At 59.0% G+C, this 228,246-nt stretch carries 213 protein-coding genes and 3 tRNA genes (1 of these 216 running past the window's edge); 108 read left to right on the forward strand and 108 right to left on the reverse strand.

Annotated features, from left to right (window positions below; genetic code table 11):
* Positions 1-3,070, reverse strand: partial view of an ATP-dependent helicase gene (locus C1N60_RS10205; RefSeq protein ID WP_394520795.1) — the 5' portion only. Its footprint begins 1,514 nt before the window's first position; only the first 3,070 of its 4,584 coding nucleotides appear in the window; its start codon is at positions 3,068-3,070; its stop codon lies beyond the left edge, outside the window.
* Positions 3,071-3,197: 127 nt separating this feature from the next.
* Positions 3,198-4,625, reverse strand: coding sequence for a purine-cytosine permease family protein (locus C1N60_RS10210; RefSeq protein WP_127834095.1), 1,428 nt, complete (start codon positions 4,623-4,625; stop codon positions 3,198-3,200).
* Between the two features lie 275 nt (positions 4,626-4,900).
* Between C1N60_RS10210 and C1N60_RS10215 the strand changes: the two genes are divergently transcribed.
* Positions 4,901-5,431 carry a GNAT family N-acetyltransferase gene (locus C1N60_RS10215; protein WP_394520796.1) on the forward strand — a complete coding sequence of 177 codons (531 nt, stop codon included), beginning with the start codon at positions 4,901-4,903 and terminating at the stop codon, positions 5,429-5,431.
* Between the two features lie 84 nt (positions 5,432-5,515).
* On the opposite strand, the gene C1N60_RS10220 is transcribed toward C1N60_RS10215, so the two are convergent.
* Positions 5,516-6,295 (reverse strand): alpha/beta hydrolase, encoded by a 780-nt coding sequence (locus C1N60_RS10220; protein ID WP_278426981.1) that lies wholly within the window; start codon positions 6,293-6,295, stop codon positions 5,516-5,518.
* 228 nt (positions 6,296-6,523) lie between these two features.
* Here C1N60_RS10220 and C1N60_RS10225 point away from each other — a divergent pair, with 228 nt between their 5' ends.
* The 4 genes from C1N60_RS10225 (at position 6,524) to C1N60_RS10240 (ending at position 9,546) form a co-directional block, all read left to right on the forward strand.
* Positions 6,524-7,255: a YoaK family protein gene (locus C1N60_RS10225; protein WP_021506033.1), complete on the forward strand. Its 732-nt coding sequence runs from the start codon at positions 6,524-6,526 to the stop codon at positions 7,253-7,255.
* A gap of 146 nt (positions 7,256-7,401) precedes the next feature.
* Positions 7,402-7,956, forward strand: coding sequence for a type IV toxin-antitoxin system AbiEi family antitoxin (abiEi, locus tag C1N60_RS10230; protein WP_059008831.1), 555 nt, complete (start codon positions 7,402-7,404; stop codon positions 7,954-7,956).
* On the forward strand, positions 7,931-8,848 hold the full coding sequence (locus tag C1N60_RS10235; RefSeq protein ID WP_394520797.1) for a nucleotidyl transferase AbiEii/AbiGii toxin family protein: 918 nt from the start codon (positions 7,931-7,933) through the stop codon (positions 8,846-8,848). The genes abiEi and C1N60_RS10235 overlap by 26 nt, the downstream gene beginning before the upstream one ends.
* 182 nt (positions 8,849-9,030) lie before the next feature.
* A complete protein-coding gene (locus C1N60_RS10240) occupies positions 9,031-9,546 on the forward strand; it encodes a phenolic acid decarboxylase (RefSeq protein ID WP_058758650.1) in 516 nt (171 codons plus the stop codon).
* Between the two features lie 513 nt (positions 9,547-10,059).
* Here C1N60_RS10240 and C1N60_RS10245 read toward each other — a convergent pair.
* Positions 10,060-10,503, reverse strand: a complete 444-nt coding sequence (locus C1N60_RS10245; protein WP_264443549.1) for an NUDIX hydrolase — start codon at positions 10,501-10,503, stop codon at positions 10,060-10,062.
* Positions 10,504-10,825: 322 nt separating this feature from the next.
* On the opposite strand from C1N60_RS10245, the gene C1N60_RS10250 reads away from it, so the two are divergent.
* Positions 10,826-11,581 (forward strand): SDR family oxidoreductase, encoded by a 756-nt coding sequence (locus C1N60_RS10250; protein WP_104186652.1) that lies wholly within the window; start codon positions 10,826-10,828, stop codon positions 11,579-11,581.
* Between the two features lie 40 nt (positions 11,582-11,621).
* Here C1N60_RS10250 and C1N60_RS10255 read toward each other — a convergent pair whose 3' ends face one another.
* Positions 11,622-12,455: a LysR family transcriptional regulator gene (locus C1N60_RS10255; RefSeq protein WP_125308689.1), complete on the reverse strand. Its 834-nt coding sequence runs from the start codon at positions 12,453-12,455 to the stop codon at positions 11,622-11,624.
* 109 nt (positions 12,456-12,564) lie between these two features.
* On the opposite strand from C1N60_RS10255, the gene C1N60_RS10260 reads away from it, so the two are divergent.
* Positions 12,565-13,299 (forward strand): SDR family oxidoreductase, encoded by a 735-nt coding sequence (locus C1N60_RS10260; RefSeq protein WP_125308691.1) that lies wholly within the window; start codon positions 12,565-12,567, stop codon positions 13,297-13,299.
* Between the two features lie 3 nt (positions 13,300-13,302).
* Here C1N60_RS10260 and yeiL read toward each other — a convergent pair whose 3' ends face one another.
* A complete protein-coding gene (gene yeiL, locus C1N60_RS10265) occupies positions 13,303-13,995 on the reverse strand; it encodes a transcriptional regulator YeiL (protein ID WP_127834764.1) in 693 nt (230 codons plus the stop codon).
* 136 nt (positions 13,996-14,131) lie between these two features.
* On the opposite strand from yeiL, the gene rihB reads away from it, so the two are divergent.
* A complete protein-coding gene (gene rihB / locus C1N60_RS10270) occupies positions 14,132-15,064 on the forward strand; it encodes a ribosylpyrimidine nucleosidase (RefSeq protein WP_211724444.1) in 933 nt (310 codons plus the stop codon).
* An 83-nt stretch (positions 15,065-15,147) separates the two neighbouring features.
* On the forward strand, positions 15,148-16,398 hold the full coding sequence (locus C1N60_RS10275) for a NupC/NupG family nucleoside CNT transporter (protein WP_394521749.1): 1,251 nt from the start codon (positions 15,148-15,150) through the stop codon (positions 16,396-16,398).
* Between the two features lie 15 nt (positions 16,399-16,413).
* Here the strand turns inward: C1N60_RS10275 and C1N60_RS10280 are convergent, their stop codons facing one another.
* The 5 genes from C1N60_RS10280 to C1N60_RS10300 all read right to left on the reverse strand — a co-directional run bounded on the left by C1N60_RS10280 (position 16,414) and on the right by C1N60_RS10300 (position 21,694).
* Positions 16,414-17,277, reverse strand: coding sequence for a DeoR/GlpR family DNA-binding transcription regulator (locus C1N60_RS10280; RefSeq protein WP_394520798.1), 864 nt, complete (start codon positions 17,275-17,277; stop codon positions 16,414-16,416).
* 128 nt (positions 17,278-17,405) lie between these two features.
* A complete protein-coding gene (locus C1N60_RS10285) occupies positions 17,406-18,353 on the reverse strand; it encodes a D-ribose ABC transporter substrate-binding protein (protein ID WP_058758551.1) in 948 nt (315 codons plus the stop codon).
* Positions 18,354-18,427: 74 nt separating this feature from the next.
* Positions 18,428-19,483: an ABC transporter permease gene (locus tag C1N60_RS10290; RefSeq protein ID WP_394520799.1), complete on the reverse strand. Its 1,056-nt coding sequence runs from the start codon at positions 19,481-19,483 to the stop codon at positions 18,428-18,430.
* Positions 19,484-19,505: 22 nt separating this feature from the next.
* Entirely contained in the window at positions 19,506-21,044 is a 1,539-nt protein-coding gene (locus C1N60_RS10295; protein WP_058780568.1) for a sugar ABC transporter ATP-binding protein, read from the reverse strand.
* Complete coding sequence (locus tag C1N60_RS10300; RefSeq protein WP_021506049.1) at positions 21,041-21,694, reverse strand: DUF2291 domain-containing protein; 654 nt, start codon at positions 21,692-21,694, stop codon at positions 21,041-21,043. The genes C1N60_RS10295 and C1N60_RS10300 overlap by 4 nt, the downstream gene beginning before the upstream one ends.
* 432 nt (positions 21,695-22,126) lie before the next feature.
* Between C1N60_RS10300 and C1N60_RS10305 the strand changes: the two genes are divergently transcribed.
* From C1N60_RS10305 to C1N60_RS10320, 4 genes are all read left to right on the forward strand, one after another.
* Complete coding sequence (locus C1N60_RS10305) at positions 22,127-23,683, forward strand: FGGY-family carbohydrate kinase (RefSeq protein WP_104092940.1); 1,557 nt, start codon at positions 22,127-22,129, stop codon at positions 23,681-23,683.
* Between the two features lie 3 nt (positions 23,684-23,686).
* Positions 23,687-25,216, forward strand: a complete 1,530-nt coding sequence (locus tag C1N60_RS10310; RefSeq protein ID WP_222950942.1) for a glycerol-3-phosphate dehydrogenase — start codon at positions 23,687-23,689, stop codon at positions 25,214-25,216.
* 10 nt (positions 25,217-25,226) lie between these two features.
* Complete coding sequence (locus tag C1N60_RS10315; RefSeq protein WP_394520800.1) at positions 25,227-26,162, forward strand: sugar phosphate isomerase/epimerase family protein; 936 nt, start codon at positions 25,227-25,229, stop codon at positions 26,160-26,162.
* Positions 26,163-26,224: 62 nt separating this feature from the next.
* Positions 26,225-27,181: a sugar-binding transcriptional regulator gene (locus tag C1N60_RS10320; protein WP_058780571.1), complete on the forward strand. Its 957-nt coding sequence runs from the start codon at positions 26,225-26,227 to the stop codon at positions 27,179-27,181.
* A gap of 31 nt (positions 27,182-27,212) precedes the next feature.
* On the opposite strand, the gene C1N60_RS10325 is transcribed toward C1N60_RS10320, so the two are convergent.
* The 5 genes from C1N60_RS10325 to ampC all read right to left on the reverse strand — a co-directional run bounded on the left by C1N60_RS10325 (position 27,213) and on the right by ampC (position 31,874).
* Positions 27,213-27,908 carry a methyltransferase domain-containing protein gene (locus C1N60_RS10325; RefSeq protein WP_394520801.1) on the reverse strand — a complete coding sequence of 232 codons (696 nt, stop codon included), beginning with the start codon at positions 27,906-27,908 and terminating at the stop codon, positions 27,213-27,215.
* Between the two features lie 110 nt (positions 27,909-28,018).
* On the reverse strand, positions 28,019-28,759 hold the full coding sequence (locus C1N60_RS10330; protein WP_394520802.1) for a DeoR family transcriptional regulator: 741 nt from the start codon (positions 28,757-28,759) through the stop codon (positions 28,019-28,021).
* A gap of 41 nt (positions 28,760-28,800) precedes the next feature.
* Positions 28,801-30,063: a DUF1479 domain-containing protein gene (locus tag C1N60_RS10335; protein ID WP_394520803.1), complete on the reverse strand. Its 1,263-nt coding sequence runs from the start codon at positions 30,061-30,063 to the stop codon at positions 28,801-28,803.
* A 234-nt stretch (positions 30,064-30,297) separates the two neighbouring features.
* On the reverse strand, positions 30,298-30,747 hold the full coding sequence (locus C1N60_RS10340) for a GNAT family N-acetyltransferase (protein WP_248295815.1): 450 nt from the start codon (positions 30,745-30,747) through the stop codon (positions 30,298-30,300).
* Positions 30,744-31,874, reverse strand: coding sequence for a class C beta-lactamase (gene ampC, locus C1N60_RS10345; RefSeq protein ID WP_058774688.1), 1,131 nt, complete (start codon positions 31,872-31,874; stop codon positions 30,744-30,746). Before ampC ends, C1N60_RS10340 begins: the two co-directional genes overlap by 4 nt.
* A 184-nt stretch (positions 31,875-32,058) precedes the next feature.
* Here ampC and C1N60_RS10350 point away from each other — a divergent pair, with 184 nt between their 5' ends.
* The 5 genes from C1N60_RS10350 to C1N60_RS10370 all read left to right on the forward strand — a co-directional run bounded on the left by C1N60_RS10350 (position 32,059) and on the right by C1N60_RS10370 (position 37,266).
* The gene (locus C1N60_RS10350; protein WP_394520804.1) at positions 32,059-33,813 is read left to right on the forward strand and encodes a glycerol-3-phosphate dehydrogenase/oxidase; all 1,755 of its coding nucleotides are present in this window, start codon (positions 32,059-32,061) and stop codon (positions 33,811-33,813) included.
* Entirely contained in the window at positions 33,797-34,636 is an 840-nt protein-coding gene (locus C1N60_RS10355; protein ID WP_058769789.1) for a class I fructose-bisphosphate aldolase, read from the forward strand. The genes C1N60_RS10350 and C1N60_RS10355 overlap by 17 nt, the downstream gene beginning before the upstream one ends.
* A 58-nt stretch (positions 34,637-34,694) precedes the next feature.
* On the forward strand, positions 34,695-36,182 hold the full coding sequence (locus C1N60_RS10360) for an FGGY-family carbohydrate kinase (RefSeq protein ID WP_262255686.1): 1,488 nt from the start codon (positions 34,695-34,697) through the stop codon (positions 36,180-36,182).
* A gap of 95 nt (positions 36,183-36,277) precedes the next feature.
* The gene (locus C1N60_RS10365; RefSeq protein ID WP_021506062.1) at positions 36,278-36,760 is read left to right on the forward strand and encodes a type II RES/Xre toxin-antitoxin system antitoxin; all 483 of its coding nucleotides are present in this window, start codon (positions 36,278-36,280) and stop codon (positions 36,758-36,760) included.
* Positions 36,760-37,266, forward strand: coding sequence for an RES family NAD+ phosphorylase (locus C1N60_RS10370; protein WP_394520805.1), 507 nt, complete (start codon positions 36,760-36,762; stop codon positions 37,264-37,266). Before C1N60_RS10365 ends, C1N60_RS10370 begins: the two co-directional genes overlap by 1 nt.
* A gap of 5 nt (positions 37,267-37,271) precedes the next feature.
* On the opposite strand, the gene C1N60_RS10375 is transcribed toward C1N60_RS10370, so the two are convergent.
* Positions 37,272-37,514 (reverse strand): hypothetical protein, encoded by a 243-nt coding sequence (locus C1N60_RS10375; RefSeq protein WP_394520806.1) that lies wholly within the window; start codon positions 37,512-37,514, stop codon positions 37,272-37,274.
* Positions 37,515-37,762: 248 nt separating this feature from the next.
* On the opposite strand from C1N60_RS10375, the gene hpxO reads away from it, so the two are divergent.
* Positions 37,763-38,920, forward strand: coding sequence for an FAD-dependent urate hydroxylase HpxO (hpxO, locus tag C1N60_RS10380; RefSeq protein WP_021506065.1), 1,158 nt, complete (start codon positions 37,763-37,765; stop codon positions 38,918-38,920).
* 51 nt (positions 38,921-38,971) lie between these two features.
* On the opposite strand, the gene dcp is transcribed toward hpxO, so the two are convergent.
* The 3 genes from dcp to C1N60_RS10395 form a co-directional block, all read right to left on the reverse strand.
* A complete protein-coding gene (gene dcp, locus C1N60_RS10385; protein ID WP_394520807.1) occupies positions 38,972-41,023 on the reverse strand; it encodes a peptidyl-dipeptidase Dcp in 2,052 nt (683 codons plus the stop codon).
* A 50-nt stretch (positions 41,024-41,073) separates the two neighbouring features.
* Positions 41,074-42,432 (reverse strand): guanine deaminase, encoded by a 1,359-nt coding sequence (gene guaD, locus C1N60_RS10390; protein ID WP_127834079.1) that lies wholly within the window; start codon positions 42,430-42,432, stop codon positions 41,074-41,076.
* 125 nt (positions 42,433-42,557) lie between these two features.
* Positions 42,558-42,740: a hypothetical protein gene (locus C1N60_RS10395; protein WP_127834078.1), complete on the reverse strand. Its 183-nt coding sequence runs from the start codon at positions 42,738-42,740 to the stop codon at positions 42,558-42,560.
* A gap of 66 nt (positions 42,741-42,806) precedes the next feature.
* Between C1N60_RS10395 and ydfG the strand changes: the two genes are divergently transcribed.
* Positions 42,807-43,553 carry a bifunctional NADP-dependent 3-hydroxy acid dehydrogenase/3-hydroxypropionate dehydrogenase YdfG gene (ydfG, locus tag C1N60_RS10400; RefSeq protein WP_010618462.1) on the forward strand — a complete coding sequence of 249 codons (747 nt, stop codon included), beginning with the start codon at positions 42,807-42,809 and terminating at the stop codon, positions 43,551-43,553.
* A gap of 45 nt (positions 43,554-43,598) precedes the next feature.
* On the opposite strand, the gene C1N60_RS10405 is transcribed toward ydfG, so the two are convergent.
* Complete coding sequence (locus C1N60_RS10405; RefSeq protein WP_031279118.1) at positions 43,599-43,925, reverse strand: YnfA family protein; 327 nt, start codon at positions 43,923-43,925, stop codon at positions 43,599-43,601.
* Positions 43,926-44,058: 133 nt separating this feature from the next.
* Here C1N60_RS10405 and C1N60_RS10410 point away from each other — a divergent pair, with 133 nt between their 5' ends.
* Together C1N60_RS10410 and C1N60_RS10415 are read left to right on the forward strand one after the other, a co-directional pair.
* On the forward strand, positions 44,059-44,394 hold the full coding sequence (locus C1N60_RS10410; protein ID WP_010618460.1) for a DUF1283 family protein: 336 nt from the start codon (positions 44,059-44,061) through the stop codon (positions 44,392-44,394).
* 52 nt (positions 44,395-44,446) lie between these two features.
* Positions 44,447-44,743, forward strand: a complete 297-nt coding sequence (locus tag C1N60_RS10415; RefSeq protein ID WP_262263824.1) for a DUF1161 domain-containing protein — start codon at positions 44,447-44,449, stop codon at positions 44,741-44,743.
* Between the two features lie 31 nt (positions 44,744-44,774).
* Here C1N60_RS10415 and C1N60_RS10420 read toward each other — a convergent pair whose 3' ends face one another.
* Together C1N60_RS10420 and C1N60_RS10425 are read right to left on the reverse strand one after the other, a co-directional pair.
* Positions 44,775-46,235 (reverse strand): MDR family MFS transporter, encoded by a 1,461-nt coding sequence (locus tag C1N60_RS10420; protein ID WP_058769781.1) that lies wholly within the window; start codon positions 46,233-46,235, stop codon positions 44,775-44,777.
* Between the two features lie 119 nt (positions 46,236-46,354).
* Entirely contained in the window at positions 46,355-46,579 is a 225-nt protein-coding gene (locus tag C1N60_RS10425) for a hypothetical protein (protein ID WP_264441269.1), read from the reverse strand.
* A gap of 38 nt (positions 46,580-46,617) precedes the next feature.
* Between C1N60_RS10425 and C1N60_RS10430 the strand changes: the two genes are divergently transcribed.
* Genes C1N60_RS10430 through osmV form a run of 4 tightly spaced genes read left to right on the forward strand, consistent with a single transcriptional unit; the run spans position 46,618 to position 50,070 of the window.
* Positions 46,618-47,334, forward strand: coding sequence for an ABC transporter permease (locus C1N60_RS10430; RefSeq protein WP_021506071.1), 717 nt, complete (start codon positions 46,618-46,620; stop codon positions 47,332-47,334).
* A gap of 16 nt (positions 47,335-47,350) precedes the next feature.
* Complete coding sequence (locus tag C1N60_RS10435) at positions 47,351-48,277, forward strand: glycine betaine ABC transporter substrate-binding protein (protein WP_088515792.1); 927 nt, start codon at positions 47,351-47,353, stop codon at positions 48,275-48,277.
* A 9-nt stretch (positions 48,278-48,286) separates the two neighbouring features.
* On the forward strand, positions 48,287-48,934 hold the full coding sequence (osmW, locus tag C1N60_RS10440; protein WP_021506073.1) for an osmoprotectant ABC transporter permease OsmW: 648 nt from the start codon (positions 48,287-48,289) through the stop codon (positions 48,932-48,934).
* Positions 48,934-50,070, forward strand: coding sequence for an osmoprotectant ABC transporter ATP-binding protein OsmV (gene osmV, locus C1N60_RS10445; protein WP_021506074.1), 1,137 nt, complete (start codon positions 48,934-48,936; stop codon positions 50,068-50,070). Before osmW ends, osmV begins: the two co-directional genes overlap by 1 nt.
* Positions 50,071-50,121: 51 nt before the next feature.
* On the opposite strand, the gene C1N60_RS10450 is transcribed toward osmV, so the two are convergent.
* The 4 genes from C1N60_RS10450 to C1N60_RS10465 all read right to left on the reverse strand — a co-directional run bounded on the left by C1N60_RS10450 (position 50,122) and on the right by C1N60_RS10465 (position 54,734).
* The gene (locus tag C1N60_RS10450; protein ID WP_058769779.1) at positions 50,122-51,498 is read right to left on the reverse strand and encodes a nucleobase:cation symporter-2 family protein; all 1,377 of its coding nucleotides are present in this window, start codon (positions 51,496-51,498) and stop codon (positions 50,122-50,124) included.
* Positions 51,499-51,677: 179 nt separating this feature from the next.
* Entirely contained in the window at positions 51,678-52,379 is a 702-nt protein-coding gene (gene bioD, locus C1N60_RS10455) for a dethiobiotin synthase (RefSeq protein WP_021506076.1), read from the reverse strand.
* A 105-nt stretch (positions 52,380-52,484) separates the two neighbouring features.
* Positions 52,485-53,702 carry a sugar metabolism global transcriptional regulator Mlc gene (locus C1N60_RS10460; RefSeq protein WP_058769778.1) on the reverse strand — a complete coding sequence of 406 codons (1,218 nt, stop codon included), beginning with the start codon at positions 53,700-53,702 and terminating at the stop codon, positions 52,485-52,487.
* Positions 53,703-53,837: 135 nt separating this feature from the next.
* Positions 53,838-54,734: a LysR family transcriptional regulator gene (locus C1N60_RS10465; protein WP_264239724.1), complete on the reverse strand. Its 897-nt coding sequence runs from the start codon at positions 54,732-54,734 to the stop codon at positions 53,838-53,840.
* Between the two features lie 94 nt (positions 54,735-54,828).
* On the opposite strand from C1N60_RS10465, the gene C1N60_RS10470 reads away from it, so the two are divergent.
* From C1N60_RS10470 to C1N60_RS10480, 3 genes are all read left to right on the forward strand, one after another.
* The gene (locus C1N60_RS10470; RefSeq protein ID WP_058780585.1) at positions 54,829-56,085 is read left to right on the forward strand and encodes an MFS transporter; all 1,257 of its coding nucleotides are present in this window, start codon (positions 54,829-54,831) and stop codon (positions 56,083-56,085) included.
* 168 nt (positions 56,086-56,253) lie between these two features.
* Positions 56,254-56,505, forward strand: a complete 252-nt coding sequence (locus C1N60_RS10475) for a hypothetical protein (RefSeq protein WP_021506080.1) — start codon at positions 56,254-56,256, stop codon at positions 56,503-56,505.
* Between the two features lie 324 nt (positions 56,506-56,829).
* Positions 56,830-58,014, forward strand: coding sequence for a sugar transporter (locus C1N60_RS10480; RefSeq protein WP_031279126.1), 1,185 nt, complete (start codon positions 56,830-56,832; stop codon positions 58,012-58,014).
* A 52-nt stretch (positions 58,015-58,066) separates the two neighbouring features.
* Here the strand turns inward: C1N60_RS10480 and rhaM are convergent, their stop codons facing one another.
* Genes rhaM through rhaB form a run of 4 tightly spaced genes read right to left on the reverse strand, consistent with a single transcriptional unit; the run spans position 58,067 to position 61,946 of the window.
* Positions 58,067-58,381, reverse strand: a complete 315-nt coding sequence (gene rhaM, locus C1N60_RS10485; protein ID WP_058769776.1) for an L-rhamnose mutarotase — start codon at positions 58,379-58,381, stop codon at positions 58,067-58,069.
* Positions 58,371-59,213, reverse strand: a complete 843-nt coding sequence (rhaD, locus tag C1N60_RS10490; RefSeq protein WP_088515799.1) for a rhamnulose-1-phosphate aldolase — start codon at positions 59,211-59,213, stop codon at positions 58,371-58,373. Before rhaD ends, rhaM begins: the two co-directional genes overlap by 11 nt.
* Positions 59,214-59,224: 11 nt before the next feature.
* Entirely contained in the window at positions 59,225-60,481 is a 1,257-nt protein-coding gene (locus tag C1N60_RS10495; protein ID WP_394520808.1) for an L-rhamnose isomerase, read from the reverse strand.
* Positions 60,465-61,946 carry a rhamnulokinase gene (rhaB, locus tag C1N60_RS10500; protein WP_058758521.1) on the reverse strand — a complete coding sequence of 494 codons (1,482 nt, stop codon included), beginning with the start codon at positions 61,944-61,946 and terminating at the stop codon, positions 60,465-60,467. Before rhaB ends, C1N60_RS10495 begins: the two co-directional genes overlap by 17 nt.
* A gap of 288 nt (positions 61,947-62,234) precedes the next feature.
* Between rhaB and rhaS the strand changes: the two genes are divergently transcribed.
* Together rhaS and rhaR are read left to right on the forward strand one after the other, a co-directional pair.
* On the forward strand, positions 62,235-63,056 hold the full coding sequence (rhaS, locus tag C1N60_RS10505; RefSeq protein ID WP_058769862.1) for an HTH-type transcriptional activator RhaS: 822 nt from the start codon (positions 62,235-62,237) through the stop codon (positions 63,054-63,056).
* A 13-nt stretch (positions 63,057-63,069) separates the two neighbouring features.
* The gene (gene rhaR / locus C1N60_RS10510) at positions 63,070-63,936 is read left to right on the forward strand and encodes an HTH-type transcriptional activator RhaR (RefSeq protein ID WP_132462557.1); all 867 of its coding nucleotides are present in this window, start codon (positions 63,070-63,072) and stop codon (positions 63,934-63,936) included.
* A 41-nt stretch (positions 63,937-63,977) separates the two neighbouring features.
* Here the strand turns inward: rhaR and rhaT are convergent, their stop codons facing one another.
* Positions 63,978-65,012, reverse strand: a complete 1,035-nt coding sequence (gene rhaT, locus C1N60_RS10515; RefSeq protein ID WP_394520809.1) for an L-rhamnose/proton symporter RhaT — start codon at positions 65,010-65,012, stop codon at positions 63,978-63,980.
* 367 nt (positions 65,013-65,379) lie between these two features.
* On the opposite strand from rhaT, the gene C1N60_RS10520 reads away from it, so the two are divergent.
* The 3 genes from C1N60_RS10520 (at position 65,380) to aldA (ending at position 67,411) form a co-directional block, all read left to right on the forward strand.
* Positions 65,380-65,703 (forward strand): hypothetical protein, encoded by a 324-nt coding sequence (locus C1N60_RS10520; RefSeq protein WP_394520810.1) that lies wholly within the window; start codon positions 65,380-65,382, stop codon positions 65,701-65,703.
* A gap of 14 nt (positions 65,704-65,717) precedes the next feature.
* Complete coding sequence (locus tag C1N60_RS10525) at positions 65,718-65,816, forward strand: YoaK family small membrane protein (protein ID WP_021313714.1); 99 nt, start codon at positions 65,718-65,720, stop codon at positions 65,814-65,816.
* Positions 65,817-65,974: 158 nt separating this feature from the next.
* Positions 65,975-67,411, forward strand: coding sequence for an aldehyde dehydrogenase (gene aldA, locus C1N60_RS10530; RefSeq protein WP_394520811.1), 1,437 nt, complete (start codon positions 65,975-65,977; stop codon positions 67,409-67,411).
* 40 nt (positions 67,412-67,451) lie between these two features.
* Here aldA and C1N60_RS10535 read toward each other — a convergent pair whose 3' ends face one another.
* Together C1N60_RS10535 and C1N60_RS10540 are read right to left on the reverse strand one after the other, a co-directional pair.
* Positions 67,452-68,726, reverse strand: a complete 1,275-nt coding sequence (locus tag C1N60_RS10535) for an MFS transporter (RefSeq protein WP_394520812.1) — start codon at positions 68,724-68,726, stop codon at positions 67,452-67,454.
* A complete protein-coding gene (locus tag C1N60_RS10540; protein ID WP_136547716.1) occupies positions 68,723-70,144 on the reverse strand; it encodes a M20 family metallopeptidase in 1,422 nt (473 codons plus the stop codon). Before C1N60_RS10540 ends, C1N60_RS10535 begins: the two co-directional genes overlap by 4 nt.
* A gap of 147 nt (positions 70,145-70,291) precedes the next feature.
* On the opposite strand from C1N60_RS10540, the gene C1N60_RS10545 reads away from it, so the two are divergent.
* Positions 70,292-71,203, forward strand: a complete 912-nt coding sequence (locus tag C1N60_RS10545) for a LysR family transcriptional regulator (RefSeq protein WP_058774705.1) — start codon at positions 70,292-70,294, stop codon at positions 71,201-71,203.
* Here the strand turns inward: C1N60_RS10545 and C1N60_RS10550 are convergent.
* Entirely contained in the window at positions 71,193-72,788 is a 1,596-nt protein-coding gene (locus C1N60_RS10550; protein WP_058758514.1) for an ABC transporter substrate-binding protein, read from the reverse strand. The genes C1N60_RS10545 and C1N60_RS10550 overlap by 11 nt on opposite strands.
* 114 nt (positions 72,789-72,902) lie before the next feature.
* Here C1N60_RS10550 and pepT point away from each other — a divergent pair, with 114 nt between their 5' ends.
* Positions 72,903-74,129 (forward strand): peptidase T, encoded by a 1,227-nt coding sequence (pepT, locus tag C1N60_RS10555; protein ID WP_132462565.1) that lies wholly within the window; start codon positions 72,903-72,905, stop codon positions 74,127-74,129.
* A gap of 63 nt (positions 74,130-74,192) precedes the next feature.
* Here the strand turns inward: pepT and C1N60_RS10560 are convergent, their stop codons facing one another.
* Together C1N60_RS10560 and C1N60_RS10565 are read right to left on the reverse strand one after the other, a co-directional pair.
* Positions 74,193-74,972 (reverse strand): transporter substrate-binding domain-containing protein, encoded by a 780-nt coding sequence (locus C1N60_RS10560; protein WP_394520813.1) that lies wholly within the window; start codon positions 74,970-74,972, stop codon positions 74,193-74,195.
* Positions 74,973-74,985: 13 nt separating this feature from the next.
* Positions 74,986-76,152: a methionine aminotransferase gene (locus C1N60_RS10565; RefSeq protein WP_241797963.1), complete on the reverse strand. Its 1,167-nt coding sequence runs from the start codon at positions 76,150-76,152 to the stop codon at positions 74,986-74,988.
* 125 nt (positions 76,153-76,277) lie between these two features.
* On the opposite strand from C1N60_RS10565, the gene C1N60_RS10570 reads away from it, so the two are divergent.
* Positions 76,278-77,159 carry a LysR substrate-binding domain-containing protein gene (locus tag C1N60_RS10570; RefSeq protein WP_394520814.1) on the forward strand — a complete coding sequence of 294 codons (882 nt, stop codon included), beginning with the start codon at positions 76,278-76,280 and terminating at the stop codon, positions 77,157-77,159.
* Here the strand turns inward: C1N60_RS10570 and C1N60_RS10575 are convergent.
* Both C1N60_RS10575 and C1N60_RS10580 read right to left on the reverse strand, forming a co-directional pair.
* Positions 77,117-78,799 carry a methyl-accepting chemotaxis protein gene (locus C1N60_RS10575; RefSeq protein ID WP_394520815.1) on the reverse strand — a complete coding sequence of 561 codons (1,683 nt, stop codon included), beginning with the start codon at positions 78,797-78,799 and terminating at the stop codon, positions 77,117-77,119. The two genes, C1N60_RS10570 and C1N60_RS10575, sit on opposite strands and share 43 nt — an antisense overlap.
* A gap of 212 nt (positions 78,800-79,011) precedes the next feature.
* Positions 79,012-80,535, reverse strand: a complete 1,524-nt coding sequence (locus tag C1N60_RS10580; protein ID WP_394520816.1) for a carboxylesterase/lipase family protein — start codon at positions 80,533-80,535, stop codon at positions 79,012-79,014.
* Positions 80,536-80,726: 191 nt separating this feature from the next.
* On the opposite strand from C1N60_RS10580, the gene C1N60_RS10585 reads away from it, so the two are divergent.
* Entirely contained in the window at positions 80,727-81,161 is a 435-nt protein-coding gene (locus tag C1N60_RS10585; protein WP_058769762.1) for a DoxX family protein, read from the forward strand.
* A 68-nt stretch (positions 81,162-81,229) separates the two neighbouring features.
* On the opposite strand, the gene C1N60_RS10590 is transcribed toward C1N60_RS10585, so the two are convergent.
* A complete protein-coding gene (locus C1N60_RS10590; RefSeq protein ID WP_394520817.1) occupies positions 81,230-82,570 on the reverse strand; it encodes a 2-oxoadipate dioxygenase/decarboxylase HglS in 1,341 nt (446 codons plus the stop codon).
* Positions 82,571-82,658: 88 nt separating this feature from the next.
* The gene (locus C1N60_RS10595) at positions 82,659-83,993 is read right to left on the reverse strand and encodes an MFS transporter (protein ID WP_104092913.1); all 1,335 of its coding nucleotides are present in this window, start codon (positions 83,991-83,993) and stop codon (positions 82,659-82,661) included.
* A gap of 323 nt (positions 83,994-84,316) precedes the next feature.
* Between C1N60_RS10595 and C1N60_RS10600 the strand changes: the two genes are divergently transcribed.
* Positions 84,317-85,237: a LysR substrate-binding domain-containing protein gene (locus C1N60_RS10600; protein ID WP_021506104.1), complete on the forward strand. Its 921-nt coding sequence runs from the start codon at positions 84,317-84,319 to the stop codon at positions 85,235-85,237.
* Here C1N60_RS10600 and smrA read toward each other — a convergent pair.
* Entirely contained in the window at positions 85,234-85,800 is a 567-nt protein-coding gene (gene smrA / locus C1N60_RS10605) for a DNA endonuclease SmrA (protein WP_021506105.1), read from the reverse strand. The two genes, C1N60_RS10600 and smrA, sit on opposite strands and share 4 nt — an antisense overlap.
* Before the next feature lie 297 nt (positions 85,801-86,097).
* On the opposite strand from smrA, the gene C1N60_RS10610 reads away from it, so the two are divergent.
* Both C1N60_RS10610 and uspE read left to right on the forward strand, forming a co-directional pair.
* Positions 86,098-86,850 carry an FNR family transcription factor gene (locus C1N60_RS10610; RefSeq protein ID WP_031279133.1) on the forward strand — a complete coding sequence of 251 codons (753 nt, stop codon included), beginning with the start codon at positions 86,098-86,100 and terminating at the stop codon, positions 86,848-86,850.
* Positions 86,851-86,969: 119 nt separating this feature from the next.
* Entirely contained in the window at positions 86,970-87,926 is a 957-nt protein-coding gene (uspE, locus tag C1N60_RS10615; protein ID WP_058758505.1) for a universal stress protein UspE, read from the forward strand.
* Positions 87,927-88,002: 76 nt separating this feature from the next.
* On the opposite strand, the gene pntB is transcribed toward uspE, so the two are convergent.
* Together pntB and pntA are read right to left on the reverse strand one after the other, a co-directional pair.
* Positions 88,003-89,391: a Re/Si-specific NAD(P)(+) transhydrogenase subunit beta gene (gene pntB / locus C1N60_RS10620; protein ID WP_150058133.1), complete on the reverse strand. Its 1,389-nt coding sequence runs from the start codon at positions 89,389-89,391 to the stop codon at positions 88,003-88,005.
* Positions 89,392-89,402: 11 nt separating this feature from the next.
* Positions 89,403-90,935 (reverse strand): Re/Si-specific NAD(P)(+) transhydrogenase subunit alpha, encoded by a 1,533-nt coding sequence (gene pntA, locus C1N60_RS10625; protein ID WP_394520818.1) that lies wholly within the window; start codon positions 90,933-90,935, stop codon positions 89,403-89,405.
* 538 nt (positions 90,936-91,473) lie between these two features.
* Here pntA and ydgH point away from each other — a divergent pair.
* Positions 91,474-92,430 carry a DUF1471 family protein YdgH gene (gene ydgH / locus C1N60_RS10630; RefSeq protein ID WP_241797890.1) on the forward strand — a complete coding sequence of 319 codons (957 nt, stop codon included), beginning with the start codon at positions 91,474-91,476 and terminating at the stop codon, positions 92,428-92,430.
* Between the two features lie 206 nt (positions 92,431-92,636).
* The gene (locus C1N60_RS10635; protein ID WP_241797889.1) at positions 92,637-94,028 is read left to right on the forward strand and encodes a basic amino acid/polyamine antiporter; all 1,392 of its coding nucleotides are present in this window, start codon (positions 92,637-92,639) and stop codon (positions 94,026-94,028) included.
* Here C1N60_RS10635 and C1N60_RS10640 read toward each other — a convergent pair whose 3' ends face one another.
* A complete protein-coding gene (locus tag C1N60_RS10640; RefSeq protein ID WP_021506112.1) occupies positions 94,029-94,442 on the reverse strand; it encodes a hypothetical protein in 414 nt (137 codons plus the stop codon).
* A 175-nt stretch (positions 94,443-94,617) separates the two neighbouring features.
* On the opposite strand from C1N60_RS10640, the gene rstA reads away from it, so the two are divergent.
* The 5 genes from rstA (at position 94,618) to C1N60_RS10665 (ending at position 99,912) form a co-directional block, all read left to right on the forward strand.
* Positions 94,618-95,340 carry a two-component system response regulator RstA gene (gene rstA, locus C1N60_RS10645; RefSeq protein WP_021506113.1) on the forward strand — a complete coding sequence of 241 codons (723 nt, stop codon included), beginning with the start codon at positions 94,618-94,620 and terminating at the stop codon, positions 95,338-95,340.
* Positions 95,340-96,650 carry a two-component system sensor histidine kinase RstB gene (gene rstB / locus C1N60_RS10650; protein WP_021506114.1) on the forward strand — a complete coding sequence of 437 codons (1,311 nt, stop codon included), beginning with the start codon at positions 95,340-95,342 and terminating at the stop codon, positions 96,648-96,650. The genes rstA and rstB overlap by 1 nt, the downstream gene beginning before the upstream one ends.
* Positions 96,651-96,662: 12 nt before the next feature.
* Entirely contained in the window at positions 96,663-98,150 is a 1,488-nt protein-coding gene (locus C1N60_RS10655) for a carboxypeptidase M32 (protein ID WP_394520819.1), read from the forward strand.
* Positions 98,151-98,353: 203 nt separating this feature from the next.
* Complete coding sequence (gene asr, locus C1N60_RS10660; RefSeq protein ID WP_394520820.1) at positions 98,354-98,827, forward strand: acid resistance repetitive basic protein Asr; 474 nt, start codon at positions 98,354-98,356, stop codon at positions 98,825-98,827.
* A 278-nt stretch (positions 98,828-99,105) separates the two neighbouring features.
* Positions 99,106-99,912 carry a trypsin-like serine peptidase gene (locus tag C1N60_RS10665; RefSeq protein ID WP_394520821.1) on the forward strand — a complete coding sequence of 269 codons (807 nt, stop codon included), beginning with the start codon at positions 99,106-99,108 and terminating at the stop codon, positions 99,910-99,912.
* A 1-nt stretch (position 99,913) separates the two neighbouring features.
* On the opposite strand, the gene hrpA is transcribed toward C1N60_RS10665, so the two are convergent.
* Positions 99,914-103,810, reverse strand: coding sequence for an ATP-dependent RNA helicase HrpA (hrpA, locus tag C1N60_RS10670; protein ID WP_394520822.1), 3,897 nt, complete (start codon positions 103,808-103,810; stop codon positions 99,914-99,916).
* A gap of 254 nt (positions 103,811-104,064) precedes the next feature.
* Between hrpA and azoR the strand changes: the two genes are divergently transcribed.
* Complete coding sequence (gene azoR, locus C1N60_RS10675; RefSeq protein WP_021506120.1) at positions 104,065-104,664, forward strand: FMN-dependent NADH-azoreductase; 600 nt, start codon at positions 104,065-104,067, stop codon at positions 104,662-104,664.
* Between the two features lie 78 nt (positions 104,665-104,742).
* Here the strand turns inward: azoR and C1N60_RS10680 are convergent, their stop codons facing one another.
* From C1N60_RS10680 to C1N60_RS10690, 3 genes are read right to left on the reverse strand one after another with little or no spacing between them, the layout of a single operon-like run.
* Positions 104,743-105,063, reverse strand: a complete 321-nt coding sequence (locus C1N60_RS10680) for a YdbL family protein (RefSeq protein ID WP_021506121.1) — start codon at positions 105,061-105,063, stop codon at positions 104,743-104,745.
* 11 nt (positions 105,064-105,074) lie between these two features.
* Positions 105,075-105,263, reverse strand: coding sequence for a YnbE family lipoprotein (locus C1N60_RS10685; protein ID WP_010618431.1), 189 nt, complete (start codon positions 105,261-105,263; stop codon positions 105,075-105,077).
* Complete coding sequence (locus C1N60_RS10690; RefSeq protein ID WP_394520823.1) at positions 105,260-107,878, reverse strand: YdbH family protein; 2,619 nt, start codon at positions 107,876-107,878, stop codon at positions 105,260-105,262. Before C1N60_RS10690 ends, C1N60_RS10685 begins: the two co-directional genes overlap by 4 nt.
* Positions 107,879-108,043: 165 nt before the next feature.
* On the opposite strand from C1N60_RS10690, the gene C1N60_RS10695 reads away from it, so the two are divergent.
* Positions 108,044-109,036: a 2-hydroxyacid dehydrogenase gene (locus C1N60_RS10695; RefSeq protein WP_088515817.1), complete on the forward strand. Its 993-nt coding sequence runs from the start codon at positions 108,044-108,046 to the stop codon at positions 109,034-109,036.
* A gap of 15 nt (positions 109,037-109,051) precedes the next feature.
* On the opposite strand, the gene C1N60_RS10700 is transcribed toward C1N60_RS10695, so the two are convergent.
* Positions 109,052-109,324 (reverse strand): putative hemolysin, encoded by a 273-nt coding sequence (locus C1N60_RS10700; RefSeq protein ID WP_021506124.1) that lies wholly within the window; start codon positions 109,322-109,324, stop codon positions 109,052-109,054.
* Positions 109,325-109,513: 189 nt separating this feature from the next.
* On the opposite strand from C1N60_RS10700, the gene C1N60_RS10705 reads away from it, so the two are divergent.
* Positions 109,514-110,170 carry an MgtC/SapB family protein gene (locus tag C1N60_RS10705; protein ID WP_021506125.1) on the forward strand — a complete coding sequence of 219 codons (657 nt, stop codon included), beginning with the start codon at positions 109,514-109,516 and terminating at the stop codon, positions 110,168-110,170.
* 77 nt (positions 110,171-110,247) lie between these two features.
* Here the strand turns inward: C1N60_RS10705 and C1N60_RS10710 are convergent, their stop codons facing one another.
* Both C1N60_RS10710 and iraP read right to left on the reverse strand, forming a co-directional pair.
* Positions 110,248-110,448: a DUF2767 family protein gene (locus C1N60_RS10710; protein ID WP_010618426.1), complete on the reverse strand. Its 201-nt coding sequence runs from the start codon at positions 110,446-110,448 to the stop codon at positions 110,248-110,250.
* A 146-nt stretch (positions 110,449-110,594) separates the two neighbouring features.
* Positions 110,595-110,960: an anti-adapter protein IraP gene (iraP, locus tag C1N60_RS10715; RefSeq protein WP_058774721.1), complete on the reverse strand. Its 366-nt coding sequence runs from the start codon at positions 110,958-110,960 to the stop codon at positions 110,595-110,597.
* A 325-nt stretch (positions 110,961-111,285) separates the two neighbouring features.
* On the opposite strand from iraP, the gene ttcA reads away from it, so the two are divergent.
* Positions 111,286-112,221, forward strand: a complete 936-nt coding sequence (gene ttcA / locus C1N60_RS10720; RefSeq protein ID WP_394520824.1) for a tRNA 2-thiocytidine(32) synthetase TtcA — start codon at positions 111,286-111,288, stop codon at positions 112,219-112,221.
* A gap of 53 nt (positions 112,222-112,274) precedes the next feature.
* Here the strand turns inward: ttcA and C1N60_RS10725 are convergent, their stop codons facing one another.
* The 3 genes from C1N60_RS10725 to C1N60_RS10735 form a co-directional block, all read right to left on the reverse strand.
* Entirely contained in the window at positions 112,275-112,421 is a 147-nt protein-coding gene (locus C1N60_RS10725; RefSeq protein WP_021506127.1) for a hypothetical protein, read from the reverse strand.
* Positions 112,422-112,728: 307 nt separating this feature from the next.
* Positions 112,729-113,712 carry a zinc transporter ZntB gene (zntB, locus tag C1N60_RS10730; protein WP_021506128.1) on the reverse strand — a complete coding sequence of 328 codons (984 nt, stop codon included), beginning with the start codon at positions 113,710-113,712 and terminating at the stop codon, positions 112,729-112,731.
* Positions 113,713-113,840: 128 nt separating this feature from the next.
* Entirely contained in the window at positions 113,841-115,460 is a 1,620-nt protein-coding gene (locus C1N60_RS10735) for a peptide ABC transporter substrate-binding protein (RefSeq protein WP_394520825.1), read from the reverse strand.
* Positions 115,461-115,648: 188 nt separating this feature from the next.
* Between C1N60_RS10735 and mpaA the strand changes: the two genes are divergently transcribed.
* Positions 115,649-116,362 (forward strand): murein tripeptide amidase MpaA, encoded by a 714-nt coding sequence (mpaA, locus tag C1N60_RS10740; RefSeq protein WP_104186717.1) that lies wholly within the window; start codon positions 115,649-115,651, stop codon positions 116,360-116,362.
* On the opposite strand, the gene ycjG is transcribed toward mpaA, so the two are convergent.
* Positions 116,331-117,317, reverse strand: a complete 987-nt coding sequence (ycjG, locus tag C1N60_RS10745; RefSeq protein ID WP_394520826.1) for an L-Ala-D/L-Glu epimerase — start codon at positions 117,315-117,317, stop codon at positions 116,331-116,333. The genes mpaA and ycjG overlap by 32 nt on opposite strands.
* Positions 117,318-117,468: 151 nt before the next feature.
* On the opposite strand from ycjG, the gene tpx reads away from it, so the two are divergent.
* Entirely contained in the window at positions 117,469-117,972 is a 504-nt protein-coding gene (gene tpx, locus C1N60_RS10750) for a thiol peroxidase (RefSeq protein ID WP_058780606.1), read from the forward strand.
* 58 nt (positions 117,973-118,030) lie between these two features.
* Here tpx and tyrR read toward each other — a convergent pair whose 3' ends face one another.
* From tyrR to pspA, 7 genes are all read right to left on the reverse strand, one after another.
* A complete protein-coding gene (tyrR, locus tag C1N60_RS10755; protein ID WP_021506133.1) occupies positions 118,031-119,596 on the reverse strand; it encodes a transcriptional regulator TyrR in 1,566 nt (521 codons plus the stop codon).
* A gap of 213 nt (positions 119,597-119,809) precedes the next feature.
* On the reverse strand, positions 119,810-120,883 hold the full coding sequence (locus tag C1N60_RS10760) for a YcjF family protein (protein WP_394520827.1): 1,074 nt from the start codon (positions 120,881-120,883) through the stop codon (positions 119,810-119,812).
* Complete coding sequence (locus C1N60_RS10765) at positions 120,880-122,277, reverse strand: YcjX family GTP-binding protein (protein ID WP_264441290.1); 1,398 nt, start codon at positions 122,275-122,277, stop codon at positions 120,880-120,882. Before C1N60_RS10765 ends, C1N60_RS10760 begins: the two co-directional genes overlap by 4 nt.
* Positions 122,258-122,506: a phage shock protein PspD gene (gene pspD, locus C1N60_RS10770; RefSeq protein ID WP_394520828.1), complete on the reverse strand. Its 249-nt coding sequence runs from the start codon at positions 122,504-122,506 to the stop codon at positions 122,258-122,260. Before pspD ends, C1N60_RS10765 begins: the two co-directional genes overlap by 20 nt.
* A 48-nt stretch (positions 122,507-122,554) precedes the next feature.
* The gene (gene pspC / locus C1N60_RS10775) at positions 122,555-122,902 is read right to left on the reverse strand and encodes an envelope stress response membrane protein PspC (RefSeq protein WP_058758492.1); all 348 of its coding nucleotides are present in this window, start codon (positions 122,900-122,902) and stop codon (positions 122,555-122,557) included.
* On the reverse strand, positions 122,899-123,123 hold the full coding sequence (pspB, locus tag C1N60_RS10780; protein ID WP_058769745.1) for an envelope stress response membrane protein PspB: 225 nt from the start codon (positions 123,121-123,123) through the stop codon (positions 122,899-122,901). The genes pspC and pspB overlap by 4 nt, the downstream gene beginning before the upstream one ends.
* A 57-nt stretch (positions 123,124-123,180) precedes the next feature.
* Entirely contained in the window at positions 123,181-123,846 is a 666-nt protein-coding gene (gene pspA, locus C1N60_RS10785; RefSeq protein ID WP_058758491.1) for a phage shock protein PspA, read from the reverse strand.
* Positions 123,847-124,002: 156 nt separating this feature from the next.
* Between pspA and pspF the strand changes: the two genes are divergently transcribed.
* Both pspF and leuA read left to right on the forward strand, forming a co-directional pair.
* The gene (gene pspF / locus C1N60_RS10790; protein WP_394520829.1) at positions 124,003-124,998 is read left to right on the forward strand and encodes a phage shock protein operon transcriptional activator; all 996 of its coding nucleotides are present in this window, start codon (positions 124,003-124,005) and stop codon (positions 124,996-124,998) included.
* A gap of 119 nt (positions 124,999-125,117) precedes the next feature.
* A complete protein-coding gene (gene leuA, locus C1N60_RS10795; protein WP_336698849.1) occupies positions 125,118-126,803 on the forward strand; it encodes a 2-isopropylmalate synthase in 1,686 nt (561 codons plus the stop codon).
* On the opposite strand, the gene C1N60_RS10800 is transcribed toward leuA, so the two are convergent.
* Positions 126,754-127,536 carry an AraC family transcriptional regulator gene (locus C1N60_RS10800; RefSeq protein WP_059008734.1) on the reverse strand — a complete coding sequence of 261 codons (783 nt, stop codon included), beginning with the start codon at positions 127,534-127,536 and terminating at the stop codon, positions 126,754-126,756. The two genes, leuA and C1N60_RS10800, sit on opposite strands and share 50 nt — an antisense overlap.
* Positions 127,537-128,400 carry an NAD(P)-dependent oxidoreductase gene (locus C1N60_RS10805; protein ID WP_058780610.1) on the reverse strand — a complete coding sequence of 288 codons (864 nt, stop codon included), beginning with the start codon at positions 128,398-128,400 and terminating at the stop codon, positions 127,537-127,539. It lies immediately after the preceding gene.
* Between the two features lie 215 nt (positions 128,401-128,615).
* On the opposite strand from C1N60_RS10805, the gene pqqU reads away from it, so the two are divergent.
* Entirely contained in the window at positions 128,616-130,739 is a 2,124-nt protein-coding gene (pqqU, locus tag C1N60_RS10810) for a TonB-dependent receptor PqqU (RefSeq protein ID WP_394520830.1), read from the forward strand.
* 35 nt (positions 130,740-130,774) lie between these two features.
* Here the strand turns inward: pqqU and C1N60_RS10815 are convergent, their stop codons facing one another.
* The 4 genes from C1N60_RS10815 to C1N60_RS10830 form a co-directional block, all read right to left on the reverse strand.
* On the reverse strand, positions 130,775-131,254 hold the full coding sequence (locus tag C1N60_RS10815; RefSeq protein ID WP_215480271.1) for a DM13 domain-containing protein: 480 nt from the start codon (positions 131,252-131,254) through the stop codon (positions 130,775-130,777).
* A 244-nt stretch (positions 131,255-131,498) separates the two neighbouring features.
* Positions 131,499-132,053 (reverse strand): isochorismatase family protein, encoded by a 555-nt coding sequence (locus C1N60_RS10820; protein WP_058758482.1) that lies wholly within the window; start codon positions 132,051-132,053, stop codon positions 131,499-131,501.
* 16 nt (positions 132,054-132,069) lie between these two features.
* Entirely contained in the window at positions 132,070-132,495 is a 426-nt protein-coding gene (locus C1N60_RS10825) for a MarR family winged helix-turn-helix transcriptional regulator (protein ID WP_394520831.1), read from the reverse strand.
* Between the two features lie 97 nt (positions 132,496-132,592).
* A complete protein-coding gene (locus tag C1N60_RS10830; RefSeq protein WP_150361061.1) occupies positions 132,593-133,138 on the reverse strand; it encodes a helix-turn-helix domain-containing protein in 546 nt (181 codons plus the stop codon).
* A 97-nt stretch (positions 133,139-133,235) separates the two neighbouring features.
* Between C1N60_RS10830 and C1N60_RS10835 the strand changes: the two genes are divergently transcribed.
* From C1N60_RS10835 to C1N60_RS10850, 4 genes are all read left to right on the forward strand, one after another.
* The gene (locus tag C1N60_RS10835; RefSeq protein ID WP_021506148.1) at positions 133,236-134,414 is read left to right on the forward strand and encodes a benzoate/H(+) symporter BenE family transporter; all 1,179 of its coding nucleotides are present in this window, start codon (positions 133,236-133,238) and stop codon (positions 134,412-134,414) included.
* A gap of 153 nt (positions 134,415-134,567) precedes the next feature.
* Positions 134,568-135,884, forward strand: a complete 1,317-nt coding sequence (locus tag C1N60_RS10840) for an SrfA family protein (protein WP_132462645.1) — start codon at positions 134,568-134,570, stop codon at positions 135,882-135,884.
* 2 nt (positions 135,885-135,886) lie between these two features.
* The gene (locus C1N60_RS10845) at positions 135,887-138,859 is read left to right on the forward strand and encodes a virulence factor SrfB (RefSeq protein WP_021506150.1); all 2,973 of its coding nucleotides are present in this window, start codon (positions 135,887-135,889) and stop codon (positions 138,857-138,859) included.
* Complete coding sequence (locus tag C1N60_RS10850) at positions 138,856-141,228, forward strand: virulence factor SrfC family protein (RefSeq protein ID WP_394520832.1); 2,373 nt, start codon at positions 138,856-138,858, stop codon at positions 141,226-141,228. Before C1N60_RS10845 ends, C1N60_RS10850 begins: the two co-directional genes overlap by 4 nt.
* On the opposite strand, the gene C1N60_RS10855 is transcribed toward C1N60_RS10850, so the two are convergent.
* The 3 genes from C1N60_RS10855 to C1N60_RS10865 form a co-directional block, all read right to left on the reverse strand.
* On the reverse strand, positions 141,229-141,498 hold the full coding sequence (locus C1N60_RS10855) for a barstar family protein (RefSeq protein ID WP_394520833.1): 270 nt from the start codon (positions 141,496-141,498) through the stop codon (positions 141,229-141,231).
* 2 nt (positions 141,499-141,500) lie between these two features.
* Positions 141,501-141,935: a ribonuclease domain-containing protein gene (locus C1N60_RS10860; protein WP_021506153.1), complete on the reverse strand. Its 435-nt coding sequence runs from the start codon at positions 141,933-141,935 to the stop codon at positions 141,501-141,503.
* Positions 141,936-142,022: 87 nt separating this feature from the next.
* Positions 142,023-142,373 carry a helix-turn-helix domain-containing protein gene (locus C1N60_RS10865; RefSeq protein WP_021506154.1) on the reverse strand — a complete coding sequence of 117 codons (351 nt, stop codon included), beginning with the start codon at positions 142,371-142,373 and terminating at the stop codon, positions 142,023-142,025.
* Between the two features lie 292 nt (positions 142,374-142,665).
* Here C1N60_RS10865 and C1N60_RS10870 point away from each other — a divergent pair, with 292 nt between their 5' ends.
* Both C1N60_RS10870 and oqxB read left to right on the forward strand, forming a co-directional pair.
* Positions 142,666-143,820, forward strand: a complete 1,155-nt coding sequence (locus C1N60_RS10870) for an efflux RND transporter periplasmic adaptor subunit (RefSeq protein ID WP_031279145.1) — start codon at positions 142,666-142,668, stop codon at positions 143,818-143,820.
* 18 nt (positions 143,821-143,838) lie between these two features.
* The gene (gene oqxB / locus C1N60_RS10875; RefSeq protein ID WP_058758475.1) at positions 143,839-146,994 is read left to right on the forward strand and encodes a multidrug efflux RND transporter permease subunit OqxB; all 3,156 of its coding nucleotides are present in this window, start codon (positions 143,839-143,841) and stop codon (positions 146,992-146,994) included.
* A 192-nt stretch (positions 146,995-147,186) separates the two neighbouring features.
* Here oqxB and C1N60_RS10880 read toward each other — a convergent pair whose 3' ends face one another.
* On the reverse strand, positions 147,187-147,672 hold the full coding sequence (locus C1N60_RS10880; protein WP_031279147.1) for an RrF2 family transcriptional regulator: 486 nt from the start codon (positions 147,670-147,672) through the stop codon (positions 147,187-147,189).
* A gap of 338 nt (positions 147,673-148,010) precedes the next feature.
* On the opposite strand from C1N60_RS10880, the gene C1N60_RS10885 reads away from it, so the two are divergent.
* Positions 148,011-148,406 carry a hypothetical protein gene (locus C1N60_RS10885; protein ID WP_394520834.1) on the forward strand — a complete coding sequence of 132 codons (396 nt, stop codon included), beginning with the start codon at positions 148,011-148,013 and terminating at the stop codon, positions 148,404-148,406.
* Positions 148,407-148,451: 45 nt separating this feature from the next.
* Here the strand turns inward: C1N60_RS10885 and C1N60_RS10890 are convergent, their stop codons facing one another.
* Positions 148,452-149,639, reverse strand: coding sequence for an MFS transporter (locus C1N60_RS10890; protein ID WP_394520835.1), 1,188 nt, complete (start codon positions 149,637-149,639; stop codon positions 148,452-148,454).
* A gap of 210 nt (positions 149,640-149,849) precedes the next feature.
* Between C1N60_RS10890 and tus the strand changes: the two genes are divergently transcribed.
* Positions 149,850-150,776 carry a DNA replication terminus site-binding protein gene (gene tus / locus C1N60_RS10895; protein WP_059008706.1) on the forward strand — a complete coding sequence of 309 codons (927 nt, stop codon included), beginning with the start codon at positions 149,850-149,852 and terminating at the stop codon, positions 150,774-150,776.
* Between the two features lie 48 nt (positions 150,777-150,824).
* Here the strand turns inward: tus and fumC are convergent, their stop codons facing one another.
* Entirely contained in the window at positions 150,825-152,222 is a 1,398-nt protein-coding gene (fumC, locus tag C1N60_RS10900; protein WP_394520836.1) for a class II fumarate hydratase, read from the reverse strand.
* 197 nt (positions 152,223-152,419) lie between these two features.
* On the opposite strand from fumC, the gene manA reads away from it, so the two are divergent.
* The 7 genes from manA to C1N60_RS10935 all read left to right on the forward strand — a co-directional run bounded on the left by manA (position 152,420) and on the right by C1N60_RS10935 (position 159,301).
* Positions 152,420-153,595 (forward strand): mannose-6-phosphate isomerase, encoded by a 1,176-nt coding sequence (gene manA, locus C1N60_RS10905; RefSeq protein ID WP_282996189.1) that lies wholly within the window; start codon positions 152,420-152,422, stop codon positions 153,593-153,595.
* Between the two features lie 129 nt (positions 153,596-153,724).
* On the forward strand, positions 153,725-155,224 hold the full coding sequence (locus C1N60_RS10910) for a YdgA family protein (protein ID WP_394520837.1): 1,500 nt from the start codon (positions 153,725-153,727) through the stop codon (positions 155,222-155,224).
* Positions 155,225-155,358: 134 nt separating this feature from the next.
* Positions 155,359-155,922: a fasciclin domain-containing protein gene (locus C1N60_RS10915; RefSeq protein WP_031279149.1), complete on the forward strand. Its 564-nt coding sequence runs from the start codon at positions 155,359-155,361 to the stop codon at positions 155,920-155,922.
* Between the two features lie 43 nt (positions 155,923-155,965).
* Complete coding sequence (locus C1N60_RS10920; protein WP_021506166.1) at positions 155,966-156,520, forward strand: sigma-70 family RNA polymerase sigma factor; 555 nt, start codon at positions 155,966-155,968, stop codon at positions 156,518-156,520.
* A complete protein-coding gene (locus C1N60_RS10925; RefSeq protein WP_394520838.1) occupies positions 156,517-157,164 on the forward strand; it encodes an anti-sigma factor in 648 nt (215 codons plus the stop codon). The genes C1N60_RS10920 and C1N60_RS10925 overlap by 4 nt, the downstream gene beginning before the upstream one ends.
* A 392-nt stretch (positions 157,165-157,556) precedes the next feature.
* Positions 157,557-159,011: a methyl-accepting chemotaxis protein gene (locus C1N60_RS10930; protein WP_394520839.1), complete on the forward strand. Its 1,455-nt coding sequence runs from the start codon at positions 157,557-157,559 to the stop codon at positions 159,009-159,011.
* Between the two features lie 53 nt (positions 159,012-159,064).
* The gene (locus C1N60_RS10935; protein WP_394520840.1) at positions 159,065-159,301 is read left to right on the forward strand and encodes a transcriptional regulator; all 237 of its coding nucleotides are present in this window, start codon (positions 159,065-159,067) and stop codon (positions 159,299-159,301) included.
* Between the two features lie 80 nt (positions 159,302-159,381).
* Here the strand turns inward: C1N60_RS10935 and C1N60_RS10940 are convergent, their stop codons facing one another.
* Both C1N60_RS10940 and malI read right to left on the reverse strand, forming a co-directional pair.
* Positions 159,382-160,698 (reverse strand): glycosyltransferase, encoded by a 1,317-nt coding sequence (locus C1N60_RS10940; protein WP_394520841.1) that lies wholly within the window; start codon positions 160,696-160,698, stop codon positions 159,382-159,384.
* Between the two features lie 276 nt (positions 160,699-160,974).
* Entirely contained in the window at positions 160,975-162,000 is a 1,026-nt protein-coding gene (gene malI, locus C1N60_RS10945) for a Mal regulon transcriptional regulator MalI (RefSeq protein WP_031279152.1), read from the reverse strand.
* Positions 162,001-162,177: 177 nt separating this feature from the next.
* Here malI and malX point away from each other — a divergent pair, with 177 nt between their 5' ends.
* The 3 genes from malX (at position 162,178) to add (ending at position 166,059) form a co-directional block, all read left to right on the forward strand.
* A complete protein-coding gene (gene malX, locus C1N60_RS10950; protein ID WP_031279154.1) occupies positions 162,178-163,764 on the forward strand; it encodes a maltose/glucose-specific PTS transporter subunit IIBC in 1,587 nt (528 codons plus the stop codon).
* Between the two features lie 2 nt (positions 163,765-163,766).
* Complete coding sequence (locus tag C1N60_RS10955; RefSeq protein WP_394520842.1) at positions 163,767-164,942, forward strand: MalY/PatB family protein; 1,176 nt, start codon at positions 163,767-163,769, stop codon at positions 164,940-164,942.
* A 118-nt stretch (positions 164,943-165,060) separates the two neighbouring features.
* On the forward strand, positions 165,061-166,059 hold the full coding sequence (add, locus tag C1N60_RS10960) for an adenosine deaminase (RefSeq protein ID WP_127834039.1): 999 nt from the start codon (positions 165,061-165,063) through the stop codon (positions 166,057-166,059).
* A 62-nt stretch (positions 166,060-166,121) separates the two neighbouring features.
* Here add and C1N60_RS10965 read toward each other — a convergent pair whose 3' ends face one another.
* The 5 genes from C1N60_RS10965 to C1N60_RS10985 all read right to left on the reverse strand — a co-directional run bounded on the left by C1N60_RS10965 (position 166,122) and on the right by C1N60_RS10985 (position 171,897).
* Entirely contained in the window at positions 166,122-167,162 is a 1,041-nt protein-coding gene (locus C1N60_RS10965) for an oxidoreductase (RefSeq protein ID WP_394520843.1), read from the reverse strand.
* A gap of 77 nt (positions 167,163-167,239) precedes the next feature.
* The gene (gene araC, locus C1N60_RS10970) at positions 167,240-168,157 is read right to left on the reverse strand and encodes an arabinose operon transcriptional regulator AraC (RefSeq protein WP_058769720.1); all 918 of its coding nucleotides are present in this window, start codon (positions 168,155-168,157) and stop codon (positions 167,240-167,242) included.
* A 57-nt stretch (positions 168,158-168,214) separates the two neighbouring features.
* Complete coding sequence (gene araH / locus C1N60_RS10975) at positions 168,215-169,201, reverse strand: L-arabinose ABC transporter permease AraH (RefSeq protein ID WP_021506177.1); 987 nt, start codon at positions 169,199-169,201, stop codon at positions 168,215-168,217.
* A 17-nt stretch (positions 169,202-169,218) separates the two neighbouring features.
* A complete protein-coding gene (gene araG / locus C1N60_RS10980; protein WP_021506178.1) occupies positions 169,219-170,739 on the reverse strand; it encodes an L-arabinose ABC transporter ATP-binding protein AraG in 1,521 nt (506 codons plus the stop codon).
* Between the two features lie 174 nt (positions 170,740-170,913).
* On the reverse strand, positions 170,914-171,897 hold the full coding sequence (locus C1N60_RS10985; RefSeq protein ID WP_058780628.1) for an arabinose ABC transporter substrate-binding protein: 984 nt from the start codon (positions 171,895-171,897) through the stop codon (positions 170,914-170,916).
* A gap of 366 nt (positions 171,898-172,263) precedes the next feature.
* Here C1N60_RS10985 and C1N60_RS10990 point away from each other — a divergent pair, with 366 nt between their 5' ends.
* Positions 172,264-173,949 (forward strand): ribulokinase, encoded by a 1,686-nt coding sequence (locus C1N60_RS10990; RefSeq protein ID WP_394520844.1) that lies wholly within the window; start codon positions 172,264-172,266, stop codon positions 173,947-173,949.
* A gap of 11 nt (positions 173,950-173,960) precedes the next feature.
* Positions 173,961-175,451, forward strand: a complete 1,491-nt coding sequence (araA, locus tag C1N60_RS10995; protein ID WP_241797861.1) for an L-arabinose isomerase — start codon at positions 173,961-173,963, stop codon at positions 175,449-175,451.
* Between the two features lie 474 nt (positions 175,452-175,925).
* On the opposite strand, the gene yjfF is transcribed toward araA, so the two are convergent.
* From yjfF to ytfQ, 4 genes are read right to left on the reverse strand one after another with little or no spacing between them, the layout of a single operon-like run.
* The gene (gene yjfF, locus C1N60_RS11000; RefSeq protein WP_021506182.1) at positions 175,926-176,912 is read right to left on the reverse strand and encodes a galactofuranose ABC transporter, permease protein YjfF; all 987 of its coding nucleotides are present in this window, start codon (positions 176,910-176,912) and stop codon (positions 175,926-175,928) included.
* The gene (gene ytfT / locus C1N60_RS11005) at positions 176,909-177,925 is read right to left on the reverse strand and encodes a galactofuranose ABC transporter, ATP-binding protein YtfT (protein ID WP_058758461.1); all 1,017 of its coding nucleotides are present in this window, start codon (positions 177,923-177,925) and stop codon (positions 176,909-176,911) included. Before ytfT ends, yjfF begins: the two co-directional genes overlap by 4 nt.
* Positions 177,918-179,438: a sugar ABC transporter ATP-binding protein gene (locus C1N60_RS11010; RefSeq protein WP_394520845.1), complete on the reverse strand. Its 1,521-nt coding sequence runs from the start codon at positions 179,436-179,438 to the stop codon at positions 177,918-177,920. The genes ytfT and C1N60_RS11010 overlap by 8 nt, the downstream gene beginning before the upstream one ends.
* Before the next feature lie 54 nt (positions 179,439-179,492).
* On the reverse strand, positions 179,493-180,449 hold the full coding sequence (gene ytfQ / locus C1N60_RS11015; RefSeq protein ID WP_021506185.1) for a galactofuranose ABC transporter, galactofuranose-binding protein YtfQ: 957 nt from the start codon (positions 180,447-180,449) through the stop codon (positions 179,493-179,495).
* Between the two features lie 674 nt (positions 180,450-181,123).
* On the opposite strand from ytfQ, the gene ydgT reads away from it, so the two are divergent.
* The 9 genes from ydgT (at position 181,124) to nth (ending at position 188,605) form a co-directional block, all read left to right on the forward strand.
* Entirely contained in the window at positions 181,124-181,339 is a 216-nt protein-coding gene (ydgT, locus tag C1N60_RS11020) for a transcription modulator YdgT (protein WP_010618950.1), read from the forward strand.
* 109 nt (positions 181,340-181,448) lie between these two features.
* A complete protein-coding gene (locus C1N60_RS11025) occupies positions 181,449-181,892 on the forward strand; it encodes a DUF2569 domain-containing protein (RefSeq protein WP_394520846.1) in 444 nt (147 codons plus the stop codon).
* 123 nt (positions 181,893-182,015) lie between these two features.
* Positions 182,016-182,597 carry an electron transport complex subunit RsxA gene (rsxA, locus tag C1N60_RS11030; protein ID WP_010618951.1) on the forward strand — a complete coding sequence of 194 codons (582 nt, stop codon included), beginning with the start codon at positions 182,016-182,018 and terminating at the stop codon, positions 182,595-182,597.
* A 1-nt stretch (position 182,598) separates the two neighbouring features.
* Positions 182,599-183,177 carry an electron transport complex subunit RsxB gene (gene rsxB, locus C1N60_RS11035; protein ID WP_021506189.1) on the forward strand — a complete coding sequence of 193 codons (579 nt, stop codon included), beginning with the start codon at positions 182,599-182,601 and terminating at the stop codon, positions 183,175-183,177.
* Complete coding sequence (gene rsxC, locus C1N60_RS11040) at positions 183,170-185,584, forward strand: electron transport complex subunit RsxC (protein ID WP_394520847.1); 2,415 nt, start codon at positions 183,170-183,172, stop codon at positions 185,582-185,584. Before rsxB ends, rsxC begins: the two co-directional genes overlap by 8 nt.
* Positions 185,585-186,643, forward strand: coding sequence for an electron transport complex subunit RsxD (gene rsxD, locus C1N60_RS11045; protein WP_058769716.1), 1,059 nt, complete (start codon positions 185,585-185,587; stop codon positions 186,641-186,643).
* A 2-nt stretch (positions 186,644-186,645) separates the two neighbouring features.
* Entirely contained in the window at positions 186,646-187,278 is a 633-nt protein-coding gene (rsxG, locus tag C1N60_RS11050; protein ID WP_031279157.1) for an electron transport complex subunit RsxG, read from the forward strand.
* A complete protein-coding gene (locus tag C1N60_RS11055) occupies positions 187,275-187,976 on the forward strand; it encodes an electron transport complex subunit E (RefSeq protein WP_152391060.1) in 702 nt (233 codons plus the stop codon). The genes rsxG and C1N60_RS11055 overlap by 4 nt, the downstream gene beginning before the upstream one ends.
* Positions 187,973-188,605: an endonuclease III gene (nth, locus tag C1N60_RS11060; protein WP_021506194.1), complete on the forward strand. Its 633-nt coding sequence runs from the start codon at positions 187,973-187,975 to the stop codon at positions 188,603-188,605. Before C1N60_RS11055 ends, nth begins: the two co-directional genes overlap by 4 nt.
* Positions 188,606-188,650: 45 nt before the next feature.
* Here nth and C1N60_RS11065 read toward each other — a convergent pair whose 3' ends face one another.
* Positions 188,651-189,337, reverse strand: a complete 687-nt coding sequence (locus C1N60_RS11065) for a CTP synthase C-terminal region-related (seleno)protein (protein ID WP_262255779.1) — start codon at positions 189,335-189,337, stop codon at positions 188,651-188,653.
* A 664-nt stretch (positions 189,338-190,001) separates the two neighbouring features.
* Here C1N60_RS11065 and dtpA point away from each other — a divergent pair.
* The 3 genes from dtpA to gstA all read left to right on the forward strand — a co-directional run bounded on the left by dtpA (position 190,002) and on the right by gstA (position 193,217).
* On the forward strand, positions 190,002-191,507 hold the full coding sequence (gene dtpA / locus C1N60_RS11070) for a dipeptide/tripeptide permease DtpA (RefSeq protein ID WP_058757699.1): 1,506 nt from the start codon (positions 190,002-190,004) through the stop codon (positions 191,505-191,507).
* A gap of 122 nt (positions 191,508-191,629) precedes the next feature.
* On the forward strand, positions 191,630-192,538 hold the full coding sequence (locus C1N60_RS11075) for a LysR family transcriptional regulator (RefSeq protein WP_088515849.1): 909 nt from the start codon (positions 191,630-191,632) through the stop codon (positions 192,536-192,538).
* Between the two features lie 73 nt (positions 192,539-192,611).
* Entirely contained in the window at positions 192,612-193,217 is a 606-nt protein-coding gene (gene gstA, locus C1N60_RS11080; protein WP_262258055.1) for a glutathione transferase GstA, read from the forward strand.
* 43 nt (positions 193,218-193,260) lie between these two features.
* Here gstA and pdxY read toward each other — a convergent pair whose 3' ends face one another.
* From pdxY to anmK, 5 genes are all read right to left on the reverse strand, one after another.
* The gene (gene pdxY, locus C1N60_RS11085; RefSeq protein WP_058776274.1) at positions 193,261-194,121 is read right to left on the reverse strand and encodes a pyridoxal kinase PdxY; all 861 of its coding nucleotides are present in this window, start codon (positions 194,119-194,121) and stop codon (positions 193,261-193,263) included.
* Between the two features lie 53 nt (positions 194,122-194,174).
* Positions 194,175-195,449 carry a tyrosine--tRNA ligase gene (gene tyrS / locus C1N60_RS11090; RefSeq protein WP_058769710.1) on the reverse strand — a complete coding sequence of 425 codons (1,275 nt, stop codon included), beginning with the start codon at positions 195,447-195,449 and terminating at the stop codon, positions 194,175-194,177.
* Positions 195,450-195,587: 138 nt separating this feature from the next.
* Positions 195,588-196,244, reverse strand: coding sequence for a pyridoxamine 5'-phosphate oxidase (pdxH, locus tag C1N60_RS11095; protein WP_021506201.1), 657 nt, complete (start codon positions 196,242-196,244; stop codon positions 195,588-195,590).
* A 20-nt stretch (positions 196,245-196,264) separates the two neighbouring features.
* Positions 196,265-196,594 (reverse strand): MliC family protein, encoded by a 330-nt coding sequence (locus C1N60_RS11100; protein WP_394520848.1) that lies wholly within the window; start codon positions 196,592-196,594, stop codon positions 196,265-196,267.
* 9 nt (positions 196,595-196,603) lie between these two features.
* Positions 196,604-197,725: an anhydro-N-acetylmuramic acid kinase gene (gene anmK / locus C1N60_RS11105; protein WP_394520849.1), complete on the reverse strand. Its 1,122-nt coding sequence runs from the start codon at positions 197,723-197,725 to the stop codon at positions 196,604-196,606.
* A gap of 285 nt (positions 197,726-198,010) precedes the next feature.
* Here anmK and slyB point away from each other — a divergent pair, with 285 nt between their 5' ends.
* Entirely contained in the window at positions 198,011-198,478 is a 468-nt protein-coding gene (gene slyB / locus C1N60_RS11110) for an outer membrane lipoprotein SlyB (RefSeq protein ID WP_021506204.1), read from the forward strand.
* Positions 198,479-198,519: 41 nt separating this feature from the next.
* Here the strand turns inward: slyB and slyA are convergent, their stop codons facing one another.
* Positions 198,520-198,957 carry a transcriptional regulator SlyA gene (slyA, locus tag C1N60_RS11115; protein WP_010618966.1) on the reverse strand — a complete coding sequence of 146 codons (438 nt, stop codon included), beginning with the start codon at positions 198,955-198,957 and terminating at the stop codon, positions 198,520-198,522.
* Between the two features lie 150 nt (positions 198,958-199,107).
* Here slyA and C1N60_RS11120 point away from each other — a divergent pair, with 150 nt between their 5' ends.
* Genes C1N60_RS11120 through C1N60_RS11130 form a run of 3 tightly spaced genes read left to right on the forward strand, consistent with a single transcriptional unit; the run spans position 199,108 to position 202,216 of the window.
* Positions 199,108-199,344, forward strand: a complete 237-nt coding sequence (locus C1N60_RS11120) for a DUF1656 domain-containing protein (RefSeq protein WP_021506205.1) — start codon at positions 199,108-199,110, stop codon at positions 199,342-199,344.
* Positions 199,345-199,350: 6 nt separating this feature from the next.
* Positions 199,351-200,208 (forward strand): efflux RND transporter periplasmic adaptor subunit, encoded by an 858-nt coding sequence (locus tag C1N60_RS11125; RefSeq protein WP_141495501.1) that lies wholly within the window; start codon positions 199,351-199,353, stop codon positions 200,206-200,208.
* Between the two features lie 7 nt (positions 200,209-200,215).
* On the forward strand, positions 200,216-202,216 hold the full coding sequence (locus C1N60_RS11130) for an FUSC family protein (RefSeq protein ID WP_394520850.1): 2,001 nt from the start codon (positions 200,216-200,218) through the stop codon (positions 202,214-202,216).
* Here the strand turns inward: C1N60_RS11130 and C1N60_RS11135 are convergent, their stop codons facing one another.
* From C1N60_RS11135 to C1N60_RS11150, 4 genes are all read right to left on the reverse strand, one after another.
* On the reverse strand, positions 202,217-202,684 hold the full coding sequence (locus C1N60_RS11135; protein WP_021506208.1) for a hypothetical protein: 468 nt from the start codon (positions 202,682-202,684) through the stop codon (positions 202,217-202,219).
* Between the two features lie 128 nt (positions 202,685-202,812).
* The gene (sodC, locus tag C1N60_RS11140) at positions 202,813-203,331 is read right to left on the reverse strand and encodes a superoxide dismutase family protein (RefSeq protein ID WP_058780640.1); all 519 of its coding nucleotides are present in this window, start codon (positions 203,329-203,331) and stop codon (positions 202,813-202,815) included.
* A gap of 81 nt (positions 203,332-203,412) precedes the next feature.
* Entirely contained in the window at positions 203,413-204,309 is an 897-nt protein-coding gene (locus C1N60_RS11145; protein ID WP_394520851.1) for an aldo/keto reductase, read from the reverse strand.
* A 65-nt stretch (positions 204,310-204,374) separates the two neighbouring features.
* Complete coding sequence (locus C1N60_RS11150) at positions 204,375-204,614, reverse strand: DUF1289 domain-containing protein (protein ID WP_021506211.1); 240 nt, start codon at positions 204,612-204,614, stop codon at positions 204,375-204,377.
* Positions 204,615-204,834: 220 nt separating this feature from the next.
* On the opposite strand from C1N60_RS11150, the gene eptA reads away from it, so the two are divergent.
* From eptA to rnt, 5 genes are all read left to right on the forward strand, one after another.
* Positions 204,835-206,472, forward strand: coding sequence for a phosphoethanolamine transferase EptA (gene eptA, locus C1N60_RS11155; RefSeq protein WP_394520852.1), 1,638 nt, complete (start codon positions 204,835-204,837; stop codon positions 206,470-206,472).
* Between the two features lie 39 nt (positions 206,473-206,511).
* Positions 206,512-207,108 (forward strand): TetR/AcrR family transcriptional regulator, encoded by a 597-nt coding sequence (locus C1N60_RS11160; RefSeq protein ID WP_031279165.1) that lies wholly within the window; start codon positions 206,512-206,514, stop codon positions 207,106-207,108.
* 49 nt (positions 207,109-207,157) lie between these two features.
* Positions 207,158-208,255 (forward strand): alkene reductase, encoded by a 1,098-nt coding sequence (locus C1N60_RS11165; RefSeq protein WP_058776267.1) that lies wholly within the window; start codon positions 207,158-207,160, stop codon positions 208,253-208,255.
* A 101-nt stretch (positions 208,256-208,356) separates the two neighbouring features.
* Positions 208,357-208,764 carry a lactoylglutathione lyase gene (gene gloA / locus C1N60_RS11170; RefSeq protein ID WP_021314698.1) on the forward strand — a complete coding sequence of 136 codons (408 nt, stop codon included), beginning with the start codon at positions 208,357-208,359 and terminating at the stop codon, positions 208,762-208,764.
* A gap of 108 nt (positions 208,765-208,872) precedes the next feature.
* Positions 208,873-209,541, forward strand: coding sequence for a ribonuclease T (rnt, locus tag C1N60_RS11175; protein WP_021506216.1), 669 nt, complete (start codon positions 208,873-208,875; stop codon positions 209,539-209,541).
* Positions 209,542-209,594: 53 nt separating this feature from the next.
* Here rnt and C1N60_RS11180 read toward each other — a convergent pair whose 3' ends face one another.
* Complete coding sequence (locus C1N60_RS11180) at positions 209,595-209,927, reverse strand: Grx4 family monothiol glutaredoxin (RefSeq protein ID WP_021506217.1); 333 nt, start codon at positions 209,925-209,927, stop codon at positions 209,595-209,597.
* Between the two features lie 366 nt (positions 209,928-210,293).
* On the opposite strand from C1N60_RS11180, the gene C1N60_RS11185 reads away from it, so the two are divergent.
* Positions 210,294-211,085: a C40 family peptidase gene (locus C1N60_RS11185; protein ID WP_394520853.1), complete on the forward strand. Its 792-nt coding sequence runs from the start codon at positions 210,294-210,296 to the stop codon at positions 211,083-211,085.
* A 56-nt stretch (positions 211,086-211,141) separates the two neighbouring features.
* On the opposite strand, the gene C1N60_RS11190 is transcribed toward C1N60_RS11185, so the two are convergent.
* Complete coding sequence (locus C1N60_RS11190; RefSeq protein ID WP_021506219.1) at positions 211,142-211,231, reverse strand: cytochrome bd-I oxidase subunit CydH; 90 nt, start codon at positions 211,229-211,231, stop codon at positions 211,142-211,144.
* A 273-nt stretch (positions 211,232-211,504) separates the two neighbouring features.
* Here C1N60_RS11190 and purR point away from each other — a divergent pair, with 273 nt between their 5' ends.
* On the forward strand, positions 211,505-212,530 hold the full coding sequence (gene purR / locus C1N60_RS11195; protein WP_021506220.1) for an HTH-type transcriptional repressor PurR: 1,026 nt from the start codon (positions 211,505-211,507) through the stop codon (positions 212,528-212,530).
* On the opposite strand, the gene punR is transcribed toward purR, so the two are convergent.
* A complete protein-coding gene (punR, locus tag C1N60_RS11200) occupies positions 212,527-213,438 on the reverse strand; it encodes a DNA-binding transcriptional activator PunR (protein ID WP_127833973.1) in 912 nt (303 codons plus the stop codon). The genes purR and punR overlap by 4 nt on opposite strands.
* Before the next feature lie 109 nt (positions 213,439-213,547).
* Here punR and punC point away from each other — a divergent pair, with 109 nt between their 5' ends.
* Together punC and cfa are read left to right on the forward strand one after the other, a co-directional pair.
* A complete protein-coding gene (gene punC, locus C1N60_RS11205; protein WP_394520854.1) occupies positions 213,548-214,750 on the forward strand; it encodes a purine nucleoside transporter PunC in 1,203 nt (400 codons plus the stop codon).
* A gap of 310 nt (positions 214,751-215,060) precedes the next feature.
* The gene (gene cfa, locus C1N60_RS11210; protein WP_021506223.1) at positions 215,061-216,209 is read left to right on the forward strand and encodes a cyclopropane fatty acyl phospholipid synthase; all 1,149 of its coding nucleotides are present in this window, start codon (positions 215,061-215,063) and stop codon (positions 216,207-216,209) included.
* Positions 216,210-216,257: 48 nt separating this feature from the next.
* Here cfa and C1N60_RS11215 read toward each other — a convergent pair whose 3' ends face one another.
* Positions 216,258-216,911 (reverse strand): riboflavin synthase, encoded by a 654-nt coding sequence (locus C1N60_RS11215; RefSeq protein ID WP_021506224.1) that lies wholly within the window; start codon positions 216,909-216,911, stop codon positions 216,258-216,260.
* A gap of 198 nt (positions 216,912-217,109) precedes the next feature.
* Here C1N60_RS11215 and C1N60_RS11220 point away from each other — a divergent pair, with 198 nt between their 5' ends.
* From C1N60_RS11220 to C1N60_RS11245, 6 genes are all read left to right on the forward strand, one after another.
* Positions 217,110-218,483 (forward strand): MATE family efflux transporter, encoded by a 1,374-nt coding sequence (locus C1N60_RS11220; protein ID WP_058769700.1) that lies wholly within the window; start codon positions 217,110-217,112, stop codon positions 218,481-218,483.
* Positions 218,484-218,636: 153 nt separating this feature from the next.
* Positions 218,637-218,713 (forward strand) — tRNA-Val (locus C1N60_RS11225).
* A 3-nt stretch (positions 218,714-218,716) separates the two neighbouring features.
* Positions 218,717-218,793: transfer RNA gene (locus C1N60_RS11230), tRNA-Val, on the forward strand.
* 12 nt (positions 218,794-218,805) lie between these two features.
* Positions 218,806-218,882: transfer RNA gene (locus C1N60_RS11235), tRNA-Val, on the forward strand.
* A 344-nt stretch (positions 218,883-219,226) separates the two neighbouring features.
* A complete protein-coding gene (gene pykF / locus C1N60_RS11240) occupies positions 219,227-220,639 on the forward strand; it encodes a pyruvate kinase PykF (RefSeq protein WP_021506226.1) in 1,413 nt (470 codons plus the stop codon).
* Between the two features lie 306 nt (positions 220,640-220,945).
* Entirely contained in the window at positions 220,946-221,182 is a 237-nt protein-coding gene (locus C1N60_RS11245; RefSeq protein ID WP_007374746.1) for a major outer membrane lipoprotein, read from the forward strand.
* A 75-nt stretch (positions 221,183-221,257) separates the two neighbouring features.
* On the opposite strand, the gene C1N60_RS11250 is transcribed toward C1N60_RS11245, so the two are convergent.
* The 7 genes from C1N60_RS11250 to sufA form a co-directional block, all read right to left on the reverse strand.
* On the reverse strand, positions 221,258-222,295 hold the full coding sequence (locus tag C1N60_RS11250; protein ID WP_215786056.1) for a L,D-transpeptidase family protein: 1,038 nt from the start codon (positions 222,293-222,295) through the stop codon (positions 221,258-221,260).
* A gap of 62 nt (positions 222,296-222,357) precedes the next feature.
* Positions 222,358-222,774 (reverse strand): cysteine desulfuration protein SufE, encoded by a 417-nt coding sequence (gene sufE, locus C1N60_RS11255; RefSeq protein WP_278708431.1) that lies wholly within the window; start codon positions 222,772-222,774, stop codon positions 222,358-222,360.
* 20 nt (positions 222,775-222,794) lie between these two features.
* Positions 222,795-224,018, reverse strand: coding sequence for a cysteine desulfurase SufS (gene sufS / locus C1N60_RS11260; protein WP_058769697.1), 1,224 nt, complete (start codon positions 224,016-224,018; stop codon positions 222,795-222,797).
* The gene (gene sufD / locus C1N60_RS11265) at positions 224,015-225,292 is read right to left on the reverse strand and encodes a Fe-S cluster assembly protein SufD (RefSeq protein WP_059012320.1); all 1,278 of its coding nucleotides are present in this window, start codon (positions 225,290-225,292) and stop codon (positions 224,015-224,017) included. The genes sufS and sufD overlap by 4 nt, the downstream gene beginning before the upstream one ends.
* Positions 225,267-226,013 (reverse strand): Fe-S cluster assembly ATPase SufC, encoded by a 747-nt coding sequence (gene sufC / locus C1N60_RS11270; protein ID WP_021506231.1) that lies wholly within the window; start codon positions 226,011-226,013, stop codon positions 225,267-225,269. Before sufC ends, sufD begins: the two co-directional genes overlap by 26 nt.
* Before the next feature lie 39 nt (positions 226,014-226,052).
* The gene (sufB, locus tag C1N60_RS11275) at positions 226,053-227,546 is read right to left on the reverse strand and encodes a Fe-S cluster assembly protein SufB (RefSeq protein WP_394520855.1); all 1,494 of its coding nucleotides are present in this window, start codon (positions 227,544-227,546) and stop codon (positions 226,053-226,055) included.
* Positions 227,547-227,553: 7 nt separating this feature from the next.
* Complete coding sequence (gene sufA, locus C1N60_RS11280) at positions 227,554-227,928, reverse strand: Fe-S cluster assembly scaffold SufA (protein WP_010616252.1); 375 nt, start codon at positions 227,926-227,928, stop codon at positions 227,554-227,556.
* Positions 227,929-228,246: the final 318 nt, after the last annotated feature.

The raw sequence follows: 228,246 nt of genomic DNA on the forward strand, positions 1-228,246 counted from the left end.
CGTGGGTGCGCAGATAGCGATTAAGTAAGTCATGCAGCGGACGGGCCACCGGCGCGAGCAGCCCGGCGGGCAGATCAGCTGGCAGCGCCGTGCCCAGCGCGTCGCGCAGCCGCACGCCATCTTCGGCGACAGCCCAGCGCGCTTCTGCCGCAATCGTAACCTGAATGATGCGCTGCGCCTGTTTCAGCGCGGTTAGCAGCGGCATCAGCGCCGCCTCGCCGTTGTAGCGCGCCGTGATTTCCGGCACAGTGAGCGGCCCCAGCTCGCGCAGCAGATCAACCACAGCTTCCTGAGTGTTGGCCTGATAATCGGGGACGGTGCGCTGAAGCTCCAGCTCAACGCGTGCCACCACCTCGGGTGCCAGCAGTTCGTGCATCTCAACCTGGCCCAGCAGATCGCTCAGCAGCGTGCTGTCGAGCGCCAGCATTGACGCGCGCCGCTCCGCCTGCGGTGCATCGCTGGCATACATGAATTCGGCGACATAGCCAAACAGCAGCGGCGCAGCAAACGGCGAGGGCGTATCGGTGGTAACTTCAGTCAGCTTAACCTCGCCCTGTTGTATCCGCGCCATCAGCTGATGCAGCGCCGGCAGGTCATACACGTCCTGCAGACATTCACGCGCGGTTTCGATCAAAATCGGGAAATCGTCGAACTGCCGCGCCACTTCCAGCAGCTGCCCGGCGCGCAGCCGCTGCTGCCACAGCGGAGAACGTTTGCCGGGATTGCGGCGCGGCAGCAGCAGGGCGCGCGCGGCGCATTCGCGGAAGCGGGCGGCAAACAGCGCAGAATGTCCCACCGCAGCCGTCACCTGTCGCTGGAGTTCGTCCGGCGCAAACAAAAACAGTTCAGCGCCTGGCACCCGGCCTTCGCTGTCAGGGAAGCGCGCGACAATCCCATCATCGCTGGCGACCACGGCCGGATCGAGCCCCATCTGGCGGCCAATCCGCTCAGCGATGGCCAGCGCCCACGGCGCATGCACGCGCTGACCATAAGGGGAATGCAAAATCACGCGCCAGTCACCGGTTTCATCGCGACAGCGCTCAATCAGCAAATTACGATCGTCAGGCACCAGGCCTGTGGCGGCAATCTGTTCGTCGATGAGCGCACGAATGTTGTGTCGGGCATTGGCGTCAAGGTTGTCGCTGCCGGGCAACACCCCGCTGGCGGCATGTCGCAAATAGCGGCCAATGGCTTCGCCGAGTGTCGCCGAACGCCCGAGACTGTCGCCGTGCCAGAAGGGCAGGCGCGCCGAGCGACCGGGTGCCGGCACCACTACCACCTGATCGTGCGTAATTTGCTGGATGCGCCACGAGGTGGCGCCAAGCGTGATGATGTCGTTAATCCGCGACTCATACACCATCTCCTCATCCAGTTCGCCGACCCGGCGCGCACCAGACTGTTCTTCGCCCTCCGGCAGCATCACGCTGAACATCCCACGATCCGGAATGGTGCCACCGCTGGTGACGGCCAGATGCTGCGCGCCCGGGCGACCGCTTAAGGTTTGCTGTTGTCGATCCCAGATGATGCGCGGGCGCAGGTTAGCAAACTCGTCCGAAGGGTAGCGGCCAGACAGCATGTCCAGCACCGCATCGAAGGCGTTACGCGGTAACGTTTTGAACGGATCGGCACGGCGTACCTGTTGATACCACGCCTCGATTGACAGGGTGTCCATGGCCGCCGCCGCCACCGTATGCTGGGCGAGAATATCGAGCGGATTGTGTGGCAAAGCGATAGCATCCAGTTCGCCTGCCAGCATCGCGTCCACCGTCACGGCCGCATCAACCAGATCGCGGCGCGTGCGCGGCCAGATAATGCCTTTCGGCGTACCGCCGACCTGGTGGCCGGCCCGGCCAATACGCTGTAGCGCGCTGGCCACCGAAGGCGGTGCCCCGACCTGAATCACCAGATCGATATCACCCATGTCGATTCCCAGTTCAAGACTGGATGTCGCCACCACGCAGCGCAGTTCGCCGGCCTTCAGGGCGTTCTCAATCTCCAGCCGCTGCTCTTTCGACACCGAGCCATGATGCGAACGGGCAATATACGCTTCAGCAGGCGTGGCGCGTTTTTCGGTTCCGCCGCTAAAAGAGCCATAGGCGAGGGCGGGCTCTGTTACGCCCTGTTCCGGCGCGGCGCGTCGCGCATACAGTTCGTTGAGCCGTGCGGTGAGTTTCTCCGCCAGCCCACGCGAATTGGTAAACACCAGAGTCGCGCGATGGCGCAATACCTCATCCAGAATGCCGGCTTCAATATGCGGCCAGATGGAACCGGCGGCGAGGCTGCTCTCCTGCGCGGCGCGCGCATCGGGACGCTGCTGGATGTCCGTCATGTCCTCTACCGGCACGGTAATCGTCAGCTGCAGCGGCCGCCGCGCCGGCGGGTTGACGATGCGCGCAATACCTGCGCCACCGAGGAAAGCCGCCACCGCTTCTGGCGGTCGCACAGTGGCCGACAGGCCAATGCGCTGAGCAGGCTGCGCCAGCAATACATCGAGACGTTCCAGGCTGAGCGCCAGATGGGCGCCGCGTTTACTTCCGGCCACCGCGTGCACTTCGTCAATAATCACGGTTGAGATGCCGCGCAGCGTTTCGCGGGCTTTTGACGTCAGCAGCAGGAAAAGTGATTCCGGGGTAGTAATCAGGATGTCCGGCGGCCGGCGCTGCAGCTTTGCCCGTTCGGCGCTGAGCGTGTCGCCGGAGCGCATGCCGACCTCCAGCGTGATTTCCGCCTCACCCAATTCCGCGCGCTGAGCGGCAACACCCGCCAGCGGTAGCGCCAGGTTACGCTGCACGTCAGCCGCAAGCGCTTTAACCGGTGAAATATACAGAATGCGCGTCTTATGACTGCGCGCTACGGGTTCGTCCCGGCTGCGCTCGCGAAACAGCGCGTCGATCGCATGCAGAAATGCCGCCAGCGTTTTGCCGGAGCCGGTCGGGGCAATCACCAGGCAGTGTTGTCCGCTGGCGATGGCGCGCCAGGCTTCCTGTTGTACGGGGGTCGCCGCCGGAAAAGTGCGGCGAAACCACTGTTGCGTGGCCGGGGTGAACAGTGAAAGCGCTGAGGCTGGCATCCATGACTCCTGCATTCTCGAAAGGGCGATCAGCAGTGTAGCGTGCCGCAGCGTTTACGGCATTATCAGGATATTGCCGATGAGGGCGGCGCGAAAACACACGCCGCAGCACGACTATGTGACAACGTCACTGAGGGTAAACAGAGTCGGCCAGTTTCCCGCGGCGATCAAAGCGACGTGCGGCCAGCCACAGCAGCGCGGTAACAAACCAGCCGATGATCCATGACACATCGTTGCCGGCAAAAATCCACGTCAGGGAACCATGATGCAGCGGGTTATCAATGAACGGCAGCTGTACCAGCACCCCAAGGAAGTAAATGATAATGCCTGCCCAGTTCCAGCGACCGTAGCGGCCATCCGGTTGCGACAGCGCGGGCACATCGACTTTCCCTTGGGTAATCAGATAAAAATCCGTCAGGCTGATAGCGCTCCACGGCACAAAAAAGGCCAGCAGGAACAGCAGGAAGTGGGTAAATGATTTGAGAAACGCCGGTTCGCTGAGTAGCGCAATGATGCAGGAGAGCGTGACCATCAGCACCACAAACAGGATACGTCCGCCACGGCTGATCGCGGTTTGCTGGCGAAAACCGGAGACAATGGTGGTCAGCGACATAAAGCTGCCGTAGGCATTGAGCGTGGTGAAGGTGATTTTGCCAAAGCAGATGGCGAAGTAGATAACCATCGCCATGGTGGCGCTGCTGCCCAGCCCAACGATGTAGCCCACTTCATTACCGGAGAACGCTTTACCCGCAATTGCAGCCACAATGACGCCCAGCGTCATGGATGCCTGCGTGCCCAGCACGGTGCCAAAAAACACCGAACTGAACAGCTTTTTCGCGGAGACATCCACCGGCAGATAGCGCGAGTAGTCCGACACATAAGGGCAAAACGCAATCTGCCATGACGAGGAGAGCGATACCGCCAGCAGAAAACTGGCAACGCTGAAGTGCTGATTTTGCCAGACGGCCGCTAAATCGTGGCTGGAGAGTAGGGTGATGAACAGGTAAACAAACGCCAGCACGCCGATGACGCTGGCCACTTTGCCGAGTTTATGAATCACCCGATAGCCGAGCACCGCAATCACAATGATGATGGCGCTGAAGATGATCATGCCGGCTGCATTGCTGACGTTGACCAGCTTCGCCAGCGCCTGGCCGGCCAGTACCGTGCCGCTGGCCGAGAAGCCCACATACATAATGCACACCAGCACCAGCGGGATCACCGCGCCAAAAACGCCAAACTGCATACGGCTGGTGATCATCTGCGGCAGGCCAAGGCGCGGGCCCTGGATCGCGTGCAGCGACATGATGGCCGCGCCGACGATCTGTCCCACCAGTAAACCGACAATCGACCAGACCACATCGCCGCCCAGTACCACCGCCAGCGCACCGGTAACAATGGCGGTGATCTGCAAATTGCCACCAAACCACAATGTGAACTGGCTAAACGGATGCCCGTGACGCTCGCTTAGCGGGATGTAATCAATGGAACGTGTTTCTGACAGGCGCTGTTTCTCTGCACCTGAATAATCTGCGGCAGGTATCTGAGCGGACATAGTTTCCTCGCTGGAACGGCTAAAGGTGGTTAGTCATTGATTTTTCTTGTTAGTCAGTAGTAAATGTCACGAAACATACATGTATATACATGTAGCGATATTGTCACGAGGTTGATGAGGTTACAAGCTGACCGGTCATTGGAAATTGTGATGACGCTGGCAATGTTGTCCGTTAATGTCAGGAGCCTGGCCGGTAACGGACGCGCACAAAGGCGATGATGCGCTAACTACATAGCCACTACCGGTGGCGAACAGGACAACCCGGGGAGAGAGTTATGCAGGCAGTGATTGAAACAGAACGCTTACGACTGGAACCCTTTGCGCTAAGCCACCTCGCCGGCTTGCGCGCGATGGATGATGACCCGGAAATCATGCGTTATATCAATGAGGGACAGGTGAAGAGCGAGGACGAGACGCTGGCGACCATTGAGCGCGTGCAGCAACGCTGGCAGCGCTATGGTTTTTCCTGGTGGGCACTGCGCGAGAAGAGCAGCGATGACATCGTCGGTGCGGCTTGTCTGCAGCATCTGGCCCATCAGGAACAGGCGCCGCTGGAAATTGGCTGGCGACTGTTGCGCAGCAGTCAGGGGAAAGGGTATGCCACCGAAGCCGCCACGGCGATTGTGCAGTTTGCTACCGGGCAGATTGGCGTGGATTATCTGGTGGCGGTGGCACATCCGGAAAACCTTGCATCCCATCGGGTGATGCAGCGGCTGGGTATGCGCTATCGCGGTATCGAGCAGCATTACGACCAGCCCTGTGTGGTTTATGAACTGGATATGAAGAGTGCCCCAGCGTATTCATGAGGCAGGGCGCGCCCCCCTGGTAGCGGCGCGATTATTACGCAATAAATTGCGCCGCTATCAAACATGCACCCGGTAAGGGCGCGATCAATACCCCTGCACGTGTGCGGCTTTCATAATCAGATTTGCCACCGCCTGCGGCTGGGAAATCAGCGACACATGGCTGGCCTTGAGTTCGATGGTCTGCGCATGCATGCGTTTCGCCATAAAGCGCTGCAGATCCGGATTGATAGTGCGATCCTCCGTCGACACCGCATACCAGCTCGGTTTGCTATGCCAGGCCGCCACGCTGGTTTTCGCCTGGGTAATAGCTTTACCCATCGGTTGCTGAACGGCGTAATAAGCCCGCGCTTCGCTTTCCGGCAGATCGCCGGCAAAGTCATGGATAAACGCCTGTTCACTGAGCGCGCCAAAGCCATCGTCACGCCACTTCAGGCCAGCGGCAACGGGTGCTGCAGGAAACTTTTTGGTGAGCGCCGGATAATCTTCACCCGCTTCCGGCGCGCGCGCCGCGATAAATACCAACCCCTTCACTTCAGGTTCATCGCCCGCCTGGCTGATAACCATGCCGCCATAAGAGTGCGCAACCAGAATCACCGGTCCGTCCTGCTGTGCCAGCGCGCGTTTCACCGCCGCCACGTCATCATTCAGCGACGTCGTTGGGTTTTGTACCGCGGTGACGTGCAGACCTTTCGCCTGTAACAGTGGGATGACTTTGCCCCAGCTGGATCCATCAGCGTACAGGCCATGGACCAGCACAATATTTTTTACTTCCTGCGGCGCGGCAGCGCTGTCGGCGTGCGCCAGTCCGGCACTCAGGGCAGAGATTACCAGCGCCGTCAGCGCCGTGATTTTGCGTAATGTCATGATCGATCCTCATAATTAATCGGGGTTCATGCACCACTGTAAGCGCCGGGGACCAACATTCCGCTGACGTGGAAATGACAAAAAAATGACAGCGACACGATGTGGCAGCGGAGGATTTAAAAGTAATAAAAGCAGAGGATTAGCCGTGAGTCGGAGCATAGCCGCTATGCTTGATAAGGATGAGACCCGACCAACCCGAGAATCTCTCAAAGGAGTGCTGAATAGATTATGCTGTTGCGCAAGAAGAAAATCCGCTCTCACAGCGAAGACCGCCTGCTGGCGTTAACGCTGGCCACCACGGCCGGTATCCTCAACGCCATGGCGTTTGGCGCATTTGGTTTTTTCCCTTCCCATATGACCGGCAATACCTCGCAAATTTCGGCAGAGGTGAATGGTTCTGACCTGCACGATCTGCTGTTTCTGGCCGTGCTGATTTTTGCTTTTGTCTGCGGTGCCATGCTGGCGCGTTTGACGGTAGCTTACGGCCTGAAGCGGAATCTGCGCACCATTTACTGTCTGGTGCTGCTGGCCGAGGGTATTTTCCTGCTGCTGACCTCCCTGGTAGAAATTCTGTGGTATTCCGAACGAAACAACGGCGAAATTCTGGTTACGCTGAGTCTGCTGATGGGTATCCATAACTCAACCTCGACCCAGCTTTCTTCCGGTCGTGTTCGCTCCACGCACGTGACCGGCACACTGACCGACGCCGGCATCGCGCTGGGATCCTGGCTACGCGCATCCTTCAGTCAAAGCGAGGCTGCCGATCGCGATGGCCACCGAACTGTACTTTTTACTCACCTGGTTACGATCTTCTCATTTCTGTCCGGCTGCGTTGTCGGTTATCTGCTGTTCAGGCACCTTGGATTTGAAGCGATGGCGGGGTTGGGCATTGTGCTGGCGCTGATCGCCGTTGGTGGCATCGCCAGAACCCTGCATTTAACCGGCATGCGATTTTGGTAACACCGACGGAGAGTTTCCAGATTTGAACCAGGTGGACTAAGTGCACATGAATACTACTTTTTGCTGGTATTCATGTGCACTTGAAAGTGCAGGGCAAATCATGTACACATGAATACTCTATAAATGTGGTTTTCCCGTAGACTTATATGAACAAAATGACGGCAATCGAGCGGCTTAACGCGTTTGACAGGCAGGGGCGCTATGTCTTTGCTGTGCGTGATTTAGCCAAAGTCTTTTATGACGACAGTGACAAGGCTTTCAACGCTGGCCTGAACCGTCTGGTGAAGGACGGTATCCTGCAGCGCGCCAGCCGTGGCGTCTATGTTTACGCCTATGCGAGAAGTAAAGACGCTTACACGCTGGAAAGAATCGTACAGACGTTGCGCAGAGGAGAATACAGCTACCTGAGCCTGGAATCGGCGTTATCGGCTTACGGTGTAATTTCACAAATCCCGATGGGGCGTCTTACCGTTATGACCACGGGCCGTTCTGAAGAACACATTACGCCTTATGGCGTGATCGAATTTACGCATACCAAACGTTCGCCTGAACAAATTTTGCAGGACACCATTTTGGGCGAGTCACCTTTGCGCCTGGCAACCAAAAAAGCCGCACTGCGCGATTTACGTCGGGTGGGGCGTAATACGCATCTGATTGATGAGGCGGAAATGAACGATGAATCAGAAAGTCAGTTTCACTGAACTGGTCTCTAAGGTCATGGCTTCAGCGCAACTCGAGGGTATGCGTAACGTAGTGGAAAAAGAGCTTTTACACTACGACATCCTTTACTGTCTGGATAAAGCGGGTCTGCTGCAAAATCTGACGTTCCAGGGCGGTACCTCTTTGCGGCTATGTTATGACTGCAATCGGTTTAGCGAGGATCTGGATTTCGCCGGCGGCATCAACTTTTCCGGTGCAGATTTAAAAAACATGAAGGTCTGTATCGAAGATTATCTCGGCACGCGTTACGGTTTAGAAGTTACGGTCAAAGAGCCGGCAGAACTTCGCCGCCAGCCCGGCTATGAAGAGACTAGGGTCGATAAATGGCAGGTCTCCGTGACGACAGCACCCGAAAAACGCGATATGCCTAAGCAACCCATCAAAGTCGAAGTTGCTAATATTCCCGCTTACAGTCGCAAACCGTTGCCGCTGAGCCGCAATTATCCGGTGTTGCCGGATGGCTACAGCGATACGCTGGTGATGTGTGAAAGTCTCGACGAAATCATGAGTGATAAGCTTATTTCTCTGGTTGCGACCACCAAATATCTTCGTTATCGCGATGTCTGGGATTTACCGTGGCTGATGCAGCAAGGCGCTGCGTATGATGTGGGCTGGATTCGGCAAAAAATCGAGGATTACCGGATTCCTGACTATGAAAAGTTATTAAAACAACGACTGGCTGGTATCGAAAACATCGTCAAAGACGGACGTTTTTACAACGAGATGCGCCGTTTCATACCCCAGCAGGTATTTGCCAGAACGCTGGGACGTGCAGAATTTACCGATTACATCGCCGAACGTTTGACCTCGCTGTTGCAAAGATTGCAGCGAGATTTAGCAGGAAAACGACCAGACGACGCCTTCAGAATGTAACAGCGACAGCTGGCCCGGCGTGCAGAGGAGATAAAAGAGCAGGGGACGGGCGCTGTCAAGCCGGCAGCACGCTCAGGAAGCGGATTTTTTTGTTAATTTGCCGTCTGGTTTTCTCACAGGCGCTATAACTTACTATTCCTGCTTCAACAAACTGCTGATGAGGTAAAATAATGGATAACACCATGATAACGGATGAATTTTCCAAAGATTTGTCTGCGTTTGTCGGGACACATTTCGTTTATACCTATGATAATGGCTGGAAATATGAGTGGTACGCGCGCAACGCGACGACCTGTGATTATCGTATCCATCAGGGATTGGTTGGTGGCCGTTGGGTGACCAATCAAAGCATGAATGCGGTGCAGTTTGCACCGGGCATTTATAAAGTCGACTGGCACGAGCCGACCGGCACCTGCGTCAGTCTGCTGTTTGATATCAACCGCAAGGTGATTCACGGCACCATCTTTTTCCCGCAGTGGATTGCCGGCGAAGGACAGCATCCGGAAAAAACCATCTGCTATCAGAATGAATTTATCGAAGATATGCATCGTTTCCGTGATGAAGGGCCAGCGTATCCGTACGTAGTGATTCCTGAGTTTGCCAAAGTGACCTACATGAAGAATGAAGGTCCGGATAATGATGCCGTAATCAACATGCCGCCGGGACAAATGCCGGAAGATTATTTTAAAGATAAATGAGGGTGGCAATCCGCTGACGGCGCCGGGTTCGGTCGCCATGAATGGCGACCCTACAATTGTAGGGTGCGCATTGATGCGCACCAGGATAACGCCATGGTGTCCATCAAACGGACCGGTAGGATAAGTTTTCACTGTCGCCGTGATGAAATGAGTTGTGGGCCTGGTAAGAGGCGTGAAGGGCGAACTGAAGGGTTACGATACGTGACTAGATATCTTATTTAACATAATATACATTATGCGCCATTTGATTATAGAGTCAAAGCTGACCTGGCCGCTTAGGCTACCTGCTGAAAATCCTGAAATACCTGAATAATTTCTGCATGCATTTCCGTGAATACCTTTTAGACAAAAAGCCTGGCATCCATCAGGTTCAACCCAGAGTCCATGCTTCAAACTTTGCTTTCCTAAGCATGTGTCGGCTCCACTGAACATACTCTGATCACCTGCAATAAGATTCCATTTGAAAGCGGCAATGATAGATTCATACGCTCAACGCTATGACACGTCGCGTAATTAATCCGGCAATGTGCAGAGATCAGCAATATTTATTGGATAAACGACGTCGCGAGTGTTTCGCAGCTCAGTAAGATCCCACCAGTGATAACTATCAATGACTGACTTTTCATTTTCAGTCCAACCACTGGTACAGATATCTTCATCTCCAACTTTAATTAAATAAAATCGTTCATTTGCCAAAACCACCTCACCGCTGGGAAGCGTCATTTCAAAAATGCGCTCAGTTAACGGCTGACCCACATCATCGACATAAAAGCCTGTTTCTTCTCTGAGCTCTCTGATAGCTGCCTGTTCAAAAGTCTCTCCCGGTTCAACGCCTCCACCGGGTGTAGCCCAGTATTCTCTGCCTGACAGGGCATTATTTTTATGCTTAAACCAGAATAATAAAACCTGATTAAGGGGATTTATAATAAGCAAACGAGCCGAATCGCGGGTGCGCACTTTATAATTCCTTTATGATTTTTAATACAAATCAGCATAACTGATCATGGTCAGAAAACGAAACGCCACAGTCTGCAGGAACAGGACGACAGGATAGACATCCCTCCCCGGCTCGCTATATAGTAAGCGCGCATCTCACTTCTGACTTGCCGTAGGCGTTACCGTCATCCAACGCGCCCTGAACCGGAATGGGCCTCTGCGCAGAGGAAAACCGGAACAGCGCCACGGCATCGTTCACGCTTTCTACGCATCCTGTTTCACGGGATCGCTAGCAGTGCATCACTGCACGTGGCCTTTCATTCTCTGACTGACAAGGCACACTATGAAACTGACCAACAACACCCTGCTCATCACCGGCGCAACCAGCGGTATTGGCCGCCGCATGGCCGAGGTTTTTCACGATCGCGGTAACCGCGTCATTATCACCGGCAGACGTCAGGCGCTGCTCGATGAGATCACCGCCCAGCGCCCGGCCATTACCGGCTTTGCTCTGGACGTTAATGACACCACCGCCCTCGCCCGCTGTTCTGCGGCGATTCACGCGCAGTTCCCGCATATCAACGTGCTGATCGCCAACGCCGGTATCTCGCAGCCGGAAACGGTGACGACAGACGAATGGACCAGTGATATTGCTGAGCAAATCGTGATGACCAACATCCTCGGTGTGATTCGCGTCACCGCCGCGTTTTTGCCGCTGCTGCGCCGTCAGCCGCAGGCCACGCTGATGGCAACCAGTTCCGCGCTGGCCTTCATGCCGCTGGCCAGTTTTCCCACCTACTGCGCCAGCAAAGCCTTTCTGCATTCCTGGCTGGTTTCGCTGCGTCATCAGCTGCGTAATACCCCGGTTGAGGTGCTGGAAATGCTGCCGCCATATCTACAGACGGCGCTGACCGGTGATCACCAGCTCAGCGATCCCCGTGCCATGCCGCTGGAAGACTATATCGCGCAGATTCTGCAGATGCTGGAAAATGGTCCGGTCGCGCGCGGCGAACTGCTGCTGGAGCGCGACTATACGCGGCGCTGGGCCGAACGCGACGGCAATTTTGACGCCATATTTGACATGATGAACCCGCGCTAATCTGCTTTGAACCGGTGCGCCCGGCAGCGTACCGGATCTATCACGAAGTACGCAAAGGCGCGCCGTGGCTGAAGTGCGCCAGCAGCCGTTCTACCGCCGGATTGGCCTGCGCCTGAACCGCATAGCAAATGCCGACACGCCGCATCAGCGGCTGACCGGGTAAAGCGCGCCAGGCCAGGCGATGCCGCGCGGCAACCAGCGGCGCCGGCGCAATGGTGACGCCAAAGCCGGCTTCCGCCAGATCCAGCGCCAGCGCGTAGCTGCCGGCGTTGGCCGCTGCCGCACCCGCACCGTAAAACGGCAGCAGCCGCTGATGTGACTCATCAGTCGGCACCATCACCCACGACAGCGGATGCAACTGATCATGGGTCAGCGTTTCCAGCTGATTTAGCGCATGACTGGCGGGATACGCCAGCACGTAGTGCTCTTCAAACAGCGGCATAAACAGCTCGTCTTCGCAGCGCAGTCTTTCACACGCCAGCCGGATATCGCCCACGCAACCGGGCTCGACGTTAAGCAGCACCGTGGGAAAATGTTGCCGGATGGCCGTCAGCAGTTGCGCCAGCTGGGCGGGGGCGACATCCCCTTCGACGCCAATCTTCAGCGGCAGGCAATCCGACGGCTGCCGAAAGCGTGTGACCAGCGCCTGCATATCGCTGAGCATCTTGCGCGCCTGCGGATAAAGGACACGAGCGTCCTCCGTGACCTCCACGCCGCGCGGCCTGCGGATAAAAAGCGTGGTGGCCAGCTCCTCTTCCAGTAGCTTGATCGTGGCCGAGAGCGCGGGCTGCGTCAGATTGAGTAACTGTGCGGCGCGCGTGATGTTGCGCTCCTCAAACACGCAGATAAAAGCTTTTAGCTGTCGCTTATCCATAGAAAATCATTATATCGGCGAAAGAAAAAAACCATTTTTCACCAATTGCCACGCGATTTAAAGTGCACGCCTCAGCTTCGCCATTAATTTTATCTATGAGGAAGTCATTATGACGCAGAATGTTAAACCCTTAATCGTTATCACCGGCGCCAGCTCCGGTATCGGTCTTGCCACGGCGAAACTGCTTTCGGCGCGTGGACATGCCCTGCTGCTGCTGGCTCGCCGTATCGATCGTATGACGGCACTGAACCTGCCCAACGCCCTGTGCCGCGCGGTTGATGTGACCGATCGCCACGCATTTACCGCCGCAGTGCAGGATGCTGAGCAGCAGTTTGGCCCGGTCGATGCGCTAATTAACAATGCGGGCGTGATGCTGCTCGGCGCGATTGAACAACAGGATGCCAGCGAATGGGATAAGATGTTCGACGTCAACGTGAAAGGCCTGCTCAATGGCGTGCAGGCGGTCACCGCAGGCATGATTGACCGTAAAAGCGGCACGATCATTAATATCAGCTCAGTGGCCGGACGGAAGACGTTTCCTAATCACGCAGTGTATGTTGGCACTAAATTCGCTGTGCATGGCATGTCAGAGAACCTGCGCGAAGAGCTGTCGCCGCACAATGTACGCGTGATCGTCATCGCACCCGGCGCTGTTGAAACTGAACTGTTGAGCCACACCACCAGCGAAGCAATTAAGGACAGTTATCACGCGTGGAAAGCCGAAATGGGCGGCAAGGTGCTCAGCGCAGACGATGTGGCCAGCGCCATCGATTACGCCTATTCGCAGCCGCAGTCGGTCTGCGTGCGGGAAATCGTGCTGGCGGCCACCCGCCAGGGCGCATAAACCTCAGTGACCCGGCAGCGCTGCGCCGGGTTCCATCTCTTCGGCTAAGGCCGTCAGCGCCGCGCGGTTACCGATCGCATAACCCCCCTGCTGCTTACGCAGCACCCCTTCTGCGCTGAACTGCGCAAACACATACAGCAGGTGGCGATAGGTCACGCCAAGGTACTCCGCTACCTGCGTATGCTTCTCTTTATACACACCGTCATGCTGAGTCAGCAGGATAAAGGCCGCCAGCCGGTTAACCAGCGGAAACGCCTGATTGCGCGTTGAGGTGACAATATTGCGGAAATTCTTTTTCACCAGGCCAAGGCAGGCGTGGCGCAGGAACTGCGCATCATTTAACAATAGCGTGCGGCAGGTTTTCACCGGCAGCGCCAGGCACCAGCAGGCTTCAATCGCCTGCACCGCGCGTGAAGCATGCGTTTCATCCAGCACTTCAATCTCGCCAATAAAACAGGGCGCATTAAAGAAATCCACCAGCGAAATACGGCCATTGGCCAGCGTGACATACAGTTTGGTGCGACCGCGCGCCAGATAAAACATATACGCCGGCAGAGCCCCCTCACGCACAATATAGTCCCCGGCAAGAATATGAAATAAATGTGTGTGCGGGATCACATCGGCTGAAAATTTATCGCAATAGCCGGACGCCATTATTAACTGTTGCTTCAGCGCGTCATTATTTATTTCTTTCATCATTCGATGTCCACTATGAGATTTCTCATACTCTGGCGTGTCACGCCGCTGCTAAGGTGAAGGCCTCTACCCTACCGCACCGGAAAATTTCTGCAATGAAATTAAGGTGATAAATAAAGAAGCTGAGGAGTAAACCATGACAGCACGTAAAATTATTCTGGACTGTGATCCCGGTCATGATGATGCCATCGCCATCATGCTGGCCGCGAAACATCCTTCGATAGAACTGCTCGGCATCAGTATCGTGGCGGGCAATCAAATTCTGGACAAAACGCTGGTTAATGGCCTGAACGTTTGCCAGACACTAAATATTGACACGCCAGTTTATGCCGGCATGCCGCAGCCGATTATGCGCCAGCAGATCGTCGCCGATAATATTCACGGCGAAACCGGTCTTGACGGCCCGGTGTTCGGCCCGCTGACGCGTAAGGCGGAAACAAAGCACGCGGTGAACTTTATTATCGATACGCTGATGAACAGCGACGGGGATATCACGCTGGTGCCGGTCGGCCCGCTCACTAATATTGCAGTAGCGATGCGCATGCAGCCGAAAATCATTCCTAAAATCCGTGAAATTGTGCTGATGGGCGGCGCTTGCGGCACCGGTAATTTTACCCCGTCGGCGGAGTTTAATATTTTTGCCGACCCGGAAGCCGCGCGCGTGGTATTTACCGCCGGCGCCCCGCTGGTGATGATGGGCCTCGACTTAACGCACCAGACGGTGTGCACGCCGGACATCATTACCCGCATGGAAAAGGCTGGCGGCCCTGCCGGCAAGCTGTTCAGCGATATGATGAATTTTACGCTGAAAACCCAGCACGACAATTACGGTCTGGCGGGCGGCCCGGTGCATGACGCCACCTGCGTCGCCTATCTGATTAATCCGGATGCCTTCAACGTTCAGCCGATGTTTGTCGAAATCGATGTCAACAGCGGTCCCTGCTATGGCCGCACGGTGTGTGATGCGCTGGGTGTGCTGGGGAAACCGGCAAACACCAAAGTGGGCATCACGCTGGATACCGCCTGGTTCTGGGATTTAGTCGAAGACTGCGTGCGCAGGTACCGCTAATCCTTTAACCCCACAATATGGGCAGAAAGTGGTCGCCCATACCGCTATGCAACCTCACCAGGCTGACATCAGGAAATATCATGATGGATATAATGAGAAGTGTTCTGGGTATGGTGGTATTACTGGCGATCGCGTTTCTGCTGTCAGTAAATAAAAAACACATCAGTCTGCGCACCACCGGTGCCGCGTTACTGATTCAGATTGCCCTCGGCGGCGCGATCCTCTATTTGCCGCCGGGCAAATGGCTGGCGGAAAAAGTCGCCAGCGGCGTGCATCAGGCGCTGGCTTACAGTGATGCGGGCAGCGCGTTTCTGTTTGGCGCGCTGGCCGGACCGCAAATGGACAAGGTGTTTAACGGCGCCGGCTTTGTATTCGCTTTTCACGTTCTGCCGGCCATCATCTTTATCACCGCGCTGGTTAGCGTGCTCTACTATATTGGCGTGATGGGCGCCATCATTCGCCTGCTGGGCGGCATCTTTCAGCGCGCGCTCAACATCAGTAAGATCGAATCCTTCGTGGCGGTCACCACCATTTTCCTCGGGCAGAATGAGATCCCGGCCATCGTCAAACCCTTCGTCAACCGTCTCAATCGCAACGAACTGTTCACCGCCATCTGCAGCGGCATGGCTTCAATAGCCGGTTCCACTATGCTCGGCTATGCCGGGCTGGGGGTACCGATTGAATATCTGCTGGCCGCCTCGCTGATGGCCATTCCTGGCGGCATTCTGTTCGCCCGGCTGCTCAGTCCGGCAACGGAAGCATCGCAGGTGACTTTTACCCACCTGTCGTTTAGCGACACGCCGTCACGCAGCCTGATTGAAGCCGCCGCCAGCGGAGCGATTACCGGGATGAAAATAGCCGCCGGTCTGGCGACGGTGGTGATGGCGTTTGTCGGTATCATCGCGATGCTCAACGGCATACTTGGCGGCATCGGCGGCTGGTTTGGTCACGGCGACATCAGCCTGCAGGGAATACTCGGCTTCGCGCTGGCCCCGCTGGCGTGGCTGATGGGCGTGGCGTGGCACGATGCGGCGCTGGCGGGCAGTCTGATAGGTCAGAAACTGGTGGTGAACGAGTTTGTTGCCTACATCAGCTTTTCACCTTATCTGCATCAGGCGGGCGCGCTCGACGGCAAAACCATCGCCATCGTCTCGTTCGCCCTGTGCGGCTTTGCTAACTTTGGTTCGATTGGCGTGGTGGTCGGCGCCTTTTCTGCCGTCGCACCAGAGCGCACCCCGGAAATCGCGCGGCTGGGCCTGCGCGCGCTGATCGCCGCAACGCTCTCCAATCTGATGAGCGCCACCATTGCCGGCTTCTTCATCGGCCTTGGCTAAGGCGCGAGCCGGGCATTACGCCTCTGTGCGTCTCTGCCCGGTTTTCATCGGTGCCACCACCACATTCACCCCCAGCTCCTGCAGGCGACGCAGCACCGGCACCGGCGTGCCCTGATTAACAATCACCACATCAAACTCGCTCAGGTGAGCAAAGCGATGCAGCGCGCGCCGCTCAAACTTGGTGTTATCCATCATCAGGATGCGCTTCTGCGCCGCCTCGAACATCGCGCGCTTGGTTTCCACCGTCTCGGCGGACTGATGAAACACCGCATCATCGATAATCGCCGACATGCTGACAAAAAACACATCGGCGCGCAGGCTGGCGATTTCGTCACGCGTCATGCGCCCCATAAAGGCGTTACACCAGTGATGAAACTGGCCGCCGAGACCCATCAGAGTGATATCGCGACCGTTACGTAATTCATTCATTAACGTCAGCGAGTTGGTGATCACCGTGAGCGGCGCTTTGGCCGGCAGCAGCCGCGCCATCTGCAGCACGGTGGTGGAATCATCAAGAAACAGCGCCTGGCCGGGTTCAAGGTAGCCAGCGGCCACTTCGGCAATTGCCTGCTTCTCTTCCAGCTGGCGCGTGGCACGGTAGAGATCGCTGGATTCCACCAGGCTGGTTGGTGTGGCAGAGACCACGCCGCGTGATTTATGCAGCAGCCCGCGCTCGACCATCTCATCAATATCGCGATGGGCGGTCATCAGGCTGATCCCGAAGCGCTCAGTAATATCTTCGATACGCACCGCGCCTTCGGCCATCACGGCTTCGGCTATGAGCTGGCGTCGTGCCAGCTGACGCGCCTGACGGCTGTCGCCCGGTAAGGTTTCATTCAGGAAGTGACCAGCGGAGGTCTCTTGCGGGTTATGCGCCATGTTTCGTCCGGAAAGTGAAGCGGAAATGCAGTTTCGGCTTTGATTACAGCGCGTAAACGTTTCTTTTGCAAATCAGGCGCGCAGCAGGCAACCGATGACGGCCAAAATGCCGCCATCGGTAATCTGACTTACTGCTTCAGGACAAACGGCGAAACGAAATCACCGGCGTTGTCTTTAGTGATCAGAATACAGTCAAACAGTTGCTTCTCCTGTGCCACCCCGGTTTTGCCAGTTTTGAGGAAAGTGTCCGCCTGCTCTACCGCCTTCTGTGCGAACTGCGCTACCGGCTGCATCACGGTATAGGCCAGCGTGCCGGCTTTAACCGCGTCGACCGCATCCGGTGAACCGTCAAACCCACCCACTTTCACCTGACTGAGTTTGCCGGCTTCCTTCAGCGCAGCGATAGCACCCAGCGCCATCTCATCGTTACCGCTGATCACCCCTTTGATGTTCGGATTAGCCTGCAGCAGCGACTGCATTTTATTAAAGCCCTGGGTGCGATCCCAGTTCGCCACTTCCTGGCCGACTTTCTTCAGCGTCGGGTACTGAGACAGCACGGTATCGAAACCGTTGGCGCGCGTGGCGGCGTTGTTATCCGACGGCGGTCCCACCAGCTCGACATAGCTGGCGCTGTCACCCACCTGCTTCACCCACTCCATCGCGCCTACTGCCGCGCCCTGCGCGTTATTCGACACCAGCTGCGCTTTAGCCAGCCCGCTCTGGTTCAGTTCGGCATTGATCACGAACACCGGAATATTGGCGGCGATGGCTTTCTTTACCGAGCCGATCGAGCCGTCGGCGTTAGCCGGATCGAGAATGATCGCCTTCGATTTATTGGTGATCGCCGTATCAATCAGCTGGCTTTCGGTGTTGGTATCCCCTTTGTGCGCGCTGACTTTGGCACTGTAGCCCAGCTTCTCCGCCGCCTTCTGCGCGACCTGGCCCTCAGTCAGCCAGTATGGGTTGGAGGGATCGTTGACGATGATGGTCATCAGGCCGTTGTTGGCCCAGCTAGGTAAGGCAAAGGTGGAGATGGCCATCGCGGCGGCGGCGATAAACAGACGTTTAGTGAACATAGGTGCTCCGTTATTATTAGGGTACAGGTTTGTTTTACGGTTACTCGCGCGCCAGCCTGCCAGCGCGCACAGGGTTAGCGACCGCGCCGGCCGTATTGCAGGGTGTTGAGCAATACCGCCAGCACAATCACGGCGCCAGTGAACACCGTCTGCCAGTAGGCAGAAACGCCGATAATCACTAAGCCATCAGAGAGAAAGCCAATCACGAACGCGCCCAGCAGCGTGCCGCGCACGTTACCGCGTCCTCCGGTCAGCGCCGCACCGCCAATCACCACCGCAGCAATGGCGGTCAGCTCGTAGGTGGTGCCTGCGGTCGGACCGGCGGAGGTCAGCTGCGAAGAGAGCACCAGCCCGGCCATCGCCGCGCAGATACCCGACAGCACGTAGACGCTGATTTTGATGCGTTTTACCGGCACGCCGGAGAGATCGGCGGCGCGCTCGTTACCGCCCGAGGCATACAGCCAGCGGCCAAACGCCGAGCGACTCAGCAGGAAACCGCAGGCCAGCGCCACTGCGCCGAGCACCAGCACGCCGACCGGGATGTTGAACAGGCGATTAAAACCGAGCCAGTCAAAACCGGTATTGCCCAGCGCTTCGCTGCCGGAGAGTTTGTTGTAGGTCAGACCGTTGGTGATCAGCAGCGCGATACCGCGCGCCACATACATGGTGCCGAGCGTGGCGACAAACGCCGGGACGCGAAAAATCGCAATCAGCACGCCGTTGACCAGTCCCACCAGCGCACCCAGCACCAGCGTCAGAATTGCCACCGCCCACACCGGCAGATAGAGCACCACGCCCAGCGCTTCAAGGTTGATGCCCTGCATCATAAAGCCGGCCATCACTCCGGCCAGTCCCAGCGTCGAGCCGACTGACAAATCAATCCCGCCGTTAAGGATCACCAGCAGCATACCGATCGCCGGCAAACCGAAGATGGCCACATGCGATGCCATGGTGAGGAAGTTCGCGCCGGTAAAGTAGTTGGGCGATAGCAGGGAGAAAGTGGCGATAATCACCAGCAGCGCAATAAAAGCACGCCCTTCCAGCAGCAGCCGCGCCAGATTGAGGCGCTTGCTGCTGGCCTGTTTCGCCACCCGCGGTGCGCTATCCAGCGTTTGGGTTCTGTCAGTCATACCGTTTGCTCCGTTTTTCATGTCATGCCACCAGAGACTCGCCCGAAGCGGCCATAATGCGTTCTTTGCTCACGCTGGCGTCGAAGATGGCCGAGATGCGCCCTTTGCTCATCACCACGATGCGGTGCGCGATACTCAGGCACTCGCCCACTTCTGAGGTGGTGTAAACCACCGCCAGCCCTTTGCTGGCGTTCTCCGCCAGCAGACGAAACACTTCGGCTTTGGCACCGATATCGATGCCGCGGCTCGGTTCATCCAGCAGAATCACTTTGGGTCGGGTGGCGAGCATTTTGCCGATCACCACCTTTTGCTGATTGCCGCCGGACAGGGAACCGATAGCCGCCTCACCGCCGGCAGTCTTGACCGTCACGTTACGAATGCTGTCACTAATCAGCTGTTTCTCCCGTCGCGTTGACAGCACCAGCCCGCGTACAAACTCGCTGATGCTGGCCAGCGACAGGTTTTCGCCCACCGTCATGGTCTGCACCAGCCCGTCGCGCTGACGATCCTCCGGGACCAGCGCCAGCCCCATTTTGATGCGCTGCGACAGCGACAGCGCGGAGATCTCGGTATCCTGCAGCAGGATGTGCCCGCTGCTCTGCTTCAGCCGTCCGGCGAGACACTCCAGCAGCTCGGTGCGCCCCGCGCCCATCAGGCCATAAATGCAGACAATCTCACCTGCCTGCACCGTCAGCGACAGCTGATCCACCAGCCGGATGCCGGTTTTGCTTTTCACGGTTAACGCCTGCACCGTCAGCGCGTCACCGCCGAAGGCATAGCCGCCGGGCGGTGAACCGAGGTCGAAGTGCTCTCCCACCATGTTGCGCACGATCCATTCGAGGTCGATCTCGTCGCGCCGGGCATAAGCGGTCATCACGCCGTCACGCAGCACCACAGCGCGATCGGTGATCTCCAGTGCTTCCTCCAGATGGTGTGAGATATACACAATCGCCACGCCCTGACTGGTCAGATCGCGGATGACCTGAAACAGCACAGCCACTTCCGCCGCGCTGAGCGCCGAGGTCGGTTCATCCATGATCAGGATTTGTGAATTCACCGACAGCGCGCGGGCGATTTCCACAATCTGCTGCTGCCCGAGACGCAGGTTCTCCACCGGCGTCAGCGGATCAATATCCTCCTCCAGCGCCGCCATCAGATGGCGGGTCAGCCGCGCCTCTTCGGCGTAATCCACCCCGCCGGGCCGCATGATTTCGCGCCCCATAAAAATGTTGTCGCGCACGTTCATGTTGGGCGCGAGATTCAGCTCCTGATGAATAATCGAGATACCACAGTCGCGCGCCTCGGTGGCCGAACGGAACACCTTTGCTTCGCCGTTTAACAGAATTTCCCCGGATGTTGGCGTAATCACGCCAGAAAGAATTTTCATCAGCGTCGATTTACCGGCGCCGTTTTCACCAAACAGCGTGGTAACTTCGCCGCGGCGGATTTCAAAATTGACGCCTTTCAGCGCATGGGTGGAGCCATATACTTTGCTGACGTTGCGCGCCTGCAGAATCACTTCTCCTTTCAGCAGCGCCGGGTTGACGTTGAACGGTTTCATTGCACCTCCACGCGCACCGGCGTAATCAGCCAGTTGGTTGGACTGAGCAGACGGAACACGCCGACCACCTGCACGGTTTTGCCCGGCAGCGCGTCGCGGTCTAGTTTCTCCAGCACCGCCGCTTTCATGGCACGGTTAATCGCCGCCCCGGCGTTCTGGTATTCGATCTGATTAGTAAAATCACCAAACTGAATTTTGCCGCTGGCATCACGCAGATCGGTGCCGGTAATCGCCGGGCCGGTTTGCAACCGCAGCTGCGTGCCCGCCGGCAGACCGGCGACCTGTAACGGGAAAACACCCATCTGCCCCGGCTGCACCACGCCCTGCAGTTTGACCGGCAGCACCGGCAGCGGCGAGCCGACACCGTATCTGGCCACCGCCTGCTGCCGATCGCTGTTCAGTGCGGCCGCAAGCGTGGCGGCATCCACCGCGCGCGCTTCAACATCCTGCTGGATGCCGGGAAAGGTTTTTTGCCCGTAGCTGTCTGCGGAGAAGCCCTGCTGACGCGCGTCGTCCGCCGAACCGATGCGCACCACTTTGGTATCCAGCGCCATGGCGGCTACCAGCGCCACGATCACCACGCCGCTGAGCGTGTAGCGCCGCCGACGTTTGCGTGCCAGCTGCTGCGTTAAGATTGAGACCTCGGACATAACGTGACCTCTCAGGGTGAACAGCGACGATATTCATCGCCGTGCAATGTTATAAATGTGATAACTTGTGTGATGAGAATTGTGCTGTTGTGACTAAATTGTCAACAGGTGGCGCGAAATTTTTCGCACAGCGCGATCTGGATCGCTTATTTGCCTGCAATCACCCCAAATCCGTTTAAAAACCCCTTTAATACAATCATTAAAAACCTTTCACAGTGTTCAGGTGCATCCGCAACCCCCACTAATTTTGTGATCGTACTCGCCATCCGGAGTGAAATTTATTCTTTTTTGAGAAAAATAATACATCAGATATGTTATCTCCATGAGAAGTGGTGTAAGACATTATTTAGCAAAATCATCACAGCTCATTAACAAGGCTGCGGATAAACCAAACAGGGGTTCCCGCACCGGGAGCAGCGAACGGAGGTGTATGTGGAGAGTGGCGATATCATTCTGGGTCTGGATTCCGGCACCTCGGTGGTTAAAGCGGTGGCGTTTGATCTGGAAGGTAACCAGCTGGCGTGCGCGTCGGCGCGCAATCGCTATTATCGCAGCGCAGGCGGTGCCGCCCAGCAGTCAATGACGCAAACCTGGCAGGATGCGGTCAGTGCGATTCACAAGCTCGGCGATCGGGTGGAGAATCTGGCGGCGCGCGTGGTGGCCGTGGCGGTGACCGCCCAGGGCGATGGCAGCTGGCTGGTCGGTGCTGATAATCAGCCGGTGGATGATGCGTGGATCTGGCTGGATGCCCGCGCCGCCGCCACGGTGGAAAAACTCAATCAGCAGCCGCTGGCCGCCGCACGCTTTCAGGCCACCGGCACCGGTCTTAACACCTGCCAGCAGGGTGCGCAGCTGGCGCACATGGACCAGCACTATCCCGAACTGCTGGCGCGCGCCGAAGTGGCACTGCACTGCAAGGACTGGCTCTATCTCAATCTGACCGGTGTGCGCGCCACCGATCCGTCTGAAGCCAGCTTTACCTTTGGCAACTATCGCCACCAGCGCTATGACGATACGGTGATTGACGCGCTGGGGCTTAACCACCGGCGCCACCTGCTGCCGGAGATTATCGACGGTACGCAAATCACCCATGGCCTCACCGCTGACGCCGCCCGGCAAACCGGCCTGCTGGCTGGCACGCCGGTGTGTCTCGGCTATGTCGATATGGCGATGACCGCGCTCGGTGCCGGGGTGCACACCGGTGAAGCCAATACCGCCTGTTCGATTGTCGGCTCAACCGGCGTGCATCTGCGCAGCGTCACCATTGACGAGGTATGGCTCAACCCGGCGCAAACCGGCTACGTGATCCCGCTGCCGTGGCCAGGTTATGTCACTCAGGTACAAACCAACATGGCCTCCACGCTCAATCTCGACTGGCTGCTGAACGTGGCCAGCGATCTGCTGAGCAGTTTTGGTTGTGAAACCGATCATGCGCGGCTGGTGCAGCAGATCGATCGCTGGCTCAACGACGCGCAGCCGGGCACCCTGCTGTTCCATCCTTACATTTCGCTGGCCGGTGAGCGCGGACCGTTTGTTAACGCCGACGCGCGCGCCAGTTTCACCGGCCTCAACTACCAGCACAACTTTGGCGACCTGGTGCGCGGCGTGATTGAAGGCATCGGCATGGCGGCACGCGACTGTTATCAGGCGATGGGCGCCACGCTGCCGGGAGAAATTCGCCTTACCGGCGGTGCGGTGCGATCGCAGCCGCTCAGGCAGATTCTTGCCGCCTGCATCGGCGCGCCGGTGCGCATCAGCCAGCGCGAAGAAGCCGGCGCTGCAGGCGCGGCCATGATGGCGGCGGTGGCGATTGGCGCGTATCCGGACATGGCGCACTGCGTTGAACGCTGGGTGCGTCCGCTGCTGGACGACGCCGAAGCACCGTCGCCTGCGCTGATGCAGCGCTACCAGCAGCTGTTCCCCCAGTATCAGCAGATCCGCCGCGATCTTCCTGCCGCCTGGCAGGCATTAAACAGTTTTAAGGAGTAACGCATGAGTGACAACACGTTGGATCTGTTTGTGATCGGCGGTGGCATTAACGGTGCTGGTATCGCGCGCGATGCCGCCGGGCGCGGGCTGTCGGTGATGATGTGTGAAAAGGACGATCTTGCCGCAGGCACCTCCTCGCGCTCCGGTAAACTGGTGCACGGCGGCCTGCGCTATCTGGAGTACTACGAATTCCGCCTGGTGCGCGAGGCGCTGATTGAACGCGAGGTGCTGCTGAACGCGGCGCCGCACATTATCTGGCCGATGCGCTTTGTGCTGCCGCACAGCCCGTCCGATCGTCCGGCGTGGCTGGTGCGGCTGGGGCTGTTCCTGTATGACCACCTTGGCGGACGCAAAAAACTGCCGGGCACGCGCGTGCTCGATCTGACGCGCGATCCTGAAGGCGCACCGCTGCTGGACAGCTACCAGAAAGGCTTTGAGTACTCCGATTGCTGGGTGGACGATGCCCGGCTGGTGACACTCAATGCGCTGGATGCCGCCGAGCGCGGCGCCACCATTCTGCCGCGCACCCGCTGCGTGGCAGCACAGCGTCTGCCGGGCAAATGGCAGATTACCCTGCAGGATCAGGCCAGCGGCGCGCAGCGCACGGTGTTCGCCCGCGCGCTGGTAAATGCCGCCGGGCCGTGGGTGCTGGATATCGTCAATCAGGTTAGCCATACGCAAAGCCAGCGCAGCGTGCGGCTGGTGAAAGGCTCGCACCTCATCGTGCCGAAATTCTGGGAGGGCCAGCAGGCCTATCTGGTGCAAAACACCGACAAGCGGGTGATTTTTATCAATCCCTATGAGGGTGATAAAGCGTTAATCGGCACCACCGACATTCCCTGGCAGGGCAAAGCGGAAGATGTCAGTGCGGATGATAGCGAGCAGCAGTACCTGATTGACGTGGTGAATCGCTACTTCAAGGTTAAGCTGCGCGCCAGCGATGTGATTACCCGCTTCTCCGGCGTACGGCCGCTGTTTGACGACGGCAAAGGCAACCCCTCGGCGGTGACGCGGGATTATGTGTTCGACCTGGATAATCAACAGGATGCCCCGCTACTGCACGTGTTCGGCGGCAAAATTACCACGTTCCGCAAGCTGGCCGAGCATGCGCTGCAACAGCTGGCGCCGTTTTTCCCCAACATGGGCGCGGACTGGACGCGCAGCGCCACGCTGCCGGGCGGCGAGATCGCCCATGCCGATTTTGACAGCTTCCTGGAGGAGATCAAAACGCGCTGGCCGTGGCTGCCGCAGCCGCTGCGCAAGCACTATGCGCGACTGTACGGTGCGCGTATGAGCACGCTGCTGGGCACCGCCGGTTCGCTGAGCGATCTCGGTGAGCATTTTGGCGGCCAGCTGTATGAGGCCGAGGTGCGTTACCTGGTGCAGTACGAATGGGCGCAGCAGCCGGAAGACATTCTCTGGCGTCGCACCAAACATCAGCTGCACCTGAGCGCTGCACAGCGCACCGCGTTCAGCCAGTGGTTTGAACAGACTTTCCACCCTGCCGCGCCGCTGCGCGCCCACGCTGGCTGAGAGGTGCCGCATGCCATTAACGCTTTCGCTGAATACCAATCCGCTGGTGAACCGCTTCGCCGATCCCGGCGATTTAATTCACACCGTGGCGCAGCAGATCCGCATCCGCGATCTGCAGCTGACGCATGAGTTTATCAATCCCGGCTGGCCTGCTGCCACGCTCACCCACATGACGCGCCGCATGCAGCAGGCGCTGCGTGCCACCGGCGTGCGCGTCACCTCCGGCATGACCGGCCCGTATGGCCGCCTCAACCATTTTGGTCATCCGGATGCGGCGGTACGTCGCTACTACATTGACTGGTTCAAAACCTTTGCCGACATCACCGCGGAACTGGGCGGCGTCGCGGTGGGCTCGCAGTTTGCCATCTTCACCCAGCGGGATTTTAACGATGCAGCGCGGCGTGAAGCGCTGATTGCCATCGCCATTGACTGCTGGGCGGAAGTGGCGGAACACGCCAAAGCGGCCGGTCTGCGTTACCTGTTCTGGGAACCGATGAGCGTCGGACGCGAATTTGGCGAAACCATTCCCGCCTGTATGGCGCTGCAACAGCGGCTGAGCGCGGCACAGTTTGCCCTGCCGATGTGGATGATGGCGGATATCGATCATGGCGATGTCACCTCTGACGATCCGCGTGACTACGATCCTTACGCGTGGGCTGAAGCGGCGCCGCGCTTTTCGCCCATCATCCATATAAAGCAGAGCATGATGGATAAAGGCGGGCACAGGCCCTTTACATTGCAGTACAATGCCGGCGGTCGCATTCAGCCGCAGCCGCTGCTTGAGGCGCTGGCGCGCGGCGGCGCGCAGGATAACGAGATTTGCCTCGAGCTAAGCTTCAAAGAGCGCGAACCCACCGACAGCAATGTGGTGGCGGAGATTGCCGAAAGCGTGGCGTTCTGGGCCGACCATATTGATACCGGGGTGCAGGATTTGCATCTCGCGTGAGCATGCCGTGCTGAGGGCTTTCGTCAGCCCGCAGCACCCCTCAACCAGACAGGGACAACCCGATGAAATCCGCACCGACTTCCGCTGAACGCGATGACTCTCTGGCCCTGCGGGCGGCCTGGCTGCACTATGTTGGCGGCCTGACGCAGGCTGAAGTAGCCAAACGGCTCGGCCTGCCGTCGGTGAAAACCCATCGGCTGATTGCGCGCATGGTGGCCGAAGGCGCGGTGAAAGTCACCATCGACGGCGCGATTGTCGCCTGCGTGACGCTGGAAGAGCAGTTGCGCAGCCGCTACGGCCTGAACTTTTGTCAGGTGGCACCCGATCTCGGTGAAGAAGGCCTGCCGGTGCGCGCGCTGGGCATGGCCGGTGCCGACTATTTGCGTAATCTTCTGGCCTCCACGCCGGCAATCACGCTGGGTCTCGGCCATGGCCGGACGCTGTCGGCAGCGATTCACCAGCTGGCACGTATCGACGCGCCGCACCTGCGCTTTGTCTCCCTGCTCGGCTGTCTGACGCGCAACTACGCGCTCAATCCGCATGACGTGATGCATCGCATCGCCGAAAAAACCGGTGCGCAGGCCTACATGATGCCGGTACCGTTTTTTGCCAACACCGAAGAGGATCGCGATGTGCTGCTGGCGCAGCGTGGCGTCAGCGAAGTGTTTAGCATGGCCGCGCACAGTGAAGTGAAGCTGGTGGGCATTGGCACCGTGGAACCGGCCGCCCAGCTGGTGGAAGCCGGAATGATCGATGCAGCCGAGATCCGCGCCCTGTCGGAAGCCGGTGCGGTGGGCGAACTGCTGGGGCACTTTTTTGCCGCCGACGGGCAGATGATTCACAATTCGCTGACGGCACGCACCCTGTCGGTGCCGCTGGATCTGGCGCAGCGCGCAGAGATCGTGGCGCTGACCGGCGGACCGAGCAAAGTGGCAGCGATCCGCGCGGTGCTGGCCAGCGGACTCGTCACCGGTTTGATCACCGACGAGCTGACGGCGCAGGCGCTGCTATCTTATTGAATCGTCAGCTCACTCAACCTTATTAAGCGGTTTAATGCTTGCGCGCCGTCCAGCCATGTATCAGCAGCGACTGAAAGAAGCGCTGCGGCGGCGTGAACCCGGCCTGCGCCATCAGCGCTTCGGTCTGGGCTGCAGGCAGCAACAGCAGCCGCTGCGTCAGCATCTGCTTCATCTCATCCAGATTTTGCGCCCTGCCGCTGGCGCTCTCATGCATGGTTTTCCAGAACAGCAGTTGTTCATCAAAGCCGGTATCCTGCATATCGCCGGCAATTTCTGCCGTCACTAAGCGTCCACCCGGTTTCAGCTGCTGCTGCATCTGCTGATAAATACCCGCCCGCTGCGGATGCTGGATAAAATGCGTCACCAGCAGGCAAAGCACCACATCGTAATCGGCGGTAACCGGCACGTCATTAAGGTAGCCCTGATGCAGCTGGCAGCGCGCCCGTATCCCGGCGGCGCTGAGTTTTTCTGTGCAGACCGCCAGCATGTCCGGTGAAGGATCGACACCGGTAAACTGCCATTCCGGGTGCTGCTGCGCCAGCCGGATAATTTCGCTGCCGGTCCCGACGCCCACACACAGCACCCGCGCCTGCGGCGGCGCGTTGTCCAGCACCAGTGAAATCAGCAGATGCAGATTATCGGCGATTGGCTGATGTTTGCCGTTATACGCGTCGTACTGCCGCGCAAACTCCTCGTTGAAGATATCGTTGGTATTTTGCGTCATCATTGTCCCGATCGGTTGCCATCATGTAACTTTATTTATTACATGAAAGATGCGGCGATGCAATCAATGGCTGATTACACTAAGCCTGAGGGATAGATTGAACGCAATAAAGGTTAAACCAGACTGAGCTGTAGCGACTGCGCACGCAGTTGCTGCTGCCAGCCTGCGGCGAGTTCCGCGTCGGTAATCACCTGCTTAAACGGCTGTAGCGGCGCCAGCGCATAGGGATGAATCTGACCAAATTTGGAGGAGTCGGTGAGCGCGACGGTGTGCGTCGGTTTTTCCATGATGGCGTTCACCACATCGCAGCGCAGCATGTCGCGGCTGGTGAAACCGGTCGACTCATCCCAGCCGTCAATGCCAATAAACGCCTTATGGAAGTTGAGGTGCTGAATGCACAGCCGCGTTAACGGCCCGACCACTGACTCACTGCTTTTCTGAAACAGCCCGCCGAGGATAATCACATCGCCGCCCTGCTCACGCAGCAGTCCGGCGATGTAATGGCTGACGGTGATGATGGTGATGTCCTGCCGATGGCTGAGCTCTCGCGCCAGCAGCGCATTGGTGCTGCCGCCTTCAATAAACACCGTTTCGCCGGGGTTAACCAGCCCGGCGGCGTACTCCGCCAGGCGTTTTTTCACCGCAAAGCGGGTTTGCATGCGCGCGCCTACGTCATCACTTTCCGGTGCCACGGCAGAACCGTGCACGCGGCGCAGAAAGCCGCCCTTCTCCAGCAGGTTCAAATCCTGGCGCACCGTCACCTCCGAAACACCGGTGGTTTGCGCCAGTTCATTGACGCTGACGCTGCCGCGCTCGCTGACCAGTTGAATAATGTGCTGATGACGTGCGTTCATAGAGCCTGCTGTAAAAAAGTTTTTGCCCAGCTTAGCAGAAATCACGCTAATCCCAGACTGCGCCGGCCGTTTTCATTCAGATCCTGCGGCGTAAAACGGCCGCGCCAGCTGGCTTCGTAATCCTCTTTGGGGAAATCGCCCGGCGAGACACCGGTCGCCAGCGCCTGCGCCACCTGCTGCGCATAGTCGGCGTTTTTATCGCACATCGGCGCGGCGGGAATGTACATCACGTTGCCCCAGCCCTGCTGATTTTCTACCGGCGCCACCGCATGAATCACGTCGCAGTGCCACCACACCGAATCGCCCGCCTGCAGCGCCGGGATCGAACACAGGCCGGCAATTAATTCCGGATGCCAGCGCTCCGATACCGGCAGCACTTTGCCCGGCGCCACGCCGCACAGTTCCTCTTCCGGCACATCCTTCAGTAACGGACGCAGCAGCAGATAAGCCATGGCTTCCGGCACCGGCACCACGTGCAGCAGTCCCTGACCGGGCTGCATATCAGAGAGTGCGGTCCAGCCCTGGAAAGTGCGGAACACCGAACATTTGGTGGTGGTGCCAGACTGATACTCCTGCACGGCCGTGCGGTGCGCCGCGTCCCACGGATCATACTGATCGAACTGGTTAGAAAAGATCTTGCTGAACACCTGCTGATAGGCCGGCAACAGCCAGCGCTCCAGCGCGCCGGAGTCGGTGTGCGCGCCCAGCCCTCTGGAGGTGGTGCCCGGCAGCCGGCGACGGATGCGATCCGGATAGATGATGCTCACGTCCGGATCAAACCAGCGCGTACCGGCGGATTCAAATTTCCACAGGCGATTGAGGAACGCCTGGGTTTGCGCCATGGCCTCGCTCTGGCGTGCTGACATCTGCGCATCGCTCCAGTAGATGGGGTAGATCTCTGGCCGCGAGGCGTCGAGATTGCCAAAGAAGTTGTCGCCCGGTCCCTGATAGACACGGTCGAAATCATTGTCGTCGAGGTAGTTGAGCATGTCAGCATCCCACGCCAGCGCCTGCTCACGGCTGAAGGTTTGCTTTACCACCACGCAGCCACGGCGGCGGATGTGATCTTTGGTCTGTTCGCTGATGCGGCCAGCGGCCAGATCCGCGAAGCTGACCTGCGGCCAAGCCGTTCCGTGCTGCTTCTCTTCGGCGCGCGCGGCCGCGATTTCACTGACAATCTTACTTCTGACCTGCTCAAACAGGCCTTCGACATCGCCAATCTGTGCTCTGAGCGCCTGCTTCATCAGGCGCACATGCTGTTTAAAATCGTTGGGTTGTTGTTCTGAGGTAAAAGTGGTGTTCATCTCGCACTCCGTCTGTTTACGCTTTAGTTTCATTCGAAACACATCACATATTCATTCATAACATCGAGCGAACAAAAAGACAGCACGCAGGCAGAAAATAGCGAACATGATCACAGTTATTTATCTGTGGGGTTTTCGTTTGAAAGTATCCAGGGAGCGACACGGTGGGATGAATAACGCAAGCGCGCCTTGATCCGGCACGCGGGGGCCGTCCTCCATGACAGCCCGGGAAAATTATGGCTGATCGAATAAATGACGGTACTGCACAAAGTCGGTTTGTTGCGCCAGCCGATCGTACAGCGCCCGGGCGTGGCTATTAGACGCCTGCGTCAGCCAGTAAACGCGCGAACAGCCGAGTTTCTCCGCCTGTTCATAGACCGCCAGAATCAGCGCCTTGCTGGCACCCAGACCGCGCGCGGCTTCGCTGACGTAGAGGTCCTGCAAATAGCAGTAGTCGCCCTGAGTCCAGGTTGAGCGATGGGTAAGAAAATGCACCAGCCCGACCATCGCGCCGTCCTGCTCGGCCACCAGACAGTGCATGGGTTCCGCGCGGGACAGCAAGCGGCGAAAGCTCTCGCCGGTGGTGTTATCGTCAATGGTAGTCTGATAAAAGCGCTGATAGCCCTGCCACAGCGCCAGCCACGGCATAAAGTCTTCTGCGCGCAGCGCTCTGATGGTGATCATTCGCCCTTCCCGATGTTGCTGATGATTTTTTCCGCAGCCACCACCCGATCGTCATTCGGGAACCACTTATTTGCCAGCATAATCAGCGCAACCCGCTGCGACGGAATAAAGACCGCATAGGTGGCGAATCCGTTAGTGGAGCCGGTTTTGTTATACCACGCCTGCTGCGGCGCAGCCTGCGGCGGCGTAATCAGCGTGGCTTTCATGCCCTTCATGATGCGCGCGCCGCTGTTGCCATCCACCAGCTGCTGCGTAGTCACCGGCAGCGGGTAATATTCCCACATCATCGCCTGAGTAAAAGCGGCCTCGGTGTGGTAATAGCCCTGATGCGTCGCGGCCACCGCCTGTTGCCATGCGGGCGCGACCGGCTGTTGCTGCAGCTGAATGGCCAGCCAGCGAATCAGATCGGCAGAGGTGGATTTCAGGCCATAGGATTCCGCATCCAGCGGGCCTGGCGTGACCCGCACCGGGCGATCCTGCTTGTTATAACCCTGGGCGTAGCGCCCCATCTGTGATGCAGGCACCTGCACATAGCTGTGCGTCATGCCCATCGCCGGCAGCAGCTGCTTTTCCATCGCACTGATGAATGGCTGATGCAGACTTTTAGCCGCAATCATGCCAAGCATACCGATACCGAGGTTGGAATAAACGCGCACCGTGCCCGGCTGGGCCTCTGGCTGCCACTGTTTGTACCAGCGCATCAGCTCGCGGGTGTTGGTTACGTCATCCGGTACGAACAGCGGCGTGCCGCTAGTGTGCGTCGCCAGATTCAGCAGCGAGACGCGATCAAAAGCGCTGCCTTTCAGTTCCGGCAGCCACTGGCTGGCCGCGTCGCTGAATTTCAGTTTGTTCTGCTGCGCCGCATAGCTGGCTAAGGTGGCGGTAAACGTTTTACTCAGCGAGCCGATTTCAAACAGCGTCTGCTCGTTGATCGGCTGTCCGCTCTCTTTCGATGCCACGCCGTAGTTATAAAATTCGGTTTTGCCGTCGTGCAGAATCGCCACCGCCATACCGGGGATCTGATACTGCTGCATCAGCGGTTTGATGATGCTGTCTGGTGATGTCGTTGCCAGCGCACTGCCGCTGACCAGCAGCGCGAGTGCGCTTAATCGGGCCCATGAAAACATGAAAATTCCTTTTCCTGCAGGTTAACCATGATGTCTGACCGGCAGTATATCGTTACCCCAGCCAGGCTTCCCGACAATTCTTGTTTGAAGTGAACAAAATCACATCCTGTATGACCTGATTTGCCGTTTGCTGCGCCCGCTCCTATACCTTTGACAAGTAAGCGTTCATCGCAAGGAGCTGAGAATGGAACAGGTTTTGACCCGCGAACAACGGCTTAGCCGCCTGCGCGCGCGCAGTTCGCTGCCGGTGCTGATCGTTGGCGGCGGCATCAACGGCATCAGTACTTTTCGTGAGCTGGCATTACAGGGCATTCCTGCGGTGCTGGCGGAGAAAGGTGACTGGTGCCAGGCGGCCAGCGGCGCGCTATCGCGCATGATTCACGGCGGCTTGCGCTATCTGGAAACCGGCGAGTTTGGCCTGGTGAAAGAGTCGGTGATGGAGCGCGATCGCCTGCTGAAAAACGCCGCGCACTATGTGTTTCCGCTGCGCACCACCGTACCGATCGATAATCTCGGCGGTGGACTGGTTAACGCCACGCGACGTTTCCTGCGCCTGAGCGATAAGCCCACCCGGCGCGGCGCGCTGCTGATCAAAACCGGCCTGAGCCTGTACGACCTCTACACGCGACAGTATGGCGCTATGCCGCGCCACCAGCTGCGTAACGAAGCCGCCACGCGCGATCGCTGGCCTGGCTTCGCGCCCTGGGTGAAATACAGCGCCAGCTACTACGATGCGTGGATCAGCGCGCCGGAGCGACTCGGGTTTGAGTTGATTGAAGATGCGGAACGCGCCTGCCCGGAGGCGCTGGCGCTCAATTATCTGCGGGTGGTCAGCGCCAGCGACGAGACGGTGCTGCTGGAAGATACGCTGAGCGGTGAGCGCTTTAGCCTGCAGCCGCACGTGCTGGTGAATGCCGGCGGCGCGTGGATCGACCAGCTGAATCAGCAGCTGGCCGTGCATTCACCACCGACCAGACTGATAGGCGGCACCAAAGGGTCGCATCTGATCCTCGATCATCCCCAGCTGTTACAGATGCTGGACGGTGAAATGGTCTATTTCGAAAATCAGGAAGGCCGGGTGTGCATTATGTTTCCCTGGTTCGGCAAAGTGCTGGTGGGCTCCACCGATATCCGCGTTGATGACCCTGAGGGCGTGGTGTGCGAAGCCGAAGAGCAGGCTTACATTCTTGAGTCGCTGCGCTTTGTATTTCCTGACATCGTGGTGCCAGCATCCGCAGTGGTTTACACCTTCTGCGGCGTGCGCCCGCTGCCGGCCAGCGAGGCCAAAGTAAATGGCCAGATTTCACGTAACCATTCGCTGGTGCTGCTGCCGCCTGACCACGCGCGTGCCTGGAGCACGCTTTGTCTGGTCGGCGGTAAATGGACTACCTTCCGCCGCTTCGGGGAGGAGGCCGCCGACCGCGTGTTGCGCCTGCTGGGAGAAAAGCGTCGCGTCTCCAGCAGCGACCTGCCGATTGGCGGCGGCCGGGATTTTCCGGCGCCGTCCGCCCAGCCCGCCTGGCTCAGTGCGCTGGCGCAGCACTATGACCTTCCGCTGGCACGCGTGACGCAACTGGCGAAACGCTACGGTAGCCGGGCCCTGCCGCTGCTGCAGCAGATTCAGCAGCACGGCGAACAGCCGCTGCAGCATCATGCCGGTTACAGCGCCACCGAACTGCGCTATCTGATTGAGCATGAACAGGTGTGCCAGCTGGAAGATGTGCTGGTGCGCCGCACGTCACTGGCTATCTGCGGTGAATTAACGCCGCCGCTCATGCAGGAAATTTCGCAGCTGCTGGCCGACTCGCTCGGCTGGCAGGACAGCCAGCGCGCTGAACATCTGCAGCGCACCGCAATCAGCCTGGCGCAGCGCCATGGGCTGCACGCGCTCGCATCCGCGTTTTCACAGGAGGAAATTCAGGATGTCACTCACCCCTAAAGTTCGCCTCAATCGGTTATTTCACCACGGCAAGTGCCTGGATGTGGCGATCGACCACGGCATCGCCAACGAGCCCGATTTTCTGCTGGGGCTGGAAGATATTGAAAGCGTGATGCGCAACCTGATTGCCGCACAGCCGGATGCGATCCAGGTCAATTATGGTCAGGCCGATCTGCTGCAGCGCGTTGCCGGACGCAAACCGGCGCTGGTGATGCGCACCGACGTCGGCAATGCCTATAACGCGGCGCGCCACCGCGAGATGTGGGCGGTGCTGCACAATCCGGAGGCACCGATTCTTGCCGCGCTGCAGATGGATGCCGCCGCGGTGGTGGTCAATCTTTATCAAATTCCGGATGAACCGGGCATTTTTCGCATGTGCGTGGAGAACATTGGCCGCCTGCGCCAGGCCTGCGATCGCTATGCCATGCCGCTGATGGTGGAGCCGCTGGTGATGGCCCCCGCCGGCCAGGGCGCGGCGTACGGCTCGCTCGGTGACGTCAGACAAATCGTGCCGCTGGTGCGGCTGGCGCGGGAGCTGGGCGCCGACATCATTAAAGCCGACCCCACGGATAACGTAGAGGATTTCCATCGTGTGGTGGAGGCGGCGCGCTGTCCGACGCTGGTGCGCGGCGGCGGCAAAGGGGAACTGGGCGCGGTGCTGGCGAAAAGCGCCGCGCTGATGGCGCAGGGTGCCAGCGGCATGGTGTATGGCCGCAACGTTTATCAACATGATAATCCATCACGCGTGGTCAGCGCGCTGATGGCGATTATTCATCAGGGTGTCAGCGGCGCGGATGCGCTGGACATCTACCAGCAGGGTTAAGCGTGACCTGCACCGGCGCTTAAGCGGTGCGCCGTCTTCGCCTGAAACGGAGTCGGATATGAGCCAGATTCTCGGCATCGATGCCGGAAATACCATGATCAAAGCGGTACTGTTTGACCTGAGCGGCCGCGTGCTGTCGGTAGCGGAGTGCGCCGGCGAAACGCATCAGCCGCAGGAAGGCTATGCTGAACGGCCAGTTGAAGATATCTGGCGCGGCGTCAGCAACGCGGTTAGTCGCTGCCTGCAGCAAGCCGGCACGCGTGGCAGCGAAGTGATTGCCGTCGGGGCCGCCGGACACGGCAACGGGTTGTATGCGCTGGATCGTCAGCAGCGCCCGCTGTTTGGCATCCAGTCGATTGATCATCGCGCCAGCGCCACGGTACAGGCGCTGGAATCCAGCGGTGCGGCGCAGCAGATTTACGCGCTGTCGTTGCAAAAACCGTGGCCCGCCGCCACGCCGGTGCTGATCAGCTGGATACGTCAGCATCAGCCGGAACGCTGGGCGCAGATCGGCCATCTGCTGTATGCCAAAGATGTCATCGCCCACTTTCTGTGCGGCAACGTCAGCGCGGACTATTCGGATGCCGCCGGTGCCGGGCTGATTGATTATCGCCAGCGCGGCTACAGTCGTGAATTGCTGGCGTTATATGGCATTGAAGAGGCGCTCGCCCTGCTACCACCGCTGCGTGAATCCTGCGAGGTTACCGGCGTGGTCTCGGCCCGCGCGGCACAGCTCACCGGTTTACCGGCCGGCATCCCGGTGGTGGCCGGCATGTTTGACGTGGTTGCCAGCGCGGTCGGCTCGGGCGTAGTGAATTGCGGTGAGGCCTCCATTGTCGCTGGTACCTGGAGCATCAATCAGGTGGTGGTCGACAAACCTGATTATCTGCGCCCGGTGTTTATGAATTCGATCATCGAACGCGATCGCTACATGGCGATCGAGGCCAGCGCCACTTCTGCCGCCAATCTTGACTGGTTCCTGCGTGAATTTGATGATGGCCGCGCTGGCCAGGGCGCGGCGCGCAGCAGCGACAGCGTGGCACAGGTCAGGCCTGACGCGCAGCTGCCGCTGTATCACCCTTACCTCTATTCAGGGCGGAAAGCCGAACCCGCCAAAGCAGGCTTTTACGGCCTCGGCGGCTGGCATACGCGCGCTGACATGCTGTTTGCCCTGTTTGAAGGCGTGACCTTTGCCCACCGGGCGCACATTGACCGGCTGCGCGCGGCCGGCATTACGGTCAACCAGGCCACGCTCTCCGGCGGCGCGACACGCAGCAGTGTCTGGCCGCAAATGTTTGCCGATGTGCTGGGGATGCCGATTCGCGTCGCAACCTGCCACGAAACCGGGGCGCTGGGTGCGGCCCTGTGTGCGGGCGTGGGCGTGGGTCAGTGGCCGAATCTGGCTGCCGCCGTGCAGCAGGCGGTCACCCTTGCGCCGGAGGCGCTGCAGCCCCGCGCGGCGCGCTTCGCGTTCCATGACACACGCTACCGGCTGTTTAAAAAACTTGAGCTGGCGATGAGCGACATCTGGCGCACCGCCAGTTAATGGCGGTGCGGCGTGAACAAACCATGACACCGGCGGGCAAATGCTGTACACTTGATGCATAAAAATGTTCACATGAACATTATCAGGAGGTTGTGATGTCCACCGCATCGGCTTTTAATCCCACCAGCGGATCGCGCATCTTTGATCCGTCGCTGATTCAGCACGCCCGCCCCTCTTTTATGGATCAGATGGGGCTGCCGCGTAACCGGCTTAAGGCGCATAAGTTGATCACCGACGGCATGGATGTCGGCATTGTCGAACGCGCCGCCACGATTCTGAAAGCGACGCCGATCGACATCGCGCAAATGGTCTCGATTGACCGCAATACCTACCGGCGCCGCGAGAAGTCCGGATCGCAGCTCTCGGTCGAACAGGGCGCACGCATCTATCAGGTGTTTGAAGTGCTGGATGCGGTGATTCAGCTGTTCGCTGGCGATCCGGAAGTGGCGATGCACTGGATGTATCAGCCCGCGCTGGCGCTCGACAACGCGCAGCCGATTAACATGCTTAGTACGCCCGCCGGCTGCGATGCGGTGCTGACGCTGATTGGCCGCCTGGAGCACGGAGTGATTGTCTGATGACACGACGGAAGGATCCGGCCGCACCCGTCAGGGTGTTCTATCGAATTGTCAAAGCGGAGTACGCCAGCCAGGCGTTTAACGGCGCTGGCGCAGAAAAATGGGGTGGCCGCTGGAATCCGCCCGGGATGAAAGCGGTTTACCTCAGCAGCTCAAAAGCGCTGGCGACGCTGGAACTGGTGGTGCACGCCGGGAAAACGCTGCTGGAGCAAAGCCGCTTTGTGGTGTTTACCGTGGCGGTACCGGAGTCCGACATCATCGCCCTCGACAGCAGTAAACTGCCGGCCGGCTGGGAAAAATATCAGCAGCAGGAGGAGACGCAGGCCATCGGCGCGGCGTTTCTCGATCCGCACAATGGCTTTCCCCTGCTGATGACGGTGCCCAGCATCCTCACCGGCGAAGATAATGCGCTGTTTAACCCCGATCATCCGGGCGCGGCCGCGCTGATTGCCACAACGACTTCCGCTCCCTTCGCCATCGATCGCCGTATCAAAGACGATCCGTAAACGCTCTAGCGGCACTGGCTGGCACAGTTTTGTACGCAAATCTGCGCCAGCGAGCCACAGCCGCCGCCGTTGTCATTCTTGCACTGCGATTGTTGCACGTAACAGTTCTGCTGACAGGAAGAGACATCACACTTCGCTGCTACCGGCGTGAGCTGCGGCACATCCCCTTTTCTCTCCGGCTGCCACGGTGTTTGCGCCGCTGCGCTCAGGCTGCCCAGCAGCAATAACATCATTATCCACTTCATCATTCAGTCCTCGCAGGATGGATGTAGAGAGTATGAACGCTGGCCGGATGATTGCCAGCGTGAAACCTTTGGTTCACCCTCCGCCTGATGATGCCCTGTTAAGGTGCAGCATCTGCGCCCATTGCTGAAGCAGCGTCTGACCCAACCAGAATATAAATCATTATTTTCAATACTTTAACTCACCATCATCCTGGCCCTGCAAGATGGTACAAAAGTTGCAGGGCTTAGGGTGCACAGTAAAGGAGACGGTAATGAAAGCGATTGTGATTGGAGCGGGTATCGGCGGCATGAGCGCGGCGCTGGCGCTGGAAAAAGCGGGTTTCAGCACCGCAGTGTATGAAGCGGTGAAAGAGATGAAACCGGTCGGCGCGGCCATCTCTATCTGGCCTAACGGCGTGAAGTGCCTCAATGCGCTGGGTCTCAAGGCACAGCTGCGCGCGCTCGGCGGCAATATGGCGTTTATGGCTTACAACGATGGCCACAGCGGCAGCACCCTGACCCGCTTCAGTTTGTCACCGCTAGTGCAGCAGGTCGGCGAGTATCCTTATCCGGTCGCACGCGCAGAGCTACAGGCGCTGCTGATCGACAGCTACGGCCGCGAACGCATCCGCTTTGGCAAACGCGTTGAACGGGTGGAGCAGCATGCCAGCGGCGTGACCGCCTGGTTTGATGACGGCAGCCAGGCTGAAGGGGATTTTATGGTGGCCGCCGACGGCACCCACTCGGTGATTCGCCATCACGTGCTGGGCGAACACGTCGAGCGCCGCTACGCAGGCTACGTCAACTGGAATGGCCTGGTCACCATCGATGAAAGCATCGCGCCCGCCGATCAGTGGACCACGTTTGTCGGCGAGGGCAAGCGCGTCTCGCTGATGCCAGTGAGCGGTAACCGCTTCTACTTTTTCTTTGATGTCCCGCTGCCGAAAGGGCTGGCGCAGGATCGCGCAACGGTGAAAGACGATCTGCGCGGCTATTTTGCCGGCTGGGCCGAACCGGTCCAGCGGCTGATCGCCAGCATTGACGCACAAACCACCAATCGCGTGGAGATTCATGATATCGAACCCTTCAGTCGCTTTGTCAGAGGGCGCGTGGCGCTGCTGGGGGATGCGGCACACAGCACCACGCCGGATATCGGTCAGGGCGGCTGTGCGGCCATGGAAGATGCGGTGGTACTGGCGCAAACCCTGACTGCACATTCGCTGGGCATTGAGGACGGCCTGCTGCGCTATGAGGCGCGGCGCGTCGAGCGCACCCGTGATTTGGTGCTGAAAGCGCGCAAGCGTTGTGATGTCACCCACGCCAAAGATGCGGCGGTCACCGCGGAATGGTATGCCGGACTGAAAGAGGAAACCGGCGAGCGCGTGCTGGCCGGCATGTGTGACACCATTGAAGGCGGTCCGCTGGGATAAGCGTGCAGGCCAGCCAGCTGCACCGCTGGCTGGCCCTTCGGTTACGGCGCGTTACGCCTCGTCGAGGCCGCGGTGTTTCAGCATCGGCCCGATGTCCGGCGCTTTACCGCGCCAGGCCAGCCACAGATGCTGCAGATCGCTGCTGTTACCGCGCGACAAAATCTGCTCACGGAAGCGCTGACCATTTTCGCGCGTCAGACCGCCCCGCTCGACAAACGCCTGATAACCATCGTCGGCCAGCATCTGCGTCCAGATATAGGCGTAATACCCGGCCGCATAGCCGCCACCCCAGATATGACGGAAGTAGCTGGAGCGATAGCGCGGCGGCACGGCACTCAGGGCAATATTCTCCGCCGCCAGCGCCTGCTGCTCAAAATGGCTGACATCCTGCGGTTTATCGTGCGGTGACAGCGAGTGCCACTGCAAATCAAGCAATGCCGCCGCCAGCAGTTCGGTCATGTCATAGCCTTTGTTGAATTTCGCGGCGCGCACCATTTTGTCGCGCAGCGCGGCGGGCATCGCTTCACCGGTCTGATAATGGCGCGCATAGTGGGCAAACACCTGATCCTGACTGGCCCAGTGTTCGTTGATTTGCGACGGAAACTCGACAAAATCACGCGGCGTGGCGGTGCCGGACAGGCTGGCATAGCGCTGGGTGGCGAACAGGCCGTGCAGCGTGTGGCCAAACTCATGGAACAGCGTGATCACCTCATCCCAGCTGAGCAGTGCCGGCTGACCGGGCTGCGGCTTGCTGTAATTGCAGACGTTGTAAATCACCGGCCGGCTTTCCAGCAGCGTCGACTGGTCGACGAAATTGCCCATCCATGCGCCACCGCTCTTGTTATCCCGCGTGAAGAAATCGGTGTAGAACAGCGCTAACGGTGCACCGTCGGCATCGAAAATCTCATAAACGTTGACGTCCGGATGGTAGACCGGCAGATCGTGGCGCTGTTCAAAGCGAATGCCATACAGCTGGCTGGCACACCAGAACACGCCCTTTTCCAGTACAGTGTTGATCTCAAAATAGGGGCGGATTTGCCCTTCGTCCAGCGCGTATTGCGCGGTGCGTACCTGCTCCGCGTAGTAAATCCAGTCCCAGGCGCGCAGCGTGAAGCTGTGGTTTTGATCGGCGATCAGCTGCTGAATATCCGCCGCTTCACGCCCGGCGCGCGCCGTCGCGGCGGGCACGATGTTGCGCATGAAGGACTGGGCGGCTTCCGGCGTTTTCGCCATCTGATCCTGCAGGCTCCATGCTGCGAAGCTGTCGAAGCCCAGCAGACTGGCCTGCTGCGCACGCAGTTGCGCCATGCGCGATACGATGGCGCGCGTGTCGTTGTCGTCACCCTGCTCGCTGCGCGTCAGCGCCTGCTGAAACAGCGCTTCGCGCGTGGCGCGCACCGTCAGCGACTGCAGCACCGGCTGCTGGGTGGTATTTTGCAGAGGGATTAGCCATGCGTCGTGCAGCCCGCGCGCCTCGGCGGCATCCTTCGCCTGTGCCAGCGCCGCCGGCGACAGGCCGTCCAGCGCCGCCGCGCTGCTGACGGTATAAGCCGCGGCGTTAGTTGCCGCCAGCAGCCGGTTACCGAAACGCGTGCCCAGACTGGCCAGCTCCTGGTTACAGGCGCGCAGTTGCGCTTTATCGCTCTCACTCAGGCTGGCGCCGGCCAGCTGAAAGCGCTGCCAGGTGACTTCCACCAGCCGCATCGCTTCGGCATCCGGGCACTGCGAGCCGCGCTGCCGATACACGCTGTCGAGCCGCGCAAACAGCGCCGGGTTAAGGTAGATTTCGTCATTGAGCGCCGTCAGCTGCGGCGTGATCAGCTCATCAACCTGCTGGAGCCGCTCGCTGGTATTGGCTGAGGTCATCGCGGCAAAAACGGGGTACACCCGGTTTAGCAGGCTACCGCTGCGCTCCAGCGCTTCATAGGTATTGGCAAAGGTTGCCGGCTTGGGGTTGCTGGCAATGGCCGCCACTTCCTGGCGCTTTTCGGCGATTCCGGCTTCCAGCGCCGGCAGGAAATGCGCTTCGTCGATCAGATCAAACGGCGGTGTCTGGTACGGCAACGGGCTGACGTTAAAAAACGGATTGGCACGTGAAGTCATTATCGCTCCTGATAATCAGCAACGCCGCAGCCACCTGCGGCGGTATGCTTTTATCCTGGCAGTTTCGTCGCCTGGCAACAACCTTGCGCGTGCGTATGGCTTTCCCGCTGCCACACGCACTTACCGTTGACCCAGGTTTGCGCGATGTTACGGTCATCACCGAGCGTCATCAGGACAAACAAACGCTGATGGATATCGTCGCTGTTGGCCATGCGCAGCTGCTGCAGCGGAGAGACGGCAGGATCGATCACCACAAAATCCGCCTCTTTACCGGGGTTGAAGTTGCCGATTTTGTCATCGAGATCCAGCGCATGGGCGCCGCCCAGCGTGGCGTGGTAAATCGCTTCTGCGGCGCTGAGTTTGTACTGTTGCAGCTGCCCCACCTTATAGGCTTCACCCAGCGTCTGCAGCATATTGAAGGTGGTGCCGGCGCCGACATCGGTGCCCATGCCCATGCGCACGCGCTGCTGCCAGCGGCGTTTAAGATTAAACAGCCCGCTGCCAAGGAACAGGTTGGAGGTCGGACAGAAGGCCATCGCCGAGTCGGTGTCGTGCAGGCACTGCCATTCGCGATCCTCCAGATGCAGGCAGTGGGCAAATACGCTGCGTTTGCCGGTGAGCTGATGCTGGTGATACACATCAAGATAGCCATCATGGGCGGGAAACAGCGTTTTTACCCAGGCGATCTCCTGCTGATTTTCGCTGAGATGGGTATGCAGCCAGGTATCGGGAAACTCGTTTTTCAGCTGCTGCACTTTTTCCAGCAGCTGCGGCGATGAGGTCGGCGCAAAGCGCGGCGTCAGCGCATAACCGAGACGCCCGCGCTGGTGCCAGCGCTGAATCAGCTCACGCGTCTGCTGATAACTTTGCGCCGGCGTTTCGGTCAGTTCCGGCGGTGCGTGGCGATCCATCATTACCTTGCCGGCGATCAGCCGCATCTCCAGCTGTTCGGCGGCGCTGAACAGCGCGTCTACCGATTGCGGATGCACCGTACCAAACACCAGCGCAGTCGTGGTGCCATTGGCGAGCAGCTGTTGCAGGAAAAACGCTGACATGCGCGCCGCGTGCGCCGCACAGTGGTACTGGCTCTCGACCGGAAAAGTGTACTGATTGAGCCACTCCAGCAGCTGTTCACCGAACGCGCCGATCATTTCGGTCTGCGGATAGTGAATATGGGTATCCACAAACCCCGGCAGGATCAGCTTGCCGCGCAGATCGATCACCTGCGTTGATTCAAGGTATTGATGTGCCGGCTGCCAGCGCTCCAGACTCACCACTTTGCCGTCCCGCAGCGTCAGCAGACCATCTTCGAGGTAGCGTGCCTGGTCGGCGAGGCCATCGGGCTGGTCGGCCAGCGCGGGAAAATCAAAAAAACTGGCGCGCAGACGGGTTACAACGGAGTCAGACATGACGCTTCCTTCAGGGTGTAATGGCAGGTTTCAGATAGATATAGCAAAGATATTGCAAACCGCATGCCAGGCAAGTCCACCCAACAATCACTTTAAATTCAGATAAATACCCAATTTCAGCGCGATTATCGTCGCAAAAATTGCAGGCAATCGTATGCGTAACCGATTGCCTGTTCGTGGTATTGCGCTTGCGCATTGTGCTGGCGTTTTACGCCGGGAAAAGGTGCCTGATCGGGCACGATCATGGTGCAGGGCTGCACCGCAAACGTGCAGGAAAGATTCTGCAACACGCCGCTCACGCTTTTCATGAGCGCCGCTGCGGGGTTAATGCTAAGGTGTGGCAGAGAACCTGAAATCGTATAAGGAACAGTGAGATGATTATTTTTGTTACCGGTGCTACTGCCGGTTTTGGTCAAAGTATCACCCGCCGCTTCATTGCTACAGGTCACAAAGTGATCGCCAGCGGACGCCGTGCTGAGCGTTTGCAGGAATTAAAACAGGAACTGGGCGACAACCTGTACACCGTGCAGCTGGATGTGCGTAACCGCGCGGCTATCGAAGAAGCCATCGCCGCCCTGCCCGCCGAATGGCGTGATATCGATGTGCTGGTTAACAATGCCGGGCTGGCGCTGGGCGTCGAACCGGCGCATAAAGCCAGCGTTGAAGACTGGGAAAATATGATCGACACCAACAACAAAGGGCTGGTGTATATGACGCGCGCCGTGCTGCCTGCCATGGTAGAGCGCAACGTCGGTCACATCGTCAACATTGGCTCGATAGCCGGCAGCTGGCCGTACGCCGGCGGCAACGTGTACGGGGCAACCAAGGCGTTTGTGCGCCAGTTCAGCCTCAATCTGCGCACCGACCTGCACGGCACCGCGCTGCGCGTCACCGATATCGAGCCTGGCCTGGTGGGCGGCACCGAGTTTTCGAACGTGCGCTTCAAAGGTGACGATGGCCGCGCGGATGCGGTGTATGAAGGCACCACCGCGCTGACGGCGGAAGACGTGACGGAAGCGGTCTATTGGGTGACCACGCTGCCGAAGCACGTCAACATCAACACGCTGGAAATCATGCCGGTGACGCAAACCACCGCCGGACTGAAAGTGTTTAAAGGATAAGCAAGCTGCGCGTGGCGGCCCGTCGGGTCGCCCTGCGCGCCCGGTTCAGGCCTTGCCCCAGCCGATAACGATAATCAGCATGCCGCTGAACGCCACCAGCGCACCGACCCAATCCCACGCACTCAGTTTGACGCCATCGACCAGCCGCAGCCAGATCAGCGCCGTTAACACATACACGCCGCCATAAGCCGCATATACCCGGCCGCTGGCAGCCGGATGCAGGGTCAGCAGCCAGACAAACAGAGCCAGGCTGGCTGCGGCCGGTAACAATAGCCAGGCGCTCATGCCACGCTTGAGCCACAGCCACGGCAGAAAACAGCCGGTGATCTCGGCAATCGCAGTGATAAAAAACAGCAGCGCGGTTTTCACCAGCATACAAAGTCTCTCTGATCGTTAAACAAACCGCTCACCGCTGGTGAGCAAAGAAGCAGCGATGATATACTGACAGACAGTGTTGTGACAGCCGCCCTGCGCGCTGTGCTGGAGTTAACGAAAGGAAATGACGATGAAAAAACTGTTTTCCGCCCTGCTGGCTACCACGCTGACCGCCAGCGTATTGCTGACTGCGCCGCTGGCTGTCGCTAAGACGGATCGCCTGATTATTGAAGATGGCAACAACGCGGCCAGTAACGAGGCGGCGCGTCAGAGCAAAGAGCAGTGGAACGATACGCGCAACCTGCGTAACAAGGTAAATACCCGCGTGGAGAAAGAGTTCGACAAGGCAGACCGGGCCTTTGATACCCGCGACGCCTGCGAAAAAAGCTACAACGTTAATGCGTACTGGGAACCGAACACCCTGCGCTGCCTCGATCGCCGCACCGGCCGTCCGCTGGCGCCGTAATGCGCGCCAGCTGCTATAGTTTTCACGGGAATGACGCAACAAGGAGTGAGTGATGAAAAAACGTAATGCAGTTGTGTTGCTAATGGCGCTGGCGTTACCGCTGGCGGTGCAGGCGTCCTGCGAAAGCGTGCGCGCCGACATCAGCAAAAAGATCATCAACAATGGCGTGGCGGAATCGGATTTTACGCTGGATATCGTGCCGAACGATCAGGTTGATCAGGCAGGCGGTCAGGTCGTTGGCCACTGTGAAAACGACACGCAGAAAATCGTTTACAAGAAAAACGGCCGCGATGCGGACAGCAACGTGCCGGACAGCGCGGGCAGTTCGCAGGATGCTCCCGCACAGTAATCTCTTCGGGCGGCTTGCCGGCCGCCCTGCTTTATTCCGCCTCCGGCCGCTGACGCGGCATCAGCCACGCAATCCACAACGTCAGCAGCGCAATCAGCAATGCCACCACAAATACCCAGTGCAGCGAACTGGCAATCTGCCCGGTCCAGAAGTGTAACTGTTCCTGCGGCAGCGCCTGACGGCTCTCCGGTGCCATAATTTTCTGCATCGGATCGCTGGCCTGCGGTAGCCGCAGCGACAGGTTGAGATTGAGCACCGCGCCCATTATCGCCGTGCCGATGGCTGAACCCAGCATGCGGCTGAACATGATCGAGGCGGTGCAGATGCCGCGAATTTCATAGTGCGCATGATTTTGTACCGACACCAGAAAGGTGGTGCTGGTCATGCCCATCCCGGTGCCAATAACAAACGCCGTCAGCCCGGCCTGCATAATGCTGCTGTCGGCGCGCAGCAGCAGTAACAGCGCGCTACCGGCAATCAGTAAAAACGCGCCGAGCTGCGCGGTAAATCGATATGAGGTGATCAGCATCAGGCGCCCGCTGAGCGTACTGGCCAGCGGCCAGCCAATTGACATCATCGCCAGCGCGCTGCCCGCCTGCAGCGGTGTGCCGCCAGTAATGCCCTGAATCCACGTCGGCAGAAACGCGCTGATGCCCATCATGGTGGCCCCGATAATCAGGTTCCCGGCATTACCGGCCACAATCAGGCGGCTGCGCCACAGCGCCAGCGGAAACAGCGGCGCATCGGCGCGCTGCTCGTGATGTTTCAGCCGCCAGCCGGCCAGCAGCGCCAGCGCCAGGAACGGCACCAGCCAGAAACCCAGCGCTTCCGCCTGTAACAGCGCCACCAGCAGTGCGGTGACGCTGATCATCAACCAGCAGCTGCCGGTCAGATTCAGCGTTGCGCCCTGATGCTGTTCGCGCGCCGGCAGAAAACGCGCCAGCAGCAGCATGGAGAGCAGACCAATCGGCACGTTTACCCAGAAAATCACCGACCAGTTAAAGTGCTGAACCAGCCAGGCACCGCTGAGCGGACCGATGACGGCCGCGACGCCCCAGACGCTGGAGAGCCAGCCCTGCACGCTGGCGCGCTCGCGCGGCGAGTAAATGTCCGCCACGATGGTGGTGGTCAGCGGCATGATCGCCCCGGCCCCCAGGCCCTGAAAGGCACGAAACACAATCAGCCACGTCATACTATGGGCAAAACCGCACAGCACCGAGCCCAGCAAAAACAGCGTTACGCCGATGAAAAATAATCGTTTGCGGCCCCAGATATCCGCCAGTCTGCCATACAACGGGACGCTTACCGCCTGCGTCAGCAGATAAATAGAAAACACCCATCCAAACTGCGCGAAACCGCCAAGATCGGCAATGATGGTTGGCATGGCCGTGGCCACAATGGTGACCTCAATGGCAGCCATAAACATCGCCAGCATGCAGGCAATCAGAATCCAGTGGCGATGTTCCGTTTGTAATTGTGCGCTTTCAGTCATACGTCTCCCTTTTTCTTACAAGGCTAGTCGAAATTTCGCCGACTCAGTTTCCTGTGCGTGCGCCTGTTTGTGACAATGTCACCTATCTTGATGAAAATTTTTTATTGTCGAACGACACCTTATTTCATGCGGGTTTCGCTTAGTTTTACCACTTTTGTATCTACCTGATTTTGCCGTGAAAACTGGCAATGATCATCAAGCATTGCTATAGCTCTAAAGGCAGTTTCTGGTTTTTCACTGTGAAAAAGCCGGGAAACAGTCATTTTAACTGCAATTTGACAGCGTGCTGGATTTTCGTCTGTGTATTGCACCGCATAACGCCGGTATGCTGAAGATAACGTCATAAAATCAATCGATTTTTTCAATCAGGGAGACGCACGCTATGCACAATGCATCGCTCGCCCGACGTGCCGGGCTGGCACTGCTCGCCATCGTGGTGGTGATAGCCCTGCTGGTGTGGGGATTAGGGCTGGATACGCTGCGCGACCGCAAGGTGGATTTACTTTACCTTGGGCAGCAACACCTGTACTTAGTGTTCTGGTCGATGTTATGCGCTTTACTGGTTGGCATCCCGAGCGGGATTTTGCTCAGCCGTCCCTTTGCCCGTCGCTGGGCTGAATATGTGATGCAAATCTTCAACGTCGGTAACACGCTGCCGCCGCTGGCTGTGCTGGCGCTGGCGATGGTGATTGTCGGCATTGGCGATCGCCCGGCGCTGATCGCCTTGTTCCTCGCCTCGCTGCTGCCAATTGTGCGCAACACCTATGCCGGTCTGAGCGCGGTGCCGCCGTCGCTGATTGAAGCCGCCAACGGTATCGGCATGACCAAACTGCAGCGGCTGCGCCGGGTTGAACTGCCGAATGCGCTGCCGGTGATCCTCGCCGGGGTGCGCATCGCGACCGCGATTAACGTCGGCACCGCGCCGCTGGCCTTTTTAATTGGTGCCAGCAGCTACGGTGAGCTGATTTTCCCCGGTATTTATCTCAACGACTTCCCGACGCTGATCCTCGGCGCAGTGGCCACCGCCCTGTTTGCCCTGATCCTCGACATGCTGCTGGCAGCATTGGGACGCGTCCTCAGCCCGCACTCTGCGGCTTAACCCGGAGCATGTAATCATGGCCACTGCTAATCTGCTGGCGCGCTGGGTCAAACGCACCGCGCTGGCCCTGACCGCCACCTTAACCCTCAGTCACGGCGCGCTCGCCGCCACGCCCATTGTAATGGCGACCAAAAGCTTTACCGAGCAACATATCCTGTCTGCGATGACGGTGATGTGGCTGCAAAAGAAAGGTTTTCAGGTCATCCCGAAAACCAACATCGCCACCACCATCGGGCGCAACGCGATGATCAATAAGCAGATTGATATGACGTGGGAATATACCGGCACCTCGCTGATTATTTTTAACCATATCAACAAGCCGATGTCGTCTGAAGAGGCGTACAAAACCGTTAAACAGCTGGACGCGAAGCTGGGACTGGTGTGGCTCAATCCTGCCCCGATGAACAACACCTACGCGTTTGCCATGCAGCGCCAGCGCGCTGAGGCGGAAGGCATCAGCACCATGTCGCAGCTGGTGGCGAAGCTGGAACAGGTACGCAACACCGATCCGGATCATAACTGGAAACTCGGTCTCGATCTGGAGTTTGCCGGCCGCTCGGATGGTCTGAAACCGCTGCAAAAAGCCTACAACATGCCGCTGGATCGCCCACAGATTCGTCAGATGGACCCCGGTCTGGTCTACAACGCAGTACGCGACGGCTTTGTCGATGCCGGACTGATCTACACCACCGATGGCCGGGTAAAAGGCTTTGATTTGAAAGTACTGGAGGATGATAAGCACTTCTTCCCAAGTTACAACGTCACGCCAGTAGTGCGTCAGGATGTGCTGGAAAGCCATCCTGGCCTTGAGGCCGCGCTGAATGCGCTGTCGCCGCTGATCACCGATGAAGCCATCACCGAGATGAACAAGCGCGTCGATATCGATCACCAGTCGCCGCAGCAGGTGGCGCGTGATTTCCTCAAATCCAAAAACATGCTGTAAGGAGGCGCAATGGATACCCTGCATTACATCATGGATAACTGGAACACGCTGCTGGCGCTCACCTGGCAGCACACCTGGCTGGTGCTGGTGGCGGTGGGTTTTGCCATCCTCGTCGGCGTGCCGCTGGGCATTCTGATTGTCCGCTTCAAATGGCTGGCAACACCGGTGCTGGGCATCGCCACCATCGTGCTGACCATCCCGACCATTGCGCTGTTTGGCCTGATGATTCCGCTGTTTTCACTGATCGGTCAGGGGATTGGCGCCTTGCCGGCGATTACCGCGGTGTTCCTCTATTCACTGCTGCCGATTGTGCGTAATACCCATACCGCGCTGGAAAACCTGCCGCCCGGGCTGCGCGAAGCCGGTCGCGGTATCGGCATGACCTTCTGGCAGCGCCTGCGCTGGGTGGAAATTCCGATGGCGCTGCCGGTGATTTTTGGCGGTATCCGTACCGCCGTGGTGATGAACGTCGGCGTGATGGCGATTGCGGCGGTGATCGGTGCCGGCGGCCTGGGCCTGCAACTGCTGGACGGCATCAGCGGCAGCGATGTGCGTATGCTGATAGCCGGCGCACTGATGATCTGTTTACTGGCGATTATTCTTGACTGGCTGCTGCACCGTCTGCAGTCAGCGCTGACTCCTAAGGGGATTCGATAATGATAAAACTGGAAAACCTGACGAAAACCTTTACGCAAAAAAACGGCACCACGTTCAATGCCGTTGATAACGTCAGCCTGGAAGTGCCTGCCGGGGAGATGTGTGTGCTGCTGGGCCCGTCCGGCTGCGGCAAAACCACCACGCTGAAGATGATTAACCGTCTGATCCCCGCCAGCAGCGGGCGGATTTTAATTAATGGCGAAGACACCAGCGGCCAGGATACTGTCACGCTGCGCCGCAACATCGGCTATGTGATTCAGCAGATTGGTCTGTTCCCGAACATGACCATTGAAGAGAACATTACCGTGGTACCGCGCATGCTGGGCTGGGACAAAAAACGCTGTCGGGAACGGGCGACGGAGCTGATGAGCATGGTGGCGCTTGACCCGACGAAGTTTCTGCATCGCTACCCGCGTGAGATGTCGGGCGGCCAGCAGCAGCGCATCGGCGTGATCCGCGCGCTGGCGGCGGATCCACCGGTACTGCTGATGGATGAACCGTTCGGTGCCGTCGATCCGATCAACCGCGAGGTGATTCAGAACGAGTTCCTCGATATGCAGCGCCAGCTGAAGAAAACCGTGATGCTGGTGAGCCATGATATTGATGAGGCGCTGAAGCTCGGTGACCGCATCGCGGTGTTTGGCCAGGGCAAAATCGTGCAGTGTGCCAGCCCGGACGAACTGCTGGCGCAGCCGGCCAACGAATTTGTCGGCTCGTTCGTCGGTCAGGACCGTACGCTGAAGCGTCTGCTACTGGTGCAGGCGGGCGACGTCACCGATCAGCAGCCGACCATCACAGTGCAGCGCAGTACCCCGCTGCAGGAGGCGTTCGCGACCATGGACGACAACGACATGCGTTCGGTCACGGTGGTCGACGAAGATGGCAAACCGCTGGGCTTTGTCAAACGTCGTGAAGCGCGCGGCGCCACCGGCCGCTGCGAGGAGATGCTGCACACCTTTAAGGTCACCGGCAAAGCGGAGGAAAACCTGCGCGTGGTGCTGTCGAAGTTGTATGAACACAACACGGTATGGATGCCGATTGTCGATGAGGAAGGTCGCTACAGCGGCGAAATTTCGCAGGATTACATCGCGGATTACCTCAGCTCCGGCCGCACGCGCCGTCGTCTCAACCCGTAACCCCGACCGAACCGCGCCACGGAGGGCGCGATTCTCCAGGTAAATTGTGCGTCAGTTGCTCTCTTCGACCGCGCCGACCGCCGCAACCGTTTTAGCTTCATTCGGCAGCACCACGTTCAGCAGCATGGCGAGAATCCCGCCGGTGGTGACCGCATGACCAAACAGGTTGCTGACCAGCGGCGGAAACTGTTTCAGCACGTCCGGAACCGCTTCCACCCCGAGGCCAATGCCAAACGACACCGCCACAATCAGCATCTCACGCCGCCCCAGTGGGGCTTGCGTCATCACGCGAATACCGGCGGCGACCACACTGCCAAACATCACCAGCGTTGCCCCGCCCAGCACCGGCGGCGGAATCTGCTGTAGCAGGTTGCCGACCAGCGGGAAGATGCCCAGCAGCACTAGCATCAGGCCAATCACCATTCCCACGTAGCGACTGGCGACGCCGGTCATCTGAATCACCCCGTTGTTCTGCGCAAAGGTGGTATTGGGAAACGCCGAGAACAGTGCCGCCAGCAGGCAGCTGAGGCCATCGGCCAGAATCCCGCCCTGCAGCCGACGCTGAAACCCGTCGCCTTCCAGCGGCTGGCGTGAAATCAGACAGTTGGCGGTCAGATCGCCCACCGCCTCAATCACGCAGATCACCGAGACCAGCGCAATCGGCACAAACAGCGTCCAGCTAAAATCAAAGCCAAAATGCAGTAGCGAAGGCAGCACCAGCCAGTGCGTCTCCGCCATCGGCTTCAGCGGCAGATGACCGCTCAGCGCCGCCGCGATGCAGCCCGCACCAATGCCGGCGACCACCGCCACCAGCCGCGCCCAGCGCGAGTGGGAGCGGTTAAGCACGATAATCACCAGCAGGGTCACCGCCCCCAGCGCCAGATTACCCGGCGCACCAAAATCGCGGGCGTTATGCCCGCCCGCCCAGTCGGTAATACTGACTTTTATCAGGCTGATACCAATCAGGGTGATCACCGTACCAGTCACCACCGGGGTCAGCACTTTTCGCAGTGGTGTGATGCAGCGGCTAATCAGCATCGGGATCAGCGCCGCCACCAGGTTGCAGCCAAAAATCATGGCGAGGATCGCCTGCGGTGAACCGCCCTGCGCTTTCACCGTCATCCCCGCCGAGAGAATGACGCCGAGAAAGGCGAAGCTGGTGCCCTGCAGACAGATCATGCCTGCGCCAATGCCGCAGAAACGACGCGCCTGCAGAAAGGTGCCGAGTCCGGAAACCAGCAGCGACATGCTAATGAGATACGGAATCCAGGCCTGTAACCCCAGCACGGAACCGATTATCAGCGGCGGCGTGATGATACCGACCACGCTGGCCAGCACGTGCTGCAGGGCGGCAAAGAACGCCGGTGCAGGACCGATGCGGGCATCGAGCCCGTACAACAAACCTTTCTCTTCTTCTGGGTGCGACATAGCAGGGCTCCGGCAAACGATTTATCAGTTTGCCTGATGCATGAAACGCGCCAGGGCGACAGCGGGCAGGAAGAATTCAGGACAGATGATTGAATATAAACAGGTTAAAGGCATAAAAAAAAGCAGCTGCTCCTGAAACTTCGGATTCAGCTGCGTGCGATATGCCGCATTTTGTTTCATCAGGCGGCGGGCTTTGCACTCTCGCTGTGCAGCGCATCACCTCCGAGTAACGTAATATCCAGATAACCACTCAAATCACGCTGTTCGGCGCGCGGCAGATAAGGCAATTCGCCCAACAGCGGCGCGTTCAGCTTATCGCGCAGAACATCAATGATTTCAGCATAGTGCGCCAGACCTGGATTAATACGATTGGCGACCCAGCCCGCCAGCGTCAGACCATCGGCAGCAATCGCTTCGGCGGTCAGTAAAGCGTGGCTAATGCAACCCTCTTTAATGCCCACCACCAGCACCACCGGCAGTTGCGCCTGCTGCACCCACTGCGACAAGGGCCGTAAGTCGTTCATCAGGCTGCGCCAGCCGCCCGTGCCTTCCACCACCACACGTGCAGCGCGATCCTGTAAGCCAGCCAGCCCGCGATTGAGTAACGGATAATCGATGCGCTGCGCCGGGCTGGTGCTGATTTCATCCTCTTCCAGCGTCACAGGATTGACGTCGCTGTAGTTCAGCGTGAGGCCGGATGCCTGCTGAAGCAGTACGGCATCTTTATTACGGAGCCCTTCCGGCGTGTGCTGCGCGCTTTTGGCAACCGGCTTGTAGCCAGCGGCACACAGATTCGCTTTGGCAAAGCACTGTAACAGTGCGCGGGAAACCACGGTCTTACCCACCGCGGTGTCGGTACCGGTGACAAAAATCGTTTTCACCTTTCTCCTCCTTCATTAAAGCGATGTGTAACCTGCAAAGGAGGCAGTTTAAGGATTTGTCCCAGGCGAGAGCTTGCGTTAGCGCAAACTTAAGGCGGGCTGGCGTTAGCCCTGCAACAGTTTTATCAGTAAATGGCCGCTATAGAGCGCGTCTTTGATCAGCGCCGCGCCGCCCAGCGTGCCGGGATCGTTGAAAGCCGCGGGGGTTAGCTGGATAGCGTGACTGTACGCCGGCAGGGCCTGCTGGCGAATGGTGCTGCTGACCGCCGGGAACAGCACGTCCGCCGCCTGGTTAAGCGGTGAACCGATAAGAATTTGTTGAGGATTAAAGATGTTGACCATCATCGCCAGCATGCGCCCGATATGATGACCGACGCCGGCAATGACGTCCCGCGCCAGCCGGTCGCCCTGCTGCGCAGCGGCACACAGCGAGGCCAGCGTCAGCGGCTGCTGGTGCAGCTGGCTGTCCGGCTGTGACGATAAGCGCTGTGCCGCCAGCTGCAGCAGGCTGCCGGTGCTGGCCACCGTTTCCAGACAGCCATGGTTGCCGCAGTAACACTGCTGGCCGTAAGGATCGATCTGCGTATGACCGATCTCCACCAGCGCGCGTCCGCTTTTGTGCAGCAGCTGGCCACCGCTGATCACCCCGGCGCCCACCGTTTCGTCAATGACAATCTGAATCACGTCCTGCGCACCCCGTGAGGCACCAAACAGCGCCTCTGCCAGCGTCCATGCGGAGATATCGTGCTGGACGAATACCGGCAGTCCGGTGCGCTGCGCCAGGGTTTCGCCCAGCGGCATATCCTGTACGTCATAGCCCGGCATACGGTGCACCACGCCGGAGGCGGCGTTGATCAGTCCCGGCAGGGTAATGGCGATAGCGGTGAGACGCTCAAGTTTTTGCTGATGGCTAATGAAAAAGGCGTTGACCAGCTCCTGCAGCGTCTGCAGCAGCGGCGTGTCGGCGCTGGCGGGCAGCGGCAGGCGATCTTCCTGTAGCGCGCGGCTGCTGAGATCGCGCAGCGTCAGGGTGATGAACCCCGGCTGGAGGCGAACAGCCAGATAGTGCCAGGCCAGGGTATCGAGGATCAGCCCTATCGCCGGCCGTCCGCGACTGCCCGGCTCCTGAAACTCGGTCTCCTGCACCAGATGCGCATCCAGCATTTCGCGCACAATTTTGGTGATGCTGGCCGGGGCCAGCTGGGCACGTTTCGACAGCTCAATCCGCGAAATCGGACCGTAATGGTCAATCAGACGATACACTGCACCGGCATTGGTCTGTTTTATTTGGTCAATATGGCCAGGCTGACTGTCCAGATTCACGCCCTGCTCCCGGATATTTTCGCGCTTCTAAATAAACAGCAGCTATGGTGATGCAGATTGGCGCGCAGCGTCAAATATTTGATTAGAAATGTGATTTATCGCACACAAAGAACGCGGTTTTCTGTACCCGTGGGTTCAATCCTCGGCATGGTGCAGCAGCAGCGCCATCATATTGCTCATCTGCGCACTCGGCTGGCGCAGCGCTGACCACACCAGCCACACCTCAGAAATGGCATCGCTTTCCTGTAGCGGAATCCAGGCGACTTCCGCCAGTCGCGCGCGGGCAAACGAGGCGGGTAAAATCGACACGCCAAGGCCGGTTGCCACCAGGCCGAGTATCGTCATGGCTTCACCCACTTCCTGGGTAATGTAAGGTTTGATTTGGTAGCGATGCAGCAGCGCCAGAATTTCACCGTACAGGGCCGTGCCGCCCTGCGCATCAAAGAAAACAAAAGGTTCGCTGGCTAACGCCCGGATGCTAATTGACGTGGCCTGTGCCAGCGGATGCGCGTGGTGCACCACCGCGCACAGCGGTTCACGCAGCAACAGGCGGTGCTGAAGATCCTCCGGCAGCGGCGTATTGCGCATGACGCCCAGATCGAGTCGTCCCTCGTGCAGCGGCGCCAGCTGCTGCCGCGTGTTGTACTCCTGCATCTGAATATGCACCTCCGGCCAGCTCTGCCGATAGTGATACAGCGCATCCGACACCAGTCCGGTAAACGGCGCCGAGGAGGTAAAGCCGATGCGCAGCTCTCCCTGCTGACCGTGATGAATGCGCGCCGCGCGCCCGGCCGCCTGTTCCACCTGCAATAAAACCGCGCGCGCATCCTGTAAAAACGACTGGCCGGCCGGCGTGAGCTGTACGCTGCGATTAGTGCGGGTGAACAGCTGCGCGTCCAGCGCCTGTTCCAGCTGCAGAATCTGCTGACTGAGCGGCGGCTGAGAAATGTGCAGCCGCTGTGCGGCGCGGCCAAAGTGCAGCTCTTCCGCAACGGCAATAAAGTAGCGCAGATGGCGCAGCTCAATCATCATATCTTAAACGTCTCATTTGAGATTATTAATATATTGTACAACCTATTTAGCCTTTCCTACAGTATTCAGACATTTGCTGAATTGAGGATGTACTGTGAGTCGCTCTTCCCAGGCTGTGACGCTTGATGAGGACAGCTTGTCCACGAAGCCTGTTACCGCCGATACCGCTACTGAATGGATTGAACGTGGATCGCCGCAGTTTATGCGCGTGACGCTGGCGCTGTTCTCTGCCGGTCTTGCCACTTTCGCCCTGCTCTATTGCGTACAACCGATTCTGCCGGTGCTGTCACAGCAGTTTGGCGTGACGCCTGCCGAAAGCAGTATTTCGCTGTCGCTCTCCACCGGGCTGATGGCGCTGGGCCTGCTGTTCACCGGCCCGCTGTCAGATGCGATTGGGCGTAAATCGGTGATGGTGACCGCGCTGATGCTGGCGGCGATTTGTACGCTGATCTCCGCCACCATGAGCAGCTGGCAGGGGATTCTGCTGATGCGCGCGCTGACCGGTCTGTCGCTCAGTGGCGTCGCGGCGGTGGGCATGACTTACCTGAGCGAAGAGATGCATCCGCGGGTCATCGCCTTCTCCATGGGTCTGTACATTAGCGGTAACTCGATTGGCGGCATGAGCGGTCGTTTACTCTCGGGTGTGCTGACCGACTTTTTCTCGTGGCGTATTGCCATTGGCGTCATAGGCTGCTGCGCGCTGGCTGGCGCGCTGATGTTCTGGAAAATTCTGCCTGCGTCGCGCCATTTTCGCCCTGCCTCGCTGCGGCCACGCAGTCTGCTGATCAACTTCCGCCTGCACTGGCGCGACAAAGGGTTGCCGCTGCTGTTTGCCGAAGGCTTTCTGCTGATGGGCGCGTTTGTCACGCTGTTTAACTACATCGGCTACCGTTTACTGAGCGCGCCGTGGTCACTGAGCCAGGCGGTGGTCGGGCTGCTGTCCGTGGTGTATCTCACCGGTTCGTGGAGCTCGCCGAAAGCCGGCGCGATGACCAGCCGCTTTGGTCGCGGTCCGGTGATGACGGGCGCCACGGCGATCATGCTGGCCGGTCTGCTGCTGACCGCCTTTAATTCGCTGTGGCTGATTCTGCCGGGCATGATGTTGTTCACTGCCGGCTTCTTTGCCGCCCATTCGGTGGCCAGCGGCTGGATTGGACCGCGCGCGCGCCGGGCGAAAGGCCAGGCATCATCACTTTACCTGTTCAGCTACTATGTGGGCTCCAGCGTGGCCGGCACCCTCGGCGGCGTGTTCTGGCACCGCTACGGCTGGCCGGGCGTGACCCTGTTTATCAGCGCCCTGCTGGTGCTGGCACTGCTGGTTGGCCTGCGTTTACAGGGCCGCAAACTATAATACCCTTCATCGTTAGCGCGGGACCTCAGCGTCCCGCCTGCTCCGCTGGATTCGAATAATCAGGCATTCGCGCCGTACCACTTAAAACAAAATAGCAATTCATCGCTATAATTCGTTCTATTCCAATAATACATAGACTTATTTTTTACACAGCAATGAGGTAGTCAGATGGAGCTTTACTATTATGTCGATAAGCATGCCGGTTATAACGACAATCATGTGGTGCATGCGAAGGGCTGTCCGTTCCTGCCATCCGACGGCGGTCGTCGTTTTCTCGGGACTTTTTACACGCCCGGTGCCGCAATCCAGCAGGCGCGTAAATTTTACGCCACTGCGTTGGGCTGCGAACACTGCTGCCCGGTGGGCGTAAAAAAAAATCCGACCCACAACTTTAGCGTGGCACTAAAGCATATGGCGTGACTCTGATAATCCTGGTCTGAACCGCACCCGCCCGCACGGTACCCACCCTCAGCACGGCTAAGCGATTTTTCTATTACAGAAACACCTGACTTAGCCTGTGCTGGTACGGCAGACTCGCGGGCCGGCAGCACGCTGGCGCAGCAGCTCCCCATAACCGCAGGCTATTTACCACGCTCAGCGCGATAAGAAATATTCAGTGATAAAACCCGGGTTAACGGTTTTCATCGGCTGACTAATGCTCCACAATAGCGGAAATTTGTGATCGAGGTCACTTTACCGGGTGCATTCTGACCCCTCACTCGTCGTTTAGCCGATTTGAATTCAATGCAATCAACAACCGTTTCCCGTAAAACAGCCTGGCTGCGCGTGGTGCTGCTGGCTATCGCTGCTTTTGTCTTCAATACCACCGAATTTGTGCCGGTTGGCCTGCTGTCGGACATCGCCAGCAGCTTTGCAATGAAAACCGCTGATGTCGGTATCATGCTGACCATCTATGCCTGGGTCGTGGCGCTGTTATCGCTGCCGTTAATGCTGCTGACGCGCAACGTCGAGCGCCGCCTGCTGCTGGCCATCCTGTTTATTCTGTTTGTTGCCAGCCACCTGTTATCGGCCGTGGCGTGGGATTTCACGTCGCTGGTGCTGTCGCGCATTGGCATTGCGCTGGCGCACGCGGTGTTCTGGTCGATCACCGCCTCGCTGGCGATTCGCGTTGCGCCGGCCGGCAAGAAAACCCAGGCGTTGAGTATGCTGGCCACGGGCACGGCGCTGGCGATGGTGCTGGGTGTGCCGATTGGTCGTATTGTGGGTCAGTATCTGGGCTGGCGTACCACCTTTGGTATGATCGGCCTGTCAGCGCTGGTACTGCTGATTATGCTGGTGCGGATATTGCCGCGCCTGCCGAGTGAGCACACCGGTTCACTCAGCAGCGTGCCGATGCTGTTTCGCCGCCCGGCGCTGGTGGCGATGTACATTCTGGTCACCGTCGTGGTGACCGCGCACTACACCGCTTACAGCTATATCGAGCCGTTTATGCAGGTGGTAGCCAGCGCTGATGAGAACTTCACCACCCTGTTACTGCTGCTGTTCGGCTCAGCCGGCATTCTCGGCAGCATTCTGTTCAGTACGCTGGGCAATAAATTCCCGTCCGCACTGCTGATCGCCGCCATTGCGCTAATTACCCTGTGTATGGGTCTGCTGGTGTTTGCTGCGGTACGCCCGGCAGCGATTACCGTGCTGTGTATTATCTGGGGAATGGCAATGATGATGATCGGCCTGGCGATGCAGGTGCGCGTGCTATCGCTGGCACCGGACGCCACCGACGTCGCCATGTCGCTGTTTTCCGGTATTTATAACATCGGTATTGGCGCAGGCGCGCTACTCGGTAACCAGGTCAGTCTGCATCTGCAGATGGCAGACGTGGGCAACGTGGGCGCAATCATTGGCCTGGCGGGACTGTTCTGGTGTATCGCCATTTTCCGCCGTTATCCGCAGCTGCGCTCCAACGGCTAGTGCGTTTGGCAGGCAGCAGCGCCCCTGGCGGCACCGCTGCTGACATGGCCGGCTAAGGCAGGAAAAACATCGGCTGCAGGGCTTTGCTCACCGGGCTGTTGTCAGGATTTGATGGCATCAGGTCACGCATTGACGCCCACCAACGCTGACACACCTCAGTTTGCGCTACAGCCTGCCAGCGCGCTTCGGACTCAACCTCGACGCTGGCAAACAGCAGGTTGCGTTCAGCATCCAGCCAGATCGCGTAGTTGTGCGCGCCATGCGCTTTCAGCGTCCGTTCCAGCTCCGGCCAGATTGGCGTGTGACGGCGCTGATACTCCGCATGGCAGTGCGCATAGACCTGCATGACGAACGCTTTACGCAACATCACTGCGCTCCGCCTGCAGCGCCGCCGGCCACGGCTTCACGTTAAAGCGTTCGCCCAGCGCGATCAGCTGTTCGGTGGTGATGCTCTGACGAATGCCGCCCATCGACAGCGCCATAACCACCACCTGCGATGACTTCTCAGCGGTATCAATCAGACCAAAGGTTTCGTCGAGCGTCGGTCCGGCGCCAAAGATTCCGTGGAAAGGCCACATCACCAGGCTATGGCTGGCCATCGCTTCTGCCGTCGCCTGACCAATGCCATCGGTACCCGGTACCATCCAGGGCAAAATGCCGACGCCATCGGGGAACACCACCAGGCACTCGGTGCTGCCCTCCCACAGCAGGCGGGTAAAGCGCGCCGCATCCAGATCCACCACATAGCTGAGCGCCATGAAGTGGGTGGCGTGACAGTGCATAATCACCCGGTCCGCGCCGTGGCTCAGTGCCTTGCGTACGCTGTGTGACTGAAAGTGCGCCGCCAGCTCGGACGTTGGCAGCCCTCCGTTGCTGAGCCCCCAGTGAATTTTGTAAGACAGCCCTTTGTCATCCACCTGCAGCAGCACCAGACTGTCTGCCGGATCGAGCTGCACGTTGCGAAAGAACTTCCCGGAGCCGGTCACCAGGAACCAGTCGTTGGCCAGCGCGGGCGCCGGCTTGCTCAGTTCAATACAGCGCGGTGCCGGATAAAAATCGCTGGCATACGCGCTGACCTCTTCCGGCAACAGACGCAGACTGACGTTGCCGCCGTTACGTTCATCCCAGCCTTTCAGCCACATGTCACTGGTGGCTTTAACCATGTCGCGCACAAACCACGCGGAGAGAATTGTTTGCATGAATCGATTCCTTAACGTTGACGCAGCACGTGTTGTTCGTAGTGACGGACTTCGCTTAGCCAGCTGGCATCGGCTGGCACATCGTGGCGCAGGCACCACGCTTCCCATACCGCCTGCCACGGCAGCGACTTCTGCTCTTCAAGCAGCGCCAGACGGGCGGTGAAATCCCCATCACGCTCCCGCTGACGCAGCTGTTCGCCCGGCTCCAGCAGCGCCCGCAACAGGGCTTTTTGGGTATTGCGCGTGCCGATCACCCAGGCGGCAATGCGGTTGATCGAGGCATCGAAGAAGTCGAGACCGATGTGCACCCTGTCGAACAACTTTTGACGGACGATCTCACAGGCAATCGCCTGGGTTTCATCATCCAGCAGCACCACGTGATCGCTGTCCCAGCGGACCGGACGGCTGACGTGTAACAGCAGGCGCGGCACAAACAGCATGGCGCTGGAGATTTTGTCGGAGATCACTTCGGTAGGATGGAAGTGGCCGGCATCCAGCGTCAGCGCGGTCTGGCGGCTGGTGGCGTAACCGAGGCAGAACTCACTGGAACCCACGGTGTAACTCTCCGCGCCAATGCCAAACAGTTTGCTTTCCACCGCATCAATGTGGTGCTGCGGATTCAGCGGTTCACGGATGATCTCATCCAGCGCACTGGCGAGACGCTGGCGCGGCGCGAGGCGATCGACGGTGAGATCTTTCATGCCGTCCGGCACCCAGATATTCATGACTGACGGCGTGCCCAGCTGCTCGCCAAACCAGGCGGAGATACGGCGGCTGGCGGTGCAGTGGTCGATCCAGAACTGGCGAATGCCCGGATCGGCATGCGACAGCGTAAACCCGTCTGCGCTGAGCGCATGAGAAAAGCAGGTTGGGTTAAAATCCAGCCCCAGCTTTTTGCTTTTCGCCCACTCCAGCCAGTTGCTGAAGTGCTGCGGCTCAATCGCATCTCGTTCTACCGGGCGGTCGCTCTCAAGGTAGATGGCATGCAGGTTGAGGCGTTTCGCACCGGGGATCAGCGACATCGCTTTGTCGAGATCGGCACGCAGTTCAACCGCGTTGCGCGCCCGCCCCGGATAGTTGCCGGTCGCCTGAATGCCGCCGGTGAGCGCCCCCTGCGGATTCTCAAACCCACGTACATCGTCGCCCTGCCAGCAGTGCATCGACACCGGAATGGTATCCAGTTGTGCCATCACCTGTTCCACATCTACCCCAATGGCGGCGTAGCGTTGTCTGGCCAGTTCAAAGGCCTGTTCAATCAGCTTTGTCATATGCAAGTTCCTTAGCAGGTAGGCTCAGCGCCGCAAAGCGAGCCTGATGGGCCGCAAAGACGCTGTGATTCAGCGGGATAAATTTTTCTAACGGGAAATTGTGGCGAATGCAGCGGCGTAAATCGGCCACGTCGCGCAACTCACCCAGCGCGATCAGCTGGCAGCCGATGTTGCCCAGCGTCGAGGCTTCCACCGGGCCGGCAAACACCGGCAGCTGGCAGGCATCGGCGCACAGCTGGTTAAGTAGCGGATTCTGGCAGCCGCCACCGACGATATGTAACTGACGCAGCGCAGCGCCGCGCAGGTGGCTAAGCTCCTGCAGCGTCTGCGAATAGAGCAGCGCCAGGCTGTCAAAGATGGTGCGCGCCAGCGCCGCCGGGCTGTGCGGCACGGGCATCGCCTGTTCGGCGCAGGCGTTCTGAATCTCCTGCACCATACTGGCCGGATTGATGAAGCGGTGATGATTAGGGTGAATCAGGGCGCGGCAGGCCGGTTCCCGCGCGGCGTTGTCGATCAGCGCAGTGAGATCGCTGATGTGCAGTTCGCTGCACACCCGCTGCAACAGCCACAGGCCCATGATGTTTTTCAGCACCCGATAACCTTCCGCACCGCCTTCATTGGTCAGATTAGCCTGCAGCGCCGCCTCGCTGACACAGGGCTGCAGGCTTTCGATGCCGATCAGTGACCAGGTGCCGGAGCTGAGGTAGGCAGTATCGTCCTGCTCCAGCGGCGTGGCCAGCACCGCGCTGGCGGTATCATGGGTGGCGACGGCGATCACCGGGATGCGCTGGCCGCTGGCGTTGCGCCAGTAACCGACGGTGTTACCCGGCGCACGCGGCATGCCGAACCAGCTGGCGTCGGCGCCCGCCCAGGCCAGCAGCTCGCGATCCCATTCGCCGCTGTGAATATTGAGCAGCTGGGTGGTGGTGGCGTTGGTGTATTCCCAGTTGAGTTCACCGGTCAGGCGATAGTGCAGATAATCCGGAATCATCAGCGCGTGCTTCACCTGCGCCTGCCAGTCCGGCTGCTGCAGATGCAGCGCGCGCAGCTGATACAGCGTGTTGAACGGCAGAAACTGAATACCGGTGCGCTGATAGAGCGCCGGTTTCCCGAGTTCACGCATCGCCTGGGCCATCAGGCCGTCGGTGCGTTTATCACGGTAGCTGACCGCTTCGCCTACCCGCTCGCCGTGCGCGTCCAGCAGCACCAGGTCCACGCCCCAGGTATCAATGCCGAGGCTGTCCGGCACAATGCCCTCCTCATCCAGCTGCTGCAACCCGGCGCGGATCTCCTGTTCCAGCCGGTCCAAATCCCAGCAGTCATAATCGCCGCGCTGCACGCGCGGGTTGGCGAAACGCCGCACTTCGCGCAGGCTGAGCTGCTGACGGTCAGCCTGCCAGCTGGCCAGCATGACGCGGCCACTGGATGCGCCTAAATCGATGGCAACAATATTACGCAGACTCATGGCGATACTCCCTGTGAAGACATGGCGACAGAGTAGAAATCCTGCGCCGCAGGCACCTTCCCGCGAGTGCCAGCGGGTCATCACCGCTGGCAGGTTTGCAAAGGTGTTCGTGAGTGAGCTCACAGAACCGCATAACGGCAGAGTTGTGAGCCTTGCCGCAATTCCATCAATCACTTAGGCGATCTTGAATAATTGGCGATTTTCCTGCGCTGCCCGGTGCAAAATTCAAGGTAAGGTGGCAGGCGGCTGCGTAGACTCGGTTACGGTTTTGTTAACTGAGGGCGCATGATGACGGTATTACACAGTGCTGATTTCTTTCCGGCCGGCGATTACACGATAGCCATTGAGCCACGTGTGCCGCAGTCGGCGTTTCCGGAGCATCACCATGATTTTCATGAAATTGTGCTGGTGGAACAGGGCTCGGGCATCCACGTATTTAATGGTCAGCCGCAGGCGCTCAGCGCCGGCTGCGTCTGTTTTGTGCGCGATCACGATCGCCATCTGTACGAGCAAACCGACAATCTGTGCCTGACGAATGTGTTGTATCGCAGTCCGGCGGCGTTCCGCTTTCTGTCCGGCCTGCAGGCGCTGCTGCCGCGCGAACAGGACGGCCAGTATGTTTCACACTGGCGAATTAACCATAAAGTGATGGCGCAGGCGCTGCAGCTGGTGACGCAGATGAAGCAGCCGGCCAGCTGGTCGCTGGAACGTCAGGCGCAGCAGGAACAGCACTTTTTGCAGCTGCTGGTGCTGCTGCGCGAGGCGGCGCACAACGATCAGGCGCAGGACCAGGATGCCCGCCTGCACCGCTTGCTGGACTGGCTGAATGCGCACTACAGTGAGGAGATTGCGTGGGAAGCGCTGGCCGATCGCTTCTGTTTGTCGCTGCGTACCCTGCATCGCCAGATGAAGCAGCAGACTGGCAGCACGCCGCAGCGCTATCTTAATCGGCTGCGTTTATTGCAGGCGCGGCACCTGTTACGCCACAGCGAGATGCGCATCACGGACATCGCCTATCAGTGTGGGTTTGGTGACAGTAATCACTTCTCCACCCTGTTCCGGCGGGAATTTGGCTGCGCGCCGCGCATGGCGCGCCAGCAGATGGGGTAACCGGAGGGCTGACATGCCGCTGTTACTGACGCGCGAGGATTACTTCCCGGCCAGCAATTTGCCTATTGCCGTGGCAGAACGCATGCCGCAACCCTCTTTCCCACCGCACCGGCATGAGTTCAGCGAGATTGTGATTGTCTGGCGCGGTAATGGCCTGCATATCCTCAACGATCGGCCGTGGCTGATCACCTGCGGCGATGTGTTTTACATTCGCGACAGTGATTGCCACAGCTTTGATAGCGTCAACGATCTGGCGCTCGACAATATTCTTTACTGCCGCGATCGCTTCAGCCTGGCGCTCGACTGGCAGCAGCTGCTGCCGCCACAGGATGAAGAGACACCCGCCAGCTGGCGTCTGACCACGCGCGGCATGGCGCTGGCGCGCGGCGTCATCAGCCAGCTGGAGCGCGAAAGTCGCAAAAGCGATTCGCTCTCGATTCAGCTGTCGGAAGCGCTGTTTTTGCAGCTGACACTGATATTGCGCCGTCACGGCTACGCCGCCGATCGCCCGTGGGTGCTGCCGGAGGGCGAACAGCTCGATCTGCTGATGTCGGCGCTGCTCGGCGATATCAGCCGCCCCTTCGATCTGCCCCATTTCTGCCAGCAAAATCAGCTCAGCGAACGGTCGCTGAAACAGCTGTTCCGTCAGCAAACCGGCATGACCATCGGCCACTACCTGCGTCAGCTGCAGCTGTGTCAGGCAAAATATCTGTTGCGCACGCAGGCATGTCTGATTAGCGAAGTGGCGGCACGCTGCGGGTTTGATGACAGCAACTACTTTTCCGTGGTGTTTACGCGCGAAACCGGGTTAACACCCAGCGCGTGGCGTCAGCGTTTTTTGTCGCCGCGCGAACCGATGGCAGACAAAGAAAAAGCCTGACGCGCGCAGAGACGCGTCAGGCGGTGCGGTGTTAAGCGTTATCAGGCGGCCATACCGAGACCGACAATGTTTGCCGCGATAATGATTACCACGCAGCCAATCGACAACACGCTCACCGGTCGACGCCCCACCGATTTCCACTCCTTCAGCACCAGTCCTACCAGGCCGCCGCACAGCACGTACAGGCTCATGTGCAGCATCCAGCTTACGAAGTCGTACTGCGGGGGAATTTTTGCGTGGCCCCAGGCATAGAAGAAGAACTGCAGATACCACATGGTTCCCCCCAGCACGGCGAAGGCGATATTGGCGATCAGCAGCGGTTTTGCCACGGAAAAATCGCGGCGCAGCGAAAGCTCCGGCTTCACCGCCAGGCGGATAAAGCAGTACGCGAGGTTGATCAGCGCGCCACCGCCCATGATCACCACGTAGCTCGGCAATGCCACATACAGCGGATTGATGCCCAGACCGGCAGCAGCTTCATGCATCGGCTTTGCCGCATCCATGGCAAATGACATGCCGGCAGAGAAGATGCCGCACAGCACCGCCAGCACCAGGCCTTTCTTCAGGTTAAAATCTTCGGCGTTGATCCCCAGCGCCCGCTCCTTTAGCAGTCCGGCACGTGACACAATCGCCACACCCAGCAGCGCAACCAGTACGCCCAGCAGCGTCATCCGGCCGCCGGCGGAGCTGAACAGTTCAACGAATCGGCCCTGCAACAGCGGCGTCATCAGCGTCCCCACCACCAGCGTAATGCCAATGGCGATGCCAATCCCCATCGACATCCCCAGATAGCGCATGGTGAGGCCATAGTTGATGTTGCCGATGCCCCACATGGCACCGAACAGAAACACCGGCAGCAGCTGCGATAAACTGAAACTGCTGTAGTACGCCCAGAAGTTCGGTAACAGCGCGGCACTGACTGCCCAGGGCAGAATCAGCCACGACATCACGCCGCCGACCGACCACATGGTTTCCCATGACCACTTTTTAACCTGTTTAAACGGAGCATAAAAACAGGCGGCGCTGGCGGCACCCACCAGATGCCAGAAGATACCTGCAAGAATGGCACTGTTCATTGTTATTCCTTCGTAAGGTTGAGGCCAGACGGAAACACCTGCGGTTTCCGATTAGTGGCAGTCTATGGCGCACTGCGTGGACTCAGCCTTTGGATGGTTGCCGTAAAGCCAGGCTGACTGGCAAAATCGGGGGGGTATGCAACATAAGGATCACAAATTCGCATTTGTCGCCGTTATGCCGGATGAGTTCTTTAAGTTGCTTATTATTCGGCATATTTTTGATTTATGTTGTGTTGATCGGCACAGTTTTTCCTCTGTTGCCAGCGCGCCGCTTAACATGGCACTCACACAAAGCTGCGCGAAGCACTTCCCCCGACGGGGTTAAATCCGTATAACGTGGGAAAAATCATCGGAACCAGGGATTGAGATGAAGAGCAAACGGTTAACGCTGGTGCTGTCGCAGGCGGTGAGCCGCGTGATGCTGGATGACATCCGCGCCATCGTGCCGCCCGAGGCGCTGAATGTGTTCATTAATGGCTTAGATACTAATCACTACGCCACGCTGGACTGCGTGCAGAGCGAAGAGAACTGCGCGCTGCTGGCGTCAGCCATTGTGGTGTGGCGTCAGCTCGGCCATGTGCATCAGATTCAGTATCAGAAAGGCGAACATCTGCGTCAGGTCGATGACGCGACACAATTTCAGCTATTCAGTATGATGAAAACCCACCGCGCGCTAATCCAGCTCGCCTAACGCTCAGGATGCATATGAAAATCGGTCTGCTGTTCCCCATCGCCATTATCGTTGCCGGTGTCAGTTTTCTGGTCTGGTTTATTGCCAGCGGCGCTATGATGCCAGGTTCCTGAAAGGTCCACTGACGCAGAATGCTGCGTCAGTCGCGTGATTCTTGCCGCTATTGCCAGCGCCCTGCCAGTGCTGGCAGTGATAAAAAGGTCGCCAGCGTTCATCTGCTTCACTCTTCCTTCACATCAGTTTAACAAAACCGAGCGTGGAGCCCCTGCACATGACCCTTCATCATCAACACTACATTAATGGCGCGTTTGTCGAGGCGCATAACGATAGCTGGATTGAAGTGATTAACCCGGCGACGGAGACCCTGCTGTCACGCGTGCCCCAGGGCAGCAAACAGCAGGCGGCGGCAGCCATTGCCGCCGCAGAAGCCGCTCAGCCCGGCTGGGAAGCGTTACCGGCGGTGGCGCGCGGCGACTGGCTGCACCGCATCGCCACGGCAATTCGCCAGCGCGAGCCTGAGCTGAGCACCACCCTCGTCGCGGAGGGCGGCAAAACCCAGGCGCTGGCGCAAACCGAAGTGCTGTTTACCGCTGACTACTTCGACTACATGGCGGAATGGGCGCGACGCTACGAAGGGGAAATCGTCAACAGCGATCGCCCAAACGAAAACATCTTTGTGTTTAAGAAAGCGATTGGCGTGACCACCGGCATTCTGCCGTGGAATTTTCCCTTCTTCCTGATTGCGCGCAAAGCGGCACCGGCGCTGATCACCGGCAACACCATCGTGCTGAAGCCGAGTGAGATCACCCCGAATAACGCCGCCCTGTTCGCCGCCATTATCGACGACATCGGCCTGCCGCCCGGGGTAATTAACATCGTTTACGGCTATGGCCCGGAGGTGGGACAGGAACTGGCCGCCAATTCTAAAGTCGGGTTAGTGAGCCTGACCGGCAGCGTCAACGCCGGCATCGCCACCATGGCCGCCGCGGCGCCGAATGTGACAAAAGTGTCGCTGGAGTTGGGCGGTAAAGCGCCGGCAATTGTCATGGACGACGCCGACCTCGATCTGGCCGTCAGGGCTATCGTCAGTTCGCGCATTATTAACAGCGGTCAGGTGTGTAACTGCGCCGAGCGCGTGTATGTGCAAGACGGCATTTACGATCGCTTTATCAGCGCCCTGACCGGGGCGATGCGGCAGGTGAAATTTGGCGATCCGGCGCAGCAGGCCGATGTGGATATGGGGCCGCTGATTAGCGCAGCCGCGTGCGACCGCGTCGGGCAAAAGGTCGCCAGCGCCGTCGCGCAGGGCGGCAAGGTGGTGCTGGGGGGCAAACGCGCCGGTGAACGTGGTTTTTATTTTGAACCGACCATCATCACCGGGGTACGTCAGGAGATGGCGATCATGCGTGAGGAGATATTTGGTCCGGTGCTGCCGGTGATGCGCTTTAACACGCTGGATGAAGCCATCGCGCTGGCTAACGACTGCGACTATGGCCTGACCTCATCGCTGTATACCCGCGATCTGAACACCGCGATGATCGCGCTGCGCCGGCTGAAATTCGGTGAAACCTACATTAACCGCGAAAATTTTGAAGCGATGCAGGGGTTCCATGCCGGCTGGCGCAAATCCGGCATCGGCGGCGCCGATGGCCGCCACGGGCTGGAGGAGTATCTGCAAACGCACGTCGCCTATCTGCAGTTTGCCTGATGCGTAAACACCGGTGCGCAGTGCGCGCACCGGTTGCCACTTAGCGTATCCGTTTCTGACTGCGCAGCAGCGCTATCCCGCTTAAGAGCGACATCGCCATCAGGTAGTAGCCCGGCGCCAGACTGGTGCCGGTGGCACTGATCAGCAGCGTGCAAATCAGCGGCGCAAAACCGCCAAACACCGTAACCGCAATGTTATAGCTGATGGCCATGCCGCTGGCGCGCGTACCAATCGGGAACAGATCCGCCATCACCGAGGGTACGGTAGAAAAATAGATCGATTTCAGCAGCGCCATCCAGCACACCAGCACGATCAGCGTGGCCGGCGTGGTGTGATTGACCACCAGCCGAAAGGCCGGATAGATGGTGACCATCAGCAGTATGAGCGAGCCCCACATCAGCGGCAGGCGGCCAATGCGTTCCGCCCACAATCCCATCAGCGGCGTCACCACCGTCAGAATCACCCCGGCCAGCAGCGTGGCGGTAAAGGCCACCGAGCCCGGCAGATGCAGGTTTTTGGTTGCGTAGGTCGGCACGTAGTTGAGCATGTAGTTGACCGCCGTGGAGATCACCATCAGGCCAATCGCCAGCAGCATCAGCGCTTTTTGCCGGCCAAACAGCCGTTTAAGCGGGGCCGCTTCCGGCGTCTGTGCGGCAAAGCTGGCGGGCTCATGCACGTGGCGGCGGATATACAGCCCGAGCGGGCCAATCAGCAGGCCGAAGGCAAACGGAATACGCCAGCCCCACGCCTGAATCTGGCTTTCGCTCAGGATCTGCGTCAGGCCGAGACCAAACGCCGAAGCCATTAGCGTGCTGGCGCCCTGGGTGGCGAACTGCCAGCTGGCGATAAAGGCTTTGCGCTCGGGAAAATGCTCGACCAGAAACGCCGTGGAGCTGCCAAACTCGCCACCGGCAGAAAAGCCCTGTATCAGGCGCGCCAGCAGGATCAGCAGCGGCGCGAGCAGGCCGATGCTGTCGTAGCCCGGCATAAACGTGATGATGGCTCCGCCAAGCATCATCAGGTTGATGGAGAGCAGCAGCGCTTTTTTACGCCCGTGGCGATCGGCATAGTTGCCCAGCACCACCGCACCCAGCGGGCGAATCAGGAACGAGACGCCGAAGCTGCCAAAGGTCAGCAGCAGCGAGACCGACGCATCGCTGGTGGGAAAGAAGGCGTGGGCGATATAGCTGGCGAAGAAGCCATATACCGCAATGTCGAACCACTCCAGCGCATTACCAATGCAGGTCGCAAACAGCGTTTTGTGCAGGTTTGGCTTCACGCCGCTCAGCGGCGCGCTATGGCTGAGGCTGCTCATGCGCCACCTCCGGCATAGGCGCGGTGTTGCGCCAGCCATTCCGTGCCCTGCTCGCCCAGCTCCCACAGCAGCTGCGTCATGATCTGCAGCCCTTCGCGGGCAATCGATTTCAGCATGTGCTCATTCACGCCATGCTGACCGCAGGCGGGATACGAATGTGGCACCCACAGCGTTGGCAGGCCCAGAATCTCCGCGAATACCTCATTTGGCAGCGATCCACCAAGGTTGGGCAGCAGCGCCGGTTTTTTGCCGCTGGTTGCCGCCATGCTGTTCAGCACCCAGTGCACCAGCGGATCGTCAGGATCGAGACGCGTGGCGGGTGAACCGCGCAAAAATTCAACCTCAACATCATGGAAGCCGTGCTGCGCCAGATGCGCGCTGACGTGCTGCGCCAGCCGCTGCCAGTCGGTACCGACCACAAAACGCAGCTGGCACACCGCTGTCGCGCTGCCGGGAATGGCATTCATCGGGCGCGCCGGGTTACCGGTAAGAAACGACAGCACTTCCAGCGTGTTCCAGCCGTACAGGCGTTCGGCAGGCGTCAGGCCTGGCTCGCCCCAGTTGGTGTCAATCGCGGGATCGCCTGGCATGCCACCCACCTCGATATCGCTGAGAATGGCGCGCACCTGCGGCGTCAGCGAGTCGGGCCGCAGCGCCTCCACCTGCAGCACGCCCTGCGCGTCCACCAGCGTGGCGATGGCGCTGGCCAGCCGGGTGCCGGGATTGCTCAGCAGTCCGCCCCAGTTGCCGGAGTGATAAGCATTGTCACGCGCGTTGATGGTCAGGCGGAAATTTACCGCACCGCGCGAACCGAGGAACAGCGTCGGCCGCACGGCGTTGAGCCGCGGACCGTCTGAGGCAATGAACAGGTCAGCCTGCAACAGTTCCGCCTGCTGCTGACACAGCTGCGCCAGCCCCGGCGAGCTGATCTCTTCGCCCATCTCAAACAGCCATTTGCAGTTAAAGCCGAGACGGCCGCCGCGCGCCTGGTACACCTGCTCCAGCGCCGCAAGATTGACGCAGTGTTGACCTTTGTTGTCGGCGCTGCCGCGTCCGTACCAGCGATCGCCCTCTTCGGTCAGCTGCCACGGCGACAGCCCGCTGCGCCAGTTTTCGTCATCGCCGAATACCACATCACCGTGCCCGTAGCTCAGCAAGGTCGGTAAGGCGGGATCTTCCATGCGCACCGCCACAAGGAATGGCCGGCCGGCGGCGTGCGGGTTATCGATGAGCTGTAGCGTGAAGCCCAGCGCCTGCAGTTGCGGCGCAATCTCCTGCTGCAAATAGTCCTGTAGTGCCGCATCGCGATCGTCGCGCTGGCTCTCGGTGCGCCATGCCACGCGGCGCGCCAGGATACGTTGAAATTCCCCGCTGTCGAAATATGCGGTGGCCTGCTGAACCGCCTGTTGTGCTGTCATGTTTGCCCTGCCTGTTATAGGTCTGCTGTTTTTTCATCTTTGCGGAAAGGCAGCTTTGCCACAATTATCAATTTATCGAGTAAGATTTGCCTTTAAAGCAAAGCTGCGTTGCCCGATTTCGAGGCAGGCACAGACGGAGGCCATGGCATGTTAAGCACCGAAATGCGTTATTTTCTCGCGGTAGCCGATTGCGGTTCGCTCAGCGCAGCCAGCGCCCAGCTGTTTGTGGCGGTCTCTGCCATTAGCCGCCAGATTCAGCGGCTGGAGCAGCAGCTGGGCGTGACGCTGTTTGCCCGTCATGCGCGCGGCATGGTGCTGACCGAGGCCGGCGAGATTTTTGCCCATCACGTGCGCAAAAATCTGCTGGATATGGAGTATGCGCTGGCGGAGATCAAAGGCCTGAAGGCGGTGCGGCGCACGCTGATTCGTGTCGCCTGCACCGACGGGCTGGCGTTTACCCTGCTGCCCCGGCTGATTGCCGCCTTTCGCCGCGATCATCCCGGCGTGCTGTTTGACGTCCGGGTGGCGAGCGCACAGGGCGTGGCTGAACTGTTGCGCAGCGGCGAGTGCGATGTGGCATTGCAATTCAGCCTGCACGCGGAACGTGCGGTTGAGGTGGTGGGCTCATGGCCGGCGCCGGTGCTGCTGGTGATGCATGACAGCCATCCGCTGGCGGGCGTGCCGCAGGTGGCGCTGGCCGATCTCAGCCACTATCCGCTGGCACTACCGCAGCAAAACACCACGGTACGCCAGCTGTTTGAGCTGGCCAGCCACATGAGTGGCCACCTGATTGAACCGGTGCTGACCTGCGACAATTTCTCCACCCTGTTTCATTTTCTACTGCGCACGCCGCTGGCGGTGACCATTTGCAGCAGTTTTACCCTGGAGGAAGCGCAGCAGCAGGGTCTGGTGATGCGCGCGGTCAATATCGATCAGCTGAGCCAGCGTACGCTGCAGCTGCAGACGCAGTCAGGGCGACCCCGCAGCGCCGCCCTGACTCTGTTTCTGACCTTTCTGCAACAGCAGCTCAGCGCGCTGTCCGCTGCGATTAAGGCGTGATATCCACCGGATAGAAGATGTGCTTGCCGAACGGATCCACCTGGTAGCCGCTGACCGATTTACGCACCGGCTCGAAAATCGTTGAGTGCGCAATCATTACCGCCGGCATTTGGTCATGCATCATCTGCTGCGCCTCGCGGTACAGCGCCACGCGCTTGTCGTGATTTTGCTCGGCGCGCGCCTCGGTAATGATTTTCTCAAACGGCGCATAGCACCATTTGGACGAGTTGGAGCCGCCGTTCGCCGAGGTGCAGCTGTACAATGGCCCGAAGAAGTTATCCGGATCGCCGGTGGCGGTGGTCCAGCCCATCAGCGCCGCCTGATGCTCGCCGCCCTTGACGCGCTTGAGGTATTCGCCCCACTCATAGCTGACGATGTTGGCTTTGATGCCCACTTTTGCCCAGTCGGCCTGAATCATCTCGGCCATGCGGCGGGCGTTGGGGTTATACGGCCGCTGGACCGGCATCGCCCACAGCGAAATTTCGGTGCCCGGCTGAATGCCGGCCTGCTGCAGCAACGCTTTGGCCTGTTGCGGATCGTAGGCGTAATCCTGCAGATCTTTATCTGCACTCCACACATCCGGCGGCAGAATATTCTTCGCCACCGTGCCGGTACCTTTGAAGATGGCATCAATGATCGCCTGCTTATTGATGGCCATCGCCAGCGCCTGGCGCACTTTCACGTTATCCAGCGGGGCTTTGGTGGTGTTGAACGACAGGAAACCGGTGTTGAGGCCAGATTTCTGTTCCAGCGTGATGTTCGGGTTGTGCCGCATGTTGTCGAGATCGGCCGGATTAGGGAACGGCATCACCTGGCACTCATTTTTCTCCAGTTTGGCATAGCGCACCGAGGCGTCCGGGGTGATGGAAAACACCAGCCGATCGATTTTGGCCTTGCCCTGCCAGTACTGCGGGAAGGCTTTGTAGAGAATGCGGGAATCTTTTTGATACTGCACCAGCTCAAACGGTCCGGTGCCAATCGGCTGCATGTCCACTTTCTCTGGCGTACCGGCTTTCAGCATCTGGTCGGCATATTCCGCCGAGTGAATCGAGGCGAAATACCACGCCAGATCGGCGAGAAACGGCGCTTCGGCATGGGCCAGCGTAATCCGCACCGTCAGATCATCCACCTTATCGATACGGGTGATCAGTTTTGCCAGCTCGAGGCTTTCAAAGTTGGCATAGTTACCGCCCGAAACGGTGTGATAAGGATTTTTCGTATCGAGCTGGCGCATAAACGAGAAGATCACGTCATCGGCGTTGAGATCGCGCGACGGCGTAAACAGTTTATTGCTCTGGAACTTAACCCCTTTGCGCAGATGGAAGGTATACACCTTGCCGTCCGGGCTGATCTCCCAGCGCTCCGCCAGGCTGGGCACCAGCTCGGTGGTGCCCGGTTTGAAATCCACCAGGCGGTTAAAAATCGGCACGGCGCTGGCGTCCACGCTGGTACCGGAGGTGTAGAGCTGCGGATTGAAGTTTTCCGGCGAGCCTTCAGAACAGTAAACCAGCGTCTTCGCCGAGACGCCGCCTGCAACCGCTAACCCCAGTGCGCTAAGCGCCAGTTTTCCTATCATCTTTTTCATCGTCTTCTCGCTTTTTATTGACTTCTATGAGCCAGCATCGGTATTTATTTCATAAATAACATGATTTAGCCGTCTGGCGTATCTCCAGTGGCGCAAAGCTAATAAGGAATTGTGATGACAGACCAACTTGCCCGTCAGCTGACCCAGCGTTTTTACCGTTATCTGGCGGTCTCCAGCCAGAGCGATGCCAAATCCAGCACGCTGCCCAGTACGCCGTCGCAACACGCCATGGCGGAACTGCTGGCGCAGGAGTTGCGCGATCTCGGTCTGCAGGATGTGGTGATTGATCAGCATGCCACGGTGACCGCCGTGAAACCGGGCAACCGGCCTGGCGCGCCGCGCGTAGGCTTTATCACCCATATTGATACCGTGGATGTCGGGCTATCGCCGGATATCCATCCGCAAACCCTGCGCTTTGAGGGCGCGGATCTGTGTCTGAATGCGCAGCAGGACATCTGGTTGCGGGTGGCGGAGCATCCGGAAATCCTGCCGTATGTCGGTCAGGAGATTGTGTTCAGCGACGGCACCAGCGTGCTGGGGGCCGACAACAAAGCGGCAGTCAGCGTGGTGATGACGCTGGTGGAGAACCTGCGTGGCGAGCACGGTGATGTGGTGGTGGCGTTTGTGCCGGATGAAGAGATTGGCCTGCGCGGCGCCAAGGCGCTGGACCTGGAGACGCGCTTTAACGTCGATTTCGCCTGGACCATCGACTGCTGCGAGCTGGGCGAAGTGGTGTATGAGTGCTTCAATGGCGCCTCCGCTGAAATTACCTTCACCGGCGTGCCGGCGCATCCCATGTCGGGCAAAGGCGTGCTGGTGAATCCGCTGCTGATGGCGCACGACTTCATCGCCCGCTTCGACCGGCTTGCCACGCCCGAGCATACCGCCGGGCGCGAAGGCTATATCTGGTTCAATGATATGCAGGCCAATGCCAGCCACGCGGTATTGAAAGCGTCGATTCGCGATTTCGATTTGAAGGGTTTTGATGCGAAGAAGCAGCAGCTGGTGGAAGTCGCCGATCAGATCGCCGCGCACTATCCGACAGGTCACGTCGCGCTGAAGATCAATGATATCTATAGCAACATCAGTAACGCGATAGGTGAGGACCGGCGGGCAATTGATCTGATTTTTGCTGCGCTGCAGCAGGTGGGCGTGGAACCTAAAGTGATTCCGATGCGCGGCGGCACCGATGGGTCTGCGCTGTCGGCCAAAGGGTTACTGACGCCGAATTTCTTCACCGGCGCGCACAATTTCCATTCGCGCTTTGAATTCCTGCCGATCCCGTCGTTTGTGAAGTCGTATCAGGTGGCGGAAGCGCTGTGTTATCTGGCGGCTAAATAAGCGTGGTTGCAGGGAATCGCCGAAGATGCCTGACCGGCGACTGCCGGTCAGGCTGACACCCGCTTACTTGCTGACGCTGACGTCAATGCCCGGGAAGAATTTCGCCGCCAGTTTAGTCACGGTGCCGTCGGCCTGGACTTTGGCGATGGCCGCATCCAGTTCACCTTTCAGCTTGCTATCGCCTTTGCGCAGACCGAAACCAATGCCGGAACCGAGAATGGTGTCGTCTTCCACCGGCTTACCGGCGAAGGCGAAACCTTTGCCCTGCGGCTTATCGAGGAAACCAGACTGACCGGCGGCGGACATCACCAGCGTACCGTCAAGACGGCCAGCGACCATGTCGTTGTATACCTGGTTCTGATCCTGATACGACGTGACCGTCACGCCCTGGGATTCCCAGTGCTTTTTAGCGTAGGTTTCCTGGATTGAGCCCTGCAGCACGCCGATATTTTTTCCTTTCAGCGACGCCGCCGTCGGCTCGAGGTTCTCGCCCTGCTTCACAATCAGCATGGTGGGAATGCGGTAGATCGGGTTGGTGAAGTCGATACTTTTCGCCCGCGCCTCGGTGATGTTCATCGCCGAGTTAATCGCATCGAATTTTTTCGCCTGCAGCGCCGGGATCAGCGCATCAAAGCTGCTCTCAACCCATTTACAGTCAAAATGGCCGACCTGGCAGATGGCTTTGCCCAGTTCGATGTCAAAACCCTCCAGCTCGCCCTGCGCGTTGCGGCTTTCAAACGGTGGATATTGTGATTCCAGACCGTAGCGCAGGCTCTCCTGCGCCAGCGCCTGCACGGAGGTGATCATGCCCAGTGCGATAAACAGTGCGTTCAGTTTTTTCATTATTTTCCCCTAATTACCCTTTAACCCGGCACAGCGCCTGCGCGCCGGCTTCGAGCGTTGCGTCGTCTTTAGCAAAAGAAAGGCGGATTAATTTATTGTCAGTGCCATCCATATAAAACGCCGACAGCGGAATGGTAGCCACACCGTGATCGACGATGAGACGTTTTACCATTTCACTGTCGCTTTCGTCACTGAAATGTCCGTAGCTGGCCAACATAAAGAACGAACCGGCGCTCGGTAACAGCCTGAACGGTGAATCCTGCAGCAGCGTCTGCAGCCGATCGCGCTTCGCCTGATAAAACGACGACAGCTGCAGATAATTTTGCGGGTTCTGCAGATAGTGCGCGAAGCCAACCTGCATCGGCGTATCGGCGGCGTACATCATGAACTGATGCACCTTGACGATCTCCGCCATCAGCGCAGCAGGCGCCAGCGCATAGCCGACGCGCCAGCCGGTGACGTGGAAGGTTTTGCCGAAGGAGGACACCACCACGCTACGCTGTGCCAGTTCCGCGTGCGTGGCCATGCCGCAGTGCGTCTGGCCGTCAAACACGATGTGTTCATAGACTTCATCAGACAACACCACGATGTCGGTATTACGCGTCAGGGCCGCCAGCTGGTCGAGATCGGCGGCATTCAGCACCTGTCCGCTCGGGTTATGGGGCGTATTGATGATAATCATGCGCGTACGCGGCGTGATCGCGGCACGCAGTTCGTCCCAGTCAATCGCAAAATCCGGCACCTGCAGCTTGAGGCCGATCGGCGTCGCGCCCTGTAACCGCACCACCGGCGCGTAGCTGTCAAAGGCTGGCTCAAAGAAGATCACTTCATCACCCGGATGCACCAGCGCCGAAATCGCCATGTAGATGCCCTGACTGGCACTGCCGGTGATCAGGACTTCGCTGGCGGCATCGTACTGCTGGCCATACAGGCGGTGCACTTTCTCCGCCAGCGCTTCGCGCAGCGCCGGTAAACCGGTCATGGCGGCGTACTGATTATGGCCGTCGCGCATCGCCTGGCTGACCAGCTCAACCAGCTGCGGGTCACACGGGAAATTGGGTGCGCCCTGAGAGAGATTAACGGCCTGGTGCTGTGCGGACAGCTGGCCGATCACGCTAAAAATGGTGGTGCCGACGTCCGGCTGTTTGGAGGAGAGCTTCACGCTGCTGTTCAGGGTCATCATTGCTCCACAGGTTGCATAACCACGTATCGGAAGTAGATTTCTATTCAACGGCGCGACGCTTGAGTCGACAAGCGAATTGTTGTCATAATAGCCATGATAAAAAATCATAGCTCGAGGCCGTTATGTCCCGCTCTGCTCTGCCACTCAACGCCATTCATGCCTTTCTGGTCACCGCCCGTCATCTCAACCTGACGCGCGCCGCCAGCGAACTGTGCATCACTCAGGGCGCGGTGAGCCGCAAAATTGCGGCGCTGGAGAGCTGGCTGGGATTTGCCCTGTTTAAACGCCACGCGCGCGGTCTGCATCTCACCGATCAGGGCGCGGCGCTACTGCCGGAGCTGCAACAGGGATTCAATCTGCTGGTCAATGCCACAGAGAAAGCCAGCCGCAGCAATGCCTCGATTCGGCTGAAAGCCCCGACCTGCGCTATGCGCTGGCTGGTGCCGCGTCTGGTGGCGCTGGAGCAGCAGCGGCCAGACATCCACGTGGCGCTCACCACCACGCTTGATCACGCGTCGCAGCTGGAAAACTTTGATGCGGCGATTGTATTCGGCACGCCGCCTGCCGGTGCCATTCCGCTGTTTGCCGAGCGCCTGACGCCGGTGCTGGCCAGCAGCGTGCCGGCGCCGCGCCATGTCAGCGAACTGGCCAGATTCACCTTCCTGCATCCGACCGGCGATACGCGCGACTGGCAGCTGTGGCTGTCCGCCCAGGCGGAGCAGCTGCCGATGGCGCGCAATCAGCACTTCGCCACCATGGATTTGGCGATCAGCGCGGCGATTCAGGGATTTGGCGTGACGGTGGCGGATATTACGCTGGTGGAGAATGATTTGGCGAATGGGCGGTTAATCGCCCCGTTTGCCGCGAGTGTGGCAACCGGGGCGAGCTACAGCCTGTTACAGCGGGCGGAAAAAGATGCGCCACCGTTTTTGCCGCAGCTGGTGGCGTGGTTGTGTCAGCCTCAGAATGAAACCCACTCTACACTGCTGGCGGGTTTACCCTGAGCGCCTGCGGCGGCAGATAACACCGGCCGGCGCAGCGCAGTCGCAGGCGCAGCGGCGGATGCTACAGCCTGCGCGCGCGGTGCGCTGTCGGACAGACGGAACTTCGCCACCGACGCCTGCAGCTCTTCGGTCTGACGCTCCAGCGCGCTGGCCGCCGCCGACACCTGCTCCACCAGCGACGCGTTCTGCTGGGTGACGCTGTCCATTTCGGTGACGGCGGTACCGACCTGCGAAATCCCTTTGCTCTGCTCTTCCGACGCGGCAGCGATGTGCTTCATGATCTCATTCACATCCTGCACCGACTTCAGAATGTCATCCATGGTGCTGCCAGCGCTGCTGACCAGCTCCGAGCCCTTTTCAACGCGTGACACCGAATCTTCAATCAGCGTGGCGATCTCTTTTGCAGCGCCGGCGCTGCGTTGCGCCAGGTTGCGCACTTCGCTGGCAACCACGGCAAAGCCGCGCCCCTGCTCACCGGCACGCGCCGCTTCGACTGCCGCGTTGAGCGCCAGGATGTTGGTCTGGAAAGCGATGCCGTTGATCACGCTGGTGATTTCGGCAATCTTTTTCGAACTGCCGGAAATGCCCTGCATGGTGGTCACCACTTCGCCAACCAGACGGCCGCCCTGCTGCGCGGTGCCGGTGGCGGTCTCCGCCAGCGCGCTGGCCTGACGTGCGTTGTCGGCGTTGAATTTCACCGTGGCGGTCAGTTGCTCCATGCTGGCTGCGGTCTGTTCCAGCGCGGCCGCCTGCTCTTCGGTGCGCGATGAAAGATCGTTATTGCCGGCTGAAATTTCTGCCGCGCCGCGGTAGATGTTCTCCGTGCCGCTGCGGATGGCGCTGACTGCTTCACGCAGGCTGTCCTGCATCGCCCGCAGCAGTGGCACCAGTTTGCCGACGCAGTTGCGGCCAAATTCTTCCACCGGCTGGCTGAGATCGCCCTGTGCAATCACGGTAAAATGGTTACGGATGCGATCCAGTGGTTTCACCAGCATCGTCACCAGGTAACGGTCAGTGAACAGCAGAATCAATAAGCCGAACACCACCGCCGACACAATAATCACTTTGGTCATGCTGGTAAGCGTGTCCACGGTCACGCGGGTCTCATCCAGCTTGCTGCTGGCGGCCTGATTAAACGCTTCTGCGCTGGCACCAAACGCCCGGCTCAGCGGCGGCGTGACATTGTTGGCCTGCGCGCGCCATGCATCCAGTGAAGCCTGCTGCGCCAGCGCCACCTGTGGCGCGATACCCTCATCCAGCAGTTTCTGCCAGCTGCTGATCACATTGTTCACCGTCTCACTGTCCATCGGACCCGGCGCCATGGCTTTGAACTGGGTTAACTGCTGTTTCATGTTATCCAGTGCCTGCTGCACCGGCGCGAACGCTTCTGCGGTCGGCGCGTTACCGGCGGTGCGGCCTTCCATTACCCGCGACAGACGCGTGACCACGCGGAAATATTGATCGTTGCCTTTGCTGAGCGCCGTCATCTGGTTTACCAGCTGACGATCAATCTCGTTACCCTCGCCGAGCGCATTCAGCGAGTGGACGCTGAACAGCCCTACGCCACACCATAACAGGCAGAAAAGCCCGAGAATGGTCAGCATAACGGCGCGAATCGTGAAGTTTTTTAACATACCCATACATAATCCCCTGGTGTGAACGCTGGCAGCCCGGATAAAACAGGGCTTAGGGTATTTATCGGCAGCGAACCGGGAAAAGATAAATGTTTTGTAAGCTAATTAATTGCAGGATGAGGTGCCGCGCGGAGCGGCTGAGCAGTCGTAAAATCAGGCAGATAGCGGCCAATTTGCCTTAAAAAAACATTGATGTTTTTACATGATTAGCAGGCTTATTAAAGTTTAACGTGGCTGCGCATCATCAGGCGGAACAGACGCAGACGGCCGCGCATAAATCGCGTCTTCAGCACCGATTCCGCTTTACCGTCGTGACCAAAAGCAAGAGTCAAATCTTCCCCCGGCCGCCACACCGGCCAGTCGGGTTCTCCGTCGAGCCGCAGCCGATGGCTGAACTCACTGGCATCCCGTGCAAAGGTTACCCACCAGGCGCTGACGCGGCCGGCAAAGGCGATATCGCTGGCGCTGTAATGCCAGTCACCCGGCGGCGGCAGCGTCGCGAGCGTATTGAAGACATAAGGAATTTCGTTGCCGTGCCAGGTGCCGTGCGGGTAGAGGTGACGCGCGTTTTCTGACACATAATCAAACCAGTAACGCCACGCAGGCATGCCGATGCTGTGCTGCGACTGTGCCACCAGCAGCGGCATGACGGTAAACGCCATGTCGCGCGCCACCGCGCGCCCCAGCAGGCTGTCATCATGGATATCGTACAGCCACTTCAGCAGGCGATAACTCAGGCGACTTTTGCTGCGCAGCTGCTGTAACACGCTGCGGGCATCCACGCCGAAGTAGTCGAGCACGCTGGCTTCGTCGCTGTTGCTGCCAATCATCAACGGCACGCGATGCTGTTTACCCGCCATAAAGGTGTCGAGCATCGGTCTGGGTAGCACCGCATCGCCGCTGATGGCCACCGGCCCCAGCGCCAGCGGTCGCTCCAGCGGCCAGAAACTGTCGGCCGGCAGTGCGCGCAGCTGTTCCGCACTGGCATCCGCGGCCAGATTGAAATGCGCTGCCACCTGCAGGCCGGTTTGCTGCGCCTGCTTATGCGGCACGTCCGGCAGGCTGTAGGCACTTTGCACGATGCCCTTATGAAACAGCCCTTCGGCCAGCGGCGAGCAGCACAGCGACAGCACGCTGCGCGCGCCGGACGATTCGCCAAACAGCGTGACGTTATGGCGATCGCCGCCAAACGCCGGGATGTTGCGCTGAATCCACTGCAGCGCGGCAATCTGATCCAGCAGCGCAAAATTATTGACCACCTTGCCCGGCGGATACTGGGAGTCGAGCGCCGGATGCGCGAAAAAGCCGAAATGGCCAAGGCGGTAATTGAGTGTCACCACCACCACGCCCTGCGCCGCCAGCGCTTTGCCGCGATAGGGATCAAGGCTGCCGGCGCCGATGCTGAAGCCACCGCCGTGCAGCCATACCATCACCGGTAACGGCGTAGCGGGTTCGACATCCGGCGTCCAGACATTCAGATAGAGGCAATCTTCGCTGAAGCGGCCCGGATCGCCGCCGCCGGCCGCCACGCAGTAGTCACGATTTTGCCAGCTGGCATCGCCCCACGCGGTGGCATCGCGCAGCGTTTGCCACGGTACCACCGGCTGCGGCGGACGCCAGCGCAGTGCGCCAACCGGCGGCGCTGCATAAGGTATTCCTTTAAAGGTAAACAGTTCATCATCCATCAGGCCTCTGAGTTCACCTTCTGCCGTCATGATCCTCAGACGTCGTTCATTTTTCATTGCGGGTTCCTGGTAAAGCCTGATTCCATTATTTGCAGGCCTCAGTGGAATGTCTATGTTCTGCAAGCATTTGCAGATTAAGCCGAATAAGCGACCGATTCATTGAACAACTTCATCAAATTTTTTGGTTAACTGCAGCGGCGCATTCTGTTTTATGGTTGCAAGTTAACCTGGCGTGACGGAGAGACGCGATGTTTGCTGGCATCAATCAACTGTTCACCCGGATGAGCGATCACCCGGATTTCGGTAAATTGCTGTTACGCTTAACCTTCGGCGGACTGTTGCTGTTTCATGGCGAGTTTAAGGCGATTCATGGCGTCGGCTGGATCGCCCATCTGCTCAGCGTCAAAGGCATGCCAGGTTTCATCGCTTACGGTGCTTACATCGGGGAAATTGTGGCACCCATTATGGTCATCGTTGGCCTGCTGACGCGCCCGGCGGCCTTTATCATTGCCGTTAACATGGTAGTCGCAACGCTGCTGGTGAAAATGGGCGCACTCTGGCATCGCACCGATGTCGGCGCCTGGTCGCTGGAAACGGAAGCGCTTTACCTGCTGGGCGCGCTGGCCATCCTGTTCCTGGGTGCCGGAAAATATACGCTGGTGCGCGACGCACGCCTGCAATAATCATTAGAAAGAAAACCAGCCGGCCTGTAAAAGTGATCCTGTCACTTTTCAGGCCGCTTTTTTACGCCCTACTCCTGCACGCCGCAGCGCGCCAGACTGCGCTGTTGCATCTGCTGATACAGCACCATCTCATCCTGCACGGCGGCACCGAGCGCGGCTTCAAAATCGGCACGACTGGCATTGCCGGCGCTGCGTGCCTGAGTCTGGTTGCCCAGATTAGACTGGAAAATCCCGGCCGCGCTCACCGGCAGAAAATCTTCGTAGACAATCGGTTCCGCCTGTAAACGTCCGGCGGCCAGCAGCTGCGCCACGGTTTCCCCGGCGCGCGGCGGCTGATGCTCGCCCTGCGGCGTCAGACGGTAGCGGAACCACGCCAGCTCCTGCTCGCGCAGCGTCTGTTCATCATCAGGAAAATCACGAAACACCGCGCTGAGGTGCTGCTGATGCTGCTGGTTATCGCTGCCGGTACCGGCCTGCGCCAGCAGCCGGTCGTACAGCGCGCGGCCTTTAGGCGTAAGCGCCGCGCCGCGCTGCTCAATTTCACCAAAGCGCGCGGTATGGGTGCCAGGCGTGCCATCATTAAAATGCACCGCCTCTTCCAGCGCTTTGAAGCTGGTCTGGCGCAGCAGAATCGGCACCGCGCGCGGCGGCGGTCCCTCAATCAGGATTTTCGGTTCGATGCCGCGCGAAGGCATCAGCGCCTGCACGCGATCGATGTCCAGCGTGCGTGGCGTCAGGTGATTGATGTGGCAGCCGCGGAAGCACACGACGTCGGCAATCAGGCGATGCTGCTGGCTCAGCGCGCGGTAGGTGGCGCTGTCCACCGTGGTGTGCGCATGCCAGCGAAAGGTTTCCAGCGCCTCCTGAACGAAGCGGGCGGCATCGGCAGCATTGAGACCGCCCTGCTGCTGATGCTGCGCGATCAGTGCCCGGCAGCCTGGCGTGAAGATGTCGCGCGCCGCCAGGATAGCCGCGGCTTTGTCGCGCAGTGCGGCATCGTCGATCAGCTCCAGCCGCAGCAGCGAGGTGAAAACGCGGAAGGGATTGCGCCGCAGCGCGCTGTCGCTGACCGGGCGAAAGGCAGTAGAGTGCACCGGCACGCCCGCCTGTGACAGATCGTAATAGCCCACCGGCTCCATCCCCATCACGGCAAACATCTGCCGCAGCGTGCTGAGCTCTGCGGCAGTGCCAACGCGAATGGCACCGTGACGCTCCACGCCGAGCCGGCTCAGCTCATCGGCGGCGGCCAGACGGTTTTTCAGCGCCGGCTGCGCTTCTAAGGTGCGTTCGTTAACGGCGGTAACCAGCTGCGTCAGGGTGCCATATTGCGGCACCTCCTGCTGGTACATGGCCGACATGGCCTGAGAAAACAGCGTGCGGATGGCATCGCGGGTGAGAAAGTTATCCATGGTCATCACCTTGGGCTAAAGGGTTGCTGCTACTGTAGATCAACCCTTTAGCGGCGGGTAACATTTTCGCGGAACTGTGATCGCCCTGTCACTCGGTGGCGCGCGGCCGGTCACCAAAGCGGCATTTCAGTACCAGCATCAGCGTGGTCAGCGCCGCCGGCAGCGCCAGCAGCAGAAAGATCTGGCTAAACGACCAGCCGAGGGACAGCAGCTCAGCGCCAACGAAGGCGCTGATGATCGCGCCGATGCGGCCGACGCCGTGCATCCAGCTGGAGCCGGTCGCGCGGGCATGGGTGGGATAGTAACTGGCCGAGAGTGCATTCATGCCGGTGTTGGCACCGTTAAAACAGAAGCCGCTGCAGAAGGCGATGGCGCTCATCAACCCGACCTGCGCCGGGGAAAACCCGAGCGCCACAATGGCGATGCCGCCGCAAAAGTAAATAATGGCCAGCGCCAGATTGGCGTTGATGCGGTCCATCAGCCAGCCGGCAAACAGTGAGCCAACGGTGCCGCCCGCCTGATACATGGCGGTGACGATAGCCGCTTCGGTGACAGACATGCCCAGCGTGTTGATCAGCGATGGCAGCCAGCTGCCAATCAGGTACACCAGAAACAGCCCCATAAAGTAGCCGCCCCACAGCATCAGACTGCCAAACAGATAGCGCGGTGAGACGACGGTGGCCACTGCACCGTGGCGCGCGGCCAGCGGTTCACTGCTTTGAAAATGGCTGTCAGGCCGGACGCTACCCGGCAGCATGCGCGCCAGAATAGCGTGAATGCGCGCAGCGGGCGCGCGCTGGCTGATGAGAAAGCGCACCGACTCCGGCAGGCCGCGCAGCAGAAACGGCAGCACCAGCAGCGGCAGCACGCCGCCCATCAGCATCACCGAATGCCAGTCATAGCGCGGCAGCAGCCACGAGGCGGCAAAACCGCCGGAGGCCGCGCCAAAGGTAAAGCCGCAGAACACCACGGTGATAATAAACGAGCGACGCCGCTCGGGCGCGTATTCGGCCACCAGCGTGCCGACGTTGGGCATCGCCGCTCCCAGCCCCAGACCGGTGAGGAAGCGGAACAGCATCATCTGTTCGATGTTTTGCGCCATGGCGGTCGCCAGCGTCCAGAGGCCAAAAAACAGCACGCTGAGCAGAATCATCACGCGGCGGCCGTAGCGATCGGCCAGCGGTCCAGCCACCATGGCACCCAGCGCCAGCCCAATCAGCGCCGCGCTGATCACCATCCCCAACTGATGATTGGTCACGCCCCAGCTGGCTTTCAGCGTCGGCGCGATAAAGCCCATCAGCGCGATATCCATGCCATCCAGCGCTACCACGACAAAGCACAGCGCAATTAAACGCTTCTGCCAGCTGCTTAACGCGCTCTGGTTGATGAGCTGGCGGACGTCAATGGCTTCAGCGCTGGTCACGGTACCACTCCTGCAGGATTATCACGAATAGGTCATCAGTTTTGGTAAAAAAAACGGCGCTTATGATAGCGCATCGTTAACAATAACGGGCAGGATTTTTAAGTGAAATTGAGAATTATTCAACATTTTACCCGCTAAGCTACTGATAACGCTGAGTACAGAAACGCGCCTGGATACCCGGTTATTTATAAAGCCAACCAATACAGCCACTTACTAAAACTTCTCACGCTGACTGTTTTTGTTAATATAATTTTGCAGGTAAGTTAACAGAATCTCGGTCAGCCACTTGCCGCTGACCACTCTGACTCATTACGCTGGCGTTTATGGACAAAAATCATCTCTTTAATCAGCGCATTCGTCTGCGCCATTTACACACCTTTGTGGCAGTCGCGCAACAGGGCACGCTGGGCCGCGCGGCGGAAACCCTCAATCTGAGTCAGCCGGCGCTGTCTAAGACGCTGAATGAGCTGGAGGAACTGGCGGGTGCACGTCTGTTTGAGCGCGGTCGCCTCGGTGCTCAGCTGACGACACTGGGAGAACAGTTCCTGACCCACGCGGTGAAAGTACTGGATGCGCTTAACCACGCCGGACAAAGTTTCAACTCGCCGGTTTCCGGACGCCCGATCGTGATCCGCCTTGGCGCCCTCACCACCGCCGCCATGGGGATGCTGCCGCAGATCCTGGATCGCTTCCATGAACAGCAGCCGAACACCACGGTACAGGTAGCCACGCTGCACAATAATGTGCTGCTGGCTGGCCTGCGCGCCGGGGAGTTTGATATTGGCATTGGCCGTATGGCGGACAGCGAAATGATGACCGGCCTGACCTACGAATTGCTGTTTCTCGAATCCCTCAAGCTGGTGGTGCGACCGGAGCACCCGCTGTTAAGTGACAACGTCACACTTTCCCGCGCTATGCAGTGGCCGGTAGTGATTTCGCCTGAAGGCACCGCGCCGCGCCGCATTGCCCAGCACATGCTGGATGAACAAGGCTGCTCGCTGCCGGGCAACTGTGTCGAAACCTCTTCCACCTCGCTGGCCCGCCAGCTGGCGCTGCGTTATGACTATGTGTGGTTTGTGCCATCCGGCGCGGTGAAGGAAGATTTAAGTCACAATGCGCTCAGCGCGCTACCCATCGCATCGCCCGGCCCCGGCGAACCGGTGGGCATTATTACCCGCAGCGGCCACTCTCTCTCGTTAAGCGCGGAAGTGCTGATGGCCACCATCCGCAAATTTCACAGTTAACGGCTGCGTTTGGCGTGGCGTTCGCGATTGTCGAGGCGCGCGCGATCGGTTTTGCGCAGCCCGACATAAACTGCGCCGCTGCCGCCGTGCTGCGGTTGCGCGCTGCAGAAGGTCTGAACGTCGTCAAATTGACGCAGCCAGCGTGCCACGTAGCTGCGGACAATATTGGCGTGTGCTTCATCATCCCGCCCTTTGCCATGAATAATCAGCAGATTGCGCAGGCCCTGTTTACGCGCTTCCAGCATAAAGCTGAACAGCGATTGCCGGCAGGTCTCCACCGGCTGGCGTAACAGATTAAGACTGGCGTCCAGCGTATATTTGCCCAGCCGCAGCTTATCGAGCACGCCCTGCTGAATGCCATCGGCTTTATATTCCAGCGGCGTGTCGCGCGGGATAATCTCAAGGAAGCCGCGCGTCAGGAAGTTTTCCGGTGCGTCGTCATGCGGCTGCTGGCGCGGCGCTTTGGTAGACGGCGCGCGCAGCCACTGGGTGTTGGCGCAATCTTTTAACGGGGTTACATCACCCATGGCATCGCGGAAAAGGTCTTCATCATCAAGGTTCATGGTGTTTTCCTCACGCCTGGTGGTGAATCGGGCGCAACATGCCACCCGAAAGCAAAATAGTAGCAAAGGTTATCGGCTATCACATCCGTCACTTTCTGCGCGGGATCAGGTTGTGTCCGGATGTAAATATGGAAAGAAAACGTTCCAGATCAAAAACCGGCTGGTAATTTGCAGACATCAAAGCCGCGAATACCCAGCATTTGTGCGGTTTTGATCATTATTACTGCTCGGATGAGTTCACATGACAGAGAAAAATGTTAAAATTGACGACAGTCAATAATCATCGAGCGTACCTATATGATCCCGGAAAAACGCAGCATTCGACGTATTCAGTCTGGCGGTTGTGCCATCCACTGTCAGGATTGCAGTATCAGCCAGTTGTGTATTCCCTTCACGCTGAACGAACATGAACTGGATCAGCTGGACAATATTATTGAACGCAAAAAGCCGATTCAGAAAGGCCAGACGCTGTTCAAAGCCGGTGATGAACTGAAATCCCTTTATGCTATACGCTCCGGCACCATTAAAAGTTACACCATTACCGAACAGGGTGATGAACAGATCACCGGTTTCCATCTGGCGGGCGATCTGGTGGGCTTTGACGCCATCGTCAGCGCGCATCATCCGAGCTTCGCTCAGGCGCTGGAAACGGCCATGGTATGTGAAATTCCGTTTGAAACCCTCGACGATCTGTCCGGTAAAATGCCGGCGCTGCGTCAGCAGATGATGCGTCTGATGAGCGGCGAGATCAAAGGCGATCAGGATATGATCCTGCTGTTATCGAAAAAGAACGCGGAAGAGCGTCTGGCGGCGTTTATCTGGAACCTGTCGCGCCGCTTCGGCCAGCGCGGTTTCTCACAGCGTGAATTCCGCCTGACCATGACGCGCGGCGACATCGGTAACTATCTGGGACTCACCGTCGAAACCATCAGCCGTCTGCTGGGACGTTTCCAGAAAAGCGGCATGCTGGCGGTGAAAGGCAAATATATCACCATCGAAAACCATGCGCTGCTGGCTGAACTGGCCGGCCAGACCGATCAGGCAGCGTAACCGCCTGCCGGGTCGATAAATGTTATTTTATTGATCCGGCAACAACTTTTCCGCTTCTGCCCTGCGCCATCTTAGGCTATCTTTAATCCAACTTCGCTTTGGTTTGAGGAGAGTGCCTTATGTCCCGGTATCAGCATATTCTGGTGGCGATTGATGCTCAGCAGGACGACCAGCCGGCGCTGCGGCGTGCGGTGTATCTCAATCAACGTATCGGCGGAAAAATCAAAGCCTTCCTGCCTATCTACGACTTCTCCTACGAAATGACCACCCTGCTGTCGCCCGACGAGCGCGTCAACATGCGCAAAGGGGTGATTAGCCAGCGCACCGAATGGATCCGCGAACAGGCGCAGGCCTATCTGGAAGCCGGCGTGGATATCGAGATCAAAGTGGTGTGGCATAACCGGCCGTACGAAGCCATCATTCAGGAAGTGCTGGCGCATCAGCATGATTTGGTCCTGAAGATGGCGCACCAGCACGATCGTCTGGAAGCGGTGATTTTTACCCCCACCGACTGGCACCTGCTGCGTAAGTGCCCGTGCCCGGTGTGGATGGTTAAAGACCAGCCATGGCCGGAAGGCGGCAAAGCGGTGGTGGCGGTAAACCTCGCGAGCGAGGAACCGCATCATGATGAGCTTAATCAAAAACTGATCCGCGAGACCACGCGGCTGGCCGAAATGGTGAATCACACCGAGGTGCATCTGGTGGGCGCCTATCCCGTCACGCCGATTAACATTGCCATCGAATTGCCGGATTTTGATCCCAGCGTCTATAACGATGCCATTCGCGGCCAGCATCTGGTGGCGATGAAAGCGCTGCGCCAGAAATTCTCCATCGGCGAGGAGTTTACCCACGTAGCGAAGGGCCTGCCGGAAGAAGTCATCCCGGATATCGCGTCGCATCTCGACGCCGGGATTGTGGTGCTGGGCACCATCGGTCGTACCGGTCTGTCAGCTGCGTTTCTCGGCAATACCGCTGAACAGGTGATCGATCACCTGCGCTGTGATTTGCTGGCGATTAAGCCGGATGATTTCAAATCGCCGATTGACCTCGACGATGAGGAAGATGAAGAGGATTAAATAACGCAGGGCGGCCATCCTGCGCCGCCCCGGTTTGTGCCTGTCAGGGCGGTGACATCACCGCCCTTTTCGTTTCCTACAGCGCGCGCAGAATGCCTTCGACGCTGGCTTTGGCATCGCCAAACAGCATCTGAGTGTTCTCTTTAAAGAACAGCGGATTCTGCACCCCGGCATAGCCGGTGTTCATCGAGCGTTTGAACACGATGACGTTTTGCGCTTTCCACACTTCCAGCACCGGCATACCGGCAATCGGGCTGCGCGGATCGTCCTGGGCCGCCGGGTTGACGGTGTCGTTGGCACCGATAACCAGCACGGTGTCGGTATCGCTGAAATCATCGTTGATCTCATCCATCTCCAGCACCACATCGTACGGCACTTTGGCTTCCGCCAGCAGCACGTTCATGTGCCCCGGCAAACGACCGGCTACCGGGTGAATACCGAAACGCACCTTAATACCGCGTGCGCGCAGCTTCTCGGTGATCTCTGCCACCGGATACTGCGCCTGGGCGACCGCCATACCGTAGCCCGGCGTGATGATCACCGAGGTCGAGTTTTTCAGCAGTTCTGCCGTCTCTTCCGCGCTGATTTCACGGTGTTCACCCGCCTCTTCGCCCGCGTCGGCACCGCTCACGTCAGTGCCGAACCCGCCGGCAATCACGCTGATAAAGGAACGGTTCATCGCTTTACACATAATGTACGACAGGATGGCACCGGAGGAGCCCACCAGCGCACCGGTGACGATCAGCAGGTCGTTGCTCAACATAAAGCCCGCCGCCGCCGCCGCCCAGCCCGAATAGGAGTTGAGCATCGAGACCACCACCGGCATATCCGCACCGCCAATCGACGCCACCAGATGCCAGCCGAACACCAGCGCAATCACCGTCATAAGGAGCAGCGCAACGACCTGTGCAGCGGTGCTGTCGGTACGCACAAACCACAGCATCAGCAGGAATGAGACCACCAGCGCCGCCAGATTCATTTTATGGCGATGCGGCAGCATCAGCGCTTTTGAGGAGATCTTGCCGCGCAGTTTGCCAAACGCCACCACCGAACCGGTGAAGGTCACCGCGCCGATAAAGATGCCGAGGAACACTTCGGTCAGATGGATATTTTCCATCACCGCTGACAGTCCTGGCGCGTGGTCAAGGTAGCTGTTGAACCCGACCAGCACCGCCGCCAGACCGACAAAGCTGTGCAAAATCGCCACCAGCTCCGGCATTTCGGTCATTTCGACTTTCTTCGCCAGACGCACGCCAATCGCACCGCCGATCACCATCGCCAGCAGAATCCACGCCACGTTGCTGCTGTGCGGACCAAAAATGGTGGCGAGCAGCGCCAGCGCCATGCCGCTGATACCAAAGATATTGCCCTGCTTTGAGGTCTCATGCTTCGAGAGCCCGGCCAGGCTGAAAATAAACAGAATTGCGGCAACAATGTATGCTGCAGTCACTAATCCGCCAGACATGTTGTTACCCCTTAATTCTTACGAAACATTTTCAGCATGCGCTGGGTGACGGTGAAACCACCGAAGATATTGATGCTGGCAATCAGGACGGCGATAAACGCCAGGAAGGTGACCCAACCGCCATGGCCCATCTGCAGCACCGCGCCCACCACAATAATGCCGGAGATGGCGTTGGTGACGGACATTAACGGCGTATGCAGCGCGTGACTGACGTTCCACACCACGTAATACCCGACGACGCAGGCAAGCGCGAACACGGTAAAGTGCGACAGGAATTCCGCTGGCGCGACGTTGGCCAGGCAGCCGAACAGCACTACCGCCAGCGCCAGCAGCAGATATTTGCGCCACGGCGCAGCGGACTTCTCTGCCGCTTTCACCTGCGGCTGTGCGGCAGGTTTTGCGGCCTGTGGCGCAGCAGAGACCTGAATCGGTGGCGCAGGCCAGGTCACTTCTCCGTCACGAATTACCGTGACGCCGCGCACCACGACATCGTCAAAATCAACTACGATCTCGCCGTTTTTCTCTTTACACAGCAGCTTCAGCAGGTTCACCAGGTTGGTGCCGTACAGCTGCGAGGACTGCGTTGGCAGCCGGCTCGGCAGATCGGTGTAGCCGATGATTTTGACGCCGTTGTCGCTCAGCGTGACGCGGTCGGCGACGGTCAGATCGCAGTTGCCGCCGGTGGCTGCCGCCAGATCCACGATCACGCTGCCCGGCTTCATGCTGGCCACCATCTCTGCGGTGATCAGCTTCGGTGCCGGCTTGCCCGGAATTAACGCGGTGGTGACGATAATGTCCACTTCCTGCGCCTGCGCCGCGAACAGCGCCATTTCCGCCTTGATAAAGGCCTCGGACATCACTTTGGCGTAACCGTCGCCGCTGCCCGCTTCCTCTTGAAAGTCGAGTTCAAGGAACTCGGCACCCATACTCTGCACCTGCTCCTTCACTTCCGGACGGGTGTCGAAGGCGCGCACGATGGCACCGAGGCTGCCCGCCGCGCCAATCGCCGCCAGACCTGCCACGCCAGCCCCGATGACCATCACTTTGGCCGGTGGCACTTTACCGGCGGCGGTGATTTGCCCGGTGAAGAAGCGGCCAAACTCATGGGCTGCTTCGACAATGGCACGGTAACCGGCGATGTTCGCCATCGAGCTGAGCGCATCCAGCGACTGCGCGCGTGAAATACGCGGTACGGAATCCATCGCCATTACGGTGATGTTGCGTGCGGCTAATTTCTCCAGCAGCGCCGGGTTCTGTGCTGGCCAGATAAAGCTCACCAGCGTACTGCCCGCGCGCATCAGGGCGATCTCGCTGTCGTCTGGCGCGTTCACCTTCAGTACAATGTCGGTCTGCCAGACATCCTGCGGATTACTGATGCTGGCACCGGCGGCGATAAAACTGTCATCATCAAAGCTGGCGCGCAACCCGGCGCCCTGCTCAACGGTGACGCTGAATCCCAGCTTAATGAGCTGCTCAACGGTCTTTGGCGTCGCTGCGACGCGGGACTCATTGGCTAACCGCTCTTTGGGTATCCCAATTAACATACTGTTTCCTTTCCATGATTAAAGGATGAGGTTCTGTAAGGGGCACATGCTTAAAAGCCGAAACGCTGTTTCAGCTTTTTATGAGCGAAATGCACTATGTAACAAAGTCTTTATAACCTACTGAAAATGCCCAGGACGATCTAGCGCCATAACGCACACTTATGACATTCACACAGATATTCAGATGCCAGAGATGAATACCGCGGGATGCGACCAGGTTTGCGGCATTATGGAAAATAATCTGCTGTGCCTAATCGTGTCATGACGAATTAACTGTTTTTAAAAACCTATATTTAACAATGCGTTAACTATTATGGTACTAAGCGATACCGGTTAAAGCGGTAAGCTGACCAAAAAAAAGCCATAACAGCGAAAGATGACAGGCCGATGAATAAAATGCTGGGATTGTCAATGTTATGCGCATAAATTGGCTGAGACAGGCCGATTATTACATGCAATAATCAGCGGCTAATCTGTTATACATCAAGAGTCCAGCACGTTTTCGTACTCAATTTGCGTAAGGCGAAGGATCATTTTTATGAAGCTGAAGAACACCATTCTGGCGTCGACCCTGTTATCACTGCTGGCAGCCAATGCGTTTGCTGCCAAAGAGTTAACGCCAGAACAAGCGGCCGCGTTAAAACCATTCGAACGTATCAATATTAGCGGCCGTTTTAATGCAATTGGCGATGCAACAGACGCCGTGTCTAAAGCCGCCGACGCCAAAGGCGCGGACTCTTTCTACGTGCAGGGCATCAACGACAGCAACGGTAACGGTGGCAACTGGCGCGTTACCGCCGATCTGTACAAAGCCAATGCAGCGAAAGTGGAACAAAGCACGCAATACCGGATGTTCAACGGCGTGAAAGAGCTGCCGAAGGCGGAAGCATATCGCCTTGAGCCGTTTGACACCGTCTCCGTCAGCGGCTTCTTCTCCAGCCAGCCGGACGTGAACGAAGCCATCGCTAAAGCGGCGAAAAACAAAGGCGCGGCCTCCTTCTTTATTGTGCGTCAGGTGGATGCTAACAACGGTGGCAACCAGTACGTGACCGCCTACGTGTATAAAGCCGATGCCAAAGCGCGCGTGGTGCAGGATACATCTGACTCCATTCCGGCTGATTCAGAAGCCGGTAAAGCAGCCCTGGCTGCGGGCGGCGCAGCAGCCAAGAAAGTGGCAATCCCTGGCGTTGCTTCCTCAGATACGCCAAGCACCAGCGTGGGTCGTTTCTTTGAAACCCAAAGCTCTACCGGTCAGCGTTATACGGTGACGCAGCCGGATGGCCGCAGCGTGCAGGAAGTCAATGCGATCACGGCCGCACAGATGCAACCGTTTGACACCATCACCTTCTCCGATCACTTCGGCACGCCAACCGAGATCTCAGAAGCCGTGGGCAAACGCGCCATCGCCAAAGGCGCGAAGTATTATCACATTACGCGCCAGTGGCAGAACCAGAGCGGCGGCAACCTGACCGTCACCGCTGACCTGTTTAAATAATCCCCGCGCAGGGCGGCGCCCGTCGCCCTGCCGTTTGCATAATCCGTGTGCAAATCTGCATAGTCTTGCATTGCCTTCACCGTTCGCTCTCCGTAAAATCTGCCGCCTGTTTTCAGGGTATTCCGTTTTAAACGGGACTGATTGCCACGTTACACTCTGGCTGAACAACTACTACCCAGCACACTCTGCTGCTCAGGAATGGCGTTTTGGATAAAAAATTAGGTCTTAGCGCGCTCACTGCGCTGGTGCTCAGCTCGATGCTCGGCGCGGGCGTCTTTAGCCTGCCACAAAATATGGCGGCGGTTGCCGGTCCGGCCGCGCTGCTGATCGGCTGGCTGATCACCGGTGTCGGTATCCTCTTTCTGTCGCTGGCGATGTTGCTGCTGACGCGTCTGCGCCCGGAACTGGATGGCGGCATCTTCACCTACGCGCGCGCCGGCTTCGGCGAGCTGACCGGCTTCTGCTCGGCATGGGGGTACTGGCTGTGTGCGGTGATTGCCAACGTCTCGTATCTGGTGATTGTGTTTTCAGCGCTGAGCTTCTTTACCGATACGCCGGATCGCATCGTGTTTGGCGATGGCAACACCTGGCAGGCGATGCTTGGCGCTTCCGTGCTGCTGTGGCTGGTGCACTGGCTGGTGCTGCGCGGCGTACAGACAGCGGCCAGCATCAACCTGCTGGCGACGCTGGGCAAACTGGTGCCGCTGTTGCTGTTCGTGGTACTGGCGCTGCTGGCGTTTAATTACGATCGCTTCCGTTTTGATTTTGACGGTATCGCGCTCGGCCAGCCGCTGTGGCAGCAGGTTAAACAGACCATGCTGATCACACTGTGGGTGTTTATTGGTGTGGAAGGCGCGGTGGTGGTCTCCGCCCGCGCGCGGCACAAAAAAGATGTCGGGCGCGCCACGCTGCTGGCGGTGCTGGCCGCGCTGCTGGTCTATCTGCTGGTGACGCTGCTGTCGCTTGGCGTGGTGCCGCGTGCGGAACTGGCGCAGATGCGCAATCCATCAATGGCTGGCCTGATGGAGCGACTGATGGGCCATTGGGGCGATGCGGTGATTGCGGTCGGCCTGATTATCTCGGTATGCGGTGCCTACCTCAGCTGGACCATCATGGCGGCGGAAGTCCCGTTCCTTGCCGCGCAGCAGGGCGCGTTTCCGCGCAGCATTGCCCGGCAGAACCGCCATAACGCGCCGGCGGCGTCGCTGTGGCTGACTAACGGCAGCGTGCAGGTGTGCCTGATTCTGATTGCGGTTACCGGCGCGGATTACAACACGCTGCTGACTATCGCCTCAGAAATGATCCTCGTGCCCTATCTGCTGGTCGGTCTGTATCTGGTCAAAGTGGTACGCGGTCAGCACAAACCGCTGGCCCTGTTGACCGGTCTCGGTGCCAGCGCCTATGGACTCTGGCTGCTCTACGCCTCGGGGCCGCTGCATCTGCTGTTGTCAGTGGTGCTTTACGCGCCGGGTCTGCTGCTGTTCCTGTATGCACGACGCGGCGGCCGCGGCGATCAACCGCTGTTTGCGCTGGAGCGCATCGCCATCGTGCTATTAATTGCCGCCTCACTGCCCGCGCTGTGGCAGCTGACGCGCTAATCAGTGTGGTTGTAAAGGAATGGAAACGCACAGCAGATCGTTCTGCTGTGTCAGATTGAGCGGCTTGCGGTATTCCAGATGGATGGCGTCAAGCTGCTCAGCGGACAGCGGATAAGGCAGCTGGATATCGAAGCGGCTGATGTGCTGCTGTTCGGCCAGAGTGATCAGTCGGGCGATGTTAATTTCGTCGCTGACCTGGGTTGAAATGATTTGTAATGCTAATTCTTTCAGATGGTCGTCGCTGGCCTGTAAACTGTGCCCGGACTTGCGCGTCACCATGCCAAAAATTGGCATCACGCCGTAAATGGCATCGACAAAGCTCCAGCGTTTTTTGCAGGAAGCGGAAAGGAAGTCACTGTAGTTGAAGCAGATGCGGTCACTGTATCCGGCTGAAGCCAGCTCTTTATCAGACACCCTCGCACTCCTCCTGTTTTCAGTACGATTCCGAACCTTGCGCCAGAACGCGCCGGTAATAATGGCACATTTCACGGTGTACATACCAGTAAGACAAGGATAATTCGTGCGGTAGCGTAGAGCTCAGGACCAGGAAAAGCTATGCTGCTGACATTCTCAGCCATGACAGAGCATTATGAACAAAATTGTCTATGTGGAAGATGAGCCGGAAGTCGGCGAACTGATTGCGGCTTATCTTGGCCGCCACGATATTGAGGTACTGGTTGAGACGCGCGGCGATCGCGCGGAAGCAACCATTCTCGCCGCCGATCCGGATCTGGTATTACTGGATATCATGCTGCCAGGCAAAGATGGCATGACGCTGTGCCGCGATTTGCGTGCGCACTGGCAGGGCCCGATTGTGCTGCTGACCTCGCTCGACAGCGACATGAACCACATTCTGGCGCTGGAGATGGGCGCCAATGACTATATTCTGAAAACCACGCCGCCGGCGGTGTTGCTGGCGCGTCTGCGGCTGCATCTGCGCCAGGCGCACGTGGCCAAACCGGAAGCCGCACCTGCCGTGCAGAGCTCGCAAAAGGTGCTGCGGTTCGGTTCGCTCACCATTGATGCGCTCAACCGCCAGGTGATTCTGTTCGACGAACCCATCACCCTTTCGACCGCCGATTTTGACCTGCTGTGGGAGCTGGCGAGCCACGCCGGAGAAATTCTCGACCGTGACGCGCTGCTGAAAACCCTGCGCGGCGTGAGCTATGACGGCATGGATCGCAGCATCGACGTCGCCATTTCACGCCTGCGCAAGAAACTGTACGACAGCGCCACCGAGCCGTTCCGCATCAAAACCATCCGTAACAAAGGCTATCTGTTCGCGCCGCAGGCCTGGGATACCCGCTCCTGATGAGAAAGCTCTTCATTCAGTTCTATCTGCTGCTGTTCGTCTGCTTCCTGGTGATGACGCTGCTGGTGGGTCTGGTGTACAAATTCACCGCCGAGCGCGCCGGACGCCAGTCGATGAACGACCTGATGGCCAGCTCGCTGTTTCTGATGCGCAGCGAACTGCGTGAGATCCCGCCGCGCGACTGGAATAAAACCATCCGCAACCTCGATCTCGATTTATCCTTTGAGCTGCACATCGAACCGATGAGCAAATATCAGCTGGACGAAGCCGACATGAAGCGGCTGCGCGCAGGTGAGATCGTCGCCCTCGACGATCAGTACACCTTCCTGCAGCACATCCCGCGCAGCCACTATGTGCTGTCGGTCGGACCGATTCCTTACCTGTTTTATCTGCACCAGATGCGCATCCTTGATATCGCCCTGCTGGCGTTTATTGGCATGTCGCTGGCGCTGCCGGTGTTTATCTGGCTGCGGCCGCACTGGCAGGAGATGCAGCGGCTGGAGAAAGCGGCTCAGCGCTTTGGTCGCGGCGAGCTTGACGTGCGCACCCATTTTGAAAACACCTCCAGCCTGCACAGCCTTGGCGTGGCGTTCAACCAGATGGCGGACAACATCAATACGCTGGTGGCGAGTAAAAAACAGCTGATTGACGGTATCGCGCACGAGCTGCGCACGCCGCTGGTCCGGCTGCGTTACCGGCTGGAGATGAGTGAAAACCTCAGCGCGGCAGAATCCGCGGCGCTGAACCGTGACGTCGGCCAGCTGGAGAGCCTGATTGAGGAGCTGCTGACCTATGCGCGCCTCGACCGGCCGCGCGTTGACCTCAATCTGCAATCTTTCGATCTGGCCCAGTGGCTGCGCGTGCACATCGCTGACGTGCAGACCATGAATCCGCAAACGCACATTACGCTGGATATTCCGCAGCTGGAAAACATTGGCGCGGCAGATACGCGCCTGATGGAGCGGGTGCTGGATAACCTCGTGAATAACGCCCTGCGCTATGCGCAGCAGCGGCTGCGTGTCAGCCTGTGGTTTGACGGCGCCATCGGCAATCTGCAGGTTGAGGATGATGGTCCGGGCATTCCGCCGGATGAACGCCAGCGGGTATTCGAGCCTTTTGTACGGCTCGATCCCAGCCGCGATCGCGCCACCGGTGGCTGCGGCCTCGGTCTGGCGATTGTGCACTCTATTGCGCAGGCGCTGCAGGGCCAGGTCTCGATTGAGAGCAGTCCGCTGGGCGGCGCCTGCGTGCGCTTCTGCTGGCCAGTTGATCTCCCCTTGCGCGACGTGACGCCGCGCTTACCTTCATAAGGAGCTTGTTACATGACCGCAGCTTATCAGGAACTTAGCCGCACCTTTCAGCGCCTGGCGCGTTTTGGCCATCTGGGCGCGATTGCCGGCGTGGATATGCAAACCACCATGCCGCCGGGCGGCAGCCAGGCGCGTGGAGAAGCGATGGCGGAGCTGAGCGTATTTATGCACGAGCTGCTGACCGACAAGCGCCTCGGCGGGCTGTTTGACGCCGCCGGACAGGAGTCGCTGAACGATGTGGAGCAGGCCAATCTGGGCGAAATGCAGCGCGCGTGGCGCCAGGCAACGCTGCTGCCGGCCTCGCTGGTGGAAGCCAAATCGCTGGCCGGCTCGCGCTGTGAACACGCGTGGCGCAGTCAGCGTCCGGCCAATGACTGGCAGGGCTTCAGCGCTAACCTGAAAGAAGTGGTGAAGCTGAGCCGCGAAGAGGCTCAGCTGCGCGCCGATGCGCTCGGCGTATCACGCTACGATGCGCTGCTGGATGTGTTTGAGCCAGGCATGACCAGCGCGCAGCTCGACAGTACTTTTGGCGATCTGAAAAGCTGGCTGCCGGATCTGCTGCAAAAAGCGGTAGCCCGCCAGCAGGCAAAGCCGATTGCCCAGCCGGTCGGCCCCTTCGCCATCGAATCACAAAAGCAGCTCGGCCTGAGCGTGATGGCGACATTAGGGTTTGATTTTAATCACGGCCGGCTGGACGTGAGCGCGCACCCGTTCTGCGGCGGCGTACCGGAAGATGTGCGTATCACCACACGCTACAACGAAAACGATTTTCTCAGCGCGCTGATGGGCGTGATCCACGAAACCGGCCATGCGCGCTATGAGCAGAATCTGCCACAGCAGTGGCGCGGACAGCCGGTGGCGCTGGCGCGCTCGACCGCGATGCATGAATCGCAGAGCCTGTTTATGGAGATGCAGCTGGGGCGCAGTCACGCCTTCCTGCAGCATATTCATCCCCAGGTGGTGGCGCTGATGGGCGACCAGCCGGCACTGGAGCGCAACAACTTTATTCGGCTGACCCAGCGCGTGAAGCCGGGCTTTATTCGCGTCGATGCCGATGAGCTGAGCTATCCGGCCCATGTGATTTTACGTTACGAAATCGAGCGGGCGCTGATTGAAGGCGAGATTGAAGTCGAGGATATTCCGGCGCTGTGGGATGAAAAAATGCAGCAGTCGCTGGGGATCGATACGCGCGGCAACTACCGCGACGGCTGTATGCAGGATATTCACTGGACCGACGGCGCCTTCGGCTACTTCCCGACCTACACGCTGGGCGCGATGTACGCTGCTCAGCTGTTCCAGGCGGTAAAACGCGCCATTCCGCAGGTGGACGAATTGATTCAGCAGGGCGAACTGCAACCGGTGTTTGACTGGCTGCAGCAGAACATCTGGCAGCACGGCAGCCGCTTCCCGACGCAGCAGCTGCTGATCAATGCCACTGGCGAAGCGCTCAATCCACACTATTTCCGTCAGCATCTGGAACAGCGTTATCTCTCTGCCTGATCCGTGCGGCGGCCTGCCCGGCCGCCGTTTTTTGCGCGGAGAGTGGTCCGCAACCATCCCCGCCCTGACCGGTTTTCCTGCTTTGTACAATCCGTTACACGCCGATACCATTCCCTCACTGAAGGCGAGAATTGTTTTACATATAGTGCATTCACCGGCCCCGCAGTGGGCTACACATGAAAAAATAGTTCGAGGGTTTTGCAATGAAAAAATTATTTGCGCTGGTGATCGCCGCTGCTATGGGTCTGTCTTCTGTAGCCTTTGCTGCTGAGACAACAACTGCTGCTCCTGCTGCTGCAACTACCGCTGCACCGGCTAAGCACAAAGCTGTTCACCACAAAAAAGCCGCTGCTCAGAAAGCGCAGGCTGCCAAAAAGCACAAGAAAGTAGAGAAGAAAGCACCAGCGGCTCAGAAAGCGCAGGCGGCTAAAAAGCACCACAAGAAAGCCACCAAACCAGCGGCTCAGAAAGCCCAGGCCGCTAAAAAGCACCACAAGAAAGCCACCAAGCCAGCTGCTCAGAAAGCCCAGGCTGCTAAAAAACACCACAAAGCCACCAAGCCAGCTGCACAGAAAGCTCAGGCGGCTAAAAAGCACCACAAAAAAGTAACCAAACCTGCTGCTCAGAAAGCTCAGGCTGCTAAAAAGCACCACAAAGTGAAAAAAGCTGCTAAATAAGGTTGCCTTGCGCGCCAACACCGCATTAATGATTGAAAACACCCGGTTCTGCCGGGTGTTTATTTACTGGAGTAGCGAAAAATGGTGCGTCGCTATCGCTTCGAAATTATCCTGATTGTCATGATTCTGTGCGGCATTATTGCGGCCAGCTTTTTTATCTAGTCGTTGTAGCGTGCTGATTACTCCAATATTTCTCCCTTTTTTACCGCTCACCGACTATAGTTATCGCTCAAGCGTGATGACCATAACCTCTATTTATTCTCGCCATTGAGAGAACTATGCGCCTGGCTATCCTGTTATTTGTAGGTCTTTTTAGCTTTAACCTCACAGCCCATGCCGATGATGAAGACGGCCCCAGCCCGGAAGAGATTAAGACCCTGTTCTTCGGCAAAGATCATCGTAAAGCCATTACCGACGTCAGTGCGGCGCCGTGGGATGCCATTGGTCAGTTAGAGACGGAAAGCGGCAATCTGTGCAGTGCCACGTTGATTTCGGCCCATCTGGCGCTGACGGCCGGACACTGCTTACTGACGCCACCGGGCAAATTTGACAAGCCGGTTGCGCTGCGCTTTATGGCGGGCCCCAAAGGCTGGCGCTACGAGATTCATGATATCGACGCGCGCGTAGAGCCTTCGCTGGCGCGGCGCCTGCAGGCAGATGGTGAGGGCTGGATCGTACCGCCAGACGCTGCACCTTACGATTATGGCCTGGTGATTCTGCACAATCCGCCGTCCGGCATCGTGCCGATTCCGCTGTTTGACGGTTCGCGCAGCGATTTAACCGCCGCGCTGAAAACCACCGACCGTAAAGTGACGCAGGCCGGTTATCCCGCTGATCATCTGGATACGCTTTACTCGCACAGTGATTGCCAGATCACCGGCTGGGCGCAGCGTGCCGTGCTGTCGCACCAGTGCGACACCCTGCCGGGCGACAGCGGTTCACCGCTGCTGCTGAAGCGTGACGGCGAGTGGCAGCTGATTGCGGTACAGAGCTCGGCGCCGGCCCCGGCCGATCGCTATCGCGCCGATAACCGCGCCATTGCCGTCACATCCTTTAAAGACAAGCTGGAAGCGCTGGCGCAATAAGTCAGCCCAGCTGCTCCATCGCCTGCAGGATACGTTTGTCGGAGATGGGATACGGCGTGCCCAGCTGCTGCGCAAAATAACTGATGCGCAGCTCTTCCAGCATCCAGCGAATCGCCTGAACCTCTTCATCGTCCTGACGCTGCGGCGGCAGCTTGTTGCGCCAGCTTTGCCACGCCTGCTCTACCGCCTGCACTTTCAGCATCCGCGCCCGATCGCTGTGCGGATCGACCGGCAGCTTCTCCAGCCGGCGCTCAATACCGTGCAGATAGCGCAGTGTGTCGCCCAGCCGCTGATAGCCGTTGCCGGTGACAAAACCGCGATACACCAGGCCGCTCAGCTGCGTTTTGATATCCGCCAGCGCCAGTGCCAGCGTCATGTCCACCCGTCCCTTAAGGAACTTGTTGATGTTGAACACGCTGGTGAGAATCTGCTCGACCTGGCTGGCGATGGTCACCACCGTGTCGTTGAGTTCGGCGCGAACTTTATCGCGCAGCTGCTCGAAGTTTTTCTGCTGCCACGCCGGCCCACCAGCGTCCGCCATCAGCTTATCCACGCCGCAGGCGATACAGTCATCAATCAGCTCCAGCACTTTGCCGTACGGATTGAAATAGAGTCCGAGCTTGGCTTTGTTTGGCAGCTTCTCGTGCAGATACTTGATCGGCGAAGGAATGTTCAGCAGCAATAACCGCCGCTGGCCGCGCCACATCATCTTCTGCTGCTCGCGTTCACTGTCAAACAGGCGAATCGCGACGCTGTCTTTTTCATCCACCAGCGCCGGCCAGGCTTTGACCTGATAGTTGCCGCGCTTCTGCTCGTAGCTTTGCGGCAGATCGCCGAAGCTCCACAAATGCAGCCCGCGCTGTTCCAGCCCGTCATCCGCCACGTTGGACAGCGTCTCCTGCACCTTGCCTTTCAGCACCTGCTTCAGCTGATGCAGGTCTTTGCCTTCCTGCAGCTTCCGGTTGTGCTCATCCACCACGCGGAAGGTCATTTTCAGGTGATCGGGCACCTGATCCCACTGCCAGGCGTCGCGCTCAATGGTGACGCCAGACATGCGGCGGAATTCACGCTCCAGCGCATCCAGCAGCGGCTGCTCCAGCGCCGTCACGCGGCCAAGAAAGGCTTCGGCGTAGTTGGGTGCCGGCACAAAGTTGCGTCGCACCGGCTTGGGCAGCGACTTAATTAGTGCGATGATCAGCTCGCGGCGCACGCCGGGGATCTGCCACTCGAAGCCGGCTTCGTCGACCTGGTTGAGCAGCGGCAGCGGGATGTGCACCGTCACGCCATCTGCACCGGCCCCCGGTTCGAACTGGTAGCTCAGCTTCAGTTTCAGGTTGCCCTGGTGCCAGAAGTTCGGGTAATCCAGCTGGCTGACCTTCTCCGCCCCGTCTTTGATCAGCATCTGCTTATCAAAGCTCAGCAGGTCCGGATTGTCCTTACTCGCCTGCTTCCACCAGCTGTCAAAGTGCCGCGCTGAGACCACCTCGCTGCCAATGCGGCGATCGTAAAACGCAAACAGCGTCTCGTCATCGACTAAAATGTCGCGCCGCCGCGATTTGTGCTCCAGATCCTCGATTTCACTGCGCAGTTTCAGGTTGTTGCGGAAGAAGGCGTGACGCGTCTGCCAGTCGCCCTCCACCAGCGCATGACGAATAAACAGCTCCCGGCTGAGCTGCGGATCGATGCGGCTGTAATTGACCTTACGCGCCTGCACAATCGGCAACCCGTACAGCGTGACCTTCTCGGTGGCCATGACTGCGCCCTGCGCTTTCTCCCAGTGCGGTTCGCTGTAGCTGCGCTTCAGCAGATGCTGGGCCAGCGGTTCGATCCACTCCGGATCGATGCGCGCCGCAACGCGGCCCCACAGACGGCTGGTCTCCACCAGTTCCGCCACCACGGTCCATTTTGGCGGCTTCTTAAACAGCCCGGAACCGGGGAAAATAGCGAAACGCGCGTTGCGTGCGCCGGTAAACTCCTGCTTTTCCGCATCTTTCTGACCGATGTGTGACAGCAAACCGGTGAGCAGCGCGCAGTGCACTTCGCGGTACGGTGCCGGCTCGCTGTTGAGCGGCATGCCCAGTTCCCGCACCACCTGACGCAGCTGGGTGTAGATGTCCTGCCATTCGCGCACACGCAGGTAATTGAGATAATCGCTTTTACACTGGCGGCGGAACTGGTTGCCGGACAGTGCTTTCTGCTGTTCCTGCAGGTAGTTCCACAGATTAACAAAGGCGAGAAAGTCCGACTCTTTGTCGGCAAAACGCCGGTGTTTCTCGTCAGATGCCTGCTGTTTCTCCACCGGACGCTCGCGCGGATCCTGAATCGACAGCGCAGCGGCAATAATCATCACTTCGCGCACGCAGCCAAATTTCTGCGCTTCCAGCACCATGCGCGCCAGGCGCGGATCGACCGGCAGCTGCGCCAGACTGCGCCCGGACGGCGTCAGTTTGTACGCACCTTCCTCGCTCAGGGTAATCGCGCCGAGCTCCTCCAGCAGGCGCACGCCATCCTGAATGTTGCGCTTATCCGGCGCTTCAACGAACGGGAATGCGGCGATGTCGCCCAGTCCAAGCGCCGTCATCTGCAAAATCACCGACGCCAGGTTGGTACGCAGAATTTCCGGGTCAGTAAACGCCGGGCGGCTGAGGAAATCATCCTCCGAATAGAGGCGGATACAGATCCCTTCCGACACGCGGCCGCAGCGCCCTTTGCGCTGGTTAGCCGACGCCTGCGAGATCGGCTCGATCGGCAGACGCTGCACTTTGGTGCGGTAGCTGTAACGGCTGATGCGCGCGGTGCCCGGATCGATGACATATTTAATGCCCGGCACGGTGAGCGAGGTCTCGGCGACGTTGGTCGCCAGCACAATGCGGCGGCCGCTGTGCGCCTGGAACACCCGGTTCTGTTCGGCGTTGGACAGGCGCGCATAGAGCGGCAGAATCTCGGTGTGCGGTAAATCGCGCTTCATCAGCGCATCGGCGGTATCGCGAATTTCGCGCTCACCGCTTATGAAGATCAGGATATCGCCGCGCCCTTCGCTGCTCAGTTCGTCAACCGCATCGAAAATTGCCTGCAGCTGATCGCGTTCGGTGTCTTCGGCATCTTCTACCACCGGACGATAGCGTACATCGACCGGATATGTGCGGCCCGAAACCTCGATTACCGGGGCATTATTGAAGTGGCGCGAGAAGCGCTGCGGATCGATGGTCGCGGAGGTGATGATCACTTTCAGATCGGGACGACGCGGCAGCAGTTCGCGCAGGTAACCCAGCAGGAAATCGATGTTCAGACTGCGTTCGTGCGCTTCATCGATGATGATGGTGTCATACTGCAGCAGCAGACGATCCTGCTGAATTTCCGCCAGCAGAATACCGTCGGTCATCAGTTTGACCTGGGTGGTTTCGCTGACCTGATCGTTAAACCGCACCTTGTAACCGACGGTGCCGCCGGGCGTGGTTTCCAGCTCTTCGGCAATGCGGTTCGCCACGGTGCGTGCCGCCAGACGACGCGGCTGCGTATGCCCAATCAGCCCTTTCACGCCGCGCCCGAGCGCCAGACAGATCTTTGGCAACTGGGTGGTTTTACCTGAGCCGGTCTCACCGGCGACAATCACTACCTGATGATCGCGAATCGCGTCGGCGATGTCCTGCTGCTTCTGGCTGACCGGCAGATTGTCCGGAAACGTAATGCGCGGCGTCGCGGCGGCGCGCTGCGCCACGCGCTGTTCTGCCGCGGCAAACACCGGCTCCAGCTCAGCCATAATTTCCTGCTGCGCAGCGGGATTTTTCACCTTTGCCGCACCGTGCAGACGACGCTGCAGCGCTTTGCGGTCGCGCAGCATCAGGTTATCGAGCCGCGACCAGAGTGGGGCCAGAGGTGACGTAACGGATGATGACATAGTGATGAATTACCTGTTGTTGCAGTGAGCCGGCATTCGCGGCTCGGCGCCGGGCAGAATTTTCCGGCGGATTCAATCGATTAATGCCCGCCATCTTAGCACAGATTGGAACATCTCACCTGACCGGACGTGCCACCTTATTCAATAATTTCGAACATAGGCCTCGAAATATTGCGCTTTTACCTGCCGGACGAACTCCGTAGAGTGTAACGCATTGAGCGGTAAGCCAACCGCGTAACGTACAGGAAAATACCATGAGCAAAGTTTTAGTTCTGAAATCAAGCATTCTTGCCGGTTACTCACAGTCTAACCAGCTGGCAGACTTCTACGCTGATGAAGCCCGCGCCAAAGGCGACGAAGTCACGGTACGCGATCTGGCTGCCCAGCCGATTCCGGTACTGGACGGTGAACTGGTTGGCGCCCTGCGTCCTTCAGACGCGCCGCTGTCGCCACGTCAGCAGGACGCGCTGGCCCTGTCCGATGAACTGATTGCTGAACTGCAGGCGCACGATACCGTGGTTATCGCTGCACCGATGTACAACTTCAACATTCCTACTCAGCTGAAAAACTACTTTGACCTGATTGCCCGTGCCGGCGTCACCTTCCGCTACACCGAAGCAGGCCCGGAAGGTCTGGTGAAAGGCAAGCGTGCGGTGATCCTTTCAAGCCGTGGCGGCATTCACAAAGACACCCCGACTGATCTGCTGACCCCGTACGTGAAACTGTTCCTCGGCTTCATCGGCATCACCGACGTTGACTTCGTGTTCGCCGAAGGCATTGCTTACGGTCCGGAAGTGGCAACCAAAGCCGCCAGCGATGCCAAAGACGCCATCAAACAGATTGTTGCTGCGTAATCATCATTAAAACAATGCTATCTGTCTTGCCGGGCCTGAGTGCCCGGCTTTTTTATGCCTGCGCTATCGTGGAAGCAGTTATTTCTGCACCCACTGACCATTTATCCCGCGCACATATTCGCCGCTGCCGGCACGGTTAACCAGCTTCTCGCCGGCGATGCGCGCCACCTCGGCGGTGGTGAGATTGTTCTGCTGCGCCACGCGCTGATACTGCTGGCTGCGGCCGTCATTGATGCGCTTAACCAGCGCCAGCGTCTCGTCATCCTGCTGACGAGCGGCGATGTAACCGCTTAGCGTTTCGCCCACGCGCCCCTGCTGGCGCGCCTGATCCAGCGTCAGCGCCCAGGCCGACGGCACCAGCAAAAACGCCAGCAACAGCGCTATCCCCTTGCGTTTCATCGGGCCTCTCCTCAAAACAGTCCGCTCTGATTCTTCAGCAGCGCTTCGACATCTTTATCCACCTTGATGTGGATTTCATGTTCGATTTTTACGTTCATGTTGATGGTGATTGGCTCTTTGGGTGCGGCGACTTCGATGCGCGGCACACAGCCCAGCAGCGGCAGTCCCGCTGTCAGCACCAGTAATGCCCTCAGGCTCATGGTTTCGGGTCCTTGTTGGATGGCAGGGTGGCGTTTTGCTCCACCCAGGATTGCAAATTATCGCCAAAGCGCAGGCTGCGCCACAGCTGGAACAGGTTTTCCTGATGACGGTAATTAAGATTGACGGACTGGCGGCGGTTACTGAACTGGCTGGTGCCTTTCACCTCGCTTTGCAGAATCAGGTTACCGAAGTTATCCAGATCCAGCGTCGCCCACGAACGGGCAATCTCCATGTAGCGCAGCCAGTCCATCGCCGCCCCGGCGGCCACGTTATTGCTGACAATCGCATCCGCCATGTCTTTGTCCATGCGGAACGTCAGCGGGCCACTGTTAGCGATCCAGCCCTTTTCAATCAGCCAGTGCGGATTGTTCACCCACAGCGGCAATTCGCCATTCACTTTACCGGACATGGCAAATTGCTTCGGCTTGAGCGCCGTCACCAGCCGGCTGAGATCAATGTCACGCAGCGAAATCCGCGCCGGCTGATGCTGCGGTAAACGCAATGCTGGCATGCTGACGTGCCCGCCGAGCAGATCGAGATTGACGTTGCTGAGCGTCAGCGGCTGGCGCTCCTGCCACGGATAGTGGCCCTGCAGATCCGCGGTAATGTTCTGCAGCGCAAACTGGTTTTTCACTTCGGCGATGCGCAGCGACACCGGCCCGCGGCGCCCCAGCTGCCACTGATGATCTTTCAGGCGGAACGGCAGGATAAAATCGATGCCGTTGATTTCACTGTCCGGCATCCATACGCTGCCCTGTTTCACCGCCCAGAAACCGCCCGCCTCAAACCCCTGGCCACCGGCGGCGGAAAAGGCCATCTGCGCGCGCAGCTCGCCAGACTGGATACGCATCTTCAGATCGCTGCTCAGCAGCGGCTGAAAGACGCTGAGCGACTGCGCCGGCCACCAGGCTTCGCCGCGCAGCCGCTCGCCGTCCCAGCGGCCATGCACGCGCAGCGGTCCGATGTCTTCCGCGGTGAGCTGACCGCGCCACAGAAAATGTCCTGGATCGCGCCCTTTGGCATCGAAACGCAGTTCGGACGGCGGCAGCCAGCCACCGTAGCTGAAGCGCGTCTGGCCGAAACGCAGCGCAAACCCGCCGTTAAACGCCGGCTGTGCCACATCGCGCTGCCAGCGCACCGGCGCGGTCAGCGTCAGGCGCGGCTTATCCACCTGCACCATGCCGTACGCCAGCTGATCAAACCCGGTGTTCAGCGTATCGAGGCTGATCAGGGTGTCGTGCCAGCTACCGGTGCCCTTCACATCCCATTTGGCGCTAAGCGGCGCCATCACGCCTTCGCCCCAGTAACGCCAGTTCCAGCGTCCGCTGTCTGGCCAGAAGTCGCTGGCGCGCCCGTCGAGGTGCAGCCTGAAGCGGCCGAAACTGGGGTCGTGCGCGTTGAGAATCGCCTGTAACCGGCCGTTGATGCCGCGCGAGGCGACGCTGACGCCGGCCAGCGGCCAGCGCGCTTCATCCACTTCCAGCGTCGAGAGTAAGCGTCCGCGCAGGCGCAGCAGTGCGCCCGGCTGCAGGCTGAGCTGCGGATCGCTGAGCATGCCATGTAATTGTCCGGGGATGGTGCCGTACAGCTGCAGGTCGGCAAACTTGCTTTCGCCGGTTAACTGGAACGGCAGTGCGCTGTCAGTCAGGCTCAGCTTGCCCGGCCCAACGCTCAGTACCAGGTTGCCTTTCCCGCCGCGTCCGGCGGTCAGTAAATTGAAGCGGCCGCGGATCTGCGTCTGTTCCAGCCCCAGCTGCCAGTCATCCAGCGTCAGCGCCACGCCGCCCGACAGCGGCTGCGACCCGAACGGCCAGCGCCAGTGACCGGCAATGATGCGGATTTGCTGCGCATCGACCTGCCACGGCAGCTGCAACAACGGCTGTGGTTCCTGTTGCTGGCGCACCACCAGTTCGCCCTGCTGCTGCTGCCAGTTAAGCGTCAGCGCCAGCGGCTGCGGCCACTGCGTCAGGTTAAGCGCACCGCTGAGCTCACCCGCCACCGGCAGGCCATCGGCAAAAGTCGGCAGCGTCAGATTGCCATGCAGTTCGACCGGTTGCGGCAGTATGGGATGGCTGAGCTGCAGCTGATCAATGTGCAGCTGCTGCCCCTGCAGGCGTGCGGCGACGCGCAGGTTGTCGCCCTGATAACGCAGCTGCTGAAAGTCTTTGTCTAAGGTCAGATCGAAGCGGCCGGCATATTGCTGCCATGGCAAAATACTGAGCTGTTGCAGATGGATATCCGCGCCGGGCAGCATCTGCTGCCACTCTGCGAGGCTGCGCGGCGCATCGCGCGTGGCACTGTGCGGCAGCGCCTGCAGACAATCGCTGTTGAGCGCCACCTCGCGCGCATGAAGCTGCCAGCGCTGTTGCGTCCGGCCAAGTCCCACGTCGGCGACCTGCGCCAGCAGGCAGTCGCCGGCCAGATAGCGCACATCAGGAAACACCAGCCGGCCCTGCTGCCAGTGCGGCGCGCCGTGTAGCTCGACGCGGGTATTTTCCGGCAGCCAGATACCTGCCAGCCGCGGCAGCCAGTGCGTCAGCGTCAGCAGCAATCCCAGCAGCAGCAGTATCAGCGCCAGTAGCGCAGCAAGTAGTCGACGGAGGCCCCGCGTCATGGCTGTTAACGTTCCTGTTCTTTACCCAATCCTGACAGAGATGATGGCATGTTACGCCCGGCAAATGAAGGCGTTACCGCTTTAGTCTGGCTGAAGAACAGCAAAATGACGCGGAAAACGTTATCCTGATGTGATACCGACGTAACATTTTTCAGGAGCGAAACAATGAAAGTTGCGGTTTACAGCACCAAGCATTACGACCAGAAATACCTCGAGCACGTTAACGAAGGCTACGGATTTGAGCTGCAGTTTTTTGACTTCCTGCTGAGCGAAACCACGGCGAAAAACGCCGCTGGCTGTGATGCGGTCTGTATCTTCGTTAACGATGACGGGAGCAAAGCGGTGCTGGCGGAGCTAGCGGCGCTGGGCGTGAAATATATCGCGCTGCGCTGTGCCGGTTTCAATAACGTCGACCTCGACGCAGCCGCCGCGCTGGGACTGCAGGTGGTACGCGTGCCCGCCTATTCGCCGGAAGCGGTGGCGGAACACGCGGTAGGCCTGATGATGACGCTTAACCGCCGCATTCACCGCGCTTACCAGCGCACGCGCGATGCCAACTTCTCGCTGGACGGCCTGACCGGTTTCAACATGCATAACAAAACCGCTGGCGTGGTCGGCACCGGCAAGATTGGTGTGGCGACAATGCGCATCCTGAAAGGTTTTGGCATGCGTCTGCTGGCGTACGATCCGTACCCCAGTGACGCCGCGCTGGCGCTCGGGGCGGAATATGTTGATTTGAAAACGCTGCTGGCGGAGTCCGATGTCATCACCCTGCACTGTCCGCTGACGCCGGAAAACCATCATCTGCTCAACGCACAGGCGTTCAGCCAGATGAAAGATGGGGTGATGATTATCAATACCAGCCGCGGTGGGCTGATTGATTCACAGGCGGCGATTGAGGCGCTGAAACAGCAGAAAATCGGCTCGCTCGGCATGGATGTGTATGAGAACGAACGCGACCTGTTCTTTGAAGACAAGTCGAATGACGTGATTCAGGACGACGTATTCCGCCGCCTGTCGGCCTGTCACAACGTGTTGTTTACCGGCCATCAGGCCTTTCTCACCGCCGAAGCGCTGACGGCGATTTCAGAAACCACGCTCAGCAATTTACAGCAGCTGGCGCGCGGGGAAACCTGTTCAAATCAGGTTAAGGCGTAACGTTCTGCGCCTGCGTTAGCGGGCGCAGGCACCGCCGATCAGCGCCTGTTCGTCGCAGCGCCGACCATTTGCCAGCTGACACATCCCGATGCGTGATCCGTCTAACTGACGCGAGAACGCCAGCGTGCCGCCTGCGCTGTTGCAGTTGGCTTCTGCCATGGACGACATCACAACGTGCGGCTGCACGTGCGCGGCGGTGGCCTGTTGCGGCGGTTCATTGTCGCTGTTGCTGCTGCAGGCAGAGAGTAACAGCGCTGCGCCGGCCAGCAGTAAAGTTGCGGCTTTCATCGGTCGGGCTCCGGGAGTGTGAGCGGAAAAGTCGCACCAGCATATGTCAGCAGCGGTGCGCGATCGATAGGCGACACAGCTTTTTACAAAATTTAATATCGTCGTTGGCAAGCAGAATTATCCTGATTGCAGCGTTATCCCTCTTTTCTCTGCCTGTTCATACAAAGCATCAATCAATAAGGAGGAAGGATGTTAGCCGACATGCTCATCCGCATCGCGTTAGCCGGAATACTGGGCGGACTGATTGGCCTGGAGCGCCAGATGCGCGCTAAGGAAGCGGGCCTGCGCACCCACATTCTGGTCGGTATTGGCAGCGCCATGTTCATGCTGGTGTCAAAATATGGCTTTGCCGATATGCTGACTAACGACCATGTGGCGCTGGATCCCAGCCGTATTGCGGCGCAGGTGGTCAGCGGCATGGGCTTCCTTGGCGCTGGCACCATCATCATACAAAAGCAGATTGTGAAAGGCCTGACGACCGCCGCCGGCCTGTGGGTGACCGCCGCGATTGGCCTGGTGATCGGTAGCGGCATGTATGAAATCGGTATTTACGGCACGGTGCTTGCGCTGGTGGTACTGGAAACATTCCGCCGTATCAGCCACTGGCTGATTGGCCGCCATCACACCCTTATCGTCCATCTCAAAGCCAAAAGCGTACCGCTGGTGTTGCTGGTACTGCAGCGCGAAAATTTGCGCTATGGCCACATCGCTGTGGTCAATCGTAACGAAGAGAGCGGCCTGTGCGAGCTGAGCGTTGAGGTGACATTGTCACGCAGATTTCCTATGCACAGCATTTATGACAAAGTGATGGAAATCAAAGGCGTGCAGTCGCTGGAAATGGTTTGACTGCGCTGGCGCTAGCAGGTTAATCGCTGCCGTGGAGGGAAGATAAAAAGCCCGGCGCTGAAGGCCGGGCGGCTGGTTTAGCAGGGTTTGAGTTGTCCAATCGCCATTTCAACGGCGCGATTGGGCGCGCCGGTTAATTCCCGATAGCGCAGTTGCAGGTTACGCAACTCGCTGGCCAGCACCTCTTTTTCGGTAGCGGCACCGCGCTGCGCCAGTTCCAGATAGCATTGCCCCACCAGCCGGCACGCCTCCTCAAACACCATATCGTACGTTTGCATTGCTCCTCTCCTCACCTTTAAAAACTAAAAAAAGCGCTGAATACATCCTGTCAGCGCAGTGAGAAGAAATCTTTACCCAGATCAATAAATATGCAGTTACCGCTGGCAAAATGTGCGCAATGGTAGCCGACTGCGGCGCTGCGCGATTAGGACGGATCCTTTTTGTCGTCATCGCTGGCGCTGCTCACACCGGTAATACCTTCCAGCGCCTGCTGGTTGATGACATCATCGGCGCTGTCAACCGCACGCGAAATCGTCAACAGATCCTGAAACTCGCTCAGCAGAATAGCGGCGTCCGACTTCAGCATATCGTCAGCCTCGGTTGACTCAATTACCATGTTGATGGCTTTGTTGGCGCTTTCAATAACTTCAGTGACGCCGCCTTTCTTACTGACGGCCAGTACCAGCGCACCGATCAGCAGCGACTGAGCCTCAACGCGCGCGGTCAACTGCTTGGTGGTGGCATCAATTTGTGAAATCTTCGCCAGCATGCTTAACACAACATTTTTCATCGCTTATTCCTCCCTGGGGAAGCAGGCAGTGTACCGCTTGCAAAATCCGCGACAAACTAAAAATTGTGAATAGCGCAACAGGTCTCTGAACGCGATCGCGCGGCGCACAGAGCGCATCACCGGCAAACCCATAAATCGTGCTGGAATTTGGCGCTGTAATCCGTACCATACGCCACAGACTTTTCCTGCTGACTGCGGTCAGCCGGCACCCATAAAGGCCAGCGCAGCGACCCGCAGCGTGCGCGGACACGGTTAATGCAGGCCTGAGCAGGGCCGCATCAACGCGACATCCGCAGCTGACCAGCGATCACCGAGACCGAAATTCATGTCTGAACATCAAGAAGTTAATAAAAAAGAGCAGTACAACCTGAACAAACTGCAGAAGCGCCTGCGCCGTAACGTCGGTGAAGCGATTGCGGATTTCAACATGATTGAGGAAGGCGATCGCATCATGGTGTGCCTGTCCGGCGGTAAAGACAGCTACACCATGCTGGAAATTCTGCGTAACCTGCAGCAGAGCGCGCCGGTCAATTTTTCGCTGGTGGCGGTGAATCTTGACCAGAAACAGCCGGGATTCCCGGCACACGTGCTGCCGGCTTACCTCGACACGCTGGGCGTGGAGTATCAGATCGTCAACGAAGACACTTATTCCATCGTTAAAGAGAAGATACCGGAAGGCAAAACCACCTGCTCGCTCTGTTCGCGCCTGCGTCGCGGTATTCTTTACCGTACCGCCACTGAACTGGGCTGCACCAAGATTGCCTTAGGTCACCACCGCGATGACATCCTGCAGACGCTGTTCCTCAACATGTTTTACGGCGGCAAAATGAAAGGCATGCCGCCAAAACTGATGAGCGACGACGGTAAACATATCGTGATTCGCCCGCTGGCCTACTGCCGCGAAAAAGATATCGTACGGTTTGCCGAAGCGCGCCAGTACCCTATCATTCCGTGCAATCTGTGTGGTTCACAGCCGAACCTGCAGCGCCAGGTGGTTGCTGATATGCTGCGTGACTGGGACAAGCGCTATCCGGGCCGCATTGAAACCATGTTCAGCGCCATGCAGAACATCGTGCCATCACATATGGCTGATATTAATCTGTTTGATTTTAAAGGCATTAAGCATGGTGATGCGGTGGTTGACGGCGGGGACATTGGTTTCGATCGCGAATCGCTGCCAGTGCAGCCGGTCGGCTGGCAGGCTGACGAGGATGATCAGCCGGACCTGAGCGCTCGCCTCGACGTGCTGGAAATTAAATAACGCGGTGACTTTGCAGCATAGAGGCGCGTCGCTCCGGCAACGCGCCTTTTTTATTAGCGGTGCGGCGGAGGATCGCTAATCGGCGGAAATTCAGGATCGTGCGGCGGCTCAGGCTCGGGAATCGGCTGCGGTTGCGGCACGGGTTCGGGAATCGGTGGCGGATCGGTCGGGATAGGTTCGCTGGCGTGAATCATGCGCATGCCGTTCTCCTGTTCGCTGAATGTCTGTTAAGCATAGGAAAGGATGCGGCAGCAAGCCAAACGGCAAAAAAAAGCCGGCGGATAAGCCGGCGTCGTACGAATCAAATGTGCTATGCAGTAATTCAAAAAAAGGAAGTAAGACAATATGGAGCGCAACGCCCATCGCTTGACGTTGCATTCACCTGCGGGAGAGAGTTTGCCCCGGTTGGGCTATGCGCTTATTGATGTCGATCAGGTTTTTTCCGCTTTTCTCCCCTGCACCGCCACAATTACCCGTTCATGACCTGCAGATAACCCAGTAGTAACATCACAGCCAGTTGCGGCGTTTCAGCCACAGCGCGACCCCCAGCACCATCACCAGTAACAACCCGCAGAACATGGTAAAGCCGTGCGGCCAGCTGCCACCGGGAATGCCACCGAGATTGACGCCAAACAGCCCGGTGAGAAACGTGGCAGGCAGGAAAATCATCGCCATCAGCGACATGGTGTAAGTGCGCCGGTTCATGGATTCCGCCAGCAGCGAGGCCACTTCATCCGCCAGAATACCGGTACGCGCCACGCCCGCATTGAGGTCATCCAGCCCGCGCCCCAGCCGGTCCGCAACATCCTGCATGCGGCGGCGATCGTCATCGCTCATCCACGGCAGTTTCTCGCTTGCCAGCCGCGCATAGACATCACGCTGCGGCGCCATATAGCGGCGCATCACGATCAGCTGTTTACGCAGCAGCGCCAGCTCACCGCGCGCCGGGACCTGCTGGTCCATCAGCGCATCTTCCAGCGCGATAATTTTATCGTGCATCTCTTCAATAAATTCGCTGGCGTGATCGGTGAGCGCATCGCAGACGTCCACCAGCCAGCTGCCGCCGTCCACCGGCCCGTTGCCGTTTTGCAGATCGGTCAGCACTTCATCGATGGCATAAACTTTGCGACGGCGGGTAGAAACAATCAGCTTGTCATTGATAAATACGCGCATCGCCACCAGCTGGTCCGGGCGCGAATCGGCATTATGATTCACGCTGCGCAGCACGATCATAAAGCCGTCACCGAGGCGCGTCACGCGCGGTCGCATGCTGTCACCGGCCAGCGCATCCCGCACCGCATCGGGGATCAGCGGCGTGTGCTGCAACCAGTCGGCGCTTTGCCGCTGGGTATAGTTCAGGTGCAGCCAGCAGTGACGCTCGCAGTTGATGACATCTTTATCTTCAATGGCGATAACGCCACCCTTGCCGTCGAACTGGCAGGCGACAATCGCATCCGACACCTGCAGCGCTTTTCCTTCAATGACGTTCACGTACTCGCCTCACTAGCAAAAACAATACGATACAGTCTAGCGCGGCGCGGGACAGTTGCAATTACCAGGGTGTGAGTAAAAATGACAGCGCAACCGGATCGTTCACCGCCCTCCGTGGCGGTTCAGCGTCAGTGCTTCTCAATCCACAATTCCCGGCTGTAGGCAACGTCTTCCGGATTGGTGATGGGATAGCCCTTAACCCATGGCTTGATCAGCCGCCCGTTGGTGTACTGGTAGATCGGCGCAATCGGCGCCTGGTCAGCGATGATCTGCTCGGCTTTGTTGTAATCGGCATTGCGCGCCGCCACGCTGGTTTCATTGCTGGCTTTACTGAGCACCGCATCATATTCCGCGTTACTGAAGCGGGAAATATTGCCGCTGTGGCTGGCGGTCAGCAGGCTGAGGAAGGTCGACGGCTCATTGTAATCGCCCACCCACGAAGCGCGAATCACATCGAAATTACCGCTGTTGCGGCTGTCGATATAGGTTTTCCACTCCTGGTTCTGCAATGTCACGTCAACGCCGAGATTCTTTTTCCACATCGAGGCCACCGCAATCGCAATTTTCTGGTGACTTTCAGAGGTGTTATACAGCAGCGTCAGGTGCAGCGGTTTAGCCGGGCCGTAACCGGCGGCGGTCAGCAGGGCTTTGGCCTGCGCATTCAGTTCCTGCTGGCTGTGCTGCTGCAGATAGCTCTGCTGCGGCGTGAAGCCGGCGGTGACGTCCGGTGTGAAGTGCCATGCCGGTTTCTCGCCGGTGCCCAGCACTTTTTCCGCGATGATGCGGCGGTCAATGCTCCATGACAGCGCCTTACGCACCCGCACATCCGCCGTCGGCCCTTTCTGCGTATTAAACGCGTAATAGTAGGTGCCAAGCTGATCCGGCGTATACACCTGCCCCGGCAGCTCTTTTTTTAGCAGGCCGTACATATTTTTCGGGAAGGATTCCGTGATATCGATATCCCCGGCGCGGTAACGCTTGGTGGCGCTGGATTCTTCATTGATGGGAATGAAGGTCACTTTAGTCAGCACCGAATGGGCGTTATCCCAGTAGTGCGGGTTGCGCACCAGCACAATCTTTTCGTTAACCACACGCTCCTGCAATTGATAAGCGCCGTTGCCCACCAGTTTACCCGGCGCAGTCCAGCCATCGCCGTTTTGCGCGATGACCTTTTGCGGCACCGGGAACATGGCCACGTTAGCCACCATGCTGGGGAACCACGGTAGCGGACGTGACAATGTCACCTTGAGGTGCGTTTCATCGGTAGCCACGACGCCCAGATTGTCCGGGCTCATCTGCCCTTTGGTGATGGCTTCAGCATTATCAATGCCGCTCAGCGCAGCAAACCAGGCGAAAGGCGAACTGTTTTTAGGATCGACCAGACGTTGCCAGCTATAGACAAAATCCTGTGCGGTCACCGGCTGGCCATTAGACCAGCGTGCGTCTTTGCGCAGCGTAAACAGCCAGGTTTTGTTGTCGTTGCTGCTCCAGCTCTGCGCAACGCCCGGCACGATTTTGCCCTGCGCGTCCTGGTTAGTCAGCCCTTCAAACAGATCGCGTAGCACCTGAATCTCCGGCAGACCGACCGCTTTGAGCGGATCAAGCGAGGCCGGTTCATCTTTGATATGGCGCACGATTTCCTGGCTGCTGGCCAGTTGCGCCCCGGCAGGCACACTGGCGGCATAGGCGGATGAGAGAGCGCTGCTGATGATGAGCGCGGCCAGCGTGGTGCGGAAAGTTAGTTTCATCACGACTCCTTGACCCGAAAAAAGGGCGACGGCCAAACCAATGCGTCGCCAGCAACTTTTCGCACTTTATCGCAAATCGCTGATTGATAAATAGCTATTTCCCCGTCTGCTGTTTACCGTTATGTTGAGGCTGGATGGCAGCTCACAATTTTTGCGGCTGAACGCGATGCATGACAGAGAGGAAGGTTATGTCGACACACCACCCGCGCCCGCTGCGCGGTAAGCTGGACGCCGTCTGGCAACAGTATGGACAATCGGTGCTGGGTGCGCCGCTGCTGTGGTTTCCAGCACCGGCGGCCGACGAGGACAGCGGACTGATTATCGCCGGCACCCACGGCGATGAAAACGCGGCGGTGGCCACGCTCTCTGCCGCCATGCGCACGCTGCCGGACACGCTGCGGCGTCATCATGTGATTCTGGCGGTCAATCCGGACGGCTGCCAGCTCGGGCTGCGCGCCAATGTCAACGGTGTTGATCTCAACCGCAACTTCCCTGCCGCCAACTGGCAAGCGGGCGATACCGTCTATCGCTGGAACAGCGTGGCCGACGCGCGCGATGTGCTGCTCTCAACCGGAAACGCGCCGGCGTCAGAGCCGGAAACCGCCGCACTGTGCCAGCTGATTCATCGTATCCGGCCGCGCTGGGTCGTCTCCTGGCACGAACCGCTGGCCTGTATTGACGATCCGCACCACAGCCAGCTGGCCAGCTGGCTGGCGGAACAAACCGGTCTGCCGGTGGTGAGCAGCGTCGGCTACGCCACACCGGGCTCGTTTGGCAGCTGGTGCGCCGATCTCAGTCTGCCCTGCATCACCGCCGAAATGCCCGCCACCTCGGTGGACGAAGCCACCGAGGTGTATCTCGATGCGATGATCAACCTGCTGCGCTGGCAGCCGTCGTCTTAAGCACGCCGTGCGAGAATTGCAGCGACGGTTCCACATCGGCCGCCAGCCACGTCGGACCGTCGAGGTCAGCAAACGTAGCCTGCGGCGTTAACGGTAGCGCGGCGCGAATGGCGCGCGAGGTACACAACATACAGCCCAGCATGATGGCAAATCCCTGCGCGCGCGCGGCCGTGGCCAGCGCCAGCGCTTCGGTCAGCCCACCGGTTTTATCCAGTTTGATATTCACCATGTCATAGCGCCCGTGCAGGGCTGCCAGACTGTCGCGCGTGTGGCAGCTCTCATCCGCACAGATCGGTAGCGGATGGATAAAATGGGCCAGCGCCGCATCCTGCGCGGCAGGCAGCGGCTGCTCCAGCATCGCCACCTGCAAATCCGCCAGCAGCTGGCAGCGCGCCGCCAGCCCTTCTGCCTGCCAGGATTCATTGGCATCGACGATCAGCGTGGCGTCCGGCACCGCACTGCGGATCGCCACCAGCCGTTCGCTGATCAGATGGTTATCCAGCTTAATTTTCAGCAGGCGCGCGCCGTGCTGCCACAGCGCCAGCGCGCTGCTGGCCATCGCTTCTGGCGTATCGATGCTGACGGTATGCGCCGTGACGATCTCCTGTGCCGGCACCGCCTCACACAGCGCCGCCAGGCTGGTGCGCTGCTGCTGGCGCTCCAGATCCCACAGCGCGCAATCAATCGCGTTGCGCGCGGCACCGGCCGGCAACGCCTGTTGCAGCGCCGCCCGCGTCATGCCGTTTTGTAACGCACCGAGCTGTGAAGCAATCTGCTGCAGCACCGAAGCCTCACTTTCGCCATAGCGCGCATAGGGCGTGGCCTCGCCAATCCCTTTGAGGCCATCCTGCTCAATCTCCACCACCACCACGTGCGCCTCGGTGCGGCTGCCGCGCGAAATCACAAACGGCGAGTGCAGCGGCCAGGCTTCCGGATAACTTTTCACTGTTCTCATACTGACTCCTCAAATCCATGACGTCATAACGTGCTGGTGCAGCTCCACGTTGAATTAGGCTCGTAAACCCTTAAAATTTATGTCATAAACAAACGCTATACCTGTTCTGGTGGGGTTAACGCCAGATTTTTCATCGTTAAAAGGAAATTGTATGTCGCAGAATGTTCACTTTCAGGGCAATCCGGTGCCGGTTGCCGGCCACTTCCCGCAGGCTGGCGAGCAGGCAAAACCGTTCAACCTGGTAGCGAAAGATCTCAGTGATGTGTCCCTTTCTCAGTATGCAGGCAAACGCAAAGTTCTGAACATTTTCCCAAGCATTGATACCGGCGTGTGCGCCGCGTCGGTGCGCAAATTCAACGAGCGTTCTGGCGAAGCTGACAACACCGTGGTGCTGTGCATCTCTGCCGATCTGCCGTTTGCGCAGTCGCGCTTCTGCGGCGCCGAGAACGTCAACAACGTAGTGACGCTGTCTACGCTGCGCGGTGCAGAATTTATTGAAAATTACGGCGTCGCCATCGCCGATGGCCCGCTGAAAGGCCTGACCGCCCGCGCGGTGGTGGTGCTGGATGAGAACGATAAGGTGCTGTACAGCGAGCTGGTGAATGAAATCACCGAAGAGCCGAACTATGAAGCGGCACTGGCAGCGCTGAAGTAAGGCTATTGCTGATAAAAAAGCCGTCTGTCACAGACGGCTTGTTGATGCAGAACGCGGATTATTCGCCTTCGCTGCGTTTCTGACCGAGGCCATATTCGCGCAGCTTGTTGGCGATCGCGGTGTGTGACACCCCAAGGCGTTTCGCCAGTTTACGCGTGCTGGGATACGACAGATAGAGACGAGTCAGCACTGAACGCTCAAAACGGCTGGTAATTTCATCCAGCGACCCTTCCATTGCCTCTTCGCCCAGCGACACATCCAGCGCCTGCTCCGGCAGCACGATATCCTGCGGACGCAGTTCATAACCTTCCAGCTGCGTGAGCGCGCGATACAGCGCATTTTTCAACTGGCGCACGTTGCCCGGCCAGTTATAGCGCGTCAGGAACGGCGTCAGCTGCGGTGACAAACGCGGGCGCGGCAGTCCCTGCTCATCGGCGAAGCGCGCCACAAACATTTCGGTGAGCGGCAGAATATCCAGCGGACGTTCGCGCAGCGGCGGCAGATTCAGCGTCAGCACGTTCAGACGATAGAACAGGTCTTCGCGGAACTCGCCGCGCTGCACCAGCTCAATCAGGTTCTTTTGCGTGGCGCAGATCACGCGCACATCCACATGCACTTCATGATCCTCGCCGACGCGGCGGAAGGTGCCATCGTTCAGGAAGCGCAGCAGTTTGGTCTGCATGCGCGGCGACATCTCGCCGATTTCATCCAGCAGCACTGAGCCGCCGTTTGCCTGCTCAAAGAAGCCCTTCTTCCCTTCCAGCGCGTTGGGATAGGCGCCCGCCGCGTGACCAAACAGCTCGCTCTCAGCGACGTCATCCGGGATCGAGCCGCAGTTGAGCGCCAGGAACGGTTTTTTACCGCGTGCGCTGCGCAGATGGCAGGCGCGCGCCAGCATATCTTTACCGGTGCCGGTGTCGCCGACAATCAGCAGCGGCGCATCGTGCATCGCCAGCTTGCGCGCCTGGTCGATCACCTGACGCATTTTCGGCGTTACCGCCACGATGTGATCAAATTCGGAGTCATCGGTGACGCTGAGGTTCTGCAACTGCCGCCCCATGCGTGCAGTGGATTTCAGGGTGATCATCGCGCCTACCGGCTGGTCGTTCTGCTCATCTTCCTGCGCCAGATAGATCGGGCGCGCTTCCATGAGGAAATCACGCCCCTGGATGACCACATGCTGCGCCTGCGCGTCAACACGTTCACTCTCCAGCCAGCGCTGGAAATTAAAGCCGGCAATCAGCGTGCCGGCGTTCTGGTTACGAATCTTCTGTTCGTCAAGGTTAAACAGGTTCTGCGCCGCCGGATTCGCCAGTTCGACTTTACCTTTCAGGTCGAGGGAGAACACCGGCTCGGGCATCGCCACCAGCAGCGCGCTCAGCGCGCGATGTTCACGTTCAGACGGCATGAAAGACACGGTGCGAACGTCTGTCACGCCCGGTGTACGGCGAATCTCCGCCATCAGGTTGCTGAATGCGTCAAATTCCAGCGCAGAAAAGTTGAGGTAGATGCGGCCCAGCGAGGCAATTTCAATGCCGCGCAGGTCAATATTACGGGCAACCAGCAGGTCGAGTAGCTCGCGCGCCAGACCGATACGGTCCTGGCAGAAAACTTCCAAACGCATTGCGATGAGCCTTAGTCAGGTTTTGATTTTAGAGATAATACGCTAACTTGTAGCGCCTCAGAAGGGTTCTGTCATGAAAAGTTGACACTCTGAGGCAGGTGACGAAGAGAAGTGTAGCGGAACAACCAACAATAATCCCGCCAGAAATCGCTCTGAGCACAGATAATTTCACCTTTCACGCCATCGGCAGCGTGAAAGGCAGACAAGGTGAGATTATTTAGCAGCCTGACCTGCTTTCTCACCACTTTTGGCCAGCGATTCTTTAAGCTGACCCACCAGTTCACGACGGAAATCGCCGAGCCGCGGTTTGTCCTCCGCCAGCCACGGCAGCGGACGGCATAATTCCATCGCTTTGATCCCCAGTCGGGCGGTGAGCAGCCCGGCACCGATGCCCTGCGCCGCACGCGCCGAGAGACGGGCGGCGATGTCCTGCGACATCCAGTCCATACCCACTTCGCGCACCAGCTCTGACGCCCCGGCAAACGCCATATTCAGTAATACCAGCCGGAACAGCCGGATGCGACTGAAGTAGCCGAGTTCAATGCCGTAGATGGCCGCAATGCGGTTCACCAACCGCAGGTTGCGCCAGGCGATAAACGCCATGTCCACCAGCGCCAGCGGGCTGACGGCAATCATCAGCGTCGATTCTGCCGCGTGGCGGCTGATTTCGCGCCGCGCCTGACGATCCAGCACCGGCTGCACCAGCTGGGCATACAGCGTGACAATTTCGCGGTCGTTATGGGTTTCGTGCAGCGCCGCGTGCCAGCGCTGCAGCGCCGGATGCGCCTGATCCAGCTGCGCCTGGCGCGCCAGCTTTTCGCAAAACGCCCGGCCTTTGCCGATGCCATGGCTGGCCAGCAGCTCACGGCCCACGTCCCGCTCTTCCGCCCGCTGACGCAGACGATACAGCCGACGCCATTCGCCAATCAGCGCGCCCGCGCCAGCGGCGACAATCAGCCCACCGGCCACGCCGCTGCCCAGTGCAAACCAGTCGCGCGTCAGCCAGGCATCGTGCAGCCACTGGGCGCCCTGCGCCACCACGCTAATGCCAAAGATACCCAGCCCGACGCCCACCATTTTGCGCCACAGGCTGCGCTTCGGCCGCAGCGCGGCTTCCACCACTTTCTCGCCGGCGCCCTCTTCCAGCGGCTCCGCGTCAGGCGTCACCAGAAACCCCTGTTGCGCGTCGCTGCTAAAGGTGTGTGCCGCGCGCAGGGTCGGCTCCGCGGGCTCCTGCAGCGGGCGGGCAAAATCTATCCGTGGTTTGAGTGGCGTTTCATCGCTCATCGCAATTTATCTCCCAGTAAAAATTCCAGCGCAGCATCCATGCGGATATGCGGCAACGGCCGATCGACATCCAGCTGCTGCGGCCGGAACTGTTCAAACTGAAACCCCTGCTGCTGCCAGAAGCTGTTGCCCGGCAGGCGCGGCGGTACTTCGCCCGGGTAAAAAGTCAGCGGTTCACCGTCGGAGAGGCGATGACCGCGCAGCGCCGGTAATTTTTCTCCGCGATGATCCACCAGCCCGCTCTCGGTCGCCTGCACCGACGCCAGCCCCAGGCAATCCATGCTGATGCCTTCAAACGCGGCGTTCTGCCACGCGTCCTGCACCAGCTGCTGCAGCAGCGACACCATATTGGCGTGCTGATCGGCGGTGATGTGATCAGCCTTGGTGGCGGCAAACAGCAACTTATCGATGACCGGCGAGAACAGACGGCGGAACAGCGTGCGCTGGCCATAGTGAAAACTTTGCATCAGCTGGGTCAGCGCCAGCCGCATATCATTGAACGCCTGCGGTCCACTGTTGAGCGGCTGCAGGCAATCGACCAGCACGATCTGACGATCGAAGCGCAGGAAGTGATTTTTATAAAATCCTTTCACCACATGCTGACAGTAGTAGTGGAAACGCTGCTGCAGCATGGCGAAATTGCTGCCAGCCGGCGCCTGCAGCAGCTTGCCGGCCTGCTGTTCATCGACGTTGGGCCAGGGGAAAAACTGCAGTGCCGGCGCGCCAGCCATGTCACCCGGCAACACAAAACGTCCCGGCTGGATGAAGTGCAATCCTTCGGTTTTGCACTGATGCAGGTAGTCGGTCCAGGCGGCTGCGATCTCCGCCAGGCGGTTTTCATCGGCGGGCGCGAACGGGTCGAGGTCGGCACTCAGGCTGTGCCAGCGCGCGGCCCACTGCTGACGATCGCCCTGCAGCAGGCCGACCATCTGACGTGACCAGCTGAGATAATCCTGCGCCAGCATCGGCAGATCGAGCAGCCACTCGCCGGGATAATCGACAATTTCGAGGTAAAGGGTGGCGGTATCTTTGAAATGGCGCAGCAGAGACTGATCCGGCCGGTAGCGCAGCGCCAGGCGCATCTCGCTGACGCCGCGCGTCGGGGTCGGCCACATCGGCGGTGTGCCGTAAAGCTGGGCCAGCCCTTCGTCATAGGTAAAGCGCGGCGTACCCAGCTCTCGCTGGGGTACGCGCTTCACGCCCAGCAGCCGCTCTTCGCGCACCACGGAAAACAGCGGCAGACGCGCGCCGCTGTGGACATTTAGCAGCTGGTTAACCAGCGAGGTGATAAAGGCGGTTTTGCCGCTGCGGCTCAGGCCGGTGACGGCGAGGCGCAGATGACGATCCACGCCACGGTTCATCAGCCCCATCAACTCATTTTGCAGTCTTTTCATCGCTCTCCCTGATGAAACGTGCCGACAGGCGGTTAAACGCCTTGTTCAGCAACGGTTCCAGGGCGGCCGCCAGCAACAGGCGCAGCGGACGGCGCGCCACCGATTTCACTGCCCAGCCGGCCAGGCCGCCGGGCGCATAAGTTACTGCACTGATGATGATGAATTTTCCCGCCGACTTCAACGCAGGCGTTGCGCGGCGGCGCAGAGCAGTAAAACGTTGCGTATGCATAGCGCCTCTCTTAGAGCAGCGGACCCGCTGACGGGCCCGCGACAGGGATTAAATCTGGCGGAAACGGCTGCGTACGCTGAAGGTTTCTGAAGTCACGTAACGCTCGATATCGCGTACGTTACGCTCATCCGCGGTGAGGGTGTTCTCCAGCTCATCCAGCAGTTCGCGCGCTGTTGGTGTGCGCTCAGAGGGTGCATCCAGCGGTTTTTCATCCAGCACGTAGCCGAGGATAAAATAGGCGGTCACGGTGATCATAAACAGACCGAAAAACAGTGACAGCACCACAATCACACGCAGCAGCCGCACCGGAATATCCAGGTACTCGGCCAGCCCGGCACATACGCCGCGCACTTTGCCCTGCTGCGGAATACGCCACAGTTTGCGTCCGTTCATCATGGCTGCCTCCAGTTCGGGTGTTCGGCATCGAGGATCGCTTCCAGCGCCTCGACCCGGTCACGCATGCGGCGCGCTTCCTGCGTCAGCTGCTGCAGGCGCTGCAGGTCACCGGACGAAAGCGCCCCGCCGTTGCGTTTGTTGCTGTAGTGCAGCCATAACCAGATCGGTGCCACAAACAGCACGAAGATCGTTAACGGTATGGCCAGAAATAGTGCGCTCATTGACTCTCCTTTTTCAGTACACCCGGCAATCCGGGCCCGTTAGCAGGCCCGGGGCGATCACTCGCTGCGGTTCATTTTGGCTTTCAGCGCAGCCAGCTGCTGGCTGATTTCGTCATCGGCTTTCAGATCGGCAAACTGCTGGTCCAGCGTTTTGCTTTTACCGAAGCGCTGGCTTTCCGCTTCTGCTTCCATGTGATCGATGCGGCGCTCAAAAGATTCGAAGCGTGCCATTGCCTCATCCAGCTTGCCGCTGTCGAGCTGACGACGCACATCGCGTGACGATGAAGCCGCCTGATGACGCAGCGTCAGGGCCTGCTGGCGGGCGCGGGTTTCGCTGAGTTTTTTCTCCAGCTCGCCAATCTCGCCTTTCATGCGGTCCAGCGTCTCTTCAACGTGGCTGGCTTCCTGCTGCAGCGCGGCGATCAGGTCGGTCAGCTTCTGTTTCTCAATCAGCGCCGAACGGGCTAAATCTTCTTTCTCTTTACTCAGCGCCAGCTCAGCTTTTTCCTGCCATTCGGCCTGCTGAATTTCGGCCTGCTCAATACGGCGCAGCAGCTGTTTCTTTTCTGCCAGCGCGCGGGCCGAGGTGGAACGTACTTCCACCAGCGTGTCTTCCATTTCCTGAATCATCAGGCGTACCAGTTTCTGCGGATCTTCGGCACGCTCCAGCAGCGAGTTGATGTTAGCGTTCACGATATCGGCGAAACGAGAAAAAATACCCATAATGATGTTCCTCTGGTTGTCATGTCTTTACGCTCATGACTAATACAAGATGCGTGCCAGTTTTTAATGTGCTGATTTTACTGGGTTTGACTGTTTTACACGCGCCGCGCAATCCGTTAAGGTAGTGAAATTAATTAATCAGTGGTGAATTTCATCATGGCAAACGGCAAAGACAATCTGCTGGGCGAGTCGAATAACTTTTTAGAGGTGCTGGAACAGGTATCGAAACTGGCGCCGCTGGAGAAACCGGTGCTGGTGACTGGCGAACGCGGTACCGGTAAAGAGCTGATTGCCAGCCGCCTGCACTACCTCTCCGACCGCTGGCAGGGGCCGTTTATTTCGCTTAACTGCGCCGCGCTGAATGAAAACCTGCTGGATTCCGAGCTGTTCGGCCATGAAGCCGGTGCCTTTACCGGCGCCCAGAAGCGCCACCTTGGCCGCTTTGAGCGCGCCGATGGTGGCACGCTGTTTCTGGATGAGCTGGCCACTGCGCCGATGCTGGTGCAGGAAAAACTGCTGCGCGTGATTGAGTATGGCCAGCTGGAACGCGTTGGCGGCAATCAGTCGCTGCAGGTTAACGTGCGGCTGGTGTGCGCCACCAACGAGGATCTGCCCGCATTGGCCGCCGCCGGCCGTTTTCGCGCCGACCTGCTCGATCGCCTGGCGTTCGATGTTGTCCAACTGCCGCCGCTGCGCGAGCGCCGCAGCGATATCCTGGTGATGGCCGAGCATTTTGCCATTCAGATGTGCCGCGAGCTGGGCCTGGCGCTGTTTCCCGGCTTTAGCGAGCGCGCTCAGCTCACCCTGTTGCAGCACAGCTGGCCGGGCAACGTGCGTGAACTGAAAAACGTGGTGGAGCGCTCGGTGTACCGTCATCACAGCACCGAACAGGCGCTCGACACCATCATCATCAATCCGTTTGCGCCACGCAGTGCTCCTGCGGTAACCGAAGCGGAAGCAGAACCGCGTGAAAATGCCCTGCCGGCGCTGCCGCTGGATTTACGCCAGTGGCAAAACCAGCAGGAGTGCGCCCTGGTCGAAGCCAGTCTGCAACAGGCGCGATACAACCAGCGCCGCGCCGCTGAACTGTTGCGCGTCACTTATCATCAGCTGCGCGCGATGATGAAAAAACACGGGATCGAAGCACAGTAGGGTTTAACTGACGGGTATCGCTGCGGCAGCTGTCAGTTTTGCACGCCGGGTTGTCAGCTATGCGTGAGCCGCGTCCGGCAGGTTACTGCAGACTACAGGCAGACCTCAAGGAGACCCTCATGCTGACTCAACCTGCTGAAAAATATCGCCCGTGGCCTGTCATCAATCTGGCGGATCGCCAGTGGCCGTCACGCCAGATCACCCGCACGCCACGCTGGCTCTCAACCGATTTGCGCGATGGCAATCAGGCGCTGGCTACGCCGATGGACAGCGCGCGCAAATTAGCATTCTGGCAACTGCTGCTGCGCTGCGGCTTTAAAGAGATTGAAGTGGCGTTTCCCGCCGCCTCGCAAACCGATTTTGATTTTGTGCGCCTGCTGATTGAACAGCAGCACATCCCTCACGACGTCACTATTCAGGTATTAACCCAGGCGCGCGGCGATTTAATCGATCGCACCTTTGCAGCACTGCGTGACGCGCCGCAGGCGATTATCCATCTGTATAACGCCACCGCCCCGCTGTTCCGTGAGCGCGTATTTCGTCAGAGCAAAGCTGAGATCGTCGAGCTGGCCTGCGCCGCCGCGCGGCAAATCCGCGCACGCTGTGCGGCGCAGCCCGCCACGCGCTGGACCTTTCAGTACTCGCCGGAAACTTTCTGCTTTACCGAGCCGGAATTCGCGCTGGAAATCTGTGAAGCGGTCGCCGCCATCTGGCAGCCGGGACCGCAGCGGCCGATGATCATCAACCTGCCCGCCACGGTGGAAGTCAATACGCCTAACGTGTATGCCGACCAGATCGAGTATTTCTGTCGCCACTTCAGCCAGCGCTCGCAGGTGGCCATCAGCGTCCATCCGCATAACGATCGCGGCACCGGCATCGCCTGCGCCGAGCTGGCGCTGCTGGCCGGCGCCGATCGCGTTGAAGGCTGTCTGTTTGGTAACGGCGAGCGCACCGGCAACGTCGATCTGGTGACGCTGGCGCTGAATCTCTATACCCAGGGCGTGACGCCTGAGCTGGACTTTAGCGATATGCGCGAGGTGCTGGAAGTGGTGACGCGCTGTAACCAGCTGCCGGTCCATCCGCGCCATCCTTACGCCGGCGAACTGGTGTTTACCGCCTTCTCCGGCTCGCATCAGGATGCCATTCGCAAAGGCTTTGCCGAACGCAGCGCGCGTAATGAAGTGGTATGGCAAATGCCCTACCTGCCGCTCGATCCGCTGGACATCGGCTGCAGCTATGAAGCGGTGATCCGCGTGAATAGCCAGTCCGGTAAAGGCGGTGCCGCCTGGCTGCTGGAACAAAATCACGGCCTGCAACTGCCGCGCGGCCTGCAGCAGGATTTCAGCCGCTGCGTGCAGCAGCAGACTGATGCTCACGGCCAGGAGATGACGCACCACGCGCTGTGGCAGCTGTTCTGTCAGCAGTACGGCCTGCAACAGCCGCGGTGTCGCCTGCTGCAGGCGGAGAGCCATAGCGATGATCAGGGCGAGACGCGGATTAAAGCGCGCCTGCAGCAGGGTCCGCAGCAGCTGACCCTGGAAGGGCGCGGCAACGGTCTGCTGTCAGCGGCGGTGGCCGCGCTGCGTCAGCGCTTCGATCTGGCCGTAACCATTGAGGATTACCATGAACACACGCTGGGCAAACGCAGCGACAGCCGTTCGGTGTGCTATATCAGCTGCATCACGCCCCATGGCGAGCGTGCGTGGGGCGTGGGTATTGATAATGACGTAACGCGCGCCTCGCTGCAGGCATTGCTTAACGCGGCGGGCGCTTTTCTGCCGCCGGAAAATAGTTCGCTGGCGTAACGCCCAGCACGCGACGAAACATGGCGCTGAAGGCGCTCGGGCTGTCATAACCGAGATCGAGCGCCACGGCCAGCACCGTATCGCCCTGTGCCAGCCGGGTCAGCGCCACGCTCAGCCGGGCACGCCGCAGCCAGTCGCTAAACTGCAAACCGGTTTCGCGACTGAAATGGCGCGCCAGCGTCCGCTCCGCCACACACAGCTGCGCCGCCGCGCGCGCCAGCGTCCAGCTCTCGCCCGGTGACTGCTGAATCTGCTGGCACAGCGCCAGCAACCGGTCGCTGTGCGGCAGTGGCAGGCCAAACGGCAGCACGTCCATCACGCGAATCTCATCGAGAATCAGCTCGTAAATGCGCTCGGCGCGACTGCCAGACGCGTAATGCTCCGGCAGCGTGAGCGCGCTGACAATCAGCTCCCGCAGCAGCGGCGATATCTGCACCACCTGACAGCTGGCGGGCAGATCGGCGCGCGCCAGCGGATCGACAAACAGCGTGCGCGCCGCCACGCTGCCAACGATGTGCAGCGCATGACGCGTGCCGGCCGGCAGCCACACGCCGCGGCTGGGCGGCACAATCCAGCTGCCGTGTTGCGTTTCCACTTTCACCACGCCGCTCAAAGTATGTATCAGCTGCGCGCAGTGGTGATAGTGCCACGGCTCCGCATCGCCGTGCGCGTAATCGTGCGCATACGGCACCAGCGGACGCTGCGAGAAGTCAAAGTCGAGCCGCTGACTCATTTAGCGTTTCAGGTACTGATAAACCGCCGCCAGATCCTGCTCGCCATAACCGGCATCGACCGCCTGCTGCCAGACATCGACGATGTTTTCCAGCGCCGGCAGAGAAGCGTCGCCGGCGGCGTCCAGCGCCAGCCGCGCATCCTTCAGCGCCCAGATCAGATGCATCTGCGGGGTAAAGTCGCCGCTGGCAATCATGCCGAGTTTCATTTTGGCGTACGGCGCTGCCAGCGGACCGCCTTCCAGCACCTGCCAGAGATCGTCGGTAGTGAAACCAAACTGCTCTGCCAGCCGGGTGCTTTCGGCAAGACTCTGCATCAGGCCAATCAGCCAGCTATTCACCACCAGCTTCATGCGCGAGCTGGCACCGGCGGCACCCAGCCACTGCGTCCCTTTACCAATCGCGGCAAACACCTGTTCCGCCGCCTGGGCGCGCTGCCGGTCGCCGCTGGCCATCACCAGAATCTGCGCGTTCTCAGCCGGCGCTTTAGTACCGGAGACCGGCGCATCAATAAACACCACATCCGGCCGTGCGGCCGCCAGCTCGGCGATCAGCGCGTCGGTCGCTTCAACACCGATGGTGCCCATCTGCGCCACGGTAGCCCCCTGCTGCAGTGCGTTCTGCACCTGGTTAAGCGTGGCGCGCGTGGTAGCGCCGTCCGCCAGCATGGCAATCACCACGTCTGCGCCTTCCACAGCCTGCGCGGCGCTGTCGCTCAGCGTCAGGCCTGCGGCCACCAGATCTTCACCTTTGGCACGGGTGCGGTTCCAGCCGCGCACGGTAAAGCCCTTCTTCAACAGATTGGCGGCAAATGCGTGTCCCATCGCGCCTAATCCCAGTACCGCCACTACAGGTTGCTGACTCATGTTTTCTCCTTCTTCTTACCGCAGGCAAAACGATCACACTGACAGAAATTGGGGCTAACAGCCAGGCCAGAGGTGCGGTGAAAGGACATTTTTCACGCCACACTTAACAGGGTTCTGCCCTACTATTAACGCTTTTCAAACCCGCGCTAAAACGATTAACATACGCGCGATAAATGTCCCGATTGGTTCATTTCACGTCTTTTACGGTTATTAAAATGAAAATTGCTCTTTTGCGACAGGCGCCGTTGCTGATGCTGCCTGCACTCCTGCCGCTGCCGCTATTGGCGGCGGACAATGCCAGCAATACCCTGGTGGTAAGCGCCGCGCCCGCGGCCAGTGGACTCTCCGAGCTGGATACCCCGGCGGCGGTCAGCGTTGTCAGCGGCGACGATATGCGCCACGCCGCACCGCGCGTTAACCTGTCTGAAAACCTCACCAGCGTGCCCGGTCTGCAAATCCAGAACAGACAAAATTATGCACAGGATCTGCAGATTTCAGTGCGCGGCTTTGGTTCGCGTTCCACCTTCGGCCTGCGCGGCATTCGCCTGTACGTTGACGGCATTCCGGCCAGCATGCCGGATGGCCAGGGGCAAACCTCGAATATCGATATCGGTTCCATCGATCGCGTGGAAGTGCTGCGCGGTCCGTTCTCCGCGCTGTACGGTAACGCATCGGGCGGCGTGATCAATGTGGAAACTCAGCGCGGCCAGCAGCCGACCACGCTGGAAGCCAGCAGCTGGTACGGCAGCTACGGCAGCTGGCGCAACAGCGTGAAAGCGAGCGGAGCCACCGGTGATGGCAGCCATGCCGGCGATGTTGACTATACGGTGTCGGCTTCGCGCTTCACCACCCACGGCTATCGCGACCACAGCGCCGCGCAGAAAAACCTCGGCAATGCCAGGCTTGGCGTGCGCATTGACGATGTCAGCACCCTGACGCTGCTGTTCAACAGCGTTCACGTTGAGGCGCAGGATCCGGGCGGCCTGACGCCGGATCAGTGGCGTGATAATCCGCGCCAGGTGGCCAGCAACGTCACGCTGTACAACGCGCGTAAAACCGTCGACCAGACCCAGGCGGGCCTGCACTACCAGCGCCAGATGAGCGACAACGACGATCTCAGCGTGATGCTCTATGCCGGTGAGCGCGAAACCACCCAGTATCAGTCCATCCCGCTGGCGACCCAGCTGAAAGCCGGCTATCCCGGTGGTGTCATTTCACTGGCGCGCCACTACCAGGGCATTGATACGCGCTGGACGCACCGCGCGACGCTGTTGACGCTGCCGGTGACCCTGACCGGCGGCCTCGACTATGAGACCATGAGCGAGAGGCGCAAAGGCTATCAGAACTTCACCCGCAGTGACGGCGCCACCGACTACGGCGTGCAGGGTGATCTGCGCCGCAACGAGCGCAACCTGATGTGGAACCTCGATCCCTATCTGCAGACTGCGTGGCAGCTGAGCGATCGCTGGTCGCTGGACGCCGGCGTGCGCTTCAGCACGGTCAATTTCGATGCTAACGACTATTACGTGACCGCCAGCGACCCGGATGACAGCGGCAATCGCCGCTATCACCGCTGGCTGCCTGCGGCCTCGCTCAAATACGCGATTGATGATGGCTGGAACGCCTATGTTTCCGCCGGTCGCGGCTTTGAAACGCCGACGCTCAATGAACTCTCCTACCGCGCGGCGGATCAGGCCGGGCTCAATCTCAACCTGCAGCCGGCCACCAGCAATACCGTGGAGCTCGGCAGCAAAAAACGCCTCGGCAACGGCCTGCTGACCGCCGCGCTGTTTCAGACCGATACCAAAAACGAAATCGTGTCAGACAGCAGTTACGAAGGCCGCACCAGCTACAAAAATGCCGGTGAGACGCGCCGCCGTGGCCTGGAACTCGGGCTCGATCAGCAGTTTGGCTATGACTGGCACCTGAAAGCTGCGTGGACGCTGCTCGACGCGCGCTACCGCAGTAACGCCTGCGGCAGCGACAGCTGTGACGGCAAGCGCATCCCCGGTATAGCACGCAATATGGCCTATGCCGGACTGGCCTACGCGCCGGAGCAAGGCTGGTATGCCGGCGGCGACCTGCGCTACCTGAGCGACATTGCGACCAACGACCAGAATGATGTCAAAGCGCCGGCGTATACGGTGGTGGGACTGAACAGCGGCTATAAATGGCTGGTGCAGAACTGGACGCTGGATCTGTTTGGCCGCGTGGATAATCTGCTCGATCGCCACTATATCGGCTCGGTCATCGTTAATGAGAGCAATGGCCGGTATTACGAACCCGCACCGGGGCGTAATTACAGCGTCGGCCTGACGCTGAGCTACGCTTTCCAGTAATCTAAAGCGGGCACCGGCGCACGTCGGTGCCTTATTCAGGTGCGATAACGCGCTGAGCCGACAAATTTCGAAAATTGCTCACTCCAGATTTGCACGGCGCAATATTCCTGCGGATCGATGCCTTCCGGCAGCGATTTAATAAAATCACCAAAGTTATTTAAATCGCCAATTAACGCCGACTGATGCTTTATTTGCAGAAATGAATGCTGATCAAACGCCTGAGTTTTGGTGAGGTAAATTTTATAGTGTGGCCCGGGGGCAATTTCCCCCTCAAAGGCGATAACGTTTTCATTGAGATAGACCTTGCCGCTGGCCCAGTAAAGCGCATCACTGCCCGGCTGATGGCGATCAAACTCACCGCTATATAGCGCTTGCTGTTTCACCATATTAACCTCCTTTTGCGTGGCATTCACTTCCGCGGTAATTAACGGTGACAGCACCAGACCTAAAGTAATACCGGTGCCCAAAAAAAACAGACTGGCGATGAGATAAAGCACGTTTAATTTTTTTAGCATCCCTACCTCCCTGCAGCAGAATAGCGCTGTATTTCTCTACCTGATCCTGCTGCTCACTGGTGTTAATAAAAACGTAAAGTCAGGCTAAATATTGGTTATCGTGTTGCTGTGCATACTGTGACAGTAACCAGCGCTGTTACAACCAACTCTCAACGGCGGCAGGGAAAGCGAGGCGCAGCAGAATAACCCGCGGCAGCGAGCAGCAAAGATAAGGGCCGGCAGCACCAGCCCTGCAGGGAAAAGATCAGTTCAGCAGCGCGAGGATTTCGTCAGTGGTGCCGGTTTCACCGAGGCGCGGGAAGATGCGCTCAATGCTGTTATGGTGGGTTTCGGCGTTCAGGCAGCTCATCGCATCAGTCGCCAGCGTAACGTTGTAGCCCAGCTCGTATGCCTGACGCGCCGTGGATTCCACGCCGATACTGGTGGCAATCCCGCACACCACCACCTGCGTCACGCCACGCTGCTGCAGCTGCTGGTGCAGATCGGTATTGTGGAACGCGCCCCAGGTTTTTTTCGTTACGCTGATATCGCCCGGCTGCGGTGTCATTTCCGGCACCAGCACCGCCCAGTCTGCCGGCAGAGCAGCATCGTGACGCGGCTGCTGATTGCGGCCCGGCGCGCCGCCCGCCACGTTCACCAGCACCACCGGCAGCTGTTTCGCGCGAAACGCCTGCGTCAGCTGCGTGGCGCGTGCAATCACTTCATCCGGATGGCGCGGCGTAACCGGCAGGCGGACGATGCCGTGCTGCAGGTCGATGACAATCAGGGCGGTTTGGGCATCTAACGTGGTGACAGCCATAGTGAGTCCTCTCAAATTAGTGGTCAGCGAGTCGTTGCAGTAAGGGAATGGCGGCCAGCAGCGTTTGCTGCTCCTGTGGGCTGAGCAGGCTGCTGATACTGTGCAGCAGCCAGTCGTCACGCTGGGCGCGATTGCTGGCGATGAGCTGCAGGCAGGCAGAGGTAGGCTGATAACGGGTTTTGCGGCCATCCTGCGCATCGGCCACGCCCTGTACCAGGCCCAGCGTCTGCAGGCTGGCGACCGTGGCACTCATCGACTGGCTGCGCACCCCTTCGCGCGCGGCCAGCTCGGTCACCGTCATTGCGCCGTCGCGCACCAGGTACCCCAGCACGGAAACCTGCGGCCAGGTGAGATCGCCCGGCGGGGCCGATTCACGCAGGCGGCGCATCAGTTTGCCATTGATGCTGCGTAACGCGGCAGCGGCGCTAATCAGCTCGCTCATCGCCCTTCTCCTTTACAGATGAGACCGCAGTATATAAATACGCAGGTAAACTGTGTAGTTTGCCTTCGTATCAATTTGTAATTGCGCATCCCGCCGCTCAGCTGCGCTGCAAATAGTGTATCAGGCTATGAAAGCGCAACGCGCTGGCCAGCGGATTGCGGTAGCTGTGCGGCTGATCGGCGGCAAACTGGCTGGCCTCGCCGGCCTGCAGGCGACGCCAGCTGCCCGCCATGCCCAGCAACAACTCACCTTCCAGCACCACCACCTGCTCAATCACCCCGCTTTCGTGCGCTGACGAATCGCTTTGCGCGCCCGCCGCCAGCGTCACTTCCAGCAGATCGAAGCGCAAACGCGCGTCATACGGCAGTAGCGGCTTCACCTGCATTTGTGCATTGGGCTGGCTGAAGGTCGCCACATCGCCCGACGGCTGCGCCCCACTCTGCACAAAAAAGGAGAACGGCACATTAAAGCCGGTGGCGATTTTCCATAGCGTGGCGATCGTTGGACTCGACTCGCCGCGCTCAATCTGACCGAGCATGGCTTTACTCACGCCGGTGCGCGCCGCCGCCAGCGTCAGGCTCCAGCCATTGGCCTGACGCAGCTGCTTCAGTGCCTGGCTGAGATGTTGATGCAGATTTTCCATGAATTCTCCTGAAAAGCGGGCGCGCAGTGTACCACTTGTGCGCGCCATACCGTGCGTGCCACAATGTGCGTTATAACGCACAACAGGATGTGATTCCATGACCACTGCAACTGTTCGTCCGGCTTTTTCCTTTCCGATGCTGATTTCCGGCCTGATCGCCGTGCTGGTCGGCTACAGCAGCACCGCGGCGCTGATCTTCCAGGCGGCGCAGGCTGCAGGCGCCTCACCGGCGCAGATTGGCGGCTGGCTGTCGATGCTGGGCGTGGGCATGGGGCTGGCGTCACTCGGTCTGTCGCTGTGGACGCGAATGCCGGTGCTCGCCGCCTGGTCGACGCCGGGTGCCGCGCTGCTGGCCACCAGCGTGCACGGCCTGACGCTGAATGAAGTGGTCGGGGTGTTTGTCGCTACCAATCTGCTGATTGTGCTGAGCGGCGTGACCGGACTGTTTGCCCGGCTGATGAACCATATTCCCCAGTCGCTGGCGGCCGCGATGCTGGCGGGGATTCTGCTGCGTTTTGGCATCGGCACCTTCAGCGGCTTACAGGATCATTTTGCCCTGTGCGGCAGCATGTGCCTGGTGTGGCTGCTGGGCCGCCGCTGGCTGCCGCGTTATGCCATTCTGCTGGCGCTGGTGACGGGCGTACTGGTGGCGCTGGGTCAGCGCGCTATTCACTTTCCGCCTCATGCGCTAACGCTGAGCGTGCCGGAATTTATCATGCCGCACTTTAATCCTGCCGCGCTGATTGGCGTCGGCTTGCCCTACTTTCTGGTGACCATGGCCTCGCAGAATGCGCCCGGTATTGCCACGCTGCAGGCGCATGGCTACCGGCCGCCGGTCTCCGCGCTCACCGGCTGGACCGGCCTGATCGCGCTGCTGCTGTCGCCGTTCGGTGGCTTTTCGGTGTGTATTGCGGCGATCACCGCCGCGATCTGCATGGGCGATGATGTCGATCCGGACCCGGCGCGCCGCTGGGTGGCTTCCGCGCTGGCGGGCGTGTTCTATCTGCTGACCGGCTTTACCGGCGCGCTGATCGCCGTGATGCTCAGCGCATTGCCGCCGGTGCTGATCGCCACGCTGGCCGGTCTGGCACTGCTGGCCACGCTGGCGGGCAGCCTGCAGCGCGCGCTGGCGGAACCGGCGCAGCGCGACAGCGCCATCGTGGCATTTCTGATCACCGCCAGCGGCATCTCCCTGCTCGGCGTCGGTTCGGCGTTCTGGGGCCTGATCGGGGGCGTCCTCACCCATTTGCTGCTCAGCCCGCGCCGGAACGGTTAACATTTCACCACCCCGCGTACCGTGGAGGGAATAACGCCCTGTTTTCCCCCCTTTTTCCCCCGTTTGATTGCGGCGCATTTGGCTTAAGATCACTACCATCGCCCATCACACCCGATGTTTGGCTTCAGATAACCACCGATAAGGGCCCAACGAGTGGCAAAAACTTTTCTGCGCAGCGGTAATCTCGACGCGTTACTGGCACTGGGGGAGAACGGCCAGCCGGTCTGGGCTTCTGCCCTGCAAATTCGCGAAACGTTACGTTTGCGCCGCCAGACGACACTGGCCAACTGCCTCGCGATCCCGCAGGCCAACGAGCGCGGTGACCGCCTTGACTGGTACGCGCCATTCAGCGGCAAAGTGAAATCCTGGCTGGCGGCCAGCGATCGCGAAAAGCGTCAGGCGCTGGATCAGCTCACCCTTAATCAGCAGGATTTGCAGGCGCTCAGCCTGCGCGCCCGGGATGCCGACAATCCGGCGATGCGCCTGTTTGGGGCGCTGCTGGCAAAGACGCTGCAGTTTCCCGATCAGCAATACGTCTATCTGGTGGATGGCAAGCCGGTGATCACCTTCTGGGGCTTCGTCGACCCGCAGGCGCGCACGCGTGATGATGCGCTGGCCTGCCTGCGCGACAGCCTTGATGAAGAGCTGCCGCCGCTGGTGGTGCCCGCGCCGGAGCCAGAAAGGGCTGCCGCACCTGAACCGGTTGCGGCCCCCGTTGTGGCGGAGCCCGAGCCGGAACTGCTGGCGGAACCCGAACCACAGCCCGAACCCGCACCGCTGAGCGTTGTCGCCGACGCGCCCGCGCGGAAGAAATCCGCACTGCGCCCGCTGCTGCTGGTGCTGCCTCTGGCCGCTGCTGCTGCAGCGGGCGTGGCCTTCTGGTTACACGACGCGCCGGTCCGGCCGGCAGAAACCGAAACCGTGCCAGTGGTTAGCGCCGCGCCTGCGCTTGCCCCGGCGATGCTGGCGAAAGCACAGACGCTGGCCGCCACGCTGCCGCACAGCAGTGCGACAGTGACGCCTGCGCCGGCACCGGCTGCCCCACCGGCACCGCCGGAGGTCGTAGCGGAACATACCGAACCGGCCAAAGCGGACGATCTGGTGATGACGGCCGATGACGCGCGCCTCGGCTCGGTGAAATTTATCAATGGTACCTGGCGCGTGACGCTGCGTCAGACCAATCTGCCGACCGGCAAGCCGCCGAGTCTGCGCTATCAGATCCGCAACGGTAAAGGCAGCGCAGTGATTACCCAGGGCGACAATATTCGCTGTAAAGCCGATGTCACCGCCGCCATGACCAGCGCCGGCACCATGGTAGTGCGCAGCCGCTATACTGCCAGCTGCAGCGATAAATCACGCTATCGCATGCCGGAGCTGGTGTGCAAAGCCGGTGATGGCATTGCCAGCTGTACGGCGCAGTATGGCGCCGATCAGGTGTTCCCGTTGACGATTAAGCGTGAGAGTAAGTAACCATGTTGGCTCCCCTGATTGATGACAAACAGAAAATCACGCTGATCGAAGACAGCGGTGTGCAGTTTCTTGATTTTGGTCTGCGCCTGCCCGCGCTACAGGCGCGGCGGCAGTTTGTGCGCCAGACCGCCAACGGCCCGCTGCTGCGTCTCAACGTTGATGGCAACAGCGGCAAGTTTCTGCTCTATCCGCAGGATGGCGGTGCCGCTGAGGTGGTGCGTCCGGAAACCGATATCGCGCTGGCCGATTCCCTGACGCTGCTGGCCGGGCAGTGGCTGCCGCTGCCGGTGCTGCGCTGTTCCAGTGGCCGTCGTTTCATCGGTGGCCCGGATAACTGGGCGCGTCTGCGCCTTGCGCCGCTCAGCCAGCCCGACGCGGCGGGCAATACCCATCGCATCACCCTCGCCTTCGATACGCGCCTGGTGGCCGACACGGACGGCGGTGAGCAGCTGGGGTTGAGCAAAGCCGATGCGCAGAACGGCGTCAGCTTTGCGCTGGCGTGGCACAACTATGAACTGGGCGAGTTCCTCGACCTCACCTGGGTTGACGGCTGGCTGCGCGAGACGTTCAGCCAGCAGGTGTATGCGCTGGAATCACGCCGCGAGCAGGAAGTAAACCAGGCGCTGCGCGAATTTGAATATCAGGCGCACTATCTCAACGTGCTGGAACTGCTGGGCGAACAGCTCGATCTGGCAGAAATCACTATCCAGGCGGCCTCACCGCAAACGCCGGCGGTCAACGTGGATATCATTCTCGACGTCGGCAACTCGCATACCTGCGGCATTCTGGTGGAAGATCACCCCGAAGAGAGCAACGGCCTGCGCCAGACCTATGAGCTGCAGCTGCGCGATCTGTCGCAGCCGCACCAGGTCTACAACGAGCTGTTCGACAGCCGACTGGAGTTTGCCGAGACGCACTTTGGCAAAGCCAACTTCTCGCTGGAGAGCGGTCGTGAAAACGCGTTTATGTGGCCCTCACTGACCCGCGTCGGTCGCGAAGCCAGCCGCCTGGCGCTGCAGCGCGCCGGCACTGAGGGCAGCACCGGCCTCTCCAGCCCGCGCCGCTACTTATGGGACGAAGCGCGTTATCAGCCCGGCTGGCGCTTCAACGCCAGCGGCGGCAGCGACGAGCCGCAGGCCACCGCGCTGCCGTTTACCCTGTTGCTCAACGATGAGGGGCAGCCGCTGCATGCCCTGCCGGAAGATGACCGCCTGCCGGTGTTTTCTGCCAGCTACAGCCGCAGCTCGCTGATGACCTTTATGCTGTGTGAACTGCTGGCGCAGGCCATGATGCAGATGAACAGCGTGGCCCAGCGCCAGCGTATGCCGCAAAGCCAGGCGCCGCGCCAGCTGCGTCATGTGATCCTGACGCTGCCGTCGGCCATGCCGAAGCCGGAGCGGGAAATTTTCCGTCGCCGCATGCAGGAAGCCATCGCGCTGGTGTGGAAAGCCGAAGGCTGGCATCCGGCCGACGCCGCGTTTGACGCCGCAAGCCAGGCACACAGCCTGCGGCCGGTGCCGGATGTGCAGATGGAGTGGGATGAAGCCACCTGCGGTCAGATGGTGTGGCTGTTTAACGAAACCCAGGTGAATTTTGCCGGTCGCGCGGAAGATTTCTTCAGCAGCATGGCGCGCCCGGATCGCCCGCGCGAAGCGGATGAGCTGCCGGGCAAAAGCCTGCGCATCGCCTCGATTGATATCGGCGGCGGCACCACCGACCTCGCCATCACCCAGTATCGTCTGGATGATGGTCAGGGCAACAACGTGAAAATCACCCCGCGCCTGCTGTTCCGGGAAGGGTTTAAAGTGGCCGGCGATGACATTCTGCTGGACGTGATTCAGCTGTGGATCCTGCCCGCGCTACAGCAGAGTCTGCAAAAAGCCGGCCTGGCGCTGGCGGAACCGCTGATGAACAAGCTGTTTGGACACGACAGCCGCATGGACGGTCAGGCCACGCTGCGTCAGCAGGTCACCCTGCAGCTGTTTATTCCGCTGGCGCAGGCGGTGCTGGAGCGCTATGAAAACTGGAATCCGCTCGACAGCCACAGCGAAATTAACGCGCTGTTTGGCGAGCTGGTGCCGCAGAAGCCAGCCAGCAGCGTGCTGGCGTTTGTCAACGGAGAGATTCAGCGCACGCTCGGCGGCGACAGCCGTTTCGATCTGCTTGACGTGCCGCTGGTGGTGAGCATGGCGCAGCTGCATGCTGAGTTCCTGCAGCACCGGATGGCGATCATCCCGGCGCTGCGCGCCATGTGCGAAGTGGTTTCCCTCTATCAGTGCGATGTGCTGCTGCTGACCGGTCGCCCGTCGCGCTTCCCGGGCATTCAGGCGCTGGTGCGTCATTTGCAGCCGCTGCCGGGCAGCCGCATTTTGTCGCTGGAGGGGTATCACACCAGCGACTGGTATCCGTTCAACAAACAGGGACGCATTGATAACCCGAAATCCACCGCGGCGGTCGGTGCCATGCTGTGTCTGCTGGCACTCGATCTGCGTCTCAGCAGCTTCTGGTTCCGCGCCGGCGATTTTGAACCCTACTCGACCATTCGCTATCTTGGCGTGCTGGATGAAAACGCCACGCTGAGCGATGACAATCTGTGCTACAGCGAGATTGATCTCGACAGCCACAGCTTCGCGCTGGACCGTAAAAGCAGCTTCCGCATTCGCGGTAACGTCTGCCTCGGTTTCCGCCAGCTGGAGAACGACCGCTGGCCGGCGACACCGCTCTACAGCCTGAGCATTACCGATCCGCAGCTGGCGCGCCAGGTAGCGGGCGAAAGCGTGCTGCGCATCAGGCTGGCGGTACAACCGGGCCCGGATAATCTCGGCCCGGAGCGGCTGGTGCTGAGCGAGGCGCGCATGGACGATGGCACGCGCGTGCCGCTGGAGCAACTGAGTCTGAAACTGAATACGCTGTCGGCCACCGGCAACGCCAATGCGCAATACTGGATCGACAGCGGGAGCGTGTGTAAACGATGAGAACTGCCAAAAAAGCCACGCCGGCGACGCCTGCTAAACGCCTGGGCCTGCTGCAGGAGACGGTTGACGGCGCGCTGAACTGGGTGGAGAGCCACCAGGCGCACTCGCCGCGTCTGGCGCTGGAAGCCGATACGCTGCGGCTCCAGCTGCGTCGCGCCCGCGTTGAAAGCCACGCGCTGGCACGACAGCTGGCGCGGCCGGTCACCCTGGCGCTGTTTGGTCAGTCGCAGGCGGGTAAAGCCTGGCTGCTGAGTGAAATGGTCGGCGACGCGCAGGGCCAGCTGATCGCCCGTCTCGGCGACAAAACCCTGAACTATTTTCAGCACATCAATCCCGGCAATCTCGATTTTGCCATCGCCACCCGTTTCAGCCATCAGCGTGAAGCGCAGTCTGGTGCGTGGCCGCTGGAGATGACGCTGCTGAGCGAAGCCGAGCTGATTCGTCTGATGCTGGCCTGTGCCAGCGCAGACACCCAGCCGGATAGCGCGGCGATTGATGCCGCGCTGCAGCGCCTGCAGCGCCATCGCCAGAGCGAGATGCAGCCCGGCCTCGACAGCGACGCGCTGGTGACGCTGTGGGCGTGGCATCGCCGCCAGCCCGACCACGCCGAGGTGCTGGACCGTCATTTCTGGCCGCAGGCGATTGAGCTGGCACCGTGGCTCAACGTGGACGACCGCGTGCAGCTGTTTGCGCTGCTGTGGCCGCAGCGTCCGGCGCTGAATGAAACCCTGCGCAGCCTGCTGCATCTGCGCCATCAGCTGCGGCACGCGCCGCGCGTGCTGGCACCGCTCAGCCTGCTGGTGGATGACGCCTCACTGCCCGCTGAAAAGCTCATCGGCCATGACGCCGACCTGAACGAATTGATTGAAGTGTGTCCGGTTGTCGCCAACCGCGTGGGCAAACCGCAGTCAGTACCGCTCGGCTGGCTGGCGCTGCTGACGCTGGAAATCACCCTCCCGCTCAGTTCGACGCCGCGTCAGGCGCTATATGACGAAGCCGATATGCTGGAACTGCCCGCGCCGGGCACGCCCGCCGACCGCGATCAGCAGGATGAGCGCGCAAGGCTGCAGGCGCGTGATGCGCTGCGCGCCAGTCTGCTGGAGCAGAAACGTGCCCTGCTGCCGGGCTTCTATGCCGCCCGTCAGGGCATCGATTTAATGCTGATTTGTACCGCCGCCAGCCAGCGTCAGGATGCGGATCTCGCCGCCAGCGCGCTGCGCGAGTGGCAACTGCAACAGAGCGCGACGGCCAGCGCAGACAAGCCGCGCCTGATTTGGGCGATTACGCCGCACGATGCGCGCTATCAGCAGTCGCAAATCAACGTCGATGAAGCGGTACAGCGGCAGATTGGTCAGCCTGGCCAGAGCTGGGGTTCCATGCTGGCGCGCGATCGCGCCGGCGTCGACCGCATGAGCAGTTGGCTGCAGGATGAGATGCAGCCGGAGGCACGGCGCGACCGGCTGGCGCTACAGCTCAGCACGCTGCAGCAGAAACTGGTGGAGCGTCTGCAGCCGTGGACCGAAGCCAGCGCCACGCCGGAACAGGCGGCGCGGAAACAGGCCATCGCCGATACGCTGCTGAAGTGTTTACAACATCGCACCGGCCTGCACGGCGAGCTGCTTGAGCGTTTACAGCCGTCGCGCGAAGCGGTGCGCCAGCTGTGGCTGAGTCAGAGCCACGGCAGCACGCCGTCCACCGGCGGCCAGCCAGCCGCGGTGGAGCAGAGCTATTTTGGTATTGGTTTTGAGTTTGATCTGTTTAACGATGAGCCGGTAACCACCGCCGAACCGCGCAGCAGCAGCGGCCAGCGCGATCAGCAGTTTCCCCAGCAGGTGTTCGCGCTGTGGCTGGCGCACCTGCGTCAGCTGCCGGAGAGCCAGAGCCTGCTGGCGCTGCTCAACGTTGATAAGCCGACGCTGGAACTGCTGGTGGAGGAGCTCATCACCGCCAGCTTCCGTCTGCAGGTGCTGAGCAAACTGCAAAGCGCGCTGAACGAAACGGAGACGCAGGCCAGTGCCCATGAAGCGCGCACCGATCGCCAGGTGTCGCGTGCCATGACGGTGCTGGGTGACTTTGTCGCCTGGCTCGGCTTCCTGCAGCGGGATGAACGTGAACGGCCGCAGAGTCGCGTCAATCGCGGCAGCCCGATTTTCGCCCGCCCGCCGGCGCCCAGCGTCAGCTTTTCTTCAGGCCAGCGTCTGACGCGGCTGTCTGCCGCGCCGGCTAATCACACCGCCTATTACATTTATGACTGGCTGGTGGGGTTAAATTCGCTGATCGTCGAGAATAACGGCTACACCGGCGGCGGCGATTTGCCGGCCAGCGCACGCCAGACGCTGGCGATTATGCTGCTGCCGCTGCACGCGTAGTCAGTGAGTAATCAGGCGCAGCTCACCCGCCAGCTGCTGCGCCGCCTCTTCCAGCAGCGCCAGCACCGGGGCAAACTCCGCACTGGCGCTGACCTCGGCGACATGCTGCAAATGCAGCGTTGCCGGCAGCGCCATGCCGCCGGTTAGCCAGTCCCACAGCGCATCCAGATTGTAGCCAAAACGTTCACCGCAGCCGCTCTGATCGACCAGCGCCTGATAAAAGGCCTGGCGCGTATCCAGCGTGCGAAAATCAAAATGGAGTGTCAGCATAGTCAGGGTACCGGCGTGAAGCTGCGATAGTGATCGGTGGTGAGAAAGATCAGCCCATCAGAAGAGTAAAGCAGACGATCGGCATCGCGGTGGCCGCAGTCGTAATTGACGTCCGCCTCATACCACTGCCGCCCCGCCTGCATCGGCAGCCGCCGTTCGCGGTTACTGAAGCGATCGCCGCCAATCGCCCGCCCTGGCAACACCTCACACAGGTTGCCCTGCGCCGGGTTCCAGCCCTGACGACGTGCCGCGCTTTTGGTGAGATAAAAATCAGGCAAACGGTGATGCTGCTGCAGCCAGCGCGCCACGCGATGTGCATCGGTCAGTTGTGCAATATCCGTCTGTTTTTCTGGCGCAGTACCGCTCAGATGGGGCTTCAGCCCGATCCAGCAAACCACCAGCGCAAACAGTAATCCAATCCAGAGTTTTTTCGACATAGTGACATCCTGAAAGGCAGGACGCCGATAATAGCAGGTTTCAGGCGGGGAAAAACGCGGGCCAGCATGGCTGGCCCTGGCGGAGGTTTACTGCTGCATCGCGCTCGGGGTGTGCGCGGCGTGACGACGCCATGCGCCCGGTGCCACGCCATACTGGCGCTTGAAGCTGCGGTTAAACGACTGCTGTGAATCGAAGCCCAGCGAAATGGCCACGTTGAGGATCGGTTCGTTGGTGGTGGTCAGGCGGTCGGCCGATTTTTTCAGCTTCTTGGCCCGGATGTACTCACCCAGCGGATAGCCGGTGTGCTCTTTAAACATACGCTGCAGGTGCCACTTCGAATAGCCGGCGCGCCCCGCTACGGTGTCCAGATCCAGACGTGCTTCAATGTTGTTATCAATCCAGTCGATCAGATCGTGAATAAAAGCGTCGCTCATCATCCCATTCTCTCCCGTCGCCATGGCGAACAGTATCAGTATCAGTTGCAATTACACTTTAAGGGTGACTGACTATCGCACTTAATGCAAGTTTTATTATTGCATTAAATGCCGCACTCGCCGTAGGGGCTTTCGCTACCTGTTACGAATTGATCAAAACCGCACATAAAGTGTATCAGATATTCTTGCAGATGCAGTTCGCCCAAGCCTACACTCCTGTGGTTTTAATGCAATCTTAAAAGTTGCAGATTTTTCGTACGTCTCCTTTCTTTTTCACCAACGCGGAATAACAACAATGCATCTGCAAACATATGGGGTTCGTCGGGCCGTAAGCCTGTCAGGAGTGATGTTGCTGGGAAGCCTGCTGGCCGGTTGTGATCGCGGTGTGGCGCAAAACGCGCCGCCGCCTCCGCCCGAAGTGAGTGTCGCGCAGGTGGTGCAACAAAAAGTCAGCCAGTGGGATAGCTTCAATGGCCGCATTGAAGCGGTGCAGAGCGTGCAGCTGCGTCCGCGCGTCTCGGGCTACATCGATCAGGTTAACTATCGCGAAGGCGATGAGGTGAAGAAAGGTCAGGTGCTGTTTACCATTGATGACCGCACCTACCGCGCCACGCTGGAGCAGGCGCAGGCCGAACTGGCCAGCGCGCGTAGCCAGGCGGCGCTGGCCCGCAGCGAGTCGGCCCGTACCGACAAGCTAATCGGCACCCAGGTGGTGTCGCGCGAAGAGTGGGAACAGCGTCGTTCGACCGCCAGTCAGGCGCAGGCCAGCGTGCTGGCCGCCCAGGCGGCAGTCGATATGGCGCAGCTGAACCTCGACTTTACCCGCGTCACCGCGCCGATCGATGGTCGCGCCAGCCGGGCGATGATCACCACCGGTAACCTGGTGACCGCCGGCGACAGCGCCAGCGTTCTCACCACGCTGGTTTCGCAGGACCGCATGTATGTCTACTTTGACGTCGACGAAGCGATTTATCTGCAGTACCAGGCGATGGCGCGTCAGGGCCAGAACCGCGGTTCGCTGCCGGTAGAGATTGCGCTGACCGGCGAACAGGGCTATCCGCACCGCGGCACCGTCGATTTTCTCGATAACCAGCTGACCGCCAGCACCGGCACCATTCGCATGCGCGCCACGCTCGACAATCAGCAGCGTCAGTTTACCCCAGGCCTGTTTGCCCGCGTGCGGCTGCCGGGCAGCGCAGAATTTAACGCGCTGCTGGTCGACGACCGCGCGGTACTGACCGACCAGGATCGTAAATACGTTTACGTGGTTGATGCGCAGGGCAAAGCCGAACGCCGCGATGTTCAGCTGGGCGATCTGGCTAACGGCCTGCGTATTGTGCAGCAGGGTCTGAAGCCAGGTGACAAGGTGATTGTCAACGGTCTGCAGAAAGTGTTCATGCCCGGTATGCCGGTAAAAGCGCAGCCGGTGGCCATGCGCTCCGCTCAATAATAATCGAGACTGCCCGTTATGGATTTCTCCCGCTTTTTTATCGACCGACCGATTTTCGCCGCGGTGCTGTCGATTTTGATATTTACCACCGGACTGATCGCCATTCCGCTGTTGCCGATCAGTGAATACCCCAACGTGGTGCCACCCAGCGTGCAGGTGCGCGCAGAATATCCCGGTGCCAACCCCAAAGTGATTGCTGATTCGGTGGCAACGCCGCTGGAAGAAGCGATCAACGGGGTGGAAAACATGATGTACATGAAGTCGGTGGCCGGCTCAGATGGCGTGCTGGTTACCACCGTGACCTTCCGCCCGGGCACCGATCCCGATCAGGCGCAGGTCCAGGTGCAAAACCGCGTGGCACAGGCTGAAGCGCGTCTGCCGGAAGAGGTGCGTCAGCTCGGCCTGACCACCCAGAAGCAGTCACCTACCCTGACGCTGGTGGTGCATCTGTTCTCGCCCCACGGCAAGTACGATTCGCTCTATCTGCGTAACTACGCCACGCTGAAGGTGAAAGATGAGCTGGCGCGCCTGCCGGGCGTCGGCCAGATTCAGATCTTCGGTGCCGGTGACTACGCGATGCGCGTCTGGCTCGACCCGAACAAAGTGGCGGCGCGCGGCATGACCGCCGGCGACGTGGTCAGCGCCATGCAGGAGCAGAACGTGCAGGTTTCTGCCGGGCAGCTAGGCGCAGAGCCGACGAAGAAAGAGAGCGATTTCCTGCTGTCGATCAACACTCAGGGGCGGCTGGAAGATGAGGCGCAGTTTGGCAACATCATCCTGAAAACCGCCGATGACGGCACGCTGGTGCGCCTGCGTGACGTGGCGCGCATCGAGATGGGCTCCGGCAGCTATGCCCTGCGTTCGCAGCTGAACAACAAGGATGCGGTCGGTATCGGTATCTTCCAGTCGCCGGGTGCAAACGCCATCGACCTGTCGAATGCGGTACGCGCCAAGATGGCCGAGCTGGCAACGCGCTTCCCGGATGACGTGCAGTGGGCCGCGCCTTATGACCCGACGGTGTTCGTGCGTGACTCGATCCGCGCCGTGGTCCAGACGCTGTTCGAAGCCATCGTGCTGGTGGTGCTGGTGGTGATTCTGTTCCTGCAGACGTGGCGCGCCTCGATCATCCCGCTGCTGGCCGTGCCGGTGTCGGTGGTCGGTACCTTCAGCGTGCTCTATCTGCTGGGCTTTTCGCTCAATACCCTGAGTCTGTTCGGGCTGGTGCTGGCGATTGGGATCGTGGTCGATGACGCCATCGTGGTGGTGGAGAACGTCGAGCGTAACATTGAGCAGGGCTTAACACCGGTGGCGGCCGCTCACCAGGCGATGCGCGAGGTCTCCGGGCCGATTATCGCCATCGCGCTGGTGCTGTGTGCGGTATTTGTGCCGATGGCCTTCCTCTCGGGCGTAACCGGTCAGTTCTATAAGCAGTTTGCCGTGACCATTGCCATTTCGACGGTGATTTCGGCGATTAACTCGCTGACGCTCTCTCCGGCGCTGGCGGCGAAACTGCTGAAGGCGCACGGTGCGCCGAAGGACCTGCCGACGCGCCTGATCGATCGCCTGCTGGGCTGGGTGTTCCGGCCGTTTAACCGCTTCTTCCAGCGCAGCTCAGACGGCTATGAATCGATGGTCGGCAAAACCCTGCGCCGGCGCGGTGCGGTGTTTGGCGTGTACGTGCTGCTGCTGGCCGGTGCCGGCTTTATGTTCCATACCGTGCCAGGTGGCTTTATTCCGACGCAGGATAAGCTGTACCTGATTGGTGGCGTGAAGATGCCGGAAGGCTCATCGCTGGCGCGTACCGATGAAGTGATTCGTAAGATGAGCGAAATCGGCATGAACACCGAAGGCGTGGCCTACTCCGTCGCCTTCCCCGGCCTGAATGCGCTGCAGTTCACCAATACGCCGAATACCGGCACGGTGTTCTTCGGTCTCAAGCCGTTCAGCGAGCGCAGCCGCACTGCGGCGGAAATCAATGCTGAGATCAACGCGAAAATTTCCAAAATCCAGCAGGGCTTCGGATTCTCCATCATGCCACCGCCGATCCTCGGTCTGGGCCAGGGATCGGGCTATTCGCTGTATGTGCAGGACCGTGCGGGCCTGGGCTATGGTGCGCTGCAAACCGCGATTAATACCCTGTCCGGTGCGGTGATGCAGACGCCTGGCATGATGTTCCCGATCTCCTCCTATCAGGCCAACGTGCCGCAGCTGGATGTGCAGGTCGATCGCGACAAAGCCAAAGCACAAGGCGTATCGCTGACCGATCTGTTCACGACGCTGCAGGTGTATCTGGGTTCCTCTTACGTCAACGACTTCAACAAGTTTGGTCGTACCTGGCGTGTGATGGCGCAGGCTGACGGGGATTTCCGCGACAGCGTGCAGGATATCGCGAACCTGCGCACCCGTAACGATCGCGGTGAGATGGTGCCGATTGGCAGCATGGTGAACATCACCACCACCTACGGTCCGGACCCGGTGATTCGCTATAACGGCTATCCGGCGGCCGACCTGATTGGCGATGCCGATCCGCGCGTGCTCTCTTCCGCGCAGGCGATGGAGAAACTCGAGGCGATGTCCAGCCAGGTGCTGCCGAACGGCATGAATATCGAATGGACCGACCTGAGCTATCAGCAGGCAACCCAGGGCAACACCGCGTTTATCGTGTTCCCGGTGGCGGTGCTGCTGGCGTTCCTGGTACTGGCGGCGCTGTATGAGAGCTGGACGCTGCCGCTGGCAGTGATCCTGATCGTACCGGTGACGATGCTATCCGCACTGGTCGGCGTGTGGCTGACCGGCGGCGATAACAACGTGTTTGTCCAGGTCGGTCTGGTGGTGCTGATGGGGCTGGCATGTAAGAACGCCATCCTGATCGTCGAGTTCGCCCGTGAACTGGAGATGCAGGGCAAAGGGATTGTGGAGTCGGCGCTGGAAGCCTGTCGCCTGCGTCTGCGCCCTATCGTTATGACCTCCATCGCCTTTATCGCCGGCACCGTGCCGCTGATTCTGGGCGAAGGTGCGGGCGCCGAAGTGCGTGGCGTCACCGGCATTACCGTGTTCTCGGGCATGCTGGGGGTTACGCTGTTTGGCCTGTTCCTGACGCCGGTGTTCTACGTGACGCTGCGTAAGCTGGTGACGCGCAAGCAGCAGCCGGCGGTGGAAACGCAGACGGTGTAAACGCTAAGGAGTAAAACCCATCCGGGCCATCGTGCCCGGATTTTTTTTACCTGGCGCAGCATGACGATGTTACACAGTAACAGCGCGCCTCTGCGCCAGAGCACAGCAGCGGGATTTCACAGGATTTACAGGGGTAGACTGCGCGTGCAGCAGCGGAATGGCAAGGTGCGCATCAGCGATGCGCACGCGAGGTTAGCGATCTTTTTTGCAGAGTTCGGCGATTTCGAGGTCAGGCAGCGGTTCGCAGTTGCTGGTATCGTGCTTTTTCAGCTCGTTAAGGGCATCGGCGACGGTGCGGGTTTCCAGCACTTTAAGCGACGCCTCTTCCGCTTGCTCCGCGATCGATTTGAAGTACCAGCACAGGTTGGCGCTGACCAGACAGCGCGGTGCGACATCGGGGCGCGACGCCCACAGTTTTTTGTCTTCAATCACTGAGGTGTAGATATCGCGCAGCGTGATCTCAGCGGCCGGACGACCCAGATGGATCGAGCCGGTACGGCCAAGCGTCGAGACAATGATGCCATCGCGCGTTAACGGAACCATGAGTTTCCGAATGAAACTGGGGTTCGCTTCAAGACCGTACGCCAGAATGGCACTGGTCGAGCGTTTACCCAATTGCTCCGCCATCGCTACGCTCAAAACCATCTGCAAAGCTGTCGGGAAGCGGTAATCAAGCATTTCTGTTTCCTGAGTTGCGGCCTATCTTCTTGTTTTCATACCGCGGCAGTGAATAATCAATGAGCAATAAATATAACAAACACTGTTGCTTTTTAGAATACCGAAAATGCTTTCCACTCGTGACTAACCTGCGCTATTACCCGCCTTGATATCGACTTAACTTATTGAATTGAAATAAAAAGATTCCAATAGCACATGCCGCTGACCGCTTTAGCACTCTGAGCCTTGCGCAACAATATGCGCGACGTGTCACTTTTTTGCCCCTACCGCTGTAGCTGCAGGCTGGCAAAGGACGTTGTGACAAAGGGACGATTATTTCTGCACGCGTGGTGCGCCATGTGCGCAACCCACTCTCAGACAAGCCATTGTTTCTGTCTAAGAAACAAAAACACACCGGCGAAGGGGGCGGCGTCAGGGTCGATAAACCGTCTTCTGAAAGGAATAATATTGATCCGGGTCAGGATTCCCTTGCTATTTTTTGCACAAAATGCGCGCCGTTACTATTTTCGAGGCGCGAAATAATGTCTGTATTATCTCCGGTCGTCGGCGCATTATTGCTGACCGTTCTCCCGCTGACGGTGGGCATCATCACGGCGGCAACCAGCTGCCTGAACGCGCCAACCTTATGGCAATGCGTGCGGATGGCACCGCTGCCTTTCGTTGTCTCGGCTGGCTGCACTCTGCTGTTAAGCGCGTTGTGTTGCCTGCTGCAATATTTGACGGATCGCCACTAAAGCGCAGCAGCGCCCATCTCTGCCCGTTAGCCGTCAGTGGCGATTTCAACCTGCGGATTCCGGAGCGCCTGCCGGCAATTTCCGCTTCAGCACCACCACCAAAAGCACGTTGATGAGCGCCAGCCCGCATAACAGCCACAGCGTAGCCTGCGCGCCGGAATGCTGGAAAATATAGCCGCCAATCAGCGGCGTGAGCGCCTGACCAATCAGCGCCGGTCGCGCCATGCGGCCAACCACAATGGCGTACTCTTCCGGTTTTACCATCGCCAGCGGCAACGTACCGCGCACGATAGCCCGCAAGCCATTTCCTGCACCGTACAGCACCATACTCACCAGCGCCCACGCGGGATAACAGGCCAGCAGCAGTAATCCCAGCGCCACCAGTCCGACCGAGAAGAAAGTGGTCCAGATGGGATGGCCGCGTTTGAACGTCATATCGACAATGCGCGACGCCACCTGGCACGGCCCCAGCAGCGTGCTGATCGCCAGCGCGGCGCTCAGCGAATGCCCGCTCGCCTGCAGCAGGGTAATCAACTGCACCGATATCGCCGTCATGATCACCGACGCGAGGGTAAAGATGCTGCACAGCAGCCAGAACAGCGTGGGGGCCAGCGAATTCTGTGCGGTATGCTGTTGCGTGGCTTTTGGTATGGATGGCGTGCGCGGCGCTGGCAGCGCATACAGGTAAGCCGGCAGCACCGCCAGACACAGCAGCGCGGCAATAGCCAGACAGGCGCCGCGCCACTCCAGCCAGTGGATCAGCAGCGCGATGCCGGGCCACACCAGCGAGGTGCAGAATCCTGAAATCAGCGTAATACCGGTAATCGCGCCACGCGCCTGGCCGCCATATAAGGTGCCCAGCGTGGCGAACAGCGCGTCATACAGGCCCATCGCCATGCCCGCGCCGATAATCAGCCAGGCGAACAGAAACAGCGGCAAACTGTGGCTCAGCGCCATGATCACCAGCCCGAGCGCCATCACCGCCCCGCTCGCCGCCAGCAGTCGGCGACCCTGTGCGCGGGCAATCAGCCGGCCGCACAGCGGTGCCAGCAGGCCGGAGACCAGAATGCCGAGCGAAAGTGCGCCATACACCCACTGCTGCGACCAGCCGGTTTCCGCGATGATTGGGTTAGCCATCACGGCCATCAGATAAAACGATCCGCCCCACGACAGGATCTGCACCGCGCCGAGCGTGACGATAGCGGGCGCGCCCGGTTTTGGCTGATACTCCACAGCTAATATCCGTTAACAGGTAAATCACGGTTATAACATGTTCATCCGGCAGGAAAAATGCCCGCGCGTCCTGTTGAGCCGAATTCCACGCCGGGGTTTCAGCGACTGGATGGATAAACCCTATTATAGTATGTTGTAACTAGTATGCCTGCTTGCTCGCCGCGTCATTCAGTGCCACCCTTTGGTATGTTGTAACTATGGAGAACCGCGATGGCTCGCTATGATTTGGTGGCTGATTTACATGAATGCGTCAATACGCTGGAGCGCGAACTCACTGCACTGCGGGCGTCGGTTGAACAGCAGCCGCTGTTGCTGGCGCGCGTGTTCAGCCTGCCTGAGATCGAGAAAGGCAAAGAGCATGATGAAATAAACCGCATCGCGGTGACCCAGCATCTCGGTAAACGCGCGCGCGAAATGGCCCTCGCCCACTACTGTCGCCTGTTTATGCAGCATCAGTCAGAAAAACTCAGCACCAAAGCGGCGGTGCGTCTGCCTGGCGCCCTCTGCATTGAGGCGGATGAGGCAGCCAGCCAGCGACTGGAGCAGCAGGTCACGACCATCAACACCCTCAAGCAGCGGCTGGAGCAATTGATCACCGTCGACTCCGGCCTGCCGAGCGAGGCGCGTTTTGAGTTTGTGCACCAGCATCTGCGTGGCCTGATCACCCTCAACGCCTACCGCAGCGTCACGCTACTGCAGGCGCCGGATACGCTGCGTTTTGGCTGGGCGAATAAAAACATCATCAAGAAGGTGACGCGCGAGGCCATCGTCGGGCAGCTGGAGCGCAGCCTGAAGGCGAACCGCGCGCAGGCGCCGTGGACGCGCGAACAGTGGGCTGAGAAAGTGCAGCAGGAGCTGGAGCGGGTGCGGTCATTGCCGGACGGCGCGCAGCTGAAGATCAAGCGGCCGGTCAAAGTGCAACCTATCGCGCGGCTGTGGCGCGCCAGCGAGAAAAAACAGCTGCAGCTGGCCTGCCCTTCGCCGCTGCTGGTGTTGTGCCGCGATCGTACGCAGGTGCCGACGCTGGGTGAACTGCTGGATTACGATGCTGAAAACATCGCGCACCGTTACAAGCCGCTGGCGCAGCCGCTGCATCTGATCATCCCGCGGCTGCATTTATGGAGTGACCGTCTGTAAGGCAAAAAAACAGCGCGACAGGTCGCGCTGTAGTGTCCGGCAGTAAAGCTATTGCTTCATGCTGCCAACCATCTCTTCCGGCCGCACCCATTCGTCAAACTGCGCTTCGGTCAGGTAGCCGAGCTGCAGCGCCGAGGCTTTCAGCGTCAGCCCCTGTTTGTGCGCCTGCTTGGCAATTTCCGCCGCTTTGTCATAGCCGATATGGGTATTCAGCGCGGTAACCAGCATCAGCGACTCGTTGAGCAGCTGATCGATGCGCTCGCGGTTGGGCTCAATGCCCACCGCGCAATGGTGATTGAAGCTGTCCATGCCGTCGGCCAGCAGCCGTACCGACTGCAGGAAGTTGTGGATCACCATTGGCCGGTAGACGTTGAGTTCGAAGTTTCCGGACGCACCGCCCATGTTCACCGCCACGTCATTGCCCATCACCTGGCAGCACAGCATGGTCAGCGCTTCACACTGCGTTGGATTGACTTTGCCTGGCATGATCGAGCTGCCGGGCTCATTTTCCGGGATGCTGATTTCACCGATGCCGCAGCGCGGACCGGACGACAGCCAGCGCACGTCGTTAGCGATTTTCATCAGCGAGGCGGCCAGGCCTTTCAGCGCGCCGTGCGCATGCACCAGCGCATCGCAGGTCGCCAGCGCTTCAAACTTGTTGGGCGCAGTGACAAAGGGTTGCTGCGTCAGGTCGGCCAGCGCTTTCGCCACGCGCACCGCATATTCCGGATGGGTATTCAGGCCGGTACCGACCGCCGTGCCGCCCAGCGCCAGCTCGGCGACGTGCGGAATACTGTGTTCGATGTGCTTCAGATTGTGCTCCAGCATGGCAACCCAGCCGGAAATCTCCTGGCCGAGCGTCAGCGGTGTGGCGTCCTGCAGGTGGGTACGACCAATTTTAACGATGTCTTTAAACGCGGCGGATTTCTCGCTCAGGGTATTTTTCAGCACCTCAATTTGCGGAATCAGCTGTTCGCGCAGCGCAATCACCGCGGCAACGTGCATCGCCGTCGGGAACACATCGTTGGAGCTCTGGCTCTTGTTAACATCATCATTCGGATGCACTTTGCGCGACATGCCGCGCTCGCCGCCCAGCAGTTCGCTGGCGCGGTTCGCCAGCACTTCATTCATGTTCATGTTGGTCTGGGTGCCGGAGCCGGTCTGCCAGATGGCCAGCGGGAACTCGTCGCTGTGCTGGTCGGCCAGCACCTCGTCAGCGGCGTCGATAATCGCCCCGGCCCGTTCAGCCGGCAGCAGCCCCAGATCGCGGTTAACCAGGGCGGCGGCGCGCTTGGTCAGCGCCAGCGCATGCACCAGCGCCACGGGCATCTTCTCGGTGGAGATACGGAAGTGCTCCAGCGAACGCTGCGTTTGTGCGCCCCACAACTTATCTGCCGGAACTTCGATCGGACCCATTGAATCTTTTTCAATGCGGTTGGCTGCCATGACTACGTCTCCTTAGCTCAGATTTTGAGGTTTCCGCCTAAGTCGTCTTCCCGCGACGCCTTAGAGCGAGCAAGATTGTCACATACAAGAAATTAACATTATGCGAGCCCATCGCGTTTATTGCACTTGTTCGTGTATTTTCTATGGCACTTTCTGCTTTAATACGCTTATTTACTTACCGTTATTAAGGGTAAACGATGCAAAAATTGAACAATTCGCTGCAAAATTATGCATGGGGCAGCAAAACCGCGCTGACCGAACTCTACGGCATCGAAAACCCGCAGGGATTGCCGATGGCGGAATTATGGATGGGCGCGCACCCCAAAAGCCCCTCTACCGTTGAAGTGAATGGCGTCACCCGTTCGCTGCGTGACGTGATCAATGACGATCAGGTCGCGACGCTGGGGGCTGCGGTAGCGCAGCGTTTCGGTGAGCTGCCGTTTCTGTTTAAAGTGCTGTGCGCCGATCAGCCGTTATCAATTCAGGTGCATCCCAGTAAAACTGCCGCAGAAGCCGGTTTCGCGCGTGAAAACGCGGCGGGCATTCCGCTCAGCGCCGCCGAGCGCAACTATAAAGATGCTAACCACAAGCCCGAACTGGTGTATGCCCTGACGCCGTTCCAGGCGATGAACGGCTTTCGCGAACTGCCTGAGATTGTCTCGCTGCTGGAGCCGGTCGCGGGCGCGCATCCGCAGATCGCCCATTTCCTCGAAAACGCCAGCGAAGCCGCACTGGCTAAACTGTTCGCTACCCTGCTGTCGCTGAAAGACGAAAGCAAATCCCGCGCACTCGGCGTGCTGAAATCCGCGCTGAACGCGCGCGAAGGCGAGCCGTGGCAGACCATCAAAACGATCGCCAGCGACTATCCGGACGATAATGGCCTGTTCTCACCGCTGCTGCTGAATGTCATCACCCTGCAACCGGGTGAGGCGATGTTCCTGTTCGCCGAAACGCCGCATGCCTATCTGAAAGGCGTGGCGCTGGAAGTGATGGCCAATTCGGATAACGTGCTGCGCGCCGGCCTGACGCCGAAATTCATTGATATTCCGGAACTGCTGGCCAACCTGAAGTTCGAGGCCAAACCGGCGGCGACGCTGCTCACACAGCCGCAGGCACAGGGCGACAGCCTCAACTTCCCGATTCCGGTAGAGGATTTTGCCTTCGCCATCCATACGCTTTCGGCCACGCCGCAAACGCTGGCACAGCACAGTGCCGCCCTGCTGTTCTGCATTGAAGGCCAGGCGGTGATTGAAAAGGCCGGACAGCAGCTGGTACTGCAACCGGGCGAATCCTGCTTTGTCGCAGCCAGCGAGTCGCCGGTGAGCGCGGCGGGGACCGGTCGTCTGGCGCGGGTGTACAACGCGCTGACGTGAGGCGGCTGACGCCTGCAGCATTAACTGCTATTATTTCAAACTATTAATTAAAAAACGCCTGCGGGCGTTTTTCTTCACCCGTCGCGCGGCCCAACGGTATGCGCACGCAAGGATAAGGACGACTCAGCGATGAAAAAGACCAAGGTTGCCGTAGGTGTGATTGTGGCGCTCGGCGTAATCTGGACTGGCGCAGCGTGGTTTACCGGTAAACAGCTGGAAAGCCACATGGATGAGATGCTGCAAAATGCCAACAGCCAGATTAACACGTACGCGCCGAATAGCCGTCTGACGCTCAGCTATCAGGATTACCAGCGTGGCGTATTCAGCAGCAAAACCAAACTGGTAATTCAGGCCAGTTCGCAGACCGAAGACAATCCGTTGCTGAAGCCGGGCCAAAGCATCGTGCTCAACGAAACCATCGACCACGGTCCTTTCCCGTTTGCTCAGCTGAAGCGCGGCAACCTGATCCCCAGTATGGCCTCGGTGCACACCGAACTGGAAAACACCGATGCGGTGAAGAAACTGTTTGAACTGACCCAGGGCAAATCGCTGGTTAATGCCGATACCCGCGTCGGGTACAGCGGCGCGACCGATACCGCGCTGCACCTGCTGCCGGTGGATTACAGCAATGCGCAGACCGGTGATCGCCTCGCCACTAACGGCGGCACGCTCAACGTCAGCGCGGACAGCAAAGGCGACAAAGTGAGTCTGCAGGGCGACTTCTCCAGCATCGCCGTCACCAGCAAAAACCAGCTGCAGCAACCGGTGCTGTTTACCCTTAACGGTCTGAAGCTGGGCGGTGACACCCACCTGAGTCCGGAAGGCGTGCGCGTCGGCGACCAGACCATCACGCTGGATAAGCTCGACGCCAGCATCAACGGTCAGGAAGGCCTGACGCTGGAGAAGCTGGACGGGAAGTCCTCATTCGACAACAAAGACGGTAAGATTGGCGGCCAGATTGATTATCAGGTCGACAACATCAGCCTGCAAAAACAGCCGTTCGGCGAAGCCAAACTGGCGATGAAATTTGCGCAGTTTGATGCTCAGGCGGTGAAAACCTTCTCTGACCAGTACAATGCGCAGATGCAGGATCTGCTGAACCAGCCTGGCGTGGTGGACGATCCTATCCGCTACCAGGCCAGCGTGCAGACCATCCTGAGAAATAACCTGCCGACCCTGCTGAAAGGTTCGCCGACCGTGAGCGTGGCGCCGCTGAGCTGGAAAAATGACAAAGGCGAGAGCACGTTCAACCTTAACGTCGGTTTTAACGATCCGGCAACCGTCACCGGTGAACCGCAGAGTCTGGGTGCCGCCGTGGATCGCGTGCTGAAAACGCTCGACGGCAAGCTGAGCATCAATATGCCGATGGCGACCGAAGTGATGCGTCACGTCGGGCTGGCGGAAGGTTATCAGGGTGATGATGCGCAGAAGCTGGCCGATCAGCAGGTAAAAGGTCTGGCGGCGATGGGCCAGATGTTCCGTCTGACGCAGCAGCAGGACGATAACATCACCACCAGCCTGCAATACGCTAACGGTCAGGTCACCATGAATGGCGACAAAATGACGCTGGAGCAGTTCCTGTCGCGCTACATGTTAGGCGCGCCAACCAGCGAAGGCATGCCAGAGTAATCCCCGCGGCAGCCCGCTCCGGGCTGCCGTTTTCCCCCCGGCAAAAAAATTTCACCCTTTTCTGCATCCGTTCAGCCGCACCGTACGTATATCCCTTTGTGAGCACCCTTCTGCTCCTTCAATGAGGATATATGATGAAAAAGTTAATCAGTTATGCCGTCCTGTCTGCCGCCCTGCTTGGCGCGAACGCTGCGATGGCGGCCATGCACGCCGATTCGGTGATGGTAGGCGGCGCGGCAATGTATCCACAAAAAAACATTATTGAAAACGCCCTGAACTCGAAGGACCACACTACGCTGGTCGCCGCCGTTAAAGCCGCGGGTCTGGTCGATACCTTACAGGGCAAAGGCCCGTTTACGGTGTTTGCGCCGACTAACGCCGCCTTTGCCAAACTGCCTGCCGGCACCGTTGATGCACTTCTCAAACCGGAAAACAAAGCCAAACTCACCAGCGTGCTGACCTACCATGTGGTCGCCGGTAAATATGATATGAAAGCGCTGGAGCAAAAAATTAAACAGGGTGGCGGTAAAGCCGAATTGAAAACGGTGAATGGTCAGCCGCTGTGGATTATGAGCAACGGGCCACACAATATTCAGCTGAAAGATGGTCAGGGTAATGTGGCAAATATCAGCACTTATGATGTAAACCAGAAAAATGGCGTCATTGACGTTATTGATACCGTCTTAATGCCTGAATAACTGTCTATACTCGGTAAGGTTAAACAAACCGGCCAGGAGTATTATGGACGCCTCTCAGGCTGAGCAACAAATAGCCTTAATACAGGCGGTCGCGAAGCGCGACCGCCTGGCTTTTGAACAGCTGTACCGGCTGACTTCCCCGCATCTGTTTGCGGTAGCGCTGCGCATGTTACGCCAGCGGGCGTGGGCGGAAGAGATTCTGCATGAATGCTACATCACGGTCTGGCACAACGCCGCGTCATTTAATAGCGCGCTCAGTTCTCCCCTGACCTGGATGACGCACATTGTACGCAACCGCTGTATTGACTGGCTGCGCAGCGGCTATGCCAGACAATTCCATGCCGATGAAGCCTGGCTCGACGATTTAAGCAGCACGCCGGGTGACGTCAGTCTGGATGAGCAGCACGATCGAGAGGTTGCCCGCCTGCACCACTGTCTGCAGCATTTGAGCAGTGAACAGCGCCAGTCGATCGCGCTGGCCTATTATCAGGGCTTATCACATAGCGACATTGCCGGGTGGCTGCAGCAGCCGGTCGGCTCGGTAAAAAGCTGGATTCGACGTGGCCTGGACCATCTGCGGGAGTGTGTAGGACGATGAGTGACAAAGTGCAGCGGGATGACGCCCTGGCGGCGGAGTACGCCCTCGGCACGCTGCGCGGCAGCGCGCGATTGCGCTTTCAGCGCAGACTGCAGGCCGAGCCGGCGCTGGCGGCGCAGGTCGCCCGCTGGCAGACGCTGCTGGCGGGTCTCGACCAGGTTCAGCCGCCCGTCACGCCGCCGGAAAGGCTATGGAAAAAAATTGCCCTTTCCCTGCCGCCCGACAAGCGCGTCGCGCCCACACGCCGGACGCTGCCGTGGCTGGCTGCCGCCTGCGTCGCGCTGGGCTTCGCGCTGTCGGCTTACTGGCTACGCGAGCCGGTTATGACGCCGCTGGCGGTGCTGACCGATGCACAACACAGTCAGCAATGGGTGGTGAGCGCCAGCCGCCAGCAGGACGTGATCAGTCTGGCGCCGCTGCAGGTCAGCGCGGTCAGGGCGGATCAGAGTCTGGAACTGTGGCTGATTCCGCCTGGCCGGGCGCCCGTTTCACTCGGTCTGGTCACCGGAAGTGCGCCGCAGCAGTATCCGATTGAGAAACAGCAGTCGCTGGTTAAGGCGACGCTGGCGATCAGTCTCGAGCCGCACGGCGGTTCGCCAACCGGACGTCCAACGGGTCCGGTGCTTTACAGTGTGAATTTATAATCGGTGATGGTCACGGGTGAAATTAGCGTTAACGCGGCAGCGTTTATTATTTGTTGATGCCCAGCGTGTTGCAGGCGGAGTGCTGTTAATCATTACGGCGTGACTTAAGCTAAATTAACGGGCACTGAACGCTCAATTTTAGCAAAAGGCAAAAACAATGAATGTTTATTTATCCGCCGGCGAGCCTGACTGCCGCGGCCCGGCGAAATAACCCTTTTATAAATTAATCTGGCGTGTCTTCGGGAAAGAAATATTTTATCGACGATTCATTTTCTTTTTCCGAATTCCCTGCCATGCTTAAAACGCTAAACCATAGTACGCGATATTATCGCGAACAATAAATAATAACGCTCGACACCATTGTGTCTTAAACGACACCGGGGAAACTCACCATGCAATTTCTTAAAAACTTCACCATTCGCCGGGTTGTGCAGTGCATCCTGGTCGCGGCGCTGCTGATTGTGGCGCTGGCCGGGATCTATGGCAGCACGGTGCTGCGCGACATGCATCAGCGCGAACTGCATAACGCCACACTGACCAGCCAGCTGCTGTTTCTCAATCGCGCCAGTTTAGTGATGGCATCGGGAACCACGGCGGCAAAAGCGGCCGTAGCGGCCGATGCCCCGGCCGATAGCGACTGGGCGCCGCTGCGTGCCGCTCTCACCGCATCGCCAGTAGACTTTGCGCTGCCTGCGGCTGAGCGCCTGCAGTTGCTGCAGCGCGACATCGCAGCGAATAACCATGCCGACCAGTCCGATCGCCAGCGTCTGCAAATGGCCTTTGGCATTGCTGCACTGCTGATGCTCGCGCTGCTGTTGTTCTGTGACCGTTTTCTGGTCACGCATCTGGTACGGCCGCTGGGGGCGCTGCGGGAACATTTCCGCGGCATTGCCGCTGGCGATCTTACGCGGGAACCGCAGGATTTTGGCCGCAACTGTGTGGGTCAGCTGATTCCGCTGGTCAGGCTGATGCAGCAGAGCCTGCTGACCACGGTGCGCGCCGTGCATGACAACACCGACGTGCTGCGCAAAGAGTCTGCGGATATCGCCAGCGGCAACGCCGATCTGTCCGACCGCACCACCCGCCAGGCGGCTGCGCTCGAGCAGACCTCGGCCAGCATGGAGCAGCTTAGCGCCACCGTAGAGAAAAATGCCCACAGCGCCGGCGAAGCGCGCGAGCTGGCTGAGGATGCGGCGCGCACCACGCGTGACGGCGAAGCGCTGGTGAAAAGCGTGTCAGCGATGATGGCCGATATCGCCGCCGAAGCCGATAAAATCCGTCAGTTCACCGCCACGGTTAACAGCATTGCATTTCAGACCAATATTCTGGCATTGAACGCGGCTGTTGAAGCCGCCCGCGCCGGCGAGCAGGGACGCGGCTTTGCCGTGGTGGCAGCTGAAGTGCGCACGCTGGCACAACGCAGCGCCAGCGCCGCGAAGGAGATCGAAGGGCTGATTAATGGCACCGTGACGCGCGTTGGTGAGGGCGCGCAGACCGCGCAGCGCGCCGGCGCCATCATGGACAGCGCCACGCAAAGCGTTTCCGCCGTCACCTCGCTAATTGGCCAGATTGCGCTGGCGTCAGACGAACAGAGTAAAGGCATTGCCCAGGTTACGCTGGCCGTGACCGATCTGGATCGCGTTACCCAGCAGAATGCCGCCCTGGTGAAAGAGATTGCCGCCTCGGCCGGCAGCCTGAATGGCCGTACCGGAACGCTGGCTGCGGTGATCAGTCATTTTAACTTTTCTGACAGCCCGCATGACAGCGCGCTGCTGGCCGGTCAGCGCCCCATTTCAGCCATTGACAGCTTCGCGACAGAAAAGCTTGCCGTCTCTGAACCGGCATAGCTCGCAGCCGATAACCACACCGCCAGGGACAGGCCACAGAAAGAGAAGAATTTATGAGCCATCAATCATTGCAGCACATCGTTCCGGTTCAGGCTGATGTGCGTGACTTACGCATCGCCACGGGCATGACCCAACTGCACGCGGCTGAACGCTTCGACCTCAGCCTGCGGGTCTGGCAGATGAAGGAGTCCGCAGCAAAACCGTCGCCGCTCAGTCAGGGAGAATATGAGTTTTTGCTGCTGCTGGCAGGAAAACATCCCTATTTTAGTCTGACGGCCAGAGCCCGCTAATGCCGTGCGCGCTGGCCGTTGCGTCAGCGCCACCGGCGATAACCGGGGATCCGCTTCCTCCACCCGGCGTGATTAATGCGTCAAATCTCTTTAGCGCTGACGCCCGGGGCACGATTCACCTGTGCTGTCTGCTGATACAAGGCGTCGAGACGGGCGCGAAAGCGCGCCGGATCGTGCTGGTCTTTAATTCTTTGCAGCGCCCGCGCCGAGCGGGTGCTGATCGTCTCGCGCTGCGCCATCATCTGCGTGATGATCTGTTTGAGCTGCGCAATAATTCTGTCCCTGATCGCCAGTTTCTCCTGCGCTGAAGCGATGGTGATTTCAAACATATCATTTAGCGGACACTCAATAAGCCAGCCGGCCGAGGCCGGGTTTATTTCCGGCAGTGCCCGCACATTAGTGGTAATGACCGGACAGCCGCACGCCTGCATTTCCAGCACTGAAAAGCCGTATGTATCCTGCCAGGTCGGTAATAATCCCACATCGGTCTGTTCGAGCATTTTCATCAGCCGATCATTTTGCAAAAATGTTTCATGCCTGAAGATTGCCTGCTGATTAATCAGGTCTTCAATCCGCTGATGAAATTGCGCGTCATCCTGCTGCGCGCCGTGCGCGATATTATAGCGATGCTTCAGGTTGCCCGTTAAATTCACCTGCACGCTGTCAGGGTGAATGATGCCTTCTGCCAGCAACTCGCTAAACGCCAGCACCACTTCCGCCCCACCTTTACGATAAAACTCATTGCCGACAAAGCTGAACGTCAGCTTCGCCTGATTCACCGGCCTGACCCGATCACAGATAATTGCCTGTGGCGGATGCAGAGTGTGCAGTTTGGGCAAAATGGCTGCAGCCTGCTGCGGAAACGCCTGTAACAGCTTGATTTGAATTTTTTTCGTCGCGTCGGAGATAGCCAGCAGCGCCGTACACTGCGGTGCCGCGATCAGTTTGAGTTGTTTCTGCAATTGTGGATTATGCAGTTTGGCCATGCCCGGCACCGGCAGCACGCGCGGAATTTCGGTTTCAAATGTCGCCATCCAGCGTTTTTTCGTGCAGGCCACCTCATTAAAAAGATGGATGATTTGCGCATCGTCCGGCACCGAGAACGGTAGTGGCGCGAAAATAAACAACTTATTGGCTTTGCGGATTTTCTGCCTGACGGCGTTACGATAAAACCAGATATTTTTATATTTCAGATTGAGATAATGGTGTAAATCGTTGACGATGATATTTCTCTTTTCCGGATAACCTTTCCCATTTACGATTATTTTCATACGTGCCCCGGCACAGGAAAAATAAGCATAGCTGGCAGTATATTCCTCGCCTGTCACAAATCCAGTGAGCAAGTAAACCCTCGCTAAACAATAAGAAAATACACATTTTGTGACAGGTAATAACATCAGCCAGCCTGAATAAAATTCAGACAAGGCCGGTAAACAATATTAATCAATACAAAATTCGCGTAATTTATAAAAATGGCTAACGCGTTGATTTTTATTTAACGCTGGCCATATTATGACAATTTCGTGTCAGGATTTGATGCCGAAGTTTAATCTTTATTTTCTGCTGGCCCGCAATGCATAAGCAGAACGATGATCACAGGCCGGCTGACAATCGGTAAGCAGCGGTAACAGAAACGCGGCGAGTAATGATCTGACGCCGGGCGGGCGACAGGCTTAGCGGCCCTGCACCAGCTGCGGCGGCACGATTAACGTCTGCACATCGGCCTGTGGCTGCGCCAGGCGCTGTAATATGCGTTCTGCCGCGCGCCGCCCGACGATACGCGCTTCACTGCTGACAAACGTCAATGCCGGATCGTTCAGCTCAGGCTGCGGATCGTCGTTGAAGCCGACCAGCGCCAGCTGCTGGGTGTAGTAACTGTCCACGGCATCTTCCCCGAGGGTGCGGCCGCTACGCAGCGCGCCGAAATAGCAGCCGAGCGTGGTGCTGGCATTGTGGGCCAGGATAGCAGTAATACGCGGATGCTGATGCAGCAGCGCCTGCGTCAGCGCGGAGACGCTCTGCTGGCGATCGTCACATTCGATAATCCAGTCCGGGCGAAACGGCAAACCGTACTGCAGCAGCGTGGCGCAATAGCCGCCGATACGTTCGGCGCGCGTCAGTGACGAACCCAGACCGCCCACCCAGGCAATGCGCTGATGTCCCTGCTTGATCAGATACTCGGTGGCCATCCGCGCCGCCTGGCTGTTATCCGGACGCAGCGAATCGACTTTTTCCAGACTGCTGGCGCGCGCGGCGCAGATCAGCGCAATATTTTGCTCCTGCGCCTGCAGCCGCAGCGATTCCGCCTGCGCCACCGCGCCGCCCAGCACAATGCCATCGGCGCCCTGTGCCGCCAGCGAATCAAAACAACGCTGCAGATGCTGGCCATGCTGACCACTCTGCGTCAGCACCAGCACTTTGCCCTGCTGCTCCAGCACCTCGCTCAGTCCCGCCGTCATTGCTGCATAAAAGGGCTGGCTGAGATCGCGCACGATCAGGCCAATCACCCCGCTCTCACCGCCGCGCAGCATGGAGGCCGAGCGGTTACGCACATAGCCGAGTTGCTCAATCGCCTGATTCACCCGCGCGGCGGTGGCGGGTGAAATACGCCCTTTGCCGGACAGCACCAGCGATACCGTGCTGACCGATACGCCAGCGGCCTGCGCGACATCATGGATGGTGATTTTCTGCTGGGACATAGTGTGACGCTTTTTGTAGCCGGAAAATTCAAAGAGGTAAAACGTTACACTGATTCGCATAAAAATAAAGCCTGATGCTCGTCACGCTTTGTGATTATCACCACAAAAAGCCATGATAAAACGTTTTATCATCCTCCACCACTTTACCCGCTTGTTACTTTTTAGCCAGGAGAGACTATGCCTCACAGCCAACCCAAAATGTCGCTCTGGGAATTTTTCCAGAGCCTGGGGAAAACCTTCATGCTACCCGTGGCCCTGCTGTCGTTTTGCGGCATCATGCTGGGGATCGGCAGTTCACTCAGCAGCCATGATGTGCTGACGCTGATTCCGCTGCTCGACCAGCCATTCCTGCAATACCTGTTTATCTGGATGGCGAAAATCGGCTCCTTTGCCTTTAGCTATTTGCCGGTGATGTTTGCCATCGCCATTCCGCTGGGCATGGCGCGGGAAAACAAAGGCGTGGCGGCGTTTGCCGGCTTCGTCGGCTTTGCGGTGCTCAATCTCAGCGTTAACTTCTGGCTGAACATCAACGGGATCCTGCCGACTACTGATGCGGCGGTGCTGAAAGCCAATAACGTGCAGAACATTCTCGGCATTCAGTCCATCGACACCGGTATTCTCGGCGCGGTGATTGTCGGCATTGTGGTGTTCTGGCTGCACGAGCGTTTTCACAATATTCGCCTGCCGGATGCGCTGGCATTCTTCGGCGGCACGCGCTTTGTGCCGATTATCACCACCGTGGTGATGGGCCTGCTGGGGCTGGTGGTACCGCTAATCTGGCCATTCTTTGCGCGCGCGATCACCGGTCTTGGCTGGATGATCAACAGCGCGGGCGAATTCGGCCCGATGATCTTCGGCACCGGAGAACGTCTGCTGCTGCCGTTTGGCCTGCAGCATATTCTGGTGGCGATTATTCGCTTCACCGATGCCGGTGGCACCATGGAGGTGTGTGGTCACAGCGTCAGCGGCGCGCTGACCATCTTCCAGGCGCAGCTGGCGTGTCCGGAAACTCACGGCTTCGCGGAAAGCGCTACCCGCTTCCTGTCGCAGGGTAAAATGCCGGCATTCCTTGGCGGCCTGCCGGGGGCAGCGCTGGCGATTTACCACTGCGCGCGCCCGGAAAACCGTCACAAAATTAAAGGCCTGCTGATTTCGGGCGTGGTTGCCTGCGTGGTTGGCGGCACTACTGAACCGATCGAGTTCCTGTTCCTGTTTGTCGCACCGGTACTGTATCTGATCCACGCGCTGCTGACCGGTCTCGGCTTCACAGTGATGGCAATGCTTGGCGTGACCATCGGTAATACCGACGGTAACGTGATCGACTTCTTCGTGTTTGGCGTGCTGCACGGCCTTTCTACCAAATGGTACTGGGTGCCGGTAATTGCTGCCGTGTGGTTTGTGGGTTACTACGCCATCTTCCGTTTCGCCATCACCCGCTTCAACATCAAAACACCTGGCCGCGAAGCAGAAACCAGCCGCGTTGAGCAGCAGGTCAGCCGCGCCGGCGTGGGCAAATCCGGCTACAACACGCCAGCGATTCTCGCGGCGCTGGGTGGCGTTGACAACATCACCTCGCTGGATAACTGCCTGACGCGCCTGCGCCTGTCGGTGGCCGACATGAGCAAGGTCGACGATGCCGCGCTAAAAGCCAACGGCGCCATCGGCGTGGTGCACCTCAATCAGACCAATCTGCAGGTAGTCATTGGCCCGCAGGTGCAGTCGGTCAAAGATGAAATGGCCCATCTGATGAGCGCGACGGTGTAAACATGCAGGCGTTTAATTTTGATCGGGTAGTGGATCGCCATGGCAGCTGGTGCACGCAGTGGGACTTTGTCGCCGACCGCTTTGGCGTGCCAGATCTGCTGCCCTTCACCATCTCGGACATGGATTTCGCCACCGCTCCCTGCATCATTGACGCGTTGCAGCAGCGGCTGAATCACGGCGTGCTGGGCTACAGCCGCTGGCAGCACGAGGATTTCCTCTCCGCCCTGCAGCACTGGATGCGCAGCCGCTTTGCCAGCGAGATCGCGGCAGAGTCACTGGTGTACGGCCCGTCGGTGATTTATATGGTGGCGCAGCTGCTGCGCCACTGGACGCAGGCGGAGGATGAAGTACTGATTCACACGCCCGCCTATGATGCGTTTTACCAGACAATCATCGGGAATCAGCGCAGGGTGCTGGAACTGCCGTTGCAGCGCGCTGGCGACACATGGCACTGTGACATGGCTCAGCTGGAAAGCCTGCTGGCGCGGCCGCGCTGTAAGGCGATGTTACTGTGCAGCCCGCACAATCCCACCGGCAAAGTGTGGCAGCGCGCAGAGCTGCAGCAGATGGCGGCACTGTGCGAACGGCATGGCGTGAGCGTGATCAGCGATGAAATCCATATGGATATGGTGCTGAGCGAGGCGCGTCACACGCCATGGTGCGAAGTGGCACAAGGCCGCTGGGCGCTGTTTACCTCGGCCTCGAAGAGCTTCAATATTCCGGCGCTGACCGGCGCCTGGGGTATTATCCCGGACGCGGACGACCGCCAGGCGTGGTTTCACGCGCTGAAGCAGCAGGATGGACTGTCGTCACCGGCGGTGATGGCGCTGGCTGCCACCATTGCCGCCTACCGTTACGGCGCACCCTGGCTCGACGCGCTGCGCGATTATCTGCGCGCCAATATGCAGCACATTGCGCAACGGCTCAACGCGGCGTTTGCCGGGCTTAACTGGCAACCACCGCAGGCCACTTATCTGGCGTGGATTGACACCGCGCCGCTGGCCATTGATGACGTCGCGCTGCAGCAGCGGCTGATCCAGCAGCATAAGGTGGCGATTATGCCAGGCAGCACCTACGGCAGCGCCAGCCGCAGCTATCTGCGTCTCAACGCCGGCTGCCCGCGCAGCAAGCTGGATGACGGGCTGGACCGGCTGATTGCCGCACTGCAATCGTTCTGAACCACAGCGGATGCTGATTAATTCAGCATCCGCTATCCGCCTTGCGCAAATCACTGGCGCGGTTGCGCAAGATGTTTTTATAATGGTCTGCACTTTACGTTAATTCAGCGAGTGCGACATGATTGATGCGAAACTTCCCCTCACCGACCTTCACCGCCACCTTGATGGCAATATCCGCGCCCAGACCATCCTTGATTTAGGTCGTCAGTTCAATCTTGCGCTGCCCGCCGATACGCTGGATACGCTGCGTCCGCACGTGCAGGTGACCGCCAACCAGCCGGACCTGGTGAGCTTCCTGCAGAAGCTTGACTGGGGCGTCAAAGTGCTGGGCGATCTCGACGCCTGCCGCCGCATTGCGCTGGAAAACGTCGCTGACGCCGCGCAGGCCGGTATCCATTACGCTGAGCTGCGCTTCTCACCGGGCTACATGGCGATGAACCATCAGCTGCCGATTGCCGGCGTGGTGGAAGCGGTAATTGATGGCGTGCGCGCGGGCGTACAGCAGTATGGCGTTGATGTGAAGCTGATTGGCATCATGAGCCGCACCTTCGGCGAAGAAGCCTGCCTGCGCGAGCTGGAAGGTCTGCTGGCGCACCGCGACGGCATCACTGCCGTCGATCTGGCCGGCGATGAACTGGGCTTCCCGGGCAGCGAATTCCTCAGCCACTTTAACCGCGCCCGCGATGCCGGATTCCGCATCACCGTGCATGCCGGTGAAGCCGCCGGACCGGAGAGCATCTGGCAGGCGATCCGCGAGCTGGGCGCTGAGCGCATCGGTCACGGTGTCAAAGCGATTGAAGACCGCGCGCTGATGGATTTCCTCGCCGAACAGCGCATTGGCATTGAATCCTGCCTGACGTCGAACATTCAGACCAGTACCGTAGCCTCGCTGGCCAGCCATCCGCTGAAGGCGTTCCTGCAGCACGGTATTCTGGCAACCATCAACACTGACGATCCGGCGGTACAGGGCATTGAGCTGGCGCATGAATATGAGGTGGCTGCGCCACAGGCGGGCCTGAGCGCCGCCGAGATTCGCCAGGCGCAGGAAAACGGTATTGCCATCGCCTTTTTAACCGAGGCGGAGAAAGCCGCGCTGCGCCAGCGCGTGGCGGCATAAGCCATAAAAAAGGAGCGCAGATTGCGCTCCTTGTTGATCGGCTGGCGATAACGCCGTCCGGTTTACTTTAGTGACAAGGTCTGGCGTTTCTCCGCCGACTGCAGGCCAAGCTCAATCAGCTCCATCACCTGAATCGCCTCTTCCGCCGTAACCGGGTTGGCACCGTTACCGGCAATGGCGTCGCGGATCGCCGCATAATAGGCCGGATAGTTGCCCGGCAGCGTCAGCAGCTCTTTCTCCACCATCACTTCGCCCTCGGCCAGCGTCAGCGTGCCGTTGCGCATGTCGTAGCCCCACTCTTCACGCGGCGGACGTTCACCGGCTTTCAGACGGTCCTCCTGCGGATCGAGCCCGTACTTAACGTAGCTGCCGCGCGTGCCGTGCACCACAAAACGCGCCGATTCCGCGGCCACCAGCATGCTGGCATGCAGCACCACGCGCCGGGAGGGATAAGTCAGCACCGCGTGGAAGTAATCGGTGGTTTGCGCGCCGGGACGCAGTTCAGCCATGTCGACGTTGATCGCCACCGGCGGTCCGAACAGCTGCAACGCCTGGTCCAGCACGTGCGGTCCAAGATCGAACCAGATCCCGCTGCCCGGGCCTTTCATTTCGCGCCAGCGCTGACGCACTTCCGGACGGAAACGGTCAAAGTGCGACTCCAGATAGCGCACCTCGCCCAGCGTGCCGTCGTTCAGCAGCGTTTTCAGCGTCAGGAAATCGCTGTCCCAGCGGCGGTTGTGGAACACTGACAACAGCAGCCCTTTGGCTTTGGCCAGCTGATCGAGCTCGCGCGCCTGTGACAGTGTCACGGTAAACGGTTTATCGACCACCACATGCTTGCCGGCATTGAGTGCCGCTTTGGCGAGCGGGAAATGGGTGTCGTTCGGGGTAGGAATTACAATCAGGTGCAGCGTCGGGTCATCCAGCAATGCCTGAGGATCGGCCACCACCTGCACCGACGGCCAGTCAGCGAGCACTTTACTGGCATCGCTGCTGGAGATCGCCGCCAGCTCAACGTCTGGCGTTCCGGCGATCAGCGGCGCATGGAAGGTTTTGCTGGCAAATCCGTAGCCGATCAGGCCGACACGTAGTTTATCGCTCATTCTCATTCCTCTTGTTCGTGACCTGACTGATTTAAGACGAATCAGTCAGTAAGAACAAGGCGGAATCACCTGAAAGCTCAGGAGATCGCACTCCGTGCCGGTTGCCAGCTCTCCTGGGCCACCAGCGCGTCGTGCGCATCCTGACTGCGGCGACGGAAATCGCTCGGGCTGACGCCGACCCGCTTGCGGAACACGCGCGAGAAATAGAGCTGGTCGTCGTAGCCGACCTCGCGCCCCACCGAGGCGATGGGTTCCTGAGTGGTTTGCAGCAGCAGCTTGGCGCGGATCACCCGCTGATCTTCGCGCCAGCGCAGCAGGTTGATCCCCATCTGCTCGCGGAACAGGTGCGCCAGGCGCGACGGCGACAGACAGACGTGGCGCGCCACTTCCTCGATTTTCACCTCGCTGGCGAGATGATTGGTGACGTACTGACAGGCTTCGATGACGCGTGGGTCGCGAATTTGCTGATGGCTGCGCGGATCCTCTTCCACCGCACGCAGCAGCAGGCGCTCCAGCAGATTCATCGCCAGCTCCTCGGCAAAGCGACGTCCGGAGTTGTGCGTCTGTTCGATGCTGGCAAACAGGCGGTCAAATTCGGCGCGCAGCGCATCCGGCAGCCGCAGCCGGCCAACGCCCTGGTTCTGATCCTGCCACTGCAGCCAGTCGGTCCAGTAGGCGCGCGGACGGAAATAGACCCAGCGATGATGCCAGCACGGACTGTCCGGCGCGCGGCCATAATAGTGCGGCGTTTTCGGCTGGAACAGCAGCAGGTCGCCCGGCTGGCAGTCAAACGCTGACTCACCGTCAAAGACGCGTCCCTGTCCCTTAATGGTCAGATTGAGGATGTAACCTTTCATGCCGTGCGGGCGATCGATAAAAAAATCGAGCTGATCGCCGGCGTTGATCGGCGTCAGTCCGGCCACCAGCCAGGCGTTAAACGGATAGCCCGGCAGTAAAGGATTTTGCTGTTCACTCGGCGCTTCGCGGTGGTACATAAGGATCTCCCGGTTCGCGTGACGTTGGGGCGCAGCGTTGCGACTGCGCCCGCGGGATCAGGCGGTTCTGCTTTTTTGTTTGTAGCGGTCAAAGATCACCGCCGCTAACAGTATCAAACCGCGCACCACATACTGTGAGAATGGCGAGATATTCAATAAATTCATCGCATTCTCGACGGTACCCAGAATCAATACCCCGGCGACCACGTAGGAGATCTTGCCAATACCGCCCTTCAGCGACACGCCGCCCAGCACGCAGGCGGAGATAACGATCAGCTCATAACCGAGCGAGGTCATCGGCTGACCGCTGGTCATGCGTGAAGCCAGGATAATGCCGGCCGCCGCTGATACCAGCCCGGAAAGGATAAAGATGATGATGCGCGTGCGCACCACCGGCACCCCGGCCAACCGCGCCGCTTCCTCGTTGCCACCAATCGCCAGCGTGTTGCGGCCAAAGGTGGTTTTGTTCAGCAGGAAACCGAACACGATCATGGTGGCGATGGTCAGCCAGATCGGTGCCGGCACGCCCAGCCAGTTGGCGTAGCCGAGGGTGAAAAAGCGCTCATCCTCAATCCCCACCGCTTTACCGTCGGAGAAAATATAGGCCAGGCCGCGCACAATCTGCATGGTCGCCAGCGTGGTGATCAGCGCGTTAATCTTCAGACGCGCAATCACGAAGCCGTTAACGAAGCCAGTGGCCATACCGAGCAGCAGGCCGGCGGCGACGCCGATCCACAGGCTTTCGGTCATGTTGATCACCACGGCGGTGACGACGCCAGCGCAGGCAATCACCGACGCCACCGACAGGTCGAAATCGCCGGAGGCGAGGCAGAACAGCATGCCGCACGCCACCATGCCGGACATCGACATCGCCAGGCCCAGCCCTTTCATGTTGATAAAGGTGCCAAAATTAGGCACGAAGATGGCGCAGACGATAAACAGCAGCGCAAACACCACCAGCATGCCGAAGTTGTCCCAGATGCGCCCGAGCTGCAGGCCACTGCGCTGCACCGGTGGCGTATTGGACGTGGTAGATGAAGCCATTTTTACTCTCCTTTACCTCAGGCCACGGCGGCCGCTTGAGTGGTTTTCGGCATGGCCAGGCTCAGCGTCAGCTGCTCCGTGGCGGCGTCGTGGGGCAGTTCACCGGCAATCTCACCTTCGCGCATCACCACGATGCGGTCGGCCAGTCCCATCACTTCGGGCAGATCGCTGGAGGCAAACAGCACCGCGATCCCTTTGTTCGCCAGCTGATAAATCAGGTTATAGATTTCATGTTTGGCGCCGACATCAATGCCGCGCGTCGGTTCGTCGAGCAGGATCACGTTCATCTCCTCCGACAGCCAGCGGCCCAGAATTGCCTTCTGCTGGTTGCCACCGGACAGATTCATGATCAGCTGATGCGCACCCGGCGTTTTGATGTTCAGCGAGCGAATGTGGTGGTCCGCGTTTTTCGCTTCCCAGCCCGGCTTGATCAGACAGCCGGCACTCAGGTTGTGGCGGCGCGCGCTGATATTGATGTTCTCGCGCACCGAGTGCACCGGGATGATGCCTTCGGCTTTGCGATCTTCCGGGCACAGCATGATGCCGGCGCGGATGGCATCAATCGGTTCGCGGATGTTGAGCTGCTTACCGTCCAGCGTGACCGTGCCCGCGCGCAGCCGGGTGGCACCAAACAGCCCTTTCATCAGTTCGCTGCGGCCGGCACCGACCAGTCCAAACAGACCGACAATTTCTCCGGCGCGCACCGTCAGCGATATCGGCATCCGCACGCCTTTCGCTTCCACCTGGTCCAGCTGCAGACGCACGGGGCCCAGCTCACGTGGCGCGTAGCCATAGATATCTCCGAGGTTGCGTCCGACCATCGCCTCCACCAGATCGTCATGGTGGGTATTGGCCATATCCGTGAAGGTGCGCACGTAGCGCCCATCCTTAAACACGGTAATGGCATCGCTCAGCGCGAAAATTTCTTCCATGCGATGCGACACGTACAGCACCACCCGGCCCTGCTCGCGCAGCTGGCGAATCACGCGGAACAGATGCTCAATTTCGCGCGCCGACAGCGAACTGGTCGGCTCATCAAAGGCGATGATGCGCGCGTTGCGAGCCAGCGCTTTGGCGATTTCGACCATCTGCCACTGGCCGAGCGACAGGTATTTCAGCGGCATGTCGGGATCGATATCCATGCCAAGATTTTTCAGCTGCAGACCGGCTTCGTAGCGCAGCAGCTTGCGGTTAACCAGCCCGCGCTTGTGCGGCAGCTGGCCTAGATAGATGTTCTCCGCCACGCTCATTTCCGGTACCAGATGCAGCTCCTGGTAAATGATCGCCACGCCGGCATCCAGCGCATCAACGGTATTGCTGAAGCTTTTCGCTGTGCCTTTGATGCGGATTTCGCCGCCGCTGGGCTGATAGCTGCCGCTGAGGATTTTCAGCAGCGTGGATTTGCCCGCGCCATTTTCTCCCATCAGCGCGTGCACTTCACCGGCGCGGCACTGAAAAGAGATATCCTGCAGCGCTTTCACGCCAGGGAAGGTTTTGCTGATGCCATGAAATGACAGAAATGCTGGATCCGTGTTCATGGGAACTCCTGAGCCTCTATATTTCGCACCGTAGCGGCGTTGGCAGCGCACATTTACCCCGGTCACTGACCTCAGTAAGCTCCCGGGGATAAACGTGTTTGCCGCCTTGCTACAGCACGAACTATGCCGGCTGCCTGTTAATTAACATCACATTGAGGACGGCTTAAAACCGACTTACATCAGCCCTTTCTTCGCCAGCTCGGTTTTGAAATTGTCGCGGGTGATCAGCACCACGTCGGTCACTTCGGTGAATTTCGCTGGCTCCTGTCCTTTGGTCACCCAGTTGTAGAGCATTTCGCTGCTCTTATAGCCGTGCACGTCCGGGCTCGGCAGCAGGGAACCGTAGAAGCCGGTTGGCGCGCCTTTTGACAGCTCGCTTACCGCATCCACCCCGTTGATGCCGATGCCGATCACGTCCGGTGCCTTGAAGCCCTGGCCTTCGGTGGCGCGCACGCCGCCCAGCACGGTGTTGTCGTTCATGCCGACAATCAGCCAGTGCTTCACTTCCGGATGCTGCACCAGCAGCGAGTTACCGGCGTCAAACGCGCCCGGGATATCGTTAGATTTGGTCGGCACCTGATAAATCTGCTTCTCCGGGAAGCCGGCGGCTTTCAGCGCGGCCATCGAACCACCGGTGCGGCGGCGCGCGGTATCCAGTTCGTTAGCGGTAATCGCCATCACGGCGGTTTGCTTCACATCCCAGCCGCGTTTCTGCATCTCTTTGTACAGCTCCTGGCCCTGACGCTCGCCGATTTTGGTCGCCGCCATCATCACCAGCGGTACGGTATCCATCGGCTTGCCTTTGGCGGTGACAAACTGGTCATCCACGGCAATCACTTTCAGGTCATAGCTGCGTGCTTTGGCGACGATGGCCGAGCCCAGCTTGGGATCCGGGGTACAGATGACAAAGCCTTTGGCGCCGCTCGCCGCCAGGCTATCGATAGCGTTCAGGGTTTTTTCACCGTCCGGCACGGCAATTTTGATCACTTCAAAGCCGAGATCTTTGCCGGCCTTATCGGCGAATTTCCACTCGGTCTGGAACCAGGGTTCCTCCGGCTGTTTGACGAGAAAACCGAGCTTCATGGTCTCGGCGATAGCGGATTGTGACATAAGCGCGGCGAGGCCTGCGACCGCCAGTGCTTTAGTTAATTTATGCATGATGCTCTCCGGCACAATGGTGTTTTATCGCTGTTATCAACGAATCGGTGTAAACGCTACCAATCAGATTTCACGTTCGGGTACAGCGCAAAATCAGCGCGTTAGCTCAAAGGTTGTACAAAGGCTGTGCAAACGCTGGGCTAGTTGTAGCGGGAAAAGCGCGGAAAAATGTAGAGCGGTATCACATCCCAAAACGATGACTAAATCCTCCATATATTCAGCAAAATTAACCGGACATTAACTTTTGCTGTCGATCACACAACCCCGCCGATGACAGAAAAGTGCATATTCTCAGCCGCTGATGACTAACCGCCGCCCGCTCCCCATTCCAGGATAGAGCGAGACAACTCACACAGGAGAATCCCGATGAGCGCGGGTGCCATAACAATTGGGCTGGATTTCGGCAGTGACTCGGTACGAGCGCTGGCCGTGGAGTGCCACAGCGGTAAAGAGCTGGAAAAGGCGGTGGTCAACTATCCGCGCTGGGCAAAGGGTGAATTCTGCGATGCCCATGCCAACCGCTTTCGTCATCATCCTCAGGATTATATTGATGCGCTGGAACAGGCGATCGTCAGCGTGGTGCAGGCGTTAAGTCCGGCGCAGCGCGCCGCGGTGGTGGGTATTGGCGTCGATTCTACCGGCTCGACGCCGGCCCCCATCGATCGCGACGGCAACGTCCTCGCGCTGCGTCCGGAATTCGCCAGCAATCCCAACGCCATGTTTGTGCTGTGGAAAGATCACACCGCCATTGAAGAAGCCGAAGAGATCAACCGCCTGTGCCGCAGCGGCCAGTTCACCGACTATACCCGCTACATCGGCGGCGTTTACTCCTCCGAATGGTTCTGGGCCAAAATTTTGCACGTGTCGCGTGCCGATGCCGCGGTGCGAGAGGCGGCGGTTTCGTGGGTAGAGCTGTGCGACTGGGTGCCCGCGCTGCTGAGCGGCACCACCGCACCGGCCGAACTGCGGCGCGGACGCTGCGCCGCCGGGCACAAATCACTGTGGCATCCGGAGTGGCAGGGTTTACCGCCGGCGGCGTTCTTTCGCGCGCTCGATCCCATGCTGGTAGAACAGCTCGATTCGCCGCTGTTCAGCGATACTTTTACCGCCGATGTGCCGGTCGGCACGCTGTCGGGCGAATGGGCGCAGCGCCTCGGGCTGTCAGAACAGGTGGTGCTGTCCGGTGGCGCCTTTGACTGCCACATGGGCGCGGTTGGCGCGGGCGCACAGCCGTACACGCTGGTGAAAGTGATCGGCACCTCGACCTGCGACATCCTGATCGCCGACAGCGAACAGGTTGGCGATCGCGCGATCAAAGGTATCTGCGGTCAGGTCGACGGCAGCGTAATGCCGGGCGCCATCGGCTGTGAAGCCGGACAATCGGCGTTCGGCGACATCTATGCCTGGTTCAGTCGCCTGCTCGGCTGGCCTTTGCAGCAGGCGGCGCAGCGCCATCCTGAATTACAGCCGCAGCTGGCCGCGCTGCAGCAGGATTTGATCCGCCAGCTGACCGAGGCCTGGGCGGCTAACCCGCAGCTCGATCACCTGCCGGTGGTGCTGGACTGGTTCAACGGTCGCCGCACGCCGGACGCCAACCAGCGTCTGAAAGGCGTGATTACTGACCTCAACCTCGGCACCGATGCGCCGGCGCTTTTCGGTGGGCTGATTGCCGCCACCGCCTTTGGCGCACGCGCGATCATGGAATGCTTCGAGCAGCAGCAGATTCCGGTGCAGAGCATCCTGACGCTCGGCGGCATCGCGCGCAAATCCCCCGCCATCATGCAGGCCTGCTGCGATGTGATGAACCGTCCGCTGGACATAGTTGCTTCCGATGAGTGCTGCGCGCTGGGCGCGGCGATTTTTGCCGCCGTTGCCGCCGGCGTTTACCCCGATGTGCCGGCGGCGCAGCAGGTGATGGCCAGTCCGATTGCCGTCACCCTGCAGCCGGACAGCACGCGCGTGGCGACTTATCAGCAGCTTTATCAACGTTATCAATACTGGTGCCAGGCGGCTGAACCGCAGTACGCCGCGCGCGCCGCATCCGCTAAGTAAAGGAGCGATGAATGGAACAGAAAGTCTGGTTTGTGATTGGTACACAGCATCTCTACGGAGCGGAAACCCTGCGCCAGGTTGAGCAGCATGCGCGCCAGGTGATGGACGGCCTGAACCAGGCCGGTACGCTGCCGGTGCCGCTTGAGCTGAAGCCGCTGGTAAAATCACCGGATGAAGCGCTGGCGCTGTGCCGCGAGGCCAATCACGACAGCCAGTGCGTCGGTATCATTACCTGGCTGCATACCTTTTCGCCGGCAAAAATGTGGATTGGCGGACTGAGTATTTTGCATAAGCCGCTGCTGCAGTTTCACACCCAGTTCAATGCGGAAATTCCGTGGGACAGCATGGACATGGACTTCATGAACCTGAACCAGACCGCGCACGGCGGCCGTGAGTTCGGCTTCATTGGCGCGCGCATGGGTCTGCAGCACAGCGTAGTGACCGGTCACTGGCAGGATAAAACCAGCCAGCAGCGTATTGCGCGCTGGATCAATGCCGCCCTGGCGAAGCAGGCCAGCCAGCAGCTGAAAGTGGCGCGCTTCGGTGACAATATGCGCGAAGTGGCGGTCACCGAAGGCGATAAAGTGGCAGCGCAGATTCAGTTTGGCTATGCGGTTAACGGCTGGGGCGTCGGCGATCTGGTTGAGGTGGTGAACAGCGTCAGCGACGGTGATGTCAACGCGCTGGTCGACGAATACGAGAGCCAGTATCTGTTCAGCGCGGCGGCGTCTGTAAACGGCGACAAGCGGCAGAATGTGCTGGATGCCGCACGCATCGAACTGGGCCTGAAGCGCTTCCTCGATAGCGAAGGCTGTAAAGCCTTTACCACCAATTTCCAGACGCTGCACGGTATGACACAGCTGCCCGGTCTGGCGGTTCAGCGCCTGATGGCTCAGGGCTACGGTTTCGCCGGTGAAGGCGACTGGAAAACCGCCGCGCTGCTGCACATCCTGAAAGTACAGGCCGGCACGCGCGCCGGTGGCACCTCGTTTATGGAGGATTACACCTACCACTTCGCGCCGGGCAACGAGCTGGTGCTGGGCTCGCACATGCTGGAAGTGTGCCCGTCGATCGCCAAAGAGGAGAAGCCGCTGATTGATGTGCAGTTCCTCGGCATTGGCGGTAAAGCCGATCCGGCGCGTCTGATTTTCTCGACGCCGGCGGGTCGCGCGGTGAACGCCAGCGTCATCGACATGGGCGACCGCTTCCGTCTGCTGGTCAACGTGGTCGATACCATTGAACAGCCGCAGGCGCTGCCGAAGCTGCCGGTGGCACGTGCGCTGTGGCGCGCACAGCCGTCGCTGGCCACCGCTTCTGAAGCGTGGATCCTGGCGGGCGGCGCACACCATACGGTGTTCAGCCAGGCGCTGGACGTTGAGGATATGTACCTGTACGGCGAACTGCACGGCATTGAAGTGCTGGTGATTGATGACGAGACGCGCCTGCCGGCCTTCAAAGATGCGCTGCGCTGGAACGACGCGTACTACCGCCTGCAACGTTAATAGTCTGGAATGTTGAAGCAAGCCGCGAGTGTATCGCGGCTTTTTTTTGGCTTAAAACGTGCGGTCCAGTCAACAACGGCAGGCGTTACGTAAAGCCGGCATGAATACTGCCCTGTCGCCCCGGCCGCCCTGGTTTCCTTAATGCAGGTTGGTTGCGCTTTTACCGGAGCCGAATTTGCATCAGCCATTAAGCGTCGTACTGACTACAGCAATGACAATCTCACTTGCCCCATCAAGGCCAGCCCGAATAGCAAAGCGTCCGCGCCAGGGATGGCGCGGCCGATCGGCATGGATGCGGGGTTTCTTTGCGATCGGGCTGGCCTTAATGGGGCCGGGCACCCAATTAACAGCAAACCCACCAAACTTTCACGACTCTTAGCGCTAAAACAGCAACCCCACCCAACATCCACGAATCTGTGCATAAAAAAAGGTGCGCCAGTTTGCGCACCTTTTAACACACACATGCGATGACGACTAAGACGTTAAACGCTTAACCGGCGCGTTCTGCTGGCGGTCCCACATCACCGTCAGCAGACGCTGCAGCGCAATAAAGGCAAACAGCAGGATACCGATGGCGATTTTGGTCCACCACGAACTCAGCGTGCCGTCGAAGTTAATCCATGTCTGAATCAACCCCTGAATCAGCACCCCGAACAGCGTGCCCAGCACCGTACCGACGCCCCCCGACAGCAGCGTACCGCCAATCACCACCGAAGCAATGGCATCCAGCTCGACGCCCAGCCCGGCCAGCGCGTAGCCGGCCGAGGTGTAAATGGAAAATACGATGCCTGCCAGGGTCGCCAGCGTGGTCGACAGCATATAAATCTTAATCGTGGTGGCACGCGTCGACACGCCCATCAACTGAGCCGACGTCAGATTGCCGCCAATGGCGTACACCTGATTACCGAAGCGCGTACGGTGCGCCAGCAGAATGCCCCCCGCCACCACCACCAGCATAATCACCGCCAGCAGGCTGAGACGTCCGCCGCCGGGAATTTTCCACGCCAGGCTCGACAACGTGGTATACAGCGGATGATCGATAGGAATCGAGTTCTCCGACACCAGATAGCTGCAGCCGCGCAGGAAAAACATCCCGGCGAGCGTGATGATAAAGGCCGGGATTTTTAACGCATCAATCAGCCAGCCCATCATGGCACCAAACAGTGCGCCTGCCGCCAGAATCAGGGCAAAGGCCAGCAGCGGGTCAACATGGTAGTCGCCGATGATGCGCGCCAGGAACACGCCGGTGAAGGCGATCACCGCGCCAACGGACAGATCGATGCCGCCGGACAAAATCACAAACGTCATACCGACGGCGATGATGCCGAGAAACGCATTATCAGTGAGGATGTTGCAAATCACCCGCGTTGAGGCAAAGCCGGGAAACTGGCTGAGGCAGAACAGGTAACCCGCGACAAACACCAGCAGGGTAATCATTAACGGTAAATGACGCTTGATCATGGTTTACGTCTCCCCTTCAGCATGGCGATAAAGCGCGGCGACTGCAGCAGCAGAACGCACATCACCACCACCGCTTTCACCACCTGGTTCAGCTCCGGCGGAAAACCTGACAGCAGTATTCCGGTATTCATTGACTGGATAATCAGCGCGCCAACCAGCGACAGCACCAGGTTAAAACGCCCGCCCATCAGCGAGGCGCCACCAATCACTACCGCCAGAATGGCGTCCAGCTCCAGCCACAACCCGGCATTATTGGCATCGGCACCGCGTATATCTGCGGCGACAATCAGCCCGGCTACTGCCGCGCACACGCCGCTGATGGCATAGGTGGACATCACCACCAGCCAGCCGGTCACCCCGGCATTGCGCGCTGCACGCAGGTTGATACCTACCGCTTCGATGAACAGGCCAAGCGCGGTTTTGCGCGTCAGCAGCCACACCGCCACGGCCACCAGCAGGGTAATCCACACCGGTACCGGCAGCAGCCACAGCGAACCGCTGCCAAACCACGCGAGGCTGTCACTGTTAAAGGTGACGATCTGTCCCTGGGTGATCAGCTGCGCGATGCCGCGCCCGGCCACCATCAGAATCAGCGTGGCGACAAACGGCTGAATCTTCAGCAGGGCCACCAGCACGCCGTTCCACAGGCCGCACAGCAGCCCGGTGCCGAGCGTAGCCAGAATAATAAAACTCAGGCTATGCCCCGCCACCGTCAGCGTCGCCGCCGTCGCGCCGGCAATCGCCATTACCGCGCCCACCGACAAATCGATCCCGCCGGTGGCGATCACCAGCGTCATACCAATCGCCAGCAGCGCCACCGGCGCGGCGCGGTTGAGAATGTCAATCGGGCTGCCGAATAACCGCCCGTCCTGAATGTGAATAGCAAAAAAGTTATTCGCCACCAGGCTGTCGATCAGCAGCACCAGAATCAGCGCGACGATCTGCGGCATGCCCGGCGGCAGCTTCGGCTTCCGCCGTTCCGGTTTTTCGTGTGTCATAGGCGATTCAAGCATGTTGTGCTCCTCCGTCCGCGATGGCGTTGACGATCGACGCCACCGACAGCTGCTCCAGCGGAATTTCGGCGACCTGCTTCAGATCGCGCATAATCAGCACGCGATCGGCATAGCCCACCAGCTCTTCCAGTTCAGAGGAGATGACCAGCAGCGCCAGTCCGTCGGCGCACAGGGATTCAATCAGCCGAATGATCTCGGCGTGGGCGCCCACGTCGATACCGCGCGTCGGCTCATCCAGAATCAGAAACTGTGGTTTAGTCACCAGCCAGCGTGACAGCAGCACCTTCTGCTGGTTGCCACCCGACAGCAGCTCCACCGGCTGGTCGGCGTGCGGCGTGCGAATACCCAGACTCTTGATAAAACGCTCGGCTATCGCCTGCTGCTCACGGCGTTTGATCGGCCGCAGCCAGCCACGCTGCGCCTGCAGCGCCAGAATGATGTTTTCCCGCACCGAGGCCGCGCCGATGATGCCGTCAGTTTTACGATCTTCCGGGCAGAAGCCCATGCCGAGACGCGAGGCTTTGGCCGGCGTGCGGATGTGCTGCACTTTGCCTTTGATGGTGGCGGTACCGCGATCGGCGCGGCGGATGCCAAACAGCACCTCGGCGGTCTCGGTGCGCCCGGAGCCGAGCAGTCCGGCCAGCCCCACCACTTCGCCCGGCCGTACCTGCAGGCTAAACGGTTCAATGGTGCCTTTCTTGCCGTAATCCTCAAACGACACCACCGGCTGATTGCTGCGTAACGTGCTGCCCTGGCGCTGCAGTGCGGTTTCCAGCAGCTCTCGCCCCAGCATAAGCTTGATCAGCTCAATCTGCGGCAGCGAGGCGGTGTCCCGCGTGGCGATAAACTGACCGTTGCGCAGTACGGTAATGCGATCGGTGATGCGGTACACCTGGTCGAGAAAGTGGGTGACGAAAATCAGGCTCATACCTTTGGCTTTCAGCTGCTCCATCAGGGTAAACAGCATCTCCACTTCGCTGGCATCGAGGCTGGCAGTTGGTTCATCCAGAATCAGCACCTGCGCGGAGAGATCGACTGCGCGGCAGATCGCAATGATCTGCTGCATCGCCACCGAGTAATGGCCGAGCGGACGCGTCACATCCAGCGCGAAGCCGTAGTTGCGCATCAGCGCATCGGCGTCGCGCACCATGCGCTTGCGATCGATCATGCCGAAGCGGCGCGGCTCGCGGCCAATGTATAGGTTATCCGCCACCGACATATTCGGCAGGAGATTCACTTCCTGATAAACGGTGCCAATGCCCATCTGCTGCGCATCGGCGGTACTGTGCGGCGCAATCACCGCGCCGTTGAGGGTAATGGTGCCGGCATCCCGCGTGTAGACGCCGGTCAGCACTTTAATCAGGGTCGATTTCCCCGCGCCGTTCTCACCCAGCAGCGCCATAATTTCGCCCTTGCGGATGCTGAACGACACGTTATCCAGCGCTTTGACGCCGGGAAAGCCTTTGCTGATGCCGTTGAGGCTCAGCAGGGGTGTTTCATCGTAGCTGCTCATCAGATTCTGCCTCGCTTACGTCATAAAAACCGCCCCGAAGGGCGGTTGCGGGGATCAGTAACCCATGCCTTTTTTCTTATCCAGCTCCGCCTGAGCGTCAGCCGGTAAGAACAGTTTTGATTCGGTTTTGATGATCTTCGGCGGCAGCGTGCCGTCTTTTTTGAATTTCTCCAGCGCGTCAAACGCCGGGCCAGCCATGTCCGGCGTCAGCTCAACGTTGGCGTTGGCCTCGCCGGCCAGCATCGCTTTATAGATATCCGGCACGCCATCAATCGAACCGGTAAGAATATCTTTGCCCGGTTTCAGGCCGGCTTCTTTAATCGCCTGGATGGCGCCGATCGCCATGTCGTCGTTATGCGCATACACCATGCAGATGTTTTTGCCGTTGTTCTCGGCTTTGATGAAGCTCTCCATCACCTCTTTACCCTTACTGCGGGTAAAGTCACCGGACTGCGAGCGAATCACTTTGATGTTGTTGTGGCCGGCGATGGCTTCGGCAAAGCCTTTCTTACGGTCGATCGCCACGCTGGCACCGACGGTACCCTGCAGTTCCACCACGTTACACTGCTTGTCACCGACGGTTTTCACCAGCCAGTCACCAATCAGTTTGCCTTCCAGCACGTTGTCGGCCGTCACCACCGCCATGTACAGCGATTTATCTTTCACCACGATGGCGCGGTCCAGCAGGAACACCGGGATTTTGGCGTCTTTGGCCTCTTCCAGCACCGGTTCCCAGCCAGTCTGGACCACTGGCGCGATGAATATGGCGTCAACGCCCTGAGCGATAAACGAGCGCACCGCTTTGATCTGGTTCTCCTGCTTCTGCTGACCATCGGCAATTTTCAGGGTGATACCGCGCTTTTGCGCTTCACTTTTTGCCACGTTGGTTTCGGCAGAACGCCAGCCGGATTCAGAACCGACCTGCGAGAAGCCCACCGTCATGTCGGCAGCCAGAACCGATGTGCTGAGTGCGGCGCTGACCATGGTGGTCAAGAGTAAACGTTTCCACATAATTTTCATTCCTCTGAAGGGAGTGTGCTGTAGGGGTACAAACGCGCTTCAAGCCTGGCGCAATTGCGCTAAAACAAGCGCGACACACCTCACAAAACAGAATGAATTAAAGGGGTTACGCGTATCAGCGTGTCAGACAGCTGACTCAGCTTATGGACAAAACGCCTGAACTTTATGTCAGCGGAGGTTAAATAACTGTAATAAACAGAAGCGGTTATGACCGCAGGCACTGGAAACGATTACAACGGACACGTAAAGAATGGTTATTCATGCGGGCGGCAGGCAATGTTCTGTTTTGTGATAATTCGCACACTTGCGATTTGACGTTTCATCACAGCTGCACCCTTGTGCGTCACCCGTTACCGATAAATCGCTTTTTCGCGCCTGCTGCGTTTCAAAATAAGCGCAACAAAAGTGCGAAAAATAGCGTCTGGAATACCGTTTAAGGCAGCTGTTAAATTTTCTCACCAGCCCCCGGTTAACGGGGCCAAAAACGCGCCTGACGCGCAGGAAAATGCGCGTTAAAAAAGATAAAAGCGTAAAAAAGTCCCTTTTGATGAGCGAATTAGCGCACGTTGTCTGAATTTTGAATTTTTTTAACCGCGGTGTCTGGACTCTGGCCGCGTGCTCCCTATACTTGAGCACTTCCCCGTTCTCTATCTTTTATGGCAATCATGACTGCGCTCGATTACCTGCTGAAATTTCGTAAAGTGAATAATCTTGAGAGTCTGGAAAAACTCTACGATCACCTCAATTATTCGCTCACTGATGATAACGAGATCATTAATATGTACCGCGCCGCCGATCACCGCCGTGCTGAACTCGCCTCAGGTGGCCGTCTGTATGACCTCGGCTGTGTGCCGAAATCCGTCTGGCGCTACGTGGTGTAAAGCGCGCTTATCTCTGTTTCTGCCCCTGGTGCGCTGTCCGAATCGGGCGTGACCCGTTTGGACATGGTACGCTCTGCCTCGTCTTTTTTCTTACATCAGGATGAACAACATGTCCGAATCGCTAAACCCGCCGCGTATTGCCGGCTGGCTGCTGCTGCCGCTGGCCTGGCTGATTATGACGATGCTGACCAGCGCGCTGGTGGTGGCGCTCTATCTGCGGCCGCTGTTTGACACGGAACTGCGCACCACGCTGTTTTCTCACGCCAGTATTTTAATGACGCAGTGGCTGGTGTCCTTACTCACCGCCGCCGCGGTGTGGCTGTACAGCATCTGGGTGTGCTGGATCTTTTGTCAGCGTTCGCGCCGTCTGCCACGTCACTACATTCTCTGGCTGCTGATGACCGTATTGCTGGCGCTGAAAACCTTCGCTTTTACGCCGGTGGCCGATGGGAAAGCGATCCAGACATTGCTGCTGGCCCTGCTCTCGGCGGCAGTCTTTGTGCCCTACTTCAAACGCTCACAGCGGGTCAAACAGACCTTTATTCAGCCCTGATGACGCTCTTTTCGTCAGGAATTTAATTCTGAGTGCTCTCAGCCAGCGCACGAATCGCGCAAAGGTTGAGATGCACCTCTCAATTCCGGATAATAAACGCCTTTCGGCTCCCCAGGTTAAAAAATGACCGATTACTTACTGCTCTTTATTGGCACAGTGCTGGTGAACAACTTCGTGTTGGTCAAATTCCTCGGCCTTTGCCCTTTTATGGGCGTGTCAAAAAAACTGGAAACGGCCATTGGCATGGGACTTGCCACCACGTTCGTCATTACGCTGGCGTCGATTTGCGCCTGGCTGGTGAATCACCTGATTCTGCTGCCGCTTGATCTGGTGTACCTGCGTACCATGGCCTATATCCTGGTGATTGCGGTAGTGGTGCAGTTCACCGAAATGGTGGTGCGTAAAACCAGCCCGTCGCTGTATCGCCTGCTCGGTATCTTTTTGCCGCTGATCACCACCAACTGCGCAGTGCTGGGCGTGCCGCTGCTGAGCGTCAACCTCAACCACACGTTCCTGCAGGCGGCGCTGTACGGCTTCAGTGCGTCACTCGGCTTTTCGCTGGTGATGGTGCTGTTCGCTGGCATGCGTGAACGTCTGGTGCTGGCCAACGTGCCGGCACCGTTCAAAGGAAACTCCATTGCCCTGATCACCGCTGGCCTGATGGCGCTGGCGTTCATGGGCTTTACCGGTCTGGTGAAATTCTGATATGACCGCGATTTGGATTGCTATTGCTGTTCTGGCGGCGCTGGCACTGGTGTTTGGTGCCCTGCTGGGCTACGCCTCGCGCCGCTTTGAAGTAGAAGAAGACCCGATTGTTGAGCAGATCGATGCGATTCTGCCGCAGAGCCAGTGCGGCCAGTGTGGCTATCCCGGCTGCCGTCCGTACGCCGATGCGGTGGGCAATAACGGTGAAGCCATTAATAAATGTGCGCCGGGCGGCGAACAGACCATGCTGAAGCTGGCCGAACTGCTCAACGTTGAACCGCAGCCGCTGGACGGCGGCGCGGAGGTGCTGACGCCGGTTCGCACCGTGGCGTGGATTGACGAAGCCAACTGCATTGGCTGCACCAAATGTATTCAGGCCTGTCCGGTTGACGCCATCGTCGGTGCGACGCGCGCCATGCATACCGTGCTGAGCGATGTCTGCACCGGCTGCGACCTGTGCGTCGCGCCCTGTCCCACCGACTGTATTGAGATGCGCCCGGTTGCCACCACCACGGCCAACTGGAAGTGGGATCTCGACACCATACCTGTACGGGTGATCCCGGTAGAACATCATGCTTAATCTGTTATCGCTGCTGCGCAAAGACAAGCTGTGGGATTTCGAAGGCGGCATTCACCCGCCGGAAATGAAAACCCAGTCCAGCGGCACGCCGCTCAGCCAGCTCCCGCTGCCTGAACAGTTCATTATTCCGTTGAAACAGCATATCGGCCACGAAGGCGAAATCTGTGTGGCGCCGGGCGATAAGGTGCTGCGCGGCCAGCCGCTGACCTTTGGCAGCGGCCGGATGCTGCCGGTGCACGCGCCCACTTCCGGCACCATTGAAGCCATCTCGCCACACATGACGGCGCACCCTTCCGGCCTGTCCGAGCTGTGCGTTTTCCTGCGCGCCGATGGCGAAGACCGCTGGATGCCGCTCGATCCGCAGCCGGACTATCGCGCGCTGGGTCGGGACGCGGTAGTGAAACGCATCCACGAAGCCGGTATTGCAGGCCTCGGCGGCGCGGGCTTCCCGACCGCCACCAAACTGCGTGGCGGACTGCGCGGCGTCAACACGCTGATCATCAACGCCGCCGAGTGCGAACCTTACATCACGGCGGACGACCGCCTGATGCAGGATTGTGCGGCGGAAGTGCTGGAGGGCTGCCGCATCCTCGCCTGGGTGCTGCAGGCGGAGCGCGTGCTGATTGGCATTGAAGACAATAAGCCGGAGGCGATTGCCGCGCTGAAACAGGCGCTGGCCGGTGACCGCGAGCTGCAGCTGCGGGTGATCCCAACCAAGTACCCTTCCGGCGGCGCCAAACAGCTGACCAAAATTCTCACCGGGCGGGAAGTGCCGCACGGCGGACGCTCCACCGACATTGGCGTGCTGATGCAGAACGTCGGCACCGCCTGGGCGGTGAAGCGCGCCATTGTCAATGGCGAACCGATTACAGAGCGCGTGGTGACGCTGACCGGCGAGGCCATTGCCCGGCCGCGTAATGTCTGGGGTCGTCTCGGTACCCCGGTAAGCCATCTGTTGCAACAGGTCGGTTTCACGCCGGGCGCGCGCCAGATGGTGATCATGGGCGGGCCGCTGATGGGCTTTACCCTGCCGTCCCTCAACGTGCCGGTGGTGAAGATCACCAACTGTATTCTGGCACCGTCGGCCAGCGAGATGGGGCAACCGCAGGAAGAACAGTCCTGCATCCGCTGCAGCGCCTGCGCTGACGCCTGCCCGGCAAAACTGCTGCCGCAGCAGCTGTACTGGTACAGCCAGGGTGGCGATCATGATAAAGCGCGCGCCCATCACATTGATGACTGCATTGAGTGCGGTGCCTGTGCGTATGTCTGTCCCAGCAATATTCCGCTGGTGCAGTATTACCGCCAGGAAAAAGCCGAACTGCGCGCCATCGATCTGGAGGCCAAACGCACCGCCGAAGCCAAAGCACGCTTTGAAGCGCGTCAGGCACGCCTTGAGCGGGAAAAACTGGCGCGGGAGGCGCGCCACGAGCAGGCCAAACAGCGAGTTGCGCGCAGCGACAAAGCAGAGCTCGAAGCAGCAACCGGGCGCGTGAAAGCGCGTCCGGCGAAGACGCCGGAGCAGGAAGCGGCAGAACGCGAAGCGCGCCATGCCCGGGCGCTGGCGCAGCAGGCTGAGAAGCAGGCTGAAACCGAACCGCTAAGCCGCCAGGCCATTGACCCGCGCAAGGCCGCCGTGGAAGCCGCCATTGCGCGTGCCAAAGCGAAAAAAGTAGCCGCGCCGGCACAGCCAGCCGCTGACACCACGACCGCAGAAAGCGATCCGCGCAAAGCGGCGGTTGAAGCCGCTATTGCGCGCGCCAAAGCGAAGAAAGCTGCCGCAGCGCAGACGCCGGCCGATGCTGAGCCGGCAGCCGAAGCGCCAGCAGCTGAAGTCGATCCGCGCAAAGCCGCAGTCGAAGCCGCTATTGCGCGCGCCAAAGCGAAGAAAGCGGCGGCGGCGCAGACGCCGGCCGACGCTGAGCCGGCAGCGGAAACGCCAGCGGCTGAGGTCGATCCGCGCAAAGCCGCAGTCGAAGCGGCTATTGCGCGTGCCAAAGCGAAGAAAGCTGCGGCCGCGCAGACGCCGGCCGACGCTGAGCCGGCAGCGGAAACGCCCGCAGCTGAGGTCGATCCGCGCAAAGCCGCAGTCGAAGCTGCTATCGCCCGTGCCAAAGCGAAGAAAGCCGCGGCCGCGCAGACGTCGGCCGACGCTGAGCCAGCAGCGGAAACACCCGCAGCTGAGGTCGATCCGCGCAAAGCCGCAGTCGAAGCCGCTATCGCCCGTGCCAAAGCGAAGAAAGCCGCGGCCGCAGCGCAGCAGACAGCCGACGCGCCCGCCGCATCCCCTGAAGTGGAGGCTGCTGCCTCTCCTGACTCCGCCGACCCACGCAAAGCGGCGATTGCCGCAGCGGTCGCCCGTGCCAAAGCGCGTAAAGCGCAGCAGCAGCCTTCGACGACTGAGGACTAAATGGCTTTTCGTATTGCAAGTTCGCCTTATACCCATAACCGCCGCAGCACCGGCAACATCATGCTGCTGGTGGTGCTGGCCGCGCTGCCCGGCATGGCGGCACAGTGGTATTTCTTCGGCATCGGCTTCCTGATTCAGGTGCTGCTGGCGGTCGCTACCGCATGGATCACCGAAGGCGCGATTCTGCGCCTGCGTCACGCGCCGGTAGTGCCGACGCTGGCGGATAACTCTGCCCTGCTGACGGCGCTGCTGCTGGGCATCAGCCTGCCGCCGCTGGCGCCGTGGTGGCTGGTAGTGCTCGGTACCGTATTTGCCGTGGTTATCGCCAAGCAACTGTACGGCGGCCTCGGCCAGAATCCGTTCAATCCGGCCATGGTCGGTTATGTGGTACTGCTGATCTCCTTCCCGGTGCAGATGACCAGCTGGCTGCCGCCGGATGTCCTGCAGGCCATTAAACCTGGCCTGATGGACTCACTCAGTATGATTTTTACCGGCCACACGCTGGCCGGTGACACCATGCAGCAGTTGCAGTTGGGTGTGGATGGCGTGAGCCAGGCCACGCCGCTGGATACCTTTAAAACCGGCCTGCGCGCCGGGCACAGCGCCGAACAGCTGCTGGCCCAGCCGATTTACGGCGGCGTACTGGCCGGCCTCGGCTGGCAGTGGGTCAATCTCGGCTATCTGCTCGGCGGCATGCTGCTGCTGGCGAAGAACGCCATCCGCTGGCATATCCCGTTCAGCTTCCTGCTGTCGCTGGCGCTGTGCGCCACGCTCGGCTGGCTGTTCGCGCCGCAGTCGCTGAACTCGCCGCTGGTGCATCTGTTCTCCGGGGCGACCATGCTCGGTGCCTTCTTTATTGCCACCGATCCGGTCACCGCGTCTACCACCAACCGTGGCCGGCTGATTTACGGTGCGCTGATTGGCCTGCTGGTGTGGCTGATTCGCAGCTTCGGTGGCTATCCGGATGGCGTCGCCTTCGCGGTGCTGCTCGCCAACATCTGCGTGCCGCTGATTGACTACTACACGCAGCCGCGCGTGTATGGACATCGCAGGGACTGATGATGATCGAAACCATTCGTAAAAACGCGTTCACGCTGGGCATGTTTGCCGTGATCACCACCGGCGTGACGGCGGTGGTCAACTATGTCACCAAACCGACAGTCGATCACCAGACTGCGCTGCAGCAGAAAAACCTGCTCGACCAGGTGGTGCCCACCGATTTGTACGACAACAATATTCAGCAGGAGTGTTTGCTGGTGACCGATGCCCGCGCGCTCGGCAACGACAAACCGCATCATCTGTATGTGGCGCGCAAAGGGGATCAACCGGTGGCCGCCGCACTTGAGACCACCGCCCCCGACGGCTATTCTGGCGCGATACAGATGCTGGTCGGCGCCGATTTTCACGGCAAAGTGCTGGGCGTACGCGTAATTGAACATCATGAGACGCCGGGTCTGGGTGATAAAATCGAGCTGCGAATTTCCGACTGGATCAACAGTTTTAACGGCAAAGTGGTGCACGGTGCCGACGATAAAGCCTTTGCCGTGAAAAAAGACGGTGGCGAATTTGACCAGTTTACCGGCGCGACCATTACGCCGCGCGCGGTGGTCAACGCCACCAAACGCACGGCGCTGCTGATTGAAACGCTGCCAGCGAAGCTCGCTTCGCTGCCTGAATGTGGAGATGCACCATGAGTGAAGCGAAAAATTTACTGATTGGCGGACTGTGGAAGAACAACTCGGCGCTGGTGCAGCTACTGGGGCTCTGTCCGCTGCTGGCGGTGACCTCAACCGCCACTAACGCGCTGGGCCTCGGACTGGCAACCACGCTGGTACTGACCATCACCAACAGTGCGATTTCCGCTTCGCGCCGCTGGGTGCCGGGTGAAATTCGTATTCCGATCTACGTGATGATCATCGCCTCAGTGGTGAGCTGCGTGCAGATGCTGATCAACGCCTATGCCTATGGCCTGTATCAGTCGCTGGGCATCTTTATCCCGTTGATCGTCACCAACTGCATTGTGGTGGGACGTGCGGAAGCGGTGGCATCGAAAAGCAGCATTCCGCTGGCTGCGCTGGATGGCTTTGCCATCGGCATGGGCGCTACCTGCGCAATGGTGACGCTGGGTTCGATTCGTGAACTGATTGGTAACGGCACGCTGTTCAATGGCGCTGACCAGCTGCTGGGGCCATGGGCTAAAGCGCTGCGCATTGAAGTGGTGCATTTTGATTCACCGATGCTGCTGGCGATGCTGCCGCCGGGTGCGTTTATCGGCCTCGGTATGCTGCTGGCCGGCAAATACCTGATCGATCAGAAAATGAAGCAGCGCGCCGCACGTCAGCTGGACGCTGCTGCCGCCGCGCCGCAGGGCGAAACCGGGAAGGCTGTGTGAATAAGGATAAACGCCTGCAGATCCTCACGCGGCTGCGTGACGCCAATCCCCATCCGACCACCGAACTGAATTTCAGCTCACCGTTTGAGCTGCTGATCGCTGTGCTGTTATCGGCACAGGCAACCGATGTCAGCGTCAACAAAGCCACCGCCCGACTCTATCCAGTGGCCAATACGCCAGCGGCAATGCTGGCGCTCGGCGTGGAAGGCGTTAAAGAGTACATCAAGACAATTGGCCTGTTTAACAGCAAAGCGGAAAACGTCATCAAAACCTGCCGCATTCTGCTGGAGCAGCACGGCGGTGTGGTGCCGGAAGACCGCGCGGCACTGGAAGCCCTGCCCGGCGTCGGGCGTAAAACCGCCAACGTGGTGCTCAATACCGCTTTTGGCTGGCCCACCATTGCCGTGGATACCCACATTTTCCGCGTCAGCAATCGCACCCGCTTTGCGCCGGGTAAAAACGTTGAGGAAGTAGAACAGAAGCTGCTCAAGGTGGTGCCGGCCGACTTTAAGGTCGACTGCCATCACTGGCTGATTCTGCACGGTCGCTACACCTGCGTGGCGCGTAAACCGCGCTGCGGCTCCTGCCTGATTGAAGATTTGTGTGAGTTCACGGAAAAGACCGACTGATCAATAACGGCGCGACCCTGCGCGCCGTAGATTGCTTATTAACCGTTATCGCGCCGCCTGCAGCCACGCCACGACCAGCGGCGACAGCCGGTTTTGTAACGCGGCGCGTTCAGACTGGAACAGCGTGGCGACAAAGAACGGATGATCGGTCAGCTCTACCCCGCGCACATCCCCCTCCAGATCCCATGAGGTAATACGCAGATTGCGCGTGGCCAGCGCCTCGCTGAACTCAGCGTTAACGCCAAAGTTGCAGTGATAGCCTTCGTTACTCTGCAGCGCGCCGTAGGCCAGAGCAATACGCGAACCCGGCTCAAACGTGACCTCACCGCGCTGCTCGACCAGCGAGCAGGCCAGTGGCGCAATCACCCAGCGCGCGTCAGGATCGGTCTCGGCATGGCCAGCATCCTCCCAGCCCAGCACGTTGCGCGCGTATTCCACCACCGCATATTGAAAGCCGGCGCACGAGCCTAAAAAGGGTTTACCGCTTTCGCGCGCCCAGCGAATGACGTCGAACACGCCGGCATCATTCAGGAAGGGACTGCCAGGCACCACCCAGACGGCATCATAGTCGTGCAGACGCGGCAGATCGATTTCCGGCGTCGCGATCCAGTCGGCGGTTACGTTAAGTGAGAGAGAGGTTGCGGCAAGCTGAACAGCGGGAGGAATAGCCTGGTGCGCGACAGCACTGGCACGGTAATCGCCCACGAGAGCGACACGAACGGACTGCTTCATGATGAGTTCCTTGCAGGGAAAAAACGAGGTTACAGCAATTTATTCAGGCTGTCTAAGGGCTGGCGATCGGCTATCCCTCCTCCCCCTGCCTGGCGCAACAAGTCACTGCCGCCGGGGGTGCTGCAGAGCTTATACGATGAAAGCTGCGATTAAGTGGTGAAATTGTCGGCAAACGGGAGAGCGGCAATCGTTTTCTTTTTTTACATTTCTAATTAATTGATAATTTTGTGCGCAGGATCAACAAATTAGCCTGCGGCGAACTGTTAGCCGCTTATTGTGCTCAACAATCAGACAATTGCGCTTACTTCTTCGGCAAAAATCAGGGGAATCATCCAGCTTAATGGGCTGGATAATATTATGTCCTGCCCGGAGCAGGAAAAGCAGTTTATCTCAGGAAAATCCATCAACCGATCTGCAACAAGAACAATTATCCTGCTATAATGTCACGCAGTGATATTTAACACTGATTTACAAGTTATTATCCTGGTTATAACCCTGCCTGTAACAAGTATTTCAGCGTGCAGAAAATGCTTGCCCTGTTGGCCTGATTCAGCCAAATTAGGCGCCGTTTTTCCTTTCTAATAACAATGTTGCGCGGGATTACCCAGCCCGACGCAGACTTAATTCCTGTTGTAAAACAGGCGATGTATAAACTGAGGTATACGTGTCAACTGCAAACAAACACACTGATGAGGCGGTAAGCCTTAACGCCTTCCGTCAGCCGAAAGCGTTCTATTTGATCTTCTCCATCGAACTGTGGGAGCGTTTTGGCTACTACGGTCTGCAAGCCATCATGGCGGTCTATCTGGTGAAACAGCTGGGGATGTCCGAAGCGGACTCCATCACCCTGTTCACCTCGTTCAGCGCACTGGTTTACGGCCTGGTTGCCATTGGCGGCTGGCTGGGCGACAAAGTGCTCGGCACCAAACGCGTGATTATTCTCGGCGTCATTGTGCTGGCGCTGGGCTATGCGATGATTGCCTTCTCCGGTCATGACACCACCATGGTGTATGTCGGCATGGCGACCATCGCCGTGGGTAGCGGGCTGTTCAAGGCTAACCCTTCTTCACTGCTGTCGACCTGCTACGAGAAAGACGATCCGCGCATCGACGGTGCTTTCACCATGTTCTACATGTCGATCAACATCGGTTCGCTGTTCTCGATGATGCTGACTCCGTGGCTGGCGGCCAAATATGGCTGGGGCGCGGCGTTTTCGCTGTCGGTGGTGGGCCTGGTGATCACCCTGCTGAACTTCCTGTTCTGCCAGCGCCTGGTGAAGAATTACGGCTCCAAACCAGACTTTGCGCCGCTGCAGGTCGGTAAGCTGCTGATGACCCTTGTCGGCGTGGTTGCGCTGATCGCACTGGCCACCTGGCTGCTGCATCATCAGAGCATTGCCCGCATGACGCTGGGCGTGATCGCGATCGGTATCGTGCTGGTGTTTGCCAAAGAAGCCTTTGCGCTGCACGGTGCGGCACGCCGCAAAATGATCGTTGCATTCCTGCTGATGGTCGAAGCCATTGTGTTCTTCGTGCTGTACATGCAGATGCCAACCTCGCTGAACTTCTTCGCCATCCGTAACGTTGAGCACGCGATTCTCGGTATCACCTTTGAGCCGGAACAGTTCCAGGCGCTCAATCCGTTCTGGATCATGGTGGCCAGCCCGATTCTGGCGGCAGTTTATAACAAGCTTGGCGATAAGCTGCCGATGCCGCACAAGTTTGCCATTGGCATGGTGCTGTGCTCTGCAGCGTTCCTGGTGCTGCCGTTTGGCGCGAAATTCGCGAACCAGGCAGGTATCGTTTCGGTGAACTGGCTGATTCTGAGCTACGCGCTGCAGAGTATCGGTGAGCTGATGATCTCCGGTCTCGGCCTGGCGATGGTGGCGCAGCTGGTGCCGCAGCGTCTGATGGGCTTCATTATGGGTTCCTGGTTCCTCACCACCGCTGGCGCCGCGATGATTGCCGGTAAGGTAGCGAACCTGATGGCGGTGCCGGAAAACGTCACCGATCCTCACGCCTCACTGGCCGTGTATAGCCAGGTGTTCCAGCAGATTGGTATCGCCACTGGCGTAATCGCCCTGCTGATGCTGATTACCGCCCCGCTGCTCAACCGCATGACGCAGGATGATGCGCAGGCAGAACTGAAGCGCGCCAGCGCCAACCAGTAATCGTTTCTGAGCCGGGCTAAGCCCGGCTTTTTTTATCCCCCTTCACAACCCCCGCTTTCCGCTGTAGTTTAAGCAACACGCTTTTTATGCTCGCCTTGCACGGCTGAGATCGGGAATGGCTCATGGACAGATTTGACGAGCTGCAGGTGTTTGTTGCGGTGATTCAGCAGGGCAGCCTGGCTGGCGCGGCGCGCGTATTGCAGCGTTCGCCGCCGGTCATTACCCGCACGCTGAATGCGCTGGAAGCACGTTTCGGCACCACCCTGATTGAACGCACCACCCGTCAGCTGGCTCCCACCGAGAGCGGCTGGCAGCTATTTGAGCAGGCACAGCGCTTGCTTAACGATTACCAGAGCGCGCTCGACAGCGCCCACCACAGCGGACTGCACGGCCTGCTGCGCATCACCGCCCCGGTGATGTGTGGCCGTCGCCACGTGATGCCGCTGGTCAATGCCTTTCTGCAACAGCATCCGGAAATGCAAATCGAACTGATTCTTAGCGACAGCTATCAGGACCTGATTGAAAACGGGCTGGATATTGCAGTGCGCATTGGCGAGCTGCAGGATTCGTCGATGGTGGCGCGCAACGTCGGCAGCGTACGCTCGATGCTGGTCGCCAGCCCGGACTACCTTCGCCATGCCGGAATCCCGGCCCATCCGGCTGAGCTCAGCATGCATGCGCTGGTGGCAGGCGTGCGCCATACCCGTGAGTGGCGCTTCGCGCACGACCTGCGTGTGCGCATCACCCCACGCCTGCGCGTCAATGATATCGCCAGCCAGCTGGATGCATTGCGCAGTGGCCAGGGCATTGGCCGTCTGTTGTCTTATCAGGTGATAGATGAACTGCAGGCTGGCACGCTGATCCGCCTGCTGAGCGAGTGGGAGCCGGCACCGCTGCCGGTGCATCTGGTGGCGCAGCGGGTGAAAAACATGGCGCCCAAGGTACGCTGTTTCTGGGATTTCGCGCTCACGGCACTGCCGCCGCGACTGCAGGCGGCCGCTGAATTTCCCGCGCCCGCCCGCAATTCCTGATCGCTGTCACTGGTAAAAATTTCTGGCAGTTTTATGCTGCTGACATCACAACAACTCATCAGGAGAGGCCATGATGAAACTCTATTGTAAGCCCGGTGCCTGTTCGCTCTCGCCGCATATCGTTGCGCGCGAATGCGGGCTGGATTTTACGCAGGTCAATGTCGATCTGCAGAAGAAAGTCACCGAGCGCGGAGAAGATTACTGGCAGATAAACCCCAAAGGACAGGTTCCCGCGCTGCAGTTTGATGACGGCAGCATACTGACGGAAGGCGTGGCGATTGTGCAGTATCTGGCGGATCTCAAGCCGGATCGCAACCTGCTGGCACCGACCGGCAGCCTGACGCGCTATCACACGCTGGAATGGCTGAGCTACATCAGCAGCGAATTGCACAAAACCTTTTCCCCGCTGTTCCGTCCGGATACGCCGGAAGAGTACAAAGCCATAGTGCGTGCACAGCTGGAGCAGAAATTTCAGCGCGTTAACGACGCGCTGCAGGATAAACAGTGGCTGATGGGGTTACGCTTCACCGTCGCCGATGTCTATCTGTTTGTGGTTACGCGCTGGGCAAAAGCCATCAAACTGAATCCCGAAGGTTTGAGCGCGCTGGAGGCATGGTTTGCGCGGGTGGCCGCGCGGCCGGCGGTTCAGGCCGCACTGAAGGCTGAAGGTCTGGTCTGACGCCACAGGCCGGCGTGCTGGCTGGCCTGTTGATTAGCAGCGATTATAGCTGTTCTGCCGCAAAGTGCTGCGTGGGTTGCGCAATCGCATCCTGCGCCGCCACCAGTTGCAGTTCATACTCGCCCATCTCGTGGGTTTTCAGCATCACTTCATATACTGCCGCCGTGACATGTTCCAGCGCATCCTGCAGCGATTTGCCGTGCAGCAGGTCAACCAGCAACAGGCCACTGGTCAGATCGCCAACCCCCACCGGCTGACGCACACCAAAATCCACCAGCGGACGGCTGATGTGCCAGCACTGATCGGCGGTGACCAGCAGCATTTCAAAGCGATCGCTACGGCGTCCGGCGCGCGCCAGATGTTTCACCAGCACCACGCGCGGCCCCTGCGCAATCAATGCGCGAGCGGCAACCACCGCCTGTTCCACGTTAGCGACCGTCTGGCCACTGAGCATCTCCAGCTCCAGCAGGTTCGGCGCGATAAGATCGCTGGCCGGCATCGCCTGCTTGCAGTGAAACTCCGCTACGCCGGGCGCAACGATGCAGCCTTTTTCCGGATGGCCCATCACCGGGTCACAGAAATACCAGGCGTCAGGATTCGCCGCCTTCACCATACGCACGATTTCCAGGATCTGTTCGCCCTGCTCCGCCGAGCCGAGATAGCCGCTCAGCACCGCATCGCAGGTTTTCAGACGATCGATGGCGGCGATCCCGCTGACGATATCGGTCAGATGGGTGGCGGGCATGACGGTGCCGGTCCAGTGACCATACTGGGTGTGATTGGAAAACTGCACGGTGTTTAACGGCCAGACATTGGCGCCCATGCGTCGCATCGGGAATTCAGCCGCGCTGTTACCGGCGTGGCCATAAACCACGTGAGACTGGATTGCGAGGATATTTTTCATTATTGCCCTGTACTGCTTGCCATAAAAAAGGGCCGGAGACCGGCCCTTGCACCTTACTGCCAGCTAATCAGGCAGTAGTGTTTTTTGCCGCGACGCAGCAGCGTGTAACGACCAAACAGTTTGTCGCTGTCGCTGAAACGATACTCGGCATCAGACTGTTTCTCACCGTTGACAGACACCGCGTTGGAGCCAATCATGGTGCGCGCCTGGCCGCGTGACGGCACCAGTTCCGCCGCCACCAGCGCCTGTTGCAGATCGTCGTCCGCATTCAGGCTAATGGTCGGCATACCATCCTGTGCCAGCTGCTCAAAGTCCGCTTCGGTCATGTCGCTCAGACTGCCGGAGAACAGACTGTCGGTGATGCGCTTCGCCGCGCTCAGACCGCTTTCGCCGTGCACCAGACGCGTCACCTGCTCTGCCAGCACATACTGCGCGCGCGGCGCTTTGCCACTGGTTTTGTCTTCTTCTTCCAGCGCATTGATCTCCTCAATGCTCATGAAGGTGAAGAACTTCAGGAAACGATAGACGTCCGCGTCGGCGGTGTTGATCCAGAACTGGTAGAACTTGTACGGACTGGTTTTCTTCGCATCCAGCCATACCGCGCCACCTTCGGTTTTACCAAATTTGGTGCCGTCCGACTTGGTGATCAGCGGCACAGTCAGTCCCCACGCCTGCTGCTGATGCAGACGACGCGTCAGATCGATGCCGGAGGTGATGTTACCCCACTGGTCGGAGCCGCCAATCTGCAGCACCACGTCGTAGCGCTTGTTCAGTTCGGCAAAGTCGTAACCCTGCAGCAGGTTGTAGGAAAACTCGGTGTAGGAGATGCCCTGATCTTCACGGTTCAGGCGCATTTTCACCGCTTCACGGTTGATCATCTGGTTGACCGAGAAGTGCTTACCGATATCGCGCAGGAAGGTCAGCACGTTCATGCCGCCAAACCAGTCATAGTTGTTGGCCGCGATGGCGCTGTTGTCGCCGCAGTCAAAATCGAGGAAAGGCGCAACCTGTTTGCGGATCTTCTCTACCCACTCGTTAACGGTTTCCGTGGTATTGAGTTTACGTTCGGCCGCTTTAAAGCTGGGATCGCCGATCAGGCCGGTGGCACCGCCGACCAGGGCCACCGGCTTGTGGCCGGCATCCTGGAAACGTTTCAGGCACAGCAGCGGCACCAGATGGCCCAAGTGCAAGCTATCAGCGGTGGGATCAAAGCCGCAATAGAGTGCAATTGGCCCTTGCGCCAGCCGCTCTGCTAACGCTTCCTCGTCCGTTACCTGGGCTACTAAGCCTCTCTCTTGCAATTGTTGTATCAGGTTACTGCTGGTCATCACTGACTCCAAATTGATCAGACTGCACCTATGCTGGTACACAGCTGTCCGCTGACGAGCGGATACGAAAAAATGAGGGCTATAGCATAAAGCGCTGACGAGCCGTGCGCCAGCGCTGAAAGGGGATAAAACGCAGTTTTACGGTGCTAAACGGTCAATTGTCCAGCCGCTGCCATCACGCTGATAAAGGAAGCGGTCATGCAGGCGATGTTCGCCGCCCTGCCAGAACTCCATGGTGTGGAATCTGACGCGGAATCCGCCCCAGAAACTCGGCAGCGGCACTTCCCCCTGCTGAAACTTCTGCTTGAGCTCAAGGAATTTGCCCTCGAGCACGCCGCGCGCGGAAATCCGGCTCGACTGTTTTGATACCCAGGCGCCAATCTGGCTGTCGCGCGGACGGCTGTGGAAGTACTTCAGCACTTCCAGCGGCGACAGTTTCTCCACTTCGCCCAGCACCATCACCTGACGCTCAAGGAAGTGCCAGGGGAAATGCAGGGAAATGCGCGGATTGTCCGCCAGCTGCAGCGCTTTACGGCTGCCGAGGTTGGTGTAAAACACCATGCCCTGCTCATCGTAGTGCTTGAGCAGCACGATGCGCTGATAGGGCTGGCCGCTGCTGTCCACCGTCGCCACCGTCATGGCGGTGGGATCGGGTAGCTGCGCGGCGCACGCCTGCTGCAGCCACTGCTCAAACAGCGCCAGAGGAGTATCTGGCAAATCTTTGCGCCGCAGCCCGCCGCGCGTGTACTCCCGACGCAGGTGGGCAATGTGTTGCAAGCTGTCACTGTCGCTCATGCTGGTATCCCGGTTCTCTCTTACTGTGCGGAGGCATCCGCGTTCTGCAGTTCACAATCATTAATCACGATTTTATCGTTGCGTTCAACAAAGGCGCCATTGCCTTTTGACCAGAAAACGTAGGTCCCATCGCTGTAGCGCGCGCCGGAGGCAGATACCGTCTGGGTCAGCGTGAGTGGTTTGCCGTCCAGAATAAAGCTTACCTGCTGATTCGCGTTGTCCAGAGTGACCGTCAGCGGCAGCGTGCCGCACTGGTAATGTAACGTCTCTGGCGCGGGTGCGGGTTTATGCCAGATACCACAGCCACTGAGTAAGGTCAGGGTGCCGGCCAGCACGATCATCTTCTTCATGTTTGCTCCTTAACGTATTGCGTGGGAATTGGCGGGATAGATGGCGCCCAGCACGCTCATTTCGCGCGCGCCGGTCACCGCCGGCAGATTGCCCGGCAGCCCGGACAGGGTGCGGAACGCCAGCCAGGCAAAGGCCAGCGCCTCCATATCATCACCGCTGATACCGGCCTGATCGGTGGTGCCCACCTCAGTGCCGGACAGATGCGCGGCCAGCCGCGCCATCAGCAGCGGATTGCGACTGCCGCCGCCGCACACCAGCAGACGATCGCAGCCATCGTTGAGCTGAACCTGATGGGCAATGGTCAGCGCGGTCAGCTCGCACAGCGTTGCCTGCACATCCTGCGGGGCCAGCGCCGGGAAGCGCTGCAGCTGCTGTTCTACCCAGCCCAGGTTAAAGTATTCCCGACCGGTGCTTTTGGGTGGCGGCAGCGCAAACCACGGATCGCCGAGCATCTGCTCCAGCAGCGCGGGCACGACCTGGCCACTGCGCGCCCAGCCGGCATCTTTATCAAACGGCAGGCCTTTGTGGCGCCAGATCCACGCATCGATCAGCATATTGCCTGGCCCGGTATCAAAGCCGCGCACCGGCTGACCGGGGATCAGCAGCGACAGATTGGCGATGCCGCCAATATTCAGCACCATGCGCCGTTCAACGCTGTCCATCAGCAACGCCTGGTGAAAAGCCGGTACCAGCGGTGCGCCCTGGCCGCCCAGCGCCATGTCACGGCGGCGAAAATCGCCCACCACCGTGACGCCGGTCGCAGCAGCAATCTGGTTATTGTCGCCAATTTGCAGCGTATTCGGTGCCGCCGACTGCGGTTCGTGCCACACCGTCTGGCCGTGGCAGCCAATTGCCATGATATCGCTGGCCTCCAGCGCCTGCTGCTGCATCAGCGTCAGTACGGCTTCCGCAAACAGCTGGCCGAGCCGGGTATCAAGCTGACCGAGCTGCGACAGCGTCAGCGTCTGTCCCTGACAAATTTCCAGCACCTGCTGACGCAGCGCCAGCGGGATGGGATGGCAGTAGCTGGCCTGTTGCGCCACCATATGCTGGTCGATCGCGGCCAGCACGACGTCTACGCCGTCCAGGCTGGTGCCGGACATCACGCCGATATAGCGTCCTGATTTCATAGCGCTTCCTTACCCGTTTGCGGGCCTGCAATGCATCTGTGTTTAGCCTGGCAAATTACCGGGGCTAATTCTATGATAAATTTCCGCTTTTCAACTGCGCTGCGACACGCATTCCGGCAGCAAACTATTTTCATCCGGCAATTGAATTTTTGTTGATGGGCGGTGGTCTATGCTTCGGCCCAGCCGCATATTGTTCGGACATCGCGTCAATTGACCATTTTCTGACTTATACTGTTGCAGTACAGGACGAGAATATGGCGTTTTTTTGCATTAAGGAGCTTTCTCATGATTAAGCGTTTCGTAGCCGTAGCCCTGGCGGGTATCACGCTGGCTGGCTGTGTTAATAACGATACCCTTTCCGGCGATGTTTACAGCGCCAGCGAAGCCAAGCAGGTTCAAAGCGTCTCATACGGTACGCTGGTATCCGTGCGTCCGGTAAAAATTCAGGGCGGCGATGACAGTAATGTGATCGGTGCCATTGGCGGTGCGGTGCTGGGTGGTTTCCTCGGTAACACCATCGGGGGCGGCGCGGGGCGCAGTCTGGCAACAGCCGGCGGTGCGGTACTGGGCGGCGTAGCCGGTCAGGGCGTGCAGGGTGCGCTCAACAAATCTGACGGCGTAGAGCTGGAGATCCGTAAGGATGACGGCAATACCATTATGGTGGTGCAGAAGCAGTCCGCCAGCCGTTACTCGGTCGGCCAGCGCGTGGTGATGGCCTCCAACGGAAGCCAGGTCACCGTCTCTCCGCGCTAAGCGCACAGATAAAAAAAACCGACGCCAGTGCGTCGGTTTTTTTATTTCTCGCGGTTCTGCAACTCGAGAATGTTTTTTTCCAGCCGGGCAATCAGCGTCACCATCTGATTGATCTCTTCCAGGCTGATGCCGGAGAGGATGTCGTCACGCGTCGCGTCTATCACGTTTTCAACCTGCTCAATGATCGGCTCAGCCTGACGGGTCAGCTTAATGCGCTTGGCGCGGCGATCGTTAGCGCAGGTGGCGCGGGTGATGAGCCCCTTCTCTTCCAGCTGATCCAGCGTACGCACCAGCGACGGCTGCTCAATACCGATGGCTTTCGCCAGCTGAATCTGCGACTGCTCTGGCGGGAGTTGATGAATATTGTGCAACGTCACCCAGTGGGTTTGTGTCAACTCAAGCGGCTTCAGACGCTGGTCGATCAACGCGCGCCAGATGCGCACCAGGCGAGACAGATCTGTTCCAAGCGGCGTATCCATTTCATCTCCTTATAATTAGCTTGCTAGCTATCAAGCCAGATTTTACACTATTCTGCGAGTTTACAGGACAAATTACAAATCCCGGGCCAGACGGCACGCCCGCTGTCTACACTTGATTTAACCGTGCCCGGGTAAAAAGGATGATGCCACGTGTCAATCTTTGCGCTCACCGCGACGGCGCCGCTGACCGATCTGGTATTCGGTGCCTCACTGTTCTTCCCGCCGCTGTTCAAAGCGGTGCTGCTGGGCTTCTTTTTCTGGCTGCTGATTCATCCGCTGCTGCGCGGCTGGATCTACTCCGGCGATGTCTGGCACCCCACCTTAATGGATCTCTCACTGTTTGTTCTGTGCGTGAGCGGCGCACTGTGGATACTGAGCCTCGGATAAATCACCATGAAATTCAACCCCTTTAAGTACTTTTCTACCCTTGTGGTGTTTGCCCTGGCGCTGCTCGCAGGCTGGTGGATGTGGAACTACTACATGCAGGCCCCGTGGACGCGCGATGGCAAAGTGCGCGCTGAACTGGTGGACGTGACGCCCGAGGTTTCCGGCCGCATCAGCACGCTGGCCGTGCGCGACAATCAGTTCGTGCATAAAGGCGAGGTGCTGCTGACGCTGGATCCGGTGCCGTGGCAGATTGCGCTGGCCAATGCGCAGGCCCAGCTGGCGAAGGCGCAGGCCGACCTCGCCAAAGCGCAGCATGAGGCGGATCGCCGTGCCAGCCTGCCGCGTAACGTGATCTCCGCTGAAGATATGGACGCGGCGCGCCTCAACGCGAATGCGGCGGCCGCCACAGCGAAAGCCGCACAGGCGATGCTCGATCAGGCGCGCTGGAACCTGCAGCAAACCACGGTGACGGCCCCGACCGACGGCTGGGTCAGTAACCTGACGCTGCGTGCCGGCAATTACGCGACCGCCGGTACGCCACTGTTCGCGCTGGTCGACAGCCACTCTTACTATGTGATGGGCTATTTCGAAGAGACCAAACTGCGCCATATCCAGCCCGGCGCGGCGGCGCAAATCGTGCTGTATAGCAACGGCGCACGACTGCAGGGCCAGGTGGAGAGCATCGGACGTGCCATTTACGATCAAAGCATCGCCAGCGACGGCGGTCTGGTGCCCGATATCAAACCCAACGTGCCGTGGGTCAGGCTGGCGCAGCGCGTCCCGGTGCGTATCCGGCTAAACGCGGTACCGGATAATGTGCCGCTGGTGGCCGGTACCACCTGCACCATCTCTGTCGCGCACTGAGGCCGGCATGAATCTGCAGTGGCTGGCCTGGCACAATCTGCCGTGGATAAAGGCAACCGGCGGCGAGTGGCGCTATGCGTTGCGTAACGCTATCGCGATGTGTCTGGCGCTCACTCTGGCGTATGCGCTGCAGCTGGATCAGCCTTACTGGGCCATGACGTCCGCCGCGGTGGTGAGTTTCCCCACCGTCGGCGGTGCCATCAGCAAAAGCCTGGGCCGCATCGTCGGCAGCCTGCTCGGTGCCAGCGCCGCGCTGCTGATTGCCGGCCATACGCTCAACGAACCGTGGCTGTTTGCCTTTTTCATGGCCGGCTGGCTGGCGCTCTGCACCTGGGTCGCCAGCCATTTTCAAAACAATGTGGCCTACGCCTTTTCACTGGCCGGTTACACCGCCGCGATTATCGCCTTCAGCAGCGTCAACGTTAGCGACGTCAGCCAGCTGTGGGACATCACCCAGGCGCGCGTGTGCGAAGTGATCGTCGGGATTCTCTGTGCCGGGCTGATGATGATGATCCTGCCCAGCACTTCGGACGGCAGCGCACTGATGCTATCGCTGCGCCAGATGCACACCCGCCTGCTTGACCACGCGGTGCTGCTGTTGCAGCAGAGCAGCACGGAAAATGTGCGCACCGCCCACGAAACGGTGATCAGCCAGATCCTTACCATGAATTTGCTGCGCATTCAGGCCTTCTGGAGCCACTATCGCTTCCGCCGGCAAAATAACGTGCTTAACTACGTGCTGCATCAGCAGCTGCGCCTGACCAGCGTGCTCTCCAGCCTGCGGCGCATGCTGCTTAACTGGCCCGACGCGCCGCCGGCGCTGTACAGCGCAATGCAACAGCTGCTGCACGAACTGGCGCAGCCGCAGTGTGATAAATACCGGCTGGCGCAGATTCTGCGCAGCATCACGCCGGACGTGCACGGTGATTTCCGCCAGCGTGCTTTTGTCCAGCGGCTGCGCTACTTCTGCTGGGTGTGGCTGAATGTGGAGCGCTGGATTCGCCTGATTGAGCGCGCCGAGGCTGACACCCGTTTCCAGCCACCGTACGCGCCGGCACTGGCACGTGCCAGCGACAGTGCCGAAGCTGGCTGGAGTGCGCTGCGCACGTTTAGCGTGATCATGCTGGGCTGCGCGTTCTGGATCGGGACCCAGTGGGACGCTGGCGCCGCCGCGCTGACGCTTACCGCTATTGCCTGCGTGCTTTACTCGTCATCGCCTTCGCCCGGCGGCAGCGTGTCGCTGCTGCTGAAAACGCTGCTGTGGCTGTCGCTGTTCAGCTTTGTGCTGCAGTTTGGTCTGATGGTACAAATCAGCGCGCTGTGGCAGTTTTTGCTGCTGCTGTTCCCGCTGCTGCTGACGCTGCAACTGTTTAAGCTGCAGCAGAAGAAACGCGCCGCGCTCTGGGGCCAGTTTATTGTGTTTATGGGATCGTTTATCGCGGTAAGTAATCCGCCAGACTGGGATTTCCAGAGCTTCCTTAACGATAACCTGGCAAAAGTGTGTGGCGTCCTGCTGGCGTGGCTGGCGTTTCAGGTGTTACAGCCGGGTTCTGATGCGCGCCGCAGCCGGCGCCATATCCGGGCGCTGCGCCACGCTTTTCTCGATCAGCTACGTCGCCAGCCGCGCCTGAGTGAAAGCCGGTTTGAATCGCAGATTTATCATCACATCAGCCAGCTGAGCCACAGCCGTGATGAGCAGGCGCGCCTGTGGCTGCTGCGCTGGGGCGTGGTGCTGCTGAACTGTTCGCACATTGTCTGGCAGCTGCGCGCCTGGCAACCCCGCTCACCGGCGCTGGCGCAGCTGCGCGACAGCAGTCTGCAGGACTTGCAGCGTATTATGAGTTTGCGCGGTGTGCGTCACGACTCGCTGCAGACCGCGCTGGATACGCTGCAGCAGGCCATTGATCAGCTTCAGGGGCAGCCGGAGAGCGACGCGAATACCCTGGCGGGTATGTTGTGGCGCCTGCGCTGTTCGCTGGCGCAGCTGCGTCAGGCGGTGCCGGATTGATCATTCACAGTATTGGGTAAACTGACGATCAAAGTCATCGTGCAACTGCTGCAGGGTCTTCTGCCCTTCAAAGCGGGTTTTATCCTGCTCGGACATCGGTTCGATCACCAGCGCTTTCTCATCCGACGAGTAGATAAAGCGCCGTGCCAGCGTGCTGCCGGTAAAACTGGTGCCCTGAATGCCGCCGCACACCACGGTGATGCTGTGACGGCGGATTTCGGTATGGGTGAAATTGGTTTCGGTGGCGCTGCGCAGGACGTTCTGACAGCCTTTGGCTTGCAGCCGCTGCAGGGTATGCTGCGTCAGCCATTCGCGGCCGCGGGCAATATTTTCACAACTGGCGCGCAGCGGATTGGTATCTATATCACGCTGCAGCTGACGGCTGGCCTCCAGTCGCAGCTGGGTATCATTCGGGCGATCGCAGCCCACCAGCGCTAAACACAACAGCAAAATCCCACGCGTTTTCATGCCTGCCCCTGAGCGGTTCCGTTCCTGAATCAACATCATAGGATGGAATGTTGCCGCTGAGTAGCAGGAAAATGGGTCAGAATTTTTCTGCGCGGCGGCGGCGGGTCAGGCCCGTCGCCGCTCGGTAGTCAGATCACGCCGCAGGCCAGACGTGCCCCGCCACCGCCAAGCGGTTGCGGATGGTCTGCATGGTTATCGCCGCCGACATGCACCATCAATGCTTTGCCTTTGATCTCGCTCAGCGATTTCAGACGGGGCGCCACCACGGGATAGCTGGCTTTGCCGTCGTCGGTGACATACAGCGCGGGCAAATCGCCGAGGTGACCGTCAGCGTACGGACCGAGGTGCTTGCCGCTGTTGTGCGGGTCGAGGTGACCGCCCGCCGCGCCGGCCGCCACGGTTTTGCCGGCGGATTCGCCGGGCTCACAGCTGCCTTTGGCGTGGACGTGGAAGCCGTGAATGCCGGGTTTCAGCCCGCTCAGCGCCGGCGCGAACTGCAGACCATACGGGGTTTCGCTGATGGTCACCTTACCGATCGACTCACCGATACCCTGCGCCGTCACCTGATGCAGCGTCACGTCTTCTGACGCCGCGTGTGCACCGGCAGCACACGCCAGCGTCAGCACGGCCATAATGGTTTTTTTCATAACGTCTCCTTACGGTTCAGATTCCCTCTAAGCCTGGACCGCTTTTGCCCAGGCTGCCGTAGTTTGACGCAGATTTACGCTTCAGGGCACATCGTAGCCGAGTGCCGCCTTGCGAATACGGAACCACTGCTGACGATCCAGCGTCAGTTCACAGGCTTTCACTGCGTCGCTGACGCGCGCGGTTTTACTGGAACCGATAATCGGCAGCGGACGACTGGGCAGCTTCATTACCCAGGCATAGACCACCTGCTCGATATTGCTGGCACCGATCTCCTGACGCACCTGTTCCAGCTCATCGCGCAGCGGCTGGTAGTGCGGATCGTTAAACAGGCGGCCGCCACCGAGGCACGACCACGCCATTGGGCGCATACGCGTCTGCTGACACTGGTCGAGCGTGCCGTCGAGCAGCGCCGACTGCTCCAGCGTTGAGATTTCCAGCTGATTGGTGACCAGGCTAAACGGCAGACGGGATTGCAGCAGCGTGAACTGCGCAGCGGTAAAGTTGGAGACGCCAAAATAACGCACCTTGCCACTCTGATGCAGCTGCAGGAAGGCGTCGGCGATTTCATCCGCATCCATTAACGGATCCGGACGGTGAATCAACAGCAGATCGAGATAATCGGTGGCAAAGTGGCGCAGGGAATTTTCCGCACTGTGCAGGATGTGGCTGGCTTCGGTGATGTAGTGACCGATTTTATGTTCCGGTTTCGCGCGGGTGGCAATGCCGCACTTGGTGACGATTTGCAGTTGCTGACGCAGCTGCGGTGCCAGGCGCAGCGCTTCGCCGAACGCGGCTTCACAGCGATAGTCGCCATAGATGTCGGCGTGGTCAACGGTGGTGATGCCCAATGCCAGATGATGCTCAATGAACTGCACCAGTTGCTGTGGCGTCATGCCCCACTCCATCAGCCGCCAGTAACCGGCGATCAGCGGCGAAAAAGCGGGTCCCTGCGGGGCAATAGATTGCGGTTGTAACATGGTTAAACTCCCTTCTGCGCAATAGCGAAAGCGCGAGTATAACCAAATGCGTACGCCGCGTTTTCTTAAAACAGCTCCGGTTGCTGTGGATCAGGATTTTCATCCACTTTTTGCTGACGCTGCAGGCGCAACAGGCGCTGACGACACAGGCGCAGCACCTCGCGTTTTTGCGCATCGCTGAATTTCATCCAGTTGAAGCGCTCCTCCCGGCTGCGCAGACAGCCACGGCAATAGCCGCGCGCATCGCTCTGGCAGATACCACGACAGGGGCTCGGAACCGGAAAAAACTCTAATTGCTCAGCCACATCACCTCCGCAATGAACCTATCCACTCTTATTGATAACAGCTTAGTGACATAGTGCAAGGCATAAACCGTTATTACTGGTACTGTACACGGCGACAACCACGCCAGCTTCCGTGACCGTGGCGATAGTCAGGGAATCAATCAGGTAAGGAGACGCGGTTAAGGTTTTCCTCATCTTCAATTCATACGATTGTCATATTCCGTTATTCCGATGAGTCTCCATGAAACTGATCTCTAAGTTACAGTGTCACGACAACAGTTTTAATTTACTGGCCGCGTTGTTCTTTGCTTTTGTCCTCAATGCCCTGTTTTTACTGCGCGCGTGGGAAATTATTCCCTACACCCGCGTGCATGATTATCTGTTCGCCGCCAGCATGCCGGTGGTGCTGGTCGCGGCGTTTTATCTGCTCTTTTCGCTGCTGGCCTGGCCGTGGATACGCAAACCGCTGCTGATTGTGCTTATTCTCGCCAGCGCCGCCGCCAACTACTTTATGCACAGCTTTGGTACGGTCATCGACACCAACATGATCGAAAACGTGTTTGAGTCGAATGCGCAGGAAACCGGCGCGCTGATGAGCCGCAACTATGTCATCTGGATGCTGCTGATGGGCATTCTTCCGATCGCGCTGGTGTGCAGCGTCCGCATCAGCAATCGCCAGCGCTGGTGGTGGAACCTGCTGCAGCGCCTCGCCAGTGCGCTCGGTGCCGTACTGGTGATTCTGCTGATGGCTGTGCTGTTCTACAAAGACTATGCTTCGCTAATCCGCAATAACAAAGGCCTGGTGAAGATGATCACCCCAGCCAATATTGTCAGTGGCACCGGCCATTATGTCGATCAGCGCTATCTGCAGGGCAGCCAGGCGCTGGTAAAGATTGGCGAAGATGCGAAGAAAGGTCCGCTAATCACCGCCGAGCCGAAAAAGACGCTGGTGGTGCTGGTGGTCGGTGAAACTGCGCGCGCGGAGAACTTCTCCCTCGGCGGCTATGCGCGCGACACCAACCCACAGCTGAAAAAGCAGCAGGTGATTTATTATCCCAACGCCAGCTCCTGCGGCACGGAAACCGCCATTTCGGTGCCGTGCATGTTCTCGAATATGCCGCGCGAGCACTATGACGCGAACCTCGCCCATCATCAGGAAGGCGTGCTGGATGTGCTGGCCCATGCCGGAGTCAGCGTGCTGTGGCGCGAAAACGACGGCGGCTGCAAGGGTGCCTGTGACCGCGTGCCGCATACCGATATGACGCAGTGGCAGCTGCCGCAGTACTGCCACGATGGCTTCTGCCTCGATGACGTCCTGCTGCATCGTTTTGATAACTATGTCGACAGCCTGCATAATGACGGCATCATCGTACTGCACCAGATGGGCAGCCACGGTCCGGCTTACTTTAAGCGCTATCCGGCCGCGTTCCAGCGCTTTACGCCGACCTGCGACAGCAATCAGATACAGGATTGCGATCACCAGGCGCTGGTCAACACCTACGATAACTCGCTGCTGTATACCGACGATATGCTGAGTCGCACCATCGATAAGCTGAAGGGCCTGAGCGATCGCTTTAACGTGGCGCTGGTGTACCTGTCTGACCATGGCGAATCGCTGGGCGAACACGGCATGTATCTGCACGGTGCGCCGTACCTGTTTGCGCCGTCGCAGCAGACGCACATCCCGCTGCTGCTGTGGATGTCGCCGGGCTACGCCGCGGCGTATCATATTGATCAGGCCTGTCTGCGCCAGCAGGCGACAGAGACAGCGGTGTCGCAGGATAATCTGTTCCACACGGTGCTCGGCCTGTTCAATATCCAGACGCAGCAGTATCAGCCACAGCTGGATATGATCAAATCGTGCCAGAATCGCGCCTGAGGATTGCATTAGACCGACTGGTCTAATACTCTGCCTGCCATGAATAAGACAGTGCAACGCAACGAAACCCGTGAACATCTGCTCGCCACCGGCGAGCAGGTCTGCCTGCAGCGCGGTTTCACCGGCATGGGGTTGAGCGAAATGCTGGCGCTGGCGGAAGTGCCGAAAGGCTCGTTTTATCACTACTTCCGCTCAAAAGAAGCGTTCGGTGTGGCGCTGCTGGAGCGCTATTTCGTCAACTATCAGCAGCAGGTTGAACAGCAGCTGACCCAGCCCGGCGTTACTGCACGCGAACGCTTACTGCAGCATTTTCGCTACGCGGAACGGCTGTTTATTGAGCAGGGTCACATCGTCGGCTGTCTGGGCGTTAAGCTTTCCGGCGAAGTGTGCGATCTGTCAGAGCCGATGCGCGATGCGCTGCAGCGCGGTGCTACGGCCATCACGGCGGCTTACGCACGCTGTCTGACGGAGGTCGCAGCCGAACAGCCGCTGCCCTATGGGCAAAGCCCGCAGCAGCTGGCGCAACGCTGTTATCTGCTGTGGCTGGGTGCCAGCCTGCAGAGCAAGATTTCACGTGAGCCCGGGCCGATTAGCCTGGCGCTCGACACCATCGAACAGTGGCTTAATCACCGCTGATTTTTAAAAACGGCAATTTCTAGACGACCGGTCTATTACAGGAGTCATCATGGCGAGTAAACAGCTGTTCACCCCGCTGAAAGTGGGCGCGATTACCGTACCTAACCGTGTCTTTATGGCGCCGCTGACGCGTCTGCGCAGCATTGAACCGGGCGATATTCCTACCCCGCTGATGGCGGAGTATTATCAGCAGCGCGCCAGCGCGGGTCTGATCATTACCGAAGCCACCCAGGTTTCGTTCCAGGCGAAAGGCTACGCCGGTGCGCCGGGTTTACACACCGCGGAGCAGATTGCTGCGTGGAAAATGATTAACGAAGGTATTCACGCCGCGCACGGTCACAGCGCCGTTCAGCTGTGGCACACCGGCCGCATCTCGCATAATAGCGTGCAGCCGGATGGCAAAGCGCCGGTTGCACCGTCCGCGATCGCCGCTGGCACCCGCACCTCGCTGCGCGCCGCCGACGGCAGCGTATACCGTGAAGATACCTCCATGCCGCGTGAACTGAGCGTGGCAGAAATTCAGCAGATCGTTAAAGACTTCGGTCAGGCGGCAGCCAATGCGCGCGACGCCGACTTTGATCTGCTGGAACTGCACTCTGCGCACGGCTATCTGATGCATCAGTTCCTCGCACCGGGTTCTAACCAGCGTACCGATGAATACGGCGGTTCGATTGAGAAGCGCGGCCGTTTCGCGCTGGAAGTGGTCGATGCGGCAATTGCTAACTGGTCAGCCGATCGCATCGGTATCCGTATCTCGCCAATCGGCGCCTTCCAGAATCTGGAAAACGGTCCGGATGAAGAAGAAGCGGCACTGTGGTACATCAGCGAACTGGGCAAGCGCGGCCTCGCCTACCTGCACCTGTCTGAGCCAGACTGGGCGGGCGGTAAGCCTTACACCGATGAGTTCCGCCAGAAAGTGCGTGCCGCCTTCCCGGGCGTGATTATCGGTGCCGGTGCCTACACCGTGGAAAAAGCGGACGATCTGATTGCGCGTGGCCTGATTGACGCGGTGGCCTTTGGCCGTGACTTCATCGCCAACCCGGACCTGGTAGCGCGCCTGCAGCAGGATGCACCGCTTAACCCGCAGCGCCCGGAGAGCTTCTACGGCGGCGGCGCGGAAGGTTACACCGACTACCCGACACTGTAAGTCAAACGCGGCCGCAGCGGATGTGCGGCCGCGTGCTTTCTTCAGGGCATTCCCTCGCTATACTAAGCGGGTTCCCTGATGACTTTTGAAAAGAGGATGTTATGCGTTTACTTCACACTATGTTACGCGTTGGCGATCTGCAGCGCTCCATCGATTTTTACACCCGCGTGCTGGGCATGCGCGTGCTGCGTCAGAGCGAAAACACCGAATACAAATACACCCTGGCTTTCGTGGGTTACACCGAAGAGAGCGAAGGTGCGGTCATTGAGCTGACCTACAACTGGGGCGTGGATAAATATGACCTCGGCAATGCCTACGGCCACATTGCGCTGGGCGTGGATGATGTCGCGGCGACCTGCGACCGCATCCGTCAGGCGGGCGGTAACGTCACGCGTGAAGCCGGCCCGGTAAAAGGCGGCAGCACCATCATCGCTTTCGTGGAAGATCCGGACGGCTACAAAATCGAGCTGATCGAAAACAAACACGCCGGTCACGGCCTCGGCAACTAATGCCGTTAGTCAGCCTGCTAATTTGCGGGCTGACTTCCCTCTCCTGCTGCACCCTGCGCCGATTTTTGCCATAATGCGCGCTGCCCCATTTCCTGCAATGAGATCCTGATGTCTGAATCGAACGCCTTAAACGCTCTCCATCAACGCTTCCGTGGTTTTTATCCTGTGGTGATTGACGTTGAAACCGCCGGTTTTAATGCGCAAACCGATGCGCTGCTGGAAATCGCCGCCACCACGTTAAAAATGGATGAGGATGGCTGGCTGCACCGCGATGAAACCCTGCATTTCCACGTGGAGCCGTTCGAAGGGGCGATTCTCAATCCCGAAGCGCTGGCGTTTACCGGCATCGACCCCAGCAATCCGCTGCGCGGCGCGGTGAGTGAATATGAGGCGCTGCACGCCATTTTCAAAATGGTGCGTAAAGGCACCAAAGACAGCGGCTGTAACCGGGCGATTATCGTGGCGCACAATGCCACCTTTGATCATAATTTTCTGATGGCGGCGGCAGAGCGCACCGGCATGAAGCGTAACCCGTTTCACCCGTTCGCCACCTTTGACACCGCCGCGCTGAGCGGGCTGGTGCTGGGACAAACGGTACTGGCGAAGGCCTGTAAAGCGGCGGGGATAGATTTTGACAGCACTCAGGCGCACTCGGCGCTGTACGATACCGAACAGACCGCCACGCTGTTTTGCGAACTGGTAAATCGCTGGAAACGCCTCGGCGGCTGGCCGCTGGCGGTGAGTGAAGAGCCGGCCGAAGACGATGCCTCAGCCTGAGGCCCGTCAGACCGCAGCCAAAAAAAAGGCCGACACTGCTGTCGGCCTTTTTCTTATTCTGCTTCTTTGTGCTTCTCAGCGGTCTCTTTGATCAGCGGTTGCAGTTCGCCGCGCTGGAACATCTCAACGATGATGTCACAGCCGCCGACCAGCTCGCCATCCACCCACAGCTGCGGGAAAGTTGGCCAGTTGGCGTATTTCGGTAACTCAGCGCGGATATCCGGATTTTGCAGAATGTCTACGTACGCAAAGCGCTCACCACAGGCAGACAGCGCCTGTACCGCCTGCGCAGAGAAACCGCAGCTTGGCAGTTTTGGCGAACCTTTCATGTACAGCAGGATCGGGTTTTCTGCGATCTGGCGCTGAATTTTTTCAACAGTACTCATTTTTGCCTTCCTTAATCCTTCACTTCGTGTTTGTTTATTGTAGCGACTTCGCCCCGCGACTGAAAACGGGATTTTGCCTTAGCCGGCGCATATCGCCATGTTTGTTAAGTTCGCGCGCCACGAATAACATTTTCATATCATTAATAAGCATTAATCAATTAATAATTAGCAATAATTCCGCTGGGTTAAACAGCTGAAATCGCTCATTTTTGCCCCACTTTCAGTACCGTGACAGATTAATGGAAAAAGACCTTACCTTTTGCAAAAAAAGTGGATTAGAATTGCCCCGGTGCTGATCGTCGATCAGATTTTTCTAACTTTACCGCGGTCTGGCTTTCTGCCGACGGCTTAACCTGTAACCGGACTATGCGTTTACTGATTACGCTTTTCATACTGGCTTTTGCCCAACTGTTCTTTAATGTGGCGGCGGCTTCTCCGCATGCGCCGGTTAATGCCAGTTTGCAGAAAGCGGAGAAAAAGAACGCGCGTGACGATGAGCGTCGCAAACGACGCCCGGTGAAAACCACCAGCAAAAAGTCACGCCTGACGTCGGTACAGAAGTTCAGGCTGAAAAAACAGCACAAAAGCGAAACGGTACTTCAGCACACCACCCAGCGCAAATCCTCACTTAAGCTCAGTGCGAAAAAATATGGTCATCAGCGGCTGGCGAAAAAATCGCGTGACGTTGCCGTTGATGATGAAGTGCAGCAGCTGAGCGGCATTAAAATGAGCAAAGCCCACCGCCTGCGCTATCAAAAAGCACGTGAAACCGCGATGACGAAACTGATGGGCCAGCTGGGTAAACCGTATCAGTGGGGAGGCACCTCACCGCACACCGGTTTCGACTGCAGTGGTTTAGTGTGGTACGCCTACAAAGATCTGGTGAAGTTTAAATTTCCCCGTACCGCCAATGAGATGTATCACCTGCGCGACGCCGCGCCGATCAAGCGCGAGATGCTGGAGAAAGGCGATCTGGTGTTCTTCCGCATCAACAACCGCGGCACCGCCGACCATGTCGGGGTTTATCTGGGCAATGGTAAATTCATTCAGTCTCCGCGCACCGGTAAGGATATCCAGATTAGCGCGCTGGGCGAGGATTACTGGCAGAAGCATTACGTTGGCGCACGCCGTATGATGACGCCGAAAACCGTGCGCTAAGCTCAGCGTTGCGCAACAAAAAAGCCGGTGGCTGTTCAGCAGCACCGGCTTTTTTATTAATGCAGAATGGCGGTAAAGCTAAAGGCAATAATCATCAGCAGAGCAGCGGCGGTGGTGGTCAATGCCAGTTTTAAATCGGTACTCATCACAACTCCTTAGTCACACAGTTTGCATGGTTAAATAATTTTCGCACAGTGATGGGCAAAAATCTCGTGTTATCCGCCCCGGCTTGCTAGAATCGCCGCCTTTCGTTGCGCAACAGATTTAGCGCATGCTGCATTGACAGCCTGCTGAAGGATGTTTTCCTGCCCGATTAAGCAGATTAGCCCTGATATTCAGGGCGCAAAACCATTAGCAGACGCAAACGTTTAACAATATACTTATCAGTAAGTTGCGATAAGCCCAGGAGTACCATTTTCATGGCAACCATTAAAGATGTGGCGAAACGCGCCGGGGTCTCAACCACCACGGTTTCGCATGTCATCAACAAAACGCGTTTTGTCGCGGAAGAGACGCGTAACGCCGTATGGGAAGCGATTAAAGCGCTGCACTACTCACCGAGCGCGGTGGCCCGCAGCCTGAAGGTGAATCACACCAAGACGCTGGGCCTGCTGGCGACCTCCAGCGAAGCGCCCTACTTCGCCGAAATTATTGAAGCCGTGGAGAATCACTGCTTTGAGCGTGGTTACACGCTGATTCTTGGCAACGCGCATAACGATCTGCAAAAACAGCGTGCCTATTTGTCAATGATGGCGCAAAAGCGCGTCGATGGCCTGCTGGTCATGTGCTCCGAATATCCCGACGATCTGCTGCAGATGCTGGAAGAGAACCGCAATATCCCGATGGTGGTCATGGACTGGGGCGAATCGCGCGGGGACTTTACCGATACCGTGCAGGACAATGCGTTCCACGGCGGTTACCTCGCCGGGCGATACCTGATTGAGCGCGGCCATCGCGATATCGGTGCTATCCCTGGCCAGATGGAGCGCAACACCGGTGGCGGCCGTCATGCGGGTTTTCTGCAGGCGATGCAGGAAGCGGGCATCAGCGTCCGTCCCGAGTGGATTGTGCAGGGTGACTTCGAACCGGAGTCAGGTTATCAGGCAATGCAGCAGATCCTGAACCAGAAACAGCGCCCGACGGCGGTGTTCTGCGGCGGCGATATCATGGCGATGGGCGCGATTTGCGCGGCCGACGAGATGGGACTGCGCGTGCCGCAGGATATTTCGGTAATTGGCTATGACAATGTGCGCAACGCGCGCTACTTCACCCCGGCGCTGACAACCGTGCACCAGCCGAAAGCGCAGCTGGGGGAAAAGGCACTGGAGATGCTGCTGGACCGCATCACCAGCAAACGCGAAGAGCCGCAGACCATTGAAGTGCAGCCCACGCTGATTGAGCGCCGCTCCGTGGCCGATGGCCCGTTCCGCGATTACCGCCGTTAAGCCACCTTCTCGCTGAGCCACTCGTGGTTCAGCGTCTCCGCATCGCCCAGATATTCCAGTAACCACGCCAGCGCCGGTGACGCGCGCTGCTCAGACCAGCTGACGCAACACGGGCTGTCCGGAAACGGCTGCGGCAACGCCAGCTCCACCAGCGCGCCGCTGTCCAGCAGCGGGCGCGCCAGGTGTCCCGGCACCATGCCCACGCACAATCCAGCCTGCAGGCAATCCAGCCCGGTTTCCCACTCCGGCACCACCAGCCGCCGCTGGTTATCCAGCGTCCACGTCATGCGGCGCGGCAGCGCGCGCGACGTATCTTCCAGCACCAGCGACGGCCAGGCGCGCAGGGTTTCGTCGTCCAGCTGCGGACTGTGGGCCAGCGCATGCTGCGGACTCACCACGCAGCGCCAGTTGAGCGCGCCCATATCCTGAAAGGCGAAGCGGCCGCCGACCGGAATGGCCTGGGTGGCGCCAATCGCCACATCGACACGACCATCAGCCAGCGCGTCCCACACGCCGTTAAATACTTCGTAGCTGATGATCAGCTCCATATCGGGGAAATGGCGGTAAAAATCCTTTACCAGCTGGCGGGTGCGCTGCGGTTTGACGATGCAATCTACCGCGATACTGAGCTGACCGCGCCAGCCATTAGCCAGCTGCTGACACTGGCGGCGCGTGGCCAGCATTTTTTTGATAACAGAACGCCCTTCACGCACAAAATGCTCGCCTGCTGCCGTCAGCACCACTTCGCGATGCTGCCGCTCAAACAGCGGTACCGCCAGCCAGCCTTCCAGCTGGCGCACGGTATAGCTGATGGCAGAGGGCACGCGGTGCAGCTCCTGCGCCGCCGCGCTAAAACTGCCGGTGCGCGCTACCGCGTCCACCACCTCAAGTGCATATTCCGACCACATAGTTTTCCCATCAAAAATTTTAACAGCACCCTGCAAATATTAGCGTTTCACAAAGCCCGCTGCACCCTTTTACACTCCCCGCCGTTCAACCTGCCGAATGAGAAAAACCATGCTGTCATCCAAAGGATTTCTGCCTTACCTTGCCGTGCTGAGCATGCTCGGCTTTCTGGCCACCGATATGTATTTACCCGCCTTCGGCGCCATGCAGCGCGACTTTGCTTCCGCACCGGGCACCATCAGCGCCAGCCTGAGCCTGTTTCTGGGCGGCTTTGCCTGTGCGCAGGTGCTGTGGGGCGTGCTGTCGGACCGCTTCGGCCGTAAACCCATTCTGCTGGCGGGCCTGAGCCTGTTTGCGCTGAGCTGTCTTGCCATGCTGTGGGTGACTAACGTCTGGCTGATGCTGGCGCTGCGTTTTGTGCAGGCGGTAGGCGTGTGCGCCGCAGCGGTGAGCTGGCAGGCGCTGGTGGTTGATCGCTATCCGCAGGCCAAAGCCAACAAAGTGTTTGCCACGATTATGCCGCTGGTGGCGCTGTCACCGGCGCTGGCGCCGCTGCTGGGCGCCTGGCTGATGGCCCATTTTCACTGGCGCGCCATCTTCGTCGCGCTCACGCTGGTGACGCTGGTGCTGCTGTTCGGCACGCTGAAACTGGCCAGCGCGCCGCGTGCGCGCCACGACAGCGCGCCACAGCCGGGCTGGCTGACGCTGCTGGCGACGCGTATTTACAGCGGTAACGTACTGATTTATGCGGCCTGCTCCGCCAGTTTCTTCGCCTGGCTGACCGGCTCGCCGTTTATCCTCGCCGCCGCGGGTCTGAGCCCGGCGGACATTGGCCTGAGCTATATTCCGCAGACCATCGCCTTCCTGCTGGGCGGATTTAGCTGTCGCGCACTGCTGAATCGCTTTCAGGGTGCGCAGCTGCTGCCGTGGTTGCTGATGATTTACAGCCTAAGCATTCTGGGCCTGTTTGCGGTGGCGCTGATGACTACGCCGCCGCTGGTGGCTCTGCTGCTGCCGTTCTGCGGCATGGCGCTGGCCAATGGCGCGATTTACCCGATTGTGGTGTCCAGCGCCCTCGCCCCGTTCCCGCAGGCCACCGGCAAAGCGGCCGGCCTGCAGAATCTGCTGCAGCTGGGCTTATGCTTCCTCGCCAGCCTGATTGTTTCCGCCGGTCTGCAGCAGGCGCTGTTACATACTACGCTGGTCATGGTGGCGACAGTGATCCTCGCCTGGGCCGGTTTCCTGTGGCAGCGCAGCGCCAGCGCACAAAGTGATATTGCTCACGCTTCCCGTCCCTGCGAAGATAATTGCTAAGGCAACGATTATCGTTAGCAAACTAACGATAAGCCATTGAATACTGACCTGCGTGAGCATATACTCAGTAGGTCAGCATTTCTGCAACAAATCAATAACATAATGAGCGTATTTTTTAGCGACACTGTCGCTGGGATGGCGTCTGCACGATATTCACCTCCGGAGTTGTGGCAGACATTTCTATTCAGATTCATACCTCTGTAATACGTCGGCTATCTGGCGCACGGATTTTCCGTGAGTTCTCTCACAGGCCTGAGGAATTTGACTATTCTTTTTCTCAGGTTCAAATCGGAAAGGTGATGGAGAAGCTATGAGTTCATCGTGTATAGAAGAAGTGAGCCTTGAAGAAAACCAATGGTTTCGTATCGCCCATGAATTACTGGAGCGGGCGGACATTCACATCAACGGCACACGCCCCTGGGATATTCAGGTCAGACATGCGGATTTTTTCAAACGGGTCCTGCAGGAGGGATCGCTGGGCCTCGGTGAAAGCTACATGGACGGCTGGTGGGAGTGCGAACGTCTGGATATGTTCTTCCACCGCGTGCTGAAACATCATCTGGATAAGCAGTTACCGCACCATTTTAAAGACACGCTGCGCATTGCTGCGGCGCGCCTCACCAATCTGCAGTCAAAGAAACGCGCCTGGATTGTTGGTAAAGAGCACTACGATCTTGGCAACGACCTGTTTTCACTGATGCTCGATCCGTTTATGCAGTACTCCTGCGGCTACTGGAAAAGCGCGGAAACGCTGGAGCAGGCACAGCAGGACAAGCTGGATATGATCTGCCGCAAGCTGCAGCTTGAGCCGGGCATGACGCTACTTGATATCGGCTGCGGCTGGGGCGGACTGGCGGAATTCGCCGCGCGTCATTACGGGGTGAAAGTGCATGGCGTGACTATCTCTGCCGAGCAGCAGAAAATGGCGCAGCAGCGCTGTGCCGGTCTGGATGTGACCATTCTGCTGCAGGATTACCGTGATTTGAACCAGCAGTTTGACCGCATCGTGTCGGTGGGCATGTTCGAACACGTCGGGCCGAAAAACTATGCCACCTACTTCGATGTGGTTGATCGTAACCTGAAACCGGAAGGCCTGTTTTTGCTGCACACCATTGGGGCGATCAGAACCGACATGAACGTCGACCCGTGGATCGATAAATACATTTTCCCCAACGGCTGTTTACCGTCGGTACGGCAGATCGCCGATGCCAGCGAATCCCACTTCATCATGGAAGACTGGCACAACTTCGGCGCGGATTATGACACCACGCTGATGGCCTGGTACGAGCGATTTCAGGCGGCATGGCCGCAGCTGGCAGAGAAGTATGGCGAGCGTTTCGAACGGATGTTCAGCTATTACCTCAACGCCTGCGCCGGTGCGTTTCGCGCGCGGGATATTCAGCTGTGGCAGGTAGTTTTCAGCCGCGGCGCCGAAGGCGGTTTGCGCGTGGCGCGTTAATTTCCGAGCCAGGATAAAAGGCGCTTACCGCGCCTTTTTTATTCGCGATTACTCCGCGTCCGGCAGCGTTTGTGCCACCAGCGCGGCCGCGGCATCACGCTGCGCCAGCACACGTTCAACGGTGTCGACAATCGCCTGGGTATGCGGATCGATTTCGATATTGACCCGGTGCCCCAGCTTCTTCGCGCCCAGCGTGGTGCGCTCCAGCGTTTCCGGGATCAGGTGCACGCAGAACTTACTTTTGGTGACATCACCGACTGTCAGGCTGATACCATCGATGCCGACGAATCCTTTATGCAGAATATATTTGATCTGCTCAGCGTCCTGTAATTTAAACCACACTTCGCGGTTATTCTCTGACTGGATAATTTTACAGATTTCGGCGGTGGTCATAATATGGCCGGACATCAGGTGTCCGCCAATTTCATCGCTGAATTTCGCGGCGCGCTCAATATTCACGATGTCACCAACCTGTAATTCACCGAGGTTGGTGATGCGCAGCGTCTCTTTGATGAGATCGAAGCTGACGCGATCGCCGTCAATGGCGGTCACCGTCAGGCAGCACCCGTTGTGCGCTACCGAGGCGCCCAGCGCCAGGCCGGGCAGCAGCTCAGCAGGCAAGCGCACGGTGTGGGTGCGGAACAACTCTTTTTCTTCAATGGCGACAATTTCTGCCGTGCCCTGCACAATTCCGGTAAACATAATTTCAGCCTCTGCGAAGTTTGTGGCAGTTTATCACAGCTTGCGCCGCAAGGTTTAATTTGCCGGCGCGCAAACTTTACACAAATGGCGCAGCCAAATGCGATCAATGTTTGGCGGAAGTGCGGGCTACCGCTACACTAGGTCGCGCATTCTTTGGGGATTCCGCCCCGCTCTCTTCTTAAATTACGCAGGTGATACGTGCAGAAGTATTTAACAGAAGCGCGTCAATTGCTGGCCCTCGCGATCCCGGTCATCCTTGCTCAGGTGGCACAGACCGCGATGGGATTTGTGGATACCATTATGGCCGGTGCGGTGAGCGCCACGGATATGGCCGCCGTTGCTGTCGGCACCTCTATCTGGCTTCCCGCCATTTTGTTTGGTCATGGTCTGCTGCTGGCATTGACGCCAACCGTTGCGCAACTCAACGGATCCGGGCGACGCGAACGCATCGCAGAACAGGTGCGCCAGGGTTACTGGCTGGCGGCGGGCGTGGCGCTGCTGATTATGGTGGTGCTGTGGAACGCCGGCTACCTGATTCACACCATGCATGACATTGATCCTCAGCTGGCGGCCAAAGCAGAAGGTTATCTGCACGCGCTGTTGTGGGGCGCACCGGGCTACCTGTTTTTCCAGGTGGCACGTAATCAGTGTGAAGGGCTGTCGAAGACCAAGCCGGCGATGCTGCTGGGTTTCCTCGGCCTGCTGACCAACATTCCGCTGAACTATGTGTTTATTTACGGCCATTTCGGTATGCCTGCGCTGGGCGGCGTGGGCTGTGGCGTCGCCACCGCGTCGGTTTACTGGGTGATGTATCTGGTGATGCGCTTCTGGCTGAAGCGCATGCCGGCCATGCGCGATATCCGCATGCATAGCCGCTGGTCGCCACCATCTCGCGCCATCCTGACGCGCCTGTTCACGCTGGGATTACCGGTCGCGCTGGCGCTGTTTTTCGAGGTCACGCTGTTTGCCGTGGTAGCGCTGCTGGTGTCGCCGCTCGGCATTGTGAAAGTGGCTGGTCATCAGATCGCGCTCAATTTTAGCTCGCTGATGTTTGTGCTGCCGCTGTCGCTCGGCGTCGCCACCACCATTCGCGTCGGCTACCGTCTGGGCCAGGGCTCGGCCGAACAGGCCCGCATCGCCGCTTGGACCGGTCAGGGCGTGGGTATCACCATGGCGGCGATCACCGCGCTGTTTACCGTGACCTTCCGCCACGATATTGCCGCGCTCTATACCGCTAATCCGGAAGTGATTACCCTGGCGGCGCAACTGATGCTGCTGGCGGCCATCTACCAGTTCTCGGATTCGATTCAGGTGATCGGCAGCGGTATCCTGCGCGGCTATAAGGACACGCGCTCGATCTTCTTTATTACCCTGATCGCCTACTGGGTGCTGGGGCTGCCGGTGGGTTACGTGCTGGCGCTGACCGACTGGGTGGTGGCACCGCTGGGGCCGGCCGGTTTCTGGTGCGGATTTATCGTCGGTCTGACGTCGGCAGCGGTAATGATGATCTGGCGCATCCGTCGTCTGCAGCGTTTACCGGCGCAGGTGATTCTGGCGCGCGCCGCGCGCTAAGTGGCTGAGCGGGCGTTTATTTGGCCCGCAATGGCGAAAAAAACGACGCATAGCACAGTTGCTGGTCAGTCGTCAGGAAAAATCACTTTTCCGCTTGCCAGCATCACGGCCTGCCGTTAATATTCGTCCCCGCTGTCGCCCTGACAGCGTGTTGCGCTCTTAGCTCAGTTGGTTAGAGCACCACCTTGACATGGTGGGGGTCGATGGTTCGAGTCCATTAGAGCGCACCAAGTGCGTCCGTAGCTCAGTTGGTTAGAGCACCACCTTGACATGGTGGGGGTCGGTGGTTCGAGTCCACTCGGACGCACCAGATTTCTGAAATGCGCTCTTAGCTCAGTTGGTTAGAGCACCACCTTGACATGGTGGGGGTCGATGGTTCGAGTCCATTAGAGCGCACCACTTTTGCTGTTATCTCCCTTGCGCAACTCGCCTTTCCTTGATCTGAGTCGGTTTTCTCCCTCTGCTTTTATATTGGTTTTCGCATACTTAGCGACTATACTATGCCGCGTTGTTCCACCTGAAAGGTTTCAGCGCTAACGTGCCTATGCCAGCCACTTACATCATTTGCGCAACGCCGTCGCTACGGTCTCTCCGCCCGGCGCATAACTTCTCTGCACGCTTAGCCGTCGTCACCTATTCTTACTTCTGTGTCAAACGTACCAACACCAAACAGATTTTTACTTCGGTGCCAGGCGCATCGAACCCCGACCTTTATCATCCATCACAACTTACAGAAATCTGACATGAAAAAGACCAAGATCGTTTGTACTATCGGTCCGAAAACCGAATCCGAAGAGATGCTGACTCAACTGCTGGAAGCGGGCATGAACGTCATGCGCCTGAACTTCTCTCACGGGGATTATGCCGAACATGGTCAGCGCATCACCAACATGCGTGCCGTCATGGAAAAAACCGGTCGCCAGGCCGCGATTCTGCTGGACACCAAAGGCCCGGAAATCCGTACCATGAAACTGGACGGTGGCAACGATGTGTCCCTGAAAGCTGGCCAGACCTTCACCTTCACCACCGATCAGTCAGTGATTGGTAACAGCGAGCGCGTTGCCGTTACTTACGCCGGTTTCACCGAAGACCTGAAAATTGGTAACACCGTGCTGGTCGACGATGGTCTGATCGGCATGGAAGTCACCGAAGTCACGGAAAACACCGTGGTGTGTAAAGTGCTGAACAATGGCGACCTTGGCGAAAACAAAGGCGTCAACCTGCCGGGCGTGTCCATTCAGCTGCCGGCGCTGGCGGAAAAAGACAAGCGCGATCTGATCTTCGGCTGCGAACAGGGCGTGGATTTCGTTGCGGCTTCCTTCATCCGTAAACGTTCTGACGTGCTGGAAATCCGTGAGCACCTGAAAGCCCACGGCGGTGAGCACATTCAGATCATCTCCAAGATCGAAAACCAGGAAGGCCTGAACAACTTCGACGAGATCCTGGAAGCCTCTGACGGCATCATGGTCGCGCGTGGTGACCTCGGTGTGGAAATCCCGGTTGAAGAAGTGATCTTCGCGCAGAAGATGATGATCAAGAAGTGTAATAAAGCGCGCAAAGTGGTAATCACCGCGACGCAGATGCTGGATTCCATGATCAAGAACCCGCGCCCTACCCGTGCTGAAGCCGGCGACGTGGCCAACGCCATCCTCGACGGTACTGACGCGGTGATGCTGTCCGGTGAGAGCGCCAAGGGTAAATACCCGCTGGAGTCAGTCACCATCATGGCAACCATCTGCGAGCGTACCGATCGCGTGATGAAATCGCGCATCGATTCCCTGCAGGATTCGCGCAAGCTGCGTATCACTGAAGCAGTGTGCCGTGGCGCCGTTGAGACCGCTGAGAAACTGGAAGCGCCGGTGATTGTGGTGGCGACCGAAGGCGGTAAGTCAGCTAAATCCGTGCGTAAATACTTCCCGGATGCCACCATTCTGGCCCTGACCACTAACCAGACCACCGCGCGTCAGCTGATTCTCAGCAAAGGGATTGAAACGCGTCTGGTGAGCGAAATCGCCTCGACCGATGATTTCTACCGCATCGGCAAAGAGATGGCGCTGCAGAGCGGCTACGCGCAGAAAGGCGATGTCGTGGTGATGGTTTCGGGTGCGCTGGTACCGAGCGGAACCACCAACACCGCGTCGGTGCACGTACTCTGATCGAGCCGGTGATGTTTATTTAAAAGAGCGCCTTTCGGGGCGCTTTTTTTTATTCCGCGCCTGAGACAGAAAGCGGAAAATTCCAATCGATAATAACTATTCAATATCCCGCAGAATTAAGGTTAATCCGATTAAATCTCTCTGTTTTCGCTAAATATTTTCATCATGTTCTGCGAAACGCTGCTTCTTTGAGCGAACGATCAAATTTAAGCATGTTCTCATCAAAAATTTATTCTCAACTTAAAAAGCTTTGTGTAATACTTGTAACGCTACATGGAGATTAACTCAATCTAGAGGGTATAAATAATGAATCGTACTAAACTGGTACTGGGCGCGGTAATCCTGGGTTCAACTCTGCTGGCTGGTTGCTCAAGCAACGCTAAAATCGACCAGCTGTCTTCAGACGTTCAGACTCTGAACGCTAAAGTTGACCAGCTGAGCAACGACGTGAACGCAATCCGTTCTGACGTTCAGGCTGCTAAAGACGACGCAGCTCGCGCTAACCAGCGTCTGGACAACCAGGCTCACTCTTACCGTAAGTAAGAGTTCTGGTTTGAAAAATGGTGCCCTTGTGGCACCATTTTTTTTGTCCGGATTCTGCCGTCCGCTGGCCCTGAATCACGGTGTCGCAGCGGCTTCGCCCTGCGCCTGACTGATGGTGGCTTGCGCACCGCCTGTTGCCCCCTGCTGCGTCTGCAGCACTGCCGGCAGCGGCGTCGCCTCACTCACCGGTTCCCCACTGCTCACCAGCACCGGCATGCCTGAACGACGTTCAATCGCCGCCTTAATCAGCGCACTGTCGCTCTTCGCACTCTTTATAAAGGCTTTCAGCGGCGCGCTCAGCGCAATTGGCATGGTCTGCGGATCGTCATGTTCATTACGCGACAGCGGCTGGTGTACCTCGATGTAGCGTTTGCCGTCGGGTTCGATGGCATATTTAATCGGCTGGTTAATCACCTGTACGCGCGTACCCTGTGGCACGCTGTTAAACAGCGCTTCGATATCGTCCGGGCGCAAACGAATACAGCCGGAGCTGACGCGCATCCCGATGCCGAAGTCGGCGTTGGTGCCGTGAATCAGATACTGGCCGCTGCCGCGCGCCAGACGCAACGCAAACAGCCCCATCGGGTTATCCGGCCCGGCAGGCACCATCGCGGGCAGCGTGATGCCCTCTTTGGCGTAGCGTTTGCGGATATTGACGGTGGGCGTCCAGGTGGGGTTAGGGATTTTCTGGCTGATACTTGTCACCATGCTCGGCGTGGCAGCACCCAACTGGCCGATGCCGATCGGATAAACCACGACGCGATTTTCCCCTTTGGGATAATAGTAGAGACGCAGTTCGGCCAGGTTGATCACGATGCCTTCACGCGGCGCATCCGGCAGCAGCATCTGCAGCGGCACGGTAAGCTGCGTTCCGGCTTTTGGCAGCCAGGGGTCGACGCCCGGGTTGGCTTCCAGCATGCCAAGCATGCCTATCTTATAACGCGCGGCAATGCTCTCCAGCGGCCGTTTGTCGTCCGGGACGGTGGTCAGGGTGTTTTCGCCAATCAAACGGCTATCAGCGGCTGGCAGGGGGTATTCCGTAGCAAACGCAGGTGCAGACAGTCCGAAACAGGACAACAGCAATGCACCGGCTAAACGAAGCGCAGGTTTCATGCAATTTTCTCTTTGTCGGATGGAACAGACCCCGGTCATGGCCGGGGTCTGGAGAGTGTAACTTAGCTGAGAGACTGTGCGTTATGCCGGATCGCGCGAATCATCGCTTCCAGCCCCTGCGAACGCGAAGGGGTGAGGTGTTGCGTCAGGGCCAGTTCGCCAAACCAGTGGGCGACATCCAGTGCCAGAATCTCTGGCGCTTTCAGACCCTGATACAGGCTAAATACCACGGCAATCAAGCCCTTAACGATGGCGGCATCGCTGTCACCTTCAAAAGCAATGGTGCCGTCTGCCTGTGGGGTCATGCGAATCCATACCTGACTCTGACAGCCGGAAATGACGTGCTGCGGCTGATGCAAGCTTTCAGAGGATTCTGGTAATTTTGCCCCGAGTTCAATGATGTAGAGGTACTTCTCTTCCCAGTTGGCGCAACGATTGAAGTTGCGCACCAGTTTCTCTTTTTCTGGCAGGTTTGCCATGCATAACTCCTGAAATCTGCTCAACCGCCCAGCAGACGATGAATGCGCGTCAGGCCAGCCGCCAGGCGATCGGCTTCCTCTTCGCTATTGTAGAGCGCGAAAGAGGCGCGACACATCGCGGGCACCGCATAATGACGCATCAGCGGCATGGCACAGTGGTGGCCGGTGCGGATGGCAATGCCGTACTGGTCGAGGAAGCTGCCAACGTCAAACGCGTGGTGCTTACCGAGGTTAAACGCCACCACGCCGCTGCGCTCGGCCGGGCCGTAGATAACCAGGTCCGGCACCGACGCCAGCTTGTCCAGCGCGTAACGCATCAGCTGGCTCTCGCGCTGATGGATCGTCTCCAGACCGAGTTCGCTGATCCACGTCAGCGCCGCGCCGAGACCAATGATACCGCCGGTGTTCGGCGTGCCGGCCTCAAAGCGCCATGGTGCGCCATTCCAGGTGGTGCCGGTGGGCAGCATGACCTGATCGATCATCGAACCGCCGCCTTCCCACGGTGGCATGATCTCCTGCAGCGCCTTACGCGCGTACAGCACGCCAATCCCGGTCGGCCCATAGATTTTATGGCCGGAGAACACGTAGAAATCGCAGCCGATATCCTGCACGTCAACGGGGTGGTGCATCACAGCCTGAGCGCCGTCTACCAGCGTCACCACGCCCGCGGCTTTCGCCTGCGCCACGATAGCTTTCACCGGGTTAACCGTGCCGAGCACGTTGGAAACGTGCGTCACGGCCAGCAGGCGCGTACGGCTGTCGATCAGCCCCGCCAGCTGTTCCAGCGCCAGCTCACCGTTGTCGTTGAGCGGCAGAACACGGATTTCCGCGCCGGTGCGCTGGGCCACCATCTGCCATGGCACGATGTTGGCGTGATGCTCCATCTCAGTGACGATCAGGTTATCGCCCGGCTGCAGCTGACTGCCGCCCCAGCTGTTGGCCACCAGATTGATGCCTTCGGTGGTACCTTTAACGAAGATGATCTCTTCGGCTGCCGCGGCATGCAGAAAACGCGCCGCCTGGGCGCGCACGTTTTCCATATCGCTGGTCGCCTGCGCGCTCAGCGAGTGAATGCCACGGTGCACGGCCGCATAGCCGTGCTGATAGAAGTGACTTTCCGCGTTGATCACCGCGAGCGGGCGCTGTGCGCTGGCCGCGCTGTCAAGGTAGGCCAGCGGATGTCCGTTGACCTCACGACTCAGAATCGGAAACTCCGCTCTGACTCGTTCGAGATCGAAACTCATGACTCAACTCCCGGGAAACGATCGGTAATACGTTGCAGTACCACCTGGCGCAGCGCGTCATCTTCCAGCGCTTCCGTCAGTTCAGCGGCGAAAGCATGGATGATCATCTGCTGCGCCGCGTCTTCAGCGATGCCGCGCGAGCGCAGGTAGAACATCTGCTCATCGTCGATGCGACCGATGGTCGCGCCGTGGCTGCACTTGACGTCATCGGCGTAGATTTCCAGCTGCGGCTTGGTGTCCACTTCCGCCAGGCGACCGAGCAACAGGTTGTTGTTGGTCATCTGGCCGTCAGTTTTCAGCGCGTGCTGTGCCACTTTGATGTGGCCGTTAAACACCGAGCGCCCTTTGTCACGCGAAATGGTTTTGTGCAGCTGGCGACTCAGGCAGTGGCCTTTGTTGTGCTCCAGATAGCTGCGCGTATCCGCCACTTCGCTGCCTACCGGCAGCACCAGGCTGTTCAGCGACAGCTGGGTGTTCTCACCGTTCAGCTGCACGCTGGTGTTGTGACGCGACAAACCGGCACCCAGCAGGAAGCTGGTGCTGCTCACCTGCGCGTCACGGCCAATCACGATGTCGTTGTGCGCAAAGTGGTAGCTGCTGCTCTCTTCAAACGCCAGCTTGGTATGCTTCAGCTGCGCATTGTCGCCCACCGCAAAGGTAAAGCGCGCGCCGGTGAAGTGGGCGCTGCCATTCAGCGTCACGTAATGCTCGATCACCTGCGCTTCCGCGCCGGACTCCAGCTCCAGATGGTGACGATGATGCACCGTATTCAGCGCATCCGCCTGACCGCTGGTAATGTGCAGCAGATAGAGCGGCTGCGCTGCAGCTTTGCCGCGCGGCAGACGAATCGAAGTCACCTCTTCCGCCAGACTTTCCGTCAGGTGCAGGAACACCTCCGGCTGTACCGCAGCCGGTAACGGACGTCGCTCAGCGGCACGGCTGTGCTGCACGTCAAACAGACCGGTGTCACGCGCGCTCAGCTCAGGCTGGAAGCGACCGTCGACGAACACCAGGCAAATCGCGTCCAGCGGCAGCGCCAGCGCAGCCACCTGCTCAGCGCTCACGCCTGGCGCTTCCGCCTGCACGAACTGCTGTGCCAGCAGGCTGTCCAGCGCGGTGTATTTCCAGTTTTCATGCTTGCGCGTCGGCAGGCCGACACGCATCAGTTGCTGCCAGTGCTGCTGTGCCTGCAGCGAACGCTGTTCGCCGCGTGACTCAAACAGGTGATGCCACTGCTGCAGCGCGTTATCACTCCTGGTCGGTAAGCCAGCCATAGCCTTGCTCCTCCAGCTGTTTCACCAGCGTAAAGTCGCCAGACTTCACGATTTTGCCCTGATACAGCACGTGCACGTGATCTGGCTTGATGTAATCCAGGATGCGCTGGTAGTGCGTTACGATGATGAATGAGCGCTTGCCGTCGCGCAGGCTGTTCACGCCTTCTGCAACAATTTTCAGCGCATCGATATCCAGACCGGAGTCGGTTTCATCGAGGATGCACAGCTCAGGCTCCAGCGCCGCCATCTGCAGGATGTCGTTACGCTTCTTCTCACCGCCGGAGAAGCCGACGTTGACGGAACGGGTCAGCAGATCTTCCGGCATCTTCAGCAGCTTGATCTTGTCTTCGATGAAGTCCTGGAAGTCGAAACGGTCCAGCTCTTCCTGCTCACGGTATTTACGCACCGCATTGACCGAAGTCTGCAGGAAAAACTGGTTGCTGACGCCCGGGATCTCGACCGGGTACTGAAACGCCATGAAGATGCCCTCACCGGCACGCTCTTCCGGCTCCAGCTCCAGCAGGTCCTTGCCTTTAAAGGTCACGGAACCGCCGGTGATTTCATAATCTTCACGACCGGCCAGCGTGGCAGACAGGGTGCTCTTGCCGGAACCGTTCGGGCCCATGATGGCATGCACTTCGCCCGGCTTAACCTCGAGGTTCAGACCGCGCAAAATCTCTTTGTCTTCAACGCTAACCTGTAAATCTTTAATGCTTAACATACTCTTTCCTTCACATTGCTTCCGGCAACGCGTGTGGCATCAGCCGACACTGTGCTCAAGGCTGATCGCTAACAGTTTTTGCGCTTCCACGGCGAATTCCAGTGGCAGCTCGGAGAAAACGTCTTTACAGAAGCCGTTGACGATCATCGAGATCGCATCTTCTTCGCTAATGCCGCGCTGCAGGCAGTAGAACATCTGATCTTCACCGATACGCGACGTCGTGGCTTCGTGCTCAAGCTGCGCGCTGTTGTTGCGCGTTTCCACATACGGGAAGGTGTGCGCACCGCAGTCTGGCCCAATCAGCATCGAGTCACACTGGGTGAAGTTACGCGCGTTAGTCGCAGTCGGCATGATTTTCACCAGGCCGCGGTAGGTGTTCTGGCTCTTACCGGCCGAGATACCTTTCGAGATGATGGTCGATTTGGTGTTTTTACCAATGTGAATCATCTTGGTACCGGTATCGGCCTGCTGGCGACCGCTGGTCAGCGCGACGGAGTAGAATTCGCCCACTGAGTAATCACCGCGCAGGATGCAGCTCGGGTATTTCCAGGTGATGGCTGAGCCGGTCTCGGACTGCGTCCACGACATCTTGCTGTGCTCGCCTTCACACAGCGCACGCTTGGTCACGAAGTTGAGGATACCGCTCTCGCCTTCTCCGCCCGGGAACCAGTTCTGCACCGTGGAGTATTTCACTTCGGCGTTTTTGTGGATGATCACTTCGACGACCGCTGCGTGCAGCTGGTAGGTGTCGCGCACCGGCGCTGAACAGCCTTCGATGTAGCTGACGTAGCTGTCTTCATCAGCAATCAGAATGGTACGTTCGAACTGGCCGGTTTTCGCCGCGTTGATGCGGAAATAGGTCGACAGCTCCATCGGGCAACGCACGCCTTTCGGGATGTAAACGAAGGTACCGTCGGACGCCACCGCCGAGTTGAGCGCAGCAAAGAAGTTATCGTTGTGCGGCACCACGGTGCCAAGATACTTCTGTACCAGCTCCGGATGATCGTGGATCGCTTCACCGAAGGAGCAGAAAATAATGCCCTGCTCAGCCAGCTTGTCGCGATAAGTGGTCGACACGGACACCGAGTCGAAAATGGCGTCCACCGCCACTTCTCTGCCTTCACGCACCGGCACGCCCAGCTGGTTAAACGCGTCTTCCACTTCTTTGGTCAGGTAATCGCTGGAGGCGACGCTGCCGGACGTCTGGGTGGCACCCGGTTCAGAGGCACAGCTGTCATCGCAATTGCCGCAGGACGGCGCGGAATAGTAGCTGTAATCCTGATAATCGAGCTTGTCGTAGTGCGCTTTCAGCCAGTGTGGCTCTTCCATCTCCAGCCAGGCGCGAAACGCCTTGAGACGGAACTCCAGCATCCACTCGGGTTCGTTACGTTTGGCCGAAATGGCACGCACCACATCTTCATTGATGCCGTGTGCCAGTTCGTCGGTTTGCAGCTGGGTGAAGAAGCCTTCTTTGTAGTTCAGGCTGCCTTCCCAGGTTTGTACATCGTCAGATGCTTCGCTGTGTCGTGACATATTTCACTTACTCGACGCCAAAGCTTTCACCGCACCCGCAGGCGTGCTGAGCTTTAGGGTTGTTGAATTTAAAAATCTGGTTCAGGCCTTCGCGGACATAATCCAGCTCGGTACCGTCAACAAACGGCATCGCCTGAAGCGGCACAAACAGTTTTGCGCCATATTGCTCGAACTGCAGGTCGTCATCGGCAGGCGCTTTCACCAGATCCATAACGTACCCAAAACCGGCACAGCCGGACTGTTTCACACCCAGTTTCAGGCCCTTAACTTCCGGGTCCTGTTCCACCAGGCTGAGAATCTGTTTCGCTGCCGACTCGGTCAGCGTGAGCCCTTTCCAGACGAATTCGTCAGGTGAAAAAGACGCTGCATTTACTGATGACATAGTGCTACCTCGTAAGTCTGGGCCTTTTCAGGCTATCCCCCTATGGTAGTGATATCAGATATCACTTCAACCTCTTGTTTTGCAGGGATAATCATCTCGTGCTGTTTTTTACTGCTGCTTTATTAAGCATAGTCCCTTCCCACCAGCTTGTGCGCGCCATTCCCGCGCGCGCCGTCAAAACGTAACCTGTTCATAAGCCGTAAATTTTCCAGTTCGCTTTTTACGTTTATGCTCTGATTGATAGGTTATGCCTTTGCTGAATGTAAAGAGATTGTTATTGCCGATTTTTGTAACAGGCAAAGGAAATCAATAAAATTT

The sequence above is a fragment of the Pantoea sp. SGAir0184 genome, assembly GCF_043544755.1.

Bases quoted from the DNA above. Each gene is read 5' to 3' on its own strand.
- sufC (WP_021506231.1), bottom strand. From the start codon at position 226,013: ATGTTAAGCATTAAAGATTTACAGGTTAGCGTTGAAGACAAAGAGATT.
- gstA (WP_262258055.1), top strand. From the start codon at position 192,612: ATGAAACTCTATTGTAAGCCCGGTGCCTGTTCGCTCTCGCCGCATATC.
- C1N60_RS11025 (WP_394520846.1), top strand. From the start codon at position 181,449: ATGTCCGAATCGCTAAACCCGCCGCGTATTGCCGGCTGGCTGCTGCTG.
- rsxB (WP_021506189.1), top strand. From the start codon at position 182,599: ATGACCGCGATTTGGATTGCTATTGCTGTTCTGGCGGCGCTGGCACTG.
- abiEi (WP_059008831.1), top strand. From the start codon at position 7,402: ATGAACAAAATGACGGCAATCGAGCGGCTTAACGCGTTTGACAGGCAG.
- C1N60_RS10700 (WP_021506124.1), bottom strand. From the start codon at position 109,324: ATGAAAGCCGCAACTTTACTGCTGGCCGGCGCAGCGCTGTTACTCTCT.
- C1N60_RS10585 (WP_058769762.1), top strand. From the start codon at position 80,727: ATGTTTGCTGGCATCAATCAACTGTTCACCCGGATGAGCGATCACCCG.
- punR (WP_127833973.1), bottom strand. From the start codon at position 213,438: ATGTGGTCGGAATATGCACTTGAGGTGGTGGACGCGGTAGCGCGCACC.
- asr (WP_394520820.1), top strand. From the start codon at position 98,354: ATGAAAAAATTATTTGCGCTGGTGATCGCCGCTGCTATGGGTCTGTCT.
- C1N60_RS10665 (WP_394520821.1), top strand. From the start codon at position 99,106: ATGCGCCTGGCTATCCTGTTATTTGTAGGTCTTTTTAGCTTTAACCTC.
- C1N60_RS10240 (WP_058758650.1), top strand. From the start codon at position 9,031: ATGATAACGGATGAATTTTCCAAAGATTTGTCTGCGTTTGTCGGGACA.
- C1N60_RS10375 (WP_394520806.1), bottom strand. From the start codon at position 37,514: ATGATGAAGTGGATAATGATGTTATTGCTGCTGGGCAGCCTGAGCGCA.
- C1N60_RS10990 (WP_394520844.1), top strand. From the start codon at position 172,264: ATGAGCGCGGGTGCCATAACAATTGGGCTGGATTTCGGCAGTGACTCG.
- mpaA (WP_104186717.1), top strand. From the start codon at position 115,649: ATGTCGACACACCACCCGCGCCCGCTGCGCGGTAAGCTGGACGCCGTC.
- C1N60_RS11185 (WP_394520853.1), top strand. From the start codon at position 210,294: ATGCGTTTACTGATTACGCTTTTCATACTGGCTTTTGCCCAACTGTTC.
- dcp (WP_394520807.1), bottom strand. From the start codon at position 41,023: ATGACTTCACGTGCCAATCCGTTTTTTAACGTCAGCCCGTTGCCGTAC.
- fumC (WP_394520836.1), bottom strand. From the start codon at position 152,222: ATGGCAGCCAACCGCATTGAAAAAGATTCAATGGGTCCGATCGAAGTT.
- C1N60_RS10860 (WP_021506153.1), bottom strand. From the start codon at position 141,935: ATGTCGAAAAAACTCTGGATTGGATTACTGTTTGCGCTGGTGGTTTGC.
- C1N60_RS10850 (WP_394520832.1), top strand. From the start codon at position 138,856: ATGAGAACTGCCAAAAAAGCCACGCCGGCGACGCCTGCTAAACGCCTG.
- guaD (WP_127834079.1), bottom strand. From the start codon at position 42,432: ATGTCTGACTCCGTTGTAACCCGTCTGCGCGCCAGTTTTTTTGATTTT.
- C1N60_RS10225 (WP_021506033.1), top strand. From the start codon at position 6,524: ATGCTGTTGCGCAAGAAGAAAATCCGCTCTCACAGCGAAGACCGCCTG.
- C1N60_RS11100 (WP_394520848.1), bottom strand. From the start codon at position 196,594: ATGAAGAAGATGATCGTGCTGGCCGGCACCCTGACCTTACTCAGTGGC.
- yjfF (WP_021506182.1), bottom strand. From the start codon at position 176,912: ATGATCAAGCGTCATTTACCGTTAATGATTACCCTGCTGGTGTTTGTC.
- eptA (WP_394520852.1), top strand. From the start codon at position 204,835: ATGAAACTGATCTCTAAGTTACAGTGTCACGACAACAGTTTTAATTTA.
- rhaT (WP_394520809.1), bottom strand. From the start codon at position 65,012: ATGAACAGTGCCATTCTTGCAGGTATCTTCTGGCATCTGGTGGGTGCC.
- C1N60_RS10430 (WP_021506071.1), top strand. From the start codon at position 46,618: ATGCACAATGCATCGCTCGCCCGACGTGCCGGGCTGGCACTGCTCGCC.
- C1N60_RS10955 (WP_394520842.1), top strand. From the start codon at position 163,767: ATGCAGGCGTTTAATTTTGATCGGGTAGTGGATCGCCATGGCAGCTGG.
- malX (WP_031279154.1), top strand. From the start codon at position 162,178: ATGCCTCACAGCCAACCCAAAATGTCGCTCTGGGAATTTTTCCAGAGC.
- sodC (WP_058780640.1), bottom strand. From the start codon at position 203,331: ATGAAAAAAACCATTATGGCCGTGCTGACGCTGGCGTGTGCTGCCGGT.
- C1N60_RS10420 (WP_058769781.1), bottom strand. From the start codon at position 46,235: ATGACTGAAAGCGCACAATTACAAACGGAACATCGCCACTGGATTCTG.
- C1N60_RS10870 (WP_031279145.1), top strand. From the start codon at position 142,666: ATGCATCTGCAAACATATGGGGTTCGTCGGGCCGTAAGCCTGTCAGGA.
- C1N60_RS11125 (WP_141495501.1), top strand. From the start codon at position 199,351: ATGAAATTCAACCCCTTTAAGTACTTTTCTACCCTTGTGGTGTTTGCC.
- C1N60_RS10550 (WP_058758514.1), bottom strand. From the start codon at position 72,788: ATGAAAAAGATGATAGGAAAACTGGCGCTTAGCGCACTGGGGTTAGCG.
- rsxA (WP_010618951.1), top strand. From the start codon at position 182,016: ATGACCGATTACTTACTGCTCTTTATTGGCACAGTGCTGGTGAACAAC.
- C1N60_RS10535 (WP_394520812.1), bottom strand. From the start codon at position 68,726: ATGAGCAGCCTCAGCCATAGCGCGCCGCTGAGCGGCGTGAAGCCAAAC.
- C1N60_RS10330 (WP_394520802.1), bottom strand. From the start codon at position 28,759: ATGAACGCACGTCATCAGCACATTATTCAACTGGTCAGCGAGCGCGGC.
- slyB (WP_021506204.1), top strand. From the start codon at position 198,011: ATGATTAAGCGTTTCGTAGCCGTAGCCCTGGCGGGTATCACGCTGGCT.
- rsxG (WP_031279157.1), top strand. From the start codon at position 186,646: ATGATCGAAACCATTCGTAAAAACGCGTTCACGCTGGGCATGTTTGCC.
- tus (WP_059008706.1), top strand. From the start codon at position 149,850: ATGGCTCGCTATGATTTGGTGGCTGATTTACATGAATGCGTCAATACG.
- C1N60_RS10825 (WP_394520831.1), bottom strand. From the start codon at position 132,495: ATGAGCGAGCTGATTAGCGCCGCTGCCGCGTTACGCAGCATCAATGGC.
- rhaS (WP_058769862.1), top strand. From the start codon at position 62,235: ATGACGGTATTACACAGTGCTGATTTCTTTCCGGCCGGCGATTACACG.
- C1N60_RS10410 (WP_010618460.1), top strand. From the start codon at position 44,059: ATGAAAAAACTGTTTTCCGCCCTGCTGGCTACCACGCTGACCGCCAGC.
- C1N60_RS10685 (WP_010618431.1), bottom strand. From the start codon at position 105,263: ATGAGCCTGAGGGCATTACTGGTGCTGACAGCGGGACTGCCGCTGCTG.
- C1N60_RS10210 (WP_127834095.1), bottom strand. From the start codon at position 4,625: ATGTCCGCTCAGATACCTGCCGCAGATTATTCAGGTGCAGAGAAACAG.
- azoR (WP_021506120.1), top strand. From the start codon at position 104,065: ATGAGCAAAGTTTTAGTTCTGAAATCAAGCATTCTTGCCGGTTACTCA.
- C1N60_RS10310 (WP_222950942.1), top strand. From the start codon at position 23,687: ATGAGTGACAACACGTTGGATCTGTTTGTGATCGGCGGTGGCATTAAC.
- sufB (WP_394520855.1), bottom strand. From the start codon at position 227,546: ATGTCACGACACAGCGAAGCATCTGACGATGTACAAACCTGGGAAGGC.
- C1N60_RS10300 (WP_021506049.1), bottom strand. From the start codon at position 21,694: ATGTCCGAGGTCTCAATCTTAACGCAGCAGCTGGCACGCAAACGTCGG.
- C1N60_RS11130 (WP_394520850.1), top strand. From the start codon at position 200,216: ATGAATCTGCAGTGGCTGGCCTGGCACAATCTGCCGTGGATAAAGGCA.
- hpxO (WP_021506065.1), top strand. From the start codon at position 37,763: ATGAAAGCGATTGTGATTGGAGCGGGTATCGGCGGCATGAGCGCGGCG.
- C1N60_RS10835 (WP_021506148.1), top strand. From the start codon at position 133,236: ATGACCACTGCAACTGTTCGTCCGGCTTTTTCCTTTCCGATGCTGATT.
- C1N60_RS10815 (WP_215480271.1), bottom strand. From the start codon at position 131,254: ATGCTAAAAAAATTAAACGTGCTTTATCTCATCGCCAGTCTGTTTTTT.
- aldA (WP_394520811.1), top strand. From the start codon at position 65,975: ATGACCCTTCATCATCAACACTACATTAATGGCGCGTTTGTCGAGGCG.
- ycjG (WP_394520826.1), bottom strand. From the start codon at position 117,317: ATGAGAACAGTGAAAAGTTATCCGGAAGCCTGGCCGCTGCACTCGCCG.
- C1N60_RS10680 (WP_021506121.1), bottom strand. From the start codon at position 105,063: ATGAAACGCAAGGGGATAGCGCTGTTGCTGGCGTTTTTGCTGGTGCCG.
- C1N60_RS10610 (WP_031279133.1), top strand. From the start codon at position 86,098: ATGATCCCGGAAAAACGCAGCATTCGACGTATTCAGTCTGGCGGTTGT.
- C1N60_RS10250 (WP_104186652.1), top strand. From the start codon at position 10,826: ATGAAACTGACCAACAACACCCTGCTCATCACCGGCGCAACCAGCGGT.
- rhaR (WP_132462557.1), top strand. From the start codon at position 63,070: ATGCCGCTGTTACTGACGCGCGAGGATTACTTCCCGGCCAGCAATTTG.
- C1N60_RS10925 (WP_394520838.1), top strand. From the start codon at position 156,517: ATGAGTGACAAAGTGCAGCGGGATGACGCCCTGGCGGCGGAGTACGCC.
- rsxD (WP_058769716.1), top strand. From the start codon at position 185,585: ATGGCTTTTCGTATTGCAAGTTCGCCTTATACCCATAACCGCCGCAGC.
- C1N60_RS10575 (WP_394520815.1), bottom strand. From the start codon at position 78,799: ATGGGTATGTTAAAAAACTTCACGATTCGCGCCGTTATGCTGACCATT.
- pykF (WP_021506226.1), top strand. From the start codon at position 219,227: ATGAAAAAGACCAAGATCGTTTGTACTATCGGTCCGAAAACCGAATCC.
- rhaB (WP_058758521.1), bottom strand. From the start codon at position 61,946: ATGAGTCTGCGTAATATTGTTGCCATCGATTTAGGCGCATCCAGTGGC.
- slyA (WP_010618966.1), bottom strand. From the start codon at position 198,957: ATGGATACGCCGCTTGGAACAGATCTGTCTCGCCTGGTGCGCATCTGG.
- C1N60_RS10800 (WP_059008734.1), bottom strand. From the start codon at position 127,536: ATGAGTCAGCGGCTCGACTTTGACTTCTCGCAGCGTCCGCTGGTGCCG.
- rstB (WP_021506114.1), top strand. From the start codon at position 95,340: ATGAGAAAGCTCTTCATTCAGTTCTATCTGCTGCTGTTCGTCTGCTTC.
- add (WP_127834039.1), top strand. From the start codon at position 165,061: ATGATTGATGCGAAACTTCCCCTCACCGACCTTCACCGCCACCTTGAT.
- gloA (WP_021314698.1), top strand. From the start codon at position 208,357: ATGCGTTTACTTCACACTATGTTACGCGTTGGCGATCTGCAGCGCTCC.
- araH (WP_021506177.1), bottom strand. From the start codon at position 169,201: ATGGCTTCATCTACCACGTCCAATACGCCACCGGTGCAGCGCAGTGGC.
- pspA (WP_058758491.1), bottom strand. From the start codon at position 123,846: ATGGGTATTTTTTCTCGTTTCGCCGATATCGTGAACGCTAACATCAAC.
- oqxB (WP_058758475.1), top strand. From the start codon at position 143,839: ATGGATTTCTCCCGCTTTTTTATCGACCGACCGATTTTCGCCGCGGTG.
- sufD (WP_059012320.1), bottom strand. From the start codon at position 225,292: ATGGCTGGCTTACCGACCAGGAGTGATAACGCGCTGCAGCAGTGGCAT.
- C1N60_RS10940 (WP_394520841.1), bottom strand. From the start codon at position 160,698: ATGTTATTACCTGTCACAAAATGTGTATTTTCTTATTGTTTAGCGAGG.
- C1N60_RS10235 (WP_394520797.1), top strand. From the start codon at position 7,931: ATGAATCAGAAAGTCAGTTTCACTGAACTGGTCTCTAAGGTCATGGCT.
- C1N60_RS10690 (WP_394520823.1), bottom strand. From the start codon at position 107,878: ATGACGCGGGGCCTCCGTCGACTACTTGCTGCGCTACTGGCGCTGATA.
- pspB (WP_058769745.1), bottom strand. From the start codon at position 123,123: ATGAGCGCACTATTTCTGGCCATACCGTTAACGATCTTCGTGCTGTTT.
- ytfQ (WP_021506185.1), bottom strand. From the start codon at position 180,449: ATGTGGAAACGTTTACTCTTGACCACCATGGTCAGCGCCGCACTCAGC.
- pspC (WP_058758492.1), bottom strand. From the start codon at position 122,902: ATGATGAACGGACGCAAACTGTGGCGTATTCCGCAGCAGGGCAAAGTG.
- C1N60_RS10290 (WP_394520799.1), bottom strand. From the start codon at position 19,483: ATGACTGACAGAACCCAAACGCTGGATAGCGCACCGCGGGTGGCGAAA.
- sufE (WP_278708431.1), bottom strand. From the start codon at position 222,774: ATGGCAAACCTGCCAGAAAAAGAGAAACTGGTGCGCAACTTCAATCGT.
- rstA (WP_021506113.1), top strand. From the start codon at position 94,618: ATGAACAAAATTGTCTATGTGGAAGATGAGCCGGAAGTCGGCGAACTG.
- C1N60_RS10320 (WP_058780571.1), top strand. From the start codon at position 26,225: ATGAAATCCGCACCGACTTCCGCTGAACGCGATGACTCTCTGGCCCTG.
- ytfT (WP_058758461.1), bottom strand. From the start codon at position 177,925: ATGCTTGAATCGCCTATGACACACGAAAAACCGGAACGGCGGAAGCCG.
- araA (WP_241797861.1), top strand. From the start codon at position 173,961: ATGGAACAGAAAGTCTGGTTTGTGATTGGTACACAGCATCTCTACGGA.
- uspE (WP_058758505.1), top strand. From the start codon at position 86,970: ATGTCCCGGTATCAGCATATTCTGGTGGCGATTGATGCTCAGCAGGAC.
- pntB (WP_150058133.1), bottom strand. From the start codon at position 89,391: ATGTCTGGCGGATTAGTGACTGCAGCATACATTGTTGCCGCAATTCTG.
- C1N60_RS10865 (WP_021506154.1), bottom strand. From the start codon at position 142,373: ATGATGAGCGACGCTTTTATTCACGATCTGATCGACTGGATTGATAAC.
- C1N60_RS11165 (WP_058776267.1), top strand. From the start codon at position 207,158: ATGGCGAGTAAACAGCTGTTCACCCCGCTGAAAGTGGGCGCGATTACC.
- C1N60_RS10355 (WP_058769789.1), top strand. From the start codon at position 33,797: ATGTCACTCACCCCTAAAGTTCGCCTCAATCGGTTATTTCACCACGGC.
- C1N60_RS10435 (WP_088515792.1), top strand. From the start codon at position 47,351: ATGGCCACTGCTAATCTGCTGGCGCGCTGGGTCAAACGCACCGCGCTG.
- C1N60_RS10710 (WP_010618426.1), bottom strand. From the start codon at position 110,448: ATGCAAACGTACGATATGGTGTTTGAGGAGGCGTGCCGGCTGGTGGGG.
- C1N60_RS10590 (WP_394520817.1), bottom strand. From the start codon at position 82,570: ATGGATAACTTTCTCACCCGCGATGCCATCCGCACGCTGTTTTCTCAG.
- C1N60_RS10930 (WP_394520839.1), top strand. From the start codon at position 157,557: ATGCAATTTCTTAAAAACTTCACCATTCGCCGGGTTGTGCAGTGCATC.
- C1N60_RS10350 (WP_394520804.1), top strand. From the start codon at position 32,059: ATGGAACAGGTTTTGACCCGCGAACAACGGCTTAGCCGCCTGCGCGCG.
- ydgT (WP_010618950.1), top strand. From the start codon at position 181,124: ATGACTGCGCTCGATTACCTGCTGAAATTTCGTAAAGTGAATAATCTT.
- C1N60_RS10295 (WP_058780568.1), bottom strand. From the start codon at position 21,044: ATGAAACCGTTCAACGTCAACCCGGCGCTGCTGAAAGGAGAAGTGATT.
- C1N60_RS10275 (WP_394521749.1), top strand. From the start codon at position 15,148: ATGGATATAATGAGAAGTGTTCTGGGTATGGTGGTATTACTGGCGATC.
- ydfG (WP_010618462.1), top strand. From the start codon at position 42,807: ATGATTATTTTTGTTACCGGTGCTACTGCCGGTTTTGGTCAAAGTATC.
- C1N60_RS11160 (WP_031279165.1), top strand. From the start codon at position 206,512: ATGAATAAGACAGTGCAACGCAACGAAACCCGTGAACATCTGCTCGCC.
- C1N60_RS10565 (WP_241797963.1), bottom strand. From the start codon at position 76,152: ATGACCCTGAACAGCAGCGTGAAGCTCTCCTCCAAACAGCCGGACGTC.
- manA (WP_282996189.1), top strand. From the start codon at position 152,420: ATGCAAAAATTGAACAATTCGCTGCAAAATTATGCATGGGGCAGCAAA.
- C1N60_RS11245 (WP_007374746.1), top strand. From the start codon at position 220,946: ATGAATCGTACTAAACTGGTACTGGGCGCGGTAATCCTGGGTTCAACT.
- C1N60_RS10415 (WP_262263824.1), top strand. From the start codon at position 44,447: ATGAAAAAACGTAATGCAGTTGTGTTGCTAATGGCGCTGGCGTTACCG.
- C1N60_RS11250 (WP_215786056.1), bottom strand. From the start codon at position 222,295: ATGAAACCTGCGCTTCGTTTAGCCGGTGCATTGCTGTTGTCCTGTTTC.
- C1N60_RS10695 (WP_088515817.1), top strand. From the start codon at position 108,044: ATGAAAGTTGCGGTTTACAGCACCAAGCATTACGACCAGAAATACCTC.
- araC (WP_058769720.1), bottom strand. From the start codon at position 168,157: ATGTACCACCGCGAAGCGCCGAGTGAACAGCAAAATCCTTTACTGCCG.
- C1N60_RS11215 (WP_021506224.1), bottom strand. From the start codon at position 216,911: ATGTTTACCGGAATTGTGCAGGGCACGGCAGAAATTGTCGCCATTGAA.
- C1N60_RS11010 (WP_394520845.1), bottom strand. From the start codon at position 179,438: ATGAGCAGCTACGATGAAACACCCCTGCTGAGCCTCAACGGCATCAGC.
- iraP (WP_058774721.1), bottom strand. From the start codon at position 110,960: ATGAAAAATGTTGTGTTAAGCATGCTGGCGAAGATTTCACAAATTGAT.
- C1N60_RS10220 (WP_278426981.1), bottom strand. From the start codon at position 6,295: ATGACATTACGCAAAATCACGGCGCTGACGGCGCTGGTAATCTCTGCC.
- C1N60_RS10480 (WP_031279126.1), top strand. From the start codon at position 56,830: ATGCAATCAACAACCGTTTCCCGTAAAACAGCCTGGCTGCGCGTGGTG.
- pqqU (WP_394520830.1), top strand. From the start codon at position 128,616: ATGAAAATTGCTCTTTTGCGACAGGCGCCGTTGCTGATGCTGCCTGCA.
- C1N60_RS10845 (WP_021506150.1), top strand. From the start codon at position 135,887: ATGTTGGCTCCCCTGATTGATGACAAACAGAAAATCACGCTGATCGAA.
- yeiL (WP_127834764.1), bottom strand. From the start codon at position 13,995: ATGAAAGAAATAAATAATGACGCGCTGAAGCAACAGTTAATAATGGCG.
- C1N60_RS10880 (WP_031279147.1), bottom strand. From the start codon at position 147,672: ATGCTTGATTACCGCTTCCCGACAGCTTTGCAGATGGTTTTGAGCGTA.
- C1N60_RS10475 (WP_021506080.1), top strand. From the start codon at position 56,254: ATGGAGCTTTACTATTATGTCGATAAGCATGCCGGTTATAACGACAAT.
- C1N60_RS10820 (WP_058758482.1), bottom strand. From the start codon at position 132,053: ATGGCTGTCACCACGTTAGATGCCCAAACCGCCCTGATTGTCATCGAC.
- cfa (WP_021506223.1), top strand. From the start codon at position 215,061: ATGAGTTCATCGTGTATAGAAGAAGTGAGCCTTGAAGAAAACCAATGG.
- C1N60_RS10725 (WP_021506127.1), bottom strand. From the start codon at position 112,421: ATGCGCATGATTCACGCCAGCGAACCTATCCCGACCGATCCGCCACCG.
- sufS (WP_058769697.1), bottom strand. From the start codon at position 224,018: ATGAGTTTCGATCTCGAACGAGTCAGAGCGGAGTTTCCGATTCTGAGT.
- C1N60_RS10360 (WP_262255686.1), top strand. From the start codon at position 34,695: ATGAGCCAGATTCTCGGCATCGATGCCGGAAATACCATGATCAAAGCG.
- C1N60_RS10985 (WP_058780628.1), bottom strand. From the start codon at position 171,897: ATGCATAAATTAACTAAAGCACTGGCGGTCGCAGGCCTCGCCGCGCTT.
- C1N60_RS10765 (WP_264441290.1), bottom strand. From the start codon at position 122,277: ATGAAAAGACTGCAAAATGAGTTGATGGGGCTGATGAACCGTGGCGTG.
- C1N60_RS10520 (WP_394520810.1), top strand. From the start codon at position 65,380: ATGAAGAGCAAACGGTTAACGCTGGTGCTGTCGCAGGCGGTGAGCCGC.
- C1N60_RS10965 (WP_394520843.1), bottom strand. From the start codon at position 167,162: ATGAGCGATAAACTACGTGTCGGCCTGATCGGCTACGGATTTGCCAGC.
- C1N60_RS11135 (WP_021506208.1), bottom strand. From the start codon at position 202,684: ATGAAAACGCGTGGGATTTTGCTGTTGTGTTTAGCGCTGGTGGGCTGC.
- C1N60_RS11065 (WP_262255779.1), bottom strand. From the start codon at position 189,337: ATGAAGCAGTCCGTTCGTGTCGCTCTCGTGGGCGATTACCGTGCCAGT.
- punC (WP_394520854.1), top strand. From the start codon at position 213,548: ATGCTGTCATCCAAAGGATTTCTGCCTTACCTTGCCGTGCTGAGCATG.
- C1N60_RS10215 (WP_394520796.1), top strand. From the start codon at position 4,901: ATGCAGGCAGTGATTGAAACAGAACGCTTACGACTGGAACCCTTTGCG.
- tyrS (WP_058769710.1), bottom strand. From the start codon at position 195,449: ATGACCAGCAGTAACCTGATACAACAATTGCAAGAGAGAGGCTTAGTA.
- C1N60_RS10255 (WP_125308689.1), bottom strand. From the start codon at position 12,455: ATGGATAAGCGACAGCTAAAAGCTTTTATCTGCGTGTTTGAGGAGCGC.
- C1N60_RS10370 (WP_394520805.1), top strand. From the start codon at position 36,760: ATGACACGACGGAAGGATCCGGCCGCACCCGTCAGGGTGTTCTATCGA.
- C1N60_RS10655 (WP_394520819.1), top strand. From the start codon at position 96,663: ATGACCGCAGCTTATCAGGAACTTAGCCGCACCTTTCAGCGCCTGGCG.
- anmK (WP_394520849.1), bottom strand. From the start codon at position 197,725: ATGAAATCAGGACGCTATATCGGCGTGATGTCCGGCACCAGCCTGGAC.
- leuA (WP_336698849.1), top strand. From the start codon at position 125,118: ATGCTGACTCAACCTGCTGAAAAATATCGCCCGTGGCCTGTCATCAAT.
- purR (WP_021506220.1), top strand. From the start codon at position 211,505: ATGGCAACCATTAAAGATGTGGCGAAACGCGCCGGGGTCTCAACCACC.
- hrpA (WP_394520822.1), bottom strand. From the start codon at position 103,810: ATGTCATCATCCGTTACGTCACCTCTGGCCCCACTCTGGTCGCGGCTC.
- C1N60_RS11190 (WP_021506219.1), bottom strand. From the start codon at position 211,231: ATGAGTACCGATTTAAAACTGGCATTGACCACCACCGCCGCTGCTCTG.
- C1N60_RS11055 (WP_152391060.1), top strand. From the start codon at position 187,275: ATGAGTGAAGCGAAAAATTTACTGATTGGCGGACTGTGGAAGAACAAC.
- pepT (WP_132462565.1), top strand. From the start codon at position 72,903: ATGACAGACCAACTTGCCCGTCAGCTGACCCAGCGTTTTTACCGTTAT.
- C1N60_RS10335 (WP_394520803.1), bottom strand. From the start codon at position 30,063: ATGAACACCACTTTTACCTCAGAACAACAACCCAACGATTTTAAACAG.
- sufA (WP_010616252.1), bottom strand. From the start codon at position 227,928: ATGTCATCAGTAAATGCAGCGTCTTTTTCACCTGACGAATTCGTCTGG.
- araG (WP_021506178.1), bottom strand. From the start codon at position 170,739: ATGAACACGGATCCAGCATTTCTGTCATTTCATGGCATCAGCAAAACC.
- osmV (WP_021506074.1), top strand. From the start codon at position 48,934: ATGATAAAACTGGAAAACCTGACGAAAACCTTTACGCAAAAAAACGGC.
- rnt (WP_021506216.1), top strand. From the start codon at position 208,873: ATGTCTGAATCGAACGCCTTAAACGCTCTCCATCAACGCTTCCGTGGT.
- C1N60_RS10425 (WP_264441269.1), bottom strand. From the start codon at position 46,579: ATGACGTTATCTTCAGCATACCGGCGTTATGCGGTGCAATACACAGAC.
- C1N60_RS10805 (WP_058780610.1), bottom strand. From the start codon at position 128,400: ATGAGTCAGCAACCTGTAGTGGCGGTACTGGGATTAGGCGCGATGGGA.
- C1N60_RS11180 (WP_021506217.1), bottom strand. From the start codon at position 209,927: ATGAGTACTGTTGAAAAAATTCAGCGCCAGATCGCAGAAAACCCGATC.
- C1N60_RS10450 (WP_058769779.1), bottom strand. From the start codon at position 51,498: ATGTCGCACCCAGAAGAAGAGAAAGGTTTGTTGTACGGGCTCGATGCC.
- C1N60_RS10465 (WP_264239724.1), bottom strand. From the start codon at position 54,734: ATGATGATTGAGCTGCGCCATCTGCGCTACTTTATTGCCGTTGCGGAA.
- rhaD (WP_088515799.1), bottom strand. From the start codon at position 59,213: ATGCAAACAATTCTCTCCGCGTGGTTTGTGCGCGACATGGTTAAAGCC.
- C1N60_RS10915 (WP_031279149.1), top strand. From the start codon at position 155,359: ATGAAAAAGTTAATCAGTTATGCCGTCCTGTCTGCCGCCCTGCTTGGC.
- pspF (WP_394520829.1), top strand. From the start codon at position 124,003: ATGGCAAACGGCAAAGACAATCTGCTGGGCGAGTCGAATAACTTTTTA.
- C1N60_RS10910 (WP_394520837.1), top strand. From the start codon at position 153,725: ATGAAAAAGACCAAGGTTGCCGTAGGTGTGATTGTGGCGCTCGGCGTA.
- C1N60_RS10325 (WP_394520801.1), bottom strand. From the start codon at position 27,908: ATGATGACGCAAAATACCAACGATATCTTCAACGAGGAGTTTGCGCGG.
- C1N60_RS10315 (WP_394520800.1), top strand. From the start codon at position 25,227: ATGCCATTAACGCTTTCGCTGAATACCAATCCGCTGGTGAACCGCTTC.
- pdxH (WP_021506201.1), bottom strand. From the start codon at position 196,244: ATGAGCGACAGTGACAGCTTGCAACACATTGCCCACCTGCGTCGGGAG.
- C1N60_RS10525 (WP_021313714.1), top strand. From the start codon at position 65,718: ATGAAAATCGGTCTGCTGTTCCCCATCGCCATTATCGTTGCCGGTGTC.
- tyrR (WP_021506133.1), bottom strand. From the start codon at position 119,596: ATGCGTTTGGAAGTTTTCTGCCAGGACCGTATCGGTCTGGCGCGCGAG.
- rsxC (WP_394520847.1), top strand. From the start codon at position 183,170: ATGCTTAATCTGTTATCGCTGCTGCGCAAAGACAAGCTGTGGGATTTC.
- C1N60_RS10920 (WP_021506166.1), top strand. From the start codon at position 155,966: ATGGACGCCTCTCAGGCTGAGCAACAAATAGCCTTAATACAGGCGGTC.
- C1N60_RS10735 (WP_394520825.1), bottom strand. From the start codon at position 115,460: ATGAAACTAACTTTCCGCACCACGCTGGCCGCGCTCATCATCAGCAGC.
- C1N60_RS10580 (WP_394520816.1), bottom strand. From the start codon at position 80,535: ATGAAAAATGAACGACGTCTGAGGATCATGACGGCAGAAGGTGAACTC.
- C1N60_RS11075 (WP_088515849.1), top strand. From the start codon at position 191,630: ATGGACAGATTTGACGAGCTGCAGGTGTTTGTTGCGGTGATTCAGCAG.
- C1N60_RS10830 (WP_150361061.1), bottom strand. From the start codon at position 133,138: ATGGAAAATCTGCATCAACATCTCAGCCAGGCACTGAAGCAGCTGCGT.
- smrA (WP_021506105.1), bottom strand. From the start codon at position 85,800: ATGAACCTTGATGATGAAGACCTTTTCCGCGATGCCATGGGTGATGTA.
- C1N60_RS10365 (WP_021506062.1), top strand. From the start codon at position 36,278: ATGTCCACCGCATCGGCTTTTAATCCCACCAGCGGATCGCGCATCTTT.
- ydgH (WP_241797890.1), top strand. From the start codon at position 91,474: ATGAAGCTGAAGAACACCATTCTGGCGTCGACCCTGTTATCACTGCTG.
- ampC (WP_058774688.1), bottom strand. From the start codon at position 31,874: ATGTTTTCATGGGCCCGATTAAGCGCACTCGCGCTGCTGGTCAGCGGC.
- C1N60_RS10395 (WP_127834078.1), bottom strand. From the start codon at position 42,740: ATGAAAAGCGTGAGCGGCGTGTTGCAGAATCTTTCCTGCACGTTTGCG.
- C1N60_RS10540 (WP_136547716.1), bottom strand. From the start codon at position 70,144: ATGACAGCACAACAGGCGGTTCAGCAGGCCACCGCATATTTCGACAGC.
- rihB (WP_211724444.1), top strand. From the start codon at position 14,132: ATGACAGCACGTAAAATTATTCTGGACTGTGATCCCGGTCATGATGAT.
- C1N60_RS10545 (WP_058774705.1), top strand. From the start codon at position 70,292: ATGTTAAGCACCGAAATGCGTTATTTTCTCGCGGTAGCCGATTGCGGT.
- C1N60_RS10285 (WP_058758551.1), bottom strand. From the start codon at position 18,353: ATGTTCACTAAACGTCTGTTTATCGCCGCCGCCGCGATGGCCATCTCC.
- C1N60_RS10705 (WP_021506125.1), top strand. From the start codon at position 109,514: ATGTTAGCCGACATGCTCATCCGCATCGCGTTAGCCGGAATACTGGGC.
- C1N60_RS10570 (WP_394520814.1), top strand. From the start codon at position 76,278: ATGTCCCGCTCTGCTCTGCCACTCAACGCCATTCATGCCTTTCTGGTC.
- C1N60_RS10560 (WP_394520813.1), bottom strand. From the start codon at position 74,972: ATGAAAAAACTGAACGCACTGTTTATCGCACTGGGCATGATCACCTCC.
- malI (WP_031279152.1), bottom strand. From the start codon at position 162,000: ATGTCCCAGCAGAAAATCACCATCCATGATGTCGCGCAGGCCGCTGGC.
- rhaM (WP_058769776.1), bottom strand. From the start codon at position 58,381: ATGTTGCGTAAAGCGTTCGTCATGCAGGTCTATGCGCACTGCCATGCG.
- C1N60_RS10340 (WP_248295815.1), bottom strand. From the start codon at position 30,747: ATGATCACCATCAGAGCGCTGCGCGCAGAAGACTTTATGCCGTGGCTG.
- pntA (WP_394520818.1), bottom strand. From the start codon at position 90,935: ATGTTAATTGGGATACCCAAAGAGCGGTTAGCCAATGAGTCCCGCGTC.
- pspD (WP_394520828.1), bottom strand. From the start codon at position 122,506: ATGCATACGCAACGTTTTACTGCTCTGCGCCGCCGCGCAACGCCTGCG.
- C1N60_RS10855 (WP_394520833.1), bottom strand. From the start codon at position 141,498: ATGCTGACACTCCATTTTGATTTTCGCACGCTGGATACGCGCCAGGCC.
- C1N60_RS10260 (WP_125308691.1), top strand. From the start codon at position 12,565: ATGACGCAGAATGTTAAACCCTTAATCGTTATCACCGGCGCCAGCTCC.
- C1N60_RS10935 (WP_394520840.1), top strand. From the start codon at position 159,065: ATGAGCCATCAATCATTGCAGCACATCGTTCCGGTTCAGGCTGATGTG.
- osmW (WP_021506073.1), top strand. From the start codon at position 48,287: ATGGATACCCTGCATTACATCATGGATAACTGGAACACGCTGCTGGCG.
- C1N60_RS10760 (WP_394520827.1), bottom strand. From the start codon at position 120,883: ATGAGCGATGAAACGCCACTCAAACCACGGATAGATTTTGCCCGCCCG.
- ttcA (WP_394520824.1), top strand. From the start codon at position 111,286: ATGTCTGAACATCAAGAAGTTAATAAAAAAGAGCAGTACAACCTGAAC.
- C1N60_RS10600 (WP_021506104.1), top strand. From the start codon at position 84,317: ATGGACAAAAATCATCTCTTTAATCAGCGCATTCGTCTGCGCCATTTA.
- C1N60_RS10495 (WP_394520808.1), bottom strand. From the start codon at position 60,481: ATGACAAAGCTGATTGAACAGGCCTTTGAACTGGCCAGACAACGCTAC.
- C1N60_RS11145 (WP_394520851.1), bottom strand. From the start codon at position 204,309: ATGTTACAACCGCAATCTATTGCCCCGCAGGGACCCGCTTTTTCGCCG.
- tpx (WP_058780606.1), top strand. From the start codon at position 117,469: ATGTCGCAGAATGTTCACTTTCAGGGCAATCCGGTGCCGGTTGCCGGC.
- C1N60_RS10280 (WP_394520798.1), bottom strand. From the start codon at position 17,277: ATGGCGCATAACCCGCAAGAGACCTCCGCTGGTCACTTCCTGAATGAA.
- pdxY (WP_058776274.1), bottom strand. From the start codon at position 194,121: ATGAAAAATATCCTCGCAATCCAGTCTCACGTGGTTTATGGCCACGCC.